Genomic DNA, 230,686 nt, shown 5'->3' with positions numbered 1-230,686 from the left:
CCTTTTATCATCCCGTCCTGGAAGAAGGTCTGCGGACTGCATTACGCGAGCTCTCGAAACAACTTCCCCGCTGTCGCGAATCCGATCTTGCAGGCTGTGAGGCGTTCGGTGCACAGGCGCTGGATTGATGCAACACAGACGTTACGCCGCAGATTTGGATACTTCATCAGCATATGGCCGGACTCCGGCATGAAGTTCGAGGATACCAAAAGCGCACAAATGCAGTCAGTGCCAGAACTTAATATTTACAAAGGAAGTCTTAGCTCGGGAATAGCGGAAGGGAAAGCCTGATGAATGAATTCGCATTTGCCAGAGTGCTGCATGTGCTGGGAGTTGTGCTGTGGATCGGGGGTGTCGCCATGGTGACAGTCGTCCTGTTTCCCATTATGGCGAAAATGAAATCCGCAACCGAGCGGACGGAATTTTTCAGCCACATCGAAAACCGCTTTGCTCCCCAGGCGCGCTGGACAACACTGATCGTGGGTCTGAGCGGCTTCTACATGGCGCATGTTCTCGACGCCTGGAACCGTTTTACTGAACCCCGCTTCTGGTGGATGCATGCCATGGTTGCGGTGTGGCTGATCTTCACCTTGATGCTGTTTATAGTGGAACCCCTGGTATTCCGAAGGCAGAAGGCAAAAATGTCTCAACGCGATCCCGCAAGGACTTTCGCGCTGGCGCAGCGGATGCATAGGATATTGCTGAGTTTAAGTCTCGTTACCATTGCCGGGGCAGTGGCCGGCAGCCACGGCTGGATGATGCAGGGAGGATAGACATGAGTTATGCAGCAATAAAAATGATTCATGTCGGCAGCGTTATAATAAGCTATCTTTTGTTTTCATTGCGCAGCATCTGGATGATCCAAGGATCTGCCGACTTGAAACGGCGCTGGGTAAAAATTACGCCGCATGTGGTGGATACCGTACTGCTTGCGAGTGCTGTTGCGCTGGCTATCCGTATTCAACAGGATCCGGTACATAACTCCTGGCTCAGCGCCAAGGTCGTCGGATTGCTGCTGTATATCGGCCTGGGCATGACAGCGCTAAGATTTGGAAAAACGCGCAAAGCAAAAATATTCGCATGTGTCGCAGCCCAATTCGTATTTATTTATATCGTACTGGTTGCCCTGACAAAAAATCCCGCAGTTTTTTCCCCCATCTCGTAAGAAACTGGATCGCGGACCTTGCATTTTCCGGAAAATCTTTCAAAATGCCCTGCCAATGCTCCCGGAGCGATTGCTGTGTCTTACATAAAACGTAGTATTATTTTTATAGAACGTCCATGCTTGTCTTAATCTTCCTCTGCAAGAACCTACTCACATGCTAGTGCGTTGGCGTTGGTGGGCTTACCCTTTGGCCGCGCTTTTTGCATTGGGTGTCATCGGGGCTCTGGTTTTCGGTTTCGCAGCATTGGTGACCATCCGTGCCTTACCCTCGCTCGAGTCTTTGACAGACTATCGGCCCAAGGTACCGTTACGCGTGTATAGCGCAGAGGGCATCCTGATCGGCGAGTTTGGAGAAGAACGACGCCAGGTTGTCAAAATCGATTCCGTTCCGCTCCGACTGAAACAGGCAATTCTAGCCGCCGAAGATGACCGGTTTTATCAGCATGGCGGGGTAGACTACACTGGCATATTGCGTGCTGCTTATTCCAATTTCACCTCCGGCGGTCTGCGCCAGGGTGCCAGCACTATCACGATGCAGGTGGCACGAAATTTTTTCCTGACAAAGGAAAAAACACTGAACCGTAAATTCAGCGAAGCCTTGCTTGCATTCAAGATCGAACACAGTTTAAGCAAGGACCAGATTCTCGAACTCTACTTCAATCAGATTTATCTCGGTCAGCGTTCGTACGGTTTTGCCGCTGCCGCCCAAGTTTACTTCGGTAAAAGCCTGAACAGGATCAATCTGGCGGAAGCCGCAATGCTCGCAGGACTCCCCAAAGCGCCTTCGCGCTTCAATCCGGTCGTCAATCCGCAACGCGCGAGGGCGCGGCAAGTATATGTGCTTCGGCGCATGCGTGACCTGGGCTATATCTCGAACGAGGAGTTCGAACAAGCCGAAAAACAACCGATGCAGATCATCAGGCGGGAATCACAGGAATACGCTCTGCGGGCGGATTACGTCGCGGAAATGGCGCGCCAGGCCATGTATCAGCGCTACCACGAGGATGCATACACGAGAGGTTACAAGGTCTACACCACTATCCGTTTTCTCGACCAGGAAGCCGCCTATAATGCGGTACGCCAAGGCGTGCTGGACTATGACGACCGGCATGGTTATCGCGGTCCGGAAGCGGTCATAAAGCTGTCGGCGGGGGACTTGAAGCGGGAAGAAATACTCGAGGAAGCCTTGCAGGAAGTGACTGACAGCGATGGCATTCTTGCCGCGGTCGCCCTGGAGGCAAACCCGAAGCGGGTCAAGGCATACCGCAAAGGCGGCGAGATCATCGAAATCAAGGGTGACGGGCTCAAATTCGCGCAGAAATATCTGACTGCCAAACCTGCCGCCAACCAGCAGGTCATTCGACCGGGCTCCCTGATCCGTGTCCATAAAAACGATAAGGGCGCCTGGGAGATTACGCAACTGCCGCAGGTGGAGGCCTCGCTGGTCGCCCTTAATCCCCACGACGGGGCGATCCGCGCCATGGTGGGAGGCTTTGATTTCAACCGCAGCCAGTTCAACCACGTTACCCAGGCATGGCGCCAACCTGGCTCCAGCTTCAAGCCATTCATTTATTCCGCTTCTCTGGAAAAAGGCTTCACACCGGCGACTGTCATCAATGATGCTCCGCTTTCGTTTACGGCCGAAGAGACCGGGAGCGATCAATGGGATCCCCGAAACTTCGGGGACAGCTATGATGGCCCGGTGCGAATGCGTGAAGCGCTGGCGAGATCAAAGAATCTGGTATCCATTCGCATTCTGCAGGCAATCGACGTGCAGTACGCGCAGGATTACGTGACACGCTTCGGTTTTGATCCCAAGCAGCACCCCGCCTACCTCGCGATGGCGCTTGGCGCCGGTTCAGTCACCCCGATGCAAATGGCGGTAGGTTACGCTGTATTTGCCAATGGTGGATTTCTGATATCCCCCTATCTCATACAACGCGTAGAGGATGTCAACGGCAATATCGTGGAGCAATCGAACCCCCCGCTGGCGGGTGAAAACGCCAAGCAGATTATCGATCCACGCAATGCCTTTCTCATGTCCAGCATGATGCGGGATGTGGTGCAGCGCGGCACCGCAACCAGAGCGAAACAGTTGGGCCGTAACGACCTGGCTGGTAAAACCGGCACTACCAGTAATTATGTTGACGCCTGGTTCTGCGGATATCAGCCCGATCTGGTGGCCATTGCCTGGATCGGTTTCGATAATCCGAAATCGTTGGGAGACAATGAAACCGGCGGTCGGGCGGCACTCCCCATCTGGATGAATTATATGGACAAGGCGTTGAAAGGTGTACCGGTCGCCTCCTATTCCCCTCCAAGGGGGATCACAACCGCCAGGATTAATCCGGAAACCGGCCTGAGAGGCAACGGCGCGACGCTGGAGGAATACTTCATGGAAGAGCAACTTCCTCCTGAAGAAGAGGATCCGATAGATATCACGATCAGATCGGTGGAGGACATCATAAACGACTTTCTGTCGAACTAGAAAGGGCGCGATTCTCGCTTCCTGCCTGTTCGCCCTGTTTCAGTCCTCCTCCAGTCCTTATTTCGGCTCAGCGCTGTCTCAGCCACTCAGCGACGTCGGTGGCGTAGTACGTCAGAATGCCATCGGCGCCTGCGCGCTTGCAGGCAAGCAGGGCTTCAAGCACACAGGCCCTTTCATCCAGCCAGCCGTTTTGCCCGGCCGCTTTCAGCATCGCATACTCGCCGCTCACCTGATAAACGAAGGTGGGCGCTCCGAAGCGCTCCTTGACCCGCCGGACAATGTCGAGATAAGGCAGTCCCGGCTTGATCATGACCATATCGGCACCCTCCTCCAGATCCAGCGCCACTTCCCATAATGCTTCATCCGAGTTGGCGGGATCCATCTGGTAAGTGTATTTGTTTCCGGTACCCAGATTGGCCGACGATCCCACCGCATCGCGAAACGGCCCATAAAAACTGGAAGCATATTTTGCGGAATAAGCAAGGATACGGGTATGGATGAGGCCCTGGTTCTCCAATGCAGCGCGAATTGCGCCTATACGGCCATCCATCATATCCGACGGTGCAACCACGTCAGCGCCTGCTTGTGCATGCACCAAGGCCTGCTGGGTCAAAACGTTTACCGTTTCCTCGTTCATCACATAACCGCTGTTATCGATCAATCCATCCTGCCCATGGCTCGTGTAAGGATCGAGAGCAATGTCGGTAATAATACCCAGTTCGGGAAAACGTGCTTTCAACGCACTTACTACCCGCGGTACCAGACCCGAGGGGTTGAGCGCTTCGGAAGCGGTTTCATTTTTCAGGCCCGCGTCGATGACCGGAAAAATAGCCAGCGCCGGAATTCCCAGTTCGAGGCATTTTTCGGCACGGGATAGCAGAACGTCCAGGCTTTGCCGTACAACGCCGGGCATGGACGGAACTTTTTCCTCACGTTTTTCGCCATCCAGCACGAATACCGGATAAATCAGGTCATCCGCATGTAACTGATTCTCGCGCATCAGGCGGCGGGAAAATTCATCGCGGCGCATGCGCCGCATTCTTTTTTGGGGGAATTGACTAATGGCTGGCATGATGATTCTGCAAAAAAAGAAAAATCTGATAAAAAATAAAAAATCCGGGAACTTGTGGCTGGATTTTATATCTTACTGACAGACGTTGTTTATTTGTCTCCCGCTTTTCCTCCCTGAGCGGGTACCTTAATCCCTATTAAGGTAGTTTGCCCCCGGTTTTATTCCCCTTTAACCGGGGGTTTTTTATTTCTGGCGTTCGGTGGGTCCGACGCATTTTCCTTGTTGCTCCCCGACGCACCCGCTTCCCTGATCATACCGCTATCCGAGTCGATTCCTGACCCGAACCATGCATCAAGCAAGGCAGCCGCCTCCTCAACACCTTCTCTGTTTGTGCTGGAAAACAATTGTACGCTGCATTGTGGATAAGATTCACGTAAAAAACCCAGCACGGTTTTGAGAACTTTCTGCCCCTGCTGTCGGGTGAGTTTGTCCGATTTGGTAAGCAGCACATGCACCGCTTTCTTCGTTGGCGCAAACCAGGCAAGCATTTGCCGATCCAGCGGGGTTAAAGGATGCCGTGCATCCATGATAAGAACCATGCCGTGAAGCGATTGCCTTGTCTGAAGGTAGGTGCCAAGCAGGCGCTCCCAATGCTGACGAACTTCCGCCGGCACTTTTGCGTAGCCGTAGCCAGGCAGATCCACCAGAAATCTGTCGTTCCCCAACCGGAAAAAATTCAGATGCTGGGTGCGTCCCGGTGTTTTACTGACGAAAGCGAGGCGGTTACGGTTTGCCAGGGTGTTGATCGCACTGGACTTGCCCGCGTTCGAGCGGCCGGCAAAAGCTATCTCGACCCCAACCGGCGGGGGCAGGTCGCGCAGCTCGTTGACGGTAGTGTAAAAGGTTGCGTTCTGAAAAACGGACATATCCAGTCTACGTCCGCAGGACGCAAAAGCAGATCAATTTCCGATGGAATCTTCCGGGGAAGCCACGACCCCTCCCGAAGCTGTTTCTGAAGTCTCCCGGGCAATGGCCAGCAAACCTTGCAAAACGAGATTATCCATCACTTTCACATTCACGTTAAGCTGGGGCTGCAACTGCTGCGCTGCACCGCCGCTAAGAATGCACTCGGGCATGCGACCGAGGGTACCGGCAAGCAACGCCGCCATACGTTCGATTGCCCCCGCCATCGCGTGCACCGCGCCGCTATAGAGCGCATCTGCGGTACTGTCAGGATAATCGCAAAATTTTCCGTCCCCCGACTCCAGTGATCCAAGGTCCTCCACCAGTATCTTCTGCATCAGATCGATCCCGGGGGTTATGATTCCTCCGAGAAATTCACCTGTGTCGGAAAGCGCATCCACCGTCATGGCGGTTCCCGCATCGACTACCAGGCACCCCTGTCGCTCTAGCACCCACGCTGCCACGAGCGCCGCCCAGCGGTCGCTGCCAAGCTGGGCAGGGTTGGAGTAATAGTTGCGGACACCGCATTGATAGGGAACGGCAGTAACCCATTGCGGCTCTGCTTTCCACCGCGCCAATAGCTCTGACAGACTGGCCTTGATCCCGGCATTGGCGACATTGGATATCACTACACGGGAAGGTTCACGTAAATTCCTCCATTCCCGCTCGAGCTGCACTGTGTCGCCCTGCGCTGCGACCCCTTGCATGAGCCAGTTGCGACCATCGTGCAGTCCCCATTTCACGCGCGTGTTGCCGGAATCCACCGCCAGCAGAAGGGGGTTCATTTATGCTGTCCTGCGCAGCGATATCTCGCCGCCGCTGAAACTGCGAAGACCCAGTGACGTTTGCAGCAACAATGACCCGTTATCCGATACCCCGTGCACCCGTCCCTCCTGGCCCGACCCATCAGGTAGCTTGAGGGTGACGGCTTTGCCTTCACATACATGACGATCCACCCATTCCTCCTTGAATGGCGTAAAACCCGATTGCTCAAATTCTCTCAATACTCGAGCAATATTCAGCAACAATTCAGCCAGCAATTTATTGCGATCCGGTATTTCTCCACTGATGGAAAAAATATCCGTTGCCCCCTGGTCTATCCGCGCCTGGACGCTGTCTGACAATTTCAGGTTCATGCCTACACCGATTACAGCGACGGTGGGACCGAGCATATCGCCATGCAGTTCTATCAATATACCTGCCAGTTTACAGAAATTGAACATGACATCGTTTGGCCATTTGAGTACAGCCCCTCGTATCCCCGAAGATTCGAGCGCGCGTACTATTGCAACGCCTATGGCGAGACTCAAACCCGAAAGAAAGCTTGCACTTTGCTGAAACCGCCATAGCACGGAAAACGCGAGACCGACTCCCAGGCCAGAGTGCCATTGCCGTCCTCGCCGTCCACGCCCCTTCGTTTGCAGCTCGGCCGCTATCACATGAATGAGCCTGTCACCCAGACTCAACCGGTTGTCCGCCTCATGCAGTAAAAGGCTGTTTGTGGAATCGATCGTATCGAGTATTTCCAGATTGAACTTGTCCGCCTGATGACCGAGGTGTTCAAGAATGGCACTTCGTTCCAGCCATTGCACCTGGTCGAGCAGGCGATAGCCGCGCCCCTTGATTTTATGAATGGTCAATCCAGTTTCATCCGCGTCGCGGAGGGCGTTTGATACACTGGCGCGGGAAACTCCCAGAGCTTCGGCGATAGCCGGACCTGAATGAAATTCGTTATCGCTCAGCAGCCGGAGAATGGAAAAGGTGAGTGGATTCATGTAATCAGTGTAGTGTAAATAAATGGGACTTTGCTACGTGCATTCTCGCTCACAGCAAAAGAAATGCAGGAAGAAAGTCAGGAGGGGTACCTGGTCGAATTTGGCTCGATACGTTATTCAACTATAATGAGCGGCCGGGCAAGTACAAACGAACAGGAGAGAGCAGAACCGGCGTTCCGTTTGCCCATGAATTCCCGGAAAAGACGAGCAGGAATTCCCTTTCGAGAGGTCCAGTTTGAACGAAAAAGCTACCCCTGGCGATGTAACACCGTCCGCGTCTAATTTCATACGCAATATCATCGAAGAAGACAATCGCACCGGCAAGTGGAACGGACGGGTTGAAACGCGCTTTCCGCCCGAACCCAACGGCTACCTGCACATCGGTCACGCCAAAAGCATTTGCCTCAATTTCGGTCTGGCGCGGGACTATAACGGAATATGTCATCTGCGCTTCGATGACACCAACCCCGAAAAAGAAGAGCAGGAGTATGTCGATTCAATAATGGATGCAGTAAGATGGCTCGGCTTTGAATGGGGCGAGCACCTGCACTATGCATCGGACTATTTTGACAAGCTCTACGAGTTTGGCGAACATCTCATCAAGCAGGGTAAAGCATACGTGGACAGCCTTACTGCCGAGGAAATCCGCGCGCTGCGAGGCACGCTTACCGAAGCGGGTGAAAACAGCCCCTACCGCGACCGCTCCATCGAGGAAAATCTTGACCTGTTTCGCCGCATGAAGGCGGGTGAGTTTCCTGATGGTGCTCATGTTCTGCGCGCCAAAATCGATATGACTTCCTCCAATATCAATCTGCGCGATCCCGTGATTTACCGGATTCGCCATGTCCGCCATCACCGGACGGGTGACAAATGGTGTATTTATCCGATGTATGACTACACCCACTGTATATCCGACGCGCTGGAAAGGATCACGCACTCGCTGTGCACGCTGGAATTCGAGGATCACCGTCCCCTCTATGACTGGGTACTGGATCAATTGGCAGATGTTGTTCCATGTCATCCGCAACAGATCGAATTTGCGCGTTTGAATCTTACCTATACGGTCATGAGCAAGCGCAAGCTGATCGAGCTGGTTAGCGGGAGTTTTGTGGATGGATGGGATGACCCGCGGATGAATACGCTTGCCGGAGTGAGACGACGCGGTTATACACCGGAATCCATCCGTCTGTTTGCGGAACGCATCGGCGTCAGCAAGGCCGATTCATGGATAGACATGGGCATCCTGGAAGAATGCCTGCGCGAAGACATGAATGAGCGTACCCAGCGGCGCCTGGCTATCCTCGACCCGCTCAAGGTCGTTATCGATAACTATCCGGAGAATGCCGAGGAAGAGTGCCTTGCCCCCAATCATCCGCAAAAACCGGAATGGGGAAGCCGTATCGTACACCTGACGAAAAAGATCTACATCGAACGCAGTGACTTCATGGAGAATCCTCCCAAGGGGTATTTCCGCCTGTCACCTGGAGGCGAAGTAAGGTTGCGGTACGCCTACATCGTAAAATGCGTGGATGTTGTGAAAGGGGTCAATGGCGAAATCTTGGAAATCCATTGCACCTATGATCCGGACAGCAAGAGCGGCACCCCCGGAGCCGATAAACGCAAGGTCAAGGGCAATATTCACTGGCTTTCAGCCGCCCATGCGCAACAAGCGGAAGTACGGCTTTATGATCGCTTGTTCAGTCAGGCTCACCCTGACACAGGCGGTCGGGACTATAAAGCATTTCTGAATCCGGATTCAAAGAAGGTCCTTGCAGCCTATGTCGAGCCCGTACTCATGACAGCACAACCGGAAGAACGTTTTCAATTTGAGCGTCATGGCTATTTTGTCGCGGATCTGAAGGAAACAGAACCGGGAAGACCGGTATTCAACCGCGCGGTCACCTTGCGCGACTCGTGGGGAAAACCGGGTTGATTCCTGACAAATATGCTGGCTCCGCTGCGAGCAGATAGTGCCAATTTGTACGGCTTTGCTCCCGCCACCGGTTGAATGGGCTGCTTGTATCGAGATACCATTAAAATGGTACTTCCCTTTCTTGTTTTTTTTCGCTAGGATACTGAAAAATGACAGGCTGGCGAAAATTACTGGCCTGCGAAGCAACAAAAAATATAATTCCTGATATTCTTGTCTCTGTCACTGCCACTTCTGGTATCAATTGGCAGGTAATATATCCCTGCCCTTGCAGAATTAACTGAATGTCAGTCGTACATATTTCATTTGAGCGATTTGGAAAAGCACATGAGTCATACCCACCATATTTCTGACGGAAATTTTGAGACCGAAGTATTGCAGTCGACAGTCCCTGTACTGGTTGACTATTGGGCAGAATGGTGTGGACCGTGCAAGATGATAGCGCCCATCCTGGACGAGGTAGCCAAAGAATATGGCGACCGTCTCAAGGTTGCCAAGCTCAATATCGACGAAAACCAGGGTACCCCGCCCAAATATGGTATTCGCGGTATCCCTACCCTCATGCTCTTCAAAAACGGAAATATTGAAGCCACCAAAGTAGGGGCGTTATCGAAATCCCAGCTCACTGCTTTTATTGACAGTCACATCTAAAACTGCTAAGTTATAATTAACGCATTCCGCAAGCCCTCCGGTAGTTTCCGGTTCGATTACGTTCGCCGCTTCGAATTCTCGTTCGGCTCCATCGGTTTTCCCAACGCTTCCTGACGCTTTCTTTACGTCCCTCTTCTTCACCCACGGATTCCGTTCATGCATCTATCCGACCTCAAAAACTTCCACGTCACCGAACTGGTGGAGATGGCAATTGCCAATGAAATTGACGGCGCCAATCGGCTACGGAAACAGGATCTGATTTTCGCTTTATTGAAGAATCAGGCACGGAAAGGCGAAAGCATTTTCGGCGAAGGCACCTTGGAAGTGCTGCAGGATGGTTTCGGCTTCTTGCGTTCTCCCGACACCTCATATCTCGCCGGTCCAGATGACATTTATGTCTCACCCAGCCAGATACGGCGCTTCAACCTTCATACAGGGGACTCGATAGAGGGTGAAATAAGGACGCCCAAGGACGGGGAGCGTTATTTCGCGCTGGTCAAGGTCGATAAGGTCAATGGAGAACCCCCTGAAAACTCCAAACACAAGATACTGTTTGAAAATCTCACCCCGCTCTTTCCCACCGAGCGGCTGCAGCTCGAACGCGAGATCAAAGCCGAAGAAAACGTTACCAGCCGCATCATCGATTTGATTGCCCCCATCGGCAAAGGACAACGGGGCCTTCTGGTAGCCAGTCCCAAATCGGGCAAGACCGTTATGCTTCAGCACATCGCCCACGCCATTGCCGCCAATTACCCGGATGTGATGCTGATGGTGCTGCTGATAGACGAGCGCCCCGAAGAAGTGACCGAAATGATCCGGTCAGTAAGAGGCGAAGTGATTTCCTCCACTTTCGATGAGCCGGCTGTACGTCACGTGCAGGTGGCGGATATGGTCATCGAAAAAGCCAAACGCTTGGTGGAACACAAGAAGGACGTGGTAATCCTGCTGGATTCGATCACCCGGCTCGCGCGCGCCTATAATACAGTGGTACCTGCTTCCGGCAAGGTGCTGACGGGCGGTGTGGATGCCAACGCGCTGCAACGGCCGAAGCGTTTTTTTGGGGCGGCGCGCAATATCGAGGAGGGGGGTTCTCTCACCATTATTGCCACCGCGCTGGTCGACACCGGCTCACGCATGGACGATGTGATTTATGAGGAATTCAAGGGCACCGGCAACATGGAAATCCATCTTGACCGGCGCATGGCGGAAAAACGCATTTATCCCGCCATCAACGTCAACCGTTCCGGCACCCGCCGGGAAGAACTCCTGATCAAGCCCGATGTATTGCAGAAAATCTGGGTACTGCGCAAGCTGCTCTATCCGATGGACGACATGGAGGCAATGGAATTTCTGTTAGACAAGATCAAGGCAACGAAGAACAACGCGGATTTCTTCGATTCAATGCGGCGCGTCTAATATTACTCAGCCTAAACATTGAATGCCTCTCCGCCCCCGGAATACCTTGTTGCATCCCGTTTGCGAGTGGAGGATAATACGCGGCTTTCCCCGAAATCAGGCAGATATCGTGCGGGGAGCATTTGCAAGCTGAGGATCATTTCATGAAACCAGACATTCATCCAGATTACCAGGAAATAACCGTGACCTGCAGTTGCGGCAGCACTTTTCAAACCCGTTCCACCATGGGCAAACCCCTGCATATCGAGGTTTGCTCGGTTTGTCATCCGTTCTATACAGGTAAACAAAAAATCGTCGATACTGCTGGGCGTGTCGAGAAGTTCCGTCAGAAATACGGCAAAAAAGTGGAAAAGCAACCGGCGGCTTGATAACCGGTTACTGAACTTTGACTTTGAAAAAGGCAGCCCCTTGGCTGCCTTTTTTATTTCCCGTGGATTAAATGAGCTTTATGAGGCTCATTTTTAAATTTGCTGCCGTGCTCGACTGTACCTGCTTGCGACAGGATAACTATACCCTACGGGTGACTTATCCTGATGGCAAGCTTACTTTTTGGCCGGCAGCTCCGGCTCGCCTGCCGCATTCGCCCGTTACTGACCTGAATTTTCCCGTGCGATTGAAAGCTTCCGACCATTTACTGCGGAGAAAAAAGTCCTTGTGCCCACTTGAGATTCCAACCATCAAGGCAATCTAAGGTTTACGCATGTCGATCTGGCGCGAAACTCACCACTCACTACCGACGCCGAAAGCTACCTGCGCCTGCTCAGTAATACCTGAAAGCGCGCCCGTAGCAGAACAATCATAAAGATCATCAAGTAAGCGAATTTTTGCCGCCCCTCGTAAGCAGGATGAACTGACGGACACGAGTAAGGATTCTCTACTCGCAAAATAAGCAGGTGGCCGCTGAAATCTGCATTCATGCGTCACAGAAGTCGCTTGACTGGCTTACGGAACTTTGAGTCTGGGATCGCTTTTTGCTGCGACGGGATTGAGATGGAGCACTTCCCTGTTCATGACGCGGATAGCGCTCACAATAGTTCTTTTTATTTTCCGTCTCTTGATTTATTCGTTTGTACGGATCGGACTCTACCAAGGGCAACTTGCAGCAAAAATGAAAAGGATGGTATTGGCAGCCTTTTTTCTAAATGCAAGCGCCTCCGCAGGAGCAGATAGTGACCTTGACAATACGCTGCGCTCGCCATTGACGCTCGCTGCCTATGTTGAAGGTTACTACAGTCACGATTTCAACGAACCGGTAAATAACACTAAACCTCCCTTTCTCAGCAGCTTCAGCAAAAGCAACCAACCCGCAGTAAATCTCGCCTTCATAAAGGCATCGTACGCAACGCCCGGTATCAGAGCAAACTTTGCGCTGGCGGCAGGCACCTACATGAACGCGAACTACCGCAGAACCTGGCATTTTGGGTCATTTATACGAAAGCACATCGCCTTGAGGCTGTCCACCGAAAATAAATTCTGGCTGGAAGCTGGCGTTTTCCCTTCGCATATCGGCTTTGAAAGCGTCACAGGGAAAAACAATTGGACCCTGACAAGAAGCATGGCGGCGGAGAACACACCCTATTTCGAGTCAGGCGCCAGGATCAACTTCACTTCAGCCGATGATAAATGGTTTTTAAGCGGATTGGCGCTGAACGGCTGGCAACATATAAAACCGGTGGACGGAAACACGCTTCCCGCCTTCGGCACACAGATTACCTATAGACCTTCTCCTGAAATAACGCTCAATAGCAGCACCTTTGCTGGCAGCGACAAGCCCGACAGCCGCCGGCAAATGCGTTACTTCCATAACTTCTATGGAATTTTCAAACTGAATGAGGTGCTTGCAGCGACTGTTGGATTCGATATCGGCGTCGAACAAAAAAGCAAGCACTCGGGTAGCCTGAATATGTGGTTCACCCTACAGTCATTCTGAGGTATGTGCAAACGCCCAGAACAGCCGTTGCGGTGAGAGCAGAATATTACAATGACAAACAAGGCGTATTCATTACATCCGCAACGCCCCATGGTTTCCGGGCATGCGGTTTTTCAGCCAATTTCGATTACAACATCACTGACAACCTGCTATGGAGGCTTGAGGCCAGAACGCTGCTCAGTAATAACGATATTTTTGCTGGTAAAAACGGTACTTCCAGAGATAGCACCACTTTTTTCACTACGTCGATCATCGCCTATTTTTAGGGCAATATGCCTTCAAGCCGCGCCTTCCCCTATTCCCTCCCCTGAACTGTTCGTCCCGCTTCGGCAGGTTTTGTTTATTGGCAGAGACCGCCTCAACGAAACTCGAACTTTTGATACTTTATGCTGTGTTAAGCGTATTTGTGCTAAAGCGAACAGAATTAAGTGAGCGACAAGTAATAAAATTAATGTAGAGTTGAAAGTTCAGCCACTATGTGCCGGATATTATTACTCTTTAACGGATTTCACTATGGCCGTTTACCAGGACAGCAGCTATCTTATCCACTGCGACCATTTTGATTTTAACGTTAAGCGTGCACCTGGTACCAGCGCATCGGTAAGTGGTATCTATCGGTGCATAGGCTGCGGCCAGGAAATTGTTGTAAAGAAAGGACAGTTACTGCCGAAATACGAAGAACATATCCACGGTTTTGAACTCGGACCGCCCCGCTGGCAGCTTATCGTCTTCATCCTCTAGCTCGCGCTTTTTCCCGGCCCTTTTCGAGGATCTTCATGAGGAACTGTGGAATAAACTGAATCTGCACATCCGCCTATGAACTCCTATGCTATCCAAGCTTACGTCTCAATTCCCTTTTTTTGCAGCTCCGCCTTTGCATTCTGGCTCTTCTCCAGATCCAGTTCCATGTACTTCAACACTCCGGGGATTTTCGTAAACTGTATATCGCGATACTCGACTACCTGAACGCGATTACCCCAAGGATCGAGGAAGTCGAGGAAGCCTCCTTGGAGCAATGTCGCTCCCGCCGCTTCAGCGAGTTCGCGTACATGTGAGCGGTCATCGACCACAAGGCCGAAATGCCTCTCATCGTCCGGGCTTTGCGATCGCCCTTCCATCAATGCAATGAACTGGTCTCCCATATCGATAAAGGCAGTGCCCTGACCTCGCCCTCGTAATTTAAAGGTGAAGATGCGGCCATAAAAAGCCAGCGCTTCTTCGATATCACCGACCTCCAGCGCGACATGATTGATGCCGACCATGTGCGGTTTTGTCTTCTCGCCCATCTGTTTCCTCCTGATGGATACACGTTCTGCTGCAGGAATCGTTACTTGTCTTGTCTATTTTAGGCCTATCATTTTCTTTTTGCTTTTTCATGCCACGTTGTATCGTTTTTGATATCCCCTTCCAGCCTAAGCATTTTGCGCGACATGGAATGCTCTTAGCACTGCAGGCAAAAACACAGCACGCACCTCTGATGCTCCGCGCAAGCTTGGCTCGATAGTCCCTGTAAACCAGGACGGGTCACCCGCGAGGAAATGGCGGTGCACATCGACGAGCTCTCCATAACGTGGAGCAAGCTGCCGAATAATGGCATTGATGCGATTGAAGTTGGGCCGGGCAATGCGCGCATCAGTGGCGAGAAAATTGCGGGAGTCATCGCCGAAAGTCGGATCGTAAATTGTGCTCAGTAGAACTGGCCGTACCGGAAGCGCTTGCAGAAAAGCATCCAATTGCTGTTGGAAGCACGCGCTGCCCTCCCCTCGGTCCGCAGCAAGACCAGTGAGAAGATCGTTGCCACCTACTGTAACCAGGGCGACAGCAGCACCAGTTGCCTTGATACCTCGTGCCTGCCAGGAGAGATTGTCAACCACGCTGCCATCACGCGCACGGTGATCCAACAGTGCAGTCATCGAGGATGACTGAGACATAAGATCGCGGCCCTTGAACTCTGGAAACAGGAAATCATTGTTGCAGAGGATCAACTGCCCCGGATGGACACCATATTCGTTGTAACGTCCGCAGTCGAGAATCGAATCCCCAAATGTGAAAACAGTGAATACTTTGTTCTTCGCTGAAATCGTTCTACTCAATGCCATCGCTGCGGCTCCGACCGTGAGGGTTTGCAGAAAACGTCGGCGCATCACTCGATTTTCGTGTGACAAGAGAAGAACTGGGCGTTGGTGCGACTACTTATACACCTTGCATAATTCGTGGATAATCGGTAATAATGCCATCTACTTCCAGTTGCCGGCATTCATCATGCTCCTTTCGCGTTATCGGACCGTAAACAAAATTGCGGAACCCTTTCAATGCCGCCTGTTTCAACAAAACACCATCCAGCACGTTGTAATCCCAAACCAGATGGTTGATCCTGGCGTTGCCATCACAATCGAAATCAGCCAACAGGGAATCCAGAGTTTGTGGCCGGTGCGCGACCAACAGGCCGCAATCGAGCTTTAATGATGACGCGCAGGTTGCAATCAGATCATGCCGGAAGGAGCTGACGATAATACGATGGCCGGCTTGATACTTTTCCAGAACACCGAATACCGTTGACAATTGATGTGGGGTTTTGAGTTCGACATTCCAGAGTATGTCGGGAAAATGCGCGAGCGCCTCATCCAGGGTAGGTATTTTGTGCCCCAACACACCTTCGATTTCGCGATGGACAAGATCAGACACTGCCTGTCCGGTTGCCATTACCCGATCATGAACCAGCACCGGCACACCATCCCGGCTCATGCGCACATCCGTCTCGATACCATTTACCCCTGCCATTATCGCTGCTTCAAAAGCCTCGAGCGTATTTTCCGGAGCTGTCGCGTGATAACCACGATGCGCCAGTATCAGCATATTCAATGTCTTCCCAGGCTCGCATCTATGAATTTACCCAAAGCCTTGGCCCAGTCTTCCCTCGTGTAAATGAAGCCCTCATTGTGACCGCCCTGCAGCTCGATGAATCGCTTCGGATTGCGTGCTGCCTCGTACAGGGCCTGCCCTTGCTTGAACGGCACAATTTCATCCTGAGGACTGTGCGCGACGAATACGGGACAACTGACATCCTTCAAATGCTCGAGAGTGTTGTATTTGAAACGGGAAAGCCGCCGGATGGGAAGATAGGGATACAGTTGCGCTCCCATGTCAGGCACCGAGGTAAACACGGAAGCCAGAACCAGGACGCCGGGAATTTCGCGGGCCGCCAGCCAGGAAGCGATTGCACCGCCTAAAGATTCCCCGAACAACACAACATCGGCAGGCGGGATTGCCTTTTTTTCGGTTATGTACCGCCATGCAGCAACAGCATCCCGGTACGTCCCCTGCTCTGTCGGTTTGCCGCTACTTTCGCCGTAGCCGCGATAATCGAAAATGAAGGTGTTATATCCAAGGCGGTGAAACATCGACAAATAGTCGATCCGTTGGGAAATGTTCCCGGCATTCCCGTGAAAAAACAGGATAGTCGCTTTCGCATGAGATGCCGGGACAAACCACCCATGCAGCCTTTCGCCATCCGCAGTCTCCAGTTCGACAGACTCATACGCGAGGCCTGAGTCAGCTGGAGTCCCGGTGATGCCACGTCCGATTTCAGGATAGTAAACAAGGCTGGGCTGGGCGAAGAATATCACCGCCGCGAAAACGACATAGATGAGTGCAGCCATGATGGCCAAGCTGAGCAGCATGCGCATGGATCATTTAATCCGCAGTTAATCACCGAAGCCGACAGCTATAATAGCGATTTTTCAGTCAACAGTAACAGGAACAAGAATGAATCTTGACAGAGTCAGCTCCGGCCGCGACGTGCCGAACGATTTCAATGTCATCATAGAAATACCCATGAACGCCGACCCCATCAAATACGAGGTGGATAAGGAAACAGGTGCAATGTTCGTTGATCGCTTCATGTCGACATGCATGCACTATCCCTGTAATTACGGTTATATCCCGCACACCCTCTCGGAAGATGGGGATCCGGTGGATGTTCTGGTGATTTCACCGGTTCCACTCATCTCGGGAGTGGTGGTACGGTGTCGGCCCCTGGGTATGCTTCAAATGACCGATGAGGCGGGCGGAGATGCGAAGGTTCTGGCGGTGCCAATCGACAAGCTGTGCGCCCTCTATCGTGCGGTGAAATCTCACGCCGACTTGTCTGAACTGACACGCTCACAGATTGCCCATTTTTTCGAACACTACAAGGACCTGGAACCCGGCAAATGGGTGAAGATAACCGGATGGGCAGGGGTAACGGAAGCCGCAGTGGAAATTACGAGCGGAGTGAACCGCTATAACGCGGCTGCGAAAAAGCCAATGTTTTAAAGGCCAATGTCAATGTTTCAAAGCTTGGCCGCGCACCGGCAAACAGCGGGCTGCATGAAAAAATGAGTTGGCTCGAACGTATCGTATTGAAGGGTGAGATTGTCACCCTGGAACCGCTTATACCTGATCACGTCGAGCCTTTGCGATGTGCGGTCAGGGATGGAGAGTTCTGGAAGCTCTGGTTTGCAAACGTGCCCTCGCCCGAGCAGATGGAAAACTATGTGATCACTGCCATCGAAAATGCTGAAAAAGGAAACATCGCATTTGCAGTAAGACTGAATGCGACAGATGGAATAGTGGGCACGACCCGTTTCTATAACGTGGATGAAGCGAACAGGCGTCCAATGCTCGGCTACACCTGGTATGCGAAATCAGTCTGTAAAACAGGGGTGAACACGGAAAGCAAGCTGTTATTGCTCCAGCATGTCTTTGAGAAAAAGAAAGCGATAGCGGTAGAGTTCAGAACACATTTTTTCAACCAGGTTTCGAGGAGCGCCATTGAACGCCTGGGTGCGAAACAAGATGGGATATTGCGCAACCACCAGATCATGCGCGATGGTTCCATTCGCGATACCGTCGTTTATTCAATCCTCCAGCATGAATGGCCGTCAGTGAAGAACAACCTGCTGAACAAACTCTCGTCCAGCCAGGGGAATGTCGCGCCCGAATAATATATTGCATTATTATTAGATATATCGCAGGCTCCGGTCTTCCAGTAGGAACTTCAAAAGCGGGCAAGCCCTCCAAGCTTAGGGCGGCCCAATCGCATATCAGTCGCCATCGCCATCGAGGAATACAAAATGGGGAGCGGCATGAATCGACGAAAACTGCTAGGATTGCTTGGGATAACCGGAATCGGCATGGCAGGACGATATTCATCCATCCATGCCGGAAGTGAGGAGGTCGCCCGTAAAATGATTTCGTGCGTGGTAACACCCCAGCAAACGGAAGGTCCTTATTTCGTCGATGAGCGCCTGCACCGTTCAGACATTCGATCCGATCCTTCCGATGGCTCGGTAAAGGACGGCCTTCCGCTTGCACTCGAAATGCGCGTTTTCACAGTGGGCAACGAGGGTACGGACAGGTGCCTGCCGCTTGCCAAGGCCATAGTCGACATCTGGCATTGCGATGCGCAGGGAATCTATTCTGATGTCGAGGACAGGAATTTCAATACAGTAGGAAAGAAGTTCCTGCGCGGCTATCAGGTAACGGACAGGAACGGCAGCGTGCGTTTTATCAGCATTTATCCAGGGTGGTACCCTGGCAGAACTGTTCATATTCATTTCAAGATACGTACCGATCCCGGTTATGCGCGCGGCCGCGAATTTACATCGCAACTCTACTTCGATGATGCGATTACCGATAAGGTGCACGCACAACCCCCCTATGCCGGGTATGCGAGAAAGGGTTCATACCAGCAGAGGACCCGGAATGAAGATGACAGCATCTATCTCAAGGGTGGAAGGCAGTTGATGCTCAAGCTTACCGAAGCAGAAATGGGCTATGCGACTGCATTCGATGTGGGGCTGGAAGCGGAGAAAAGAGATTGAAGAAGCCACGGATGGGTCAGGACCCTATACCCTTGTTGGAAAGGGAATCATACGCTCAGACCAGCTTGAACTCCGACTCCTGACGTCGCGCCCGCTGACCCAGCGATGTCTGGATCGCATCATCCACTGTTTCCAGAAAAACGAACTCCAATGTGGAACGCGTTGTTTCAGGCACCTCGCGCAGGTCTTTCTCGTTGCGCGCAGGCAGCAGCACCCTGTGCAGGCCCGCGCGCTGGGCGGCAAGCACCTTCTCCTTGATACCCCCCACCGGCAGCACCATCCCTCGCAGACTGATCTCTCCCGTCATCGCCACGTCGCGATGTACTGGGCGGCTGGTAAAAAGCGAAGCCAGCGCTATAAACATCGCCACGCCCGCACTGGGACCATCTTTAGGGATAGCGCCTGCCGGCACGTGCACGTGCACGTCGATGCCTTCAAACAAGGATGCGGGGATGTGAAGACTGTCTGCCCGGCCTTTCAACAACGTAAGCGCCGCCTGGGCACTTTCCTTCATCACACCGCCAAGCTGCCCGGTCAAAATAAGCTGTCCACGCCCGCTCACCCGCGTTGCCTCGATAAAAAGAATGTCACCGCCTACGGGTGTCCAGGCAAGGCCAGTCGCAACCCCCGGCAGACTGGTGAGCAGCCCGGTCTCGTGCTCGAATTTGGCAGATCCGAGAATAGCATCCAGGTCTGCGGCATCCACGCGCACCTTGACCTGGGCATCCGAGGCAACCCGCATGGCTGCATGCCGCATGACCCGCCCGATCTCCCGTTCGAGTTGCCGTACTCCCGCCTCACGGGTGTAATTGGCGATGATGCCATCGAGCGCTTCCACCGTTATCTCGCACTGATCCTCGTTCAGGCCATTGGCCTCACGTTGACGGCTTACGAGATAACGCTGTGCGATCTGAAGCTTCTCCTCCCGGGTGTAGCCGGGGAGGTCAATAATCTCCATCCGGTCGCGCACCGGAGGCGGCACGTTGTCAATAACATTCGCCGTGGCGATGAAAACAACACGACTTAAATCGAAGGGCACTCCCAAGTAGTTGTCCCGGAACGTGGAATTCTGCTCGGGATCCAACACCTCAAGCAGAGCTGCCGATGGGTCGCCATGGAGGCTGGCTGACATCTTATCCACCTCATCGAGCATCATCACGCAGTTTCGTGCGCCAGCCTTGCGCAGGCTCTGCACAATGTTGCCCGGCATGGCGCCAATGTAGGTGCGACGATGACCTCGCATTTCCGCCTCGTCATGCACGCCTCCCAACGACACGCGCACGAACGGGCGTTGCAATGCCCGCGCGATGCTCTGGCCGAGGGAGGTCTTGCCCACTCCCGGTGGTCCGACAAAGCACAAGATAGGTGCACGCCCCTGCGGCTTCAACTTCTGAACGGCCAGGAATTCAATAATACGCTGCTTGACGCGCTCGAGCCCAAAATGATCGTCCTCTAGAATCTGCCGTGCGGCATCGAGGTCGATGGGCGCCTCCTCCGGGAGCTTCCAGGGCAGTTCCGTCATCCATTCAAGGTAAGTGTGCAGCATTGAATATTCACTGGAAGCTGCAGGCATGCGCTTTAAGCGCTGCAATTCCTTTCTGGCCTGGGCCTCGATCTCTTCCGGCATGCCGGCCTCGGCGATCGCTTCATCCAGCTTCTCTATTTCCTCGTCGTCCCCCTCCGTCTCACCGAGTTCTTTCTGGATTGTCTTCAATTGCTCACGCAATAGAAACTTGCGCTCACGGTCTTCCAGGTGCTCTTTCGTACGCTCACCAATCTCCTGGGATAGTCTCAGCACCTCGATGCGGCGCGACAAAATCTGAAGTACCTTGCGTAGCCGCTCCTCCGTACTGACCGTTTCTAGCAGCATCTGCTTCTCCGCAACTTCGGTATCGAGCAGACTCGCGGCGATATCAGCCAGATGCGAGGGTGCGCGGGTAGCTTGTAACGCATGCGCCAGTTCGGCCGGTACGCCCGGCAGCAGAGAGAGTATCTCCACTGTACGCTCCCGCAACTGCATCGCAAGAGCCTCAGCTTCCGTCGATACCTCGTCGGGTTCCGTAATAAGCCGCACACGAGCGGCGAGAAATGGATAGTCCTCGATCATTTCTTCGATGGAAAAACGGCCCAACCCCTGGCAGACGGCATGCCGTAACCCGTCAGATGAGGCAAGATGCCGGACAACGTTCACCACGGTGCCTACATTAAACAGCGCATCCTGCCCCGGCTCATCCACGGCAGGATCTTTCTGCAGGATGATGCCCAGCGGTCGTTTAGGATCGAGCGCATGCTCCAGCGCGGCAATGGATCTGGCGCGACCTACAGTAATTGCAGTCAGAACATGCGGAAATAGCACTACATTGCGCATGGGTATGAGGGCAATTACGTCCTGAGGCAATTCCGGCTTGGCTACGATAAGCTCTCCCATGGCGGTCTCTCTGTAGAAACGTTCGAGGAATCGGCTGAGCAATCCGTGTAGTTCTCCGGCTCAGACGCGGTCAATAGCTTTGGCGATTTGGCTACAGTACCACAGCAAAGACATTTATTCTCTTTAGTCTAGCATCGGACGGCCGAGGGTCAACTTCTTATGCCCGTTGGTGAACTGCCGTCGGTATCTTCACCCGGCATGTTTCCTGCCAAGTGGGGGAAAAAGCGGGGGAAATTGTAAGTGGCTTTCAGGAGGCAAATATGCTGGACCAGATCACTCAAACATTGACGGGAAGAACACATGGCAAGATAGAATCACCGCAGGAGCATCGGGAGATGTTCCGATGTATTGCCTTTTCCCAACCGATAACCCATATTGCTGCTGGGACAATCAAATGAACAGATACTTAGTCCAGCTCGACTTCATCTCCTTTATAAAATTCAACTCGTTGTCGTTCTGTTGCGCCAATACGCTCTTTTCTCCTTTCAACGCACTTTTCACTTTCGAAAGCAGTGGGATCGGTAGAGCGCTGCTCGCTCTCTTTTTAGCTCCGTTCGCCGGCCTGCTTCTGGGTGCAGTCTTTGGTATTCTTGCATATCCGCTTTACCGGTTTCTGACCTCCCGTAGCGAGTTTCTGGCTGCTTTGTCAGGCAGATTTCAGGAAATATCGGACGAAACTCCGGAGGAATCTCTTCCTGACAAATAGCGTTTACAACATTCCTCGCCTGCGTTCTGCCTTTCGCAGCGCCAAGGGATGAACCTTACCCATACGATCTTTTCCGATAGGAGTCTTCATTGAAAATCAAAGCCACCGTTGAAGAAGTATTGTCCCGCATTCCCGGTCCGGTAACCGTGGAATGGCCAATGGGAGAACGTTTTGCCGTTGCGCTGGCGCATGGGACCATGTCCGTCGAGTATTACGCTCCCATCGGGCATGATCCGCAAACGCCGCACGAGCAGGATGAAGTCTATTTCGTCCATCGAGGAACGGGTGATCTGATGATTGAAGGGGAGCGTTATCCATTCAAAGAGGGTGACTGTCTTTTTGTACCCGCCAAAGTTGAGCACCGGTTCGAGAATTTCTCGAGCGATTTCGGAACCTGGGTGGTATTCTGGGGACCCAAAGGAGGAGAGAAAGGTGTTGACCTCCCCTGAAGAACTTTCCTGACCGAACGTCTCGCCAACGTTTGACCGACTACACCGATACAGTGGGAGTATCAAATCATGAAAAATCTTCCCATGAATCAACTCGGCCCGCATGAACTTACACCGGGCATCGTAGATTTTGGAATACTGCTGCCCTGGGTCTCGGCCGCCAACGGGAACCGCCTGTGGATAAAGCTCATTCATGAGCGCGACCAGTTCATTCAGGGAATTCAACCGCTGGCCTTCGAACTGGGGCATGGCGTAAATGGCGAGTACGGCGACATGTGGTCAGGCAAGGTTGATTTCAACACTATCCGGGATGTGCAGCCAAGTTCGCATTTCGGTTTACCGGCCGATACGTCTATCGCTTTGAGCTGCACAATCCGAATGTGGGCGTACTCGACTGGATCATCGATCCTTTTGCCCGCGAATACGCTACGGGGAAGTTATCGGCTTTTACGCTTGGCTTTGTTCCTTACGTCTGGAGTACCGAGGAGAACGCCTGGAAAACGCCTGCGGTGCAAGACCTGATTCTGTATGAACTGAATCTGGCGGAATTCGGCGGCAGCCTGCAAGGAGCGATCGATCGGCTGGCCTATCTGGCTGACCTGGGCGTAAATGCTATATCTGTCATGCCTGTCAGCAATGTCTCGCTCGATGTTGATTGGGGCTACCTGCCCATCGGCTATTTCGGAGTGGATGAACGTTTTGGCCGCAGGGACGATTTCCAGCGTTTCGTCGATGCAGCGCATCAGCATGGACTGGCGGTCATTGCTGACGTCGTATATGGACATGCCTCGGCTGATTTCCCTTACGCCGATCTCTACCACAGGCTCCAGTATGACGAAAATCCTTTCATGGGCCCGTTCGCCAAGGACTATTTCGGCATCAGCACCGATTTCAACCGCGCCTTGACCCGCGACTTTTTCTATAGCGTGAACACACACTGGCTGAATACCTATCATATTGACGGCTTCCGCTATGACTGCGTGCCAAACTACTGGGACGGCGCTATGGGGGTTGGCTATGCCAACCTGGTGTTCAATACCTATGAGTATGTAAAAACCACGATCAGTCTTACCCGGTTCCATGCGTCGGATAGCGTCAGACTCGTTCAAATCGCGGAGCAACTGGAGGCACCCGAAGAAATTCTGGAAAAAACCTACAGCAATGCCACCTGGCAGAACAACACCTTTGGCGCAGCCACAGCCTGTGTTCACGGCGCTGCCGGTGCAATAGAAAATTTCGGACATCGACTTGGAGCGCTCGGCTATATCGAATACGCCAGCCAGAACGGAGAAGCCTTGCCCAAAGCACCGCTCCAGTACATCGAGAATCATGACCATAGCCGTTTTTTATGTGAGTTTGGCCTGGATCAACGCGATTGGAATCCCCTATTCATGGAGGGGAGCCGCGCCAACTGGTACCGTCTCCAGCCCTATCTTATCGCGTTGCTTACTGCCAAGGGCCTTCCCATGTTATGGCAGGGCCAGGAATTCGGAGAGAACTATTTCATTCCGGAGGGTGGCTTGGGGCGCGTGTTGCTGTTGCGGCCGTTGCGCTGGGATTATTTCTATGACACGCCGGGGAAAAACCTGGTGACACTGACACGTAATCTGGTAAGCCTGCGAAAGAATTGCCCTGAATTGCGCCATGGCTCTCATTACTTTTATAGCGATTACGAGCGCTATCTGTCGCGCGGGATACTGCTTTTCCACCGGAAGACTGACGATGCAATGAGTCTCATTGCGTTGAATTTCACGGATGCAGAGCAGGCCGTTCCCTTACGGTTCTCTCGAACAGGCAGCTACAGGGAGCAACTGCATGGGCAGGATAATTTTGTCGCAACGGAAGGAGAAGAGCGCTGGCTAAGCGTCCCCTCCAACTACGGCCGCTTCTGGCGAAGCGCGTGAAGGTTTGATTCGAGGCGGATCCTGGGATGACGTACATTGTTGGCAGAGACAGGGTAGGCGGAAACAAAGCGTAACTAGCGATTGATGGATTACGGTTACCGCCTTCACCGCATCCTACCGTAAACATCCTGCGCTAAACAATTTTGATCATGCAGGCTCTGAATCATCATCAGAAGCCCGCGCGGTGCAATGCCATTCGCTTACCAGCGTCATTTCTGCAGATAGAAAACAAATATTGGCACTACCGGCTTCAAGGGTATAGAATTCCTTTTCCCCTTTTTCTTATGCCATGAACAAAATCATGCACAGCCATCATACCCATTTCGTCATGCTCATGCTGTTCGTCAGCATGATGACAAATGCCTTGAGCTGGGCATTTAATGGGGAAGTCTTTGCGCATGAGCTTGACCATGCGCATCACGTTCTGTCTCTGGATCCGGCGGCTCACCTCGAAGCCCATCAGCATGCCCTGCGTGACGACAAAGGTCATCTGGATGCCGCGACACATTTGTGCCTGCACGCAGCCGGGCAATATCAGCCTTTTTTCCTGACAGCACCCCTCATGGTGGCAGCTTCTACTGCTGAGGAAGTCATAACAGGATTCATCACCGTCACTATCCCCGAATCCATCCCCGATTCACCTCTTCACCCTCCCCGCAGAATCTCTTAAGCCAGGTCGCCGGGCAGCCCGAGCGTCTCATTGGTCCAAACTCGAAACCTGTTAGCCCTGAATTAACGCAAGCGCCTTCTGGTTTATCCGGCAAGGTTTTCGCAGGGTAAATAGTTTCTATATTGCACCCTGAACCCTCGGGCATACCTGTTCCGGGTACCCCTTTTACCTTGAGAACGGTCGACCCCCCATAAGGCTGTCTTGAGCATCCGTTGCATCCGTTTGGCCCCTGTTCAGTCCCTGCTCGACCCTTGGAGCGAGTCCTGAACAAATTCGACCTTTCTATCTTGGCCAGGATGTCCTGAGCCTGCCGAAGGGCTCAGGGCTCAGGGTGAACAGGAGGCTAAGGACTCGGGGCGAAACCACTATTTATGTAATCAACTACAGGTTATGCGTTTCCCTTGATTACTCGCGGAGAAATCTCCATGAATTTTCATGTGTTGTTCATCATCAGGCAGTATGCGCGTGTGGGAGTCATGCTTGTCCTTGCGATGACTTGCTTGCCGTCGGCAGGTGCTGACAGCTCTTTTAGGGGCATGCGTGCGGTTGAGGGCACGCGCTTTCCCAATGCTGCTGGTCCTGAAGTCAAGAGCAATCTCACCCTGCGGGATGCGGTGCGGCTCACACTTCAGCACAACCCCGAACTGGCCTCCTTCGATAAGGAGATGCGCGCCTTGGAGGGTGTTACGTTGCAGGCCGGATTGTTGCGCAACCCTCAGTTGTCGGTGGACGTCGACAATGCCGGAAACATGGGGAACGAAAACGGACAAAGAGCCATCAAGCAAAATGTCGAGCAGCAGGATTTGATCATTCGCATCAGCCAATTGATCGAGTTGGGAGGAAAACGTGCGGCGCGGGTAAATGCTGCGTCGCTCGGGCAAGCACTTGCGGGCAAGGACTTCGAAACCAAACGGCTCGAACTCGTCGCACGGGTAGCGAACGTATTTACAGAGGTGCTGGCGGGACAGGAGCAGTTGCGGCTGGCCGAGGAGAGCCAGCGGCTGGCTCAGCGGGTGGTGGATACTGTCAGGCGCCGGGTGCAGGCGGGAAAAGTGCCGCCGATAGAAGAGACTAAAGTGGGAGTAGCATTTTCCACGACGCGAATTGCTCTGGGACAGGCACAACGCGAACTGGCCGCCGCGCGCAAACGCCTTGCGCTGCTATGGGGTGACAGTTCGCCTCAGTTTGGGGAAGCGCTAGGAGTTCTGGAATCGATGGTCGTCCTGCCCGATTTAGCCGCATTGACCGAGCGAGTCTTATCGAACCCCATGGCGGATCGCGCCAGAAAAGGCATAGAACATCGCAAGGCGCTGCTCGAAGTGGAGCAATCCCGCCGCATTCCCGATATCACCCTTGCGGGCGGCATGATCAAACATTGGGAATCAGGGGGAACGACTGCAATCGTAGGTGTCTCCATGCCGCTGCAATTATTCGACCGGAATCAGGGAAACCTGCGGGAAGCCTATCAACGCCTGGATAAGGCACAGGATGAGCAAGCCGCGACAGACCTGCGCCTCAAGGCAGAGCTGGTACAAGCCTACGAATCGTTGGCAGCAGTCGAAAACGAGATATCGATATTGCGCGGGGAGATATTGCCTGCGGCCCGAAGTGCTTTCGATGTGACGAACAAGGGTTATGAGTTCGGCAAATTCGGCTTTCTTGAAGTGCTCGACGCCCAGCGCACCTTGTTTCAGAACCAGATTCTGTATGTGCGTGCGCTCGCCAACTACCATCGCCTTGTCAATGAAATCGAACGTTTGATTGCAGCGCCCCTCGATGGTGTTGCCAGACAGGACACCGATGAACCAGCCTCTTCCGATTTTACGGATGATAAGGAGTAGAAGTGAATAACAGGAAGAAACTGATTTCGATCCTTTCCGTAATCGCCGTAGGTATTGCACTCGGCGGGTTGATACTCAGCTCCGACAAGACTTCGCAATCCATCTCCGGGGATTCCGCAGCTCATCCCGCTCATGAAGCACCTGCGGTCGAGGGCAAGGCATCATCGAACTATCGGGAGGGGCCCAAAGGCGGAAAGCTTTTTACCGAAGGTGGAACAGACGGCTTTGGCCTGGAGGTGACTATTTTTGAGACCAACGTACCGCCGCGCTTCAGGCTCTATCTATATGAAAAGAGCAAGCCCCTTCCGCCCGCCGCTGCCAAAGTCACCATGACGTTGTCCCGCCTTGGGGCACCTGCGCAGATATTCAGGTTCACGCCAGAGGCTGATTATCTGGTAAGCGATCAGATAGTGAAAGAACCTCATTCGTTTAATGCCGCGATTGCTGTCGAATGGAAAGGCAGAACGATGCATTGGGAGTATAGCCAGGTCGAGGCCAGGGTGGAAATGCCGGACGAGATGCTGAAAGGCGCCGGTATCGAAATACGCACGGCTGGCCCGGCAATCATCAAACCCCTGCTCAAGCTGCCTGGGGAGATCATCTTCAATGAGCATACCATCGTGCAAGTGGTACCCCGCCTCCCGGGAATAGTCACCGCGGTGAAGCGTCACCACGGCCAGCAGGTGCAGAAAGGAGAGATTCTTGTGGTGATAGAGAGTCAGATGCTGGCTGAACTGCGTAGCCAGTACCGGGTAGCCAAGAAGCGGCTCGGTCTGGCACAAACGACCTATGAGCGCGAACGGCAGCTGTGGGAAGAAAAAATCTCCGCCAAGCAGGACTACCTCGTGGCCCAGGAACTGCTGAATGAGGCCGAGATTGCATTGGACCTGGCTGCAGTCAAGCTGCAGTCGCTTGGAGTGCAGCCGGAAGCGGCGCCTTCTTCCGGCAATCTGGCCAGCTATGAAGTCCGTGCCCCGATATCCGGGCTCATCATTGACAAGACTGTCGCCCTCGGCCAGACGCTGAAGGAAGATGAACATATTTTTGTTATTGCCGATGTTTCGACAGTGTGGGCTGGCATCACGGTTTATCCAAAAGACCTGGATGTAGTCAAGGTCGGGCAAAAAGCGACCGTCAGGGCAACGGCGTCGGATCTGGAGGGGGAAGGCGTTGTTATCTACATCACCACTCTGATCGGCGGCCAGACCCGTACGGCCACGGCGCGGCTCGCCCTGCAAAACAAGGAGGGAAAATGGCGTCCCGGGATGTTTGTAACTGCCGAAATGGTGGCCGCAGAAATTCCCGTACCGGTTGCCGTATCTGCCGACGCGCTCCAGACACTCCATGACTCGACTGTGGTATTCGGGCGTTATGGTGAATATTTCGAAGCGCGGCCGCTGGAGCTGGGACGTAGCGACAGCAAGACGATCGAGGTTCTCGATGGCTTGAAGGCAGGAGAACAATACGCGGCAGGCAACAGCTTTGCAATCAAAGCCGAGCTGGGTAAATCGGGGGCTACCCATGAACACTAGATCCGGGTCAGGCAGGTCAAGTAAGGGCTCCATCCCTCTTGATCAAATAGATCAGTTTCACCGGCATCATGATTGAGCGCATCCTCGAACTCTCCATTCAGCGGCGCGTGCTGGTTCTGATGGCCGTGCTGACGATGGGCGCCGTGGGAATCCATAGCTACCAGAAGCTCCCCATCGACGCCGTCCCCGATATAACCAACGTGCAGGTACAGATCAATACACGGGCAACGGGATATACACCGATCGAGGTTGAACAACGCGTCACTTTCCCGATCGAGATGATCATGGCGGGACTCCCCAACATCGCATACACCCGCTCGCTTTCCCGGTACGGTCTCTCACAGGTTACGGTTATTTTTGAGGATGGCACGGATATCTACCTCGCCCGCCAGTTGATCGACCAGAGGTTGCAGGAAGCAAAAGAGCGTTTGCCGCTCGATGTGGAAACGACCATGGGGCCGATCTCGACCGGCTTGGGCGAGATTTTCATGTGGTCTGTCAATGCTAAAGAGGGTGCGCGAAAGCCTGACGGGTCGCCATACAGCATCATCGACCTGCGGGAAATCCAGGATTGGATCATCCGGCCGCAGCTGCGCATGGTACCGGGTGTTACGGAAATAAACGCTGTCGGAGGTTTCATCAAGCAATTCCATGTCGCACCCTACCCCGAAAAGCTGATCTCCTTCGGATTGACACTGAATGACGTCATCGTCGCACTGCGCCTCAATAACCTCAATGTCGGCGCCGGATATATCGAGAAAAGCGGCGAACAGTACCTGGTGCGAGTGCCGGGACAGGTGGCAAACCTGGAAGAGATCGCCAATATCACCCTGGGCTCCCGCTTGGGGATACCCATACGCATCAAGGACGTGGCCGATGTGCTGATAGGACGGGAATTGCGCACGGGTGCCGCGACCCAGAATGGACAGGAGACTGTGCTCGGCACAGCCCACATGCTGATCGGGGAAAACAGTCGTGTCGTTTCCCAGGCCGTCGCAAAAAAACTTGCCGAAATCAACCGGAATCTGCCGAAAGGTGTCGAAGCGATCGCCGTCTATGATCGGACGACGCTTGTGGACAAGACGATCAGGACCGTTGCCACCAACCTGCTCGAAGGCGCGATACTGGTCATCGTCGTGCTGTTCCTTTTCCTTGGGAACCTGCGTGCGGCCGTCATCACTTCGCTCGTGATTCCCCTCTCGATGCTGTTCACCTTTACCGGAATGGTAGCCAATGAGGTCAGCGCCAATCTGATGAGCCTGGGGGCACTCGATTTCGGTCTCATCGTGGACGGCGCCATTGTCATCGTGGAAAACAGCATGCGCCGGCTGGCTCATGAGCAGACGCGGCTGAGACGGGAACTCTCATTGAACGAGCGTCTCGCGGTGGTATTCGAGGCGACCAGGGAAGCGCGGCGTGTGCTCATTTATGGCGAGCTCATCATCATGGTGGTTTATCTTCCCGTCTTCACGCTTTCGGGGGTGGAAGGGAAGATGTTCCACCCAATGGCCTCTACGGTACTAACCGCCCTGCTGGGAGCAATGATTCTTTCCATAACGTTTATCCCGGCGGCGATTGCACTCTTTCTGACTGGAAAGGTGACAGAAAAGGAAAGCGCGGTGGTTGCGTGGGCGAAGAAAGTCTATCTGCCGGTTCTCGACGCTGTAATGAGAAACCGGGGCCTCACTGTCACCACCGCCGTTGTGATTGTTGCATTGAGCGGCCTGCTGACCACAAAAATGGGTACGGAGTTCGTACCCAATCTCAATGAGGGAGATATCGCGCTGCACGCAATCCGCATTCCCGGTACCAGCCTGACCACGGCAATCGAGATGCAGCATGAAGTGGAGGAGACGATCAAGGCATTTCCCGAGGTGGAGCGTGTTTTCACCAAGATCGGGACTCCCGAGATCGCAACCGACCCCATGCCACCGAACGTGGCGGACATCTTCGTCATACTGAAACCCCAGTCGCAATGGCGGAAACAATATTCCACGAAGGCAGATCTTATTGTTGCACTGGAGCAGGCGGTAGGCCAGGTACCGGGCAACAATTATGAATTTACCCAGCCCATCCAGATGCGATTCAACGAGTTGCTGTCCGGTGTGCGAGCGGACGTCGCGGTAAAGGTATTCGGTGACGACATGGACACGCTGTTCAGGGTGGCAGACCAGATCGAGCATCTGCTCGAAACTGTTCCCGGCGCGGCGGATGTAAAAACCGAACAGCTTACCGGCTTGCCGGTGCTGACCGTTCAGCCTGACCGTGTAAAGCTTGCCCGTTACGGATTGAATGTCGCGGATATACAGGATGCAGTAGCGGTTGCCGTTGGTGGAAAAAACGCCGGAACGATTTTCGAGGGCGACCGCCGCTTCGAGTTGCAGGTGCGGCTCCCGGAACAGTTGCGGGCCGATCCTGATGCACTCAGGCGATTGCCCATCGGTATTCCCATGCAAGGACCGTCGACCGGAAATCCGCAGAGCCAGACATCAACTGGAGGTCCGCAAAGTCAGGCATCAACCGGGGGCCTGCAAAGCCAAGCATCCATCGGCATGACCACCTACGTTACCCTCGGCGAAGTCGCCACTATCGAAGTTCTCCAGGGACCCAACCAGGTGAGCCGGGAAAACGGCAAGCGCCGGGCTGTCGTTACAGCAAATGTACGAGGGAGGGATCTTGGTTCCTTTGTCGAAGAAGCGGAAGCATTGGTGGTGGAGCAAGTGCCGATTCCTTCCGGATACTGGCTCACGTGGGGTGGACAGTTCGAGCAACTGGTTTCCGCGGCGACGCGGTTACAAATAGCAATTCCCCTGGCGCTTGGGCTGATCCTGATGCTGCTTTACACCATGTTCGGCAATTTTCGGGACGGGCTGTTGATGTTCACCGGTGTTCCCTTTGCCCTCAGTGGCGGTTTGGTGGCATTGTGGTTGCGGGACATCCCCTTGTCCATTTCCGCCGCGGTCGGGTTCATTGCTCTGTCTGGTGTCGCGGTGCTGAACGGCCTCGTGATGCTGTCGTTCATACGGGATTTGCGTGCGCAAGGCTGCTCGCTGGAAGATGCCATCAAGGAAGGAGCACTCGCGAGATTGCGGCCCGTGTTGATGACAGCCCTGGTGGCTGCCCTCGGGTTTGTTCCCATGGCCCTGGCTACAAGTATCGGGGCAGAAGTGCAGCGGCCGCTGGCAACGGTGGTCATTGGAGGAATTCTGTCATCCACGGCGCTGACACTGCTGGTACTACCGGTGCTGTACCATCTCGTCCATGGAAGAGACACGCTCTATCCCGCCGGGAGAGGTTGAAATAAGGTCGGTTTCTCTATTTTCGGTCCGACCTTCGGCGACCCCATTCCTGAAAATGATCTACAACGCGTCTCGTGGTTTCAAACGGATTCAATCATGTGAGTGAGCATTGAGCGGGATATTTCACCAAACCGGCCTGAGAATTGTAGAAAGCCGCATGAACATGAGTATTTGATCAATCAAGGCTGAGTCCAGTCTGTACCATCGCCTTCACGGGCACTGGGGTGTTTTACAGCATCTTCGCGCTCCCGCTCTGCACCAATAGACGCGCCTATTGGCTGGGCGCGGGATACACAAATCTATTCCCAAAACACCTCGCCATTATCCCGTGATCTGGTGAAATATCCGGGTTAACGGTCAGGATCATCGGCTCTACCCCCGCCCCTTTCTTCTCTTTATCAATTTCCCTGACCCATTTTGGTAGGGGTCAAATTGTATCCGGTGCGGGTAACATCCAGTTACCTCACCTATCGAGCCTTGTTTGTTGTCGCTGTTTTTAGGGCGGCAGTCTTTCCCGCTTCCACTTCCGGATAACAATTTTCCGGATCTCTGTTCCCGCTAAACCTGCCCATATTCAAGGATTTGGTTGAGCTTGCTTGCGGCATGGGGTGTGCTAAACATAAAAAAGGCGAGAGTTGGTGAGTACTTTCCTGGCTCAAGCTGCTTCGGGCTGCATGGAAGGTTATAACTTTAGATTCAGGAGAAAGTGTTGCACCCTACCGAACTCGTCAAGCTCACCAGATTGATGCAGCGTACCCAAGGCAGTTCCGATATCAGGATCGGGCTCATCGACGGACCTGTCGCCACCAGTCATACAGATCTGACAAACGGACATCTCCAGGAGATATCCGGAAATAACGGGGCGAGCTGTACCAGGAACAATAGCAATGCCTGCCTGCACGGAACCTTCATAGCCGGTGTCCTCGCGGCCAGGCGCACTTCGCCTGCGCCTGCCATTTGTCCCGACTGTACGCTCCTTATCCGCCCGATTTTCAGCGAAAGCACCTCGGGACGCGAGCACATGCCCAGTGCCACTCCGCAGGAGTTGGCAGGGGCAATCTTTGATTGCATCAATGCGGGAGCGCGCGTTATCAACCTGAGTCTGGCCCTGGCACAGCCCTCGACGAGGGAAGAGAAGCTGCTGGATGAAGCATTCAATCGGGCGCTCAGCCGCGGTGTATTGATTGCTGCTGCAGCAGGCAATCAGGGCATGCTGGGCAGTTCCGTCATTACTCGCCATCCATGGGTTATTCCGGTCGTGGCTTGCGATTTGCGCGGCTATCCGATCAACGAGTCCAATCTCGGCAGCACGATTGGAACACGCGGCTTGAGCGCGCCAGGCGACAACATCACCGGTCTCGGCGCTGAGGGACAAATCCTCACTATGGGCGGTACAAGTGTGGCTGTGCCTTTTGTCACCGGCGCCATTGCGCTGTTGTGGTCGCAGTTTCCTGATGCCACGGCGGCCCAGATCAAGCTCGCCCTCATGTCCCAACCTCAAAACTTTCAGCAAGTAACCACGAGGCAAACCGGAGGCGGCCGCGTGCAGTTCCATCTCCCACGTCGGGGTTCGGTGGTTCCACCCCTGCTGGATGCCGAGTCGGCCTGGCAGATACTGTCCACAGTAAATACAAGGAGGCAAACAGCGTGACTGGAAATGATATCAACGTAAATCCGGGTCGCGGGAACGCAAGCGAAAGGAATGCAAATGGCGGAAGCGATAAAAACCCGGTTGAACGTGAAAGCGTTGCAGATACAAGCAAGCAAGCCGCTCACCGCGTGCGCCTGCCCGGTTTCATTACCGATGAGGAGATCGGGCTGGTGATGCGATCAAGCACGCCGCCACTTATTTTCGAATGAAACCCTGCGGAGGCTGCGAACGGCGGGGGGCTGCGCTCAACCGTTGGCTCGCTTTTACACCCCGCAGCCGGAAGTAAAAGCATGACAAGAGAAGTAGAAGGTGATTTTAGAGAGATTTTCAGCTTTTTAACGCTGTTGGCACTATCAAGTTAAGGGAGAAGCAATATGAGCGAACAAACTATGATGGCAGAGCCAGTCGAAAGCACAACAGGCCACCCGATCCAGGTAAGGCCTGATTCGGCCTCGAACGCAATGATCTCTCCCCAGATGGGAGGAGGCTGCGGTTGTAACGGAACTCGCATGAGTCAAAGTCCGGGCGGAACCGAAGGCATGAGTGCGAATGGCGGCATGAATGCCTTTGTTTATGCCATAGGACGAGTGGAGGCGCGCTTTCCCAATCTGAGTGTGGAAAAAGAATTTGCGCAGGCGACCGGGCGTGCGGAAACCGCTGGCAAAACCGATCAGCAGGCCTTCCATGAAGTCCTGTCCCAGCGGCAGAACCGGTATCTGGTACGGCAACTGTGCTGGGTGCTGACGGTACAGGGACTGGAAACCTACCTTCTGGTTCCACGCGATCCTGCCGACGTCGATATGTTGATCGATGCCATCCGGCCTGCACCTGCTCCCCAGGATATCGATGTAGTCATCGGAATGCGCGGTCCCATTGCTCCGCCGGAGATGTGTAACGGGCTGATGGTGCCGGTAGTGGTATTCGACCAGATCTATTCCTTTGGACGAGATGAATTGATCAGGGCAATTCCGAAACCGGAGAAAATGGCCAAGGAGCGATTTGGCTCCGCCGCCGAGGAGTTGTTTGACCGGATCATGCACATGACCGATAACGCAGGCGCCACGGATGAACATCGGGCGTTGAACTACCTTGCCATGCGCTATCCCGCCATTTATGCCAAGGCGGCGGAAGAGTTCGCGGAAGATCATTCCCTGACGGGCGTGGAGGTGCGTCCCTCGGCCCTGAGCAGCGGGCGCAACATCGTCGAGGTCATTTTCTCCTATACCAATCGCAATACCGATTTTACCGAGAAATACTTCGTGCGCGTGGATATGACCGAGGAGTTTCCTTTCCTCGTCACCAAGATCTCTCCGTATTACGAACGTTGATTTCTTAAAGAAGGAGGTGTGAAAATGAATATGCCAGGATTTACTGCTGAAGCCTCGCTTCATCGCACAAATACTATCGCTCGCCGGTTGCTCGGGCCAATGCATCGGGCAGAGGGATCAGTTATCCCTCAACGTATAAAGCTGCAGGAGTGGACATGCGACTGTGATGCTGCAACCGACATCTGCATCTGTACATCGGAACATGGCGCCATACGGGCAATTCATGCGGTATTGGGTGAGCTTTAGGGAAGTATCGCTGCACTCATTGAAAGGAGATACATCATGAACATACCAGGATTTAACGCGGAGTCATCGGTTTACAAAACAACCGGGAATTATTTCAAGAGTAAGCAGGGCTCCGTGAATAACACCGCGGTGATTCCGCAAATGATGCGAACGATAGATCTGGGACCCGGATGTACGCTGTTTTGCGATTGCAATCCTGCATCCGGGGCTTGTAGCTGTGACGCGACCTTGTGCCCCTTCCTTCCATGGGGACCTGTCCGTGAAAGGTTTTGAGGAAACTATCAGAACTGATGTGATGAGGGATCACCTCCGCAGCCGTGTGGAGGTGCTCGAAAAGGGCGCAGGAGGGTACAGGAGGCGATTCCCTGCCGGGGAAGGAATGCTGTACTCGCCTGTCGCCCCTATTAGAACCTATTGATCCAGGGAGGCAGGAAATGAGTATGCCAGGATTTACTGCGGGGGATGCGCTCCCTCGGACTACCGCAATACCGTTCGATTACAAGCCCGATTGGGAGTACAAGCCGACAGGCAATAACCCCACAGCAGGGGACAACTTCTGTCTCTCGATCTTTTTTTCGTTGCAGTCGATGCGTACGGGGCCAGCAATTCTGCTGTCCGCCGCCCGGCGTGGGGGCGCCCTGTTATATCCGGCGATGCAGGAGTCGATACGACACTTATCAGGGGGGATGAAAAAACTGAAAACCAGGTGAGGCTTGAGCGAGGCTTGCTGGTTTTTCAATTTTGAATTGGGCGGAGTTGATTGCAGAAGGCATAGCAGGAGCCCGCCTGCCTCCGGCTATGCTCCGCAGTCCCTTGTACGCCTTGCTTTGCTGCCTGCCGGACCATCCGATCCGCTTGAGCCGAGAGAATTTCTTCCCCACCGTGCCATAACGGATGAAATGTTTTCATCCTAAGTGCTTCAAAATATCAGGGAATTCAGGATTTAGGTTAAAATAATCCTTTAACCATCCAGGACGCCAATTTGATGAAAAAACTTCGCGTCCCTCATCGCACCAAGTCTGCACGCGTGGTTCAGGAGCTGGTTCGCCTGGCTGCGGGACTTGCCGCCTCTGGCAGCCGCGTAGAAGACGCCTTCTGGGAGAATCGCCTTGCGGCAAAAATACATGCCCAACTGCGTACGGGGGACGATCAGAATCTCGAATCTGCGCTCGATCAGCTTTATGATACTGATCCTGGAGGCTACAGTGAGTTCATGTATGCCATCGAAGCCGCGATAGAATGCAGCATATTCACGCGAGGGGATCACACTTACGACGTTTTAATGTTTGCTGTACCGATGCTCACCTGGTCACGTTTTTCGATTCCCTCGGGACCAATAGCAGAATCCGTGCTTTCCGAACTTCGGGGGCAATTGCAGGTGCAGGTGCTGGCGAACGATGCCCAGCTTGCGCTTGCGGATTGTCTTTTCAGCCCCGATCAATTGCCAAGAGGCTATCATCTTACACATGAACTGGCTCGCAAACTCTGGTCGACAGCGGTGACAGGACAACGCAATTTGCATATGAATCCACGGCAGCTTGCTGAAACGGGGCGATTTCTTTCTGATACCCGTTATCTCCTCGGTGGGATCGCGGTACCTCAGGGAAAACCCATGTTCCGCTGGCAGCAAGGCAGCGCGGGCGAACACAAGGGCAGCAACGTTTCCGCTCTCCAGTTCTCCAAAGAGCAGATACTGCATGCATGGCAGACTCACGGTACTGCGGTGCTGCTGCCGCTATTCCAGGGCTGTGCGTTTGAACTGCTGATGCCGGATGGCTTTTTTTCAGCATGGCGCGCGGCGGACCGCCTGGCCCGCCCCTATTCGGTGCGTGCCACGGTTGATTTTCTGGAAACCGCTCTGGGCATTTCCCCAGACAGATTGCGTGCAGTGATCGCGCCTTTCTATGATCAGTGGCTGGAGGAATACCGCATTGGTTTCACCCTCAAGGATCGGGACAACGTGCTCTATGGCATCGTCTGGGGACTGGTAGGGGATGAGGATGAAAATACAGATAGTGTCGCTCAGATCGAGGCAGCGCTGCGGGAATGCGGAGTGACACAAACCATCCTGCTGCAAGAGCATTTTCTTCTGGAGTACTGCGAAGAATGCGGAGGACCCCTGTTTCCCAACGCGGCCGGTGAAATCGTGCATGCAGAATTCCCGGAAGAAGGTGAAGTAGCTCCTATACACCTGCATTGATAGTGTTCATCATCTTATTCAGGAGCATCAATTTTTTCCGGAAGAGGAATCATGAACGGCAAGCTTGTTAAATCCGACCAGGAATGGAAAAACCAGCTGACCCCGCAGCAGTATCATGTATGTCGCGAAAAAGGGACGGAACGGGCGTTCACAGGGGAATACTGGAACTGCCACGATCAGGGGGTGTATCGTTGCGCTTGCTGCGGCGCCGCCTTGTTTGACTCGGATACCAAATTCGATTCCGGTACGGGATGGCCTTCTTTCTGGCAGCCTACACGATCGGAAAATGTCGTCAATCAGGAAGATAACAGCCATTTCATGCGTCGGGTAGAAGTGTTGTGCGCCCGTTGCGACGCGCACCTCGGTCACGTATTCGAGGACGGCCCTGCTCCAACGGGGCTGCGCTACTGCATCAATTCCGCTTCCCTCAAGCTCGATCGGGATTCTTCGAAGACTGAATAAACGGGCAGCAAGGGAAATTAAATGGGACGCAATGCGTTTTGCCAATTGCGCCTTGCCCTCCCAAATAGCTGTGCTCGCTCAAACTCCCTGGAAAATTCATCAGATTTTTCGGGGGTAGACGCAATGATTAGCCCATCAACTCTAGCAACCGGCAATATACTGCACAGATGAAATTTCTTTTTGATCTCTTTCCAGTAATCCTGTTTTTCATAACTTTCAAGATTTATGGCATCTATGCCGCCACTGCTGTAGCGATTGGCGCTACTTTTGTGCAGATCGGCTGGGTATGGTTCCGCCATGGCAAAGTCGACACCATGCTGTGGGTCAGTCTGGTTCTCATAGTCGTCTTCGGCAGCGCAACACTCATTCTGCAGGATGAAACATTCATCAAATGGAAGCCGTCGGTGCTCTACTGGCTGTTCGCAGCCGCGCTGTTGATAGCCCAGGCAGTTTTCAAGAAAAATTTTATCCGGACGATGATGAAAGAACAGCTCACCCTGCCGGAACCGGTTTGGGCCCGGGTGAATGCGAGCTGGGCAGCTTTTTTTGCGTTTATGGGCGCCGCTAACCTCTATGTCGCCTTCAATTTCTCTACTGAAACCTGGGTTAACTTCAAGCTGTTCGGCTTTATGGGCTTGATGCTGGTTTTTGTCGTATTACAAGGATTGATGCTGGGCAAATACATGGCAACCGACGAGGATAAAGAGGCATGATGCTATATGCTATAAGTGGCGAGGATGTGCCTGACAGCCTTGACAAAAGAATGGCGGTACGTCCTGCGCACCTGGAACGCATCAAAGCGTTGCAGGAAGACGGACGCCTTGTTTTAGCCGGTCCATATCCCGCGATTGACAGTCCCGATCCCGGACCGGCGGGATTTTCCGGAAGTCTGATCGTAGCCGAATTCGAGTCGCTCGAAGCAGCCCAGGCCTGGGCGGAAGCGGATCCCTACGCCACTTCGGGCGTCTATGCAAAAGTGACGGTGAAGCCGTTCAAAAAGGTTTTACCGGCATAACCTGACCAGAGGTCGGATGAACACTATAGAATTGATGAAGGAAAAGCTCGCTGCTCTGGAGCCTGTGGTAATCCGGATTGTGGATGAAAGCGCGCGTCATGCGGGACATGAAGGCGCCAAAGCAGGGGGTGGCCACTATTTACTTACCATTGTCTCACATCAATTCATCAGTAAGTCGGCGCTGGCGCGGCACCGGCTGGTTTACGATACCCTGCGCGAGATGATGCACAAGAATATTCACGCCTTAGGTGTAAAAGCGTATACTCCCGAGGAATTTGATTCGATCCACTGAGAAGGAAACTTCATGCATTTTATGAAATTTACTCGACTTGCGGCACTGGGTATCTCCGGGCTGATCGCCGCGACGGCCGTTCAGGCCCAAACCGGCTCAACCATGGCAAAAGTGAATGGTACGCCGATTCCCCAATCGCGCCTCGAATTCATAATGAAGGCGCGTGCAAGCCAGGGCCAGCCGGATACGCCGGAGGCGAGGAAAGCTTTGCGCGAGGATCTCATCACTGAAGAAGTAATCGCCCAGGAAGCGAAGAAGAAGGGGCTGGACAGGGATCCGGACTTTATCACCCAGCTCGACATGGCTCGCCAGACAGCGATGGTCAGGGCGTACCAGATCGATTACATAAAGAACCACCCGGTAAGCGACGAAGAGCTGCATAAGGAATATGAAACGGTAAAGACGCAGATGGGGGATAAGGAATACAAGGCGCACCATATTCTGGTGGCTACAGAAGAGGAGGCCAAAGACATTATCGCCAAGTTAAAAAAAGGCGCAAAGTTTGACAAACTTGCCGGGGAGAAATCCCTGGACACGGGCAGCAAGAGCAAGGGTGGCGAACTGGACTGGAGTCCGGCCGCAAGCTATGTTCAACCTTTTGCCGAGGCCTTGACCAAGCTGCACAAGGGCCAGCTCACCGACCAGCCGGTAAAAACCCCGTTCGGCTGGCATGTGATCCGCCTGGATGATGTGCGACCCCTGAAAATTCCCCCGTTCGAGGAAATAAAACAAAACTTGGCCCAGCGCGTGTTGCAACGTCAATTTGCGGCCTCGGTCAACGATCTCCGCTCGAAAGCGAAAGTCGAGTAAGCTTTCTTCGGCAAGCTTTATTTCCTTATTCCCTCTACTCGGAAGCGCAATTCCGAGGCAAAAAAGGCAGCCTTGGCTGCCTTTTTTTGTTCTGTTCTGCAATGAAAGAGAAGAAGCTTACGTTACCCTTTGCATTCTCGGCGCGATCGCGCACAACAGTTCATAGCCCAGTGTGCCAGCGGCCCGCGCAACCTCATCAACCGGCATGCCCCTTCCCCATAGCGTTACCGGACTGCCTACACCTGCATCTTCGATCTCGCTCAGGTCCACATGCAGCATGTCCATGGAGATGCGTCCCACGACCCGCGTTCGTCTTCCCTTTACAAGCACTGGGGTACCAGTAGGAGCATGGCGAGGATAGCCGTCAGCATAGCCGCCTGCAACAATGCCCACTCGCATAGATCGATCAGCCCGAAAAGCATGCCCGTAACCCACTCCGTCGCTTGGCCCGAGCGTTTGCACGGAGATAATCCTGCTCGATACAGTCATGGCAGGTTGCAAACCCAATTGCTCTGCGGTTGTGTGAGCAAGCGGCGAGGAACCATAAAGCATGATGCCGGGACGCACCCAGTCAGCATGTGCTTCGGGAAAACGAAGGATGGCGGCAGAATTCGCGAGCGAACGGGGCATATACCTCCCGCCCGCCGCCAGGTTGAAACATTGCAGTTGCGCTGCAATGCTGTCGTTTCTGTCCGGTTCATCGGCACATGCAAAATGAGTCATGAGGGTTATCTGCCGCACTCCGGGATTCGCCTTGAGGCGCTCTAGCGCAGCGGGAAATTCCTTGGGCGTAAATCCGAGCCGGTTCATGCCGCTATTGAGTTTCAGAAATACATCCAGTGTTGCCCGTCGTCGAACCGCCTCCAGCATGGCAAGCTGCTCAGGGTGATGCACCACGGTACTTAAACGGTATTGCTCGATCCAGCGCAGTTCATCTACGTCAAAAAAACCTTCAAGCAACAGGATCGTCTGGCGATAGCCCGCCTCTCTTAAACGCACGGCAGCATCCAGTTCGAGCAGGGCAAATCCCTCTGCCTCCGCTAAGGCCTCGGCAGCACGTAGCAATCCGTGACCGTATGCATCCGCCTTGATGACGGCCATGACCCGTGAATGGGGCGCATGGCGGCGAACGATAGCAAGGTTGTGCTCGAGCGCGGCGGGATCAATCAACGCCTGAATGGGACGCGACATGGTAATTCAGGATATCCGGAAGTTTTTTTGAAGATTTTCTTTGAAGGGATTTTGCGGGATCGAGAGTTCTTATGAATGCCCCGGATCAAGTCGTTTTGCAGGCCGCCTCAAAGGCTTGAAATTTTCCATCGGGAGAGGTGCCGACGACCGTTGTATAATGCCACGCCTCATCGTTAAAAAAGAAGGTCAAGTTCTAGGAGAAAACGCTTGAAACGCGGATTTTATACCATTATGGCGGCCCAGTTTTTTTCTTCGCTAGCCGACAATGCGCTATTGGTCGTTGCCATTGCCCTTTTGGTGGAACTGCACGCGCCCGCTTATCTCACCCCGATGCTCAAGTTTGTGTTTGTTCTCTTTTACGTGATCCTCGCGCCTTTCGTCGGAGCCTTCGCGGATTCCATGGCCAAGGGCCGCGTCATGTTCATCAGCAATGCGATCAAGATTTTGGGCTGCAGTCTGCTTTTCCTGGCAACGCACCAGTACTTCGCACTCGCTGCCTATGCGGTAGTCGGGCTTGGCGCAGCTGCCTATTCCCCTGCAAAATACGGGATACTGACTGAGCTGCTGCCACCCGAAAAACTCGTCATCGCCAATGGCTGGATCGAAGGCCTGACTGTGGCCTCCATCATACTGGGTACAGTGCTGGGAGGCTTGCTGATCTCACCAGCCATCTCCGCCACCCTGCTGTCGTTCGATTTCCCGCTGATCAATACCGGCGTGGACACTGTACCGGAGGCAAGCATACTGCTCATCGCCATATTTTATACTGCTGCTGCCATCTTCAATCTTTATATCCCCAACACGGGGGTCGATCATCGCATTCTCAGGAAAAATCCAATGTTTCTCGTGCATGAGTTCAGCCATTGCATGAGACTGCTGTGGGCAGACAAGCTGGGACAGATTTCACTGGCAGTGACGACCCTTTTCTGGGGCGCGGGGGCAACGCTGCAATTCATCGTGCTGAAATGGGCAGATGCCGCCCTCGGCTATCCCTTGAGCAAGGCCGCGCAACTCCAGGGCGTAGTCGCCGTCGGCATTGCCATAGGGGCAGTCATTGCAGCCCGAATAGTGTCACTCCGGCAATCAGTGAAGGTGATTCCTCTGGGCATTGCCATGGGCATTGTGGTAATGGCAATGATTTTTGCCCGCGAATTGTGGATTGCGATTCCGCTTCTCATGCTGATTGGCGGGCTTGCCGGATTTTTTGTCGTGCCAATGAATGCGCTGCTGCAACACCGCGGCCACATCCTGATGGGTGCCGGCCACTCTATTGCTGTACAGAATTTCAACGAGAATCTGAGTATTCTCACCATGCTGGGGCTGTACGCGTTACTGGTGAGCTTTGACGTGCACGTGTATACGGTGATTATTCTGTTCGGCCTGTTCGTAGCCGTGATCATGGCAGTGATACGCCAGTGGCACCTGCACAACCAGAGCATCGAGGATTCTCTTCATCTCATCGGGGCGCATAAGGGGCACTGAGGGGATTTAGGGGGATTTAGGGGGATTTAGGGGTATCGAGGATTATTGGGGAATTGCCGATCGTAATGTCACATGATAACCGGCCGATCCGGCAATTCATTTTTCCCACCTTCCCGACCGGCTGGGAAATGTTCCTGCAAATGACCGCCTACTGACCGGATTCCACTGACGACCCCGGATTCAAACTGCCCCTGCCTGAAATGGGTTTCCATTTCGCGGCAGATGGCTTCCCATTTTTCATGGCCGACTTTCGCGTCGATGCCGCGATCAGCAACGATTTCGACATTGTGATCGGCCAGAAGCAGGTAAATCAGGACGCCGTTGTTATGCTCGGTATCCCACACCCGCAGCTGCGAAAATACTTCGACAGCCCGCTCTCGTGCCGATATTGCTCTCACCAGTGGCAGCATATCCAGTGCTGCCTCCACTGCAAAGCGAATTTCTCCCCGATGACTGAATTCCGATTGTGCGATCGCATATTCGATCGCGGTAAGGGTCGTAGCGGGAAATGCCTTGCGTACCGTCAAGGGCCCCGTAAAAAGATGCCGCAGTACTCGCGTAAAATCCATCTACCATCTCCCTGAGGCGCCGCCGCCACCGAAGCCGCCCCCACCTCCGCCGAAACCCCCGCCGCCCCCGAAGCCGCCGGGACCGCCCCTGCCACCCCATCCTCCATAACCACCAAAGCCACCGGGCCAGCCGCGCCCTCCTCTGTAAATTCCACTGCCGGCGTGACCGAACAGGCTGATGAAAAACGCAAAGGCAGCAGCGATCAAGGCCAGGAATATCGAAGCGAATACCAGCCAGACAATAATGGCTGCCCCTGTGCTCAACAGGGTCGCACCGAGAAAGCGGCCGAAAATGGACTGAAATACCTTGGCGGCAATGAAGAGCAGGATAAAGACAAAAATAATATTATTCACCAGGATATCGGCGGCAGCGGAAGAATCGCCGCCACGTGCGGAACGAGCGGGAGGTGGCGGCAAGGGCTCTCCTTCGATTACCCCTATTATTCGGTCGACACCGGCATTTATGCCTGCCGCAAATCGTCCCTGTCTGAATTCCGGCACGATGATCTCGTCGGTTATGCGCTTCGCCACGGCATCCGGAAGCACACCCTCCAGACCATATCCCACTTCCACACGCACGGTTCTATCCTGCTTTGCAACCAACAGCAGAACGCCGTCATCAATACCCTTGCGTCCCAGCTTCCAGGCGTCCACTACCCGAATCGAGTATTGCTCGATGGTTTCAGGCTGGGTGGTGGAGACGATCAGTACCGCGATCTGACTGCCTTTCCTGGTTTCAAATGCGGCGAGCTTCTGCTCCAGCTGGGTAGCTTCGTTTGCAGAAAGTGTCCCGGTGAGATCGGTAACGTGCGCTTTGAGGGGCGGAATCGCGACATCCGCCATCGCCAGGGAGGCAGAAACAAGCAGAGCAATGAATACGAGGATTTTTCCCCAGGCATGAATCATATGTAAGCCCTTTGTCATTTCACATTTCCTGTTGGACTGTCTGGGATAATCCCAGAAGGATATGATCCTTGCGCTCCCTTATTTTTCCTCGTTCATTCCTCACAAACTTACCCTGATCCCCTTCACCCTTTCGACAGGCCGGTCCCAAGCTCCACTCGCCCAGCTTGTCGAAGAGGCGAACAAGCCCCAAGGACTCAGAACAAATGGAATGAAGAATTCAAGCTGATAAATGCCAACCAAAATACATGCAAATGAAAATTGAAGCCAATTTCAAATTCCCGGATCAGCAAACATCTCTACCGGTTAAGGCTTGCCGAAATCCACCTTGGGCGCAGTTGAAATCGCTTTCTCGTCATCGACCGTGAGGCTGGGCTTCACCTTGTAGCCAAATAGCATCGCGGTAAGATTGGTGGGAAAGGAACGTACTACGATGTTGTATTCCTGAACCGCCTTGATGTAACGGTTGCGGGCCACGGCAATACGATTCTCCGTGCCTTCCAGTTGCGCCTGCAATTCCCGGAAGTTGGCATTTGATTTCAGTTCCGGATACTTCTCCACCACGACCAGCAAACGTGACAGAGCGTTCGACAATTCCCCCTGAGCACTTTGAAACTTCGCAAATGCCTCCGGGTCATTGAAAAGCTCCGGTGTGGCCTGGATGCTGCCCACCCTGGAGCGCGCATTGGTTACACCCAACAGTACCTCTTTCTCCTGGGCAGCAAAACCTTTTACAACGTTTACCAGATTGGGGATGAGGTCAGCGCGGCGCTGATACTGGTTCAGCACTTCACCCCAGCTAGCCTTGATCTGCTCATCCGTAGACTGCAAGGTATTGTATCCACAGCCACCCAAACTCATTGCCAGAAGCAATATCAGAGAACGCAGCAGGTTGTTCATGAAAATCTTCCCAAGAAAAATTGCCGATATATGAATAAGTATAGGTGAACTGCTGAACAAGGATAAAAATAAGGACGAGCGGGCGGATTTCAAGAGAGGCTGGCCGAATGAGGTTCAGCGCCTGGAAACCTTATCATTCTCGGCCAAAATTCATTTTCGCGAACGCAAGTCCCATAATTTATAATTTCATTGCATAAAAAAATGAAGATCTGCTTTCGCAGGCATGACGATGTCCTGATGGCTGCGCTCCAGAATTCATCACTTTACCACTCGTGGATGAAGAGTCGAGGATGTAATCCATGATTTGCATCCACTCCAACTTCCTGTTCCAAAAACCTGCGATTTATTCAGAAGCCTTCAAGGCCTGCATGGTGCTTTGGGCGAAGCAGAGATCCTCCCATGCCTTCGCTTTGGCAACCAGCGTGCGTAACAGATAAGCCGGGTGATAGGTGACGATCACCGGAATACCTTCGTGCTGATGGAGTTTGCCCCGAAGGCTGCCTATGCTTGCGTCAGTATTGAGCAGATTCTTGGCGGCGGTTTTTCCAAGCGCGACAATCAGCCTCGGCTTGATTAGCTCGATTTGCCGCGCGAGGTACGGTTCGCAACATTGCGCTTCATCATCGGAAGGCTCGCGATTGCCAGGCGGGCGACATTTTACGATGTTGGCTATAAAAACATCGCGGCCGCGCTTCAAACCAATGGCCATCAGCATGTTATCCAGCAGCTTGCCTGCCTGCCCCACGAAGGGTTCACCAAGGGCGTCCTCCTGCGCGCCCGGTCCTTCACCCACGTAAAGCCAGTCCGCATTCGGGTCACCCACGCCAAACACAGTGCGCGTACGCGAGCTGCATAGCCGGCAGGCCACACAGCCTTCCACACTCTCTTTAAGCTGATCCCAGTCCATCCGCAGAATCATCGCCCGGCGCTTCTCTGCTACGTCCTCTGTCGCGTCAGAAGGCACGCAAACCTGTTCTACCTGTTCTTCGAATTCGGGAGGCGCACCAACCGGCGCTGCCATCACCTGATCCGATTCCGGCGTCCTGAATGGGCTTTCGTCTTCGGTACACTCCCTGACGCGCCATATCGGCGTCAATCCCAACTCTTTGAGTATCTCGCCACGTCTGACCCGTTTTCTATCGTTGTTGATCACAGCACCAGTTCCATTACCAACGAGTCTTCACGCCCGCCCATCGCGGGATAATAATCCTTGCGTTTCCCGATCTGCCTGAATCCAAGCCGTTCATACAGCCGGGCGGCAACATGATTGGATACGCGCACATCCAGAAACATGGTGAGCGCCAGCTGCTCCCTTGCAATTTCGATGAAGTGGCGCAGCAATTTTTCACCCCAGCCCTTCCCTTGCGATTCCGGCGCAATACTGAGCGTCAATAAATGGGCTTCTTCTGCCCCGATTGTCATTACGCCATATCCAAAGATATATCCGTCCTGCTCCAATACCAGGCAATGATAGCCTGCGTCGAGCGAATCGCTGAAATTGCCCCGAGTCCATGGGAAAAGAAAAACTTCCCTTTCAATCGTCACCACCGCGTCGAGGTCCGACGGGACCATTCGCCTTATTCGGGGCGATTCCTGCAGTTGGGCGCTCATCGCTCCTTTTCCTTCAGGGCCACCTTGTTTCGAATATAGAGCGGAGCGGCATCCGCCGGATCGACACCCTGCCCTCTCGCGAATCTAGGAACCGCCAGTTGCGCCATTGCGCGCGCCTCCGGGCGCACGCCGCTGATGATGTGATTGAGGTAGCCTTCATAACGTGCGCGCAACACTTCGGGGTACATATCGAACCCGCTGCCACACCCTGTCCAGTCCTGCTCCGGGACCAGAGGCGCATTTTGCGGCAGGCAGAGTGTAGGCTCGCTCACGACTTGCCATTCATCCAGCACTTTCCTGTACGCGGCATGATAGATCTCATGCATGCGCGCATCCAGCGCTGCAACGACCTGTGTTCCGCCGGCTTGCTGTGCCAATGCTTCCAATGTACTTATTCCGATCACTGGCAGCTCCGCCCCAAAAGCCAGTCCCTGCGCTATTCCGCATGCGATACGCAACCCGGTGAAGGATCCGGGACCCGAGCCGAAAGCGATGCCATCCAGTTGCGCCAGCGTCAGCCCGGCTTCATCCAGCATTCGACTCACCATCGGCAAAACCAGCTCGGAGTGGCGCTGTTCCGCAAGAACCTCCTCACCGAGGATGTCACGCTCCAGCACCAACGCAATGGAACAGTATTCGCTGGATGTATCGAAAGCAAGAATTTTCAAGGCAAAGTCGAATAAATATCGAGCATAATGTCAGTACAATGACAACTGCCGTATGGAAACTTCGGCAGAAAAATCATTGTCTATTGTTGAGCAACACTCCAGTTCGTTTAACTTTATCACTAATCGCACGGAGGAGTCATGAGCATCACGTGGATTCTGGTTGCAAATGCAAGCGCAGCATATCTTTACGCAAACTACGGACCGAGAAAAGGATTACAGAAGCTCAGGGAATTCCGGCATGACGCCAGCAGGGAAAAACGGGTGGACCTGGTTACCGATCGTCCGGGACATAACAGAAGTAACGGGAATGGGCGTGGCTCCTATATACCCGCCACCGATCCAAAACAGCATGAAGCATGGACTTTCGCCTCGCAGCTAGCCCGGGAACTGGAGAATGGGCGCAAAACCAACAGCTATCAACGCCTGATCCTGGTTGTATCGGCCCCATTCATCGGTCTCATTAACAGCAATCTGGGAAGCCAGGTGCGCAACCTCGTAAGCGATACTTTTGAAAAGGATTACACCAGGGCCAATGAAAGAAACCTGGTAAAGCAACTGGAGAGCTGCATTTATCTTTGATGATTTAAAGAGTTGATCATCCTTTGATCATCCTTTCAGGAACCAGCGACCGATCGGCGTATAAACCGGACCGTCGCTGGTCTGGTCCGATTTAACCAGTACCCACTCCCGCGCCCGCCACACCATTGGTTCCGCCCGCTCAGGCAGCGTTTTACAGGATGCATTCCTCATGAGCGTGATATGGGGCTTATAAGGCCGCTCCTCCAATGAAAACCCTGCCAATGAAAGGCTGCTCTGCAAAGCTTCGACCAGAGCGATGAGCGGCTGGGGAATTTCGTTGATTTCCGCATAAACGATATTCTTGCGTTTCCACACGCAGATTCTTTCGATAACGAGGTCGAAGGCTTTCACGCCATGACCTTCAATTTCATCCGCCGCCCGACACAGGGCATCTACCTGGCTTGCATTCACCTCCCCTACAAACACCAATGTAAGGTGAATATTCTCCGCTTTTGTTTTCCGACCCTCGCAAACGGATGCCAATCGCCCGGTCAGCCGTCCCAGCTGCGTGCGGGTTTCCTTGTCGGGCCATATCGCAAAAAACAGGCGTACTGCTTTTTGCCTGGTCTCTTCAGCCATCCGGGTTTCCGCTCATCCCCCAGTCATCTACCGCCCTTCGCCGATTGCTTTCCGCTCCGTTTCCATCCTCAGTCAGTCGTTTGATTCATGCGGGTAATCAGGCATACCGCTTCCGCCTCTATTCCCTCACCCCGCCCCACCGGGCCAAGACGTTCGGCCGTCTTGGCCTTGACGTTGACATCTCCGGACTGCATTCGCAGGTCCTGCGCAATATTTGCGATCATTGAGGGGATATGGGACGCCATCCTGGGTGCCTGCGCAATGATGGTGGCATCGACATTCACCACCCTATAGCCGCGCTCCGCAAGGAGGCTGCCCACATTCTGCAGTAGTACGCGGCTGTCGATATTCCTGTAACGCGGATCAGTGTCAGAAAAATGCCGGCCGATATCCCCCAGTGCCGCAGCTCCCAGTACCGCGTCGCATATTGCATGCAGCAGCACATCCGCATCGGAATGTCCCAGCAAACCTTTCTCGTAGGGAATAGTCACTCCGCCGATAACAAGCTTGCGGCCCTCGACTAACTGGTGTACATCAAAACCCTGCCCGATTCTGAACCCGCCCACTATCACCTCTTCTTGTTTAATTCCGGGAAAAACATGAGAAAACAGTAGCCGCTAGTAATCGGTGCTTTGCGCGACTCTCAGGCTTTGCGCGACTCTCAGGCTTTGCCCGACATCTTGTTCACCCGACACCTGGATCTACAACTGCTTTCAACTGGCTAATAAACCGCCTACCCTCATTACACTACTTATAGATTTTTCAGTATCAACTCCGCCAACGCGAGATCCTGAGGATAAGTAACTTTCAGGTTGCGGGCATCGCTCACAACCAGTTTTGGGCGCAGACCCAGTGCTTCGATCGCGCCTGCATCGTCCGTCATGGTTACACCTCCAGCCCTGCTCAGGGCGTCCACCAGCGTTCGGTACCGGAACATCTGCGGTGTTTGGGCCTGCCAAAGACCTTCCCTCGGTTCTGTACGTTCAACCCGGCAAGTGGGATCGCTTCGCTTCAAGGTGTCTGCGACCGGAACCGCGAGTAATCCACCCACTTCATCCTCTTCCAGTTCATCCATCAGTTTATCCAGAAGCTTCCCTCCTAAACAGGGCCGTGCAGCATCATGGACCAGCACCCAGTCATCATCCTCGATCGCCGCCCCTTCCTGTGCTGCTTTTAAACCATTCAGCACGGTCTCGGCCCGCGTAGCTCCCCCGCATTCGAGCATCGATAGCTTGTTTGAGAATTCTGACCAGTCATGCCGCGCCCACTCTCCATCTCCCGGGGACAGCACAACAAAGACCTGGGAAAGCCGCGGCGAGTTGCATAACGTTGCTAGCGCATGACAGATCATGGGTTTTCCTGCCAGGGTCAAGTATTGCTTGGGCATCTGATCGCCCATGCGCGAGCCTGAACCTGCCGCCGGAATAAGTGCGAAGAAATTTTGCATTGGTATTACGGGAAGTAGCTGAATTGATGGGCCAAACGAAGGCAGGCACGTGAATATTTGTTAGACCGTGAAAATTGGCAATGGAAATACGACGGAAACATGCGAGGAAACACCGGGCTGCCTGGGTACCCCTGGGTACCCTTAACCTGTAAGATTTTACAGCTACCGACGTATTTAATCTTGTCCTTTAATAGTTATACCACGGAGCCATGCAGAAAGATGAGTTCCACACAGCTTTTTTGAGTCTCTTAAGTAAGAATCGATTAATTTTCCCGCCTCCAGGTGCAGAGAACATGATTGGACAATCTCCTGCCTTCGTAAAGGTTACCCAGTTCATTGAGAAAATTGCAGGTTGCGACGCACCTGTTCTTATCGAAGGCGAAACAGGCACAGGAAAAGAACTGGCCGCACGGGCAATTCACGAAAGCGGCGCGAGGCGAGACAGGCCGTTTGTGCCGATAAATTGCCGCGCTATCCCGGATACCCTGATTGAAAACGAACTGTTCGGACACGAAAGGGACTCCTGTAGCGGGGCTCAGTCGAAATGCCCGAATCTGATTGCCCACGCGCGGTCCGGCACACTCTTCCTGGATGAAGTAGATGCGTTATCTCCCAAGGCGCAGGTTACTCTGCTGCGATTCTTCCAGGATCAGGAATACCTTCCGCTGGGAGGCGGCACAGCGCGCTCTGCAAAGGTGAGAATAATTATTGCCAGTAACAGAAATTTGGGGTATTTGGCCGAGAAAGGCGAATTCCGGCTTGATCTTCTGTTTCGCCTTAAAATCATGTATCTCACCCTGCCGCCACTCCGTGAGCGCCAAGGTGACGCGGCTCTGTTAGCAGATTACTTCCTGCGCGAATGCTCCGCGCGTTTTAACCGTGGCAACAAAACCTTACATCCGAATACAGTCGCATGGTTCGACAAATACAGTTGGCCCGGAAATATACGGGAACTGGAAAATCTGATCTATCGCGAGTATCTTCTCGCCGACGAACCTGTCATAAATATCGCATCGCTCGCGCCCACACTGGTCGAACGGCGATCCGGGTTTGACCGCCGCCTCCCCGAGTTGAACGGCTTGAGTTTTACTGAGGCTAAAAACCGCGCCATAGCAGCTTTTGAACAATATTACCTTGCCGAAGCCATGATCAGAGCGCACGGTAACGTGACAAGAGCTGCGAGCCTTGTCGGAAAAGATCGCCGCGCGTTCGGGAAGTTGCTGAAAAAGCATAGCATGAGCAAGAACAAGCTCTTTCTGGAACACTGATTCTCCCGTCTCCAGATTCCCTCTCCAAATTTTCGCGCCAGCACTCGATTCCCTGTCTGCCGTCAACGAGGCACTCATTCGGCAGAACCTACAGGACATTTGCGATATTGTCGCGGGTTGGGATCGAATCAGGGCAGGAACATACGGTGAGTCACAAACTGCCGGAGCGATATCTGATATGAGCGGTTGCCGGCTTATCCGACCGCCAAACGCTGTATTGATTGCCAGCGCGAGCAGAACACCGGAAGACTCGCCTAGAAGGACGTGCGCCCTGGCAGAAAAGCAGCGTGAACAATAACGCGCCTGAAAAACAAAGAAATGGATAGAGAATCCATTTCTCCTAAAGAGTGCAGGAAGTCAATTCAAACTCCACATCTTCTTCGTATAGCCTGGTTTTCTGTATAGAGCTGGAAACAACGAAGCGAATGGTCAGAGCAAATTTGTGCGCACTGATCTCAGGAACGCAGGGCAGGCTTTCGTCCAGCTCGAGGGATAGCAGGTGCACCGTCCTCCCCGCTCCCATCTGCTGGAACATGCCCTTATTCGCGGTGTAGTTATCGGTTTTTCCGCTGTCCCGCAGCAGACGCAAAAGGATACGGAAACTTTTCTCGATTGGCAGCAGCGGCGCGATCCATTCATTCAGGTCGCTTCGTCGCACTTCCGGGTCGAGATGCAACCAGTAGCGATATGAAGGCAAATCAAATTCGCATGCCCCTCCGGGTATGCCGACACGCTGCTTGATGCCCATCAGCCACTCGTTGTCGCGCATGTGTTCTCCGATTTTTCCAGCAACAGCCCGCAGATCCTGGGAGGAGATCTGAATGTCATCCAGCATCTCGTCCAGTTCGCCTTCCGGATTCTCCAGGCTTTTACGCAACAATTCCAGCGCCTGCTTCTGCCGATCCAATTCCTGCAGCAGTTCCGACTTCATGTCTGCGCGGCCTGTCACGTCGAGAATCTCGAACAGGGTGACAAGTGCAGCGTGGTGATCATAGGGCTCTTCCTGCGCAGAAAAGAACGCTATCTTGTCAAACAAGTCCTCAAGGCGCAGGAGCGTGCGAACGCGTTCATTGAGAGGATGTTCGTAACGGATCACGATAGAGGCCCAGAGCAGAGAACCGCAACTGCAGATGGGTGTTGTTCCAAATTCTTATTTTAGCAGCCAAATCCGTGGGCAACAAATGTGAAGCCCTGCAGGGAACCAGCTTGGCGCGTTGAAATCAACTTCCCTGGGCCAGCGTCATATATTTCTCGTGCAAAGCCCGTACCTGCCGCTCGAGGTTGAGAAGGTCGGCATCGTTGACAATCACATCATCCGCCTGCCCCAACCGTTCGTCACGCGAAACCTGTGCAGCCATGATGGCCCGCACTGCCTGTTCATCCATTCCACTGCGCGCAGTGGCGCGGCTGATCTGCACACCTTCGCTGCAATCCACCACCAGAACGCGCTGGACTATTCCCCGGTAGTGGCCGGTCTCAAGCAGCAGCGGAACCACGACTATCAGGTAAGGCGCCTGAGCAAGTTCTACTCTCTGCGACACTTCGTTCCGGATGAGCGGGTGAAGAATAGCCTCCAGTTTGCGACGCGCATCCGTGTCATTGAACACGAGGTTACGCATTTCCTTGCGGTTCAGGGCCCCCTCCGGCGTGATGTATTTCTCCCCGAACGCTCGCCGGATGGCAAGCAGGCTACCCCCTCCCGGCTGAGTAAGTTCATGCGCAATCTCGTCGGTATCGATCACACCGGCGCCGAGCGCGAAAAAAATATTGGCAGCGCTGGTTTTACCGCTGCCAATGCCCCCGGTCAGGCCGATTACCAGCATGGCGCTAAAATGACCCCAGGTAAGCTCTATTGATCTCGTTTCCCCAAAACAGGGCCACGATTCCCCCAGACACCAGATAAGGTCCGAATGGAATAGGGACATGACGCCCGTGCTTTGCTGTCAGCATCAGGCCAAGCCCTGCCATGCTTCCCACGAGGGATGAAAACAGAATCACCAGAGGCAGCATTTGCCATCCCAGCCAGGCGCCAATGGCAGCCAGCAACTTGAAGTCCCCATAACCCATTCCCTCTCTGCCGGTCAGGAGTTTATAGCCCCAATACACCGACCACAGGGCAAGATATCCCACCACGCCGCCAATCACAGCAGAATGGATATCTGCAAACCCCCCTCCCAAGTTAATCAGTAACCCTCCCCATAACAAGGGCATAGTGATGTCATTGGGCAGCAGTTGAGTATCCAGGTCGATGAAAGCAAGCGCAATCATGGCCCATACAAGCGCAAGCGCCGCAAAAGCAATAACCCCATAACCAAAATGCCAAGCGACTAGGCCGCTCAGAGCTGCGGTTAACCCTTCCACAACGGGATAGCGCATGGAAATGGCGGCGCGGCACTGCGAGCAGCGCCCTCTGAGCGCGATGTAACTGATGAGTGGAATATTTTCGAGCGCCGTAATCCTATGCCCACAATTGGGACAATTGGAAGGCGGCGTAATGAGATTGAAAGCCGGCCCCGCTGCAAAGGCTTCATGCGGTTCGTGTGCTGGCTCTGTCCCGTTTGTTCCTGAGGACAGTTCCGCGTGCAGTTCGGCGCACTGTTGCTGCCATTCCCGCTCCAGCATTCTCGGCAGGCGGTAGATAACCACATTCAAAAAACTGCCGACGATCAGGCCAATGAGAGCGCAGAACGAGACAAAGAACGCCGGAGAGTGTTGCAGCACGAAAATAAAAGACATCTAAAAGACATCCCCGGGAATTACGGTTGCACGTCGAAGTCGGGAACCTTCTCCTCGATCGGCACTAATGGGGGAAAGATTCGTACCACTTTTACCACGCGATCCTGCGTCTGGATGATTTCCATGGGATAACCGGCGATTTTCACGCTGGTGCCGGCTTCAGGAATGTCCTGGAAATGTTCGAGAATGAGTCCGTTCAACGTCTTGGGGCCACCCAGAGGCAGGTTCCAGCCAAGCTTGCGGTTGAGGTCGCGCAGCAGGCTGCTGCCTTCCACGATTACACTGCCGTCTTCCTGTTTCAGGAAGTTCCCAGCCTGCGAAGGTGCATGTGTGGTGAATTCTCCGATGATTTCTTCGACTATATCCTCCAGCGTCACCAGCCCCATCCACTCCCCATACTCGTCCACGATCAGGCCGACGCGCTCGCGGTTTTCCTGGAATAATTGCAGTTGCGAGAACAATGGTGTTCCAGAGGGAATGAAGTAAGGCTCGCGCATGATTTTCTCGAGTGTAGCGGCCGTGATTTCCTCGCTTCTCATCTGGTTGAGCACCTTGCGTACATGAATTATTCCGGTAACGTTATCCATCGTACCGCGGTATACCGGCAGACGTGTGTGATAACACGTGAGCAGTTGATCCCGGATGCTCTCATCGTCGTCTTCGAGGTCTATTGCCTCGATCTGGCCGCGTGGCACCATGACGTCGTCAACCGTGACGTTCTCGAGATCGAACAGATTGAGCAGCATGCTCTGGTGTTTTTGCCGGATGAAGTGGCCTGCTTCCAGCACGAGTGTTTTGAGTTCCTCAAGGCTGATTTTCTGGGTCAGATCCTCGCTCTGCGGTTTCAGGCGCAGGAGGATAAGCAGCGCCTTTACAAACAGATTGATGAACCATACCACAGGCGAGAAGATTTTCAGTAGTGGCGTCAACACATAGCTTGATGCCAGGGCGATACGCTCGGGATAGGCAGCGGCGACAACTTTCGGGGTAATTTCACTGAATACCAGAATGGCGAAGGTCACGCCTACCGTTCCAATAAAAAGAGCCGCATCGCTGTGGCCGAAGAAAATGGACACAATCACCGCGACCAGGGTGGCCGCCGCCGCATTCAGTAAATTATTGCCGAGCAGAATCACCCCCAGAAGGCGGTCTGTATTCAGCAACAACTGGCTGGTGAGACGGGCGCCACGATGGCCTTCTTTTGCAAGATACTTCAACCGGTAACGGTTGATCGCCATCATGCTGGTTTCGGAAAGAGAAAAAAATGCGGATAAAATCAACAGAACAGCCAGTGCTGCCAGCAGCACATACCACGGCATGTCTTCCAAGAAAAAGCCTTTCTGCAAGTAGACAAAAATTCAGGGCGGAAAGAAGGCAAAATAACTGGAGATTCCATCCCCGGATTTCCTTGCACTTTTTCCACCCCAACTGTTTTATGCACAGGTGCTGCTAGCGCTGCAGGATCACTTCCAGTACAAACTTGCTGCCAAGATAAGCCAGTAGGAGAATGATGAATCCACTCAGTGTCCAGCGAATGGCAATGCGGCCGCGCCAACCGTATAGCTGCCTGCCCACCAGCAGCGCTGCGAACACGCACCATGAAATGATACCGAACAGGGTTTTGTGCGTGAATTTGAGGGGTTGCCCGAAGACCTCTTCCGAAAAGACGATACCGCTGATGAGCGTGAGCGTGAGTAGTATGAACCCCACCCAGATGACGCGAAACAGCAGGTTTTCCATGGTCAGTAGTGGCGGCATGTTGGTAAGTACCGAGGGCAAGGTCGGGTGGTGATGCAACCGCCGCTCCACCACTGCCATGAGCAACGCATGCAGTGCGGCAATGGTTAGCAGGCTGTAAGCCAGCATGGCAATCGAGATATGCGCCTTGAAAGCAGGGAGCTCGGTATTGGCCAAGGGGCGCAGAGAAGGAAATGCCAGCGGCAGCAGTACCGCTACGGCCGCAACCGGGGCGACCAGTGTTTGCAACCCCTCCAGCCGATAAAAAAATCCGGATAGCCAGTAAATCATGGCGGTGAGCCATACGATGGAAGAAACCGCGCTGCCCACGCCGAAATTCAATCCTACCCCTGCAAACACCGCTTCATACAACGTATAGCCGTGCAATACCAGGGGCGCGACAATGACATACCGTTCCCATCCCGCAGTGGCAACCTCACGTCCCGCTGACCTTGCAGGAGCATTCCACCGGGTGCGCCAGAAGTGCCAGCCGATCAGTGCATAGAGCAGGAAGGCAGCGAGATAGGCTAAAATATCGGACATTGATATTGCAGATTAAATGAAACTCTCATTTAGTCTACACCAATTTTTCCGGAGAGGCATTTTGCATGTTTGACAATCTTACCAATCGGCTTTCGGGTGTCATCAAGACTTTGCGGGGTGAAGCACGGCTGACCGAAACCAATATACAGGAAGCGTTGCGGGAAGTGCGCATGGCGCTGCTGGAAGCTGACGTCGCCCTGCCGGTGGTCAAGGAATTTATTGCCCGAGTAAAGGAAAAAGCAGTCGGTCAGGAAGTAATCGGCAGCCTTACGCCAGGACAAGCATTGGTGGGCGTAGTCCACCAGGAACTGATCGCCCTCATGGGAGGCCAGAAAGCAGATGTCAACCTTGCCACTGTCCCCCCCGCAGTGATTCTCATGGCGGGATTGCAGGGCGCCGGAAAAACCACGAGCAGCGGAAAGCTGGCGAAGTGGCTGATGGAACAAAAAAAGAAAAAAGTATTGCTTGTCTCCTGCGATACCTATCGGCCAGCGGCCATTCAGCAACTGGAACTGCTGGCGCGACAAACGGGCGCCGAGTTCTTTCCGGTTCAAGCTGGACAGCAGCCGAAAGAAATTGCGGCCGCTGCCCTCAACTTCGCGCGCCGGCACTTCCATGATGTGATGATCGTGGATACGGCCGGACGCCTCGCCATCGACGAAGCAATGATGACAGAAATCAGCGAGCTGGAAACATTGCTGAAGCCCATCGAAACCTTGTTTGTGGTGGATGCCATGCAAGGACAGGATGCCGTCAACACCGCCAAGGCATTTTCCGAAGCGCTGCCCCTGACCGGCGTAGTACTGACAAAGCTGGATGGAGATGCGCGAGGCGGGGCAGCGCTTTCCGTGCTTCACGTAACGGGGAAACCAATCAAATTCGCCGGTGTCGCTGAAAAGCTGACCGGCTTGGAACCATTCCATCCTGACCGTATGGCCTCACGGATTCTGGGAATGGGCGATGTACTAGGACTGATCGAGGAAGCCCAGCGGGGGGTGGATCAGCAGGAGGCCGAAAAGCTCGCCAAGAAGATGAAATCGGGCAAGAGCTTCGACCTGAACGATTTCAAGATGCAGTTTGAGCAAATGAGAAACATGGGCGGCATGGGGGCGCTGATGGATAAGCTGCCGGCTCAGTTGAGCCAGGCTGCCCAGAATGTCAAAGTCGATGATAAGGTTATCGCCCGCACCGAAGGCATCATCAATTCCATGACTCCGCAGGAACGTCTCAAGCCGGAAATCCTCAAGGCCTCGCGCAAGCGTCGTATTGCTGCAGGCGCAGGTGTCACGGTACAGGAGGTGAATCGCCTGCTGGCGCAGTTCGAGCAGGCGCAAAAAATGATGAAAATGATGAATAAGGGGGGCATGACAAAAATGCTGCGAAGCATGAAGGGCATGCTGCCCGGCATGCGCTAAAGGAGCCGCTTAACAAGTGCGAGGGCTGCGAGAGATTTGTTCAGCGGTTCCTTAGATCATTCCGCCGCCGGCACTTTTTCGAGACCGTCGATTCGTTGGCCCGGCTTGATGTTTCTTGCGGCAAACCAGCCGAGATTCATCTCGAGCGCATATTTTGCCGCGCCGGCTGAGCTATGCGCTGTGCTCGTGCGAGGCATCATGTCGGCGATATTAAGAATAACCCCTTTTTCATCCAGGAAAGCAACACTCAAGGGAATATCCGTGTTCATCATCCACATGCTGTAGTGTTCAGGGTGAGAAAACACGAACAGCATTCCGGCGTTTTCAGCCAGGGATTGGCGAAACATCAATCCCTGGATCCGGGCAGGTTCCGTATGCGCCACTTCAACCGAAAAAGTGTGCCGGGATATGCTGAGCTGACGTACCGGCATTTCTGCCTTGCCTGGCGCCGATAAAAGAAAAACGAGAATAAAGGCGAAGATGCGCATCAGTGCTTCCCGGTACTGCCAAAACCATTCGCTCCTCGCTCGCTTTGCTCGAAGTCGTCCACCACGTTAAAACCAACCTGTACGACGGGTACCACTACGAGTTGCGCAATGCGCTCCATCGGGTTCAACAGGAAAGGTGCTTGCCCCCGATTCCAGCATGATACGAATATCTGCCCCTGGTAATCCGAGTCGATCAACCCAACCAGATTTCCCATCACGATACCGTACTTGTGGCCGAGGCCGGAGCGAGGGAGTACCAGTGCGGCGAGTCCGGGGTCAGACAGATGGATTGCGATTCCGGTGGGGATAAGGTGGGCTTCTCCAGGCTGAATCGTCATCACATGCTCGATGCAGGCGCGCAAGTCGAGGCCGGCGGAGCCGGAGGTCGCGTAGGTGGGCAACTGGTCTTTAAGGCGCGAATCGAGAATTTTTATATCTATTTTTTTCATGAATTAAAATTCCGCCATTTTTCATAAAGCAATGCTGCATGAGCGATGAGGTGGCGCGCCTGTTCGATTTTCGACGATTTTGGCAAGGAATGCTTGCCGGAATCATCGAAGAGCGTCAACGCAACTTCCTCCGCACCTATCGCCTCTTGGGCGAGATTGGCAGCAAGAAGTGGAAGTTTTTTCCGATGGCGCTTGGCTTCGGCATTCTCTTCCAGATTTTGAGTCTCCGCAGCAAAACCAATACAAAATGGCGGATCGGGCAGATTTGCCACGTATTCAAGAATATCAGGATTGGGAATAAGCTCCAGGATGATATTCCTGTCGTTCTTTTTCGTTTTGTGTTCGCTGGCACTTTTGGGACGATAGTCAGCCACGGCAGCGACGCTTATAAAAAAATCGACATGTGGAACTTCGCTTTTTACGGCTACCAGCATATCCTGCGCGCTTGTCACCTTGATGAGGCGGGCGCTCGGTGGCGCTTCCAGGCAAACCGGGCCGGATACGAGGATTACTTCCGCTCCTGCCTCGGCTGCGGCACGCGCCACCGCATACCCCATTTTGCCGGAACTTGAATTGGTTATCCCTCGAACTGCATCGATTGCTTCGAAGGTAGGTCCGGCAGTGATGAGTACGCGCCTGGTCTGCAGCAGTTTGGGTTGAAAAAAAGCGTGTACGGCTTCCGCGAGTTCATGCGCTTCGAGCATGCGTCCCATGCCGGTTTCGCCACACGCCTGCGCGCCGCTGGCAGGACCCAGCACTGTCACACCATCCCTGCGCAACGTGTCGAGATTGCGACGGGTGGCGGAATTTTCCCACATCTGCCGATTCATTGCGGGAGCAATCAGCAAGGGGCACGCACGCGCAAGGCATAATGTGGAGAGCAGGTCATCCGCAAGGCCATGGGCAACCTTGGCAATAAAGTCAGCACTGGCAGGCGCAATGACAACGGCATCGATGTTGCGTGAAAGGTCGATATGAGCCATGTTGTTGGCTACGCTGGCATCCCACAGCTCGGTAAATACGGGCTTACCGGTCAAGGCCTGTAGCGTTGCCGTACCGACAAAACGACAGGCTGACGCCGTCATGACTGCCTGCACCTCCACGCCACCGCTTATCAAAAGGCGCGCCAGTTCTGCCGCCTTGTATGCCGCAACTCCCCCCGTGAGTCCCAAAAGCACACGCCTTGCCTCAGACGTCCTGCCAGTCGTCTCCAACCGAATTACTCCCCAAAAAAGAGGAGTCTAACTCAATACTCCCAAAACGCGCACCGCTTTACGGAGCGATATATTCTTCAACTACAGTTTTTTCACAAACTGACGTTTAAGCAAAGGAATCTCTGAATAATTCCTCGCTACATTGCTACATTTACTATGCCGATTTCAGACTGGCCCGAAGCCGAGCGCCCGCGGGAAAAACTCCTGAAGAACGGGCCCGCATACCTTTCCGATGCGGAGCTGCTGGCGATATTCCTGCGTACGGGCATCGCCGGCAAGAGCGCTGTGGATCTGGCAAGAGAACTGCTCAAACGTTTCAAGGGTTTGACCGGGCTCTTTGCCACAGACCAAAGCGCATTCTGCGAGGTGCCAGGAATGGGTCCGGCGAAGTTCGCGCAGTTGCAGGCAGTGCTGGAAATGGCGCGCCGCGCGCTGGAAGAAGAATTGAAAAGCAGCGATGCGATGGATTCACCGGGACCTGTCCGGGCCTTTTTGCGCCTGAGCCTCGAAGGGAAGGAGCACGAGGTCTTCGTGAGCATCTTTCTTGATGCACGGAATCGGGTCATTGCAACTGAAGAACTGTTCCGCGGCACCCTTACACAGACCAGCGTTTACCCGCGTGAAGTAGTGAAACGGGCGCTTCATCATAATGCCGCGGCTGTGATTTTTGCACATAATCATCCTTCGGGGGCGGCTGAGCCAAGCCACGCAGATGAGGTTCTCACACAATCCCTGAAGCAGGCACTTCTGCTCATCGGTGTGAGAGTACTGGATCATTTTATTGTTGGAAGGGGCGCGACCCTATCGTTTGCCGAACAGGGATTGATTTGATTTGAGGAAATCCCGAAAATCGGGATATAATATTCGTTTTTCCGCTTTCGGACAGGATCAATCATGGCACGAGTATGTGAAGTTACCGGGAAGAAGCCCATGACCGGCCACCACGTTTCCCACGCGAACAATAAAACAAAGCGGCGTTTTTTGCCCAATCTGCAACGCCGCCGCTTCTGGGTTGAGAGTGAGCGTCGCTGGATTAGTCTGCGCGTGTCCAATGAAGCGCTCCGTACAATTGACAAGAATGGCATCGATGCAGTACTGGCTGAAATGCGCGCACGCCGCGACAGCATCTAAGAGTTTAAAGCGTAAAGCGCAGTCAGTCGGCAACTTGGCCGTATCGATAAGGTAACGAAAAGGTAATCTAAGTAAGGATAAGGACATTACCATGAGAGAAAAAATAAAGCTCGAATCCTCCGCGGGAACGGGCCATTTCTACACCACAACCAAGAACAAGCGCACCACTCCGGAAAAAATCGAAATTACCAAATTCGATCCGGTTGCGCGCAAGCACGTCAAGTACAAGGAAATCAAGCTCAAATAGATTTCTTCACCGGGATCAGGAAAGCCGTGGAATAAGTATTGTAAAAATATAAGCTCAGAAAATATGGACTCAAAAACAGGAAACCCGCCAAATGGCGGGTTTCCTGTTTTTGAGTCCTATGTAATTTTTCTTAAACTTAAGAAATTCTTAAGCGTAGCAGCGCAGCCTGCGGGAGAAATTTTGCAGTACCTCGATGCCGCTTTCCTCGGCACGGTGACACCAGTCTTCCAGCTGTTTGACCAATTCATCCTTGGATGAAGTGGAGCGTTGCCATACCGTCATCAATTCCTCACGCATTTTGTAAACTTTATCCAGCGTGCTTGTCTTGCTCAGCACCAGATTGAGCTTTGCCCGCTCGTCTTCCTGCAGGGTCTTGGAGTCCGCAAGCACCCAACGCTTGAGTGTGGAACGATCAACGCCAAGATTTGTCGCCGCTTCTTTCAGATGATCAACTTCCTTTGCCAGCGTCTGCTTGAGAGACTGGGCGTATTTTGCCAGTACTTCGTAGCGATGGGAAATGACAGCTTGCAGCGTATCTGCATCGCATTCTGTCTTTGCGGCATCGAGGCGCAGTTTCGGTGCCACCTTCTTCACCTGCGCCAGCCCCATCCACTGGAGAATGCAAATATACATCCAGCCGATGTCGAATTCATACCACTTGTTGGATAACCGCGCGGAAGTGGCATAAGCGTGGTGATTATTGTGCAACTCCTCTCCGCCAATGAGAATTCCCCAGGGAACGATATTGGTGCTGGCGTCTTCGGCCTGGAAATTACGGTAGCCCCAGTAATGCCCTATCCCGTTGATCACGCCCGCAGCCATGATGGGTGCCCATGCCATCTGGATGGCCCAGATGGTAAGGCCGATCGGCCCGAACAGGATGACATCGATGATCAGCATCAGGGCCACACCCCTACGGCTGTGCTTGTCATAGACATTCCGCTCCAGCCAGTCATCCGGCGTACCATGGCCGTATCTTTCCATGGTTTCCATGTTTTTGGCTTCTGCGCGATAGAGCTCCGATCCCTCCCTCAGCACTTTCGCGATCCCGACTATTTGGGGACTGTGGGGATCATCGACCGTTTCACACTTGGCGTGATGCTTCCGGTGTATGGCGGTCCACTCCTTGGTGACCATCCCGGTCGTGAGCCATAGCCAGAAGCGGAAAAAATGACTCGGCAAGGGATGAAGATCCAGTGAACGATGAGCTTGATGACGATGCAGAAAGATTGTGATACTGGCTATGGTTATGTGAGTAAGGCCGAGGGTAACGGCGATATAACCCCACCATGGCAAGTCTATAAGACCGAGAGTCATTGTTTGCGACCTTTAGATTTAGAGTAAGTACGGGGAGAAGCGGTAATTGCCAGAAAGAAGGGATACGGAAATTTATAGCTAAATGAACGGTTAGTCAAGAAATTATGTGCTTTCCGGAGGCTCGAAGGAGCCCGAAAAAACGGGGACGGGAAGCACCGGATTGCAGCGACGCGGAAGAGCGTGGACGGCAAGAAATGGGTTCTTCCCGGAGACAATACCGGCTTATTTATCGCCCAGTAATTGTTCCAGATCGACACGGACTGATTCCGCCGTGTTAGCCTTTAACGTTCGTCGCATCTGGCCCAGAGCGTCAGCATGTCGGCTTTTGTTTATCGCTGCACAGCAGTCGGAAGGAATGTGGATCTCAAAGCCGCGCAAATATGCATCGTTGGCGGTAAACAGCACGCAGGAATCCGTGGTAAGGCCGCAAAGGATGAGCTTTTTCGCATGCAAACTCTGGAGCAGAAGATCCAGGGGCGTCTGGAAAAAGCCCGAATGCCTTGGCTTGAGAACAAAATAATCGTCCTGCTGAGGAACAAGCTCACGGGCAAGCGACGCGCCGCAGATACCGTCTTTTACACAACATGACACGAGATGTTTGAAGTCGGACTGCCATTGTCCAAAGTTGTCGTTCACGTACAGACAGGGAATGCCGAGTTTCTTGGCCTCGGTTTTAAGGGACGAAATGTTTCGCGCCATCGGCGCGGCATATTCAATGAGCTGTTGTCCACTCTCGAATTCCAGATCATTGATGACATCGATTAAAAGAAGCGCAACGGAGCATTCATGAAGCACGCAGCTATCGTTCATCGCTCAGAACCACCGTCATATCGGTTTGGCCACCATCAGATAAAACACAATAACCAGTGCAATAAACGCGGGAATACCCAACCCGATCCAGAACCGGAAGTACTGCCAGTACAAGGGCGGCAACTCGTCCTTTCTGTTGCTCGCATCGGCAGCGAGCTGGTGCATCCGTATCTGGAGCCACACAACCGGAAGCCAGCAAGCTCCCGCGATCAGGTATAAAACTGTCGACCACATTACCCACCTGCTGGTCACGGGAATTTCTGCCAGGTAGACGAGATAAAAACCTGTAAGCGGCTGGATGACGATGGTCGTCGCCGTGAATATCCAGTCAGCGGTAACGACATTTCTGGTAACCGCAGCAGCAATGGCGGAGTCACGCGTCAAGCTCGCCGAAAACATATAAAAGGCTGTCCCTATGCCCGTACCGAACAGCAATGTCGATGAAAGGATGTGCAGCCACTTTACAACGATGTACTCGTTCACTGCTCCTCCAACTCGATCATCGTTTCTCCAACTCATACAGCAACAGGATGACTGCAAGGATGGGCAGATTTTTTATCAACGGACCGAAGGGATGCAGCCAGAACTCAGGGAGAAAAAGAGTGATGGCAACCATATAGACGCCAATCAGGGTGACCTGAGCTATCCAGAGTAACCGACGGTCACGGAGAAAAAGGGTTCCGAACCCAAAAGCAATATCCATTGCTGCGGCACCGTAAAGTGCTATTGGGGCAAGGCCGCCAGTAATTCCCACGCGGGCAAGCAAAACATAGCTCTCTTCTACCGGATAAATCCCCATCGAAACCGCACCTGCCACAAACCACACTGCTGCCAATGAAACACGCAGCACGATCTGCAACCAGCCAAGGAGCGCCGACAGGCGGAGGGCCTGCACCTCCCACTTTGAGGCAAATTCCCGTACAGGCCGGGGATTGCGACCGAGCAGCGCGCACGTTATGGCTGGGTCGGCGATATTCCCCCGCTGAAGCATCTGCCACGTTTCCAGGTCCAGCAAACCCTTCCCGAGCCGCTGGCCCAAGCGCGCGCTGAACTCGACAAATCCGACAGGGACCGGCAAAAACGTAGCAGGACCCAATCCCATCAGATGCCGCAACTCACCCAGATAGTCTCGAAAAGTGATTGGTTCCGGCCCCACCAGAGGGATACGTTGTCCAAGATATCGATCGGTTTCGAGAAGCTCCACCACCGCTTGCGTCAGGTCGTCAATATGAATCGGTTGTATCCGTTGATCTCCTGCTCCGGGCAGCGGGATAACCGGGAGGCTCGCAATGAGGTTGAACAATTGCGCGCTTGTCCCACCCGGCCCGTATACGAGCGATGGCTGTACGACCATGCTCCTGTTGCTCTTGTTCCCCTTGTTCGGAGGGGCAAGCAATGCATCATCTGCGGCTTTCTTGCTCAGGTGATACCGGCTGCGCGCATTTTCGTCCGCACCGAGCGCGGATATCTGCACGACCTTCACATTTGCTGCTTCGCAAGCCGCAAATAGCGCCCTTGGGGCACGGTCATGCAGTGCCTGGAATGTTTGCCTTCCGTGCTCCCGCAATATTCCAACCGCATTTATCACCACATCGATGCCGGCAAGGCGTTTTTTCCAGACCTCCATATCGAAATCGCGCGTAAAATCTGCCGCGATATAAGTGAGCCGAGTTCCCTTCAAATCCTGAGTTCCCTTCAAATCCTTTATATTACTTATATCCTCCGGTTGGCCGCGCCGGGTGGCACATACGATTCTGTGTCCCGCAGCAGACAATGCCATAACCAGATGGCTGCCGATAAAGCCCGAAGCGCCGGTAATCAAGATGGTTGACATATCGTGTACACTGGAATTAAAACCCGCACAGACAGATCAACCGAATTTTCGTGCGGGATACATATCTTTAAGATCGAAATAAAGTATAGTTTCAGCCATGATGCACCCTGAAAAAACATGGAGCGGCGCAATTCGCAACAGCCTCGTTTCCGGTGCCGTAGCGAGCGTTGTGTCGACCATTGCGCTTTCGATCCTGGGCAAGGTTGAACTGGATAAGTTTGCCGCCCCTGTCAACGGGCCCAGTCAATGGATATGGGGAAGACATGCGCCCTATCAGGACCACTTCAGCCTTCGATACACTCTTATCGGCTACGCGATACACCACGCCGCGTCTGTATTCTGGGCAATCTGGTATGAAAAGCTTCGTCAGCAATTGCCTCCTGCCGAAAGCACTGCAGCAGTACTTGCTCCGGCTATCGCAACAGCCGCCGCCGCTTATGCCGTCGATTTTCACTTTACGCCTAAACAACTCACCCCCCGGCTTACGCCCGGGTTTGAGCATCGACTCTCCCAGCCTTCCCTGCTAATCGTCTATGCAACCTTCGCACTCGGGTTGGCCGGTACTGCCCTCCTCGCACGGAAGCATCCTCCCCGAAGGTATACCGCAAACAGGGTCGCACCGCCAATAGATTCTGCCCGAAGAAAGTCAGGCATCGCATTCAGGAAACCCTGAATGCGATTCCGGGGCAGCAGCGTTTCACGCCCTACTGTTGCCACTCTACCTCAATGGCAGAGGCTCGGAATGTGCGTTATCGCACTGAGGTGGCTGAAGCAACCCCCTATAGTCACTACAGGTTTCCTCTCTGTCCTGTCGCGATCGGAGTACGGCATGGACCCGTCTCCCTGCCATATTTCTCAGCTCTACCCACAACAAAAGTTCCCTGATCAAAGTAAAGGCATGATTGATTGGTCTCGTCTTTTTGGTTTTTCCGTAAATCCCGCCGAAATAATCCTGCGAGGAACAGTCATCTACTGGTTCATCTTTTTGCTGTTCAGGCTGGTACTTCGCCGTGATGTAGGTGCTATCGCCATTGCGGATGTGATGCTGCTTGTGCTGATAGCCGATGCAGCCAGCAACGGCATGTCCGGAGATTACGATTCCATCACGGATGGTTGTCTTCTTATTGCCACCCTTGCGGGCTGGAATTATCTGCTGGACTTGTTGAGCTTCCATTTCCTGGCTATCAGGCGTCTGGTTCAGCCACCCCCACTGGCTCTGATAGAAAACGGCAAAATGCTCCGTAAAGCCATGCGCAAGGAACTGATTACTACCGAAGAATTAAAATCCAGATTGCGGGAACAGGGCATCGAGGATTTGAGCGAGGTAAAAATCGCGCATCTTGAAGAAGACGGGGAAATCAGCGTGTTGCGGCACGATGGCAGGGAGCTGGAGAAATCGTCGGGCAAGTCAAAGAGTAAAAAGACTATTTAGTAGGAAAGCCTGATGGATGAAGAGGAAGCGTTAGAGTTTGCCCAACACCTGGCTGATGTGTCCCGGTCCATCGCGCTACGATATTTCCGTACTTCACTGGATATCTGCTGGAAGGAAGACTCTAGTCCCGTGACGATTGCGGATTGCAAGATCGAAAGCACGCTGCATCGTGTAATACGTGATCGATATCCGGACCATGGCATTATCGGGGAAGAATATGGCTGCACTCCCGGGGAACGCTATAGCTGGATCCTGGACCCGATTGATGGGACGAAGAGCTTTACAATGGGAAACCCGCTGTTCGGGACACTCATTGGACTACTGGATGACGGCCAACCTATCGCCGGACTGGTCGATCTTCCCGCAATGGGAGAGCGATGGGGTGGAATGGGCAAAAGGACAACATTCACGGACGGGATCAGCAATGGCCAGGCGAATGTCAGTGGCTGTCGCTCCATTGACGCAGCCCGGCTTTATATCGCAGCCCCGCGAGAAGCCGATTCTGATTCTGATGAGAAATATGCAGGGATCGAGACATTGTACCGCGTCGCCGCCATCACTCGTCCTGTTTGCGACTGCTATGCATATGGCTTACTCGCTTCCGGCTATTGTGACCTGGTAGTCGAGGACAATCTGGAGCCTTGCGACTATTTGCCACTTGTGCCGATAATTAACGGCGCGGGCGGACAGATTACAGACTGGACAGGAAAACCCCTCACCTTGAATTCGAATGGACGAGTCATTGCCGCTTCCACTGAACGCCTGCTAAACGCGGCAATAGAGGTGCTTCACAGCTCGCTCTCGGCAGATTCAATCACCCGGTAGTTCTCTCGTGCTGTTAGTGCGATTCCGCACTGAAAATCATATCTTCCCCAAATAGAATCCTGTTTTCGATCGGTCGTTTATTTTCTAAAACCATTATGAGAGCAGCCATGAAGCCTTCAAAATTTGCGGCTCAATCCTTGCTTCTGGCGGGCACGGTTTTCCTTGCGCCAGTGGCAATTCATGCGCAGACTGCGCCGGGGCCGGGAGGTTCCATCGTAGGGCAACCCCCTAGCCAGGGCGGCTACCCCCAAGGAGGCGGCTACCCCCAAGGGGGCGACTACACCCAGGGGGGCCGCTACATTATCGGGCAGCCCCCTCCCCCACCTACTATGCCGCCGAAACCCTCGATGAGGCAAAACGATTCCACGCCGCCACCGCTCGCCCCCGGACAGGTCGGTCCGGTTCAGTCCGGTCCTCCACCGAGCGGCTTGATGAGCGGACGCGACCCGATGAAGGAAAGACTCAATCGCGCAAATCGGGAAGGGGCGGACCTGGATCGAAACGGAATAATAAGTCCGGAAGAAGCTAGCAGGATACCGCAAAGTTCCCCTTAGCCGAAATAGCGAGGTAAATCTGACTCGAGGATTAGCGTCCTCGAGCCAACGCTGTCTCGCACGTCCGGTACACCGCCACTCGCCCTTCAAAGGAGAAGCCAATGCACGCAGTCACTTATCATGGAAGCTACGACGTTCGCGTGGATACCGTACCCGACCCGATACTTCAGGAACCGGACGATATTGTTCTAAAAATTACCGCTACTGCGATCTGTGGCTCGGACTTGCACCTGTATCGGGGCAAAATGCCCGAACTCAAGAATGGCGACATACTCGGTCATGAGTTTATGGGAACAGTCGTCGATGCGGGCTCGGGGGTTACAGCGTTGCAAAAAGGCGACCGGGTGGTGGTCCCTTTCGTCATCGCCTGCGGACAATGCTTCTTCTGCGAGAGGCAATTGTATGCCGCTTGTGAAACGACCAACCCGGATCGTGGCGCAATCGTGAATAAAAAAAACGTGCGTTCAGGCGCAGCGTTTTTTGGCTATACGCATCTGTATGGGGGGGTGCCGGGCGGCCAGGCTGAATATGTACGAGTGCCGAAGGCAAACGTGGGCCCCATCAAGATCCCCGAAACGCTTCCGGATGAGAAAGTCCTGTTTCTGAGTGATATTTTGCCTACCGGTTACCAGGCTGTACTGAATGCAGAGATAGGCCCAGGTTCCAGCGTTGTGATTTTTGGCGCCGGCCCGGTGGGATTGATGTCGGCGGCTTGCGCGCGGCTTCTTGGAGCAGAAATGATTTTCATGGTCGACCATCATCCGTATCGACTCGAATTCGCCCGCCAAACGTATGACATACTTCCCATCAATTTTGATGAAGTCGATCCTGCCGAGGTCATTGTCGAAAAAACTTCTTACAGAGGTGTCGATGCGGCCATCGATGCAATAGGATTCGAAGCCAAAGGCAGCGCACTCGAGACTGTCATGACCAACCTGAAACTGGAAGGCAGTAGCGGCGTAGCCTTGCGCCAATGCATCGCAGCAGTAAGGCGCGGTGGCACGATCAGCGTGCCAGGAGTGTATGCGGGTTTTATCCATGCCTTCCTTTTCGGTGATGCTTTCGAGAAAGGCCTTACCTTCAGAATGGGGCAAACTCATGTCCAGCGCTTCCTTCCCGAACTGCTGGAACATATCGAATCCGGAAAGCTGCAACCGAATGTCATCATCAGTCACCGGATGTCCCTTGCTGAAGCAGCTACCGCATATAAAATCTTCGAAAAAAAGGAAGACGACTGCCGCAAGGTTGTCCTGACGCCCTAACACCCCCACACACGTCGAAGAATCCCCAAGCTCCCGTCTTGAGCTTTCGTCTTCCATTCGTCGAGCCCTTCCTGTCCGTTTGCCCTGAGTAGTCGCAAGTGGTAGATGATCTCACAATAGAACCGAAGATGTTGTACGAGTAGCGCACGAACTGTTCGTTATCGCACAGTAGCTTGCCCTAAAAACCCCGATCATAGCGACAATCACCTGTGCTGGCCGAGTAACAAGAATGCGAAAAGCATCATTATCGGTTCGCGCTGCCTCCCGACAGTTTGCTCCAGACCCATTGTTCGATGAACGCTATCAATAACAAAATATTCCTTTCTTTCTGGCAGGCAGGCTATGAAGGTTCGGACCACATCAATGGTGAGGGGGTACCTTTATCCATGAATCACGCCACGCAGCATGCTGATCTGGCATATCACGATTATTCGCTACTACGGGATTTCGGAATCGGAACGGTCCGTGAAAGCGTGGGTTGGCGGTCAGTGGAAAAAGAGGGACGCTTCGATTTTTCGTCTGTCGAATTACGTGCGCATGCGGCTCGAGACCTTGGCTTACAGGTCATATGGACGTTATGTCATTACGGTTGGCCAGATGAGATCGATCCCTGTTCGGCTGATTTCATTGATCGGTTTTCGCTGTTTTGTTCTCGGACGGTGGAATATCTTGAATCATTTTCGACCAACGACGTTGTTTCCATTTACACGCCGATCAACGAAATCTCCTTCACCAGCTGGGTATCTGCGCGAAATCGCTTCATGTGCGCCAATCCCCATGGTGACGACGGAGCGGAGTTAAAGCGGCAGTTGGTGCGAGCAACGCTGAAAGGTTGCGAGGAAATCTGGAAAATCAATTCTTCCGCTCGCATTCTTCATTGCGACCCGCTGATACACGTCGTTGCCCCTGATGACCGGCCTGATCTCGAGGATCACGCAAAGATGTACAGGCAATCCCAATTCGAAGCCTGGGACATGCTCTGCGGACGCATAGAGCCTGAGCTAGGGGGCGCGCCCCACTTTCTGGATCTGGTCGGGGTCAACTACTACCACAGCAACCAATGGGAATCTAGCGGCGACAAATGGGAGGCAAGCCTCCCTCTCTTCTGGCACCTCGATCACCCCCGCCGGGTTCCATTGTATGACCTTCTAAACGAGGTTTATCACCGCTATCACCGCCCCCTTCTAATCTCGGAAACCAGCCATGTCGGAAGCGGCAGGGGTGCGTGGATCAAGGAAGTGGCGCAGCACGCGGTAATAGCTCAACAGTCTGGGGTGGATCTGCATGGAATCTGTCTGTACCCCATCGTGGATCGGCCAGATTGGGATAACCCGGAACATTGGCATAAAAGCGGCCTATGGGAAGTAAATATCGAGGGGGAAAAAGAAGAAACACGATACCAGCGGGTTTTATCGCAGATATATGCCGCTGGCTTAAGAGATGCTCAACGACTGACTCATAATCTTTTTTCACATTGCCTTTCAATTCAAACCCCACCCAACACTCCAGGAGTCCCAATGACGACAATTATTGTTTTTTCCCATCTGCGCTGGGACTTTGTATATCAACGCCCCCAACATCTTCTCTCCCGGCTTGCTGAAAACTACAAAATTGTTTTCATTGAAGAGCCGATTCTGCACCAGCACGACAGCTTCCTCGAATACTCTCAACCCTTGCCGAACATTACCGTAGTCAAGCCTCACACTCCGGTCGCCGCATCGGGTTTTCATGACGAACAACTGCCGCATCTGATCAAATTGATGAGGCAATTCATTGTTCTGGAAGAAGAACACATTGCCTGGTTTTATACTCCAATGGCGTTGCCGTTGCTGCGGGAACTGCAACCCTCCCTGGTTATTTATGATTGCATGGACGAACTGGCTTCTTTCAAGAATCCGCCCAAGCAAATGCTTCAACGGGAAAATGCGTTGCTGAGAACTGCGGACCTCGTTTTTACCGGCGGACCAAGTCTCTACCGGGCAAAGAGGTCGCGCCACCCGAACGTACACTGCTTTCCCAGCAGTGTAGATATCGTACATTTTGAACAAGCAAGAGATCGCAGCAATCGCCATCCGGCTCACGAGAACATACCCGGCCCCCGGCTCGGCTATTATGGCGTGATAGACGAGCGGATTGACCTGGAACTCATCGATCGTCTGGCGGAGGCGCACCCGCAGTGGCAGATCGTCCTGGTTGGGCCCGTCGCGAAGATCAGCCGAAGCGCATTGCCGCGGCGGCATAACATCCACTACCTAGGTCAGCAGCCCTATAAGGCCCTTCCACATTTTCTGGCTGGCTGGAACGTATGTTTGCTGCCTTTTGCACTGAACGAATCCACACGCTTCATCAGCCCGACCAAGACGCTGGAGTACATGGCTGCCGAATTGCCCATAGTCAGCACACCCGTTGCCGATGTAGTGGAACTGTATGGGGAAGTCGTGTCGATTGCAGATACCCCGCAGGCTTTCATACGGGCCTGCGAGAACGCGTTGCTGACCACGCCCGAAGATAATACGCAAACGATTATGAGAATGCGAAAATTGGTATCGGCAACCTCGTGGAATACAACTGCTGAAAAAATGCATGAGCTCATGCAGACTGCCGCCTTGCAAACCGAAGGATCAACGAGGGGCGTACGCCGGTTCACGGAACCTGAGTCCCTCATCCATCAGAACATCGAGCCTGCCCCTGTCGAAAACAGAAAGTGTGTCATTATCGGAGCGGGGCCGACCGGATTGAGTGCCGCTTATCACCTTGACGAAGAAACGCTGCTGCTGGACAAGAATTCGATTGTCGGCGGGTGGTGCCGCTCGATTGAAGACAAAGGTTTCACCTTTGATCATGCCGGTCACATCATGTTTTCAAACGACCCCTATGTTCATCAGCTCTACAAGATTCTGCTTGGCGATAACGTTCATTGGCAAAACCGTGAAGCCTGGGTTTACAGCAAAGGTGTTCATACTCGCTATCCATTTCAGGGGGCCCTCTATGGGCTGCCGGCGGATGTCATCAAGGAATGCATTGTCGGAGCGATGGAAGCGCGTTATGGCGCGTTAAAGACTCCACAAGCAAAATCAATGGAAGGAACTTGCCAGGGTACAGATGGCGCCGCTGCCGCCGTGTCCGACTGCTGCGCGGATGGGACCGGGAGTATTGCGCCGGAGTCGGGCAAAGTACGGTCCACCGAAGGCGTGGTTGAAAGAAGCAAAGTGGAAAACTTCGAAAATTTCATCTACCGGGTGTGGGGGCCAGGCATCGCCAAACATTTTGCAATACCATACAACAGGAAGCTTTGGACAGTTCCACTGACGGAAATGGAGACTTCCTGGCTTGGGGGCCGCGTACCCCTGCCTGATCTGGAGGAAATCATAGAAGGCGCCCTGCGGCCTGTTGCCAAACCGATGGGTCCCAATGCGCGCTTTGGTTACCCTCTTCGGGGGGGATTTCAGGCAATGATGTCTGGCTTTGTTCCCCACATCAAAGGCACCATTGAGGTCAACGCAGATGTTGCCCGCATTTCACCGGACCAACACTTGGTTACACTGGCGGATGGAAGGCGCTACCGGTACCAGCACCTAGTCAGCACCATGCCGCTACCCGAGCTGATCCGCAGGATGGGCGACGAAGCACCTCCGTCAATCAAAAAAGCGGCAGCTGCGTTGCGCCACGTTTCGGTGCGCTGCGTCAACCTGGGTATTGGGAGGGAAAACATTTCAGACAAGCACTGGATCTATTATCCGGAAGACACCATCTTCCATCGGGTTTTTCTCCAGGGAAATGCAAGCCCTGCCTGCAATCCTCCGGGCGGATTTGGGCTCACCTGCGAGATATCCTACTCGCCGGCCAAACCTCTCCCACTCGACGGCCAGGAGTTAATCGACCGATGCGTGGAAGACTGCATCAAGGTGGGTTTGTTTACGCAGGACGATCAATTGATTACGGCCAATCTGGTCGATATGCCATATGCCTATGTGGTATATGACCATGCGAGAAAGCAGAGCGTTGAAACCATCCGGCAATGGCTTTCGGAGCGCGATATTATCCTGGCCGGACGCTACAGCGAGTGGGAATATTACAACTCCGATCATGCTTTCCTGGCAGGAAAAAAGGCAGCGGAAGCCATCAGTCAACTCATTGACGGCGAAGAACGTATTGCCGACAAAACCGCAGTGTGATCAAGCATGATAATAGACGCTCATATTCATTGTTCAGGAGACGAAAAAGTAGATGACGTTCTACAGGCATTGGATCAGGCGCAAGTGGACAAGGCTGTTGTGCTTGCGCCGTTTTTGAGCGGCACGTATTCGATGCACGACAGTGCGTCGTTAAGATCGGCCAACCAGTATCTTTCCCGGTTGATAGGCCATCACACCGATCGGCTGATCGGGTTTGCGGTAATCAACCCTTCGTTAGAGGGTGCGTGCCAGGATCTTGTCAGTGCGCATGAACTGGGACTCCATGGACTCAAAATGGTGCCAGCCGGATGGTACCCTTATGACGAATGTGCACGGGATGTTTATGAAACAGCAGACCGCCTCAAAATTCCAATTCTGTTCCACAGCGGTATTTTCATCGATGGAAAATCGGGGCGTTTCTGCCGCCCCAGCTTTTACGAAGCGATACGCGATTATCCTGACTTGCGCGTTACCCTTGCTCACCTCGGGTGGCCATGGTCCGATGAGGCAAATGCGGTAGGTCTCATAGACCTCATCAACGGAGTGCCGCCCGATGACAGCCAGTTTCGCTTCGACATTTCCTTTGGGGCGCCCCCTGTTTACCGCCTTGAAGTTCTCAGAAAAGCAATCGACGTCCTCACACCCGATTTATTGCAATTCGGTAGCGATGTGTTCTTGCCCTGTAGCGCAGATTTGATAAAAAGCCGAATTGATGATGTGTTGACGCTGCTGGAACGTCTCGAAGTGGACAAGTCCAGTCGCGACCGGATCATGGGAGGGACAGCCGCAGCCTGGTTGGGGATAAACTGACGTGAAAATCATTTCAACCGCCGAACGACCTATCAATCTTCTTGAGATCATAGGGGCCTCCATCGTCGGTGGAATGGAAACTTACGTCTTGAGGTTGCTCGAGCGGCTCCCGCAAGACTCTTTTCGTGTCACCTGCCTCTGTGTGGCGGAAGGCAAACTCACATCCCAATTACGCAACATCGGTTGCAGCGTTCACATCACCCCCATCACCGATGAGCCCGACTGGCAAGCTGTCCTGCTGGGCTCCAGCCTAATCCGGACTGATGCGATCGACGTCATTCATGCACACCTTCCAAATGCACATTCGCTTGCAGGTATTCTGAGCAGGTTGACCGACACGCCGGCTGTGTCCACTATTCACGGACGCTACCTGAGCATGCGCGATTTTGAAGTGCACAAGCTCATGAATACTCATATCAACGTGGTTGCAAAAACCGCCTACTTTCATGCTTTGACCCTGGGCGTACCGAGCACAAAACTACGTTTTATTCCGAATGGAATCGACACAAAGGTCTTCCAACCAGCCCCCAAGTCCAATTACCTTCATTCCTTGATCAAGATCTCGCCAGAAACGCCTCTCGTAGGCTTCATCGGACGCCTCTCGCCAGAAAAGGGACCGGAAGTGTTTGTTCAGGTGGCGCGGATAGCACAAAGGAAATTGAAGAATTGCCATTTCGTACTGGTAGGCGAAGGACCGATGCGGCGGGAACTCCAGAATGAAATCGACGAGTATGGCCTGACGGGTCACATCCATATAGTCGGGTTGCAGAGAGACATCACAAAAATCTATCCCTGCCTTGATCTCGTCGTGTCGACTTCGTATTCCGAAGCCATGCCCCTCGTGATCGTGGAAGCGATGGCATCAGGCCTCCCGGTGGTGGCTACCAATGTCGGGGGCGTGGTCGATATTGTCGAGGTAGGTGGGACCGGATTGCTGAAAGGCCCCGGAGATACGGAAGGACTGGCGAATGATGTCCTCACTCTGATGACGAACAATTCGACCCGTATTCAGATGGGAGCAGCAGCCCGAAAACGGGCCGAAGAAAAATTCGACCTGAGTGATATCGTCGCTCAAACCGCGCAATTATTGCGGTCTCTTACCCAAGGCGGTATCAAAGGAAGCGATGCAGATACGACAAAAAGCTATCGAAAAGCGCGTTCCTGATGGTTCTCCGGGAGAGAGCTTTCCATTGCTCCAACCTTGCCTGCCTCTGATGGGATAGTAGAGGTGGTTTTGGACGGAATCTCCTGGTTTTTTCGCGATCCCCGAGCATGGGAATATACCCAGGTAAACTCGGCACCCAGTAAAAAAATCTGGGCCGAGTAGTAAACCCATACCAACACGACAACCAGCGACCCTGCTGCACCGAATCCGGAACTGATCGCGCTTTTTCCAATGTAGAGCCCGATCAGAGTTTTGCCAATGGTAAAAAGTAACGCGGTAACAATTGCTCCCGCCCACACGTCCTTCCACTGGATTTTCACCTTCGGCATAAATTTATAAAGCATCGCGAAAACAGCGGTGGTAAAAACAAAGCTGAATATGAAATTCAAGCTCGTTACCAGAATTTCAAGCCCTGAGAAAAATCCGCCCCACCACTTTCCCAATGCGGATACAGCGGCATTGAAAACAAGGGATACCATCATTAGGAAGCCTATTCCCAGTATTATTCCAAACGACAGCAATCTGGTCCTGATGAGTTCCCATATCCCGCCGTTCTTGTCTTTGCCGGGTGCGCGCCAGATACGGTCGAATGCGTTCTGCAGCTCACCAAATACAGTGGTTGCACCAATCAGGAGCAAAACTGTTCCGACCACGGCGCCTGCTGCGCCCTTTTCCGGCTCGCTGACACTTGCCAGCAAGCCTTCCACTGCAGCTGCCCCTTGATCACCCATCAAGTCGCGTAATTGTCCAAAGATTTCGCCACGCACTGCTTCTTCGCCGAAAACAAGTCCCGCAGTTGAAATAACGATCAGCAAAAGCGGAGCGATCGAAAACAGGGTATAGTAGGCCAACGCCGCGCCCATGCTCGGCGCATAGTCATCCACCCACGACGAAAAAGAAGCTTTGACGAGATTCCATACCTCCCTGATATTCATGCTGTCCTCCTCTCTTCCCCCTTCCTTCCCTTTCTGTCCTCTGCGCTCCTGTTCAGGGGGGCGTTAAGACAGAAATGCGAGTCGGAAAGCGGGAATTCATCCATAGAGCCGAAATAACACCATGAATTACAATAGGTGAAACGATTCAATTGGTATGTACGCCATTGCACAGATCGGGAGAAACAGGCTTGGACTCGACTGCCCACTACTCTGCCAGCTTTTTGCCCGTGTAGATCTGGTAAACAGGATTGGGTGAATCAAACACTCGGTCGAAGTGTTCGATGATGTAGCGGTAAATAAGAGGATGGGTATTACGAAAGCGTAATTCCTCCCGTCCATCAAGGGGCAGATCGTATATCAGAACAAAGCCCGGGCTGGCCGCTGCAATGCGCTTGATTTCCTCTTGCTGAAAATCCTCATTTCGGGGAAAAAGAGCATATATCCCCCACATCGGAGACTTGGTATTCAGCAGTGGATAGGCGCCTGGCCAGAATGGAGTCACGACGAAGCTTCCGCCATCTGGCGCATATTCCTTGGCCAATTTCCTGAGCAAACGAACATCGCTTTCCACCTCCGGCGAAACCATGAGGTGGTTACCCGAAATTTCAATGGCCTTGCATTGGCTGGCATGACATTGCCAACCCGGATGAAAAGCATGCATCACCCACAAACTCATGGTGCATAAAGCCACTGCGAAAGGCCATTTGATTTTCGCAGGCTGCGCGGCCAGCAGTACGAGGCAGCCGATCAATAACGGAAAGATGCTCTGCGCAAGGTGCCCGACATCGGCACGGGAATATGCATAATGCGCATAGGGTAACCCGAGGAACACCGACGCGACCAGCACGGGTGACACAGCTTTGTTATAAAATTTTTGGAAAAGGATCCATGCAATTCCGACCAGGCTGAAGCTCAGTATTCCGATGAAGAGTACGCCGATCAGCACGCCGCGAATTGCTTCCTCGCTCGGTATCGAGTCCAAGGATACTTTCCACGGCCACGGAACAGGCAGAGGAAGATTGGTCGCCTTCACTTCAAACAGAAAGCGGATGCTTTCCCAGAATGCGCTAGCGAAACCAGGCACAAGCAGCATCATCGCAAGCAGCGGCGTGAAGCCAGCCACCACTCCTGCTGCCCAGAGCAATAATCCCTCCCCGAACCCGGGCTGATCCTTTCGACTGTCGGGTTTGATCGCTAACCAACCCATCACTCCGGCGCTGCCCACCGCTCCATACACGCCGTGATTGCGGCCAAAAATAGCCACCAGACCGATGCACAGACCGCACACGAAGTAGCGTAGCCTCGCCGGATGTTGAACCAGAAAACTCAAGACGCCAACGAGAAGAATGGACAGGGAAATATCGAACAGCTTATGGCGCGGATACATCCACACCATGAGAGTGATTGCCGAAAGCAACAGATAGAGAAAACCCGGGAACTTGAAGCGCAGGGGGCTTTTTTGTGCAATCAGCAGCAGACCCGTGAACAAACCTATGGCCTGGAACACCGCCACCGCGCCACGCAAAGCCATGATGCCACTGTCGCCCCACAAGCTCATCAGGGCTGCCGACCAATAATAACGGCCAGGATCGTAGGATACAAAATCGCGCAGAGGCACCTCCCCCAGCAATACCCGCTGAGCCCCGTACCATAGGTAACCTTCATCCCACAGATTGAATCCCTTGTGCCCCTGCCACAGAAAGGACGCAAGCACGGCGAAAGCAGTCAGCACGAATACGGGCAATATTTGATGTATCAGCGGGAGATTTTTTATCGGGAGAGTTTTCTGGAGTTTGCCTGGCATCGCTGTGTGGGTGAGGCGAAGCATGGCATCATACATCAGACAGCATAGAGGCAGGCGGAATGACGCCTGACTGGGCGGGAAGCAATTTTGTAAACGGTTCAGAAAGCGGATGAAGGCTGCTGACAGGTGCTTTGAATATCTGAAATAAATCGGGCTGCCTCAAATCAGGCACGAGAAGACAGCCCCTGAAAACAATTTCCACCTCATTCGCTCATCTGTCCCCGGCACCTGATTTTCCAGACAAGGCGTGAAAACGACGCTTCGCCCAGGCGGTTGATGGTCGGAACCGACTCTTCCGAAATCAGTGAATAGGGGGAATGACATACCTTTTGCGCTTCGGTATCCATCCACCCCGCAAGTCGCTCTTTTGATGGCTGACTGCCATCATATAAATTTGTGATGGTATAAACGCCTGGACTGTCACCGTTTCCGCCGGGTGTGGGTGCGATTATCGAGCCGCAGCCGCCAAGAAGAGGAACGATGAGCGCCAGAACGCCTTTCACCCGAAGTCGCCGTCAGGAAATCGAAAGAATCCCGGCCGCGTTTTCTCTCATGTTCTGACGGAAACGCTATACGCTCCCGTACCGGTCGGGCTGTAGTGCCTGACCTGAACATAATAGACACCGGCCCCCAGGTTTTGCACGATCCGCGAATTGGTTCCCGGACCGCTGTCGTCATCCTGGGCAATGACAGTGGTCTGACTGTCGGGGCCGAATAACGTGAGGAAGCAATCAGTGCTACCCGCGGTTTCCATGGTATGCGATCCAGCCGTTCCGACAGTAAAGGTGTACAGGTCCCTCTCGTTGGCGGAGAGTGTTCCCTGCACTGCCGGGCCATTTATCTGAATGGTCTGAATACCCGGCTGCGGCCCTCCTGACCCTCGCACTGAAATACGGTAGCTTCCAGTGGATGAGCCGCTATAGTGCCTTATGCGAACATAATATGTTCCCGGCGCCAGGTCTCGTGCAATGCGCGAATTCCGCCCGGCGCCGCTGTCGTCATCCTCGGCAATGAGTGCGTTGGCATCATTCGGACCATACAAGGCTGCCACCACATCGGTGGAACCCTCGGTTTCGATGACATAACTCCCCTGGGTTGAGGCAACGAAGCTGTATGCGTCCACTTCTCCCGCCTGGCCTATGGAAGCGGCAAACGGAGCCGCATCAACGGTCAGGGGTACGATCTGCGGAGGCTCTTCTTCCTCGTCATCGTAGGTGTAGCCAAGCGCATGGTGATCAAGAACATCCCGGGGCGTAGGCGGCGAAGCTTCGTTGTTCCATGGCGGCATCGGGTCATCCAGTCCATGGCCGTTCACCACGCCCGCTGTGCCGCTCGGTGGACGATAATTCTGCCCCGGATTTTCCCGCTGCCATACTGCCCACAACCGATCGATATTGCAATGATGCAGCCAGAACACCGGATCGTTGGGGGATGACATTGCCATCATCGAGCCGCCTACCCACATATGGCCGGGATTGTGGATAATCCCCTCGAGATGGTTTCGAAAACTCGTGTTCATGCTGCTGTTACGATTCCAGGGCGCTGAATCATAGGGCACGATATTGATGGCGTTATTCACTCCCTGCTGGGTGGGTAGCGCCCCCATGGCGCCGAAGGCACGGGTGAGAAAATTATCTGTGTCACCGGGGTCCAGAACAGTAAGCGTCCACTCTCCTGTAGAAAAGGCGAACGGACCCGTCATCACACGTCCGCCAGGGCCCGTTCCATTTCCACCCATGAAATTCGCATTCCAGATGGAGGCGTTCGTCGTGCGGTCAACTGTCCAGTCCCAATACGGAATGGAAACACTGGGATCGATCTGCTGAAGGGCACGCTCGAACCGGCGGAGATACTCCCTGTGCCAAGGCAGAAAGGCAGGGCCGCCGTGTGCCGGATCGTTCACACCGGCAAGAAAGGCGGTACGGTGCTGAGCCACAAATACATCATAGGAGCCATTTGCCTTGAGTGCTTTTACCGCCGCAACAAAGGCCGCCTTCTCCGCGGCTGTCAATGTGGATTGATTCTTTCGGGTTCCCATTTTTATCTCCCCGCCTCACGGTAATCGATAATTTTCCGCGCCAGGTCGATAGGTGAAGGTTGCGGATCGAAAGCGAAGCCGGATGCGATATATGAGCCGGATGAATTCTTTATAACGAAAACGTTCTTTCCATCAATCCTCACGTCTACTGCCTCCTCTCCACCTGCCCTTCCCGCTCCCGCAGCCTCCAATCCCGCAGCGCCTTCTGCTGGTACGTCTTCCCCTGTTCGAACAACAATCTCCCGACCTTTATAAGTTTCACGCTGCTCCGCCATTTTTCCCCCCGCACATGTATTGTTCCAAGCTAAAAGCTGGCCGCTCGATGAGCTGATGTTTTCAATATAGGTGTTTTCATCAAAAATGCCAGAAGAGCCAAGCGCGGACGCAACCAACACGTAAAGCATGAACGTCAACAAGCCGGATGTAGAATGTCGCATGCGTCAGATCCTCAGTTCTGTCGTCAGACTTCTACCGGAGCCGCCATTGAAGCCGGCCCTATTTAAGCCGGCCCCACCTGGCTTGGGTCTTAGGGCAAGGGAACCAGGCAGGCACGGCCCGAATAACAGTAGTAGGGCGGGCTCCGCCTGATAAATCCTCTTATCGCCATAAAAAGCTTGACATGTTATTAAATTCCGGCTTTGCGCGGACGCGAATCAAATGCGCTTCCTGTGTGACCTGGAAGCGTACCGGCAGAAACTGTTCCAGCAGCCAAATGGTTGTTGCGGCGTGGGAGGAGAGCTCCCTGGTGAGAAAGCAAGATACCCCACTCGCCAGCGCAAGGTAGATCAATACCTGATCTGCCGCATGAATATCCAGCGTTGCACCGGACAGGATTTCCTCGCGCAAGCACCGCCCCGCCTCAGCACCGAGGCGTTCAGCTGGCACACCTCTTTCTGCCACGGCAGATGCCCCCAGACGGCTATGCTCCTTATGCGCGGTGAGAAGCACTGCCCCGCCCTCACCCATTGCTTCATCCTTCCCGAATATCTCCAGACCAATGGCTGGTGTGGGAAAAGTCGAAAGTTCCGCCAGTGCCGCATTAGCCATGCGGTGGATGATGTGCCTGGGCAGGTTTGAAATGTGTATAAAACCGGTTATACCCTCCAGTCCTTCCGATGCGTTCAGGACCAGTGGGCGCAAAGGCAGGCAAGGTTCTACATCCACCACCACCTTTCCTCCCCCGCGGGGATAATACCCTCGCAGCAACACTTCGGTCTTCGCCTTGGCGCCCATGCTATAAACCAGCGGCAGCAATACGTAGCGGAAGTAATCCAGGGGCGGCGCAGCGCGAACATCGGTACCACCGGAAATGCTCATCCGCAGCTTTTCTCCGCATGCCATGGCAACCGGAAGCGCTGCCTGGAGCACCAGAGTAACACTGCCTGCCGTGCCTACCGGAAAATCATATTCGCCCCCGCGCAACGGGCCAGGGCGAAAAATGACTTCCTGCGATTTGACTTCCACCCCTTCCGTCTGCGCCCTGCAAAGCGCTGCCACCGCCTTTACAGCGGTCAGGTGTTGAGGCGCAAGACCAGGGTTGGAACGTTTTGCACGAATGTTGTACACACGAACCGATTGTCCCGTTATCGCCGCAAGCGCAACCGACGTGCGGAGCAACTGGCCGCCACCTTCTCCATAGGAACCATCGATCTCCCGCATTCTGACCTCTTTGGTTGATATAGCCGGGAACAATAGGTTTTTCGACCTACAATTCAATGTAGCATCAAGAATCGCATGACCGGAATGAACGCAATTCTTTCGGGAAGCTGACGCAGCTGGCTATCTGCCTGAAAAGGAAGCTTCATGACCCCCATACAAGACCTGCTCAGCCAAATTCGCTGGGATGAGTCATTCGGAAAAGGTAATTTCGTGATCGGATACTACGATCGCAAGACTGGGGAAATTATCCAGGTTCCGCTACAGCAGATGCAACTCATAGCCAATGATCATTTCTTTTTCCATTTTACCGATCAGGAAGGACGTACTCGCGAAGTCCCCCTTCACCGGATCAGGGAAGTGTACAGGAACGGCGAATTGATCTGGCATAGACGGACGATCAATGATGAAGAGGATAGCCGTTCTTGATCGAACCATCCCGTTTGCCTTGAACCCTTTCGTCTCCGTTTGCCCTGAGCTTGCGAAGGTGTGAACGGGCTCGGAACAAATCCTGTCAAGGGCACCCTTCCGCCAGGTCGCAATGGCGGCGTATGGAAAAAACTCGTAGTCACGATCGCTTCAAAGCACCGTGGCAATTAGTAGCGTGATGGTGCCGGCATGTAGGCCTTATCCGGATGGGAGTGTCTCGCCACGATTCCTAGAACATATTAAATCCAGTTCTACTGATAACTTGTCTTGTCCAGGCGGAGTAGCATTTTCCATTGCTAATAGCCGCGGTCATCTCCACTACCCCCATATATTCCCGGCGCATTGGTCGCATAGGGGTTGTTGGAGCTGTCGTTGCTGTAGCGACTGCCGTATTGCCCGTAGGGATTGTTAATGGAATCCGCACTGTATGGACTTCCGTATTGCCCGAAGGGGTTATTGACCGAGTTGGAATCGTAGGGATTCGCGCTGAGGTTACCTAGATATTTTCCGGTTTGCCCGTCTCTGAGGTGTGGTGGATCAGCCTGGGCTATGGGGGAAATGAATACGGCAAGTAGGGCAAGGATGATGAATTTCACGATATACCTCCCTCTAGGGACTGTAGATTCTGGTTAGTTGTTTTTTATTGCCACGGCTAAACCGCTTCCTGGTTCAGCCAGCAGATCGTGGACACATGTCTGGTGGGCTGCACCCTGCAGTCGCGCCATTGGGGTCGTAGCGGAGCGCAATCACTGTTGGGATCAGCAGGCGCCAGCGCCGCTGCTCAAATTGCAATATCTGTGCGTAACGAAGGGTGCCCACGCACTGCTTTCCACCCCAGATTGCCAAGATTCAGGTAGTAGCTCTGATCATGGTTCCTCTCCAGCAATGAGTGGCTGTAGCATTGTGATGTTTGAATAAGTCGTTAGGGCATCTTACTTCTATAATGGTATTATTTGCTCGATTTAGAGCAAATAATACTACTAAATGATCAGTTGTCGACTTTCTGTCATCCTCGGCGCCAAGCGCATCAAGGTCGCGGATGTGTGCCGTGGAACGGGTATCGCTCGCGCTACATTGGATCGCTACTACTACGACCGTGTGAACAGTTTCGATCGTGTCGTATTGGAAAAACTTTGCAAATTTCTGCAGGTGAAGCCGGGCGATTTGCTTGTGATGATCGATCAGCCGGACCTGTTTGAAACACAGGCTGCACCGGATCTTACCGATGCTTTGGCAAAAGGAAAGAAAGCATGATAGAGCGCGAAGTGAAGCTTCTGCTTAATGCTAATGCGATAAAGCGTGTACAGGTGCATTACGCGGTGATGTCGGCAGGATACATGGTCGTGATCGACGGCCAGCCCCTTGAGACCTCCAAACGCGAAACGCGCGGATTCAAGACACTCGACGCCGCAGCCAAATTGCTCTTCAAAATCGGCATAGCGGATTTTTCGGTCAAGCTCAAAACAGGCTGAAGTCCGTGATTCAAAAAATCGTTTCGGGTGGACAAACAGGCGTGGATCGCACGGCGTTGGACTGGGCCCTTGCTTATCATATCCCGCACGGGGGATGCTGCCCAGTCGGGCAGCGCGTCGAAGATGGGGTAATTCCAGACTGTTACGTCTTGCAGGAGACGCCTGAACAGAACTATCAGCAGCGCACGAAACGGAACGTAATAGTGCTGACCTTGGTTTCCGGTTACCTCTTTCATATTTCCATATCTGGAATCCGTCAGTCAATCAATGTAGGCGATGCCCAATAGATGTCCGTTCCTTCTCTCGCCACGTGGAGTTCAAAGGGTCATCCATTGAATGAGCGCTTGAGTTTATCGATGTCGATTTTCTTCATTTCAAGCATTGCGTCCATCGCTCTCCCGGATTTTTCAGAATCGGGATCACTGATCATCTCGAATAAAATCCGGGGAACAATTTGCCAGGAAACGCCATATTTGTCCTTGAGCCAGCCGCACTGCTGCGCCTTTTCATCTCTGGCTTCGGAAAGCTTCTTCCAGTAGTAGTCCACTTCTTCCTGGGTTTCGCAATTGACCTGAAACGAGATGGCCTCATTGAATTTGAACGTGGGACCGCCATTGAAAGCGACAAATCCCTGCCCATCGAGCTCAAATGCTACAGTCATTACCGTTCCCGCCGCTTGTCCATGAACCTCGTGCCCGGCTTCACCGTAGCGGCTCATTTTGACAATTCTGGAATTTTTGAAGATACACGCATAAAATTCTGCTGCCTCTTCGACTTGATTATCAAACCACAAACACGTGGCAATCCTTCGGATGCTTTGCATATGTCCGCATGTATTAGGCGATATCTTATGGTTGATTAGCGCAGTGATGTGTATGAAGATGACTTGCAAAGAGAACTTAAACAACAAGAGGATTTGTCAAATCGTTACACTTTTGTTTTGCGATAAGGAGACTTCATTCATGAAGCGCAATCATGGCGTGAAGCGCAAGCTTCTTCTTGCAGCAATAGCCATGCTGCTTACTATAATTGCCGTGGCCCCGGTGCACGCTGATAATGCCGTCAAATTGAGAATACTGGTTGTTTCCACAGGAGAGGTGACGGAAGACCTGGGATTGGCCTATATCAAGCCTGTCCTCGATGAAATGGGCGTTCCATATGTCGTGCTGAATACCAGGGTGCAGAATCTGACGCCCGCGTTCCTGGCTGCTTCTTCCCAGGGAACGGCCTGCAAGGCCGAGGCGACAGGGTGTGTTGGTAACTACAATGGAGTCATCCTCACCGACGCGGACCTGATTCCAGGCTTCACCCCAGCCGAATGGGACATACTGCACGATTACGAGAAGAATTTCCGGATCCGGGAAGCGGTATTGTCAGGGTGGCCGGCCACGTATGCGAATTCGAAGCCGCCTCACGAGATCTATCTGGATTATGGTCTCGTCTACTCCTCAAGCGGACGCAATTATGATGCGCGCTGGACAATACCGGGGAGGTACAGCAAGGAAGTCTTTGAATACGTAAACAGGAATAATCCGCTTCCAATTACATCCCTTGCCTTTGCGACCCATCCCCGAAACGATATGAAACGCCTGAGGGATGGTTCCATACCCTACGTCGAACCTCTTTTGCAAACCGGTCAGGGTGAAGCGCTGCTATCCATCGTGCGGTACATGACACCTGATCAACCCGCACCGGTGCGCGAAGTGCTGATTTCGACGATCACGAATGCGTCGTTCTTCACGCATTCCAAAGTCCTGGCTTATGAATTCGTCAATTGGGCAACCCAGGGAGTTTTCATCGGTGCACGCTTCATCCATCTGGCTGCGCATGTGGATGATTTGTTTCTTTCTAGCACTCAATGGAATCCTGCCCTCCATCAGGATAACGCTGCCGATACCTATCGCCTCACCGGCGCTGACATAATCAATGCGGTAAGCAAACAGGCGGCCCTCCGGACTGCGCATCCGACGGCGGGTAATTTCAAACTTGATTTCGCCTTCAACGGTGCGGGAGCGGTAGTGAATCGGGAAGCGATATCGCTCGCTGCAAATTGGAAGGATGACCTGGTAGCTGCAGTGACGGCTAACAAAACGCATTTCCGCTTTATCAACCACACCTTCACCCATGCGTCTATGGACAAACCGCCCGTTCCAGCCGATGCCCCTTGCGATTACACAACCTTTACGAGTATCGAGGCGATAAGGACTGAAATCACCCGGAATCAGAATGTGTGGGAGCTCCTGGATCTTCCTGAAAGAAACGAGAACAACCGCGTGCTCATAAGCGGCATGCATTCCGGTCTGGAAGACCCGAAATGCACGGTTATGCAGGGGTTGCATCCGGAAATGTTCGACGTACAGGCTGACGACATAGCATTTGACGCCGACGGCGCCAACCCGCTGTTTCTTCAGGCTGCTGCCACTGAGGGTGTCGAGTATGTTGCTGCCGATATGGCACAAAGGGCGCAAAACGTTGAGCAGTATATCGATCAGTACGAGGATGGCAGCCAAACGGATCGGCTGATGCTCCCACGGTGGTGGACCAACATCTATTATAACGTGACAAATCCTTCCCAACTGGAGGACGAGTACAACCACATGTACTATCAACGGTTCATCGACACGGGACAAAATCCATGCAGAAGTAGAGAGATGGTTTGCTCTCCCCGCAGTTATCGGGAAATTCTTGCGCTCGATGCGGATACCGCAGTGCGGCATATGTTGAGTTTTAACCGGTGGCCGCATTTTTTTCATCAGTCGAATCTCGCTCGGTATGATGAAAACGGCAGTACGCTTCAATTTGACTGGCTCGACGCAGTCTTCACTGAATATGAGCGGTTGTTCAGCCTGCCGGTCAAAAATCTTCCTTACTATGAAATCGGCGACCGCACTGCGGAAAGCCTCAATGCCAGGTCCGCAAAGATCGATGCAATATGGGACCGAACAACCAACCGGGTTACTTTATCGGCAAACAAAGCGGTGCCTCACCTTCGTGTCACCGGTCTTTCCGGCGGGGAGATTTACGGCGGGCAGCTCATTGGAAACATCAGGGTGAATACGAAGGCCACCACGTACGAGGTCGACAGAGGGTTGACTCGATGAACGTTGGCGAGATCCAGAGTTTTGTAAGCAGTCAGGAGGAACCAGGAGGAATTCCGGGAATAAACGGCATTCGCTTGAGCGCCATTCTCCTCTCCCTGTTGCTTGTGTTTTCCTTTCCAGGTACTGGTGGCGCTGCGGATTTGACAAATGCGGCTGCGGAAAAGACTGACGAGACAGCCAAAACGTCCAGGCAAATGGAAGATGAGACTCGGAAAAAGATACTGCAGGCGAACGATTTCAAACTGAGGGGGCACGAGTCGTTATTTCCGGAACAGGCGAAATCGCTGGCAAAGGGCTATAGGGAGACTGCAAAGATGATCGTGGAGCAAGGCTGCGACCCGAAGCCGGTTCTCGATGCTGCTGCTTATTTTGAGAAACAGTCTGGGCGTTCTGAGCGGTAGTGGGGACAGGAGAATATCGGCGTGTACAAAACCGCTCCTACTCATTCGGTGCCCCCATGGTATTCAAAAGACCACGGTCCTGCATCATGTCAGACTCGATTGAATCCGATCCCTCCAGATTGAGATCCTTCTGCCAGGGATAGAATCAATCAAGCCTGACCCCGGGTCTAGTCGCTTGTTGACTTACGCATGTGCATCAGGGCTTCGTCAACATGCTTGGTGGCAACATCGGCATGTCCTGCTTTGGCATGCTCGATTGCCTGCTTCAGTTCCTTGATGGAGTCCGTCATATGCTTATGTTGTTCGGCGTGCTGTTTCTCCGACGCCTGAGCATGGGTCAGACTCTCTTCCGCATGCTTGAGCAGCACTTTTGCGTGACCGTCCTCGCCATGTGCCTTTGCCATTGCGGCATGTTCGATCGCCTGGGCAGCGTGATGATCGGCAATCGCCGGAGCCGCCAGAAGAATGCCCAAAACACCGATGGCAAAAGTTGCTGGTATATATCTCATGACATAACCTCCACAAAGTCTATTGAAATAAATTCCACTGACAGCAGCAGAGCACGCAGCGCAGCTGGTAGTACTCCGGCCTACATTACCCCGAGGCTACCTCTAGGAGTATAGGTCACCTTTATCCTCTCCGATAGTTCTTTTCGCAACTCGCCTTATAGTGACCACCTATCTTGATGTAGCAACAAAACTGAGTCATATGTAACTCGCGTCTACACTCGCGCATGGATAATCGCGAGCCTGGCAAATCCGCCATCATACTGGCAGTGGACCCGCTCTAGGCGCTCTGCGCACCCCAGGCTTAAGGTCCCGGCCTGGCGATCACAATCCCTTTTGCAATTGCTCATAACAGCGGTCTCGCCCGCTCTGGTTTCGGGGGAGGAGAGTTACCGCATTTAGTTGATCAGGAGACATGCCCAGCGGCGCATCGCTCCAGTTCGCAGTGTAACAGGGCAACATGGCTTCCCGACGCATGGCCCAGGGGTTGGGGCGGATAAAGAAAACACGGGGACGGTATTGCGCGCCGGTAGCGTACATTCAGCTTTTTTACTTTGTGATGTCGTTGCGGTAGACGGTGCCGCCTTTCAAGACGAAGGAGACATGCTCGAGGATGGTGACGTCGTCGAGAGGATTGCCGCGAACGGCAATGATGTCTGCATAACAACCTTTTTCAACCGTACCGACTTTGTCGGGTTGGCCAAGGAGGTCCGCAGCGTTGATGGTCGCGGACTGAATGGCATCAATAGGCTTCATACCCCACTCGACCATCTTGCCAAATTGTTTTGCGTTGTCGCCGTGCGGGTAGATACCGGAGTCAGTCCCGAAGGCCATCCTGGCCCCAGCCTGTAATGCCTTGCGGAAATTCTCGCGCTGCAGACGACCAATCTGGCGTTCTTTATCGAGAGATTCGGGAAGGACATCATTCTTTTCACCACTTGCAAGGATGTAGTCATCATTGTAGATGTCGAAGACGAGATACGTCCGGCGCTCCTTGGCAAGGCGAATCCCTTCTTCGTCAATGAGGCTGGAGTGCTCGATGGAGTCGACCCCGGCGCGGATGGCATTCTTGATCGATTCCGTACCATGGGCATGTGCAGCGACTTTGCGCCCGAGTCTATGAGCTTCCGAGGTGATGGCCTGCATTTCTTCCAGGGTATATTGCGGGACATCCGGATGGCCGATCCTGCTCATGACTCCACCAGAGGCGCAAATTTTGATGACATCGGCACCGAATTTGATCACTTCGCGAACCTTCTGCCGCGCCGCCCATGGACCATCTGCCACACCTTCAGCTTTGAAGTTGAATTCGCTTGGGAGAAGGTTTTTGTCGCAATGTCCACCGGTTATCGTAAGCGGCGGACCGGAAACGATCATGCGTGGACCTAGAATATCACCCGCTTTGACCCCGTCACGCACCGCTACATCCGTGTAGTGGGATGCGCCGACATCGCGGATAGAGGTGAACCCGGCGAGCAGCAGGAGCCGCGCATTCTTTACCCCTATTACCGTTTCGCGAGGAACCGAGATGCCGAGCGACTTGTAACCGGAGTTCTGCGGATCGAAGGTGATATGGGTGTGGACATCGATCAAACCGGGCAGGCAAGTAGCATCAAGAAGATCGATGGGCACGATGCCGAACGGTGTGGCGTCCGCAGGGCCGATGAAGGTGATGACGCCATCCTTGTCCCAGAGGATGAGTTGATTGTCGAGCAGGTGTCCAGTGCGAACGTCGAGAAACTTGCCGCAGCGAACCGCACCGGCAGTAGCTTGGGCTTTTGGAAGCATCACAACCAATATAGCCAAGACAAAAAATAAAAGTATCGGGTTGCTCGCTTTCATGCTCGTGGAACTGATTATCAATCTGCTTGTTTCCAAGGCGAAAATTTGCCAAAGCTCAGCCTGAAAATGCGTTGTTAATAGAGCAGCGCCATAAAAACTTTACTATAGTAGGTCAAAGAATTTTTTTCACCTTTGTACCGAGCGCGAATTGCCTTAATAAAAAATAACCGAAGGGGTGAGTTAAGAGAATAGTTGGCTCAAATTGTTGGTAACCGGACTAAAGGAGATTATCGACATGGGTAACATGAGAAACGTTGGGGGGGTAACCTCAGGTCTTACCGCGGCGCTTACTGCTCCGGCCCTTGCGCACCAGGGAACCGTAGCCGATTACTCAAGCGGAGTTCGGCAATCCAGCAAACAGGATCCGACGACTCAATATCCCCAACCTCCTTTTCCGCCTCAGCGGCAGGAGCCTCCTGGTCTTACAAGCAAGATGACCCCACGTCCGGATCACGGAGAAACGAGCTACCGGGGCTCTGGCCGGCTTGTCGGTAGGAAGGCGCTCATTACAGGAGGGGACTCCGGTATCGGACGTGCTGCGGCTATTGCCTTTGCCCGGGAAGGTGCAGACGTTGCAATCAACTATTTGCCCGTCGAGGAACCGGATGCCCAAGAAGTCATCGAGTTCATCCAAGCCGAAGGCCGGAAGGCAGTTGCAATTCCCGGTGATATCCGCGACGAAAATTTTTGCCGCAAGCTGGTCGCGGACGCTGTGCACGAGTTGGACGGCCTTGATATTCTGGTCAACAATGCGGCAGCACAAGTCGGACAGCATTCGATCATGGACCTCACAACCGAGCAGTTCGATTCTACTTTCAAGACTAACGTCTATGCGATGTTCTGGATCACAAAAGCCGCTATGCCGCACCTTAAACCGGGGGCAACCATTATCAACACGTCTTCCGTCCAGGCTTATAATCCATCCCCCTCGCTACTCGACTATGCGCAGACCAAAGCTTGCATTGTTTCGTTCACCAAATCACTTGCCAAGCAGGTCGCCAAACAGGGAATAAGGGTGAACGCTGTTGCACCGGGGCCATTCTGGACCCCACTGCAACCAAGCAGTGTGCAAGCACCGGAGGAACTGGGCACTTTTGGCGAAGAAACTCCGCTGGGACGTCCCGGTCAGCCTGCGGAACTCGGCCCTCTTTACGTTTTGCTTGCTTCACAGGAGTCGAGCTATGCGACTGGACAGGTGTATGGCATGTCGGGAGGAAAAGGGTATCCGTAACGTGAAATAGCGACATCACTGGCCTATTGCGCGCGAGGAAAGATGAGAAATTGGAACGTAATCGTAACCGTGGCAACAGGCCCAGGCCGTCAGTCCCGACTGCTAGGGCATTTGCGCCGCTTGGGCTATTTTGATCGCACCGAATTTAAAAACGTCTGCATCGGACATGTCGAGAATACAGCTCAATTCCTCGAGACGCTGGAAGCGGCTCGCAGAAACGGCAAGCCGTGGTTTTCCGATCTGGGGCGCGTCATCCCGGTTGAGCAAACCTTTTCCTTCACTCCCGAAACCCTGGCCGAACAGCTTAAACAAGAAGTAACACCGTTCGTGGAGCGCATGTCGGAAGGTACGTTTCATGTGCGACTGGAGCGGCGTGGCCTGCTCGGCCAAGTCATGAGCCAAGAGGTGGAACGTAAGGTAGGCGAGCACCTCAAGATCGCGGCAGAAGCTGCGGGTAAACAATTGCAGGTATCGTTCGCCAATGCAGACTATATTGTGGCAGCGGAAACAGTAGGCACCGAATGCGGCAGCGCCCTGTTCGACCGCGCATTCAGGGAACGCTTTCCCTTCGTGCTGCCGCACTAAAGCGCCTGTGTGCGAAGAAAGCGATCAGGACCATTCAAGAGGACGCTACCACATTAGCCTAGAAATGCCCCAGCCGCCCGAGATGCAACTCGTGCCCGTCCTGATCAAGGTACAGGTCGCCAAACAGAACAAGACGGATACGGGCTTTCGGCACTGGAGTATAGAGCGTGAGACTTTTGCGGCTGAAATCGATGCCACTGATGATGGCCAGCCCCAGGCACCTTCCCGCCTCATCCGCGACACCGCAGAGTAGTTGGTCTGCAAAATTTCGGGGCAGTACCGCAACCCCTTCCCAAGCGGGGGAAGCTACTTCAGCCGCCACTGCAATCAGGCCCTCAGGTAGGAGTTCGGCATAGACAAAACGCGGGTCTTCAACAGGCTTGCCGTTGAAGAGACTGCTTCGCTGCACAGTAATCTCTTCCAGCCAGAACCCCACCTCGCGTGCGTCCTGAAAGTAGGCGCGAAACGCTTCCTCTCGCGCACGACGGCGCTTCCGCCGCGATTTGTGTGCTGCAAGGTGGGAGGGCTGCAGACGCAAAATGTTGCAATGACGCGCCGCACAGCGGATGGGGGCAAGTTCGTCGTCGCGCTCCAGGCATACCAGGACATCTGGATGCAGGGACTCGATCTGGAAACTGACCAGCACTCGCCCCCTGCCCCCGAGCAAGCCTGGCGTGTCAACTACCACGCATTCTCCCTGGGCCGCTTCAACCAGTTGCCGGGTGCCGAGCACCAAGGGGAGGAAATGTGCCACGGGGTTAATGTGACCGACGAAGTACATGTGCCGGCAGGCAGCATTGGCGAAATCCATATCGGTTTCGAGTTCGGCAAGTGTGACGGTAGCCGGCGGACCTATGTCCTTCTGGCCGATGTCCGCGTCTACGAAAGAGACTGTGTTCCCCTCTCGCAAAAGCCTATTGATCAGAAACCTGCAGTAGCTGCTCTTGCCAAGGTCAGTCGCGCCCAAGACCATAATCCGACGCCAGTTCCTGCTTAGAATACGCTTGGCTGAACGCTCCCAGGCCGCTGGGACGTCCAGGCCGATCTCAACCATTTTCTTGCATTCCGACTTGGGGAAATACGGAGGGCACGTGGCAGATTTCAAAAAGACCGCCGGTTACATGAGAAAGAAATACGCGGGACCCCCAAAGAAGGGACACGAAGAGAAGGTTTCGTTATGCGCCCGGAAGATAAAAATTGAATCCTGTGATTTCCTTCTCGAGAACCTGTATGCGCTGGACGCCAAAGGTCGGCAGTCTATTAAATTGACACAACGGCTGTTTCAGGCCCGGAAAAAATACCTACCTGTGCTATGCCATCTTCCGCGATCGTGCCGCGAAACATGGCGCCAGTATTGAAACGCATCGCATAATTGCCGTCCGCATCCAGGACGATCAGGCCGCCATCCCCACCAATCGCAGCGATTTCCGCCAGCGTATTATCGGCTGCCTCGGTAATCGGGGTATGCAGAAATCGCACCTGTGCTGCGGTGTTGAAAGCGGCAGCGGTACGAATGAACATTTCGCCTGTGCCTGTCGTGGATACCGCAACTGAGCGATTGTCCGCGTAGGTTCCCGCGCTAATAATGGAGGAATCCCCCACTCGCCCGGAGTGCTTGTTCGTGAGCCCACCGGTCGACGTGCCGGCCGCCAGATTGCCCCGGCGGTCCAGCGCGACAGCGCCGACGGTTCCATGCTTTTCATCCTCACCCGGCAACGTATCCAGACCCGCATCATGGTCGAGCAGAATACTTTCTTTAACGATAGCTTTCTGCAGTTGATTCCACCGGTGCTGGGTATAGAAATAGGACGAATCCACGATTTCCAGACCCTGCTTTGCAGCGAAGATTTCCGCACCTTGACCGATGAGCATCACGTGGGGGCTTTTCGTCATTACCGCATGTGCGGCGCGAATCGGATTGCGAATCGTCATCACTCCCGCAACGGCCCCTGCCGCGCGAGTGGAGCCTTCCATAATCGAAGCTTCCAATTCGTTGCGACCATCATGGGTGAACACAGAGCCCTTGCCAGCATTGAACAAGGGGCAATCCTCCATCACCGCAATGGCCGCAATCACGGCATCGATGCTGCTGCCCTCTGCTTCAAGCACCGCGTGGCCAGCGACCAGCGATTGTGCGAGCACCTCCGTGTAAGCCTGCTCGCGTTCCCGCCGCTGTTTGCCGAGTTTCACCGCTCCAGCACCCCCGTGAATCACGAGTCGGATCTGGGAATCATTCCCAGTATTTCCGCGCATGTGTATCGTCATCTAAACAGATCCAAGAGTAAGAAAGACAGAAGGCGAACATCGTAATTCGTTGGGGAATCATTGAGAATCCGAGTGGTACTTTTTCCGTTAACGGTGATACGAGGCTCACACGGCAGTGAATCTTCAATTCTCTAAAAATACCGGTGACACATCACTGGATTGAACCAGAAACTGCTGCTATGTTGAATAATCATGATTGGATGAATTAACGTCAACCCCCATTTCATGCATGCCAGTGCTGAAGTCAATCATGAAGACGGTACACCCGGGCGATATTCTGCTCGATTTTATAGCATCGAAGGAGCTAAGACATGGCATTGACACAACTTGCAAAATCCGAGTGGCAGGATTACTTCGACGACGTTTCCAAGGTGCTGGGCGCGAAGCTGGTGGAAATAGAGGTCACGGGGCTTGAACTCGGGGACCAGGTTGAGGTGGACTGGCTGCCACTGATTGGACTGAGCTACGATCCCAAGGGAGACGTTCTGGCGGTGATAGTTGAGGGTATTGAACACAATATCCGACATCCGAAGCAGATTTACGTCGAACAGGATGTCGAAGGTCTCTACAGCATCGAGGTGGTGGATACTGCGGAAGAACACCACATCTTGCTCCTGAAGGACCCACTCAAGTTGCCGACAGCTTGAGAAGCAAGGGTTTTTGAAAATATCGCCGCTGAGAGCCAATCCAGGAGTGCAGTGCCCCATCTCACTCCATCTCGACCCGAAAGATCAATCGAGACACCTATTAATCCAGTGCTCGTTGATATAACTGAAGGTCTTGCTCCGAGAAACAGCAAAATATCACTTCTCTGAGCGAAGTCTCAGTTTCAACAAACTGCCGCACAGTGTTGGCCGCTATTTCAGCGGCTGCTTCATGCGGATAACCATATGCACCTGTGCTGATACATGGAAACGCAATCGAACTCAAACCATTGGCAACGGCAATTTCCAGACTCCGCCGATAACAGGAAGCAAGTTTTTCCGGTTCATTGCTTTTTCCCCCATGCCAAACCGGACCAACGGTATGAATGATATGCTTTGCCTTTAAACGGTAGCCTTTTGTGATCTTTGCGTCACCGGTTTTACAACCGCCCAGCAACCTGCATTCCTCCAGTAGCTCTGGACCAGCAGCCCGATGGATAGCGCCATCAACACCACCGCCGCCCAGCAATGATGAATTGGCGGCATTCACGATTGCATCGGTTTCCAGTTTTGTAATATCACCACGAATGGCATGAAGTCTTGCTGTCATTGATTGTGGCCCGACTTTAATGGGGTTGAATCGCAGAATTGAAATTTAACAGGCATCCTTTTGTTTAATATCCCAACACCCCATACCCATACCCGTTCCATATCCGTATTGCTGTCAGGCATTGCGGATTCCGCAGGGATTATGGCATCAATCAAGGGTAGAACTCGAAATGCTTTTTGTCAAAATGCCTGCTGATACCGAGTCCGTTCTCTCCCCTACAAGGGATAGCTCGATCAGGGGTGACCTATTGATTGTCATACTTTTGTATGCAAACACTCCGGTTAAATCACTGGGAGAGACAAACCATGGAAACAGCAGAATTACTTAAGCAACGCTTGAAACTCGTCTACCAGTGGTACCAGGGCATGGTCAATCGGGATACAGGAATGCTTGAGTACCTCTACATCCCCGAGACTGACACATTCGTGCGCGAAAAATCTCCCATCCGGGATATTGCCTCTATATGGGACGTGGAAATGCTCAGCGATTTTCTGAACAAGCATGAGCTTCGGTCACTGATCCGGAAGTCGCTGCGGCATTACGGGAATTACCTCGTGGAGCGCGACAGTTACCTGATCCTCGACCCGGAGCGGTTGGAGGAGCCTTCATCGATCGCCCACAGTGCCTTTATGATTCTCGCCCTGCTGCATGCCCCATCGCCCCGCCGGATGGAGGAGATCACTGCTCTCGCCGAGGGGATACTCCATCAGCAGAGGCCGGATGGCTCGTACAAGGTGTATTTCCATGATCTACCCGACCACGGAGAAGAACTGTACGCTGGCGAGGCAATGCTCGCTCTTCTGGAAACCTATCGTCAGTTGCAGGACGCCGGCTGCCTCCAAAGCGTGGAACTCGCCTTCTCCTATTATGATGCGCAGTACTTCCGATGCGATCAGGTTGCGGGAAACATCCTTGTCTTCTTCGCCAACTGGCAATCACAGGCGTGCCGCCTCTTGTTCGAGTGCACGCAGAGTACGGAGATCAAGAAGGATGTCGCCCACTACCTCTGCCGGATGCACGACCAGATCATGGAGCGGGACTTCTATGAGAACGTCGAGCACCACCCGGCTCAGCAGGTTTCAGTGGAAGTGGCCTGCGCCCTCGAGGGCCTCAACGAGGCTTATGCGATAGTGTGCAACTTAGACGATAAGCGGACCGAATGCTATCGACACCGTATCTGCAAGGGGCTTACCTACTTGCTCGAACTGCAATGCACCGACGACGAAACGGAAAAGGAACGCGGCGGTTTCGGCCTGACCCTGCAAGAGCGGGCACAGAGAATTGACATTACTGGCCATGCAGCCAGTGCCTTCATGAAGAGTGTAGAGAACGGAATCGAATGCCAACTGCCATCCGCCAATCATTAATGCCCTCCGTCTGGAAACCCTGGCCGATGCCGAGCCACAGAACCGAAGATTGATTCTATCGCCACTTTATGCGGACCGGAATTCCACCTTTGGGTCGCAGGGTTATTGCCATCTCAATCTCGACTTCCTCTGGATCAAGCAACTGTAAATCACAGTGCTGAATTATCATGCATAGCAAAAGCTGGCTCTCCATCAATGCAAAATGACTGCCGATACAGATGCGCTCACCTGTCCCGAAAGGTATGAACGAATATCTCCGGTTTTGGGATACCAAAAATCGTTCGGGGTCAAACTGCTCCGGTTGGGGCCAAAAGTCGGCATGATGATGAAGATTGAAAATACTGAATATCGCAAGCCTGCCGGCTTTAAAAAAATAGCCGTCAACCTCGGTATCTTTACTAACTTTCCGCAGCAAAAAGCTGGCAGGTGGACGGAGGCGCATCGATTCACTGAGGACGGCCCTGGTATAAACAAGCTGCTGCAAGTCTTCGGCGTTCGGTATTTTTCCTTGCAACAATCGATCAAATTCCTCACGCAGCTGCGCGAGCGCGGCTGGATGGCGGACGAGTAAATATAAAGTCCAGCTTAGTAAATTCGCGGTTGTTTCATGGCCCGCGCTAAAAATGGTAATAACTTCATCACGAATCTGCCTGTCGGTCATCTTCTCACCGCTGTTGTCATCACGCGCTTTTAACAGCATATCCAGCAGGTCATTCTGCTCTGACGGCATGGCACGGCGTTGATCGATGATCCCGTAAATGACATCATCGATTACTCCCAACGCCTGTTTGAATTTTCGATTCGCTGGAGTGGGCACATATAACGGGAGAGTCAAGGGATTCGCAATGGTTTTAGCGGCATACCGAAGTAAAGTTTCCAGAGATGGGCCGATCTGTTCTATCTTGTCGAGAACGCTGGTGCTGAACATCGTTTGGGTAATGATTTCCAATGTAAGCCGCATCATTTCACTAGACAGATTGATCTGCGCCCCTTCACCTAGCTGCCGCCATCGATCCAGCATATTGTTACCAGCAGTCACCATTTGCGGCAGCAGCGTAATTACATTACTTCTCTGAAAAACGGGCTGCATCAAGCGCCGTTGTCTTTGCCATAAATCGCCCTGACTTGTTACTAATCCCTGACCTAAAATCAATGCCAGACCTGTTGGTTTTTCAGGGTTGTAGATCTTTACAAAAACATCGCTTTGCCTGATCAGGGCTTGTTCAATCAGCTTTGGGTGACTGAATAAATAAAATTGGCGGGTAGCCAATCTGAAGCTGACCAAATCCCCATAATCCTGCTGCCAGTCATAAAAGGCTTGAAGGGGGTCTGCAATCATCTGCCTTAAATTACCCAGCAGAAAATCGCCCTTGACCTGTGGAACTGTTTTGTTATGCGCCATCGTCTATCCAGGTGGAAGATTAATGAGGGACTCGCTAGCGTCAATTCAACTTATGCATCACCTCAATGCAATAAACCAAACAAAACAAACCCCTCCATTCAAGCAATAACAACCGATAGGCCACATCCTAAATTGCTTTGTCACTGATTATCATCCTGCTACTCGCACGGATGTTCTTTTCAATCTCTCTTGAATGGCAGGTTGCTCCTGAATGATAGCAGGTCAACGCGAGCTCTTTCTCTGCGTTAAACAATGCGGCAGCTTGCAAGCTGTATGGACGCTGCCGCTCGTGAAAGAATCGAAAGGACCAAGAGGCTGATACGACTTAACATAATACGAAAGGAAATTTCATGGCCGCAAAATTCGAAATCTACAAGGATAAGGCAAGTGAGTTTCGATTCAGATTGAAAGCCACCAATGGGCAAACCATTCTTGCCAGTGAAGGCTACAAAGCCAGAGCGGGATGTATGAATGGAGTGGAGTCTGTCCGAAAAAATGCGCCTGATGACGCCCGGTATGAACGGAAAACTACGGAAAGCGGCAAATACAGGTTCAATCTCAAATCAGGCAACAATCAGGTGATTGGTACCAGTGAATCCTACGAGACTGAAAAAGCACGGGATGGCGGAATAGAATCAGTCAAGAAAAACGCGCCAACCGCCATCGTTGCCGATATTACAGAGCCGACCGGGAAAATCGCCCCCGGCACTCCACCAGCCGAAGCAGCAGTCTGAACTCCGGTTTTCAGCTTGAAGGGCTTCTGTTGAAGCCCTTCCCCTCAATCAGCAGGTAATCAGCGGGTCAGATCCGATATTCCAATGGTGACTGTCGATCGACTGTTGCAAAATGCAGAGGAAATTGAACAGATTTCTATCCAGGTATCGTTTTCCCTGTTTTCAGGGATTGCAAATCAGAGGAACCCGGATTTGGCGGAGACTTGAACTCCACCCTCGGGGACAGCATAAAGCGATAGATGCATGCGGACAGGCATACCCGACTCGCATCACCAGGAATATGCCCCTGTGAGGTACGTGTAAATCTTCTCGAATATCTACTCAGGTAGACTGATCCGGGGCTTCCTCCCATATCTGCATGATTCCGTAAAGCACGGTCATCAACGGGGCTCCAAAAAGAGCCGGCTTCAAAAATTCAATCAATTCAATCATTTTTTTCCTCAAAGAAGGTATTCAGTTATTCCGTCCTGGAAACGACAAAACTCGCTTTGTAGCGAAGCAACCTAGCCATATAACGTAACGGATTGATTCCGTTGCCTCCTCAGCTTTGTGATCTTTTTGTTATGTTTTTGTGAAGAATATGTTAACAAATGACGGTTGTCAAGCTGGGGGAAACATTGAAGATAAGCTTCTGGCAGGCACAAATCCTGTCAAAATTTGCTTGAAGCGATTGCCTGAGGGTGATTCTATTCCCGAGCCAGAAGCAGAGCAGCGCGCCCGATGGTAGGGTTATTACTTTCCGTCAACACGTCATTCATAAATGACGATCAATTTTTACCCAATCCAGTGGCAGCCGCTTCAAATAGTGACGAGGAATCCCTGAGCCGCCGATCGCTTCCTTGAATTCCTTTCAGACCCCTCAGCCTGGAAGATCGCTCCGTATGCGGCATAGCCGGTTTTCCACTTCCTTATCGACGTAGGTAAAGCCCCATTCCCGGCCCAACGTACAAAAAGCCTCCGTTAATACCTTCCAGAATCCTCCCGGTTTGAAGCTTGGTAATCGAAAGATTGGGGCATTCCTGTGCAAAGAGCAGTGAGAGAGAGTCTGCGTTGAAGCCATGACCATCATGTGATTTTTCTCACAGATTATTCCACTTGACACAATTACTCTCTACTTGCGTGGTAACTACACGCTTGTCTTTAACTTCTACTAAGGAGAATGTCATGGCAGCAATATATGGAACCCAATTTCATGATAACGGCACGTCGCAGTGGGCATGGAACGGATGGTTTTCCGAATATAAATTCTTTCCGTCATTGATAGGCACAAGCAGCAGCGACTACATCTATGGTTATGGGGGAAATGACACCATCTATGCATACTCTGGTAACGATACGCTAAATGGTGGGACAGGTACGGATTCGATGTACGGTGGGACTGGCAACGACGTGTACTACGTGGATACGACGACAGACAAAGTAATCGAGTACTACAACCAGGGCATTGACCATGTCTACAGCTCGGCCAGCACCAGTTACAAATGGTTGCCCGCCAATGTCGAGAACCTGACCCTTACTGGTACTGCCTATTTTGGGGACGGCAACGACCTCAGTAATTTTATCTCCGGCAATGGTTACGCCAATTCTCTCTACGGATATGGCGGCAACGACCAGCTGTACGGCCTGGGTGGTAACGATAGCCTCGACGGTGGAGCCGGTAACGATACGCTCATCGGTGGAGCCGGAAAGGATTTTCTCACGGGCGGCGCTGGAGCGGACACGTTCGTCTTCAATTCGGTAACTGAGAGCCCAGCCTGGGGAGCAATCGATACCATCTCCGACTTCAAATGGTGGGAAGGGGATGCGATTGATCTTTCCGCAATCGATGCAGACGTGAACTGGTGGGCGACTGGCAATCAAAGTTTCAGTTCCAGCCAGTTATCGTATAACCCCTCCTCAGGCATATTGACTGCCGATGTGTACGGAGGCGCGGACCTTCAGATCGCCCTGATCGGTGCCTCAGGATTCGATCCAAGCCTGGATGTTATCGCTTAACCGCTGATAACTCATCTTCTACTGGGTCACGCAGCGTGACCTGGTAGATTTTGGGGGGGAAGCGATTCCTCTTCCCCAGACCGTAATCATTCAGGTCCCGCAAAGGGTTCGTCCCCACTCATACAGTTGCGCTTGGACCTGGCTCTAAGGTGACTTACAAATTGAAATTTCCCAAGACAGAAATTGCGCAAATCCTTCTAAGCTTCAAGGGGGCATTCAGAACGGTAGGAATCTTCAGCGCCATTATCAACTTGTTGATGCTGGTTCCATCCCTGTACATGCTGCAAGTGTATGACAGAGTTCTGGCAAGCCGGAACGAAACGACTTTGCTGATGCTGACTTTGATGGCGCTCGGAGCCTTTCTGTTCATGGGCGCCCTGGAGCTTGTACGAAGCTTTGTTCTGATCCGGATCGGGGCACAGCTTGATATGAAGATGAACAAACGCATTTATACAGCTGCGTTTGAACAAAATCTGAAGCGCGCAGGGGGTAGCGCGGGGCAGGCGCTGCAGGATTTCACCACCATCCGTCAGTTTTTAACAAGTCAAGGCCTGTTTGCTTTTTTTGATGTTCCATGGTTCCCAATATATCTGGCTGTCATTTTCCTGTTTAGTCCGCTGCTAGGCTTGTTTGCCTTGACTGGAGCTGCGGTGCTCATTGCTTTGGCCTTTGCCAACCAAGCCTTATCCAAAAAACCACTCGAGGAAGCAAATGCGGTAGCGATTACATCAAGCAATCTCGCAACCAACAATTTGCGGAATGCGGAAGTCATTGCCGCAATGGGTATGCTGCCCGACCTGATGGCACGCTGGTTAAGACTCAATGACAGGGTTCTGCAACTGCAAGCGGAAGCCAGCCAAAAGGCGGGAAAGATCAGTTCAATTACAAAGTTCGTCCGGGTTTCGATGCAGTCGCTCATATTGGGTCTGGGAGCCCTGCTTGTCCTGGAAGGGAAAGTTACGCCCGGAATGATGATCGTTGCCATGATTCTGCTGGGCAGGGCATTGAGCCCGGTGGAGCAGTTGATAAGTGTGTGGAGAAGCTGGAGTAGCACGCGGAGTGCTTACCAGCGTCTGAACGAACTTTTGGTGGCGAATCCCGTGCGTGAAACAGGAATGCCGCTGCCAAAACCGCTTGGGGAAGTGTCGGTGGAAGCGGTGACCAGCGCCCCCCCGGGTTCTACAGTCAGCGTTCTTAAAAACTTGAGTTTTAAGATTGTGCCCGGTGATGTATTGGGAGTCATCGGCCCCAGTGGTTCGGGAAAATCGACACTAGCGCGTTTGCTGGTGGGGGTCTGGCCAGTGGCAATGGGTAAAGTACGTCTAGATGGAGCAGATGTCTATTACTGGAACAAGGATGAGCTCGGCCCGCACATCGGTTACCTTCCGCAGGGTATCGAGCTGTTTGCGGGAACGGTTGCGGAGAATATCGCCCGGTTTGGAGAGGTCAATTCAGAAAACGTGGTAATGACAGCCAAGCGCGCGGGAATTCATGAAATGGTCTTGCGCCTCCCCCAAGGTTACGACACCCCTCTTGGAGACGGCGGAGCAGGATTATCGGGTGGTCAAAAGCAGCGTCTCGGCCTGGCGCGGGCAATGTACGGTGAGCCCTCCCTGATTATGCTGGATGAACCCAACTCAAATCTTGACGAGATGGGTGAGCAGGCATTGATTGAGGCAATCGAGGATCTGCGCAAGCAGGGTAAAACCATTGTAATAATCAGCCACAAGAACAGGGTACTGGCTGCCACAACCAAGCTGCTGCTGTTAGTGGATGGAAAAGCGCAATTGTTTGGCCCGACTGCTCAAGTCCTGGACAGGTTGAGGAACTCCCGTCCACAGCCAGTGCAGCAGGCGTAGCAGGCGTAGCAGGCGTAGCAGGCGCAGTCAAGATAAAAATTGGTCGGAAGTAAAGAGGAAATGTCTATCAGAGAATTCAAAGTCTGCTGACGAGTATGAGATCGTAGGAGTGATGAAATGCAAATGAAGTTGCAGAGCAGCGGCAGTACCTATGGGGGCCCCCACGAATCGACCCTTTCAGGAGTAGACGGCGATGCTCTCCAGTATATCCGCCTCGGCTGGGGAATCGTCATCGCGGGTATTGGAGGTTTTTTATTGTGGGGTTCACTGGCTCCGCTCGATAAAGGGGTGCCACTTAGCGGCACTGTTACGGTGGCGAACAACAGGAAAGCAATACAGCATCAAGCGGGCGGAACGATTGAAGACATCCTCGTGAGAGAAGGAGATGTGGTTGAAGCGGGGACTGTACTGGTTCGCATGAATAGCGTGCAAGTCAAAGCTAACGCCGAGACGATGCGGGTCCAATATTTTGCTGCGCGTGCAGCAGAAGCTCGTTTGATTGCTGAGCGTGATGGGAAAAAGGCCATTGTTTTTCCCATAGAGCTGGAAAAGATGAAAAGCGACCCGATTGTTGCCAACTATATCGCCCTGCAGCAGCATCTATTCAGTTCCCGACTATTGGGAATACAGAGTGAGTTGTCCGCAATGGATGAGAGTATTTCCGGTCTGAAGTTGCAAACCAGTGGTCTGGAGGAATCACGGGATAGTAAAAAACAGCAACTGGAATTTTTACAAGAGCAGTTGGGTGGGATGCGTGATCTGGCCTCGGAAGGTTACGTAGCTCGCAATCGATTGCTGGAACTGGAGCGAATGTATGTGCAGATCAGGGGGGCAATTTCTGAAGACATTGGCAACATCGGCCGAGGACAGCGGCAAATTGCCGAATTGAAGCTGCGCCGTATCCAACGTCAGCAGGAATACCAGAAGGAAGTGCGCTCTCAGTTGTCGGATGTGCAAAAAGAAGCAGAGGCGCTTGCTCACAAGCTAAGCGGTCTGGATCATGACCTCGCAAACGTGCTGGTCAAAGCGCCGGTTGACGGCACAGTAGTCGGCTTGAACGTCTTCACCCGAGGCGGTGTAATCGCCCCTGGTTTTAAGATGATGGACATTGTTCCCCGAGATGATCCATTGATGGTTGAAGGTCGCCTGCCAGTGCATCTGATCGATAAAGTCCATTCCGATCTTCCTGTGGAACTTATATTTACCGCATTCAACCGCAATCTGACGCCTCATATACCAGGAATAGTGACTCAGGTGTCTGCGGATCGCTTTGTTGATGAAAACACGGGAGAGCCCTACTACAAACTGCAAGCCCGGGTGGCACCTGAAGGGATAAAAATGATCGTCGACTTGCAGATCAAGCCGGGAATGCCAGTTGATCTGTTCGTGAAGACGGGTGAGCGTACGATGATGAACTACATCCTAAAACCGATACTGGATCATTTAAAAATGGCCATGACGGAGGATTAGGATGCCTATTCGCGCGCACCGTCTGATTATTCCAGCCCTGGGCCTGCTAGCGCTGTTTCCACCAAAGCAGGCATTGGCAGTAGGATTGGTTCAGGTCTACGAAACAGCTTTGGCGAACGACTCCGCTTACCAAGCGGCGATTCACGAAAACAGGGCGGGCCAGGAATTTGCGGCGATTGGACGATCCGCCTTGCTCCCCTCCCTCTCCGCAAGTTTTGCGATAAACCAGAACCAACAGGATTTTACCCGTCAAGCCATCAGCCTCCAACGAAGCTATGAAAGTCAAACGGCTACGATTCAGCTAAGACAGCCTCTTATCAACCTGGGAGCGTTCGCAGGCTATAAACAAGGGGTTTCAAAAACGAACCAGAGCAACGCCGAATTCTCCAACCAGGGTCAAGAGCTTATCCTGCGTCTTGTAGGCGCCTATATTAATGTGAAGTACGCCGAAGATCAGTTGGCGCTAATGACTGCACAACGGACAGCATTGGAGGAGCAGCGCCGGGCAAACGAACGCATGCTGGAAAAAGGTGAGGGTACAAAAACTGATGCCCTGGAAACACAGGCAAGACATGATCTCGCGGAAGCCCAGGTACTCGAAGCACAGGACAGTCTCGCGAACGCACGGGATGTGCTGGCTTCCATCATGGGCGAGGAAGTCACGGAACTTGATCCATTATCGGATGATTTTCGGGTCAAACCCCTGCAACCAGGACGATTTGACGACTGGAAGGAAATTGCCCTGGAAAATAATCCCGAGATTGCCACTCGGCGTCACGCGGTAGACGTGGCGCGGGAGGAGATTAACAAGCAGCAGGCGGGCCACTTCCCGCGGGTGGAAGCTGTCGCAGCGATCGCGCGCAACAAATCCGATAACCCGATCCTGGTTGGCATCGATGCGCTTACACAAAGCATAGGCGTGCAAGTAAGCTTGCCTTTGTATTCCGGCGGCAATGTAAGCGCCATGACGAGCCAGGCAAAATCCAACTACGAAAAAGCGAAAGCTGATCTGGAGACGAAAACGAATCAAATAACCGTGGAATTGCGTAAACAGTTCAATCTTGCTTTGACAAGCACTTCTCGTATTGCCGCTCTAGTAAAATCTGTCAATTCAGCAAGCTTTCTGATGGAAGCCACTATGAAAAGCATCAAGGGCGGGGTACGAACAAATCTCGATTTCCTTAATGCCCAACAGCGGTTATTTGAAGCAAAGCGGGATCTCGCTGAGGCGCGTTATGGCTATCTACTTGCCTATCTTCGGTTACGGAAGGCGGCAGGAATAGTCGGGATCGGCGATTTGCATGATATCGCGACCTATTTCACCTCCAGCGATACCTCCCCGGTATCAATAGATGTGGCGTTAACCACGGGAAACAAAATGGAAACGGCTAATAGCTCGATTACATACACTTCCAGGTAAAGGAAGGTGGAAGGCGGGAGGCGATCTAGCGGAAAGAACCGCATATCGCTTCAATCATTACCATTTACCATTTGTCCCAGGCGGGTCATATCAAGAATGTGCAGATCACGTCTTGTCCGGGCTATCACCTTTTGTCTGGCTAATGCATTCAATTCGCGAGTTACGGTCTCCCGATGGGTGTTGAGACGGATGGCTATCTCCGCGTGAGTGGGTACCGGGGAGATTAGGCCCCGATTTGGTGCTGCTGAATGCGTTTTCGCAAGGCGCAGAAGCTCGGCACGAATACGGTTCGGAACTTTCAATGTGCTAAGGCCATAAACCCGGTCTATAAGATGCCTTACCTGACTTGTCAATCGCTTCAGAACAGCTAAATATATTTCCTTGTTGGAATAAATGAGGTCCAGGAAAGATTGTGTCGGCAGGGAGGCCACCACTGAATCTTTTTTAGCAATCACAGTTGCCGAGCGAGTATGGCCGTCGATTGCCGCCAGCTCTCCAAATATGTCTCCGCTCGATAAGTCGCACAAAATAACTTCATGACCTTTGCAGGAATTATAGGTAACCCGCACCATGCCTTCCACAATAAAAAAAATACTATTTGTATCATCCTGATGCCTGATAATGGCTTCCCCCGCCGCATATCTGTGCGTGCGGCAGCAGTCAGTCACTGCTTCCAACTCCGCAACTGACAGATTTTGAAGTTCTTTAATACCTGCAAGTGACGCGCCACCTCGTTCAACTGATGTATTTACCGCGGCCATTCCCAACTCTTGCTTTTTTGAACCGTTGAGTGCGCCGCCGCTGCGGGCGGCACGGCAACTGCCTGATATTGTCAGTTCCTTAATCGACGCGGTTCTTGATAGATTTTCAAACATTGTATGAGCGCAACAGTGAGTTCCAGATTCAGTTCTTCGATAGAGATCGGAGGATGCTTCCCTCTTGTGGCTGAGCCATAGAGTTCTCCTTTAGAATTGAGGGTTGTCTCATCCGACTTGGGTCGTCAGTTTCGACAAAAAGTACCATGGGAACGAATGCCCGGGAAAGCGCAGGAATACGTAAGCCAGCTACGCAGAATTACGTATTCGCTTGACGAGCATCCAACTGGGCCACCAATGAGAGGGAAACTGGTTTTCCGGCAAAGCAGATAACGAAAAATAAGGAAAAACGTAAATGTATGTAGCCCATCTACGCAGCGCTATGGATGTGCATGTGCCGGGCTCCCGCATAATGGAACCATGAAACTTCGGCGAAAACTCATCCTGCTCGCCCTGGCGCCGCTTGTACTGGTGCTCTGCACGATTGCCGTCATGGTCAATCACCAGTCAGTCGAACTGGCGAAAGAGCAGCGCGACGTGATCGAACCGGCTTATCTTGCCAGCAAGCAGGACGAGCTCAGGAGCTACCTGACGCTGGCACAGCATGCCATTGCCCCGCTTCATGAATCAGGCCGCACGGACGAGGCCGCATTATCGGAAGCAAAAGGCATCCTGCATCGGCTCGATTATGGAAATGACGGTTATTTTTTCGTGTACGACCTACATGGGACACTTCTGGTGCATTCCCGCAAGCCGGAACTGATCGGAGTAAATCGCTGGAATTATCGCGACATCAATGGGTACCCCACCGTCGAGATGCTGATCAGAAAGGCGCGCGAGGGCGGGGGATTTGTCCAGTATGCGACGGAAAAACCTTCCACCGGCAAACCCGCCACCAAGCTTACCTATTCCGTTCTTCTCCCCAACTGGGGATGGGTGCTGGGCACGGGTATTTACCTGGACGATGTCCACGGCGTACTGGCGAAGGTGGACGAACAGGTGGCAGCCAACAACTACGACACCCTGCTGTGGATCGGCTTGGCGGCATCGCTGGGCATGACAGCCATCATCCTCTGCGGCCTGATGCTGAACATCAGGGGGCGGTACGAGGCACAGGAAAAGGAGCGCGCCTGGCTGTCGCGGGAGTTGCATGACGGCATCTGCCAGCGGCTCGCGGCTGCCAGGATGCAGGCAAGTACCGGCCTCATCCATCTGACAGGTGTGCCGGCGCCTTATATGCAGGCGCAAGCCGCGTTCCGGAATCTGGAGAAGGATTTGAAGAATGTCCTGTGGGAGACGCGGGAAATCTCCCAGGGGCTGCATCCGATGATCCTGAAGGACTTTGGACTGTTGGCAGCGCTGCGGCAGCTTGTGCATGACATGGAAAACGACACCATCGTCATCCGCTTCCGCAGCCGCGGGTCGGTCGAAAGACTTCCCGACGGCACCAGCCTTGTCTTCTATCGTCTCGCCCAGGAATGCCTGAGGAACCTCAGGCAGCATTCCCAAGCCAGCAGGGCGACGCTGTGCCTGGCCGGGAACAGGCATGCCGTGCGGCTCACCGTATGGGACAACGGTATCGGATTCGATGCCGGCAGCCCGAAATGCGGCCGGATGCGCGGCCTTGGTCTGGGCAGCATGAATGCTCGCGTGGAAGAAGCGGGCGGGCGATTGACCATTACCTCGAAGCCGGGCAGCACGAAAGTGACCGCCACACTTCCCCATTCCTTTTTACAACGACTGATAACTGGAAATCATGCCTAACCTCCCCATTAAGATACTGATCGTGGACGATCACCCCACATTCCGTCACGGCATACGAGATCTGCTCGAAACCCAGCCCTCCTTCAGGGTGGTGGCGGAAGCCGGCAACGCAAAGGAGGCGTGGCGTCATCTGGAGAAAACGGATATCGACCTCGTGCTGCTGGATATCAGCATGTCGGACACGGACGGGATTGAACTGGCCTCCGAGCTTCGGGGCCGTTATCCAGACCTCGCCATACTCATGCTCACAATGCATAAGGAGGACGCGTACATCCGCAGGGCAATGGCAGCCGGGGCAAAGGGTTACGTGATAAAAGACGCTGAATGGGAGGATATCTTTAAAGCGATCCACAAGGTTGCGAAGGGGGGAAAGTTCTTTCCAGACAAAGCTTGGCCCGAAGCGCTGCTCACCCTAAGTGAAAAGCGGGTATTGTGGCTCACCGGCCACCGCGAATACGATACTGCGAGGATTGCATCCCACATGGGGATAGTCGATGCCACGGTGAACACTCATCGGCACAATATCTGGCAGAAACTGAAGTCGATCCTTCCGGAAGTAGAAACCAGCAATCCTAATTTGCTTGTCATCCTTGGCGTGGAATACCGGCAGCGCTGTCCGGAGTACCCGATGGAATGAGCTTCGCCATGAAAGACAGGCTGGACGTTTCATCCCCGCAGCACTCCTCATCCTTGCTCCCGATGACCTGATCCTTTGCCTATTGGCGGAACGGACGTGAAGCTGCGCAAAAAAATCATCCTGCTGACCCTCGCCTTGCTTGTACTGGTGCTCTGCACGGTCGCCTTCATGGTCAATCACCAGTCAGTCGAACTGGCGAAAGAGCAACGTGAGGTCATCGAACCGGCGTATCTCGCCAGCAAGAAAGCCGAACTCAGGAGCTATCTCAAGCTGGCGCAGCATGCCATTGCTCCTCTTTATGACTCAGACCGCACGGACGAGATGGGGAAAGCGGAAGCAAAAGCCATTCTCTCCCGCATGGATTACGGGGACGATGGCTATTTTTTTGTATACGATCAGCAGGGAATCTTGCTTGTGCATCCCCGCACACCCGAGCGGGTCGGAACGAACCGGCTCGACTATCGCGACCTGAATGGATTTCCTCATGTCCAGCACCTCATCGCTCGCGGGCGCGAGGGCGGCGGTTTTGTCAGATATGTCATCGAAAAGCCATCTACCGGAAAGCCCGCACTCAAGCTCACCTACGTTACACCGTTGCCAAAATGGGGATGGATTCTCTGCACCGGCATCTATCTCGAAGATGTGGAATACGTGCTGAAGAGGATAGACACGCAGGTGACCGACAACAACCGCGACACCATGCGCTGGATCGGGAGCATTGCCTTTCTGGGAATGGCGACTATCATTTTTTCCGGCCTGATGCTCAATATCAGGGAGCACCGGGCGGGACAGGAAGAAGAGCGCGCCTGGCTGTCGCGCGAACTGCATGACGGCATCTGCCAGCGGCTGGTTTCCCTTAAATTGCAGGTCGAAGCAATGGCAATTAGGCTACTCGGAACATCCGCTCACTTCGCCCTCGCGGAAGCTCCGTTCAAGCGGATCAGCACGGAATTGGCTGAAATCCTGAACGAGGTTCGAGAGACCGGGCGCGGACTGCATCCAGTGAATCTGAAGGAACTTGGACTGCCGACAGTGCTGCGGAGGCTTGCGCATGACATGGAAAATGACGCGACCTCAATCCGCCTCCGCAGCCGCGGCCCGGTCGAAAGGCTTCCTGGTGACGCCAACCTCGTCTTCTATCGTCTCGCCCAGGAATGCCTGTCCAACGTCAAACGGCATTCGCGCGCCAGCGAGGCCGTGCTGCGCCTTGCAGGGACCAGGCGCGCTGTGCGTCTCACCGTATGGGACAACGGCATCGGATTCGATCCGAATTGCATGACTGGCCATCGCTCACGCGGAGCAGGTCTGCGCAACATGAAAGCGCGCGTAGAAGAAGCAGGCGGACGGCTGACCATCACCTCGAAGCCGGGCAGCACGAAGGTGACCGCCACCATTCCCCGGCCCTTTTTGCAACGCTTCCTGCTCATGCGGGACAAGCGATCTCCCAATTAGGATACTGGTCGCGAATAGTTACTCGATGATCGTCCAGCTTAGTTCGGGCTTTGAGAAGCATCTTCGCCGGACCCAACTTCACAGCTAGCTCTGGATAAAGCCCGCTCTCTCCCTGATCCTTACCATTTACAGCATCTCTGGCATCCGATGTTGCTTCTGCACAAAACTGTGTAAGGAAGCTACACAGTCTTGTGCTTGCCAGCGGCACGACCCGGCGAATGCTTGATTCGGCCCTGCAAAATCAGACTGAGACTGGCCTGGGCCGATCATCACATTCGCGCCAGGGAGGTGGATGATGGATATTCAGGAAAATTCATCGTGCGCGGGGGTATCCGAGTGCGGTCCAGTCTTGGAACGCGCCTCCCTATGAATTGGCTATAGAAGCGGTGGGCATTATATGAATCGCTATGACGCAAAAATGGGCAGGGACTCAACAAAAAGTTGATGTGAATGCTCGAAGTCGCGATTAAGCTGATGTCAGGTGGAGCGAATGCGGGAGAGGTAGAGGACAACAGGAAACAGAGGTAGAGGACAACAGGAAACAATACTGAAGAAGGAATAACACTGCTATTTCTTTCGATGTTAAACCGCCTCAACAAGATCATGGGCATGAAAACAAATTGACCAATCAGGATAAAAGATGGAACTACGATTGAAAATTTTGCTGTTTGCTGTTTTGCCCTTAGCGATAGCGCTTGGGATGATCGCCATCACAGTACGGCACCACGCACTATCGCTCGCGCAGCAGCAGCAATCCATTATTAAGCCAGCATATCTTGCCACGAAGGATGTGGAACTGAAGAGCTACGTAGCAATTGCCAAGCGCGCGATTGCTCATCTTTATGATTCAGGCAGAACAGACGAAGCAATCAAGCGTGAAGCCAAGGCAATCCTGGAGAGGCTCGAATACGGGAAGGATGGCTATTTCTTTGTATATGACCTTCAATCAACGATGCTAGTAGTGCATCCGCGAATGCCAGAATCGGTGGGCAAGAACATGGGATCCGATCCCATAGTTGGACCGCTTATCAAGGATTTGATCCGTCTTTCGCAAAATAGCGATGGAGGGTATAGGGACTATTTTTGGCAGAAATATTCGGGCACGGCTGGAAGTTCTGATCCCAAGCCTAAACGGGCCTATGTGATTGACCTGCCCAAGTGGGGGTGGATGCTTGGTACAGGCGTTTATCTGGATGATGTAGACGATGCGCTAACAGCCATCGAGTTGAAGGTAGCTCGCAACATTGACCATACAATGCTCTGGATTGCAGCCATTGCAGTGTTCAGTGCCATTGCCATATTTCTGGGCCTCATGCGCAATATCAGAGAGCGAACGGCCCTGGATGACATGCTCCACCAGGCGAATCTCGAGCTTAGGGCACTAGCACAGCGTGTGATAAATGCACGGGATGAAGAGCGGAAGAGGATAGAGAAAGATTTACATGATGGGGTAAAACCTTCCCTCGTCGCCGTCAAACTCAAAATACAGACAGGTCTCATCCAGTTACCAAAATCCCCAGAAGAAACAACCGTTGCAGAAAATACTTTTCAGTCAGCCTCGGTGCTCTTGAAAGAAAGCTTGCTCGAACTGACAAACATCATTCGCGGTATTCGACCTAGTGGATCTCTCAGTTTGGCTCAAATGCTAAAGAAGCTCACCCTTGACATGACTCACCCTGCTCTGGCAATCGAATTTAATGCACAGGGCGAGACCCATGGCTTAACAAGTGATGCGGAGCAAGTCCTGTTCCTGGTGGCTAAAGAAGCATTAACCAACGTGGTTTCCTACGCCGCCGCAAAGCATGTCTCGGTAAAACTTGAAGGTACGGCAGGCTTTGTAAGGCTTGAGATCTGTGATGACGGTGTAGGTTTTGACGTTGCCCTTGTTTCAAAAAATCCTGGCCAGAGCACCGGGTTACGCAATATGAAAGAACGTGTTGAATCAGTGGGTGGGAAATTTGAAATCATTTCCTCGCCCAGTGCCACCTGCGTGATTGTCACTATTCCCCTTTCTAACCATCCCTTCAATAATCACTAATCACTAATAAATCATGACTAATACACAATCCATCAAGATTGTCATTGTTGAAGATCATCCGCCAATAGTTCACGCCTTGCGTGATTATCTAAATACAGTACCCCAATTCAAGGTGGTAGGCACAGCCAAGAACATTGAAGAAGCAAGGGTCGTTATGGGAAGCAACGAGGTCGACCTTGTGATCATGGATATTCGTTTACCGGATGAAAAAGGAGTGAAAACTAATGATGGCGGCATAGCCCTGACTGCTGAATTTAGTGACCTCTATCCCGATTTAGCTATCCTTGTGTATACGGCAGATGAGAATATAGAGGTCGTGAGACTATCAAAGGAGGCTGGGGCACGCGGGTATGTATTGAAAACATCAGACATTCCAGTTATCAAGGAAGCAATTGATATTGTCATGGCGGGGGGAATTTATATGGATCAAGATTTGCCGGAAGTACCAAAACGGCCTAGTGGAGTAGCTCTGACTCCTAAGGAAGAGCAAGTCCTGCGTTTGTTCGGAAAATGGATGACGAGAGAACAGATCGCCCAAGAGCTTGGAATAAAGCTAGCAACAGTTAATTGCCACTGCAATAACATTGGTTGGAAGCTGGAGCTGAACGGTAATACTGAATTTCTCAGGGAAGCTATAAGGCGATATGGGAACCCGGATGTCGATGGAGTGCGAAAAATGGACAAAGGGCTATCAACGTGAAAACCTGCGCCTGGAACAGTGAACCTCTTCAAACGAAAGGGGCCGCTCCAAGAACCGAAGAAACTCCTCCAGGAATGGAGGGATCGGCTGCAAGTTGAGTCATCTGTTTAGCCACTTACTTTCTCAAGTGGTTTTCAGGCAGCATAAAGCTTACATTGTTTTGCCTACAGCGCCTCGGACTGCTCAAGGAAGAAAGCTATTCCAGTAAATTCAGCCTTCAATAAAGGTTTTTGCTGAGTTTATTGTCACATTCGTTCCCAGTTGCGTCCCCCCTTGCCAGAGGAACAGACATGAGCCAGCCCCTCAAGGTCCTGACCACCGCGCGATTGCATCTCATATCAATTACCCCTGCCCGTTCCATCTTTTCGGATTTTCCTTGACGATACCGTATCGTCTTTGGATGGGCTGGGTCATCCTTGGGGGAAGCATTATCTATTTGCCCCCAGGCGATTTCTAAAGATCGTGCGAAGAGATTAGCGCTCTCCTCTTTCAGTCTTTCACTCCCGCCCATCATCCAGAAACCAGCAGGGTCCGGTTCATCTCTTGGATCGGAAACAATCCTGATGAGATTTTTATAAAGGGGCTCTGAAGGTGAACCGGGAGCATAGATGGAAATGTGGTTATTCAGAACGATGGCACTCTGGTCTTGAGTAAGGATGAAGGATGGCGTTACTTCAACTACCCATTCAGCTACGGATGGGGCATTGAACTCAACCCATTTCTTGCTGCCGCCCACCGCTGTCTTATTCAATCCTCGCTGCACCAATTCCCTATATGTGAAATTGCCCAGTGCAGTTCGGTATGGGAGGAGTACCTTGTCAGCTTCAGTCTGAAGCTCCTCATCTTTTCCATATTCCTTGATGTACTTCCCGGTGACAAACGCCAGAGAGTAAAGAACATCGATGGAATGGATCCCGTTTGTCTCAACGTTCTTGTTGTCTTGAATGAGCTCGCCCTTGTAGACCACCTTGTCGACTTCCGGTAGACGGACAGACCAATTCTGTTCTGGGCCCAACCTTACAGGGGCTGTTCTCTCCCCGGATTGTGCATCACTATCAGCCTCTGCTGGAGACATTACGATAACGAGTGTGAGGACACTTGCGGCAGCTAATGCCGTTTGTATCATTTGTCGTGCCAGTGCAGGTCTCATGAATGAAAAGTCTCCTCGAATAAGCATGCCATCAATTATTGAATGGCTTGAGAAAGGCGTCTTTGCCCATTTCCAATACCTGGAAGTAGGCGTTGCTTAAACCCGGAAAATTCGGAGACTCGTCCCATGGACCCTCTGAACCCTTCGCCAGCTCCACCGGCATGTACCATTCGTAAGCGTTGTTGTTAAGACTGACCATCGATCCCACTCCTTTCAATATTGCTTGAGGCTCGCTCGTGGGAAAATAGGTGGAATAAGGCCGCAGCATCCCCAGGTCTGTGATCTGGATCAGAACAACTTTGTCGATGCTGTATTTTTGCTTCAGTGGCGAAAAATCTTTCTCGGCGATGTCAGTGCCTTTGCCGTTGTAATCCGGCAGCTTGCTGATATCCAGGTCTTCGGAGATCACGATTACATTGGAACCCTTTTTGCGAAGCAGTTCAGCCAGACTGTTCTTGAGTTTCGGTAGATCCTCATGCGGCAATGTGCGTGTGTGATCGATAAGCGAGGAATTTGCCAAGGTCGCGGCAGCGATACAGAGTAGACAGCTGGCTCCCGGTAACTGCATGTCCACCTTTGGCAGGGGCGTCATGGCGACACCAATCCGATGGGTTTTTGAGGCTAATGTGCTTTCAGAAAGAGAAAGAGGCCGCTGAGGCGTAGCACAACCAGTGAGAATCAAAGCAGCGGCAATGAGAACGGAAGTAAAAAAGTATTTATTTGGCATGATTTTCAATGTGGAACAATTAAAAGCTGAATTCAAATTTTTTCGGAAAATGCCTCAGGAACATCACTTTTTATATGAGAAAAAACTTCAAAGCTGAATGATGGATGGCTATTAAAGATTTCAGCTATTACTTTATTGTCGTTACCTGGTTGATCCGATTATTCCGGTCATACGAAACCTCAAATGCCATTTCATCGCCACTAAAGACAGCTTCGGCCGGGGTGCCAACGACCTCCCATAAGCCCAGGGTCATCACATCGGCAGCTCCATGGAAAAGCGCCCTGCCAGCTTTTACCCCAGTGCTGTACCCTTGGACGAACTTGAAAACTTCATATTTCCTGCCGTTTCTTATCTCGCTTGTTACAGGGGGGCCAAACTCTCCCAGAAGCATGGTCCGAGGAGTACCCATACGGAATAAATCAACATTCTTCTTGTCTGGCTGCTTGGCAGCCATGAAGACTGAACACCCGGAGCTAAAAACCAATGCCAGCACGCAAACAAAGGTTGTCCATTTTCTTGAGATCATTGCTTTTCCCCTTATTTTTTAAGTTGATCTTGTATTCTTTGAACCATGGCTCGAATTGAGGTATTACACGCCTGAACGAATGCCTGGAAAAGTGCAGGAATACGTACGCCAGCTATGCAGAATTGCGTAGACGTTTACGGGTGCGAGTTGGTGCTGCCGATGAGAGGGAAATCGCTTTTTCCGGGAAACAGATAACGCAGATAACGAAAAAAGAAAGAAAAGCGTAAATGTATGCAGCCCATCTACGTAACGCTATGGATGCCAATGCGTCTGCCTGATGCATAATGGAACCATCGACTCCGGCAAAAACTCATCCTGCTGACCCTGGCGCCGCTTCACGGATCAGGTCGACGGTCGCTCACGCAGAGCAGATCTGCGCAATATGAAAGCCCGCGTGGAAGAGGCAGGCGAGCGGCCTATCACTACCTCCACGCGGGGCAGCACGAAGGTGACCGCCACCCTTCCCCGACCCTTTTTACAACGACTGATATCCACATCATGCTCAACCTCCCCATCAAGATACTGATTGTTGACGATCACTCCACATTCCGTTATGGCATCAGGGCCGTGCTCGAAACCCAGACCTGCTTCAAGGTAGTGGCGGAAGCCGGGAGCGCAAAGGAAGCGCTGGACTATCTGGAGAAAACGGATATCGACCTCGTGCTGCTGGACACCCACATGCCGGACATGGATGGCATCGAACTGGCCTCCCGGTTTTGGGCCCGTTATCCGAATAGAAAACTTTTCATACTCATGCTCGCGATGCATGATGAGGGCCAGTATGTCCGCCGCGCAATGGAGGCCGGGGCGGATGGATATCTGATGAAGACCGCTGACCTGGCCGAGATCTTTAAAACGATCCACAGGGTTGGGAACGGCGAAAAGGTCTTTCCAGGCAAGACCTGGCTCGAAGCGCTGCTAGCGCTGCTTACCCCAAGCGAAAAGCGAGTGTTGTGGCTCAGCGGCCACCGTGAATATGATACCGCCAGGATTGCATCCAGAATGGGGATGAGCGAGGTCCCCGTGCTCACCCATGGGCATAATATCTGGCAGAAACTGAAAGCGATCCTCCCGGAAGAAGAAACGAACAATCCCAATCTGCTCGTCATTCTGGGGGGTGGAATACCGACAGAGATGCCCGGAGTACCCGAGGGAATGAACCTCGCCCCCACAAAGTAACCGCCATCATTCCCCGGCCCTTTTTGCAACGCTTCCCTCTGCAGGACAAGCGGTCTTCCGATTAGGATACTGCCCGCGAATGGTGCCCGATGGCTCTCACAGCCCGGTTCGGATCTCGAGAAACATCTTGACCAGGCCTACAACGGCTCTTCATCGGGTAAAGCCCGATTTCTCCCTGACCCTTGCCCTTACCGCACCCCCGGCATCCCCATCTTCCCTCTGCACACCCCTGCATAAGGAAACTACGCAGCCCTGTGCTTGCCACCGGCTATCACCCGGCGAATACTTGATTCCGTTCCCAAAAAATCAGGCTGGATGAGATTTGCCTGGCTCAAGCATGGCATTTCACGGCATTGGAGGTGAATCATGGATACTCAGGGAAATTCATGTTCGAACAGAGACATTCTGGCAGCGCCGCCACTGGACAGCCCCCAACAGGAACTAAACCTGTTCTGGCTGATCGTCGGCGGCGGCTTTCTCCTGTCCCTAATACGGGACTCGTGGCTTCTGCTGGTTGCCTTGGGTTTCTTTGTTTACTGGTGCATCCAGAGGAGCAAGGACGCAGAGCGAACAAAATACCTCCGTGCGTATGAATTTCCGGCTCCCGTCCCGGAGCGAGTCAGGAAACGCTATCCCCACCTGTCGGAGGAGCAACTGTCCCTGGTCATGCTGGGGTTGCGGCAATATTTCATATTGTGCAATGCCGCGAGAGGCGGCAGGGTATCGATGCCTTCGCACGCGGTGGATGCAGCCTGGCACGAGTTCATTCTGTTCACACGCGAATATGCGGAATTCTGCAACAAGGGCCTGAACCGCTTCCTGCATCATGTGCCGGCCAGCGGAGCACCGGCAGCGACGGCGTCAACCAGTGGAGCCGATGCAGGAATGAAGACAGCTTGGCGGCTCGCCTGCAAATGGGAAAGGATCGACCCCAGGAAACCGGAGCGGCTACCGTTCTTGTTTGAAATAGACGCAAGATTGCTCATTCCGGACGGATTCCGACATTCTCTCGATAATGACTACGCGGTGGATGGCAATCAGGCAAGCGAAGGCGGAGAAGGCGCCTCTGGCGAGGGCAGCGGTTGTGGCTGTGGCGGGTGCGACGGCGGCTGAGAAACGACCTGTATTTTTTATCTAAACTTCGAAAGCGGAAATCGCGCCTGGCATGCTACCGAAGTGAACACTCCTGATGGGCTTGAGCCATGTTGTCGCAGATAGTGTTCCTCAGGGAATCTGGGCGAAGCACCGGCATTCCAGGCAACAAAAAGCCCAACGAGAACAGTTGGGCTTTGGGGAAATGGTGGAAGCGGGGGAAATCTATAACCTCCACCATTCAACGTTTTTCCCTCTGATTTATAGAGCTTTTAAATCCAATCAGCTTGGGTTTTGGAGTTCACTTGGAGTTCCAGGTTGGGGGCAACATAAGATGATGAGGAGCAAGCCCAAGCAAACTCATTCAGTCTGTTCGATTCCTGCTTTGGAACTTCGGTGCGAATTCCTGCAATATTCATGCTTTATAACTGCCAGCCAAACTTTAAGACATTTATGAATTCCTTAGCTTATGAATAAACTTCTGAACAGCCTTGTTTTGCTGGTCCTTTGTCCCCTGATCATTTCTAATGGATTCGAGGCACCAGAAGACTTTGTATTCAAATAACCCAGCCTTTTCGGAGTGCAAAGGAACAAACTTCTCTCCCAGGATTTCTCTTCCGTTATTAATGGTGACTTGGGGCCTCTTCCTCTCCCAACTAGCCAACTGGCACCCGAATTCTTGAGTCTCAACGTATCTGACATCGCCTATCTCATAAACTCGTGTTACGGTTTCCTGCGGTTTGGTTTCTTGCGGTTGCGCTGGAACAACTTCATGTTTCTGTTCTTTATCAGCCATATATCTCTTTCCTCTCCCTTAGATAAAAATAAACTTTGTTCAAACGGCTTGTTACGTCCTGCGGTATCGCGCTTCTCCATGCAAGAGTATAAGAGAGTAACTTTTTAGGAGGGCAAAAATTTTCTGGTGTTGAGCATCAAGGAAGTGATTTTCTTGTAAGGCTACTAGCACTAAATAAATTCGATCCGTAACCCGCAATCGAAATGCAGATCGAATCAGAAACAATGGACTTATGGCGAAGAGCAAAAGTAGCAGTTCAGCTTTTGTCATCAATAATATGGGCTAAGCAGTAGGGGATGCTGATCTCCACCCTGCCTCGTGAAATGGCACTACAATGACTGCTCTCGATACGCTGAGCAGAGCTACTTCCACTCAGGCTTTAGATATCAACCATGCTGGTCTAGTGGTAGGCACTACCTGGAACAATACTGATCATCACGCTACACATTGTGGAATGGCACAGCTGCGACCGACCTCAACAGTTTTCTGGATGCCGCTTCCGTAAGCGCCGGGTACATCTATCGTTCCCCTTCATCTCAAAGGGATACCATACATTCCGCAATACCAATTGATGGCTCCCACGAAAATCAAGAGGCCATAACATCGTTAATAAGCAGCCAAAATAGGGAGCAATATGCTTAATCATCGGATTATAGCGAAGCGAGCAAGAGCTTCTCACAGCCTATTTGTTTCACTAACAATTGCATTGCTCTCTTTAACGGGATGCGCCACTCCTATTCCACGGCATTCGCTTCAAACTCAAGCGCAGACTCTAGATCAAGCGCGAGCTCAAGCGATAGCTCAAGATCAAGCATACGCTCAAGGAATAGTTAAAGCGCAAGCTCAGGGGCAAGCCCAAGTGCAATCTCTAGCGCAAAAATACTATCAGCGGGGCTTTAAATATGAAACAGGAACGTGTGCTCCCAAAAATATCGAGGAGGCTCGAAGGTGGTATCAGATATCTGCCCAGCTTGGGAACCCTTCGGCAAAAATTGGCCTAGCCCGGCTTGATCAAGTGCAAGTCCAGGGTGAAGTAACGCAGAATAAGCCAGCTGCCAGCCCTAAATTGCAAAATGTTAGTCCTGCCTATGTTGATAAAACCCAGCACGATAAAAAAACTGAGACGGTACAGGGAGCCGAGAATTATTTACTTGGGGTTAGATATGAATCAGGGATCGGTGTACCAAAAAGTATCGAGGAAGCGAAAAAATATTTTCGGCTTTCTGCAGGCCAGGGCAATGCATTAGCAAAAGTTCGTTTGCAAGAACTTGGTGAGGAAGTAATTAAGGATAACGATCCTGCGAGCCCGTTAGCCAAATTTAAGTCTCTTGAGAAAAACATTGGGCAAACCATTCAAGTACTAGCGGATAATACTGGTAGAGAGTTGGAACGTATTCAGCAAGAAGCTTTTTATGAGGTACAGCGAAAGGAGGCAGAAAGAAGGGAGGAGGACAGAAGGTATGAACAGGAGTGCGGGGATCCATAACAACAAGGCAGTTTATGGATGAAATATTTAAATTCATGTAGTGGTCAAGTAATTTCAGACAGTGAGATAGGGGGTGTTGCTGTCATTATCCGTTCATAGGCGGTGGGGAACAGGTAGCCCAATTCGAGTACGGCCGAATACCGTTGTAGAAGCTGATGATGTATCGGCAATATCGCGTTGAGCTCGGCATGATCGGCATAATCCTGCTGCCAAACACATTCCATTTTCAAGTTCAGAAAGAAGCGCTCTATTACTCTATTATCCCAGCAATTGCCCTTACGGCTCATACTGCAACGGATGTCTTGTCGAATCCACTTAAAAGCCTGCTTGAAGGTCGCTGCTAACAGGTGGGCAGAGTATTGCGCATACCCTGCTCTCGCCTTGCTGCCATTTTAAGAATAAGTCAGTACCGCACACCCTACTTTGCTTGTCCTGTTTCACCCGATTGCGCCTTTAACCATTTCCATGTAATTTCATTTCTATGAAAAAAAGCTTTTATTTCTCCTGAGCGCTTCTTACTTAGAAAGGACAATGCTGCCATGTATCCAGCCCTCCAGTCTTTGAAGGCCCGGTTTGCAGAAATCGATGACCTACGGCGGGCCGTTTCCGTGCTCCATTGGGATATGTCCACCTACATGCCTCAGGACGGAACAGCCTCCCGGGGCCGCATGATAGCCACGGTCGAAAAGGCCGCTCACGAAAAACTCATCGACCCCCATCTGGCCGGGCTTCTGGAAGAAACAGAGGCATTACCCGATGCAACGCTGTCTGCAGACGATCGCGCGTTCCTACGTCTGGCCCGCCGGCAGTTTGTCCGCGCGTCGAAAATCCCTTCCGGTTTCAAGGCCGAATTTTTTCAGCACATGGCCGAGACCTACGAAGTTTGGGTCCACGCACGAAAATTGAATGACTTCAACGTCGTCGCGCCCTTTCTGGAAAAGACGGTCGCATACTCACGAGCCCTCTCGGATTTCTTCAATATGGGAGAAACCGCGTGGATGCATCCGATGGACCCGCACATCGAAGACGCTGACCCGGGCATGACCACGACAGCTCTCAAGACGCTTTTTGCTGACCTTCGACATGATCTCGTACCCTTGGTCCAGGAGTTGTCGTCTCGAAGCAAGCCACGAACCGATTTTTTGTCACGGGCCTGCCCCAAGTCCCAGCAGGTGGGGTTTTTGAACTGGCTTGCCAGGAATATCGGTTATGACTTCAATCGGGGGCGGCAGGATCTCACTCACCACCCGTTCATGACAAAGCTTGGCGCCGGGGATGTACGCATCACCACTCGAATCAATGAGACGAATCTCTGTGATGGCATTTTCAGCACCATTCATGAGTGCGGGCATGCCTTTTACGAACTGGGGCTTTCGCCAGGCCTGGATGGAACTATCCTGGGTCACGGCACTTCCGCCGGAATTCACGAGAGCCAAAGCCGGCTGTGGGAAAACCAGGTTGGCCGGTCCCGGGAATTCTGGACATATTTTTATCCCCACCTGCAGGCCAACTTTTCAGAGGCTCTTGGGGATGTTTCGGTGGAAGAATTCTATTGCGGCATTAATTGCGTGGAACCGTCGTTGATTCGAACCGAGGCTGATGAAGTGACCTACAACCTCCACGTCATGATCCGCTTCGACATCGAATCGCAGCTTCTGGACGGCTCACTCCAAGTGAAGGATCTGCCCACGGCCTGGAATGACCGGTATGAGGCTGACCTTGGCGTACGTCCGTCGTCCGATGTTCAGGGCTGCCTTCAGGATGTCCATTGGTATTACGGGGGCGTTGGTGGAATGTTCCAAGGCTATACGATTGGAAATCTCTTTAGCGCACAGTGCTTCGAGGCTGCTCTTGAAGTCCATCCGGAAATTCCGCAGGGCATGATGCAGGGAAATTTCAGCACCCTTCATTCATGGCTGAAGGAAAACATTTATCAGTACGGCTCAAGTCTTTTCCCGCAAGAACTGATCCGCCGTGTGACCGGTCACGACTTATCGTCGAAACCCTTCGTTGCGTACCTGAAGCGGAAATACCTGTTGACACTTCCGCCCAACAAGAGCGACTAGCGTACTGGGCCGCTATGACTTGAACATGCGGTGGGCATGGCTGATGAAGCAATCGCCCTGCCTGCGCAGCTTGAATGTACGTACCTGTTCCAACTCAGGAGAACCAATATGGTCAGCAAGAACACGATTTGCCTTTGGTATGACGGCACCGCGCTGGATGCCGCGAGGTTCTACGCCGAGACGTTCCCGGACAGCGCGGTGGAGGCAGTCCATCGCGCGCCTGGCGACTTTCCTGCAGGCAAGCAGGGCGATGTCTTAACGGTCGAGTTCACGGTAATGGGCATCCCTTGTCTCGGCTTGAACGGGGGCTCAGCGTTCAAGCACAACGAAGCATTCTCGTTCCAGGTTGCGACCGACGACCAGGCCGAAACAGACCGTTTGTGGAACGCGATTGTCGGAAACGGCGGCCAGGAAAGCGTATGCGGCTGGTGCAAGGACAAGTGGGGAGTGTCATGGCAGATCACGCCACGTGCCCTGACGGCTGCGATCAGCGATCCTGATCGAGCAGCGGCCAAGCGCGCGTTCGAAGCCATGATGGGAATGGGAAAGATCGACATAGCTGTGATCGAAGCGGCTCGCCGTGGTGACGCTCCCGATGCCTAACCCATGTCGCCGCGCCTGCCGAATTCCTAAAAATTCACGCTTTATAACTGCCAACCAAACTTTAAGACATTCATGAATTCCTTAACTTAAGAATAAATTTCTAAATAGTTGTGTTTTGCTGATCCTTCGTCCCTGATCATCTTTAACGGATTGGAGGCTCCAGAAGACTTTGTATTCAAATAACCCCGACCTTTCGGAGTGCAAAGGAACAAACTTCTCCCCCAGGATTTGCCTTCCGTTATCAATAGTGACTTGGGGCCTCTTCTTCTCCCGACTAACCAGCTGGCAACCGAATTCTTGAGTCTCCACGTATCTGACGCCATCTATCTCATAAACTCGCGTCATGGTTTCTCGCGGTTTGGTTTCTCGCGGTTGTACTGGAACAAGTGCATGTTTTTGCTTGTTATCCGCCATATTTCCCCCCTCTCCCCTAGATAAAATACACTTTGTCAAATGGCTATTACGTCCTGTGATATCGCCTGTCCATGCAGATACCTAATGGGCGCGATGGCATAAGGATAAAGCTTCGCCACACTAAATTAAATGATGATTTATTCGGCAAAACTTTAACGCTTTTAGAAGCCCTGATGTGCTCCCGTTAAAACGCGCCATTTGGAATCTAGTAAAGTTCGTTTTTCGAGGAGAGTGGACGTGAAGAACGGTTTTACGGATGAGCAAATTATTGGATTTCTGAAGCAGGCAGATGAAGGCATTCCAGTCGGGAATTGTGCCGTCAACATGGCTTTTCTGATGCCTCTTCTACACCTAGAGCCCCAAGTTTGGCGGGCCGGTATCTGACGTAAACGCTTCTATTTAGGCTTTATCTGGTTGGGCTCAAGAAATTATTTTGAACATTATTGATCAAACGTACAGATATAGCGCGCTTCGAAGCTGAGTTATAGATAAGCGCCATCTGGACAGTCGATTAAAGTAGTTTTTTATTAAATTTCCGCATGCTCTATCTGATATTGATCTGTTTCATCGCTCTCCTGATCGTCGGGCCTTCCTATTGGGTCAAACATACAATGGAAAAATATAGCGAACCCGCGAATCGCTATTCATTTACCGGAGCGGAATTGGCTCGCAACCTGCTGAACAGCGCGAAGCTGCCACATGTAGGCGTGGAGGTAACCGAATCGGGCGACCATTATGACCCGTTGAAAAAAACAGTCCGTCTCACACCGGATAAATTCAACGGCCGTTCACTGACAGCTATAACAGTTGCAGCGCACGAAGTTGGCCATGCCATCCAGGATCACGATAACTATCCACCCCTTGCCATGCGTACTAGGCTGATGCAATGGACTGCGGGTGTGGAGAAACTGGGTGCCGGTATCCTGATGTTGGCTCCAGTAATGATGACGGTATTCCGCTCCCCTGCAGCTGGGTTGCTTTTGCTTGTCAGTGGCATTTTGACCCTGGGAAGCACTGTGCTCGTGCACGCGGTAACCTTACCAATGGAGTTGAATGCCAGTTTCAACCGGGCCCTGCCCCTTTTGGAGCGAGAACGCTACCTGATCAATGGTGATATGCCGCACGCCCGGCGCTTGCTTGGCGCTGCGGCATGGACTTATGTCGCAGCTTCCCTGATGACTCTCCTCAACATGGCCCGTTGGTTGGCGATCCTGCGCCGATGAGGGAACCCCAACGCAAAATGGCAATGGGGATGAACTCGGCGGCATTCTCTTTACATAAACTGATTATCATCACAGGGAATGTGGGCATGGAGTTCGTCAAAATGCCTTGGGCCGAACTTGCCGCAGGGGTGGACTGTCTGGCATGAGCGACCGGGACTGCACTGCCCTGCTCAATGGGCGCTGCCTCAGCTCAGCCATCGCTGGGAGGGCTACCGCAGGGTACGACGGCAGATCTGCAGGCGTCTCGCTGCACGCATTGATGCACTGGGTCTCGCCGATATGCCGGCTTATCGCAGACGGGTGGAAGAGGATCCGGCAGAGTGGACAGCGCTACGCGCCACTCTCAGGGTAACCGTCTCCCGTTTTTCCCGGGCCGGGGCACGTTCCATGCCCTAATACAATCCATCCTCCCCGCCTTGGCCGAACTGGCCCTTAAAAAGGGTGAAAAGACTTTACGCGTATGGAGCGCGGGCTGCGCAAGCGGCGAGGAACCTTACAGTATGAGCCTCCTATGGAGCTTCGCCCTGCGGACCGATGGCCAGCGCTAAATCTGTCCATTCTAGCCACCGACATTGATGCAGACGTGCTGCGCCGCGCGAAAAGGGAGGTGGTTGTCAAGAAAAACACAATCGAACACCGCTTATCCATGCCCATGTACCGAAGCAAAGTATAGGTAAAGCTAACACAGTGACATGAACCGCCCCGGGTTTTGAGGAGGCTCCAACATCTGAGAAAATGGAGCCATGAAGAAACAAAACAACTTTTCCCCCGAGGTGCGTGAGTGCGCTATGCGCATGGTGCTGGAGCACCGCGGCGAGTATCCATCGTTGTGGGCCACCATTGAATCGATTGCGCCCAAGATTGGCTGTGTGCCGCAAGCCTTGAACGAATGGGTGCCCAGTGAAGTTGATACGGGAATGCGTTACGGTGTTACCACGCTATACCGCTATATTCCCCCCGCAAGCAGTGCGAGTCTCGAGACAGACAGGCGGATATACTAATATCGGGATGATAAACAGATTTGGCAAACCCCAGTCCAGCTCTTGGCGTACTTGGATTCTGCTGCCGTGCCAGCTATGAATTTCGCGTGCTATGGGGACAGCCGAAGAGTTGAAAAAGGAGCGAATGAATCCTGTAGCGTTTAGTTTCACAGGAGGCCAGGAGTTTTCAACAGCTGCCCCGATTATTCCTCGTTTACATCCAGTTTGCGATGTTCCCCCAATGCATCGGTATCACCTGTCACCAGCGCTTTCACAAGTCCGTATGCCCGCGCAGTAGCATTGTCAGGCGCATCCCAATATTCGACTGCTATGATGCTGACTTTGAGCAAAGCGAGATCCGGATCATCCAAGCCCTTTGGGAACCAGGGCTTGAGCCACGGAGACCATAAAGTCTGCATCTTCTCCTTGTCGTGCACCAGCTCCGCTGGCCCGGATATGGAAAGATAGTCGTACTTATCGGTACGAGCGTAAGAGAGATTGACTTGCTGGTCCGGTTGCGCTTCCTCGATTTTTGGGGATGACAGGGAAGTAAAAAACCAGAGGTTGCCTTCGCTGTCCAGTTGCATCGTAGCCATGGGACGGCTACGCAAGGTCCCGTCTTTTTCCTTGGTCGTCAACATCGCAAATTTGGCATCGCCAACCATTTCCGCCACTTTAGCCAGAGCGGCATTATGTTGTTCATCGATTTCCACGGCTTACTCCTTTACATGAACCGGGATTGATATTCAGCGTTTCCGATGCTCCAGGTTGATGGAGCTGGTACATTTTAATCCTTTCCTTTAGGCTAGACGCCTCAACGCGCCTTAGCCAGCCTTGATCTTTGCCGTTTGGGTAGTCAGGTAAAATGCGAAAAAATCGTCTTTTGTTCCATGGCATTTCGATCTGTTTGGAGTGCTTGGTTGGAGTTCCAAGCCAGATCGAATGTGTAGAAACGATTAAGCCGCTTAGAATCAGCGGCTTAAGGCGGCGTCAATTGAATAATCTTCATAACGCCTATGAATACACGATTATTCCAGTTCGAGAAAGCATTGTTACCGTCAGAGTTACCGTCACGCTCTCGGCATTACCGAAGCAATTCGTAATAAATGCGGGTTATTCTTCGCGCCCCTTACCCACCGCCCGTTATTTATAGAAAGTCAACAATCTTTAACTCCGCTTCAAGCTCTTCAAGGCCGAAAAATATTTGTCTTGCTTGCTGTGTTATAACACTTGGAGATGCTGTACTGATGTACAGCATTTTCTCGCTGTTGTTCTCAACATAATGGGTATGTGCGTGGGTATGACGGTGAGGTTTCAATGACTTGACGGCTGATTCAAACGGAAGAAAGTACATTCCCGAACTTCTAAGTTTAACCAGAATTTGCTCGAAATGCCGCATCCCAATAATGAGTGAAAGCAACGGATAAAAATTTCTGTTTATGTCAAAGCCACTATTTCTTTTGATTTCCTCTTCGACATATTTTTTAAAAGAATCAAGTGTTAGTTTGCTAGCACACGCTCGCATAACGTGATCTTGTGCCTCCTCAATCCATCCACACAGCTCCAGCAGAGCGTATTTCGCGTATCGAGGGTCTCTTTTTTCTTCGTACTTACGGTCAAGCTCCGCGAGCGAAACTAACAGGTCGGAATTGCTGAACATCAGTCTCTAGGAGAAGCTTTCGATTGCTTGCTTAATGCGTTGCTTTACGCTATCCGTACGTGAAATATCGGCGCTTAATGCAGTAGTGGAAAGTAAAGGAATGTTCAAAAACTTTTGATAGCGCTGTTGAAGCTCCTCGCTAGTGAAGTTACTGACCGAGCTGATATTGCTAGCAATTGCAACCAGCAGCGCCTCCGCCTGGGAAAAACCGAACTTCTTCCCATCAATGAGAACAATTAGCTTATTAACAATCACATCTAAAGTTTTTTTAAATTTTAAACGCATTTCTAAAAGTAACGTGTCGCTAGTCCACCGTCTAGTAGCCATAAAATCGTTCAAGAATCGCGGAAGATTCCCTTTATATGATTCCCGATCTTCATAAAATGCAAAGAAGCGCAACACAAGCTCAACAGAACGGAATCTTTCTTTCTTACCGTGCACAATCGACAAAAACGTTTGCCACTCTGCTGACCGGTCGAGTTCGATTAGCAATATATTGAATGGACCCGAGTAGATACAATTTCGTATTTCCTGATTGTTTAACCTCATCCCTCCAGCATTTAACCTGTGAAATATTTTAAACAGGTAATCCAAATGACGTAATTCGCTAAAATCGCATCTCAATACGGTAATCGGCAGGGTAAGATTTTCGACACGCTCGTAATAAACATGTAACTCCGAGGTGTCATCACGAAAAAGCCGTACGTCAGCACCGGCAAGCCTGGGGTCAATGTCTTTAAGCTTTGAAAACTTCCAATTTTTAGTTTTATCAAAAAAGCGAATGATAGATGACATGCGCTGGAGTCCATCAATTACCATCCACTTGCTTTTCTTGTAGTCAAAGCCGAAACACATGCTGGGAATTGGCAATTGCTTTATCAACGAGTCAATAAAGCGAGTTTGATCTGGTCCGTCCCAAACAACACCTCGCTGAAAGTACGGGTCAACATCTAACTGCTTTTTTTCATATAAGCGATAGAGGTCGGCGCAAGATCGTAGCTCATTGAAAACAACAATATCAGGCGGGGGCTGCTCACGATATTCATATTCTTCAGAATAACTAAGTTCGGATTGTTCTATTCCCTGAGCCATAGTTGATGATAATTCCGTTTATTTGATGCTTAAACCAAATGATGTAACACAAGCGGCTGCAAATACGCTGTCTGATAATTTCTGAGACTAAAAATCACCTTATCTTGGCAGAAAGTTGGTCATACACACCGCGCCCCATTTCGTCTTTTTTCTCAGCCATTAGGAACAGGCCTTTGCCGTTGCTTTTCTTCTCCCATAGTTCACCCATCTGCCGTTTTTCCTTGCTGTCGTCATTGCTTGCATAGGCTGCACCTTTATATTCAACAACGAGCAAGCGATTATCTTCTAGTAGCGCTACAAAATCAGGGTAAAAACGATCAGATGAAGTTGGTAGCCAGAAGGCAGCCCTAGGCTGGCCGGATAGGTTCCGTACCCAATATTTGACATGTTTAATCGAATCTAGCGCAAAAGCACATTCAAACTCTTCGCCTTTGCCCTCAAGCTCACCAGGAAGCGCGTAGTAATGTTTCTGGAAACGGTAGCTGCCGGAGTAAAGCCAGTTTGCAGGATAGCTGACAGGATCAAACGAGAAAGTGTAAGTGAAAGAGGTCTCCACGGCAGCAGTCGGGCCAAACAGTGTTTCTTGATAACCCTTGGCGTATGCTTCTTCCCGATGCCGTTTGATTTTTTCGATTAGAACCTTTGCAAGAATAAATTTCGCACGGAGTAATGTGGTCAAGTCAAAACCTTGTTTATCACATAGTGAAGTCACTACACGCCGCAAGAACTCCAGCATTGTTATCTGGCTTATATCTGGCTGCCTGACCTGTTTATCCAGCCAACGCACCAAATCATTTAGGGTGAGTCCTAAGAAACCTTCCCCGAATGTCATTTTTGCTTGCGGGTCAAGCATATTCCAAACAACTTTGTCGCCATCCACATCGAAAATAAAGCGTTTAGCAGAATCGTCGTAACGGAACTCAGGCAGCGTAGGGGGAAAATCCAGAAGGTTCCAACCGTTTTCATCCAAAAATAATTCCCGCTCGGCAATCTCCAGTTCACCTTGCACCCAAACACAGAGGCGCGGCACTTTGAAAGCTCGCTTTTGCTCAGATGGGGAGGGCTTGAATTTTTGGTAATGCCGATGAGTGTCAATGGTTTTCTGTGCTTCTGCGCGCTCCTCTTTGGGTAAGGCGTTTACCAGCTTTGCCGCAAGATCTTGGCTTAATTCACCCTTAACATGAATTTCAATATTGCCAGAGGAAGCTTCTATTACTTCCACGTGAGATTGCTCGGCTTCGGAGAGGTTACTCAGGTCGGGCTTTTCAGACGTCAGGAGCGTAAGCAGTGGCATAACAAGCGGAAGGCTGGGAGTCGAACCTTCCAGCAAATCCTGCTGTGGCTGGATTACCGTTTCTACTTCCTCTCGCTCGAACCCCATGGAAACCAACGCATCTTTCAAATCATTGGCTGCTTGAGCAAAGGATGGGCTGGAAACGTGTGCATAAGCCCGATTCAATTCTTCAACCGCACGGCGGCGAGCGTAAGGCATTCGTAATACCCGTCCAAGTAATTGCTCTACATCCTTGGAAGAACGGATATTCGCCACCGAGCAAAAAACGTAGGCAAAAGAACAGTCCCATCCTTCCTTCAACGCTTGGACGGTAATGATGATTTCAATGATGCAAGCCGGGTCAAACAGATCAATTCCGTCTAGTCCCCTTTGTGCTCCAGTGGCAATGGCAATTCTGTTTTCGTCGATACCTTCATTTTCGACGAGGTGCACCTTTAAAACCTCAACGTTGACTTCCTTGTCCTTGTTCTCTGCTTGAAGCAGCAATATCGGTCGAATCGCTCCATCGAACTTTGCCGCCGCTGCTGCCAGCCTCGCGCGTGTTTCAAGAGCCGCATGCACGGCCTCTTGCCAGTTGTTATGTTCAGTTAACACTATGGGCAGCTTGATCATGTCTTCCGCTTTCAATTCGGAAGCGGACACACGATGCAACACATTGCTTCCCGTCTTCTTGTCTGTGTCAGGGGTCGCGGTCAACTCGATAATGCACGCGGGCGCAACTCGACTTAATACCTCAAATGTCAGCTTGGTTCGCGCATTATGAGCCTCATCCATAATCACCAGGGGCCGATGCAGATTCAGCAGATTGGCAAAAGAAAACTTGATTTGCTCGCCGCCATTCAGCCTTTCAAGCCCAGGATAGTCTTTGCTCACCTTCGCAAAATGAGATTCCAGCGCTTCCTTGTGCGCGTAAACGTCCCGTCCATCTGTGCTGTCTACGCGCAGGGTTTGCAACGTGGCCACCACTACACAAACCCGTTCTTGCAAATCCTTAGGGCGTATAAGCTCAAGTTCGGTAATGTCGAAAACTGACACCTTTCCCTCGAAAGCCTCATCGATTACTTGCCGATACAGGTGAGTGGAATTTCTCAAAGTTTCCAGCGTTTGTATGCGAATGGTGTTTGAGGGCACCAGCCATAACACGATGGGATTATCTTCCTCAAGGTAAGCGCGGGCAGCAATGCTGATGCTATAAGCTGCTAGCAGGGTTTTTCCCCCGCCTGTTGGCAAGCGCAAACAAATGTAAGGCACTTCTTGAAGGCCGGGGATTTTACGGTATCGAGGAATGCGGCCATCAAGTGACATAGCATGTTTGGCGAACGCCGTTTCCACGCCTGTAACGCGAGCGCTATCAAGAAATGTTTTAAGCACGTTAAGGGTTCTGGATTGATATGTTTTGAGCTGGAACACGTTTACCTTGCCTTGATGTCGTAGGGAGTTTGCTTGAAGGTAATCCGCTCCAGTTGCAAGCGTTCGGAACCAAAGCGGGAAGATTCGCCATAAATCACCTTAGGGCCGTCAAATGGTGGCAATGCAGCAAGCACTTTGGATGTCAGCACGTTTCCCCCATCGGGACGCCTATCGCCCAATATTCCGTTAAACAGCAGGTAATAAGCGGTTCCATTATGAATACCTAAGAATGGCGAACCCGGCGGTGTGGTCAAGGGCGTTCGGGTTTCGCTAAACCACACATGAGCCGCCAAATGAGCGAAGCTAATATCGGGATTGATACGACCATCAGCATCAAACACGGGAGCACCAAGGCGATAGAAGCGGAAGCCCCCTCCCCCTTTCCAATCAACAGCTTCTGAAATGCCACCTTGTTCACCTTCAATAACTTTTTTTAGGCGAGGCGCGCAATGGGTTTCAGCGTGCTTGCCAATCTCAATACCGATATAGCGGCGGCCCATTTTCTGTGCAACGGCGGCGGTTGTGCCAGAACCAAGGAATGAATCAAGAATAAGGTCGCCAGGTTTCGTCGAGATCATCATGATTTTTTTTTGCAGTCGCTCAGGCTTTGGAGTACCAAACTTATCTTCGGAAAACAAATTAAGACTCTCAAGCATTGCTTGCTGGGTATGACCCGCATCGTTATAAAACCAAATACTTCTCGGTACGACATTTCGACTACCTTCGAGAAATTTCTTAAATCTGGGCATCAATGCCTTACCATCTTTACCCCAATAGATCAGCTTGTTGACCACATGCTCTTCATGCTTATCACGTGAGAATGCCCAGACACGTGTCTTTCTCGGCCATATTTCTTCCCCGGTATTCGGATTTGTTATCGGGTAATAGAGATTAGGACGCTCATCAATTGTTTTTGCGCAGGTATAAGCCGCTGAGTTCCAAGAACCTCTAGGATCATTGTCTGGATTCTTATAATAAGACTTTTGCGCTTCATCTCGCTCCAATCGATTAGGTTTCCATTTGGTCTTTCGTTTTGCATACAGCAATAGATGTTCATGATCTCCGCTTAACCAGAGAGCATCATTCGCCGGAGACACTTTCTTTTGCCAAACCACGTTTGCTACAAAATTATTCCTCCCAAAAACCTCATCCATCACTATCTTAAGGTAGTGTCCCTCGTTATCATCGATAGAAACCCATATGCTGCCATTTTCATGCAATAAGTCCCGTAGCAACTCCAGGCGCGGATACATCATTGAAAGCCATTTGGCATGTTCAAGGTTGTCATCATAGTGCTCGAAGGCGCTCTGCGTGTTATAAGGCGGGTCAATATAGATGCACTTCACACAGCCCGAGTAGGACGGCAGCAGCGACTTCAGCGCGTCTAAGTTGTCGCCCTGAATGAGCATGTTTTCAGAATCAGAATCACCAAACGATAATTCTGGGACGTGCTCCAGCAACCGATAAGGGGCTTTGCTCGATAGCTTTAAATCAGCGTCTCGGGTTAGCCAATGAAGAAGTGGCATTAGATATTCTCATTTTCCCGTTGCCTTGTTTCATTAAACATGACGGGCGATTATAGTTTGCGTATTTAAGGTGCGTATTGTGCCGGTCATCCGGCGAGCGTATTTTAATAAAACCAGCGGTAACACCGGTAACAATTGGGATAAGCTGCTGGAAACGTCCAATTCATGAAGCTTTCCGTGTTATCGTGAAACGTCACCCGTTCGAGTATATGGGGTAACGGCGGTAACAGGTTTCAGCTTGAGTCAGAATAATTTGAGAAGGGCGCTTGTTTAACTCGCTTGCCGTACCAGGAACAAAGGGAAGATATAAACCGTAACAGTATCAGTAATGGTTACAGTTACGGTAACGGTATCCGTAACAGAGAATCGAACATATCAATAAATCCTGTAACGGTAACAGGAATAAATTCAGCAAAGATTTCTGTAACGGGAATTCCTGTAACGAGATTTCCGGAAACGGAATACATGTTACCGACTGGTTTGGCGCGGTAACATCAGGGTTACGTCGAAAATTTCGCTCCTATTGGCTGTTACCGCGTTACCGCTGTAACAGCGGCAATTGCGTTTACTCTTCCTCATCCCGATATCGAATAACGTAGACCCTCGATGAACCCAATCCTTGAAGTCGGACAACTTGCGACGGTTTGCCGTCATTGCCGGGAAGCAATACTCCCGCTTCCATCAAGACCTTCTTAACGGTTTTTTCGTCAAAACCTTGGCATACTTCCATACGGAATGCTTCCGGCAATACCAGAAATTCCCGTCCATCTTTTATTCCACTCCGGTAGAAACCCGCCCTTTTTGGAATGCGCTGGTCAATTGTTGCGCTGATATCTTCAAACCTGCTTGCACCATGGGTTTCAAAGAAAGCACGTACCTGTGCCAATATTGCTCGTTCTTCGCGGTTGCCACTCCCGCCAAAGGCTTCCAGCCAAGCGGCAAAGCAGGTGCGAGCAGCATGAGTCGCTTCACCTTCCCGCCAGCCTGTTAATTGGCAATGAGTGGCAAGTTCACCGGCAACGGCAACCAATGCAAAGCGACGCGCTACCCGCTCAACTTGCCCTGCCGCCCTTGCCGGTATTACTCCCGTTACAAATTGCTTGATTTGCTCAGGGATAAAGTCTTTGAGGGAAATCCTGTTCGCGACGAGATAGCGCAACCATTCCTTACCAACACCGCCATGATATTTGCTAGATGCTTCCTTTACCGCTATCGCCAGGGAAGCGGCATTGGGATATCCATTCAATGTCTCAAATATGCCCATGCCTGAGCCTGCATCAGCTTCTATATCCGCCAGTCTGATTTCTTGCCCCGCAGTCGATTGCTTGCCTGCTTGTGCCATGATCGCGGAAAGGGACGTTTCACCCGCGCTTAAGAACAGCAGCCGCCAGCGTTGGCTTGAGCGGACAAAGCCATTGCGTGACGCTCTGACTTTGCCTTGCCCATTCGTTAAAAGATAAGCAGCTTCTCCCGCATCCTTTGGTTCGATCTGCCCAATTTCATCCAGAATCAGCAAGCCGTCATTGTGCAGTGTTGCCAATCCTTCCAAGCCATTGACTGTGCCACGCCAAAGCCGCACATAAGCTGAAGGATTGCCCCATACTGAAGCGGCAAGCTTTAATGCAGTGGATTTACCGGACGATGAAGCGCCACGCAAATGAAAGCCGCCAGAATCTTCCCCGGCTATTTCAGCTAAAGCGCCTGCAAAAGCAATGGATAATGCGAACACAAGGCGTGTATTGCCCGACGCCAGCGCTGCTACTGATTCCTGCCATTCCTCTACCGTGCCTGATTCGGCATAAGCCGGTTCAATCGCATGTGAGTTTTGAAACACAACAGGCTCTTCAGCTTCCCCAATTGCACCACTGGGTGTAACAAAGGTATTGCCGTGCCAGCCCAGCCGATCCACACACCGCGCTCGGGCTTCTACTGGCCATACCTTGATGTAGGCACTCAACAAGCCACGTGCCAATTGATTTGGCGAGATGTGCAAGCCAAGGCGGGCAAGCTCACGCCTTACATCCGAGCCATCGCTTTCCAGTAGTTCCAGCGGCATCGCCCATTGATGGATATGTCCATCATCATCTTGCCATTCCAATAATCGCCCCCATTCGCCGCTTTTCTCATCCCTTGTTTTTGCTATTACATATAAAGGTGCACAAATCCATTGAGGTTGTTGCTCATTTCCGTCTTTATCTCTACCGTGGAAATAGACGCCTGTTTCTGCAAGTTCGAAGCGCCCGCTCCCGTATGAGCATGAAGTTATAGAGGCAGATGTTGAGTTTTGGGTTGCCGTGAGGGAAGCGATTGGTGTACGTATATTTTGCATCGCCATCCCCTTACAGCGCCTTGCCCGCTGTTTTACGGGCAGCTTCCAGCTTGACTACCAGTTCCCGTATTTCATCGTCGCTCTTGCCAGCAATGCGGGCAGCATTAATGGCAGCCACTTCGCCAGCGGGCCCACCTACAGAACGCGGGCCAAGTCTTACAGGCTTAGGCCAAAGCCCTTGCTGAATGCGAAGATAAATGGTTGAACGGGATGCGCCGGACTCGGCTTTAACAGCAGGAAGTCTTAGGATTGCTTGAACCATGTTTGTACCTCTTTAGGTGTGGTTGAACATGGTTGGCAATTAAATAGCACAAGCGAATACGATAATACGCGCGGTGGGTCGCGGGTATTCGCTGCGAATTACGTGGAAACTGGCGCCAGTAGTGGCTTTTGGAGGGCGCGGTGAATTATTTGCGCGGGCCGGTCGGAAGACCGTCAGCGCGAAGGATAGTAGCCATGATTTCGGCGGCACGTTCAGACACGCCTTCCCCTTTTAGCCAGTCGATGACTTGTTGATTGGTAGGTGCGGTGGTCGGGTCTGCCGGGTCGTAGTTACTCCAGAAACGCTGAGCGGCACCAGCAAGCTTTCGCAACAAATGCGTTTCGTGCCTACCCCAGGGCCAATCGAGATTACTGAGAGTGATGGGTTCAGACTGCCAGGGGAATTGCGCGGGAATGGGATATTGTATGCTTTTAACCCATGTGGCGAAGTTTGTAAGCTTTACTTCGCTTTCTTCCAGTCCTTCCTCACTGCGTGAAAGCAGTTTCAAGACACTATTAGCGCCAATACTGGCCTTGGCCATGTCAAGTAAATCCTCAAATTGCCGGGGTGGCTCCTTGAGCAGCCGTGCGAGTTGAGGCTTATCGAATAGTTGGAAGTTGGCTGGATCAAGATCGCACGCCAACGCGATAGCTTGCCAAAGCCTTGCCTGTTTAATCGATTTCCAGTTATCCCAATTTGGCTTGCGAAGTCCCCAAGGCCAAGCATTGCCTTCAGTCATTATTGCCTTAGGCCACGCCATGCAGGGGAATGATTTCGGCCCCGGCTTTGAGCTTGTCCAGGTAATCAGCCCATTGCTGCATCATCTTGCGGCGTTCGGGTAAATGCGCTGTACGGTTATAGGCACGGCCATTGGGGTCTCTTACCGAATGGGCTAACTGGTGTTCGATGAAGTCAGGGCGAACGCCTAGCACTTCATCAAGAATGGTTCGTGCCATAGCTCTGAAGCCATGCCCACTCATTTCTTCCTTGTCTATGCCCATCCGCCGAAGCGCAGCCAGTATCGCGTTATCACTCATGGGGCGGCCATTGGTACGTGCACCAGGGAAAACAAAGGGACTTCTGCCCGTCAAAGCTTGCAGTTCCTTGAGTATTTCCACTGCTTGTGTTGAGAGGGGAACGATGTGCGGAGTATTGGTCTTAGTGACGATATAACGCCATTCTGCCACATCCAGGTCTATATCTTTCCACTCAGCTTTACGTAGCTCGCCAGGACGCACGAATACCAGCGGAGCAAGACGCAAGGCACAACGTACAACGTGAGAACCTGTATAGCCATCGATTGCCCGCAGCAACGCTCCTACCTGCTTAGGTTCAGTAATAGCGGCAAAATGTTCTCCCTTAACCGGAGGAAGGGCGCCTCTCAAATCAGCGGAAATATCTCGGGTAGCACGTCCGGTTGCTATGGCATAGCGAAACACTTGTCCACAGTTACCCAATGCCCTATGCGCGGTTTCCACTGCGCCCCTGTCTTCGATGCGCCGCACTGTTGTCAGCAGTTCAGGTGCGGCTATCTCGGTAATGGGCTTGCTGCCTATCCAAGGGAATATGTCACGCTCAAAGCGGCGAATGATGCGCTCGCCATGGCTTTCATTCCAGCTCGGAGAATACTTGCTATACCACTCCCTGGTGACGACTTCGAAGCTGTTTGCAGCCTTTTCCAGCTTGGCGGCTTTTACCGCTTTACGGTTTTCGCCAGGATCGACATCGGAAGCAAGCAGCTTGCGGGCTTCATCACGGCGATTGCGAGCTTCCTTTAGGCTCACGTCGGGGTAGACGCCCATGGAGAGGGTTTTGCGTTTGCCGCCATACCGATAATCAAATCGCCACCAGCGGGAGCCATTGGGCTTGAGCAGCAGGTAAAGCCCGCGCTCATCTGTTAGCTTGAGAGGTTTGTCAGCAGGTTTGGTATTGCGAATAGCGGTGTCGGTAAGTGCCATGACGGTAACTCCAGTTGGCGGTAACTCTATTACCGTCAAGTTTACCGTCAGTTACCGTCGGATTACAATAGATGAGTTTGGATTTGTTTGGACAACAAAAAACCCGCAAGCCTTTATTCATGCGGGTTTTATGGATTTCTTTGGATTATTTTGGACTTTCAATTGGTGGAGGCGGCGGGAATTGAACCCGCGTCCGCAAGTCCTCTACAGGCAGTTCTACATACTTAGCCATGTTTTTTGATTTAACCTGGCATCCGTCAACCGGCAGACTGATGGCAGGCGAGTTACCTATTGTTTAACGCCCTGTAAAGTAACCCTACTGAGCGCGATCCTCGTTAATGGCTCCGCTGCCTGTTGCCAGACCCGGCGTTGAGGCCCACCGGTGCGGAGTCTAGCCGGATTTAAGCGGCTAAAGCGTAGTTTTCGTCGTTTGCGACTATTGGTTTCCAGATGTATTTACGAGGTAACTGGTCCTCGGTATGCCCTGCTCTGCTTTGCAACCCACGTCGAAGCCAGGTCGCCCCCGGCATTCTGTATTACGGCTAGTTAGATGACTGCGAACCGAAAGAGTTCAATGGAGAGTGCTACGCATTAATCCCTCAGCACGCCTACCCAAAGATTCCCTTGATTGCAGCAATACTGGCTGGGATTATACCCATTATTGTCCGGGGAGAGAACTCAAACCCATTCCCTGATTTTGACGTTACCAATAGCCATGTCTTCGAGGAAGAAATTTGGCCCAGGTCTTGGCACCGTTCCCCTTCGGCAAGCTCAGGGCGAGCAGCGGTCGAGAGATTGAAGCCACCCTCTCCCTGCCCCTCCCTGGCAGGGAGAGGGAGTCTTTTTGGACGAACGTCGGGCGAAAGGCCAGCACTGCCCTCTCCCCGTTCCTCTCCCTGCAGGGAGAGGGGGTTTTCCAGACGAACGAGTACGAAAGGATCGTACGAACGGTTTTTACAAATAGCCGAGCAGTTCTTCCGGGCGGTCTATGAGGTATCTTGCGCCCCAGGTTTCGGGGGCGCCTACATTGCCGAGATAGCCGTATCTGGCGATGATGGGTTCCATGCCGGCGGCAAGGCTGGCCTGGACGTCGCGCAGGTCGTCGCCCAGGTAAATGCATTCTTCTGGCGGAACGGCTATTGCTCCGCTCGCCGTGAGCAGGGGCTCGGGATGGGGTTTGGAATGCGTGGTATCGCCCCCGCTGATAAGGCAGGAAGCACGGTTGCCCAAACCCAGCGCCTCCATGAGCGGTACGGAAAAACGGGCCGGTTTGTTGGTGACGATGCCCCAGATCAGGCCCCGGTCATCGAGCTGATCGAGGAGATCCGCGACACCTGCGAACAAGAATGTCTCACGGCAGAGGTGTTCCGCATAGAAGTCGAGGAATTCGGCGCGCATGGCGTCATATCCGGCATCTCCCGGCTTGATGTTGAATCCCAGGCCCAACAGGCCGCGCGCACCCGCCGAAGCCTCGGTACGGATGAGCTCCAATGGTAGGGGCAGCAGCCCGCGGGCAATGCGCTGCCGATTCAGGGCGTACCCGAGATCGGGTGCGGTATCGGCAAGCGTTCCGTCGAGATCGAAGAGAACGGCGTTAATCATGAAAGAAGCATGGATACGAACTGGAGGAATAAAGAGAGACGCCAATCCAGATTGATGATGTCACCGGTGATCGGGCAGCAGGAAGGAAATGATAGCTGAAATGATCGCTTGAGTCTGGCCTTGGAAAGTAAGGTTTCAGGCGCGCAATGCCATAATGTAATTCACATCGGTATCCTGTCCGAGGGAGTACACTTTGGTGATGGGATTGTAGCTCATGCCGATTACTTCCTGCACATCCAGCCCTGCTTCGCGCGCCATGCGCCCAAGCTCCGAAGGTTTGATGAATTTGGCATAGTCGTGTGTCCCGCGCGGCAGCAGGTTCAACACGTATTCCGCGCCGATCACGGCAAACAGGTACGATTTGGGGTTGCGATTGATGGTCGAGAAGAACACCCAGCCACCGGGCTTGGCGAGCTCCGCGCAGGCTCTTACGGTGCTGACAGGATCCGGCACATGCTCCAGCATTTCCATGCAGGTAACCACATCATAATGATGGGGCTGCTCCGCGGCGAGCGCTTCCACTGAGATCTTACGGTAATTGACTTTATTCCCGCTTTCCAGCAGGTGCAGCTTTGCCACCTTCAGCGCCTTGTCGCCCAGATCGATACCGGTAACCTGCGCGCCACTCTCCGCCATGCTTTCAGACAGGATACCTCCGCCACAGCCGACATCCAGGACCGCTTTACCCGCCAGGCGGGCATGACGGTCTATGTAACCCAGCCGCAGCGGGTTGATCTCATGCAGCGGCTTGAACTCGCTGTTGGGATCCCACCAGCGATGGGCAAGCTGGCTGAATTTTTCCAGTTCCAGCAGATCAACGTTGACACTGCTATTTTCGATTTCTTTATCCATCATTTTTCGTGAACTGCTATCACGCCCGTTGTCATTTGTTCCCGCCAGAATTCAGCCCTGTGCACCAATTCTTCCCGGTCCAGCGTAGTCAATTCCCCGTCACGCAGCAGCATTTTACCATTTACCCACACATGACTCACATGTTCACGTCCGGCAGCATAGACAAGATGGGAAACAGGGTCATAGCAGGGCGCCAGATCAAGACTGGAGAAATCCACTGCGGCAATATCCGCAGCTTTGCCTGGAACAAGGGAGCCGATACGATCTCCCAATCCTAAAGCCCTGGCTCCGTTGAGTGTGGCCATTTGCAGCACCTGCCACGCAGGCAGTACTTCTGCCCTGCCGCTTTGTCCTTTTGCCAGGAGTGCCGCAAGCCGCATTTCCTCGAACATCTTGAGGCGACTGTTACTTGCGGCGCTATCCGTTCCTAATCCCACGTTGACGCCTGCTTCTATAAGAGCGGCAACGGGCGCGAGTCCGCTGGCATGTTTCAGGTTGGAAGAAGGGCAATGGGCTGCGGAACAGCCTTGCTGCGCAAGCAGTTCGATTTCCCCCTCGGTAAGATGCACCATGTGTACCGCAATCAGATTGGGACCGAGCAGCCCGAGCTTGTGAATGCGCTCAAGCGGGCGCATCCCGTAGCTTTTCAGGCTGTTGTTGATTTCATCCTCGGTTTCGTGCAGATGAATGTGAATGGGGACATCCAGCTGCTCTGCATAAGTGAGAACCCGGGACAAATTCTTGTCACCTACCGTGTAAGGCGCATGCGGGGCAAAACAGAATGACAGGAGGGGATGCGGATTGTAATCGTCCCGGAGCGCCAAGCCCTTCGTCAGATAGTCGTCAGGATCGCTGGCGTAGGCGGTGGGAAAGTCGATTGCGATCATACCAATGCTGGCGCGCATGCCCGAGGCCAAGGCAGCACGCGCAGTTGCTTCCGGAAACAGGTACATGTCATTGAAACAGGTGACTCCGCCCTGCAGCATCTCGGCGCATGCCAAGCGGGTGCCATCGAAAACAAAACCCTGGTCCACGTGCTTCGCTTCCGCCGGCCAGATATGATGGGTTAGCCACTCCATCAAAGGCAGATCATCTGCCATTCCTCGCATCAGCGACATAGCCGCATGCGTGTGGAGATTTATCAGGCCGGGAATGAGCGCGTGCCTGTTCATCACGACGCGTTCGCGCGGCTCAAATTGCACGCGTGCCTCGTCACGGGGCAGGATTGCGCGAATCATGCCCTGGTCAATTGCAATGGCATGATCATGAAGCACTGCACCCGCGGGCTCAACCGGGATTACCCAGCGCGCTTCCAGCAGCGTATCGATTTTTACCGCATCCATCATCATCGCCAAAGCTTAGCAAAAAAAAACCCTGCCGCGATGGCAGGGTTTGATTTTTTTGTGTTTTTTGTATGTGAATCGAATTATTGTACTGTTTCCTTCGTACCGGCGACTTCAACTTCGACGCGGCGGTCGGGTTGCAGACACGCGATCAGGGCCTTCGTCTTCTTGTTACCCTTGCAGGTATCGCCCGTTACGGGGTCGGCTTCGCCCTTGCCGTCGACAAAGATGCGATCAGCCGGAATGCCTTTTTCGTTGACGAGATAAGCCTTGACGGCTTCAGCACGACGCAGGGAGAGTTTCTTGTTATACGCGTCGCTGCCGAGACGGTCGGCGTAACCGATGGCAACCACGGTATCGTATTTGACGCCACCGAGCTTGGCCACGAGATCATCCAGGGTCTGTTTGCCTTCGGGCCTCAGGTTGGCCTTGTCGAAATCGAACAGTTGATCGGCGGAGAGGGAGATTTTCTCAGGTTCGGTATAAGCAGGAGCAGGAGCAGGGGCAGGAATGGGTTCTGGAGCGGGCGCTTCGACTTTTTTCTCGGGTTTTGGCAGCAGGTCAGGATCGCACTCGTAGGTTGCCATTGCAGGTGTCCAATAACCGGTGCGCCAACAGTCTCCGGAAGAATCTCTGACTACTTCGCCAACGCTATCGACCGCGTAGGCCTCAGGTACCTCCTGAGCCATAGCGACGCCTGAAAACAGCACTGGCAAAACAGCTGCTCCAAGCAAGAGTTTTTTCGTTACTGTATTTTTCATGCTATGCCCCTTTTTAGAAAAACTAAGATTCAAGATCAGATCATCCCTATAAGTCATGCAAATGAAAGACTAAGCCACCTCATTGTAACATGGCTCATCATCGCATAATCGCGCTTTGATTATGTATTCATATATTTGTCCTTGTCAAATAGGGGTGTTGCAATCGGCATGAAAACTGGCCTTTCCGGGTGACTCCCATACGGGTGGCATGCTAAAATGGGGGGCTTTATGTGCCGATATCAGGAAAGAAATATATCCTCGATATGTTCCCGTTCCCGCTAGTTCTTGTCCCCCTTCAAAAGTAATGGATCAATTCGCGAAAGAAACCCTGCAGATCAGCCTCGAAGAGGAAATGCGCCGCTCCTATCTCGACTACGCCATGAGCGTCATCGTAGGACGCGCATTACCTGACGTGCGCGACGGCCTGAAACCGGTGCACCGCCGGGTTCTATTCGCTATGCATGAACTCTCCAACGACTGGAACCGCCCCTACAAAAAATCGGCGCGCATCGTCGGTGATGTCATCGGTAAATACCACCCGCATGGTGATACCGCCGTATATGACACTATAGTACGGATGGCGCAGAATTTCTCACTGCGCTACATGCTCGTGGATGGACAGGGCAACTTCGGCTCCGTGGATGGCGACAACCCGGCGGCAATGCGTTATACCGAAATCCGCATGTCGCGCATCGCGCATGAAATGCTGGCCGATCTGGATAAGGAAACGGTTGATTTCGGACCTAACTACGACGGAACCGAGAAAGAACCGCTGATCCTGCCGACCAAAATCCCGAACCTGCTTATCAATGGTTCGTCCGGCATTGCAGTGGGCATGGCAACCAATATTCCGCCGCATAACCTGAATGAAGTGACGGATGCCTGCCTCGCCCTGCTGAAAGATCCCGAAATCGCTATCGAGGATCTGATCGAACTGATACCGGGCCCGGATTTTCCCACCGCCGCCCTGATCTATGGCGTGACTGGCGTAAAAGAAGGCTACCGCACGGGCCGCGGGCGCGTGGTCATGCGCGCGCGCACTCACTTCGAGGATATGGAAAAAGGGGGGGGCCGCCAGAGCATCGTTATCGACGAACTGCCCTATCAGGTAAACAAGGCCAATCTGCTTGTCCGTATCGGCGAGTTGGTGCGGGACAAGAAAATCGAAGGCATTTCCGATTTGCGCGACGAATCGGATAAATCGGGGATGCGTGTGGTTATCGAACTGCGCCGCAACGAAGTACCCGAGGTGGTGCTGAACAATCTCTATAAAGAAACGCAAATGCAGGACACCTTCGGCATGAACATGGTGGCCCTGCTTGACGGGCAGCCGCGCCTGCTGAATTTGAAGCAGATGCTGGAGGCGTTCTTGCGCCACCGGCGCGAGGTTGTTACGCGGCGCAGCGTGTTCGAGTTGAAAAAGGCGCGTGAACGCGGCCACGTGCTGGAGGGGCTCGCTGTCGCATTATCCAATGTGGATGAAGTGATTGCCCTGATCAAGGCGGCACAGACGCCTGCAGCAGCCAAGGAAGCATTGATGTCGCGGGTATGGCGCTCGCAACTGGTGGAGCAAATGCTGGCGCGCGCTGCAGTGGATGCGAAACAATTCCGTCCCGGGGGCCTGGCGCCCGCATACGGGTTATTTGATGACGGTTATCATCTTTCCGATGCGCAGGCGCAAGCTATACTGGAATTGCGCCTGCAACGCCTGACAGGGCTCGAGCAGGACAAGATTGTCAGCGAGTATAAGGATGTAATGGAAAGAATAGCCGACCTTCTCGACATTCTTGCCCGCCCGGAGCGCATCACGGCCATCATCACCGAGGAGCTTGTTGCGATGAAGCAACAGTTTGGTGATAAACGCCGCAGCGAGATTGTCATCAATACGCAGGATCTGAGCATGGAGGACCTGATCGCATCCGAGGATGTGGTCGTGACGCTATCGCACAATGGGTACATCAAATCCCAGCCGCTCGACGACTACCGCGCGCAGAAACGGGGCGGCCGCGGGAAGCAGGCAACGGGCACCAAAGATGATGATTTCATCGATAACCTGTTTATCGCCAATACGCACGACTATATCCTGTGCTTTTCCAGCCGGGGGAGAGTCTACTGGATCAAGGTGTACTCCGTGCCGCAGGGAGGGCGCACTTCCCGCGGCAGGCCTATCGTCAACCTGATGCAGCTGGAATATGGCGAGAAGATCAATGCGGTTCTTCCAGTAAAGACATTCGATGACAACCGGTATGTATTCATGGCAACTTCCCTGGGCACGGTGAAAAAAACACCCCTGTCGGAGTTTTCGCGACCGCGCGCGAGTGGCATCATAGCGGTAGGACTCGACGAGGATGATTTTCTGATCGGTGTAGCGCTGACCGAGGGCAAGCATGATGTGATGCTCTTCTCCGATGGAGGGAAAGCCGTGCGTTTCGACGAGAATGACGTACGCCCGATGGGACGGGGCGCGCGTGGTGTGCGCGGGATGACGCTGGGCAAGGGGCAAAAGGTGATTTCGCTGCTGGTGGCCGAGAGCGAGGAGCAGGCGGTGCTGACCGCAACCGAGAATGGCTATGGCAAACGTACTCCCATCAGCGAATACACTCGTCACGGCCGCGGTTCGCAGGGCATGATTGCGATCAAGACGACTCAGCGCAACGGCAAGGTGGTGGGGGCGCGGCTTGTGCGCGAGGATGACGAAATCATGCTCATCACGACCGGTGGCGTGTTGATCCGCACACGCGTGAAAGAGGTTCGCGAGATGAGCCGGGCAACACAGGGCGTGATACTGATCAACCTGGATGAGGGTGAGAAACTTGCCGGGCTGGAAAGAGTCGTGGAAACTGACGAAGCGCCAGGATTAGGGGAAGGCTTAGCCACGGATTTGCCGTGAAACAGCCAGAGTAAGGAACTCATGAGGAATTCATAAGGAACCCCGATGGAACCCATCTATAACTTCAGCGCAGGTCCAGCGGTATTACCGAAGGAAGTTTTGCAGCAGGCGCGCGATGAAATGCTCGACTGGCACGGCAGCGGTATGTCGGTGATGGAGATGAGCCACCGCGGCAAGGAATTCATGTCCATCGCGGCCAGGCTCGAGGCGGATTTGCGTGAATTGGCCGGCATCCCTGCCAACTACAAGGTGCTTTTTTTGTCCGGCGGTGCCTCCAGCCAGTTCGCAATGGTGCCGATGAACCTGGTGCGCGGAAAGAAAAGTGCCAATTACATCAATACTGGCCAGTGGTCCACGAAAGCGATCAAGGAAGCGAAAAAATATTGCGCCGTTCACGTTGCAGCTTCCTCGGAAGATGCAAATTTTACGTACGCTCCCACCCAGGATAAATGGAACATCGATCTGGAGGGAGCTTATCTGCATTACACGCCCAATGAGACGATTGGTGGAGTGGAGTTCAACTGGATTCCGGACTTGTCGGGTACCGATATGCCCCTGGTGGCGGACATTTCTTCCGCCTTTATGTCACGCCCCCTGGATGTAAGCCGGTTTGGGCTGATTTATGCAGGTACTCAGAAAAATGTAGGTCCCGCAGGTCTGTGTATTGTCATCGTGCGTGAGGACTTGATAGGAACAACCGTATCGGGCACACCGACCATGTTCGATTACAAGATTCACGCCGACAACGACTCCATGTACAACACACCGCCGACTTATGCGATGTATATTACGGGGCTGGTGGTGGAATGGCTGAAACAGAAGGGCGGGCTTCAGGCAATGGAGAAAATCAACATTACCAAGGCGCGTCTGCTGTACGACTTCCTGGACACTACTGATTTTTATCATTGCCCCGTGGCGAAACCCGACCGGTCGCGCATGAATGTGCCGTTTACTTTAAAAGATCCGGCGCTCGATGAAGAGTTTCTGAAACAGGCGCGAACCCACGGCCTCATCCAGTTGAAAGGCCATCGTTCTGTCGGCGGAATGCGCGCTTCGATATACAACGCAATGCCGCTTGAAGGCGTAAAGGTCCTGGTGGAATTCATGAAGGAATTTGCGAGCAATCATGCCTGAACGTGCACATAAAATTTTCCGGATACTGACGCTCAACCAGATCTCGCCGCTGGGCCTCAAGCTTTTCAATTCCGGCCATTACAAGGTGGGCAGCGATACAACCGAGCCCGATGCGATTCTGGTGCGCTCCCACAATATGCTGGATATGGATATTCCTTCCAGTGTGAAAGCAATAGGCCGGGCTGGGGCAGGCACGAACAACGTACCGGTCAGCGCCATGAACCTGCGGGGGGTGCCCGTTTTCAATGCGCCGGGAGCCAATGCCAACGCAGTCAAGGAATTGGTGCTGGCAGGCCTGCTGATCGCTTCCCGTAACCTGATTCCGGCGATTCATTTCACCGAGAAACTGGAAGGCGATAACGAGACCCTGAACAGGCTGGCTGAGGGTGGCAAAAAACAGTTTGCGGGCATCGAGTTGCCAAGACGTACGCTGGGCATTATTGGCCTGGGCGCAATAGGACGCCTGGTGGCTGATGCAGCGCTTCGGCTTGGCATGAAGGTGATGGGATATGACCCCAATATCACCGTGGATGCAGCCTGGAACCTGTCCTCAGAGGTCAAACGCGCGGAAAGCATTGAAGATTTGTTGCGCAACAGCGAGTTTGTAACATTGCACGTACCCCTGCTGGATTCGACCCGGCACCTCGTCAACCGGCAGGTTGTGCAAAGCATGAGAAACAGTACAATTCTGCTCAACTTTTCGCGCGACGGCATCGTGGATGAAAATGCCGTGCTCGAAGGAATCGAGATGGGGAAGATAAAATATTACGTAAGCGATTTCCCCAGCGAAAAGCTTCAACATCATGCAAGGGTGATCACCCTGCCGCACCTGGGCGCATCCACCCAGGAAGCGGAAGAGAATTGCGCGGTGATGGTGACGAAGCAGGTAATCGATTATCTGGAGAACGGCGGTATTACCAATGCAGTCAACTTCCCCAATATAACAATGGAGCGGGAATCCCCTTATCGACTGGCCGTCGCGAATGCCAACGTACCGAATATGGTGGGACAAATTTCCACTGCCATGGCGAAAGCCGGTCTCAATATCCACACCATGGGTAACAAGTCCCGCGGCGAAATGGCCTACACCCTCGTGGATGTCGATAGTCCGGTACCCCAAGAAACGATCGACGAGATTGCGGCGATAAAGGGTGTGCTGAATGTGCGCTACCTGCCCATACCGGCCAAATAGCTGCCATTTTATGCTAGCTTTGGCTTGGCTTTGACAGGTACGGTTCAAAGCAGAAATTATCCCGCGATGACCGCTCAACTCAAACAGCTTCGTGACAAGATAGATGCAATCGACAGCGAACTCCTGAAACTGGTGAGCGCGCGCGCAGATCTCGCACGCGAAATCGGAGAAATCAAGAATGGCACTGCGTATCGGCCCGAACGTGAAGCTCAGGTGCTGGCGCGGATGCGCGAACTGAACCCGGGACCCCTGGAGAATGAACAGGTTGCACGGTTATTTACGGAGATCATGTCTCTCTGCCGATCCATGGAAGAACCTCTGACAGTCGCATACCTTGGGCCGAGAGGCACATTTTCCGAAGAGGCTGCGCTCAAGCGCTTCGGTAGTGTGGTGACTGCACTGCCGTGCAATTCGATAGATGACGTATTTAGCAAGGTGGAAGCCGGCAAGGCAAACTATGGGGTTGTACCGGTAGAGAATTCGACCGAAGGCGCAGTGGGCAGATCGCTCGATCTGTTGCTGCAAACCCGGTTGAAGGTATGCGGCGAAGTGGCGCTGGCCATACATCAGCTTCTGCTGGCGCATCATACCGACCTTGCACGCATTCGCAGGATTTACTCTCATCCTCAATCGTTTTCTCAATGTCACGAGTGGCTCAATGCCCATCTGCCCCATTTACCCGCGTCGGCAAGAATCAACGCCGCAAGCAATGCGGATGCCGCGAGACTGGCAGCGGAAGATGAAAGCGCCGCCGCAGTGGCGGGAAAAAAGGCAGGAGAAGTATATGGTCTCACTGTCTGTGCCGAGAACATCGAGGATGATCCCAGCAATACGACGCGCTTCCTGGTAATAGGCGAGCAGGAAGTTGCACCTTCCGGCAGGGATAAGACGTCGCTGGTAACATCGGTCAGGAATCGGCCGGGCGCCATACATGAGTTACTGGCCCCGTTCGCCCATTATGGAGTCAGCATGACCCGGCTTGAATCGCGCCCGTCCCGTGCGGGTTTATGGGAATACGTGTTTTTCGTGGATGTCGAAGGCCACCAGCAGGAGCCGAGAGTTTCTCAGGCGCTGCGCGAGCTGGTGGAAAAAGCGGCATTTCTCAAAGTGCTCGGTTCATATCCCGCAGCCTGACCCTCCTCCTCTGTTTTCTCACAAACCTCCATGCACTGCCACGAAATGCCGTAAAGTGAATCCGTGCGATGATCCTGTTACCCTGCCTGCGAAAAATTCAGCGTCATATCATTGCGGCTCCGCACCCCAGAATCCCCGATGGCGCGGCCATGATGAAGATTTTGCCTACGGCCGGGAAACGGGCTATTGCAAGCACGAATCCATGCTTTTTGTGCGATTGCCTGTCTTGTTGACGGTTATTATTTTCTGCTTTTTCTTCCCTCTGCAATTCACGATACCATCTTATGAATATTTGCGATCTCGCTCCTGCGTATATCCGTGCCATCAGTCCCTATCAACCCGGCAAGCCTATTTCTGAACTGGCCCGGGAGATGGGGATGGATGAACAGTCCATCATTAAGCTTGCGTCCAATGAAAACCCTCTGGGAACCAGTCCAATGGCTCTGAGCGCAATGAGCAAGGCACTCGACGAGGTTTCGTTGTATCCGGACGGAAGTGGGTTTGAGCTGAAAGCAGCTCTGTCCGAGCGCCATGAGGTGACCAGCGATCAGATTGTGCTGGGCAATGGTTCCAACGACGTTCTGGAGTTGGCCGCCCGCGTATTCCTGAAGCCGGGGGCCTCAACCGTTTATTCGCAGCATGCCTTTGCGGTTTATCCACTGGTCACGAAAGCGGTGGGTGGAATCGGCATTTCCGTTCCCGCCAGGAACTATGGCCATGACCTTGACGCCATGCTGGATGCTGTCGCGCCTGAAACACGGGTTGTGTTTATTGCCAATCCCAACAATCCCACCGGCACGCTGCTGCCTGCCGATGATGTGCTGCGCTTTCTCGAGCGTGTGTCCCCGGACGTGCTGGTTGTACTCGATGAAGCATACAACGAGTATCTGCCACCCGCCCTCAAGGGAGATAGCATTGCCTGGCTGAAGCAGTTCCCCAATCTCCTCATTACCCGCACTTTCTCCAAAGCTTACGGTATGGCAGGCGTGCGCGTCGGTTTCGGCCTTGCGCATCCTGACGTCGCCGGTCTGATGAACCGCGTGCGCCAGCCATTCAACGTCAACAATATCGGTCTCGCCGGCGCGGTGGCGGCGCTGCAGGATGAGGAGTTCGTAAAGCGTTCTTATGCGCTCAATCAGGCGGGCATGCTACAGATTGTCACCGGACTGCGTCAGATGGGAATCGAGTACATTCCATCCTACGGAAACTTCCTGAGCTTCCGGGTGCCAGGCAATGTCAAGGCAATAAACGAGAGTTTGCTGAAGCAGGGTGTGATTGTCCGCCCCATCAGCATCTATGAAATGCCGGAACATCTCCGGGTAACTGTCGGGCTCGAATCTGAAAATGAGAAATTCCTGAAATCGCTGGCGATAGCCCTGGAGACGACGGGAGGGGTAACAGCAGACACAATACCGGAGATGACGGTGAGCATCCCCAAAGTTGCATCGGGAGGATCAGCGTGATCATAGTCATGAATAACGGCGCCACCGAAGAGCAGATCGAAACGGTGGTTGCAAAAATTAGAAGCTTCGACCTCGACGCGAACGTTTCGCGCGGCACCGAGCGCACCGTAATCGGTGCAGTTGGCGATGAGCGCAAGCTCAGTCCCGAAATGTTCGATACCCTGAGCGGCGTCGAATATTCCATGCATATCGTCAAGCAGTACAAGATCGTGTCGCGCGAATGGCACAAGGATAATTCGATAATCAATGTGGGAGGTGTGGCGATTGGCGGCGATCAGGTGCAGGTGATCGGAGGCCCCTGTTCGGTGGAAACGCAAGAGCAAATGGATTCGGCAGCGCAACATGTTTCGGATGCCGGCTGCCGGCTGATGCGGGGCGGCGCCTTCAAGCCCCGTACCAGTCCCTATACCTTCCAAGGCAATGGCGAAGAAGGATTGAAAATGTTCCGCAAGGCTGCGGATAAGCACAACCTCCGAATCGTCACGGAATTGATGGATGCGCGCATGCTGGACACTTTCCTTGAGTATGACGTGGATGTGATCCAGATCGGTACACGCAGCATGCAGAACTTCGAACTTTTGAAAGAAGTGGGGCGCATCAACAAGCCGGTGATACTCAAGCGCGGCATGTCAGCAACCGTTTCCGAGTGGCTTATGGCGGCAGAATACATCGCCGCCGGAGGCAACCATAACATCATTTTCTGCGAACGCGGCATACGCACCTTTGAAACTGCTTATCGCAACGTAATGGATGTAACCTGCATCCCCGTGCTGAAAAAAGAAACTCACTTGCCGGTGATCGTCGATCCCTCCCATGCGGGAGGGAAGGCATGGATGGTGCCCGCCCTTGCGCGCGCGGCAGTTGCAGCGGGAGCGGATGGCCTGCTGGTGGAGACGCATCCTAACCCATGCGAAGCCTGGTGCGACGCAGATCAGGCATTGAATCCCGAGGAATTCCGCGATCTGATGGGATCGCTGCAAGGAATAGCGGCAGTAATCGGACGGAGTTTGTGATGAATAGCCGCTGCACCTGATAGCCATGCGAGCCTTGATATCAACCGCTCATATAAACCCCCCATATAAACCGATGCCGACAATGACTACTACTGTGATCCACAAACTGGTGGTTTTCGGGGTAGGCTTGATCGGCGGTTCATTCGCGCTTGCGTTGCGCGAGGCTGGGAGGGTGCAGCATATTACCGGCGTTGGTCGCAGCAGGGAAAACATGCAGCGAGCCCTTGCGCTGGGTGAGATAGATGAGATTGCCGACGACGTTGAGTCCGCCTTGAAGGATGCGGAACTGGTGTTCCTTGCCGTACCTGTCGGACAAACCAGCGAAATCATGGCGCAGATATCCGCATACCTTGCGCCCTCCACCATCGTGACAGATGCGGGCAGTACTAAGCAGGATGTGGTAGCGGCGGCACGCTCCCATCTCGCTCCTCATCTGAAAAATTTTGTTCCCGGACACCCCGTTGCCGGTGCGGAAAGGAGTGGAGCAGGCGCAGCCAATGCAGATCTATTTCGCGGTAAAAATGTTGTACTGACCCCACTTGAGGAAACCAGTCGAGAGGCAACGCAAAAAGTAACGGAATTATGGGATGCTTGCGGCGCGCGGGTTTCTCAAATGAGTGCGAACCGGCACGACGAGATACTGGCCGCTGTCAGCCATCTCCCCCACGTTCTTGCTTTCGCGCTGATGAATCACGTCGCCTCTGGCGGGGATGACGCAAACGATATAACACAAGACAATGATCTGCTGAGCTTTGCCGGCAGCGGCTTCCGCGATTCCACACGTATCGCTGGCAGCTCTCCCGAGATGTGGCGCGACATATGCCTTGGCAATCGGGAGGCGCTGCTCAACCAGATCGATGCGTACCAGAAGGAATTGACAGCCGTGCGCAAAATACTGGCGCAGGGCGATGGCGATGCACTCGAAAGGCTTTTCGCTAAGGCGCGCAGTGCAAGGGAACGCTGGCTGAAAAGCTTGCCCGGATAAATCAATGGTCACCCACTGATCATGATTTGTGGGCGATGGGCTTGTCGGTGAACAGGTAATCTCTCATTTCCATCGAAAAGACCGGGTCCTTACGGCGAATCCATTCGAGCACCATTGCCGCATGTTCCTTTTCCTCATCGCGGTTATGCGCAAGGATTGCCTTGAGTTCCTCGTCCTTGCAGGAATCCACGCGCTGGTTATACCAGTCTATAGCCTCCAATTCTTCCATCAGCGAAACAATCGCCTTGTGCATATCCCGTGTTTCGTCGGAGAGCTCCTCAATGGGTTCGTGGTAACCCTCATTTGCCATGCTACCTCCTCTTTCAAGAGAATGTCAGGATCAACTTCTTATTGTTTACCAAGCAAAAGACCTGTGCGAGACGATTGAGCACGATTCTGAAAGGATGCAGGGCGCTCTTCTTCTCGCAACGAATCCATAAAATAGACATGACCAACGAACCCAACCTTATTGAGTGAGTTCTACAAGCCCACGGGCTTCTCTAATACAGGGACAGAGCATTGAGCCCCAACTAATGCTTTCCGCGCTATTTCCGCTTCACCTGCTTCTCAATATCGTCAAAAACGCGATTGACGATATTCTCCAGGTCGTGGGGGCCATCACGCCCATACGTAATACATTTTTCATAACCGGTCACCGCAAAACAGATGCGCGTGCTCCCTGTATCCATCATGCGCAATGCAGAAGTCGCAATCATCCCATCTTCCTTGAGAAAGACAGAATAACGCGTGGTGTATTGCGAGGGAAGTTCAAAGAAACGAATCTTGTAAAGCTCGTTCAGGAGGTCAATCAGTTCGGCGGTTGGGTAAGCAACTTGCAGAAGTTCATTACCCCGTTCGAAAGTAGCGCTTCCCTTGCCTGACAGGCTGATCCGCTGTACAGGAAAGGCCGCATTGCCTGCCTGTCGGATCAGATGGAGATTGACCTCCTGGATCGGATAAGCGAGTGGAGGACCATCAGGCCCCAAAGTGCGCTCGGCTGCCATGGGCGTTGACCCGGCAAAAAACAATATGAAAACAGGGAGCAGCCTGGCAAGAGAAGTTCGATATCGCGGTAACAGTGCCCAAGAGGTCAGACTGCGCCGCCGCCATAAGGATAAGGCGGCGGCAAGAAAGATTATCTCCCCAGCATTACTGGTCATGGCGCTTTTTGCGCCGTGTTCCCCACCCCAGCAAGCCCAAGCCGGCCAGCATCATGGCGTAGCCCTCCGGCTCTGGAACAGCCGTTACCGTATATCCAATATCCTGGAGCATGCCGATCTCGACTGCGCTGTAGTCCCGGGCATAAGGTCCCGTCTCAGAGGCGGCCAGCATCATCATTCCCGCATAAGCGCTATTATTATCATCCAGATGGGAAACACTGCTCCCCTCCACCCATGGAAACGGTGTGTACAGACCCACCGGATTGCCTCCATTTGCTGCCATGGCGTGAGGTCCATCGAAGAACAGGCCTCCCGAGGGACTGGTGCCTCCCACGCTGCCTGCATTCCAGACAGTCTGATTGAGCGCGAAAGTCGTGGGATCAATGATCGGATTACCGCTCTTGTCTGCTAGATAGCTGTCGAAGGTGCTCCAGCTTCCCGCATCCTTTGTACCCCCGAGCGGATCACCAAATTGTCCTACGGATGAAGAAAAACCAAGCGTATGCGTAAATTCGTGGAACATCGTGGAGTAGAAGTCGTAGCGCTCACTCGAAACGGGCGTGTTGAAGCCAAGCTCCCATTTGCTCCCAAAGTTAATGTCGAGAGAGCCATCGGGTCTGCTTCCGTTGGGATCAATCCCTGTCTGGAGTTTCTCGCGCACGACCTCGTTGAGATTGAATCCCGCTACGTTGGGAATGACATATTCACTGCCGGCCCCTGCCAGGGTATCGCTCTGGGGATCATTCGTGGCCGTCGCTTCCAGCACAATGGTTCCTGAGTTGGCGAAGTGGCTGCCAAACATTCTGGAGAATTCCGTGGCAGCAGTATTGAGCGCAGCTTGTCGACTGGCGCCGTTTACGGGATCGAGAAATCCCGTACCTGGCGCATCCTTGTATACGAACTGGAAATTGATGCTCGCATTTGCAATGAGACTGAACGACAGGCAACTTGCAAACAATCCTCCGTTAACTACCGCCCGCGTTGCCTGTGCAATCGCTTTCTGTTTTTGATTCTTCATATGACGATTCTCCCGCTCAGATTGTGATTCAGTAAACCCACGTCCTACCTCAGCAAAAAAACGAATAACGCAACGGGCATCAACGCGGAGTCGGCGCTTATAAGCCGCGCAAGCATCTGCGCAATCAGCAGTCGATCGAAAGGATCGTGGGGGTGAAAGGCAGGTTATAGCCCGGGTTGCATGCTTTGAAGTAACAAGTAATTCGATAAAACCCGATTCCAAAGCTGCTTGTGCAATCCTTTCCGCTGAGTACTGAGAGCTTATTTTACCAAGCGAATTCTTGATTGCAACTTCCCAAATGCTTACCGTGCTGAAAAGATCCGCCCTGCTAACCAATCATCGGATAATTCCACGTCCTCGCACAGAAATAAAATCAAGAAAGCGTTGGACAGACGGTGTATCGCCAGCAAGCTGCATGAGCTGCGCTTCCGCTTCTTTCAATGCGAGGCCGGAGCGGTATACCAGCTTGTAAGCACTTTTCAGTGCGCGAATGGTGGATTCGGAAAATCCCCGGCGCTTGAGTTCTCTCCAGTTCAGACCGTAAGGCATGGCGGGATTTCCTGCCGCCAGGAGATAAGGCGGCAGGTCCTGAGTCAGCACAGTGCCTAAACCGGTAAAGCTGTAGGCGCCCACGCGAACGAACTGATGGACGGAGGTGAATCCTCCGAGTCCCGCGTAATCGCCCACCTGGACATGGCCGGCCAGGGAAGCGTTATTGGTAAAGGTCGTGAAGTTACCCACGTGGCAATCATGCGCCAGATGGACGTAAGCCATCACGAAATTGTCATTCCCGAGGCGAGTAACACCCGCGCCTTGAGCGGTACCCCGGTTGAAAGTGCAAAACTCGCGAATCGTATTTCGCTCGCCTATTTCCAATCGGGTTGGTTCACCCTTGTATTTCTTGTCCTGCGGCTCATCCCCTAGCGAGCAGAACTGGAAAATCCGGTTATTGCCTCCGATGCGCGTATGCCCCTTTATGACAACGTGCGGCCCGATCCAGGTATCGTCGCCAATCGCAACATGCTCTTCCACGATGGAATAAGCCCCGATGGTGACATCCGCGCCAAGTTGTGCACCGGGATGGACAACGGCTGTCGGGTGGATACTCGCTTCCCTCATGAGTCAGCTCTGCATTGACAAACTTGAACCTGGGCAATTCCTGATACTCCGGATACTTCAGGCACCAGTAGCAGGAACCCCGGTTCTCGACTAAGATAATTCTCGGCATACATTACATACATGCCATACTTCCCCATTCCATCCAAAGCGTCTGATCGTGCCAGAACGAAACCTCAACGGGACTTTGTAATGACAGTCCCGAGAGAACTCACAGCCGAAACAAGAGGCGACTCCTCCATGGCCTCCTCTCCGCCAACGGCAACCGATGATATCAATAGCGCAGATATTGCGCTTCGCGTATCGGGCCTGTCAAAGACCTATCGCATTTATGGCCGTTCGCAGGACCGGCTGCTGCAAGGCTTGTGGGGTAACCGGAAGCAACTGTATCGGGAATTCCGGGCGCTGGACAGCATTTCCTTTGAGATTCGTCGTGGAGAAACCTTTGGGATCATCGGTCCGAACGGATCCGGGAAAAGCACGCTGCTGCAACTGATCGCGGGAACGCTGACACCCACCCAGGGTGAAATATATATCAAAGGCAAGGTCTCGGCTTTGCTTGAGCTGGGAGCCGGCTTCAACGGAGAATTTACCGGCCGCGAGAATATCCATATGGCGGCATCGATTGCGGGATTGAATCCTGGTGAGATCAGACAGCGCTACGAGCGCATCGCCGCTTATGCCGACATTGGCGATTTCCTCGACCAACCGGTAAAGACGTACTCAAGCGGCATGTACGTACGCCTTGCATTCGCCGTCGCCATCTCGGTTGAGCCGGAGGTACTGATCATAGATGAAGCACTGGCGGTGGGAGACATGGAGTTCCAGGCGAAGTGCATGGTGATATTGAAGAAGATGCAGGAACGCAGTACCACCATTCTGTTTGTCAGTCATGATGTGGGAGCGGTGAGCGCCTTATGTGAGCGCACCCTTTACCTCAAGCAGGGCCGGGCACTGGAAATCGGTCCTACTCCTGACGTCGTTGCACGCTATATTCGTGAGGTGCAGGAAGCAAACAACCGGAAAATAAACGTAACCGTTTCTGGAAACAACGATTCGAGAACCGCGAGCACACCCAACGCTTCTGAGACCGGGATCATTCCCCCCCACCGTACTGCTTCCCCCACCAGCCCGGAGGCAGCGTCTGGAGCCGCGTCTGGATCCTTTACGGCGGCAAGCCCGTTCCAGAGCGTGGAGAAGGAACATCTTGCGCGCTTTGCTGAAAATGCAAACCACAGTCGCTCGGGAACCGGCGATGTGCGTGTAATTTATGCGGAAATGACAGATGATAAAGGACTGCCGATACGCTCGGCAGAATTCGGACAATCAGTCCTCATACGGATCATCGTTGAAGCCGCCCGCATCTGTACTTTTTCAGTCAACTACAAAATTTGCGATAAAAACCGGACGCCGGTAATAGGAGCGGACTTCCTCATGCAAAGACAGACGCTGCTGACCCTGGAGCCATCGCAGCAGGCCGAGGTGCTTTACCGGACATCGCTCCCGCTGACCGATGGCAGATACAGCTTGAGAATTTCACTCACACACCCCGTCAACGCCCATCAACAGGCACTGTTCTTCGATATCGTGGAGATCGCCCATGTATTCGAGGTGCTGCCCAATCCGACTGCAAAGTTCTGGACACAGGTTTATCTGCCGAATACGCTCGACGTAAGGGTTCTGGAATGAGCGACGCCCGGCGAAACAATCTTTCCGGGAGAGGCAATTTGCTCGTCATCGCCCATCCGGGGCATGAACTGCGCCTCTACGGCTGGATCGCGCAGACGAAACCGCTGGTTTGCATTCTTACCGATGGTTCGGGAAGCGATGATAAGCCCCGGCTGGCGGCCACCTTGAACATCCTGAAGGGGCTGGGGGCCGAAATCGGCCCCGTGTGCGGTGAACTCACCGACCGGCAAATCTACTGGAAGATGCTGTATGGCGAATACGATATGTTCGATGACCTCTGCGAGCGGTTGGCTGCACTTATCGCTGCCCGGGATATTCGCACGGTGGTAAGCGACGGCATTGAGGGCTACAACCCGACACATGATTTATGCGAGGTACTTGTCCGGACTGCGGTGGTTATTACCAACAACGTCACTCACATCGCCAGAGTTGCGGATGGAAAAGAATACCTTGTCCGGCATTACACTATCCCCCTCATGGGGGATCCGCGACCCACTGCGCAGCCAACTGCATGTCGCGCAGAAACCGCGAATCCTGCCATCCAGCAGGAGAGCGAGCAGTGCATTATCGAATTGAACGAACGTGAGTTGGCGCACAAGCTGGAAACCATGCGCGAGTATGCCAGTCGAGCGGGGGGAATCCTCCACCAGGAGGTGGAGGATGCGTTCCACTCGTATGGTGAAGACGCTTTTGGCCGTGAATACCTGTATGCGGCTGTCGTACCGGGGAAAGAGCCGGAACGAAATTTCCGGCAACAGAAACCTTTTTATGAAATCCGCGGGGAACAGCGTGTGGCGGACGGGCGCTACCGAGACGTCATCCGGTTTCATGAGCATGTTCTGCCAATCATGAATCGGCTGAATACAAAGATATCGGCTGGGACGGATAGAGCAGGGAAAGACAGAAAAGCGCCATGAGGGTACTCATAACCAATAACACGCTTGACACCCGCGCCGGATCGGAACTGTATGTCCGCGACCTGGCCCTGGCACTGTTGCGATACGGCCATAATCCTGTAGCCTATAGCACCCGACTTGGGGTAGTTGCCGAAGAGTTGCGTTCGTCGACCATTCCCGTCATCGACGATCTCAATCTGCTGACGGTTCCACCCGACATTATTCATGGCCAGCATCATCTCGAGGCGATGACGGCCATGTTGCATTTTCCCGATACGCCTGCTGTCTACTTCTGCCATGGCTGGCTGCCATGGGAAGAAATGGCACCACGCTTCCCCACGATCCAGCGCTATGTTGCTTTGGACGATCTCTGCCAGGAACGCCTGCAATGCCTCCATGGCATCCCCCCCGGGCGCATTTGTGTAATACGCAATTTTGTCGATCTGCAGCGATTCGGCCTGCGCACGGATTTACCTGCCATACCGCGCAAAGCCCTGGTTTTCAGTAATTACATCGGTGAGGACGGTTGCCTGGGAATCCTGCGCCAAGCCTGTGCCGGCCGCGGCATCGAACTCGATGCCACCGGCCTTTCTGTCGGGCACAGTGAAGCCCGGCCTGAACAGATTCTTGGCCGCTATGATATTGTCTTTGCGAAAGCACGTTGCGCGCTTGAAGCCCTTGCCAGCGGAACAGCTGTAATAGCCTGCGACACTGCCGGCCTCGGGGGCATGGTCACGCCGGACAACTATGAAACCTTTCGCGCGCTTAATTTCGGTATACGAAGTCTGCGTAATCCCATTACTCTGGATACCATCACACGGGAACTCGACCGATACGATGCGGCCGGGGCGCGTGAGGTTACCCAGCGCATGCGATCAGAAGCGGGTATCGATCCGGCGATCGAGCGGATTCTCCAGGTTTACCAGGAGGCAATCGAAGCGCACGTCTGCGAATCCAAGGATAGGAAGCCGAAGGAGGAAAGCCACGCCGACTCCCTCCTTCAGTCGGCAAGCAGATATCTCCGCGAGATCGCCGATTTCACCAAAAGGCGCCATCAGGTGGAGCAGGAGAAACATCTTGCTGTGGCCGAAGCCGCAGCGGAGCGCACACGGGCTGAGCAGGCCGAGTTCGAACTGGCGAAAATCCACAATTCGCGTCTCTGGCCACTCGTCATGTCGCTCTATCGGCTCAAGTATAGATTATGGAATGGCCCCATTGCCATCCTTCGGGCACGTCGAGAAAATCGACACCGGGAGAATCGAAATGACCAGGACGAGAGCAAGACTGGGGAAAACAGCCATCCGGGCGATCGTGTGAGCGTATTCGAGCAAATCTATGCCCGCAACGCCTGGCAGAGTCCTGAATCCCGTTCGGGGCCCGGCTCCATGCTGGAACGAACCGGAATACTGCGGCGCGAACTTCCCCCTCTGCTGACACGCCTCGGCGTTCGCACACTGGTGGATGCACCCTGCGGGGATTGCAACTGGCGGCAGCATACTGCAATCGATCTCGATGCATACATCGGTGTCGATATCGTTCCTGCGCTGATAGAGGAAAACCGGCGGCGCTTTCCCCATCCCAACTGGAGATTCGAGGTTGCCGATCTGGTAGAAGATGACCTGCCGCGCGGTGACGCAGTGCTCTGCCGCGATGTCCTGATCCACCTGTCACTGGCGGATATTCTACGGGCGCTTTCCAATATCCGCCGCTCCAGGGCAAAATACCTGTTGGCAACCAGCCATGAAACGACCAGCATCAACACAGACATCGCCACGGGCGGATGGCGTTCCGTGAACCTGACGCTGGCGCCTTTCAACCTTCCCCCTCCATTGGACCGTATCGTCGAAAATCCGCAAACCGGAAAGATACTGGGCATATGGATGCTGGCAGAGGTGCGCCTCTCCTGTTGAATCTCATGAATGCACCCATGCCGCTATCCCTTAACCTCGAACCAGCGTTGCCTGTTGATACCGCTGTCGTCGGCGTCGGATATTTCGGCAGCTTGCATGCGTTGTGCTACTCCCGCCTGCCGGGGAGTCGGCTCCAGGCATTGGTCGACCCCGATCCGATTACGCAATTCCTGGCTGAGCATCTGAACGTTCCCTGGTTTACATGTGTTGCAGAACTTCCGCCCACAGTCCGGGCGGTATCGGTTGCCACACCGGTTGCCACGCATTTCGGGCTGACCAGATCCCTGCTCCAGCAAGGGCTGGACGTGCTGCTGGAAAAGCCGATTGCGGAAACCCCGGCACAGGCGACGGAACTGCGAATGGTAGCGGAGGCAAACCAATGCATCCTGCAAATCGGATATATCGAACGCTTCAATCCGGCCTTTACCGCTGGCAGAACACTCCTCCCGTTAGCCCGTACCATCCGATCGGTGCGGACCACACGACATTCCCCGCGACTAAGCGCACTGGACGTGGTCATCGACCTGATGATCCATGATCTTGACCTGGTTCTGCATAGCCTGGATTCCTCCGTGGTGGAACTGCGTGCCTCCGGTAGAAGCTGCGGTTTAACAGCCATAGATGAAGCAGAAGTTGAACTGACTTTCTCCAATGGGTGCCGGGCATACCTGAGCGCGCACTGGGGGCGAGGTGCGGAGCAGGAAGAGCGTCGCATGGTTGCGGAACTGGAAAATGATGAAACCTGGGTCATCGATTTCAGGCGCCGGATAACCTATCGCAAGGCACCCAACAGCTCCACGGGTCCTTTGCCTGCGGACGGCCACACGCTTCCGTTTCTCACCCAACGGATACAGGAAGATACTTTGAACCTGCAACTCGCTGCCTTCCTCGATGCCTGCCGCAACCGTTCATTACCCCAGGTTACACCGGCGGAAGGCAATGCTGCTCTGGAGCTGGCGCACCACATCCGCCAGCAGATACTCAAGTCCTGCCCGTGATCGTCACGCAACTCGATCTAGCTCAGGAGTATCAGCTACTGCGTGCGGAAATCGACGCTGCTGTGCAGCAGGTGTTTTTGAAAGGCGCATTTATCGACGGCGCAGAAAACACGGCACTGGAACGTAGGCTTGCGGAATACATCGGCGCTGCTGAAGTCATCTGTGTCAATTCCGGTACCGACGCGCTGTTACTCTCCCTCAGGGCATTGGGAATAGGTGCGGGAGATGACGTAATCGTGCCCGCCTTCACATTTTTCGCAACGGCAGAGGCGGTAAGCCTCGCGGGAGCACGCCCCTGTTTTGCCGATTGCGCGCCCGGTCAATATAATATCGATGCGAACAGCGTGGGGCAGGCGTTGACGCCGCGGACAAGAGCTGTCATCGCTGTCCATCTTTTCGGGCAGCCAGTCGATCTAAAGCCGTTACAGGAATTCTGCGCGAACCATAACTTGTGGCTGATCGAAGATGCAGCGCAAGCAATCGGCGCGCGCTATCACGACCGTGGTATCGGATCCTTCGGTATCACCGGCGCCTTCAGCTTCTACCCCACAAAAAACCTGGGCGCTTATGGCGACGGTGGAGCGATTGCCTGTAGCGATCCCGATCTCGCGTCGCGATTGCGACGCCTTCGAAATCATGGGCGGCAGGATCGCTACCAGCATGCCGAGATCGGCTTCAACAGCCGTCTCGACGAACTCCAGGCAGCAATATTGAGAGTCAAGCTTGCCTATCTGGATAACTGGAACACGCAGCGCCGCCAGCTCGCCGCGCTCTACCAGCAAGCACTGCAAAATACGGAATGCAACTGGCCGGCAGTCCTTGAAGACACTGTTCCCGTCCACAACCAGTTCGTAATTACCCATCCGCAGCGCGACGCGCTGCAGCTGTTTCTGGCAGAGCATAATATTTCAACTGCCGTTTTCTATCCTGTCCCCTGCCATCGCCAGCCAGCCTTCTCGGAATCGCACGCCGGTGTCTCACTGCCGCTGGCCGAACGTCTTGCCGATCAAGTGCTGGCGCTGCCTATCTACCCCGCTCTGCCTCCCGAAGCGGTAAGTCATATCGGGGAACTGATACAGGATTTCGAACACGTCGAACACAGGAAAGGGAAATCACCCTGATCTCCATTATTGATAGGAATAAACCTTATGGCTACACTTCAGGAAAATGTCAGCATGGCGGTATTTTGTGACTTTGAAAATGTCGCTCTTGGCGTGCGTGATGCGAAATACGAGAAGTTCGATATCAAGCCGGTGCTGGAGCGATTGTTGCTGAAGGGCAGCATTGTCATAAAAAAGGCTTATTGCGACTGGGATCGTTATAAAACCTTTAAAACTGCGTTGCACGAGGCAAATTTCGAGCTGATCGAAATTCCGCACATTCGTCAGTCCGGTAAAAACTCAGCCGACATCCGCCTAGTCGTGGATGCGCTCGATCTTTGTTATACGAAATCGCATGTGAACACGTTCGTCATTATCAGTGGCGATTCCGATTTCTCGCCACTCGTCTCCAAGTTGCGCGAGAACGCGAAACAAGTGATCGGTGTTGGAGTCAAGAAATCAACTTCAGACCTGCTGATAGCCAACTGCGATGAATTCATTTTTTATGACGATCTGGTACGGGAAATCCAGCGTACTGCCGCGAAACACGATACAGCGGAAGCACCCCCTGTGGTGAAACGTGGGCCTGCGGAGGAAAAACGCCCAGGAGAGGAACTCGAGGCACGCAAGGGCCAGGCAATCAACATGGCAGTAGAGACTTTCGACGCCCTGGTATCCGAGCGGGGCGACAGCGGAAAAATCTGGGCATCGACGCTCAAACAAGCGATCAAGCGCCGTAAACCTGGTTTTAACGAGTCTTATTATGGCTTTCGTGCTTTCGGTAATTTGCTTGAAGAGGCGCAAGCCAGAGGCCTGCTTGAATTGGGGCGTGACGAGAAATCGGGCACGTACGTTTATCGCAGCAGCAGTGCGGCGGCCGATAATGGCACAGCAATGGAAGCATCGCCGCCTGTTCCTGCTTCGCCTGAGATTGCGGCCCCATCACTGCCCCTCGAAGGCATCACCTCCCTGGATGAAACGCATGAGCAGAGAAAAAGCCGTCGAAAGACCGGGGAAAAGAAAGCAGATTTACTGCCAGCAACTCCTGTGCCCGGGACAGAAACCGCACACACTGCCGGTAATCCGGCAGATCAAACAGTGTCAGAAAAACCAGGAATCAAGGGAAGGAAAAAGCCAGCCGCACGTCGGTCACGCAAACCGGAAGCCGGGACAGAGAAGATCGACAAGAAGCCCGGTTAGTCTTTTCGCCTTCCCGTACGGAAGCTACGAATCCATCGTCATGATGCATTGAGCGCCCGCTCAAAGGGATCGTGCCGGACAGTATTCCAAGTCGATTAAAAAATTCAAGCGTCAATCCAGATACTCGAACACTTCGACAACTTTGCGGACGTCATCCGTGGATCTCGCAATCTTCACCGCGCTTTGTGCTTCCTCCCGATCCACCATTCCCATCAGATAAACCACCCCATCCTCGGTCACGACTTTGACGTGGTTGGCCTGGAATAGTCCCTCATTCACGAACTTCGCCTTGACCTTGGATGTAATCCAGGCATCATAACTGCGCGCGGTAAGCGGCTTGATCTCTCCTACGGCAATTTCATTGGTGACCTCACGCACGCCTTCCACGGCCTGCACGATGTCTCCAATCTCATTTTTAACCTTCGCGGATGCTGCCTGGCCGGTCAGCAGTACCCTACCATTGAAGCTCGTGACCTCCACGTGAACCTTGCGGCCAAATTTGTCCTTGATTCTCCCGTTGCTCTTGAATTCGATGCTCTCATCCTGCATCATGGTGCCGCTTGTACGCCTGTCCTCAGCTACCGCATATCCACTGCCCGCAGCCGCCCCCGTTACCGCCACCGCCGCGCAACCGGAGAGAAATGAAAGCGGAAGCAGGAAAAAAACAACTGCCAATAACTTCAAATTCAGGTTCTGCATATATTCCCTCGGAAAAAGTATCACAACCTCTACTTTATCTCCTTTTATCCCCTCCTGGGGTGCATCCTTCCACCCTTTTCTGCATCAAAAGCGATTGTCAACCGGGGCGAGCTATCGATAAATTGCTCCATCGTGAAAAGAGGTTCGGACGTAGAAGGGTTTAAGCAAGGATAGAAGGGCCTCATCCTTCCTGATTTGAGATGATCTGATTTGAGATGATCAGTAGGTCCCAAACAATTACCTGCACTACGAACGGATTCCTCAACTCTTGGTGGTTAATTCCTGATCTATTTCGCTGAGTAACCGCTGCAGCTTTTCTATCTCGACTGGCTTGGTAAGGTGATAATCGAATCCAGCAGTTCGCGCTCGTCGGCGGTCCTCTTCGGATCCCCATCCGGTCAAAGCTACCAGGATCAAGCCATTTATGTTCGAATCAGAACGGAGTTGTTGTGCAACTTCATACCCGCTCAGAACAGGAAGGCCAATGTCGAGGAATATTACGTCAGGTTGAAAGGTCTGAGCGGCCTTGAGGGCGTCCGGGCCAGTGTGAACCGTCTCTACCGTATGTCCAGACATCATGAGGAGCATAGTGAGTGTTTCAGCCCCATCCACATTGTCGTCCACCACAAGGATGCGACGGGGAACAGATAGGGTACAGAAGTCACCTGCCCCAGCAACTTGCCTCTTGATTATTTGCGTTGGGGGGAGGGGAAGACGGACAACGAACGTGCTGCCTTGCCCAAGGCCTTGGCTTTCCGCTGTGATGGATCCGTTGTGCATTTCTACAAGTCGCTTGACGAGGGCTAACCCGATGCCTAATCCTCCCTGTGAGCGATCCAGGGTTTTCCCGACCTGACTAAATAATTCAAATACCTCTGGCAGAGCCTCTGACGTAAGGCCGACTCCGTTATCCCGCACCCTGATGATTACTTCGCTGCCATCTCTCTCGGCAGACAACTCGATTTGTCCTCCTTTGGAAGTGTACTTCGCCGCGTTATTCAGGAGGTTACTCACTACCTGGGTCATACGCGTTGGATCGGCGTCAAGCAGGAGCAACTCTTTAGGATTCGAAATGAACAGCCTGTGCTGGTTTTCCTTAATAAGGGGCCGACTCAGTTCAAGAGCTGCATCCAGTACCGTGCGAATATCTACCCACTCCTTCTTGAGTTGGATCTTTCCGCTGGTAATGCGGGAAACGTCAAGCAGATCGTCGATTAGGTGGACCATATGTTCCACCTGTCGCTCCATGATCTCCCGAGTCCGCACCGTGGCCTCCATTGAAGGTGCCAGCTTGAGCACGGCAAGTCCGTTACGAACGGGGGCAAGAGGATTTCTCAGTTCATGAGCCAGCGTGGCGAGGAATTCATCCTTGCGTCGATCCTGCTTCCGCACTTGCTCATAAAGATAGGCGTTTTCGATCCCAGTAGAGGCAATCGCAGCAAGCTGCACCAGAATCGCCTCGTCCTCTTCGGTGAATTCGCCTTGAGCCTTGTCCGTGAGCTGGACCAAGCCGAGGTTTTTCCCCCCGTGGCCGATCAGCGGTACGGCAAGCCAGCCTCTCATGGGTGGATGATCTTTGGCATGCTTTCCAAACCCTTTCCACGCTGGATGGGCTTCCAGCTCTTGTTGAGTCATCCGCATCGGACGATTGGTACGGCATACTTCCATGTAAATGCCCGACCCGTCCGGCTTCTCTGAATAGGCATGGTAGTGGGCATACTTGTCCGACAGGGATACCGCTCTAATCGCCTGTGCCCAGTTTTCTGAAATAGTCACGGAAGTGACCGCTTGGTGAGCTCCAAGCATGGAGCGGGCTTCTTCAGTCAAAATCCGGGCAATGCTGTCCACCGACCACTCCAAGTTCATCGACTTGCTTGCATTGGCTACCCGTGCCAGAAGTGCAGCACGGCACTTCTCCGTTCCCAGGAGAACGGCCATCTCTTCTTCGGATTGCTTCCGCTCCGTGACATCCCGGTATGCGACGACTGCTCCGGCGGGTCGCCCATCGACCATTATCGGGGAAACAGAGTAGGTGACTGGTAATCGACTCCCATCCTTCCTCCAGAAGACATCGTCGTCCACACGCGCTGGCACACCCTCGCGCACAGCTAAGGCGACAGGGGACTCACTGACAGCGCGATGACCGCCGCCCGGATGTGTGTGGTGAATGATATCGTGCAGGTGCCGACCAACGAGTTCTCGGGCCTGGTAGCCAAGCATCGCTGCCCCAGCTGGATTCAGGTAGGTGCAGCGGAAATCTGGCCCCATTACGTAAAGACCATCACCGACGGATTCAAAGATAGCCCGCAAGTACTCTCGGCTTTCCTGAAGATCCTTCTCGACCTGCTTGCGGTCCGTGATATCGAGCAGGTTTCCGACATATCCGAGAAATTGGCCTTCGGGGGAGAAGCGAGGGCGGCCGGCGTCGATGATCCACCGATATACACCCTCGGCCCGCCGCAGGCGATACTCGAGGAAGAATTCTTCTCTCCGCTCGTTTGCGAAAAGGAAATTTTTGCTTGCTTCCTCCCGATCTTCCGGATGCACGGCATTGAGCCACCCGAAGCCCAGCCCTTCGTCCTCGTCTTGGCCAGTGAACTCGTACCACCCTTGAGAGAGGAAAGAGCAGAAACCGTCCGGCTCGGTCACCCAGAGCATGGCCGGAGCGGCGTTGGCAAAACCACGAAACCGCTCTTCGCTTTCCTGGAGGGCTTGCTCGGCCCGCTGCTGCTGGGCAACGACAGTCACTTGGTTGGAAGCGAGTTCCAGCAGCAGCCGATCATCCTCAGTTGGAAAGCCTGCTCGCTGCGAACCAGTGACTAACACATCACGCTCTTCCAAGCCGAACCGAGTGAGAGCCATTCGCAGAGTGTCCGTACCAAACGGATCAGGCACTATAGCCACGGGGATTGAAGCAGCATCGGTCAAGAGCGAAGTGAGCCAGTCCCGCACTTCGTAAATGCAGCGGTCTGCATCAGGACGATGCTTGCTGCATATAGCCTCCGTAAAGCCAGAGCTGTTGGGCTGGGCAAGGCGGATGTAGACCAAGTCAAGATCAAGAGTACTCGAGAGAACTTTAGCGAGTCTCTTGGCAATATCCTCCGGTTCTAAACCAGCCCACGCCTCCGACAGGGTCGAGAGAGCTACTAAATCCCGCATTGTTCGCCGCAAGCGGCGTAATGCATCATTATCGTTCTCAGCTACATCCATCGAGTTGTGGCTCCTGGTACACCTGCCGGCATATAGAGGGATTACTCATCAGTGGTTCGCGCCTGAGTTTCTTTAAGCATCTCCTCAGGAGGGACATAGAAAGGACCCTTCTGGATGCTTCTGATCAGCCCTGCTGCCTGCAGATTTGGGATTGGTCGCGTTTATGAGTAGCAGAAAGACTTCCTTTCGCTACACTTTTACATCCTGCCCTTTCAATTTTTTCAATATTTCCTCTTTCAACGGGATCGCTTTCAATGTATCTCGAGTTGTCGCGCAGTAGCCAAATACTTAGGTTGGGGAATGCCCCTCCCGGCACGCAATCCGCTACTCGGGCAGTCCACAGCTTTCCACAAGGCAAAAGGGAAAGCGGTTAATAGACCCGCCAGTACGCTGGCTTGCGCCGTAGCCTCACTAAATGGATTCGTCCAATAAATTGCCTTCCCTCGGCCTCTCCCGCTACCACATGGGACAGTTCTCCGTGTTGCCTGGAAGTTTTACTGCCCCATCGGTGCATAAGAACCCGTCGCCCAATAGATCAAGAACAAGCTCAACTTCATACCAACGCTGCGCCGTTTCTCAGCGGGCATGGACAAGACCTGTGGCCAAAAATCCGGCTCTGTTGCAAAAAATAAGAAACAGCTATATTTTAATTTTTAACTAAATATTTTTTAATAACTTTTAAATTCACTTTTTATCAAAAATCATTTTTTGCAACAGAGTCCGAAAACATGCCCCAGTTCATCAACACCAAAGAAAGCATCGTCACCGAAGCCGTCGATGGTCTGGTCGCGGCGTCTGGCGGTAAGCTGGCCCGGCTCGACGGCTATCCACATATACGGGTGGTCGTACGCAATGACTGGGACAAGTCCAAGGTCGCTTTGATCTCGGGAGGCGGATCGGGCCACGAACCGGCACATGCGGGTTTCGTCGGGGAAGGGATGCTGACGGCTGCGGTGTGCGGCGACATCTTCGCCTCGCCGACAGTCGACGCGGTACTGGCAGGCATCCTTGCCGTGACGGGATCGTCCGGCTGCCTGCTCATCGTCAAAAATTATACCGGTGACCGATTGAATTTCGGGCTGGCGGCCGAACGCGCTCGCCAGTTTGGCTTGAATGTCGAGATAGTCATCGTCGATGATGATGTGGCGTTGCCCGACTTGCCCCAAGCCCGCGGTGTCGCCGGCACGCTTTTCGTGCACAAGATAGCCGGGGCGTTGGCCGAGAATGGTACCGACTTGGCGCACGTCGCCGCGGCCGCGCGCAAGGTCGTGTCAAAGACAAAAAGCATCGGCATGTCGCTAAACACCTGCACCATCCCAGGTTCGCCAAAGGAGGATCGCATCCCGCCCGGCATGGCCGAGCTTGGGCTTGGCATCCACGGTGAAGCCGGGGTTGAACAGGTCGAGTTCAAGGACGCGAGCGAAGCTGTCGCTGCCATGGTCGAGCGCTTGGCAGCTGCAATGGAAGAAAAGCCGCATGTCGCTATGATCAACAATCTCGGCGGCACGTCGGTCATCGAGATGTCGATCATCCTCAACGAAATCCGGCGGTCAGCGATTGGCGAGCGGATAACCCACGTCATCGGGCCGGCGGCCATGATGACATCGCTCGACATGCATGGCTTCTCGATTTCGGCCTATCCTGCCGACGATGCCGAGATCGCCCTGCTCAAGCAGCACACGCCGCTGGCGGCATGGCCACGGGTCTCCCGGCTAGGCCAGATCGCGATTCAGGCGCTTCCGGACGGCCTGACGGCTGTCGTTCCGATGCCCTCGATGCACAAGCCGACCAGGGAGTTCCTGACCAGTTGCTGCGAGGTTCTGATCGCCGCCGAGAACGACCTCAACGCGCTCGACGCCAAGTCAGGCGATGGCGACACCGGCAGCACGCTAGCCGGCGCGGCACGCGCCCTGATCAGCGCGGTGGACCGATTGCCGCTTGCCGACCATACCCAGCTCTATCGAGCCATTAGCTTGGAGCTTTCCCAAACCATGGGAGGCTCGTGCGGTGTGCTCCTCGCGATCTTCTTCGCCGCAGCGGGCGATGCCGCCTCAAGCGGCTTGCCAATGCGCGAAGCGTTGCAGGCCGGGTTGCGGAGAATGCAGGAGATCGGCGGGGCACGTCCGGGTGACCGCACCATGGTCGATGCCCTTGCGCCAGCCCTTGATGCCCTGGAAGAGAGCCTGCCCGAGGCGGCGAAAGCCGCGCGTTCGGGTGCCGATCGCACTGCCCACATGAGCAAGGCGAATGCGGGCCGCGCTTCCTATATCAATGCCAAGCATTTGGTCGGTCACGCTGATCCAGGTGCTGAGGCGGTCGCGCGACTGTTTGAACACTTGGCCTAATTTTATTTATTTAGATTGTAAGCATCTATTTATAACAAATAATAATCTCATTATTTATCGACAGCCATCGATGCTGTGCATCGATTATTGCCGGTGTTTCTAACGGTATCGGATTTGGCTCAATTCATATGCGAGCCGGCAGGCTCTGCCAGTTGCAGTTATTCTGAGCCGAAAACGGCGTTAAATGCGAGCACAATCGTTTTCCATTGCAAGCCGTTAGCATAAGGACCCAGTCACCTAACAAATCACAAACAGGCTCAACCTCATACCAACGCTGTGCCGCTTCCCAACGTGCACGCGCCGCCATTCGTTAGGGGGAGCGTTGTGTGTGCCACAACAAACTACTCTCATCGGAGATGACATATATCTGTGTAATTGCGCAGCGAAAATTACACAATTCACAAGAATCAAAAAGAACTGAACCGTTTCACTTAACAGTTAAAATATTAACAATTCAATGTCTTAGCAACAATATAGATGTAATCAGATTATATGAATTGAATACTGTTAATCCATAAATCCATCAACACAAGCCTGCCTTCTTTCTTCTCATTCTTTCCGTTCGGCCCAGCAGATAACACCTACCTTGTAAATCACTCCTCTTTGATTAACCCCGTCCTCTCCGGTGAGAATAAACCCGCATTCATGGACGTTGTGTTCTCACCGGTAAATTAGCTAGGTGTGGAGCAGTTAGCTTCGAAAAAACCGGGAAACTACGGAAACCACATGAGAACGTGAGAAATGGCCTGAGTTAAATCAAACGCGTTGATTAACCGGCTAAAACTTGTGGTTTTAATGGGGGGTATAAATTCCACCTTACCTTAAAACCGCGTATTTACGCGATGGATGGCGGAAGAGGTGGGATTCGAACCCACGAATGGTTGCCCATTGCCGGTTTTCAAGACCGGTGCCTTCAACCGCTCGGCCACTCTTCCATTGACTCTCGGACTGCTGCCTTAAACCGCTCGGCCACGCCTCCGAAACTGCTTGCGAATCATACTCGTTTGGGGCCTGTTTTTCCAGCAATGCGCCCGCAATAACGACAGGATTGCAACTTTCCATAAAGATGAGTAGTCTTATGCGTGTAAAGTTTCGTCAACCAAGGAGACGTCATGCAACCTGAACTTCGATATTCCAGCCCGACTGTGCAAACCGGACTTGCAGTCGAGCGCAACAAGGTACTGCGCAATACCTATTGGATGCTTGGCCTGACCATGATTCCAACGGTGATCGGCGCGATGATCGGAATGAGCACCAACTTCGCGTTCCTCGCGCAAGCGCCTATCATGGGACCGCTGGTGATGCTGGCCATCATGATGGGATTGCTGTTTGGCGTGAGCGCCACCCGTAACAGCGTGGTGGGAATCGGATTGCTGTTCCTGTTTACTTTTGTGGCCGGATGGTGGCTAGGCCCGATGCTCCAATATGCGCTTCATTTCAAGAATGGCGCGCAAATCATCACAACCGCCGCCGCGGGAACAGGAGCGATCTTCTTCACGCTGGCCACCATCGCCACGGTGACGAAGAAGGATTTCGGCTTCATGCAGAATTTCCTGTTCGTGGGGCTGATACTCCTGATGATCGCGTCGATCGCCAACCTGTTCTTTGCCGTACCGGCAGCTTCCCTCGCCATTTCGGCAGTTGCAGTACTGCTGTTCTCCGGCTTCATTCTGTTTGATGTAAGCCGCATCGTGAACGGTGGAGAAACCAACTACGTGATGGCGACCATGGGTATCTACCTCAGCCTGTACAACCTCTTCACCAGCCTGCTGCACCTGCTGCTGGCTTTGTCCGGTGAGAAAGACTGACGCGCGAAGAGCGCCATAGGATAAATCTACAGGGTAAACCCGGCGAGCAAGCCAGGGGAATCCGGGAACACCTCCGGGGCGGCTGGAAACAGTCGCCCTTTTTCATACCTTTTTTATGTTTGCTCGCTGGCTTTCTCGAACAGCGCGATAGACTCGACATGTGCGGTATGCGGAAACATGTTGATGACACCTGTCGCCTTTAACGCATACCCATTCCTGTGCACCAGCACGCCTGCATCGCGAGCGAGTGTGGCGGGATTGCAGGAGACGTAAACGATGCGCCACGGCTTGAGCTGTTTCTCTTCGAGGGCGGTCACCACGGCAATAGCGCCCTCCCGCGGCGGATCGATCAGCATCTTGTCGAAATCCCCCTGCTCATGCATCCAGTTTTCATCGATTTCAAACAGGTTGGCTTCCATGAATCGCGTACTCCCCGCCAGCCCATTGCGTTCTGAATTTTGACGGGCGCGGGAGACGAGCGCCGCGCTGCCTTCATAGCCCACTACCTGCGCGCCCCGGCGAGCAATGGGAAGGGTGAAATTACCCAAGCCGCAAAACAGGTCCGCGATGCGTTCTCCCGTCCGGGGATCGAGCAGGTTGAGCGCTCGCCGCACCAGTATGCGATTGACCATCGGATTCACCTGGGTGAACTCAGTCGGATGAAACGGAATGGTTACATCGAATTCCGGCAGCGTATAACTCAGTTCCGGCGCGTCTTCGGGATAGAAAGGATAAGCTGTTTGAGGACCACCGGTTTGCAGAAAAAGCTGAACATGATGCTGATCGGCAAAAGCCTTGAGCAAGGTTTCATCCTGCGCGGTCAGGGGTTCGAGAATGCGCAGGACCAGTACATCCACGTCCTCGCCCAGTGAAACTTCAATCTGCGGCAGACGCTCGCGGATGGACAAGTTTTCCACCAGCTTTCGTAATGGCATGATGAGCGCGGAAATACGCGGCGGCATGATCCTGCAGGCCTGCATGTCGGCAATGAAGCTGCTGCGCTTTTCATGAAAACCGACCAGTACGCCGCCTTTTTTTGCCACATAGCGGACGGATAACCGTGCCCGGTAGCGGTAACCCCAGGGTGATCCATAAACCGCCGGCAATATCAGTTCGGGTGCGACCTTGCCGATGTGCTTGAGATTATCTTCGAGCACGCGCTGTTTTGCCGCCACCTGGGTGCGAACGTCCATATGCTGCATGCTGCAACCGCCGCAGATGCCGAAATGGCGGCATTCCGGCGTTACCCGCGAAAACGCAGGCTTGAGAATCTGATCGACCTGGGCAAGCTCGAAGCTCGGTTTTCTGCGATAGGCGTTATAGGTGACAACCTCTCCCGGCAGGGCGCCTTCAATGAAAATGACCTTGCCTTCAGCATGCGCAACACCCCGGCCTTCCTGATCCAGGGATTCGATAAGAACGGGAGCAGTCATATTCAAGCTGGCAGGTTCGAAATCGGGAACGGGTTCAGAAGGATTGGATATTCTACCCTCGGATGCTTTCCGGAATCTGCCGCACCTCCATGCAGGAGAATGAGCAGCCGCAGCAGCTGTCGATCAATCCAGAAATGAAGAAGCTTCGCTCAAACAGAACCACTGTTCGAGAAATTCCTGCCAATGCAGCTCGGAAGACTTGCTCAGGGTGAAGCGAACCAGCTCGCATTCACGTTGATACTGTTCGTTGTTGAAGGTTCCGCGCATAAGCTGAAAGCGCAGGAACACAAGGTAGGTATTCACCACATCCGTTTCGCAATAGTTACGAATGGCGACAACCTCGCCTTTCTGGAAAGCACTCCAGACCTGGGAGCCATCCATCCCCGACTTCCCTGGAAAACCCATCAGCTTCGCCAGCTCGTCCAGCGGAACATTCGCCCGTGGCTGATACAGCGCCAGGATATCCATCAAATCGAGATGGCGCGTATGGTAGCGGCTGAGATAGTTGTTCCATTTGAAATCGCGGTCGTCATCGCCCATGTCCCAGTAGCGCCGAGCCTTCAGGCCGTGGATGAGGCTGCGGTAGTGGAGCACGGGCAAGTCGAAACCGCCTCCGTTCCATGAGACCAGCTGCGGACTATATTTCTCTATGCCGTCAAAGAAGCGCTGTATGAGTTCGGCTTCGGAATCCGCGGCGCTCCCCAAAGACCATATGCGGAATTCATCCTTGTCGCGCAGCGCGCAGGAAATTGCCGCTACTCTTTGCAGGTGCAGGGGAAGAAAATCGCTTCCGACCGCTAGGCGGCGCGACTGAAACGCCATCTCGGCGATATCGACGGCTGGAAGCTCGTGGGGAAGATTGTAGAGCCTGCGCAATCCCTCTGTATCGGGAACAGTCTCGATGTCGAAAACCAGTACGGGAGTCACGCTAGACGTTCAAATAAATCCTGCGCATCTGTTTTTGAGTGTATCCGGCAATCAGACTTTATTTCTTGACCCATCCGCCGTCCACACCCTGATACCACCAACCGCTCCGCGCCAGTTCGATCCAGCGTTGGCCGAACGTGGAATGAATATCCGTTTCCCATTCCGGGTGACTATTGGCGCGGGCAATCTCGCGATAAAGCGCGTTTCTGTCCTGATTTTCCGCTGCGATCAATCCGTTCACCGACTGCCGTGCCGCCAGCGGCACCGCGTTGGCGTCCCGCATGACAATGAGGCCGTCACGCGTGAGACCTATTGCTCCACTTGAATAATACGACTCCAGCTGGCTATGGCGTTGCTGCATGCTCCGCTTGATGCTTGCTATCGCAGGAGTATCGATTTCGATATTGACCTGTGTATGCCCGGCAAGCGGCGCCAATGACAGCAACATCAGCAGCACTGCCCGGAAAATCGAACTGACCATGATATCTGCCTTTACTGTTATGGCTGCTACTCTACCGCAGGTTGAGAAGAAGAAGGAGGAGGTGAAACGGGCTCCGTCTTCTCACCCCCTTCTGGTTTCTTGAGTTGCCATACTTCTTCTATTATCTTGTCTGCTGCTTTTTCGGCTGCAGCGGCAGGGAAATAAATATTGATGGTGACGCAGGCGGTTGACACCGCGCTGACCAGGGTCAGCGAAGCTGCCTGGAACAAAAGATTCTTCATTGTTTATCCTGTTGAAGGACAGGCTTGGCATTGCCGTCCGTAATCCGTTGAAGACGACTTACCAATTCCCGCCAGTCCACCCTGCGATTATAACCTATCACGGTGATCGCCGGGATTCCGCCCCCCTTGACGATCAGATATCCGTGCGGCAAGGGTTCCGATTCTATCCCCCCCATATTGCAGACGCCATTGCGCAATGTACAGCTCCACGCGATTTGCGAATAGCCGAATTCATCGAAGACATGCAGGAAACTGCGCTGGATTGCGGCGGCAGCGCCCAATCCACCCAGTGATGAAATGCTTTGCACCGCCCGCTGGCTGATGCGACGGCTGTAATCGCCCGGGCTGCTCATGAGGCGAGCATCGAATTTCACTGGCTTCCAGTCGAAAAGCTCGAGATCACGCACCGCCACATCTATGCGGCCTTCCATATTGCCAAATGAGAATGCGCCGGTGAGCAGGTCAAGATCGAGATTGCGCATGTCGACATCCGCCATAAGGGAGGGTGCGGAGCCGAATGGCTCCAGCGCTTTCAGATTCCACACCAGCACCGTGCCATCAAACACATTGAAAAGCAGTGCACCCTGCACTTCAATAGCGGAGCCGTCGAATGTTACCTTGGGGATTTTTCCAGAAAGGGTGCCGCGCATCGGCTGAATCCCGAGCGCGCGGGTGAGTTGCTCCATGGATATGGACGAGAGGTCGCTGCTGAACTGCCAATGCCAGCCTGGAAGCGACCCCTGCGCTTGCCTGATGGCGCTGAAGTCCTCCAGGGTCAGTTTGCCGTCAAGCAAGGGGACTTCCATTCGGGGTATGCGAAAATCCGGTTCATTTAATCCGGTTATCTCCAGGGGGATATGAACCGGACCCACGGGTAATCGGCTTACGTGACCGCCCCCTACCGTAATGGCCGCATGCGTCGGTGCATCTGCGCGCAGGGGGATGTGCGTATTGATATCGCGCAGCGCAAAACGCCCGCCCTCGTCCTCCAGCGATACGTCACGCAGATCGACATCGAGCATTTCGCTCACACCATTCCGGAATCGCCACTTTACTCCCGCCTGTCCAGCGGTCTTCAATGTGGAAAAAGAAGTATTGACCAGAAAAGGTTTTACGATCTGGCTGTACAACCCCCCCATTTCGAGATCAGGCGCGTCGAGGTCGAAATTGTGCAGCGTGCCGGCGCCCCAGCCCATGCTGCCGGACAGATCGATCTCCCCGATCTTCGCCAGGGAAAGTTTTCCCGTATGGAGACGAAGGATGCCGTCATCGAGTTCGCCACGCCCGCTGAAACGATGACCCTGGGCAGCGAAATAGAGCGGTTGCCAGAACACTTCTCCTTGCTGCCACTGGGTATCCGCCTGCCACTCCCATAACCGGGTGTTCTGCGAGGGAATCTGTGCAGGCTTGCGTTTGGCCCTTGCGTCGACGGTAACACTGATATTCTCGCCCGCATGCAAACCGCTGACATCACTAAAGGCCACGCCCTCCACCGCCAAATGGGCATCGATGTCAGCAGGTCCGTCGAGGTCAGCCCGCAGTTTCGCTGCACCATTGATTTTCCCTTTCGTGGATGAAGGCAGGATGGCATTCTCACTGACCGGCAGCAATTGTACGATCTGCGCGACCTCTCCGTTAGCTGCGGCAAGCGTACCTTCCCAACCTGCTCTTCCCGTGCGAAGCGACAGCTTCCACCCGTCGCCCATCTTGCCTGCGCTGTTTCTGATTCTCACATCCAGGATTTTTACGTCGGGAGTTCTGTCTGGAACAGACAAACGAAATGACACAGGCAGTGGCGCGGACTCCGCCAACCTCAGCGCACCGCTATCACAGTTGATCTCCTCCCTGCTGGTGCGAAATCGATCACAAGAAAAATGCAGGTTATGCCAGATCTTTCCCTGTATCGCCACCTCGGACAGCTTCATCCCCAGCGAAGACGCCGGAGGAGCACCAGCGAGGGTGATCTGCATCCCCTTGATATTGGAAAAGGGGCCGCGAATATCCTCTGCAGAAAAGGTAAGAGACGCAGCCTGCGCGGATACCACTGCGGGGAAGAACGCTGCCAGTATCCTGATGAGGAATTTTGTCATTTGCAGACCAGGCACAAGTTGTGCTGGTTGGGATTGCAGGATGGATGGAGGGAAGCGTAACCCATCGAATTACACGATGGGTTGCGGCTTCAGCCTGCACCCTTCTATCATAGGGGTATGACGAGGGAAGCCGATATGTCCCCGTGCCATTGGCCATGCTGGGATGCGTGCCTAACCCCAACCTATTGCTGCTCCCCTGCTACGGCTCTCCGACCCGTCTACCCCCTGAAACCAATAATCACGCAGGGAAAACACCGGTGGAAAGGTAACGGTCCCCTCGGTCGCAAACGATCGAGACGATCGTTGCATTTTCTGTTTCCGCAGAAACCTTGAGCGCCGCGGCGAGCGCGCCACCTGACGAAATCCCTGCAAAGATTCCCTCTTCTGACGCAAGCCGCCGCGTCATTTCTTCGGCTTCCTTCTGGGAAACCAGCATGATGCGGTCTACCTGACTCGAATCATAGATTTTTGGCAAATAGGCTTCAGGCCATTTGCGGATACCGGGAATCTGGGCACCCTCTTCCGGCTGCACACCGATGATCCGGACCCCGGATTTCTTCTCCTTAAAATAGCGGGAGCAACCCATGATCGTTCCGGTCGTGCCCATGCTGCTCACCAGATGAGTAACTTTTCCTTCGGTATCGCGCCAGATTTCGGGAGCAGTACCTTCATAATGGGCGCGTGGGTTATCGGGACTGGAAAACTGGTCGAGGATAATTCCCCGCCCCTCGTCGCGCATGCGCTCGGCCACGTCGCGCGCTTCTTCCATGCTACCCTCTCTGGAAGTGAGTATGATTTCCGCTCCGTACGCCTTCATCGATTGCCGGCGCTCCACACTGAGATGCTCGGGCATCACCAGCACCATGCGGTAACCCATGATTGCAGCCGCCATGGCGAGCGCGATGCCGGTGTTACCGCTGGTGGCCTCTATCAACGTATCGCCGGGCTTGATTTCCCCGCGCTCCTGCGCGCGCGTAATCATCGACAAAGCGGGACGGTCTTTTACCGAACCCGCCGGATTGTTCCCTTCCAGCTTCAGGAGAATGGCATTGGTAGTGTTTCCGGGCAGGCGTTTGAGCTTGACCAGAGGCGTATTGCCGACAAAATCTTCTATGGTTTTGAACATGACCTGTCCGACTTGTGAAACGTCACAACGAATTCCCGCAGTAGCCGGAGTGGCGCGTAGTGATCGTAGGAGATGGGGTAAAAGCGTAACTTCGATAGTAGATGGATGCGGTCAAGCCTTCACCCATTCCGCAATCTGCGGCACCAACCGGTATGCGAGGATTATTCTCTGGCAGCAGGCTTGTGCTCCTTCCTGGCTGCCGCGCCACCGCCGACAGTGATATCCTTGCGCAGCTTCTGAACCGTGGCGGGACCAATGCCGCTTACGTTCTGCAAATCGTCCACCGACTTGAAAGACCCCTTCTTCTTGCGATAGTCGAGGATCGCCTTGGCTTTGGCCGGACCGATTCCCTGAAGACTTTCCAGTTCGGCCTGACTAGCGGTATTGATATTGACAGCCGCGAATGTCGCTCCGCTAAATACGAACAGCGTAATAAGGAGAAGAAACAGTTTGGTCATATTTCTAGCAGATTCGGTCATGCAGCATCTTGCAGCCATGTCGGAAAGTCGCATCAGAACGGAATATCATCATCCATATCATCAAACCCGGTGCTGCTTCTCGCAGGCGCCCTGCCGCTGGATGAACTCGGCGCGAATCCGCCTTCTTCCCTCTCCGGAGCTTCATAGCTGGTTCCACCGGGCTTGCCGCCGAGCATTTTCATATCGGTGGCGATGACATCGGTGGTGTAGCGTTCGACACCGGACTTGTCGGTCCACTTGCGCGTCTCCAGCCGTCCTTCGACATAGACGGAGCGTCCTTTCTTGAGGTATTCGCCTGCGATCTCAGCCAGCTTGCGGTAGAAGGTGACGCGATGCCACTCGGTTTTTTCCTGCTTTTCGCCGTTCTTGTCTTTCCAGGTCTCGGTTGTTGCCACGGTGATGTTCGTTACCGCGTCACCGTTCGGCATATAGCGCGTCTCAGGGTCCTTGCCGAGGTTGCCGATGAGTATGACTTTGTTGACTGATGCCATTTATGCTTCCCCTCCAAGTAATTGAGCAACGCCTTGCTCATCAAAACCGCGCATATCTACTTTCAGGTAAGCCACCCCTTCGCTCGCAAGTACGAGCGCCTCGTGTACTCCCGGCAGCGCCGCTAGTTGCCGTGAAAGTCCGTGGGCGGTGCCGGTATCCATTACCTGCACGTGGTACATCCTGGTACGAACAGCCGCGGGCGCCTTCATGGTAACGGCAAATATCAGCCACAACATGAGAAGCACGGCACAGAATGCAAACAATGCGGCACTCCCGTAATGTTGATAGAGATAGCCACCGGCGCTGGCACCAATAAACGTACCCAGGAACTGGACACTGCTATAGACACCGATGGCGGTGCCTTTTGCCCCTACGGGAGCGATCTTGGAAATGAGCGAAGGCAGGGTCGCTTCCAGCAGGTTGAAGGCGGTAAAGAATACCAGCAGGGCTCCTGCGGTGCCCCATATCGAATCGAATGTAAAAGCCAGCAGGATCTGGCTTACCAGCAGTACAGCAACGGATATGACAAACACTTGCTTAAGCTTTGCCTTCTTTTCGCTGTAGATGATCACTGGAATGATCAGCAGCATGGAAATGACCAGCGCGGGAAAATAGATTTGCCAGTGATCATCCGCTGCGAGCCCTGCCTGCCGCAGCGATAGCGGCACCACCAGCCACAGCGCCATCAGCACGGCGTGCAGTGCGAAGACACCAAAATCGAGCCGCAACAGTTCCGGATTTCTTAAAACATTGGAAAATCGCCCAGCGGATGCTTCCGTATCCGAATGAAACCGGCTGTCTGTCGGGTTGGGAACCACTCGCGAAACCACGATCATCGCCAGCAGCACCAGCACGCCTGTCATAAAAAAAATTCCGGGCACGCCAATCATGCGGTTGAGAGATGGCGCAATGACCAGCGACAGCGCGAAGGTAGTCCCTATCGTCGTGCCGATCGCTGCCATTGCCTTGGTGCGATGCTCTTCGCGTGTGAGATCCGCGGCAAGCGCCATCACGGCTGCCGAAATCGCCCCTGCTCCCTGGATGACGCGGCCGGCGATTACCCAGTAAATATCCGTTGCCGCGGCTGCGACAAAACTGCCCAGGGCGAACAAGAGCAGTCCACCGTAAATCACCGGTTTGCGACCGAAGCGATCAGACAGCCAGCCGAACGGGACCTGCAATATCGCCTGCGTCAATCCGTATGCCCCCAATGCAATCCCGACCAGCGTGTAGTTGTCGCCTCCCGGCAGATGTTCGGCATAAAACGCGAATACCGGGAGAATGATGAACATTCCCAGCATGCGTAGGCCGTAAATACTCGCCAGGCCCGCGATCGCGCGTACCTCTGTGGGTGACAGTTTCTCGGGAGACGATGAGGGGGACATGAATCAGATTGGGAAAACGCGGAAACTTGAGTATATTAACAGGTTTGGCCGGTTCTCAGGTAGCCTTGCCTCGGTGGAGGAGCAGGCGCCGGACCGTCAGCGAAAGGAGTCAATGGAACTCATCAAGATCCGCGGTGCACGCACGCACAATCTCAAAAACATCAACCTCGATCTGCCGCGCAACAAGCTTGTCGTCATTACGGGTCTGTCCGGATCGGGCAAGTCTTCGCTGGCGTTCGACACGCTCTATGCGGAAGGCCAGCGGCGTTATGTGGAATCGCTTTCGGCATACGCCCGCCAGTTCCTGCAATTGATGGAAAAACCAGATGTCGATCTGATTGAAGGATTATCGCCCGCCATCGCCATAGAGCAGAAAGCGACTTCCCATAACCCGCGTTCGACTGTCGGCACTGTCACTGAAATACACGATTACCTGCGCCTGCTTTTTGCGCGGGTAGGAGATCCGCAGTGTCCCGATCATGGCATCACGCTGACTGTGCAGAGCGTTTCCCAGATGGTCGATCATGTGCTGTGCCTGCCGCCGGATACCCGGCTGATGATTCTTGCGCCACTGGTAGTGGGGCGCAAGGGCGAGCAGGTGGACTTGATCGATGAACTGCGCGCGCAAGGTTTCATCCGGCTGCGGGTCGACGGAAACGTATACGAAATCGATGCCCTGCCCAAGCTGCAAAAAAACCAGAAGCATACGATCGAGGTGGTAATCGACAGGCTCAAGGTTTCGCCGGATTCGAAGCAACGGCTGGCGGAATCATTCGAAACAGCGCTACGCCATGCCGAGGGGCGCGCGCTGGCGGTAGAGATGGATTCCGGCGCGGAACATCTTTTTTCAGCCAGGTTCAGTTGCCCGATATGCAGCTATTCGCTGCCCGAACTCGAACCCCGTCTGTTTTCGTTCAACAACCCGATGGGCGCCTGCCCCAAATGCGATGGACTGGGCAGAATCACCTTCTTCGATCCCAAACGGATCGTCGCGTTTCCGCATCTGTCATTGGCGGCCGGCGCCATCAAGGGATGGGACAGGCGCAACCAGTTTTATCATCAGTTGCTAGCAAGCCTGGCCAGCCATTACGATTTTGATCTGGAAGTGCCTTTCGAGCAACTGAACAGCCATATTCAGGACCTCATCCTGAATGGATCCGGCAATGAAAAAATCATGTTTTCGTATCTGAACGAAAACGGATCGAGAAATTATCGCAAGCATACGTTCGAGGGAATCATTCCCAACCTGGAACGGCGCTACAAGGAAACCGATTCAGTTACCGTACGCGAGGAACTGGCGAAATATCTGAATTCCCAACTCTGCCCTGACTGCGCGGGAACGCGCTTGCGGCGGGAAGCACGCCATGTGCATGTAAGCGGCATGGCAATATATGAAATCAATGCCTTGCCGCTGAAAGAAGCAAAGGTTTTTTTCGACCAGGTGACGCTGACCGGTCATAAACTTGCCATTGCAGAGAAGATCATCAAGGAAATCTCGAGCCGTATATCATTTCTCAACAATGTCGGACTGGACTACCTGTCGCTGGATCGGTCCGCCGATACCTTGTCCGGAGGGGAATCCCAGCGCATTCGGCTTGCCAGCCAGATTGGATCAGGTCTCACCGGCGTGATGTATGTGCTCGATGAGCCTTCCATCGGCCTGCACCAGCGGGACAACAGCCGCCTGCTGAAAACCCTCAAGAACCTGCGCGATCTCGGCAACAGCGTGATCGTGGTGGAACACGACCAGGATGCAATACTGACTGCGGATCACGTGATAGACATGGGCCCCGGGGCTGGTGAGCATGGGGGCGCCATTATCGCTCAGGGTACGCCGGAAGCTATCCAGCGCGACGCCGGCTCACTTACCGGAAAATATCTCTCGGGCGAATTGACCATAAGCACCCCCGAAAAACGCACCGAACCGAAAAATGACCGCTGGCTGCGGATTGAAGGCGCATCGGGAAACAATCTGAAAAACGTCACCCTGAACCTGCCGGTGGGATTGTTCGTTTGCGTTACCGGTGTATCCGGCTCGGGTAAATCCACGCTCATCAACGAAACGCTCTACCAGGCTGCTGCCCGGCATCTTTATGGCAGCGCAATAGAACCCGCCCCCTATCAGAATCTGGAAGGACTGGCGTTTTTTGACAAAGTAATCAGCGTGGACCAAAGCCCCATTGGACGCACGCCACGCTCGAATCCAGCTACTTATACCGGGTTGTTCACTCCGATCCGGGAGTTATTTGCGGGTGTGCCACAGGCGCGGGAACGCGGCTATGGACCGGGGCGGTTCTCGTTCAATGTGAAGGGGGGCCGTTGCGAAGCCTGCCAGGGTGACGGCATGATCAAGGTGGAAATGCACTTTCTCCCCGATATCTACGTATCATGCGATGTCTGCCACGGCAAGCGCTATAACCGCGAAACGCTGGAGATTCAATACAAGGGAAAAAACATTCATGAAATCCTGCAGATGACGGTAGAGCAGGCGCACGAATTTTTCAGTCCCGTACCCGTGGTGGCACGCAAGCTCCAGACCTTGCTGGATGTCGGCCTGGGTTATATCAGTCTGGGTCAATCGGCAACGACGCTTTCAGGCGGCGAAGCGCAACGGGTGAAACTGTCGCTGGAGCTCTCCAAACGGGATACCGGGCGTACGCTCTACATTCTGGATGAACCCACCACCGGACTTCACTTCCAGGATATCGACCTCCTGCTCAAAGTATTGCATCGATTGCGCGACCATGGCAATACAGTGGTGGTGATCGAACACAACCTGGATGTGATCAAGACTGCAGACTGGATTATCGATCTCGGCCCCGAAGGCGGCGAAGGTGGCGGTGAAATCATCGCACAGGGCTCGCCGGAGGAAATAGCAGCAAATGAAAGAAGCTTTACCGGGCATCACCTCAAGGGCATGCTGGAGAATTTTCACGCGACCATCTGAATGCACTGTTGAGAGGTAAAGGCGCGTCATGAACCCTCGGGCACTCCTGCTCAACAGCTTCGATGCCGCACTCGCCGCAGCCGATCCGCTGCGTGTCGTATCCCCGCATCTTGCTTCCGTGTCATCTCGCGCGTTTGCAGTCAAACAGCATGAAGGCTGCATTCGGGACCGTATCAGGGACCATGTCGGGGGACGGACCCTGGTGGTAGGCGCAGGCAAGGCTGCGGCGGCAATGGCGCAGGCTGTGGAAACCCATTGGCCCCAAGAGATGCCTTTGAGCGGAATCATACTCACCCGCTATGGTCACGGCCTGCCCCTCGAGCGAATCCAGTTGATAGAAGCAGGCCATCCGCTACCCGACGAAAGGGGGGAGCAAGGGGCCCGCACCATTCTGGCGGAAATAGAAAAACTGGGAGCTGGCGATTTCCTACTGTGCCTGCTGAGTGGAGGCGGCTCCAGTCTTCTGTCGGTACCGGTAGCCGGCATATCGCTCGATGATCTCCGCGATGTCACTACCCAACTGCTACGCAGCGGTGCAGCCATCCAGGAAATCAATACTGTACGAAAGCATCTCTCTGCGACAGCGGGCGGGCGACTGGCGGCTTCGAGCCGTGCTCCGGTGCTGGCACTGATCATTTCCGATGTGACAGGAGACGATCCGACCTATATTGCTTCCGGCCCCTGCGCATCTGATCCCACGACGTTCTCCGATGCGCTCACCATACTCGAACACTATAAAATCGATGCCTCGGCAGCCGTGACGGAAACGTTGCGTGCAGGAGTGGAAGGTAGGCTCAGGGAGACACCCAAACCCGGAGATGCCGTTTTCGATCGGGTGGAAAACCGGGTGATTGCAACGGCGCATGCTTCACTCGTGGCAGCAGCGGAATATTTTTATGCCCAAGGAATTCCAGCTGTAGTGCTGGGGGACTCCGTTACCGGGGAAGCGCGCGAGGTGGCAAAGGTCTTCGCCGCACTGGCGAAGGAAGTGCGGCAACATGGGCAGCCGTGGAAGCTGCCGATAGCCCTGATCTCAGGAGGCGAGACGACGGTCACATTACGGAAAAATGAACAAGGATATAAGAAGGGCGGACGGGGCGGTCGCAATACTGAGTTCCTGCTGTCACTCGCCATTGAGCTGAACGGTGCAGCAAACGTCTACGCGCTCGCATGCGATACCGACGGCATAGACGGCACTGAAAACAATGCAGGCGCACTCATCACGCCGGACTCCCTCAGGCGTGCCACCGAGTGGGGCATGAACCCTTCATCCTTGCTAACCTGTAATAATGCCTATGCCTTCTTTGAAGCGCTGGGCGATCTAGTCACGACCGGTCCGACCCGAACCAACGTCAACGACTACCGCGTCATTCTGATTTTGTGAATCTTCGACAGAGGTTCGAATCCCTCGATGCCGCCGGAAACCCCTCTCGGCTTGACGATACCTGTTGCGGAATCTCTCGCTGCTTGCAAATGTCACAAAACCGCAATACTGTTTACATATCATCGAAATATAAGAAAAAATCAAAAACGGAGAAGATTCTGACGATAGAAGGAATGATCTAATGGCAGCAACGATACTGGTGGTGGAAGATGAACCCGCGATCCAGGAACTGATCTCGTATAGTCTCCGGCAGGCCAAGCATACGGTTTCCTCGACGAAAAACGCAGAGGAAGCCATGAAAATCATCAATGATACGCTGCCTGACCTGGTGCTCCTGGATTGGATGCTACCCGGGATGAGTGGCGCGGATTTTGCCCGCATGCTGCGGCGAGCCGCCCGCACCAAAGATATTCCCATTATTATGCTCACCGCTCGCGCGGACGAGAGCGACAAGGTGACCGGCCTGGAAAGTGGTGCCGACGATTACATTACCAAGCCTTTTTCACCCCGGGAACTGCTGGCGAGAATCAAGGCGGTGCTACGGCGGCGCGCTCCCGAAGCCGCCGACGATGTTGTGGAGATCGGTGGACTGCGACTGGATTCGGCAACCCATCGCGTCACTGCGAATGAGATTGAAGTCGCGCTCGGGCCCACCGAATTCCGCTTGCTGCACTATCTCATGACTCATTCCGAACGGGTGCATAGCCGTTCCCAATTGCTCGATCAGGTATGGGGCGATCATGTATTTGTCGAGGATCGTACCGTGGATGTGCATATCCGCCGTCTGCGCAAGGCCCTCGAAAACGTCGACAAGGATGGATTGGTGCAGACAGTACGAGGCGCCGGCTATCGCCTCTCGGCAGGGCAAGCGGTGAACGCGGGATGAAAGCTGGAATGATCTGTTGTAATCGTTCCAACTGACGTTCGTGTCCGGTTTCTGGGGGCATTTTGCCACTCTCGTACTGATTGCCGTTGTAAGCGGAGTACTGATGACTGTGTCTGGCGCAGCCGGGGCACTGACATTTTATGTCATCGTTCTGTTCCTGCTGGTCCTGCGCCACTCGCATAATCTGAAGCGACTGGACCGATGGCTCCATAGCGAAGAAGCTGGGCTACCCGACAGCTCCGGCAGATGGGGAGATGTATTCGCGCGCCTGGCCCGGCTCATGCGCGATCAAAAACAAAACCACCAAAACCTCAGCTCCGCTTTGGAGCGTCTGCGGCGCGCCACCTCAGCCATGCCCGAGGGGGTAGTCATCCTCGATGAAATGGACCGCATCGAATGGTGCAATCCAGTGGCCGAAAAACATCTGGGCATCAATGCCAATCTCGATACCGGACAGCATATTACGCATCTGATGCGTCAAACCCAGTTCGCCGAATATCTCGCTTCGCGGAATTACAAGGAACCCCTGGTGATCAAACAGCCGCGGCAGCACGAGTTGACGCTCTCACTGCAGTTCGTTCCTTATGGCGACAAGCAGAAACTGCTCCTCAGCCGTGATATAACCAAGCTTGAAAGAATCCAGACCATGCGCCGCGATTTTGTGGCCAACGTCTCGCATGAACTGCGCACGCCTTTGACCGTCATCGGTGGGTTTCTCGAAACACTGTCGGACGATAATCAATCCGATCCTGATATGCGCAGATGGGCATTGGAATTGATGAGCGAGCAGACGCGACGCATGCAGAGCCTGGTGGAAGATCTTTTGACTCTGTCGCGCCTCGAGGATACGGAAAACCAGGTGCGCGAGGAGCACGTCAATATACCGGAAATGTTGCGAACGCTGTATGAGGAAGCAAAATCGCTGAGTGCAGGACACCATCGCATCACGCTCAAGCTCGATACAACCACAAAACTCCTGGGCAACCTGTTTGACCTGCGCAGCGCCTTCATCAATCTGATCAGCAATGCTATACGCTATACTCCGGATGGGGGGAATATAACGCTGCGCTGGGCAATTCAGGACGGGCGAGGTGTATTTTCGGTGCAGGACACCGGGATAGGAATCGAACCCGAACATATCTCGCGCCTGACGGAGCGTTTTTATCGCGTGGATCGTGGCCGATCGCGTGAAACAGGGGGCACCGGCCTGGGTCTTGCCATTGTCAAGCACGTGCTCAGCGGCCACCAGGCGAAGCTGGAAATTACCAGCGAACCGGGCAAAGGTAGTCGCTTCAGCGCAGTGTTTCCGGCTACCCGGCTTCTGATACAGTAAAGTGAGTGAATAGTAGCCTGCTGCGCGCGGTATAATCGGCTGCATACCATTTCCCCGGAAAGCGGATATCGGACACAACGAGCAGTAGAATAAACAGATCCACTGCGGACAAGATATCACTAGTCATCGCATGAAGAGACGTACCGTTCCTATGTCCAAAACCCGGCCTGAACATCCCGACCTTACCGAAACCACTGTCAGCAGTCAGAAGGTTTTTGAAGGCGACCTGCTGCATGTCTACCAGGACCATGCACGCCTCCCCGACGGCAAGGTTAAAATACGCGAATACATCGCGCACCCTGGGGCGGTGGTCATTATTCCATTGCTCGACAATGGCGAACTGGTACTGGAACGTCAGTTCCGCTACCCGCTGCATCGGGATTTTTACGAATTGCCCGCTGGAAAAATCGACTCCGGGGAGGACCCACTCGTGTGCGCACAACGGGAACTACTGGAAGAAACCGGTTATACAGCGAAAAGCTGGCGTTATCTCACCACCCTGCATCCCTGCATCGGTTACTCAAACGAGAAGCTGATCTACTATCTCGCGCAGGAACTCACCTTCGAGGGCGCGAGCCTCGATGACGGAGAACACCTGGAAGTATTTACCCTGCCTCCGGCAGAAGCACTGGAATGGGTAAAAGAAGGAAAAATTACCGACAACAAATCGGTTTCAGGTTTGTTCTGGGCGGAGAAGATATTGAGAGGAGAGTGGTAAGCTGCAATGCGCAGCTCTGTCACTGCGTTAAACGTAATGAACGATAAAGTTGCCGTGCCTCTTCTTCCTTGAGTGTGTCGTTGATTTCGCGCATGACACTCTTCATGTCAACCGGGTTCTCAATGTGCTCGAAGTAGCCAGTCAGAACACTTTCCGGGTGCAGCTTGCTGCTTTGGTAGAGGGACCATATTTCCCTGCCATAATTGGTGGCCCGCAACTCAGGCGCAAAGCGACCGAAGTAAGTAGCCAGATTTTCGACATCTCGCAAAAGCATTTCCAAAGCCTGAGTGTTGGCCGCAGCATCGATGGCTTGAGGCAAATCGATGATGACAGGCCCCATGCTGTCGACCAGCACGTTGTATTCAGACAGATCGCCATGAATAATTCCGGCGCAAAGCATGCGCACCACCTGCGTGATCAACGTGAGGTGATATTCGCGTGACATCTCAGGGGTGAGTACGAGATCATTGAGCCTTGGAGCCGCATTGCCCTCGCTGTCGGTCAACAGTTCCATCAGCAGTACGCCCTCATGGAAATTATAGGGCTTGGGCACGCGCACACCCGCAGCGGCGAGACGGTACAAGGCATCCACTTCGGCATTTTGCCAAGCTTCTTCCTGCGCTTTGCGTCCATAGCTAGTACCTTTTTCCATGGCTCGCGCACGACGGCTGTTTTTTACTTTGCGACCTTCGGTATAATTCACACTCTGGCGGAAACTGCGCTTATTGGCTTCTTTGTAAACTTTGGCGCAACGTATCTCTTCTCCGCAGCGCACCACGTAGACTGTGGCTTCCTTGCCGCTCATCAACTGTCCCATGACCTCGTCGATAAGGCCATCCTGGATTAGCGGTTCAATTCTTTTTGGGGTTTTCATTAATGCCGTATCTACGCTCCTGGCATCGTAGCCAATATGAAGTGACGCATCTTCCGAATTAACCCTAAGTTGCCACTAATTGTAACTACTGGAACAGAACTCACTCCGCAAAAAACTCCCGGACCTTGTCCATCCAGGATTTTGCACGCGGGCTGTGACGAGAGCCGTCTTCCTGGTTGATCGTTTCCAACTCCTGCAACAGCTCTTTCTGTCGAGGGGTAAGCTTGACCGGCGTCTCCACCACGACATGACACAACAGGTCGCCCGGGTTATTGCTGCGCACACCCTTGATACCTTTGCCGCGCAGTCGGAAGATTTTTCCGCTTTGTGTTTCCGCCGGTATCCGGATTTTGGCATGCCCTTCCAGCGTGGGAATCTCGATCTCGCCCCCCAGTGCTGCGGTCGTGAAACTGATGGGCATTTCACAGTGCAGGTCGTTGTGGTCGCGCTGAAAGACTGAATGAGGCGTCAGGTGAATGACAACATACAAATCCCCTGGAGGACCGCTGTTGACCCCCGCTTCGCCTTCCCCTGATAAACGGATGCGATCGCCTTCATCCACACCCGCCGGAATTTTTACGGATAACGTCTTATGGTGTTTGACGCGACCGGAACCGCCACAGGTATTGCATGGGCTGGAAATGAATTTGCCGCTGCCATGACACTTGGGGCACGTCTGCTGGATCGAGAAGAACCCCTGTTGCATCCTCACCTGTCCGTGGCCATTGCAGGTAGGACAGGTGGTGGGTGAGGTGCCAGGTTTTGCCCCGCTGCCATGGCAGGTGCCGCAGGCATCCATGGTAGGAATGCGAATCTTCGTTTCGGTTCCGCGCGCCGCCTGTTCCAGTGAAATTTCCAGGTTATAGCGTAGGTCTGCCCCCCGGTAGACGTTGGCTTGGGCGCTACGGCCCCCGAAAAGATCACCGAATATATCGCCGAATGCGTCAGCAAACCCCTGGGCTCCGCCGCCCCCCATGCTGGCATCCACTCCGGCATGGCCATGCTGGTCGTACGCTGCCCGCTTCCGGGGGTCGGAAAGTATCTCGTAGGCCTCTTTTGCTTCCTTGAAGTGTTCCTCTGCTTTCGGGCTATCCGGATTACGATCCGGATGATATTTCATCGCCAGCCTGCGATATGCTTTTTTTATTTCATCCTCGCTGCTGTCGCGATTAATGCCCAGCACTTCGTAGTAGTCGCGTTTGCTCATATAGTCTTCTTGAAAATTTGGCAGCACGGAGAGTAGCGGACCAGCTTAAGCCAGCTTCCTCTCCGGGACGCCAAAACGCAGGATGCGGAAAGAAATGATGAACCTTTCCCGCACCGCTGCGCTTAGAATGTCTTGATGCTTTTTTGGCTGTGCTTTTTACTGCTTGCAGACTTACTTCTTGTTTTTTACTTCCTCGAACTCTGCATCGACAACTTCTCCTTCGACAGGTTTTTCGGTCCCGCCGCTCTGGCCGGAAGGTTCCTCACCGGGTCCGGCCTGTGGGCCCTGCCCCTGTGAATACATCTTTTCCGCCAATTTATGCGAAGCCTCGGCCAATGCCTGGGTTTTGGCTTCGATGGTTTCCTTGTCGCCGGACTTCAAAGCATCTTCCGCCTCTTTCAGTGCTGCCTCTATCTTGGATTTTTCCTCATCGGCCAGTTTATCCCCATGCTCCTTCATGGTTTTCTGCACAGAGTGGATCATCGCATCACACTGGTTGCGGGCTGTGACCAATTCCATCGCCTTATGGTCTTCCTCGGCATGGGCTTCGGCATCCTTGACCATGCGCTGCACTTCCTCTTCCGACAGGCCGGAACTCGCCTGAATCTTGATCTTGCTTTCCTTGCCTGTGGCCTTGTCCTTGGCTGACACATGCAGTATGCCGTTCGAGTCGATATCGAATGTCACCTCGATTTGCGGCATGCCGCGCGGAGCCGGCGGGATATCGGCCAGGTTGAATTGGCCCAGGCTCTTGTTGCCGGATGCCATCTCGCGCTCGCCTTGCAGCACGTGAATGGTTACGGCAGTCTGATTGTCATCCGCGGTGGAAAAAACCTGTTGCGCCTTTGTCGGGATAGTCGTGTTCTTCTGGATCAGCTTGGTCATCACGCCGCCCAGCGTTTCGATACCCAGCGACAACGGCGTCACATCCAGCAGCAGCACATCCTTCACCGCGCCCTGCAGCACGCCGCCCTGGATCGCTGCGCCCACGGCTACCGCCTCGTCAGGGTTCACATCCTTGCGAGGCTCTTTGGCGAAAATTTCCTTGACCTTTTCCTGTACCTTGGGCATGCGGGTCTGCCCCCCCACCAGGATAACGTCGTCGATATCGGAAACTTTTATACCCGCATCCTTGATGGCGATACGGCAGGGCTCCACTGTGCGCGTGATCAAATCTTCCACCAGGCTTTCCAGCTTGGCGCGCGTGATTCTTACCGCGAGATGCTTCGGGCCGCTGGCGTCCGCCGTGATGTATGGCAGATTGACCTCGGTTTGCTGGCTGGAAGAGAGTTCGATCTTGGCTTTTTCCGCGGAATCCTTTAACCGCTGCAAAGCAAGCATATCCTTCTTAAGATCGATACCGTTTTCCTTTTTGAACTCATCCACCAGATACTCGATGATGCGAGCGTCGAAATCCTCGCCGCCCAGGAAGGTGTCGCCATTGGTCGCCAGCACTTCAAACTGATGCTCGCCTTCGACTTCTGCAATTTCGATAATGGAAATATCGAATGTTCCGCCCCCCAGATCGTACACGGCAATCTTGCGATCTCCTTCCTTTTTATCCATTCCGAAAGCAAGCGCGGCTGCGGTCGGCTCGTTGATGATACGCTTGACTTCGAGTCCCGCGATGCGGCCTGCGTCTTTTGTGGCCTGCCGCTGGGAATCGTTGAAATAAGCCGGAACGGTAATGACGGCTTCGGTCACGGGTTCACCCAGATAATCCTCCGCCGTCTTTTTCATCTTCATGAGCACTTGTGCCGACACCTCGGGCGGCGCGACTTTCTTGCCGCGCACCTCAATCCATGCATCGTTGTTGTCGGCTTTGATGATGGTGTAAGGCACCATTTTGATGTCCTTTTGCACCATCTCCTCGTTAAAGCGCCGACCGATCAGGCGTTTCACCGCGAACAAGGTATTTTTCGGATTGGTAACCGCCTGACGTTTGGCAGACGCGCCCACTAGAATCTCGCCATCTTCCGTGTAGGCCACAATGGAAGGCGTGGTGCGCGCCCCCTCGGAGTTTTCTATCACCTTGGGTTTGCCGCTTTCCATGACGGCGACACATGAGTTAGTGGTTCCAAGGTCGATTCCGATAATTTTTCCCATAATTGATCCTTGTATTAATTAATTCTTGATGTCCGTTGAATAATTCGCTTGTTACCGCTGAAATGGGGATAAAGATCGTGATTTCAAGACTCTTTTCCCTTCGAAACCGAAACCAGCGCCGGCCGGATAACACGGTCATTCAGCACATACCCTTTCTGCATAACCTGCACTACGGTGTTGTGCGGAAGCTCGGACTCCACCATGCACATGGCCTGGTGCAAATGCGGATCGAATTTTTCACCCTGGGGACTGAGCTGCTTGATATTGAACTTGGCGAAAGTCGCAGTGAGCTGCTTGAGCGTCAATTCCATGCCGCTTTTAAAATTCTCGACTGTTGCATTCTCCACCGCCAATGCAGCTTCCAGGCTGTCCATGACCGAGAGCAATTCAGTGGAAAAATTTTCAATAGCGTATTTGTGCGCGTTGGTGACGTCCATCTGGGCGCGCTTTCTTATGTTCTCGCCCTCAGCCTTGGCGCGAAGCCATGCATCATAATGTTCCGCTGCATCGAGTTCGGCTTTTTTCAGTAACTGCTCCAGGCTGGGCATGGCTTCGCCCTCCTGCTCGGGCATCTTGGCCTTGTTTTCCCCGGTTTCCTGTACACCGCTTTCGCTTGTTACGGTCAGTTCGGGCTGGTCTGGTTGAGGTCGGTTTTCTTCTGTCATGGCTTTCTCCTGATTTTCTATCCCTAAACATATCGGGATGGTTTCTCGAATTTCAAGCCCAAAATTTTCAGGGCTCTATGATGTGTGCAGGGGACAGCTTGATAGAAAAGGAAAGGACGCAAGAATCAGTATTCCGTGCTGATTTTTCTCGCTAATGCAGCAGCATTCCCCAGGTATGTTTCGGGTCTCATTTCAAGCAATCGTTTTTTTTCTGCATCCGGAAGGGCGAGACTGTCAATAAACTGATGGAGCGCGGCCTGGGTGATGCCGCCTTTGCCGCGGGTCAGTTCTTTCAACCGCTCGTATGAATCCGGCATGCCGTGGCGACGCATCACCGTCTGAATGGGCTCGGCCAGCACTTCCCAGGCAGTTCTCAAATCCTCCTCGAGACGGCCTGGGTTGATTTCCAGTTTGTCCAGGCCCCTGCTGCAGGAATCATATGCCAGTAAAGTGTGCCCTAGTGCCACACCCATGTTACGCAGCGCAGTGGAGTCTGTAAGATCTCGCTGCCAGCGTGATATTGGCAGTTTCTCGCTCAAGTGCCGCAGGAGCGTGTTGGCAATCCCGAGATTGCCTTCGGAATTTTCAAAATCTATCGGATTGACCTTGTGCGGCATGGTTGAGGAACCGACTTCATCTTTCCGGGTTTTTTGCTTGAAGTAGGCTAGCGAAATGTATCCCCACATATCACGGTTGAAATCCAGCAGGATCGTGTTGATCCTGGCATAGGCGTCGAACAGCTCAGCTACGGTGTCGTGCGGTTCTATCTGGGTGGTATAAGGATTGAATTCCAGGCCGAGCTTTTCCACAAAATCCTGCGCGAATTTCTCCCATTCAAAGTCGGGATAGGCTGCCAGATGGGCGTTGTAATTACCCACGGCGCCATTGATTTTTCCGAGAATAGCCACCTGCGCTAGCTGCCGGCGTCCCCGTTGCAGACGATAAGCGAAGTTGGCGAACTCCTTGCCCACCGTCGTCGGCGTGGCAGCCTGCCCGTGAGTGCGCGCAAGCATGGGCACTTCGGCCAGCTCGCGCGCAAGCCGGACCAGCCTGCCAATGATGTTATCCAGCGCCGGCAACATGATGTCATCGCGGCTGTGCATCAGCATCAATCCATGGGAAAGATTGTTGATGTCCTCTGAAGTGCAGGCAAAATGAATGAATTGCTCGATTCTGCCAATCTCGGCATTTCCCGTTAACTGCTTGCGAAGCCAGTATTCCACGGCTTTCACGTCATGATTGGTGCGCGCCTCGATGAGTTTGACCGCTTCGCCATCCCTTTCGGAAAAATCCGTTATCAGAGCATCGAGCTGCGCAAGCGTATCTGCGGATAGCGGCAGTGCTTCAACAATCGCGGAGGCCCGGCTCAGTGCCTTGAGCCATTCGATCTCAAGCTGGACGCGGTAACGGATCAGCGCGAATTCGCTGAAATAGGCCCTCAGCGCATCGACTTTGCCGTGATAGCGGCCATCAAGAGGAGAGAGTGCGGTGAGAAAGGATGAATTCATAGCTTGGTTTCCGGCGAAATTTTAACACAGGTGGGCTTCGGTCCCGTTATGCCATGCAGTGCGGAAAGCCGATATAATGCGCGCTGACCACTCTCTTCAAGATTTGCCATGAAGCTTATTGGATCGCTTACCAGCCCCTACGTACGCAAGGCACGTATTGTCCTCGCCGAAAAGCACGTTGGTTATACCTTCGAACTGGATGTCCCGTGGAACGATGATAGCCAGGTACCCGACTACAATCCGCTCGGCAAGGTGCCAGTGCTGATCATGGATGACGGGACGAGTGTGTTCGATTCACGCGTGATCGTCGAGTATCTCGACAGTGTCAATCCCGTATCGCGCCTGATCCCGGACGGCAATCGGCGGCGCATCGCGGTAAAACGCTGGGAAGCGCTGGCGGACGGTATCTGTGACGCCGCCGCCGCAATTTTCCTGGAGCGCAAGCGCAGCAAGACGCAGCAAAGCGGACAGTGGATTTCCCGCCAGCAGAAAAAGGTTGAGGGAGGCCTCGAAGCGGCGGCAAGGGAGCTTGGTGACAGAAAATGGTGCGATGGAAATGCCTATTCACTGGCTGACATCGCGTTGGGTTGCGCGCTGGGCTATCTTGCCTTCCGGTTTCCGGAGATCAAGTGGCGGGAGAATTTTCCCAATCTTGCGGATCTTTCCGACCGTCTGGAAAAACGGTCTGCGTTCATGGAAACTGCCCCACAGGATTGACAGCGATATTGCCATGATGGCCCATACCCATGGAAAATGATATAGGGTCTGCTAACACTTGTTTTGCGCCACAGATTCCATAGCTATATAGGTATAGGTATAGGTATAGGTATAGGTATAGGTATAGGTATAGGTATAGGTAGTAGCCTGACGGGTGGAAACGGGAAGTCGCAATCCATCAGAATTCGATGGATTAGGCTGCTTCATTCATCCTACCCCTACCACCTCTGCTCCACCTATCCTGCCTCTGTGCAAACGAAAGGTGACAGGGAGATAACGCGCAGATTCCAGAAAGTCAGCATGTGTGTCCGTCCATTGGCCGTTTTAGCTGCTTTCCCTCTCAATCATCCTGCGTAGCGGCAATTACACCTCCCCCCAGGCACACCTTGCTTTCGTACACCACCACTGACTGCCCTGGCGCCACGGCCCACTGCGGTTGGGCGAACTCGATTTCGCATTTATTACGATCAAGGTAAGTGATCGAACAGGGAGCGTCCGATTGGCGATAACGGATTTTGGCCGCGTACACCCAGTTGCAGCGAGGCATCTTGCCGCTCACCCATGTCAGGTCGGTTGCGGTAAGCGCGGGCCTGAGCAGGTCGGGATGATCGTGGCCCTGTACTACCGTCAGGATGTTCCGCTTCACGTCCTTTTCCGAAACAAACCACGGCTCGCCGTCACCCCCCCTTGTTCCGCCTATGCCCAATCCCTGCCGTTGCCCAATGGTGTAATACATAAGACCGGCATGCCTGCCCATGACATCCCCGGAAGGCGTCCGGATTTCGCCTGGATCGTTCGGCAAATAGCGGTTGAGAAATTCCCGAAAAGGCCGTTCGCCGATAAAACAGATGCCGGTGCTGTCCTTCTTGGAGAAATTGGGCAGCCCGTGGTCTTTCGCGATGCTTCGCACATCGCGCTTATATAGATGCCCGATGGGAAACAGTGTCCTGGACAACTGCGCTTGGTTGAGCCGGTAGAGAAAATAACTCTGGTCCTTCGTTCCATCCTCACCCTTGAGCAACTGGAATACGCCATCCGTATTGCGCACCTGGGCATAATGGCCTGTCGCAATATAATCCGCACCCAGCCCCGCCGCATGATCCAGAAACGCCTTGAACTTTATCTCCGCGTTGCATAGCACGTCCGGATTGGGTGTCCGGCCTGCCTTGTATTCGGCAAGAAAATGGCTGAATACCCGCTCCTTATATTCGGCGGAGAAATTTACCGCTTCAAGGGGAATTCCAATAACATCCGCCACTGATGCTGCATCTATCAAATCCTGGCGGGATGAGCAGTATTCATCCGTGTCGTCATCTTCCCAGTTCTTCATGAAGAGGCCGATTACTTCATACCCCTGCTGTTTCAGCAACAAGGCAGCGACAGAGGAATCCACGCCGCCGGACATTCCGACAACTACCCGTGCTTTGCTCATTTCAAGCCAGATGAGTAAGGATGTCGAGCGGACACCCCTTCCCCGCCAGATGGTCTTCGATGCATTTCATGACGAGTGGGCTACGGTGGCAATAGGTCATGCTGCGGATTTCATTGATATCAAACCAGTCAGCGCGTACGATGCCTGCATCCAGGTCACGGCCGGGATCGTGGTCGCTCACTGAACCGGAAAAAGCAAAGCGTATGAATGTCGTATCTTCCGCCGGGGAATGCCAGTGGTAAATGCCGAGTACGGATTGGGGGACAAACATGTAGCCCGTCTCTTCCAGAGTTTCCCGTATCGCGCCATGGATGATTGACTCCCCCGGCTCCAGATGACCCGCCGGTTGATTAAACAACAAGCCGCTACTGGTTTGCTCTTCCACCAGAAGATATTGCCCGTCTTTCTCCACCACTGCTGCCACTGTCACATTGGGTTTCCAGATCATGATTTCGTTATTTCAAGCGTTTTAATTATCAAATAGCGGAACGGATACAACCGGATACGGGCGCGAAATGTCATCCTCCTATTATAAGGTAAGCCGTCCCGCTGCTGCCGTCTGTAACGCTTTCAGGATATATCGGGAAAACCGGCGGGCAAAAGCAAGCGCTTCTATCCGAAACGCGGTTAAAATATAGGAATTTTGCCGATCCGGTTCCGGCTTGTTCCGGATTATGGAACCAAGCCCAGCTCAACAAATGGAGATAGCATGTATCAGCACATCAGCATACCAGCGGAAGGCTCAAAAATCAGCGTAAATGCGGATTATTCCCTGAATGTGCCGGACAATCCGGTCATACCCTATATAGAAGGCGACGGAATCGGGGTGGACATTACGCCGGTAATGAGGAAGGTGGTGGATTCCGCTGTAGTAAAGGCTTATGAAGGCGAACGCCGGGTTTCCTGGATGGAAATCTATGCCGGAGAGAAATCGACGCGTATTTACGGCGAAAATGTCTGGCTACCCGAGGAAACCCTGCAAGCGGCGAAAGAGTATGTAGTTTCGATCAAGGGCCCGTTGACCACACCGGTGGGAGGCGGAATCCGCTCCATCAATGTCGCTTTGCGCCAGGAACTGGATTTGTATGTATGCCTTCGCCCTGTTCGCTATTTTCAGGGAGTACCTAGTCCCTTGAAAAACCCGGAAAAAACCGACATGGTCATTTTTCGCGAGAATTCGGAGGACATTTATGCCGGTATTGAATGGGAAGCCGGGTCGGAGGATGCGAAAAAAGTTATCGATTTTCTAATGAACGACATGGGTGTCACCAAGATACGCTTTCCCCAAACCGCAGGGATCGGCGTGAAGCCGGTATCCCGCGAAGGTACCGAGAGGCTGGTACGCAAGGCAATTCAATATGCGATAGATAACGGACGGCGCTCGGTAACACTGGTGCACAAAGGCAACATCATGAAATTTACCGAGGGTGCGTTCAAGAACTGGGGCTATCAGCTTGCAGCAAAAGAGTTTGGGGCAAGCCTGCTCGACGGCGGACCGTGGATGAAGCTGCCCGAGGATAAAGGCGGTATAGTGATCAAGGATGTGATCGCCGACGCTTTTCTTCAGCAGATTCTGCTGCGGCCGGAGGAATACGATGTCATCGCCACGTTGAATCTGAACGGCGATTATGTTTCCGATGCTTTGGCCGCGCAGGTGGGCGGCATCGGGATCGCTCCCGGCGCAAACATGAGTGACTCGATAGCCATTTTCGAGGCGACTCATGGAACCGCCCCCAAGTATGCCGGCAAGGATCAGGTTAATCCAGGCTCCATCATTCTGTCCGCGGAGATGATGCTGAGGCATATGGGCTGGGCGGAAGCCGCTGATCTCATCACGCGGTCAATGGAAAAAACCATTCAGGATAAAACCGTAACTTATGACTTCGCTCGCCTGATGGCTGGTGCGCAAAAAGTCTCCTGTTCGGCATTCGGGCAGGCACTGGTTGAAAACATGGCAGCCTGAGGGACGGAAGGGGACGAAAGTGCAAGAAAGCGTGATGCTGCTTGAGCTTATCCTCGAAAAGAAAAAGCCCCTTGCTGATTTACAGCAAGGGGCTTTGTATAATTCTGTGATGGATCACATGCTGCTCAGCGCGCTCGCACGCCCCGGCATGAAATCTTTAAGCAGACTGAATATTTGATGCTTGCTTGCCCTTCGGACCTTGGGTAACCTCAAACGTTACTTTTTGACCTTCTTTGAGGGTTTTGAACCCGGACATATTGATTGCGGAAAAGTGTGCGAATAAATCCTCGCTTCCATCATCGGGTGTAATGAAGCCAAAACCCTTTGAATCGTTGAACCATTTTACTGTACCAGTTGCCATTATTGCTTCCTATAAATAAAACCGGGCCGGAAACCCGAACACTGTTTGAGTTTCAAGACCGCAAAACGGCTGTAACCGGTGCTGCAGAGAACTTGAAGCCAAACGCCAAGAACTGTTTTACGCAAATCCATTGTTCAAGTCAAGTAGTCCGCCCCGTTATTTGGTAGAAATGCAGCAGAAAATTTTCTAAAAGGTACTTGAATATTTCAGCGCAATCATCAAATATAAAGATTGGAAGTGGTTATATTTCCGTTTTAATTGAAGGCAAGAATACAGAATCATGGCTGCAGGAAATCATGGTGAGGTTGTACTTGAGGCTAAAAAGAGTAAACTCAAGCCGCCGCCAATGTTCAAGGTTATTTTGCTGAATGATGACTTCACGCCGATGGATTTCGTGGTGACTGTATTACAGACTTTTTTTTCCATGAACCGAGAACAGGCGACACAAATCATGCTCAAAGTCCATATGGACGGAGCTGGAGTATGTGGAGTTTATCCCAATGATGTGGCTTCCACAAAAGTCGAGCAGGTGGTTGCATTTGCAAGGCAGCATCAGCATCCGCTACAGTGCGTGATGGAGGAGAACTGAAATGATTGCTCAAGAATTAGAGGTAAGTCTACATATGGCATTCGTGGAATCGCGTCAGAAGCGCCACGAGTTCATTACGGTCGAGCATCTGTTACTCGCCCTGCTCGATAATCCGACTGCCGCAGAGGTATTGCGCGCCTGCTCGGTTGATATGGACGATCTACGCCGGCTGCTGACTGAGCATGTCACCGAAAACACGCCGACCGTGGGAGGGAGTGGAGAGGTAGATACGCAGCCTACTCTTGGTTTTCAGCGCGTTATCCAGCGCGCGATTCTGCATGTACAGTCCTCGGGGAAAAAAGAGGTTACGGGCGCAAACGTACTGGTAGCGATATTTGGCGAAAAGGATTCCCACGCAGTTTATTTTCTTCATCAAAAGGGGGTAACCCGACTCGATGTCGTGAACTATATTTCTCACGGCATCAGCAAAGTTCCGCAGGGAACCAACGCCAAAACCGAAAGCGAAGGTGATACCGAGCAGGAAATGAATGCGGGGGGCGCGCTGGAAAGTTATGCGGTCAACCTCAACGCCCAGGCGCTGGCAGGCAAGATCGATCCGTTGATCGGACGGGAGCGCGAACTGGAGCGCCTGATACAGACGCTGTGCCGCCGGCGCAAGAATAATCCGTTATTGGTGGGGGAAGCAGGGGTAGGCAAAACGGCTATCGCTGAAGGTCTGGCGCGGCGAATTATCGAGAACGACGTTCCCGAGATCCTTGCCCATCATCAGGTCTATGCCCTCGATATGGGCGCATTGCTGGCAGGTACCAAATACCGGGGTGATTTTGAGCAACGCCTGAAGGCAGTGCTCAAACAGTTGCTCGAGAGCTCGAATGCCATACTGTTCATCGACGAAATTCACACCCTCATCGGAGCCGGTGCGGCTTCCGGAGGCACGCTGGACGCCTCCAATCTATTGAAACCAATACTGAATACCGGACAGCTGAAATGCATTGGTGCCACGACCTACAGCGAATATCGCGGAATCTTCGAAAAGGATCATGCGCTTTCGCGGCGCTTCCAGAAAATTGATGTGCTCGAACCGAGCGTGGATGAAACGGTTTCCATACTGCGTGGCTTGAAAGCGCGTTATGAGGCCCATCATGGTGTCAAATATACCGCCACCGCGCTTACGACCGCCGCGGAGTTGTCGGCACGCTTTATCAACGACCGGCACTTGCCTGACAAAGCGATCGATGTGATCGACGAAGCCGGCGCAGCACAGCGTGTTTTACCCAAATCGAAGCAGCGCAAGGTAATCAGCAGGCATGAGATAGAGGCCATCATTGCCAAGATTGCACGCATTCCGGCGCAGAATGTTTCCAGTGATGACCGCAATACCTTGAAGACGCTTGACCGTGACCTGAAAGCAGTTGTGTTCGGGCAGGACAAGGCCATCAACGCGCTGGCAGCCTCGATCAAGATGGCGAGAAGCGGTCTCGGCAATCCACAAAAGCCGGTTGGCTCTTTCCTTTTTTCCGGGCCGACCGGAGTTGGCAAAACCGAGGTTGCGCGGCAGCTGGCCTATGCCCTTGGCATTCACTTGCACCGTTTCGACATGTCGGAATATATGGAACGGCACGCCGTTTCGCGTCTGATCGGCGCGCCGCCGGGGTATGTCGGGTTTGATCAGGGTGGCTTGCTCACCGAGGCTATCATCAAGCAACCCTATTCCGTGCTGCTGCTGGACGAAATTGAAAAGGCGCATCCCGATATTTTCAATATCCTGCTGCAGGTGATGGATCACGGCACATTGACGGACAATAACGGCCGCAAGGCGGATTTCCGTAATGTCGTCATCATCATGACGACCAATGCCGGAGCGGAAGCCTTGAGCAAGGCTACCATGGGCTTCACCAAGGCCGCCCAGGCAGGTGACGAGATGGCTGATATCAAGCGGATGTTTACACCTGAGTTCCGCAATCGGCTGGATGCGATCATTTCCTTTGCGCCGCTAGACAGAGAAGTGATCCTGCGCGTAGTGGATAAATTCCTGATGCAGCTTGAAGCACAGTTGCAGGAGAAGAAAGTGGATGCGATATTCACCGATGCACTGAGAGAGTATCTTGCCATTAATGGTGCGGATCCCCTCATGGGCGCACGGCCGATGGCGCGTCTCATTCAAGACACCATACGCAGTGCCCTGGCGGATGAATTACTGTTCGGACGTCTGGCCAATGGCGGCAGAGTAACTGTGGATATCGATTCCGATAACAAGGTAAAGCTTCAGTTTGAGGAAGAGGCAGCGGCAGCGATATAAACTCGGTTCTCAGGTTGGAAAACAAAGAAGGCGCGAATTTCCGCGCCTTCTTTGTTTGTCTTTTTTACTCTTTTTACTTTGCCTCGGCTGTTATCCCGATTATTCCTCACGCTGATTTCACCGGATCATCAGGCATCCGGGCCTCCACCCTAACCTTTATGGACTCCCTACGAACTCCTTATACCTCATGAGTACCGGAAGCCGGCTATTTGCCGGGCTGGTATTTAAAAGACAGATTTACCCTCGCACGATAAGCAACCACCTTGCCGTCTTCAACCACCAGATCCAGCTTCACTATTTCAGCAACGCGTAAGTCTCTCAATGTCTTTGATGCTGTTTCCACGGCGTTCTTGGCGGCGTCTTCCCAGGAAGTCGTGCTGGTTCCGATTATCTCCGTTATTTTGTAAACGCTATCTCCTGCCATGACATTTCTCCTCGGACGGGTGAGCAACAAAAACTTGGCGCTGACAAGCCCAGCACCTCTAATGATGTGATTTCAGTTTAGGATAACTTTTGCGGATTGCAACCTGCCGAGAGTTTAAACTGCACACCCTCCCCGGCTCTCCTGGGAAGAATGCGGATTTCGGGAATGATGGAGGGGAAATGGCGACGCCTCTAATTCAGCCCCCAATTCTTCGACAAGGCTGCGTTCGTTCGACCTTGGGCAAGCCTGTCCTGAACTGTGGTCACACTTTCGATCCTTCTTCAAATTCAGAATCAGGGCGAACGGAGAAGAAAGACTCAATGTTGCGTAAAACCGGGGTAAGAAATCCTTGAAACGCCCGGGTCAAGAGGTGTTCCGCGAACTTCGGGGAATCCAGAACGCCCCTATCAGCCAGCTACCACCCGCTTGGTGATGTATCCGAGCGCTTCATCCACCTGATCGATGAGAATAAGGCACAATTCTCCCTCTTTCAGATTGTCAAACGCGGCATCAATGGCTCCGAACTCCCCGTAGATTTCCTTGACGTTCCGGGTGCGTTTCGCCTTTTCCAGCCCCTGCCGCAGCAGGCTCAGTACTTCCCCATTCGCACGTCCCCGCTGGCATTGATCCTGATAAAGCACCACTTCATCAAAAGCATCGCCCAATATTTCCGTCTGCCGCCGAATATCCTCATCGCGTCGATCGCCAGCACCGCTGATAACCACGGACCGACGTTTCGCCGGAATTTTGTCGATCGCATTTACAAGTGCGCGAATCGCATCGACATTATGGCCGTAGTCAGCAATAAGTGTAGCGCCCCGATGAGTGAAGAAATTGAAACGGCCAGGGGCAGTTTGCATGTCGCTGACAAAATTCGCGAGACCGCCGCGAATGATCTGCCAGTCAAGACCCAGCGCCCAACCTGCAGCTACGGCTGCCATGGCGTTTTCAATCTGGAATGCGATCGCGCCATTCTGTGTCACGGGAATGCCTGCGAACGGAAGGCGATATTCGAAATTGCCTTCCGCAGCGACGATTGCATCGCCGTCGACATAAACGACACGTTTACGTTGGGCGCGATGCTTCGCGATCACGGGATTATCCGGATCACGCGCAAAAAAAGTGACCTTGCCAGGGCAATGAGCAGCCATGCCTGCGACAAATGGATCGGCGGCGTTCAGCACTGCTACACCCGTACCGGGCTTCACATTCTGCACGATGATGCGTTTGACGGCGGTCAGGTCTTCCACGGTATTGATGTAGGAAAGACCGAGGTGATCACCGACCCCGATGTTGGTAACCACTGCGACATCGCAACGATCGAAAGCCAGTCCTTCACGCAGCAGACCCCCTCTGGCAGTTTCAAGCACTGCCGCGTCCACATCCGGATGAAGAAGCACTTTTCTTGCACTCTTGGGACCGCTGCAATCGCCGGTGTCGATACGCTGCCCCTCAATATAGACTCCGTCCGTGCTTGTCATGCCGACGCGCAGACCCTGGCAATCAAGAATATTGGCAATCAGTCTGACGGTAGTCGTTTTGCCGTTGGTGCCTGTTACCGCCACTACCGCGATGCGAGCGTCATCACCCTTCTTGAACATGTTCGCAATGATCGCCTCTCCCACCGCACGCCCTTTGCCGAAGGAAGGCTGCAAATGCATGCGCAAACCCGGCGCTGCATTGATTTCGATAATAGCGCCTTGTCCCTCCAAAGGTCTGGATACGCTTTGGCAGACAACATCTACTCCACAGATATCAAGGCCAATCATCTGCGCAGCTTCGACCATTCGCGCCGCAAATTCCGAATGAACTTCGTCGGTAACATCTGTCGCCGTTCCCCCGGTCGAAAGATTCGCATTATTCCTGAGAACTACTCGCGTGCCCGCGGGCGGTACGGACTCGGACGTCAAGCCCTGGGTTGCAAGGTGGGCAAGAGCGATTTCATCCAAATGGATTTTTGTAAGCGCGTTGGCATGGCCCTCACCGCGCCGCGGGTCACGGTTGATCTGCTCCACCAATTCTTCAACCGTATGAATCCCGTCCCCTGCAACCTGGGGTGGCTCACGTCGTGCTGCGGCGACCAGCTTGTTGCCGACTACCAGCATGCGATAGTCGTGACCGGGAATGTAGCGCTCAACCATTACTTTTCCAGTGACTTCAACTGCAACGGCGTACGCTGCTTCCACCTGTTCGCGGCTCACGAGGTTCACGCGGACTCCCCTTCCCTGATTGCCGTCCTGCGGCTTGACGACGACAGGGCTGCCGATTTCACAGGTCGCCACCCATGCATCCTCCGCACTTGTGACCGGCCTTCCGGGTGTGACAGGTACGCCGGCTGCATCCAGCAAGAAGCGGGTAAGCTCCTTGTCCTGCGCAACCGACTCGGCCACGAGGCTGGTGAGACAGGTTTCTGCAGCCTGAATACGCCGCTGTCTGCTACCCCAGCCGAATTGCACCATGCTGCCATCAGTCAGGCGGTGGAAGGGAATGCCGCGGGCAACCGCTGCCCGTACTACTGAACCGGTGCTCGGCCCCAGGCGTATGTCCTCGAAGAGCTCACGCAGACGCTGCAGGGCATCGGCCAGATTGAAAGGAGTATCTTCTATAGCCGCGCTGCACAGGGCTTGTGCAAGATCAAAGGCGAGCCTGCCAACCGCCTCTTCGCTGTATTCCACGACGACCCTGTAGACGCCGGCTTCAAGCGTCGGGGCGATCTTGCTGAAAGCCACCGGACAACCCGCCTGTATTTCCAGTCCGAGTGCAGCGCGCTCGAGCGCATGTGCAAGCATTTCCGCTTCAGGGCAAGATGCGGCTCGAAGCAAATCGATTTGCGGGAATCGTGCGTACAGACGATCCAGAAAACCCGGTATGCCACCCGGCAGGGATTCAGGAGTGTCGCAGGAAACGACTGCCTCTATGGCTGTCTGACGGCTCCACAAATTGGGCCCGCGCAAAGCGCGGAAACATGATACTTGCATCGACAGTTCTCCTAGCGTTTCTTATTCACGCGCCTTAGTGATATGTTTTTACACCTTGCTAAACGCATGGAAGCTTTCAATTCCCGCCCGTATGACGGTCGGGTCGATGCCGAGCGACCATGCCGCGGCTACTGCCGCAAGTATATTTTCCACTTCTAAAGCCGCCTGCCCGTTACATGTAACCGGAACATCGTTCAATTTACTCAATGGCAGTTCACTGGATCCGTTAACAAGGAAAATTTCTCCGTCTCGAACTGTTACCGCCCGTTTGCCTTGAACGCCGTTTATACCTGCGGTACCGTGTAAACAATGCTCTTTTATTACCGGAAGATCGGAATCCAGGCTGAAGTAAATGATTTCCCCATTACACAGCGCAGCCATTTCCACCAGCATCGGCTCCCTGGCGTTGAGCACTGCCGCCCCTGCGGGCACGACTACATCCACTTGGGTACGCAACACGTCGAAGACCTGTTTAGGGGTTTCGATATATTTTCCATAATGACGGGTCAACTCTACATTGGTAACGATGCCGACATGACAGCCATCGTAGGCCAATCCCTCGCGCAGCATGCTGTCACTGCCGTTTTCAAAAACTGCCGCCTCGATTGACCGGTTCATGAGGATGTTGCGCGCTGTCTTCCAGTTGGCCTGGTCGCCTTTTTTCACTTGTCTGCGGTCAAGATAGAAGCCGTCGCTGCATGCCAGACCCGTCTGCTTTCCGGATAGCGCGAGCAGTTGGGCAATGAGATGAGCCAGGTTGGTTGTACCATAACTGCCGGTAATACCTACAATCGGAATGCGGCCGTCCTCGTGGCTCGGAAAAAGGTGCTCGACGATCGCTTCACCGACCGGCCGCGGGGTACCGATAGCGGGCTTGATGTGCATCAGCAAACCGGGTCCGGCATTGACTTCGACAATGGCGCCACCCTGTTCTGCAAGCGGTCGCGCAATATCTGTGGCGACAAGATCGATGCCCGCAATATCCAGCCCGACAACACGCGCCGCCAGCGAGGCTGCTGCCGCCGTACTAGGGTGCACCTCATCGGTAACATCGAAAGCATGGTTACCGTTACGCTGAATGATGACTTCCTGTCCCGCAAGCGGTATTGAATCCGTGGTGAAACCTTGCCGCTGGAGTTCCATTATCGTTACCCCATCCACACTCACCGGATTCAGCGGATGCTCTTCACTTTCTCCCCGCCGGGGATCAGAGTTGATCTGCTGCTGGATCAGTTCGTTTATGGTGGAAATCCCATCGCCAGTAACCAAAACGGAATCCCCCCGGCTTGCGGCGACGAGACGGCCCCCGACCACCAGCAGGCGGTGTTCCGTACCGGGAATATAACCCTCGACCAGGACACCGCTGCCCTCTTCCAGAGCTACCCTATAGGCGGACTCGATTTCTTCACGCTTGCTCAGCTCGATAAAAACGCCGCGTCCATGATTTCCATCACACGGTTTGATCACCACCGGCAGACCGATTTCCTGTGCCGCTTCCCATGCATCCTCAGCGCTGTGAACGATGCGTCCTTCAGGGATGGCGACACCGCATGATTGCAGCAACGCCTTGGTCAGATCCTTGTCGCGCGAGATGCTTTCTGCAATCGCGGGGGTGCGGTCCGTTTCGGCTGTCCAGATGCGCTGGCTTCGGATGCCATAACCCAACTGTACCAGATTGCCCCTGGCAAGAAGGCGAATCGCCGGAATGTTGCGGCTGGCGGCAGCTTCAACAATGCAGGCAGTGGATGGCCCGAGCCACAGCGAATCGACCATGCTGCGCAAACGCGCGACAGTGCCTCTCACATCGTAAGGTTCATCCCCCGGTGAATAATCCATTGCCGCAAGCAGCAATTCCCTTGCCGCTGCGAGAGCATTGCGCGCGACATCCTCATGCCAGGCGCTCACGGCCACCTTGTAGACACCGCGCAGGGATGTTTCGCGGGCCCGGCCGAAGCCGCCGGGCATTCCTGCCAGATTTTGCAGTTCAAGCGTAACGTGCTCGAGAATATGACCGGTCCAGGTACCTTCCTTTAAACGGCGCAGAAATCCGCCCCGCTCTCCATAGCTGCAGCGGTGCTCGATGAGCGAAGGAAGCCAGGAAGACAGGCATTCATAGAAACCGGGAATTGTGTCGGAGGGAAAGTCTTCGAGTTCCCCGATATCGACAATGGCTTCAAGTACGGGACGAACACTCCAGATATTGGGTCCGTTGAGGTGGCGTATTTCAATAAACTTGATATCTCGATTTACCGCTATGTAGTCAGGTTTGGTATCTGCGTAAGCCAGCATAAAGTGAGATTCTCACAAGAAATAAGTTAAGGTTGAACTAACGCGGCTGACTACAATAGGTTTACAACCAGATAAATTAATATGAAAAGCAAATGATTTTTCTCACGAGAGTCTCACTTTCAATACACAGTCCCCATCCGTAAGAAATCAAGCATGGATTATGCCAGCTAAAATAGTCTTTGCAAAACAGTTGTTTGGAGCAGGAAAGGAGATAATTCTGTCGCCATTTGCCGACAATCGGTTTCCCGGTGAAATTATGCCGTTGATATCACGCGATGTTATATGTCTCCTGCCAGCGACAGGCTTTGCAGAGGAGTGCTGGAAGCAGGGAACTGCGAAACGATGCTCCCACTGCCAGCGCAGAAGCAGTACCCTTGTCGTTGTACTTTGAATCAGAGGAAGCGGTCGAGAAGCTTTCGGCTGTGATGATCGAGCGCCGTACGGTCGCGTATCAGGAAGTTGATGTTCTGGCTGTCGGTGATCAGCAAAGCGATTGGAGTCAGGCGGCGAATGTATTCTTCGCCCTTGAGAACGAACGACGTACTGCCGCGGTCGGTTTCAACCCGCCAAGTGCTGGGGGTAGCAAAACTTGAAACTGCCTCGATGCGTTTGATTTCCGGCATGAACTCCCGGTTGGCAAGATCCGTTTCAACATGCTTGCGCGTTTCATCGGGAAGGTCGCTCAACGCATCGATCCACGCCAGCTCATGGCCATCCGCATCGACCAGCGAGATACCGCGGCTGGGAGCGGTAATGGGAAAAGCCCGCACCGGAACCACGCCCTCTCGCACTTCCCCGTTCGCCCCGGTAAATACCAGTCGTCCAAAGGCATTACGGTGCAGGGAGTAGTATAAGGGCGTTTTTTCCGTCATTCCCGGCCCCCTTCGGCCCTTGGCTCCGGGCTCAGCCTACGTAGATCGTCCTCTGTGTCCACATTACGCACTTGCGCCTGGTAAAGCCGGTGATAATGCCCTTCACGCGCCATGAGTTCATCATGATTGCCTATTTCGATAACGCTCCCGCGGTCAAGCACGATAAGCCGGCTGGCATCGCGCAAGGTGGAGAGCCGATGGGCAATCGCGATGGTAGTCCGGCCTCGCACCAGGTTTTCGAGCGCTTTCTGGATCTCTTTCTCCGTGGTCGTATCCACGGAGGATGTTGCCTCATCCAGGATCAGAATACGCGGATCGATTAGCAGCGCCCTTGCAATCGATATGCGCTGCCGCTCTCCGCCCGAGAGCGCCTGGCCCCGTTCGCCGACCAGAGAATCATAGCCGTGCGGCAGGCGGAGAATAAACTCATGCGCATGCGCGGCTCGCGCGGCCGCGACAATTTCCTCCTGCGTCGCGTTCGGTTTGCCGTAGGCAATATTCTCGGCAATGGTGCCGAAAAACAAAAAGGGTTCCTGAAGAACAAGCCCGATATGCTTGCGGTATTCTGCGACCGGAAGCGCGCGTATATCCACGCCATCCAGCAGGATTGCGCCTTCCGTCACGTCGTAGAAACGGCAGATCAGATTGACGAGCGTGCTCTTGCCTGAGCCGCTATGCCCTACCAGACCCACCATTTCACCTGGCTCGATGGTTATATTGATGCCGTGCGTGACTGTGCGGGTACCGTAGCGGAACTCGACATTTCGTAGCTCGATGCGCCCGTCTACAACGGGCAGGTGCACGGGGTGGGCAGGTTCTGGAACGCTGGAAACGTGATCGAGAATTTCGAAGATCCGCTTGGTGCCGGCAGCGGCCTTTTGCGTAAACGAGACGATGCGGCTCATCGAATCCAATCGTACATAGAAACGGCTGATGTAGGTGAGAAAAGCCGTCAGCACCCCTACCGTGATCTCATCTTTTGATACCTGCCAGATACCGAAAACCCACACCACCAGCAAACCGACCTCGGTCAGCAGCACGACCGTTGGCGTGAACATCGACCAGACTTTATTGACCCGGTCATTGACTTCCCGATTGCGTTCATTGGCGCCACGAAAGCGGGTTGCTTCACGCTTCTCCTGCGCAAACGCCTTTACCACCCTCACCCCGGGAATGGTATCGGCAAGCACGCTGGTCAACTCAGCCCAAACGCGATCGACCTTTTCGAACCCGGTCCGCAACTTATCGCGAACGAGATGGATCAACCACGCAATAATCGGTAATGGCGTCAGGGTCACCAGCGCAAGCCACGGTTCGATCGAAACCAGGATAATGGTCGTCATGCCGATCATCAGCACGTCGGTCGCGAAATCGAGCAGATGAAGCGACAGGAAAATGTTGAGGCGATCTGTTTCCGATCCGATGCGCGCCATGAGATCCCCGGTGCGCTTGCCGCCAAAATAGGCGTGCGAGAGTTTGAGCAGATGCTCAAAAGTGGCTGTGCGCAAATCAGCGCCAATACGCTCGGAAACCAGTGCGAGCACGTAAGTGCGCGCCCATCCCAATCCCCAGGCCACAATCGCGGCCCCGAGCAGTCCGGTCAGATAAAACTCAACCAGTTCAACGTCAATCGGCTTACCGTTCTGGTAGGGAATCAGTACGTTGTCCATCAGGGGCATGGTCAGGTACGGAGGTATCATCGCCGCTCCCGTGCTGCCAAGCGTCAGGAGAAAACCGGCAAAAAGCCTCCACTTGTAGGGTCTGGCGAAACGCCACAAACGTAACAGGGTCCAGGTAGACGGAGGTGCGTGCACTTGCTTGCGGCACGCTTCGCACTCCTCCTGCCCCGGAGCCAGTGGGACATCCAGTACCCTGTGACACTTGGGACAGAGAATCTGTACAGGTAAAGGGCGAAACTCCCCTGTCAAGTGATAATGAAGTTGTTCCCGGAAATTATCGATGAGCCGCGTGGCCGCAGCCTCCCTCCCCAACGTGTAGCGCCAGCGTGCGAGCAGCGCGTTCTCATCGAAGAGTTCAAGGCTGCCGACGCCTGCGTGATCACTGCGCACAAGCGTCAGTCCGGGCCGGTAACTCCACTCCTGTAAGGTTGGCCCCGCCTCCGTCCCCCCCTCCGCCTTGACGAGCAGACGTTTATTGGTGACGACTACTAGTCCAGGATCAAAATGCAGTCGGCCATTGAGGTCAGTTTCGAGCCATGCCGCCACCTTTTCTTCCTTGGAAAGTCGGGATTCAACAGCCGCAATCCAGGCAGCCGGCAGAGCAGGCGTCACTGCGGCTGACAGCATGTCATTGGGAGAAATCGGCGAAAGCCCGGATTCCGGCATTACTCTATATAGGGGAAATCAATATCAGATATTCAAAAATAGCGAATAGAGCAGTTCTGTCTCTTCGTCCGCCCCAGTTCGCGGCAGGCATCTTCGCCCCGCTTTGAGGCGTCATCGTTCAAGAGCAATTCGCAGAGCGAGATTCACATGCACACGAGCACGATGACCTATCTCCACCCGAAACCGAGTATGGTCGGCTAGAGTATCAGATAATGCTCATTATGCCCTTATCGGGGATACTGTGTCTCCGCATTTGCTTCCCCCGAATATTCACACCCGCCGCGCTCCGAGCACGGCGCCCACGGTAACCGCGCCCAATCCCGCCAAAGTGAGCAGAGGCAGAGGTTCCCCCAGAACAGGCACAGCCGCCAATGCGGATATGACGGGCACGAACGCCATCAGCAGGGCGACCGTCTGTGACCCGAGGCGACGCACCGCGAACGTATAGAGCAGCATCGCGATAAAGACGACCAGCACGCCCTGATACGCTGCCTGGAGGATGATTTCGTGGACAGGTGCCTGTGCGAGATTGCTGGGCAGAAATAACAGCCAAACGGGCAGGTAAACTGCGGCGCTGCCCAGCGTGGTCGTTACAGTGGCAGCAAGGGGCGGCATCGGATAGCGTGCAAGCAGCAGCGTGAATATCGCCCATAATGAGGAGCCGCAAAGAAATAGCACATCACCGAGAATCTGCGTGGGAGATACATGTGTTCCGAGTGAGAGCGAGTCAGCGGCGGTCAGCAGGATACCGGCAAAAACAATAAGCAGCGCCACTTGGCGCGTCCCTGTAAATCTTTCGCCGAACCACAGCCACGCAATGATCGCAGTCAGAAAAGGCAGTGTGCCGGGCAACAGCACGGAAGCATGAGCTGCCGGCGCCCAGCGAAAGGCAGCGTATACCACCGTGGCGTAACCGATGCCGCCGAACAGCGAGAACAGGGATATCACCTTGAGCGGGGGCAACAGGATGCGCGGCAAAAAAAAGACGGCGATCGAAGCGCCTACTCCGAATCGCAGCAGGGCAATGTCCCAGCTTGTCAACGTCCCCATTCCTCCGTATCGGCTGACAAGAATGAAACCGGTCCAGATGCATATGGAAAAGAAGACCGCTATCCAGCCGCTCCAGGATTTGAGTGCTTCGCTCATACTCCGTCCAACTGCGGTTTCTAGGTTGAAACAGCGCTCGTTATTGTCTGGTTGTTCTTTGTTGCGGCTGTTTCATGAGTACGAGCGGAGCTTTCCTTCCTGGGAAAACAGGACTGACGGAAGCTCCATACGCTCAGGTGCTCCCCTGCTTCGCTTTGTGCACAACTTTTCTGATGCTTTCAAGTGCTGCTTCAATGATGCTGCGGGGCGTGCCGATGTTCATGCGCATGAAACCGCTGCCTTCTTCGCCAAACAAAGTGCCCGGACTCATGCCGATACCCGCTTCATGCACAAAAAAATGCCTGAGCTGGATATCCGTCATCCCCAATGCGTTCATCAGTTCGTGGCAATCAAACCAGAGCAGATACGTGCCTTCGGGCTCGATGAGGTGGATTTCCGGGAGATGGGTCGCCAGATACTCTGAGACAAAATCACGGGTTTTCTGTAGATAAACCAGCAATTCATCCAGCCAGACTTCACCTTCCCGATAGGCTGCCTCGAAAGCAGCAATGCTGAAAGGATTGGATGCGCTGACATGCAGGATATCGAACGTCCGTGCAAGCTCTTCCCGATGCCTGGGATCCGGCACGACGAGTGCGGAAAGATTCAATCCGGGAATGTTGAATGTCTTGCTGGGGGCGACAGCTGTTATGACATTCGCCTTGCTTCCGACCCATGCTTTCGCCAGCCGGGAGAGTATATGATGCCTGGCTTCGGGATAAACTAGATCAGCGTGGATTTCGTCGGAAAATACCACGAGATTGTGTTTATCCGCTATCCGCAGGATGCGTTCGAGCTCTCCCCTGCTCCATACCCTGCCGACGGGATTATGTGGCGAGCATAACAGCAGGAGACGCGCGCCTTGCGCGCATTGCTCGAGATGATCGTAATCGATCTCATAATGGCCATTCCGCAACCGCAGCGGATTCTGTACGAGTTGCCTGCCGGTACTGGTGACAGCAGAAAAAAAGGGGAAATATACCGGCGGCTGCACGATAACCGATTCTCCGGGCTGCGCAAAGGTCATGATGGCGGCATGCAACGACGGAACTACGCCGGGACACATCATGATCCAGTCCCGCTCGATCTCCCAGCCATGACGACGCCTCAGCCAATCCATCAGCGACTCATACAAACTGTCGGGAAAGACAGTGTACCCATACACCGGATGGGCAGCGCGTCGAGAAAGCGCCTCGGTGACCGCGGCTGGAGCGGCAAAATCCATATCCGCAACCCATAGGGGAACCACTTCCGCTGCGCCGAACATGCTTTGGCGCCTGTCGTATTTCAGACTGGCTGTCCCGGTCCGGTCGATTTCCTTATCAAAATCCTGGTTCCCGATGGAAGCGCTTCTGTTCAAGCAATTTTCTCCCAGATTGTTACTTCCGAGAGCGTGTGCTGGAATTTACGGCGTGTTTCGCGAATGACAAATGGAACTTCCGTAGGCCCCTGAATCAGCTTAAAATGGGCCCCCAGAATTTCTTTCAGGCCATCGAGCGTTCCGAAACTTTCACCATCCCGCTTGAATCCGCCGATCCAGGCTTCCCGCTTGGTATGTTCCTCCAGCCAGGTATAGGGAGAAGCAATCAGCAAAATACCGCCGGAATTGAGGCGGGTGTGTATGGATGTAAGCAGTTTGGCCGGATCATAAAGACGGTCTATGAGATTCGCCGCGAGGATCAGGTCGTAACCCGTATATATAGGTTTGAGATTACAAGCGTCACCTTGATAAAACGCCACCTTATGCCGGACCGTATCCAGGTCCAGTCCAGCCAGCGTCCGCTCCCGGTAAAAGACCAGATCGCCTTCATCGGCCAGGGTATAGCGTAACACCCCTTGCGATGCCAGCTGAACTCCTTGTCCGATGAAGCGGGCGGAGAAATCCACTCCTGTCACCTCATCGAAATGCCGCGCCAGTTCAAAAGCAGCCCGCCCCGAGGCACAGCCCAGGTCGAGCGCCTTGTGCGCAGGCTTATCTCCCATGGCGGCAATAGCGAGTTCGGCCAGCGCTTTCGGAAAATTTGGCACGCCGAAATAGGTGTCTCCATAATGGAATTCCGCATATTCGGAGAGCAGCTTGTCGGTTTCATAGTGCGAGCCATGCTGTATCGCCGGGGCAGTGCCGACCACGTAGCGAAAACCCGCGTGCTGAAAGAAATGGCGGCGAAACGCGTAACGTGAGTTCTTCAACGATTCATTGCCGCAGGAAATCCAGGAGCCTCCCTTGATGAGATTGTGCCTGCCGTCGAAAGTCGGTGTTGTGAAATCATCATAGTGGGGATGAACATCAAAGCCATCGAAAGGATAAATAGGCGTTTCAGTCCACTGCCACACATTCCCCACTACATCATAAAAATCGCCCTGGACAAATTCGTTGACAGGGTGGCTGGACGCACCATGGTCGAGATGAATATTGGCCCCGGCTGGTGTAGCAGCCGGAACCTCGGATAATCCCGCTACCTCATAGAGCCGGTACCATTCATCTTCGGTCGGGAGGCGGTAGGGCTGGCCACTTACAGCCGCTTTCCAGTTACAGAAGGCCTTGGCTTCGTGATAATTCACCTCCACAGGCCAATCCCAAGGCATGGGAATTTCCTTGGTCATTAGGCGCAACTCCCACTCCCCGCCTCGCCGGATCCAGAAGGTGGGATGCTTCGCGTCGGCATGCTTCAGCCATGCGCGTCCTTCCTCTTCCCAGTAACTTTCACTTTCGGTTCCATACCCATTGGCTTCGACAAACTCCAGGAATTCCTGGTTACTCACCAGGTACTTGCCGGCCTCGAACGCTGCGACGTTTGCGATGTGCGTACCGTATTCGTTATCCCATCCATAGAAAGGATCATCTTTTTTCTTGCCAAGCTGCACGGTACCTTCCGGTACTTTCACCAACTGATTGTCGGGCGCCGCTCCAGATTTACGGTAGGGCTCCCACGCAGGATGGGGAGCAACGTGTTCCAGCGCATGCTGCCGGATAAGGACGGACGAAGTTTCGAGATGAATGCGTTCGTGTTCGATACCCATCATGATCGTCCACCAGGGGCTGTCCCATTCAATGGGCAGGGTCAGAGGCGTTTCACGGATGAGTCGATCGACAGTTTCCCGCATCCTTCTGCGATAGGCTCGCACCTCTTCGACAGAAGGCCAATCGTAATGCGTCGTATCCAGATCGTCCCAACTCATTTCATCGACACCCACTGCGAACATCGATTCCATTTTTGGGTTGATACGTTCAGTGATCAGACCCGCGAGCAGCAGTTTATTGGTAAAGAAGGTTGCGGTATGGCCGAGATAGAATATGAGCGGGTGACGCAAAGAAATGGGCTTTTTGAAGTAGGCCGCATCTCCCCGCAACGTTTCGAAGAGCTGCTCATAACGGTCCAGCGTGGAATGAAAGTATTCGCGTATTTCCTCACGCTTTGCCGCAGCATTACCTCCGACAAGAACAGGAGTTCGGGAAAAGAGTTGTTTGGGCATTACACGCAACTTGGGGTTTTCGGAAGCAGATTGAACAGCTGTGGTTGTTTTCTTTGCATTCAAATTCATGTTCACCCTCGGTTATGGATAGCCTCTCAATATAAAATAAACGAAGTGTACACCCGGATACCTTGCCTCACTATTGCCAAGAACATGGATCAGAGAACTCTGCACTGAAAAACATGACAGCACAGTGAAAAGGAGTTTCACCCGAATTGCTGACGCTCTCCCGCCTGATGCTTCATACCGCGGTGCTGTGTAAAAAGACCTGAGGTTACTTCAACCCTTCGCAACTTCGGGCACTTGATTATTCTGGTTTATTCTGGTGCCTTCGATTGTCCTGGCAAGCCCGAGTTCCACATTTGTTTCAGGGAGGGATTATTGGACCAGCAGAGCATCGGGACGTAATTTTAGCTGAACACGTCCGGACTTCCCAAACGACAAGTGAAGGAAGGGAAAAATAGTAGCAGCCATGAACTGCAGCTGCCCGGCCTGCAGGAATAGTGTGCGTCCTACACATTTCCATCCCAGATGGCTGTGCGCCCGGCGCGAGGCAATATTCGTCCGGGTGACACGGCTGAACGTATATTTTATCCCTCGCTCGTTGAGATATCGATTGGCTCCGCTCCACATGCCGATAAATCCTCGACCCATGCGATATTCGGGAAAAAGGTAGAAATCGAAATCGAAGACCGCTTCGCCTGCGGGTGACACCAGGAAGATGCAGCGAACTTCGTCTTCTATATAGGTATGGGGACAAAACCACATATACCCGATAAATTTCCCCTTTTGAAAAGCACCAAGACAAACCGCATTCTGCTCGAAACGGGCCTCCTTTATGTCCAGTCGCGTCGGCATAAGCTCCACTTCCGGATCACCTCGCTTGATCTCGCGAATTTCAAGGTTCCTGCTTAACCGCTCTGGAATAAGCGGCTCTTTGTGAATCGGCTGGACCATAATGTCGTAGAAATACAGTCGCAGACTGGGAGAAATGCTGGCAAGAAAACGATCTGACAGATACAGCAGACCAGCAAAAAATCCGAATTCCTTGAAAAGTGCAGCAAGTTTTTGAAACATTTCGTAATTGTCAGCGAGATAATTTGGCGGATTTTTATATCGGCGAATCATTGTCGGCCTAGTCTTTTACGAGCTCAAGTGGATGGCGACAGGATAAATTTATCTTAAATAATGCCGGGAGAACACAGGAAAATGAAGAAAGAATACTGGCTGGAACGCTGGAGGCAGGAAGAAATCGGTTTTCACCAGAACGAGATCAATCCATATTTAAGCCGATATTGGTCGGAATTACAGGTTGTGTCTGGAAAGTCTGGAAAACAGGTATTCGTTCCCCTCTGCGGTAAAAGTTGTGACATGATATGGCTTCGCGAGCAGAATCTTTCCGTGCTGGGCGTGGAATTAAGCCCTCTGGCAGTAGAGGCATTCTTCAAGGAAAACGAATATTCCCCTCGCCACACGACCGGCGAGAAATTCGATCAGTGGGATGCTGGCGGCATCCGCCTTCTGTGCGGAGATTTTTTCGACCTAAAAAAAGACCATCTGGCACAGGTGGACGCGGTGTACGACCGCGCCTCTCTCGTCGCCTTGCCCCCGGAAACTCGCGGTGCATACACAGACCATTTGCTGTGTATCTTGCCGCCCGCGATCCGGATACTGCTCATTACTTTTGATTATCCCCAATCTGAAATGTCCGGTCCGCCTTTTGCGGTTTCCACAGCCGAGGTAGAGGCGCTTTACGGAAAACGCACGGACATTCGTCTGCTCGCAAAATTCAACGTGCTGGCGGAGAATCCCCGCTTTCAACAACGAGGCATAAGCCGGCTTCAGGAAAGCATCTTCCTCCTCACGACACGGACGGCATAACACCCGAAGGCCCCCCCGACAGCTTGCCCAGTCGTGAGAAAGATTCAAAGGCGCCCTATTAATAACGTCGTATTTTTAATCCAGATTAAACTATGCTTGTAGTGGCTCTATTAAGAAATTCCAATTCTAGGCGAAGATGGCAAATAAACAATCCATGGGCCGTGTTTTCATGAAAGGAAAAAAAGATGAGACCATACTTGTTATTCGTCTGTATCTTCTTGAGCGCGTGCGTCGGACTGCCGGCAGCAGTGCGAGACGTACCGGTGGCAAAAGTCGGTTATGGCGAAGTGAGCCAGAACCCGGACAGCTATAAGGATACGTCCGTCCGTTGGGGAGGCGTGGTGATTGATGTTGAAAATGAAGAAAACTTCACCCTGGTGCAGGTGCTGTCCTATCCCCTCAATTATTCCGGACGGCCGCAACTGAACAAGCAGAGCGAGGGACGTTTCGTGATCAAGAGTTCCGAATTTCTGGATCCCGCCGTTTATGCAAAGGATAGAGAAATCACAGTTGCGGGAACAATCGAAGGTGATATCGAGCGTACAATAGGAAAAAAACACGTACGTCTGCCTCTGCTTTCTTCCAAAGGTATTTATTTATGGCCGGTGTACCAATATCAGCCTTACACTTATGGTGGGCCCGGCTACGGCTTCAGTCCATACTTCGGATATGGGTATTATTATGGCGGGCCCTATTGGGGAGGATTCTACCGCCCCTACTACTGGTGGTATTAGAAACCGTTTGATAAGTCCTCCTTGAGCATTCTCGGTAAAGCCGGGATAATCATCACCGGAATGCGGCATGCGCCGCCTGCATGGCGCGGTTTGCATGCCATTGGGACCGTTGTGATCTGTTCCGCCTTTTTTGAGAAAGCGATTTGAGTATCGGTCAAAACGTCGTTTTTCTTTATCTTCTCCCGGCAAATCTCCAAGGACGCAGATGCCATGGTCCGGAATACGGCATCGTGCGCCTCCTGTCCTGAGCGGACACTTCAATAAAATTTCATGCGCAAACTTCTGATTGTCTCGGCTGGATTGCTATTGAGTTTTTCCCTGATCCTGGTCGTCGTAATCTCGTTCGCTATTGAAGATCGCCCACGCGTCAACCGTCAGGTCGTCCTGACACCGGATCATATAGAACGCGCAAAGCGCATTGTAGATAAGCATCGTTACTGGGTACGTCCGGGAATGTTCGCTGCTGCAAGAATAATGCCGGCGGATGCGGATCTGGCCATAAATTATCTGGCGCGCAGGCTCCTGAAAGGCAGCGCTCACCTCATCCTTGCCCATCGAAGCGCAGTGATCCGCCTCAGCATCCCCCTTTCCGAAACTCCACTCAGGCACTACTCGGACAGGTATCTCAACGTTCAAGCATCCTTAGTCGAGACCGATCGCCTGCCACACCTCAGATCGATCCAGATCGGCAAACTTTCGTTGCCCGACGCGCTTGCGGACATGCTCATGCCCCGGATACTGGAGTGGTTAAGAGAGAGCCCCGAATATAAGGCCAGTTTGGACTCACTCCGGATGGTAAAGGTTTCCCCGGATGAATTGACCATTGTTTATCGTTGGCGCGGCGGCCTCTCCCACGGAATGAAGGCCTCGATCATCGGCGAAGAGGAGCGCGAACGTTTGCTTCGTTATCAACGTCTGCTGGTGGAAAGCAGCAGAACTGGCGAAAAAGAATTACCGCTGTCGGATGTTCTTTTACCGCTCATGCGCGCAGCAGCTGAGCAATCGACGGAGGCTGACCCGCGTGCTGAGAACCGCGCCCTTATTCTGGTGGCCACGGCACATGTGCTGGGCATCTCCCTGAAACGGATTCTTCCAGGAAAAACAACCTGGCCCCGAGCCCAGCCCCAGGTTGTAACACTGGATGGCCGTGATGATTTTGCCAAGCACTTCATGGTTTCCGCCGCCATCGCTGCCTATGCCGACACCGCACTCGCGGATGCAATCGGGTTATACAAGGAATTCGAGGACTCCCGCCATGGCAGCGGCTTCTCCTTTAACGATCTTGCTGCAGATCACGCAGGCACAAAATTTGGAGAAAAAGCGGTAGCAAGCGAGACATCAGCCCAACAACTTCAATATCGCGTCCTCTCCGGCATTGGGGACACGGATTTGATGCCCTTCTGGTCCGATCTGCCGGAATTCATGCCCGAGGCCGAGTTCAAAAGACGTTTCGGAGGAACCGGAAAGCCAGCCTATGAAGAAATGATGCGGACTATCGAGCAACGGGTAGCGGATCTGGGCGTGTTGCAATAAGAGTTTTCTCGACTCACCGAGCGGTCCATCGGGAGCATCGATACTCTTCAGCAATACTCTTAACGGGCGGCCCCACTTTTCACTTCCAACAAAGGCAGCGATCGAACTTGGCTCAGGCTGCGAGCGCCTTCTGACAGGTTTCCCCGGTTATGGAAGATGGTATATGAAAAACTGACATGCTCCGGCCGGCAATATGCAGTTTTTTGCCGCCCGGAGTGCTCAGGAAAAAATGCTTATAGTCTATTGAGGAACGATGAAATCGTCGGCCAGGTCCACGCATCGATCTCGCGGTCTCCAACGGGTTCAGGCAGTTTGGAGGGGAGTTTGTCAGAATCTCCGTGAATAAGCAGTACAGGCATTCTCGCATCGTAGGCGCAGCGCAGTTCCCATTGCTGGCCGTCGGCTCTGACATAGTTTTTGGTAATCAGGCCAATCACGCCATCACATCCCCTCACCGTCTCCCGGCACTCGTCTTTCCAGGAAGGCTCCCAGGACTGCTTGACGGGCATCTCCACAAAGGAAAATGTTGTTTGCTCCTTGTTCAATTGCTCCAGAAGCTGATCGTGAGCGTTCCTGTCCCTGAGTGCAAAACTGATAAAGATCTTGTTTGTTTTTTCAGCCATCAATTACCCCCTCATTTATTATTAGCGCAGAATCCCAAGTCCCAACCATCCTCTCCGCCAGCAGTCGCAGGCCTCTCCCTTGATCGTTCAAATATCTCACGCTCCTAAGTCGCGCCTTGCGGTTACCTGTATCTCGATGCGCATACGCGGATCCGACAGGCCCGCAGCCAGCATCATTGCCGCTGGCCTTACATCCCCGAGATATTTCCGGAATATGGGCCAGCACTTGGGGAAGTCGGCAGCATCAGGCAATATATAGGTGACTCGCACAATATCTCTCATGCTTGCCCCGGCCTCATCCAGAGCGGCACCGATATTTCTGAAACATTGCTCAGCCTGCTCAAGAAGATCATCCGAAATCGTCATTTTGCTGTAGTCAAAACCTGTCGTGCCTGAGACGAAGACCCAGTCACCCTCAACCACAGCCCTGGAGTAACCGATCTCCTGTTCGAAGGTGGATCCTGAACTGATCAATCTGCGTGTCATTTGAGCTTCCTGTTTTTTTGGCCAGCAGGCGGACGAACCCCCACCGCTTTTCCGGATGTAGCCGATCGTGTTCCTCAGTGAGAGAAACACTGATTCTTGTCGGATACGACCGTGCATGCATATTTCATTTGCTGCACGTGTCCGGCACGATTGAATATGTATTCAGCTCGCAGCGCTTTAAATTGAGCATCCGTAAACGAAATCGAGTCAGCTACGTAACGTTCTTCATTCCAGAATCTGACCCTGCAGAAATCGGGTTCCGATCGGCATATCTTGCTGAGCGCAGCGCCATAAACCGCCTTATCCATATCCCGCTTGCCATCGATCAGGACCATATGGATATAGTTTTTTGAGTTGCCAAGCTGAATTGAGCGGACGAGGCGCCAACCGTCTCCATGAGGCAATTCCTGGGATGAAGCGGATTGAGATTGAGATTGAGATTGAGATTGTGATTGTGACTGTGATTCCGGTTGCTGCAACGAGAAGGCAGAGACGGGCCATGACAGAATAATAGAGAATGCAATCGCTATTACTCTCTTGTCCTTTATTCTCTTGTTCATGATACTCCTTTACGGAACTTCTCCGCACTGGTCAAAATCGGCAATAAAAAAAGAACGCGCCTCTCTGCCTCAGGGAGGAATCGTGGCTCGCTCTGTTCTCAACCTGCCCTGTTCCCCTGGCTCTGGAACAAATAGCTTTGGTTCAAGAACTCTCAAGGACTAAATCCAATTTATTTTATCAACAAAGAAAGGGGGCAACAAGAAAATACCAGTTGCGGAAACGCCGTATTCCGAAGCCGCAGCGGGTAGAAATAACCCAGGAGCCTCGGTGCTGCAAGTTTAAATAGGCCTGATCGCCTGTCAGAAATCTTTACATTCTTCCCATATTTCTTCCATCAAACGTCTGTTCGACCTTTGAAATCCGCGAATTACCTCTTGGTATGAAGATTGCTTGCATATAGTGTGAATGGATATCCATTGTAACTCAAATCGAATATTCCAAATGAACTTGCCGGCCTCTTTTTCTGTGGAACACGTGGAGCGGTACCACCGTATCATCCAGGAATGGCTGGAAGTAAGCTGTCACTATGATCTATTGCTGTGGCTGCAAGGCGAGATGCAACACTATCTGCCTCACGAGATCATGCTCGCTGCATGGGGAGATTTCGAGGCAGATGTTGTGTGTCATGACGTTGTCTCTGCCTTGCTCGAAGTGAGGAGCGAAAACTCCGATGCAAGGGCGCTGCTACCCTTACTCCAGGGTCTGTTCCGCCGCTGGCTCCAACTCGACAGGACACCTTACGCTCTTGGTAGCGGCGAATATGGTTTCCTGATGGAAGAACGCGTCCTGCAATGTCCTCTGGGAGGGGCGCTGCAAGGTATGCATTCCATGTTGGTACATGGCATCAGCGACAAACGCGGGCAGCATGATTGTCTGTACGTGATGTTCAGTTCGAGCAGGAATATCTCCCCTTCCTCGATGGATGTCGTCGGAATACTGCTTCCATACATCGACGCGGCATTCGGCCGCATCGATCCACCGCCCCGGAACAATCGACGCATTCCGATTCCGTTAAATCTGGAGGAGGATGGATTCAGCCCTCGCGAAATCGCGATAATGGAGTGGATCCGGATGGGTAAAACGGTTTCTGAAACGGCTGCGATACTGGAAGTCAGCACTTTTACGGTAAAAAACTGCCTGCTGGATCTATTCCAGAAACTGCATGCTGCCGGCCGTTCTCAAGTGATGCCGACAGCAGAGAAAACATCGCCAAACAACAAATAAGCTTTTCCCATTGACGGTACGGTGCGCATTGGAACCGGTCTTATTCCTTAAAAACGACAGCATGACCGCCTTTTATTGGGGAAGCGCCTGTGCCATGGGCCGAAACTGCAAGTGATAGAACATGTTGAGGTAACGCGCGGTTTCTTCGTGCTCCAGTTTACTGACGAACTTCCAGAAACCGTAAATACGCGATAGCGTCATCATTCTTTCGGCATAGAGGCGCCAGGTATAGCGCGCTTCCACCCTTTGCAAGGCTCTCTGCGAAATCTTGTCCCAAAAACCTGGATCGGCCGCCGCTCGTTCAAAAAAATCGGCCATGGCGGAAGCTCCCGCCAATCCATTATTGGGATCGAAATGATAGCCCGAAACCCCATGTTGAATGATTTCACGCGGGCCACCATAGCAGGTGGCGAATACAGGCAGGCCGGAGGCCATGGCCTCGATAATGGTCAGCCCGAATGCCTCGAATCGCGCCGGCTGAACAAAAATGCCACGACCGTCCGCCACGTGCCGGTACAGCTCACCGGCAAGATTCTTTTCCAGCCGGGTGCCAAGCCAGCGCATGCGTCCCTCCAGTTTGTACTCGTTCATGAGGGCATGCATGTGCTCGATCTCGGCACGCTCCTCGCCATCACTGGAGGCTGCTGGATCGATATGCCCCCCGATTACCAGAAGGTTGGCGGCAGCCGATAAGGACTCACACTGCCCGAACCATGCGGCAAGGCCGGTAAGATTCTTCACCGTGTCCAGGCGCGCCATTGTAAAAATCAAAGGTTTCGCAGGATCTGCGAAGTAGCCCCGGCAGGGCACGCCCGGATCATCCCCATATAAAAGACGCTCGATGTCCGGAATCAGGGCGTCCAGGCGCCGCTCGCGATCGAGATAAGAAAAATAGACTTCTGCATCCGCACCCGGCGAAACGATATTGAACTTGGGATCGAAAAGATCAATGCCGTTCACCACGCGGTATAGGCCGGGCATCGTATAGTTCTGGTACGTTTCATATTGGCCTACCGTCTGCTCGGTACCGGCAATTTCCTGAAAGGTGCTGGTGATGATGAAATCAGCACTGTTCATCGCGATGAGATCGGCGGTATATTGGCAGTTGAAGTGATACTGAGCTTCGTTCTCCCGCCAATACAACGCCGAGTGCAGGTACTTGCTCTGCTCCAGTGCATGCGCAATATTGCACTGAGTTACACCAATCCGTTTGGAAATCAGCGAGGCGACAAGATTTCCATCGGAATAGTTGCCTATGATCAGGTCGGGACTACCGCTGAGTTGAGCCAGAGCTTCGCGTTCAATGTCATGCGCAAAATTTTCCAGGTATGGCCATATCTCGAACCGGGAAATCCAATGGCGAACGATTTCACCGCTCGCTTTTCGAAATGGCACTCGCACGATCCATGAATTCTGGGTACCGTGGATTTTTTCCAGAGGTTGGTGGCAGAGTGTATCACCCGCGTCGGGAATGAGGCGCGTACCAATCAGGATTTTTGGCGACGCATCTATTCCCTGCAATATCAGGCGCTCGCTCATTTCCCGTTCCAGAGCCCGCACCTGATCGAGGATGTATACCACTTGCCCGCCTGTATCCGGCAATCCCAACACGTTATCCTGACCAAAATAGCCATGGGGAGACAGAATGAGCAGTTTCGAGATCATCGGAATGCGGGCGAGGAAGCTCTCCAGGATCTGGGGAGAGGGGGCTTCCAGAATATCCACCAGCAAACTCATCGTCTCGCTCACACGGCCCACGCAATTTCCCCAGCCGGGTGCAAAACCGATACCCCCGAGGGGCTCGGCAACATCCTTCCACTCGGTATCGTCGGGATACTTCTCAAGCATGCTCAGAGCCCTGCGCAGTCCGGAACGCAGGGCGGGCACATCGGTGAAATTGCCGCCTAACATCAACTGCTTCCCGTCCATGGAATGTACTGTCAGGAAATGCAGCAGCTTGTCCGACCCCAACCCCAGTTGCCCAAACAGCCCCCCGGCAAGTTGCTTGTTGAGGAAAATCACCCCCTGCCCTATAGACCGGATTTCCTTGAGCTTTGGAGAAGCGCGATTAAAAGGTGCAAAATCAATTTCCAGCACGGGCTCATTCGCCCCCTCCGGATTTACCAGCAGTTCCTTGAAAGCGAGATATTCCGACACGGTGACAGACTCGGGGATTAGCCGATCCAGATGCAGGCGTGCGTACCACCAGCACCCCGCGTCCTCGCGGCCCGCCATATAAACTATTGGCGGGCGGCACACCGCTTCCTGCAAAGTGTCTACGACCTCTCGTATCTGTGAATCAGCAAGCAGAGACGCATGATCCGCGCTCAACGCATCAAAAACCGCTCCCAGATCGGAATGAAGCAAAAGTGGCCTTTCCAGTTCGAACCACCTGCGCAGAAGCGTATACATATCACCACGATGATCAGCAGCCCAGGCTTCAAATTTGTGCAGCATTTGCAGTCTCCATGATGGAAGTACCAAATTCATAATGCGCCATACCCTCTGCAATGCCGTCGGCATATGCGGACCGGGCAAAATAGATTTGCTCATTCCCTTTCAGGCTTGCGAGTTCGGGACTATGGTTGGCGACTATAACGCCAAGGGTGTCACCGATCAGCATTTCATGATCATTGCCGGAATCCCCCGCGACCAGAAATGCGCGTAGCGGCAGTCCCCACTTGTAGGCAAGATAACGTATTGCCCGCCCTTTGGACGCCCTCAGTGGCAACACGTCGAGATAAGTCCCTCGCGAGTAGATCAGGTGTGCTGACAGATTCTGCTCGCGCAACAATGTGCGGATTTTGGCTACTGGCGGCATTTTTTCCGGATCCACGTTGTAGCTGAGCTTGAATTCGCGCTGGTTTTCGGCCGCCTGCAACGTGAGTCCCGGCACTCTCCGCAATACGTTTTCAATGGCATCCCGGCGCCATAGATACTTGATCAGGTTTTGCCACCCGATATCCGGACGAAGCTCGGGACCATAGTAGATTTCGCTGCCCACTGCGGTAATCAGCACATCGGGCAAGGGTACGCCCCATTCCTTCAATATTTTCACGGCGCTTTCCAGCGTGCGGCCAGTGGCGACGCCAAAGCCCAGGTTGGGTGGCGTCGCTCGCAGGATAGCGAGAAGGCGACGCAGGGCAGCACGGTCGCCAAGCAGCGTATTGTCTATATCCGTGATGAGCATATGCGATATCAAGGGCAGCGGGCGCGGCTGCCTTTGATATATCGCTAGGTTTCGGCGGATGCGCTTACGCTCGTGATGCAACAGACGCGACAGAACATGCAGATATTTCCTGACATGCGCCTCCCACGTGTAGTGGTTTTTCACACCTGAAATGCCGTTTCGCGCCCAGCGCCGCCAACGCATAGGATCAGCAAGCGCATACTCGATCGCCCCGGCAATCGCGCCGGTGTCCGATGGATTTACCAGTATCCCATTTTTGCAGTTCGCCACGATATCGCGCGGCCCTCCATCTTCTGTCGCGACAATGGGAAGTCCGCTGGCGGCAGCTTCGATCAGTGTAAGGCCGAAGGGTTCGGTAAGCGCCGGATTGATGAACACGCCGCGCCGCTGGGCTGCGAGCCGGTAGAAACCGGCGATGTCGGAAGGCTTGTGGTGTTTGGGTAGGGCCACCTTGCCCCATAAATCGTAGCGGTCGATATCCAGCAGCAGATCGGTCATCACTTCGTTCTGGGCAGCATCCAGTTGACGGATGTCATCCCGGTTGCCCGCCACGATGGCGAGATTGGCGTGTTCATGTAGTTTGGGCGAACTGCCGAAGGCGGCGACCAGCGCCCCCAGATTTTTTCGAATTTCGGGACGGCAAATAGTCAATACCAGGGGCTTGCGCGGGTGGGTGAGAAAGCGATCAATGAGACCCGCAGTCTCCGCTTCCACTGGTTTTTGACGATTGGGAGGAGAAAAACGCGATATATCAGTCCCCGGCGGAATGACAACCGCGCGTTCCGGGTGATAGTTGGCGTATAACCCGTATTGCTCGACGCTTTCCTGAGGCGTGCTGGTTATGACCAGGCTAGCATGTTGCAATACCGCTTCCTCTGTAGCTATTCGCCGGTAAAAGCTGAATTGGCGCTCCAGTGCCTGTGGCTTCCGGCCTTGTGCCAGCAGGCGTTGTTGCTTGCTGCGTCCCAATGAGTGTCCGGTATGAATCTGAGGGATGCCCAATAGTTGGGAAAGCTGCATGCCGACATAACCGGCGTCGGCATAATGACTGTGGATAACATCCGGCAAGCGCTTCTGCCCGCGGAGAAAAAGCAGCGCGCGATCCACCAACTGATCCAGGTAGGGCCAAAGGCTTTCCTTGCGCAGATAGCGACGGGGACCGCACTGAAGGCGGATAATGCGCGCATTGTTGCCCAGCGCTTCCTCAAGACGGGCATAATCCGGGGAAACCGAAGGATCTTCTATCCTTCGCGTGAGCAGATCCACTTTGCCCACCTGCGGCTGACGCGCGATTGCTCGCGCCAACTCCACTACATACAGCACTTGGCCGCCGGTATCCGCATCGCACCCCAACTCCATGTCGTTTCCCCGAATCAGGCCGTGCAGGCTCAGCATCAGTACATATAACTCTTTCATCCGTCTCCTAACCGTCCACTGACCACTGTCTGATGAACGGTTCGTAAAAATCGCCGTGTTCGGGAATGGCTCCCCGTATTCCGCAAACCGCACTGGCAAATTGCTGTGCCCGCATCAAGGTGACGGGCATATCCCATCCCCGCAACAGGCCGAACATGAAGACTGCGGAGAACGCGTCACCCGCTCCCACCGTGTCGACAACATCCACTGCCTTGTCCGGCACGATCGATATTTTTTCTCCCCCACGCTCCAGCCACCAGGCACCGGCTCCGCCGCAAGTAATGAGCATCCCGCGCAACTGATATCGCTCAATCAGCGCTCTGGCCTGAGCCTCGGCACCAGACTCATCCATATTCATCAGTTGAGCGATACGATCCAGCTCATCGTTGTTCGCCTTAACGATATCAGCATGCCGCAGTGACCAGTGCAGTCGTTCGCCATAAATCCAGGGATCGCGCAGATTGACATCAAAAAAACGTTGGCCGCTGGTTGCGCGCAGCATATGACGCAGAGCGCGATGCGAGTCGGCGCGCTGAGCCAACGTTCCGAAATAAACCATTTTCGGATTCACCGCAAGCGCTGCCATCCGTGCCAGACGTGGATGAATATGATCGTAAGCCTGGTTAGGGACAATATTGAATCGATGCCCTTCCGCCCCCAGATGAACCGCTACCACGCCTGTAGGATAAACCGAGTCAAGCTGTATGCCATGCGTACTCAATCCGGCACTCTCCATCGTCTGCAACAGCCGTGCCCCCTCCGCATCCTGGCCTATTCGACTTACGAGAATAGGCGCACAGCCAAAAGCGCGCAAATGGCAGGCTACATTAAGAGGTGCGCCACCGAGCACGTCCCGGTCGGGGAACCGGTCTATCAGTATTTCGCCAAAAAGAAGCACTGAGTGACGAACCTCGATCATCATGATGGCTCGAAAAAAATCGGTCGCGAATCTACTCCGAGTTCGCCGACGCACATGAGCGGATCTTCCTTATACTTCCGTGTGAAGCCATGGGAAAAGGGGAACATTGCCTGCTATACAAGCACCTCCAGCAACGCCTGCCCGAAGCTTTTTTAAAGTGGGTGCCTATCGCACCAATTCAGAAGCTTAGTACCTTCCTCTCCTCGCTACGAATAAAGGAAGAAGGAAGCATCAGGAGAAAATTCAGGGAAAAATGAAGAGCACTCCGCTCTTATTTATAATGATTACCACTTCTTTTGCCTCTTTTCCATCCTCCTGTGAAAACGGAATAAGCAACAATATTATCAGCTACGGAAAGGTTTCTGTTCGATAGCAGACATACGTCGCGAGCGCGAAACAAATGCTAACAGGTCCTAAAACTTATATCCGCGGTGCAATGCTACGGCGTTTGCAGCAAGATTGAAATATTCCACGCGCTCGAACCCGGCTTTCTGCATCAATTGCTTCAACTCCTCCTGCCCGGGATGCACGCGGATGGATTCGGCAAGATATCGGTAGCTGTCCTGGTCATTTGCAACGAGACTTCCCATTGCGGGAAGTACTTTGAACGAGTAGAGGTCGTAGAGCCATTGCAGAGGTTTCCATATCCTGGAGAATTCGAGCACGATAACGCAGCCCCCGGGACGTAATACGCGCAGCATTTCTTTCAGCGCAACATCCTTGTGCGTCATGTTCCTCAGACCAAAAGCAACGCTTACACAGTCGAAGTAATTGGTAGGGAATGGCAGTTTTTCCGCGTCGCATTGCGCAACCGGCACCGCAGTACCTTCATCCAGCAGGCGGTCGCGACCAATGGTCAGCATGGAATTGTTGATGTCGGTCAGCCAGACCTCTCCCCTGCTCCCCACCTGCTCAAGGAAGAGGGAGCTCAGATCCGCCGTTCCCCCGGCAATATCCAGTACACGATCACCTGTCCGGACTCCGCTCGTTTCGATAGCAAATCGCTTCCACAGCCGATGCATGCCCCCTGACATCAGGTCATTCATCAGGTTGTAACGTTCTGCGACAGAATCAAATACACCTGCCACCTCGCGTGCTTTCTCCGTTTCCGACACGGTCTTAAAGCCGAAATGGGTAGTTCTCGTCATCGATATTCAAACTTAAATAAAGGGTAGAGGGAGAAGAAGCCTGGTTCCGGATAGCCTCAGCTTTTTGCTGCTGATTCCCGGTTCCAGTCCGATAAATACCTGAGCCGTTCCCGACTGGCTCCCGCTTCTTCCATTCGGCGCAGATAGCGCTGCCACATTTCATCCTGGTGCAGACCATACTCGTAGAGCAGATCCCAGGAATAAAGCCCGGTATTATGGCGATCGGAAAAAGTCAGTTGAATCGCATAGTTGCCTACCGGATCGATACGATTGATATTCACCTCTTTCTTGCCGGTCTGCAGTACTTCCTGGCCGGGACCATGACCTCGCACTTCTGCCGATGGCGAATACACCCGCAGGAACTCGCTGGTGTACTGGAACGTCTTTCCATCACTGAAAGTGATTTCCAGCAGTCGTGATTTTCGGTGTAGCTTGATTTCAACGGGAACAGGCGTGTTTTTACTCAAGCCAGCCATTGCCTTTCTCCAGTTTGATCCCGGTGGGGAATGGCGAATGATAAACCAGTAGGAGCCAAACTAAAACCTTGACGGCAAATTGGATGTGGTTTCCAGCAGAAAAACCAGGGGCAGAAGGGAGGCATTCGGAAATAGACCAACAAGATTCCATCGACTTCCGGTCGGTACGAGAACCGGCCTGTGCTCACCTTTGCCGTTCACGCGCTGAGGATCAATGCAAATTATCTGCCGATAAGATCCTATGCAGCGTATGCGATTCTCACTCTTCCTCGTCGTTATGCGAGGTTACCTTTCCCATTCACCTCGCAGCAATCTTAAAGCGCTGGGACGCAGCCCGATCACGGAAAGGCAGGCTGTTTCGGTTCGGTTCCTTCAATCTCTACAGTCGGCAAATGATTTTTTATGCGCGCCTCGATCTCCTCGACACGACCTTTTGGCACATCAGCCAGTACGAGCAACTGACCTGCTTCGATCGCCTGTTCAAACTGCTTGATTCTCGAGCTTGCCGTACTCACACCAATCAGGCTTCCCGCCCAGGCGCCGACACCTGCTCCTGCAAGCGCGCTTCCCAGCACGATACCGCCCGCAATTACTGTGGAAGCCGGCGGCAGAACGACCGCAACCAGTCCGGCCAGAGCGCCGGCGGTACCGCCTACCGCCAGTCCCCTTTCCACCGCGGGAATGAAGTCGGTCTTCTGCAACAGGCTGGCCTCGGGCAGATCCTCGAGCTCGGTACCGCGCTTGGCGATCACATGAATGTGTTTTTCCTCTATTCGGGATAGAAGCAGCTCATCGACAATGCGTTTGGTCGTCGAAATGTCGGGAACCAGAAAGTATATTCTTCGCATCATGATCTCCTGATAGTAGTTAACAAGGCAAATCACCAGCGTGCAGAATATTCAAAATATTCAAAACCGGCTGATTTCAGCATAGGACAGGTCAACCGAAAAAGCAAACCGACGCTCCGAGTAGGGGAATCAGAAAATGATGGATACTGATTTACTCGTACCACATTTGTAAGTCGCTCGCATCCTCCTGCATACTAACGCGAGATCATGCAAAAATAGGGGACATACATTACATGGATACGATAAAAACCCGCGCGGCAGTGGCTTGGGGGCCAAGCCAGCCTTTGAAGATCGAAGAAGTGGACTTGATGCCGCCAAGGAAAGGTGAGGTGCTGGTGCGCATAGTCGCTACGGGAGTCTGTCATACAGACGCATATACTTTGTCCGGAAAAGACCCCGAAGGCAAATTTCCAGCTATTCTGGGGCATGAAGGCGGCGGCATCGTCGAGGCGATCGGCGAGGGGGTAACCAGCGTGGCGGTAGGCGATCATGTTATTCCGTTGTATACCCCCGAATGCCGCGAGTGCAAGTTCTGCAGATCGGGGAAAACCAACCTGTGCCAAGCGATAAGAGCAACTCAGGGACAGGGACTGATGCCGGACGGGACTACCCGTTTTTCGAAGGATGGAAAACCCATTTATCATTACATGGGCACCTCGACTTTTTCCGAATATACGGTAATCCCTGAGATTGCATTGGCCAGGATCAGTAAGGAAGCGCCGCTGGAAAAGGTCTGCCTGCTCGGCTGCGGCGTTACGACCGGCTTAGGTGCAGTGACTCATACTGCAAAGGTAAAGGCAGGCGATACGGTAGCGGTATTCGGTCTGGGTGGCATAGGCCTTGCCGTGATAATCGGCTCTGCGATGGCCAAGGCTGGACGCATCATCGCTATCGACATCAATTCCGACAAGTTTGAGATTGCGCGCCAACTGGGCGCTACTGACGTGGTGAATCCCAAAGATCACGACAAGCCGATCCAGGAGGTGATCATCGAGATGACCGGTGGAGGCGTGGATTTTTCCTTCGAATGCATCGGCAACGTAAAGGTCATGCGATCGGCGCTGGAATGCTGTCATAAGGGTTGGGGGGAGTCGGTGATTATCGGCGTTGCCGGGGCGGGAGAAGAAATCTGCACGCGCCCCTTTCAGCTCGTTACCGGCCGCGTCTGGCGCGGCTCCGCTTTTGGGGGAGTGAAGGGCCGCAGCGAACTGCCCGGCTATGTACAGCGCTATCTTGATGGAGAATTCGAGCTCGATACCTTCATTACCCACACGATGGGATTGGAGAATATCAATAAGGCATTCGACCTCATGCATGAGGGCAAGTCCATCCGCACGGTGATACATTTCGACAAATGATCTGCGCGGTTACCGCTAACCGCAAAGGGTTGTATCCATGAATCAGAATCCAGAGGAGTTGCAACTTCTCTCATCGCATCGTTCGTTCGATGGATGGCAAAAACGCTACAGACACTTTTCGCCATCGCTGAACTGCGAAATGAATTTTTCCATCTATCTTCCACCGGCGACAGACCAGGGTGAAAAGGTACCTGCTGTCTATTGGCTGTCGGGCTTGACCTGCACGGACGAGAACTTCACGATTAAGGCGGGGGCGCAGCGAGTGGCAGCAGAATCTGGCATCGCGCTGATCATGCCCGACACCAGTCCCCGAGGAGAAAAGGTGGCGAGAGCAATCGATCATGCCTACGATTTGGGCCTGGGTGCGGGTTTCTACGTGAATGCCACGCAGGAGCCATGGAGCCGGCATTACCGGATGTATGACTATATCGTCGATGAGTTGCCGGCCCTGATGGAGAAACACTTTCCACTCGATGACCGGCGATCGATCAGCGGTCATTCGATGGGAGGGCATGGCGCTTTGATGATCGCCTTGCGTAATCCGCAGCGATATCGGTCAGTATCCGCGTTTGCACCTATTGTGAATCCCACCACCAGTCCGTGGGGCATAAAGGCTTTCAGTCACTATCTGGGAAATGACGTCAAGAACTGGTGGAACTATGACGCCTCTTTGCTTATAGAATCTGCACGTCCAAGGGAGTATCTGCCCATGCTGATCGATCAGGGCTCTGCCGATGAGTTTCTGGCCGAGCAACTGAAAATCGAACGTTTTATCGCAGCATGTAATACGGCGAATTACCCTGTGCGAATCAACATGCGTGAAGGCTACGATCACAGCTATTTCTTTATCAGCACATTTATTGGAGAGCACCTGCGTTTTCACGCAGGCGCCCTCAATAATCCTTGAATAGATTCCCTGAACCTGTAAACCGAATATTCCCGTCCCCAACCCCTGCGATAATGGTGCGACAATTTGCCACATTCCCAGAGGGGTAAAAATCCATTATTCTGCCTGTGACTTCTCCTTGAAGTTGCCAGTAGTACCGTGTTTGTTTTACGCATTATTTTCCTTCTACATTTGGGCTCGTCGCACATCACCCCACGTGTCACGAGCCCTTTTCTTTTTCTGATCGAGTTTTTCCTTTTGCTGATGGAAGCACCTTCTTTGAATCTGGAGAAGGAAGCAGCCATGACGTTTATTCATGAAAAAATAGGTTATCAAGGATAAAAGGGAAGCGAATTAGCAGTATTACATTAGAGCGCATAAGCGCATTTCTCTGCAGCACTGCGGATTCTTGTATTCCCTGCAACAGAACGCATACCAC

General features: G+C 53.2%; 212 protein-coding genes, 1 tRNA gene, 1 other RNA gene and 5 pseudogenes (1 of these 219 running past the window's edge). 110 read left to right on the top strand and 109 right to left on the bottom strand.

The genetic code is table 11. The features are described from left to right. The 4 genes from BMY01_RS05430 to BMY01_RS05410 all read left to right on the top strand — a co-directional run. On the top strand, window positions 1-128 hold the 3' portion of the coding sequence (locus BMY01_RS05430) for a dihydrolipoyl dehydrogenase (protein ID WP_074745156.1). Its footprint begins 1,285 nt before the window's first position; 128 of the gene's 1,413 nt are visible here — the last part of the coding sequence; its start codon lies off the left edge, out of view; the stop codon is at window positions 126-128. Window positions 129-290: 162 nt separating this feature from the next. Further along, the gene (locus BMY01_RS05420) at window positions 291-773 is read left to right on the top strand and encodes a hypothetical protein (RefSeq protein WP_074745023.1); all 483 of its coding nucleotides are present in this window, start codon (window positions 291-293) and stop codon (window positions 771-773) included. 2 nt (window positions 774-775) lie between these two features. Continuing rightward, a complete protein-coding gene (locus BMY01_RS05415; RefSeq protein WP_074745021.1) occupies window positions 776-1,165 on the top strand; it encodes a SirB2 family protein in 390 nt (129 codons plus the stop codon). A gap of 154 nt (window positions 1,166-1,319) precedes the next feature. Next, window positions 1,320-3,653, top strand: a complete 2,334-nt coding sequence (locus tag BMY01_RS05410) for a penicillin-binding protein 1A (protein WP_074745019.1) — start codon at window positions 1,320-1,322, stop codon at window positions 3,651-3,653. A gap of 67 nt (window positions 3,654-3,720) precedes the next feature. Here BMY01_RS05410 and hemB read toward each other — a convergent pair whose 3' ends face one another. From hemB to BMY01_RS05390, 4 genes are all read right to left on the bottom strand, one after another. Next, window positions 3,721-4,725 carry a porphobilinogen synthase gene (hemB, locus tag BMY01_RS05405; protein ID WP_074745017.1) on the bottom strand — a complete coding sequence of 335 codons (1,005 nt, stop codon included), beginning with the start codon at window positions 4,723-4,725 and terminating at the stop codon, window positions 3,721-3,723. A 158-nt stretch (window positions 4,726-4,883) separates the two neighbouring features. After that, window positions 4,884-5,591 (bottom strand): ribosome biogenesis GTP-binding protein YihA/YsxC, encoded by a 708-nt coding sequence (gene yihA / locus BMY01_RS05400; RefSeq protein ID WP_074745015.1) that lies wholly within the window; start codon window positions 5,589-5,591, stop codon window positions 4,884-4,886. A 33-nt stretch (window positions 5,592-5,624) separates the two neighbouring features. Continuing rightward, window positions 5,625-6,413 carry a type III pantothenate kinase gene (locus tag BMY01_RS05395; protein WP_074745013.1) on the bottom strand — a complete coding sequence of 263 codons (789 nt, stop codon included), beginning with the start codon at window positions 6,411-6,413 and terminating at the stop codon, window positions 5,625-5,627. Next, a complete protein-coding gene (locus BMY01_RS05390) occupies window positions 6,414-7,403 on the bottom strand; it encodes a biotin--[acetyl-CoA-carboxylase] ligase (protein ID WP_074745011.1) in 990 nt (329 codons plus the stop codon). A 235-nt stretch (window positions 7,404-7,638) separates the two neighbouring features. Here BMY01_RS05390 and BMY01_RS05385 point away from each other — a divergent pair, with 235 nt between their 5' ends. The 6 genes and pseudogenes from BMY01_RS05385 to BMY01_RS05355 all read left to right on the top strand — a co-directional run bounded on the left by BMY01_RS05385 (window position 7,639) and on the right by BMY01_RS05355 (window position 14,071). Beyond that, window positions 7,639-9,336: a glutamine--tRNA ligase/YqeY domain fusion protein gene (locus tag BMY01_RS05385; protein ID WP_074745009.1), complete on the top strand. Its 1,698-nt coding sequence runs from the start codon at window positions 7,639-7,641 to the stop codon at window positions 9,334-9,336. A 324-nt stretch (window positions 9,337-9,660) separates the two neighbouring features. Beyond that, a complete protein-coding gene (gene trxA / locus BMY01_RS05380) occupies window positions 9,661-9,984 on the top strand; it encodes a thioredoxin TrxA (protein ID WP_074745007.1) in 324 nt (107 codons plus the stop codon). Between the two features lie 156 nt (window positions 9,985-10,140). Further along, on the top strand, window positions 10,141-11,400 hold the full coding sequence (gene rho, locus BMY01_RS05375; protein WP_011381390.1) for a transcription termination factor Rho: 1,260 nt from the start codon (window positions 10,141-10,143) through the stop codon (window positions 11,398-11,400). A 143-nt stretch (window positions 11,401-11,543) separates the two neighbouring features. Further along, on the top strand, window positions 11,544-11,768 hold the full coding sequence (gene rpmE, locus BMY01_RS05370; RefSeq protein ID WP_074745005.1) for a 50S ribosomal protein L31: 225 nt from the start codon (window positions 11,544-11,546) through the stop codon (window positions 11,766-11,768). A gap of 641 nt (window positions 11,769-12,409) precedes the next feature. Further along, window positions 12,410-13,596 (top strand): annotated as a pseudogene (locus BMY01_RS05360) (porin). A gap of 247 nt (window positions 13,597-13,843) precedes the next feature. Beyond that, entirely contained in the window at window positions 13,844-14,071 is a 228-nt protein-coding gene (locus BMY01_RS05355; RefSeq protein ID WP_074745001.1) for a hypothetical protein, read from the top strand. A 98-nt stretch (window positions 14,072-14,169) separates the two neighbouring features. Here BMY01_RS05355 and BMY01_RS05350 read toward each other — a convergent pair whose 3' ends face one another. The 4 genes from BMY01_RS05350 to BMY01_RS05335 form a co-directional block, all read right to left on the bottom strand. Then, complete coding sequence (locus tag BMY01_RS05350) at window positions 14,170-14,616, bottom strand: VOC family protein (RefSeq protein ID WP_074744999.1); 447 nt, start codon at window positions 14,614-14,616, stop codon at window positions 14,170-14,172. Window positions 14,617-14,742: 126 nt separating this feature from the next. Further along, the gene (locus BMY01_RS05345) at window positions 14,743-15,474 is read right to left on the bottom strand and encodes an SGNH/GDSL hydrolase family protein (RefSeq protein WP_074744997.1); all 732 of its coding nucleotides are present in this window, start codon (window positions 15,472-15,474) and stop codon (window positions 14,743-14,745) included. Between the two features lie 49 nt (window positions 15,475-15,523). Beyond that, window positions 15,524-16,186, bottom strand: coding sequence for a glycerophosphodiester phosphodiesterase (locus BMY01_RS05340; RefSeq protein ID WP_074744995.1), 663 nt, complete (start codon window positions 16,184-16,186; stop codon window positions 15,524-15,526). Between the two features lie 2 nt (window positions 16,187-16,188). Then, window positions 16,189-17,010: an alpha/beta hydrolase gene (locus BMY01_RS05335; RefSeq protein ID WP_254772617.1), complete on the bottom strand. Its 822-nt coding sequence runs from the start codon at window positions 17,008-17,010 to the stop codon at window positions 16,189-16,191. A gap of 85 nt (window positions 17,011-17,095) precedes the next feature. Here BMY01_RS05335 and ppa point away from each other — a divergent pair, with 85 nt between their 5' ends. From ppa to BMY01_RS05320, 3 genes are all read left to right on the top strand, one after another. Further along, window positions 17,096-17,644, top strand: coding sequence for an inorganic diphosphatase (gene ppa / locus BMY01_RS05330; RefSeq protein WP_074744991.1), 549 nt, complete (start codon window positions 17,096-17,098; stop codon window positions 17,642-17,644). Window positions 17,645-17,706: 62 nt separating this feature from the next. Further along, window positions 17,707-18,315, top strand: coding sequence for a GNAT family N-acetyltransferase (locus BMY01_RS05325; RefSeq protein ID WP_074744989.1), 609 nt, complete (start codon window positions 17,707-17,709; stop codon window positions 18,313-18,315). 141 nt (window positions 18,316-18,456) lie between these two features. Continuing rightward, window positions 18,457-19,194 (top strand): intradiol ring-cleavage dioxygenase, encoded by a 738-nt coding sequence (locus BMY01_RS05320; protein ID WP_081353753.1) that lies wholly within the window; start codon window positions 18,457-18,459, stop codon window positions 19,192-19,194. Between the two features lie 55 nt (window positions 19,195-19,249). Here BMY01_RS05320 and lon read toward each other — a convergent pair whose 3' ends face one another. After that, window positions 19,250-21,664 (bottom strand): endopeptidase La, encoded by a 2,415-nt coding sequence (lon, locus tag BMY01_RS05315; RefSeq protein ID WP_254772616.1) that lies wholly within the window; start codon window positions 21,662-21,664, stop codon window positions 19,250-19,252. A gap of 352 nt (window positions 21,665-22,016) precedes the next feature. Here lon and BMY01_RS05310 point away from each other — a divergent pair, with 352 nt between their 5' ends. From BMY01_RS05310 to BMY01_RS05225, 19 genes are all read left to right on the top strand, one after another. Continuing rightward, a complete protein-coding gene (locus BMY01_RS05310) occupies window positions 22,017-22,328 on the top strand; it encodes a hypothetical protein (protein ID WP_139176738.1) in 312 nt (103 codons plus the stop codon). Between the two features lie 89 nt (window positions 22,329-22,417). Continuing rightward, the gene (locus tag BMY01_RS05305) at window positions 22,418-22,777 is read left to right on the top strand and encodes a cupin domain-containing protein (protein ID WP_074744983.1); all 360 of its coding nucleotides are present in this window, start codon (window positions 22,418-22,420) and stop codon (window positions 22,775-22,777) included. A 69-nt stretch (window positions 22,778-22,846) separates the two neighbouring features. Further along, entirely contained in the window at window positions 22,847-23,299 is a 453-nt protein-coding gene (locus BMY01_RS18265) for a hypothetical protein (protein ID WP_254772615.1), read from the top strand. Continuing rightward, on the top strand, window positions 23,287-24,681 hold the full coding sequence (locus tag BMY01_RS05300) for an alpha-amylase family glycosyl hydrolase (RefSeq protein WP_254772614.1): 1,395 nt from the start codon (window positions 23,287-23,289) through the stop codon (window positions 24,679-24,681). Before BMY01_RS18265 ends, BMY01_RS05300 begins: the two co-directional genes overlap by 13 nt. A 289-nt stretch (window positions 24,682-24,970) precedes the next feature. Beyond that, on the top strand, window positions 24,971-25,351 hold the full coding sequence (locus BMY01_RS05295) for a hypothetical protein (protein ID WP_081353744.1): 381 nt from the start codon (window positions 24,971-24,973) through the stop codon (window positions 25,349-25,351). A gap of 425 nt (window positions 25,352-25,776) precedes the next feature. Next, window positions 25,777-27,192 (top strand): TolC family protein, encoded by a 1,416-nt coding sequence (locus BMY01_RS05290; protein WP_074744981.1) that lies wholly within the window; start codon window positions 25,777-25,779, stop codon window positions 27,190-27,192. 2 nt (window positions 27,193-27,194) lie between these two features. Next, a complete protein-coding gene (locus BMY01_RS05285; protein WP_074744979.1) occupies window positions 27,195-28,724 on the top strand; it encodes an efflux RND transporter periplasmic adaptor subunit in 1,530 nt (509 codons plus the stop codon). A 68-nt stretch (window positions 28,725-28,792) separates the two neighbouring features. Next, complete coding sequence (locus BMY01_RS05280; protein WP_074744977.1) at window positions 28,793-32,023, top strand: efflux RND transporter permease subunit; 3,231 nt, start codon at window positions 28,793-28,795, stop codon at window positions 32,021-32,023. A gap of 706 nt (window positions 32,024-32,729) precedes the next feature. Beyond that, window positions 32,730-33,674: a S8 family peptidase gene (locus tag BMY01_RS05275; RefSeq protein ID WP_254772613.1), complete on the top strand. Its 945-nt coding sequence runs from the start codon at window positions 32,730-32,732 to the stop codon at window positions 33,672-33,674. Next, complete coding sequence (locus BMY01_RS17725; RefSeq protein ID WP_175463200.1) at window positions 33,671-33,883, top strand: hypothetical protein; 213 nt, start codon at window positions 33,671-33,673, stop codon at window positions 33,881-33,883. Before BMY01_RS05275 ends, BMY01_RS17725 begins: the two co-directional genes overlap by 4 nt. A 165-nt stretch (window positions 33,884-34,048) precedes the next feature. Continuing rightward, window positions 34,049-35,002, top strand: a complete 954-nt coding sequence (locus BMY01_RS05270; protein WP_074744975.1) for a cyanobactin maturation protease PatG family protein — start codon at window positions 34,049-34,051, stop codon at window positions 35,000-35,002. 24 nt (window positions 35,003-35,026) lie between these two features. Further along, window positions 35,027-35,248, top strand: a complete 222-nt coding sequence (locus BMY01_RS05265; protein WP_074744973.1) for a hypothetical protein — start codon at window positions 35,027-35,029, stop codon at window positions 35,246-35,248. A 440-nt stretch (window positions 35,249-35,688) separates the two neighbouring features. Then, on the top strand, window positions 35,689-35,958 hold the full coding sequence (locus BMY01_RS05260) for a hypothetical protein (RefSeq protein WP_074744971.1): 270 nt from the start codon (window positions 35,689-35,691) through the stop codon (window positions 35,956-35,958). Between the two features lie 275 nt (window positions 35,959-36,233). Further along, window positions 36,234-37,448 carry a DUF2863 family protein gene (locus BMY01_RS05250; RefSeq protein ID WP_074744967.1) on the top strand — a complete coding sequence of 405 codons (1,215 nt, stop codon included), beginning with the start codon at window positions 36,234-36,236 and terminating at the stop codon, window positions 37,446-37,448. Between the two features lie 51 nt (window positions 37,449-37,499). Then, complete coding sequence (msrB, locus tag BMY01_RS05245; protein WP_074744965.1) at window positions 37,500-37,910, top strand: peptide-methionine (R)-S-oxide reductase MsrB; 411 nt, start codon at window positions 37,500-37,502, stop codon at window positions 37,908-37,910. 167 nt (window positions 37,911-38,077) lie between these two features. Beyond that, window positions 38,078-38,623 carry a septation protein A gene (locus BMY01_RS05240; protein ID WP_074744963.1) on the top strand — a complete coding sequence of 182 codons (546 nt, stop codon included), beginning with the start codon at window positions 38,078-38,080 and terminating at the stop codon, window positions 38,621-38,623. Then, window positions 38,623-38,925, top strand: a complete 303-nt coding sequence (locus BMY01_RS05235) for a YciI family protein (RefSeq protein ID WP_041353202.1) — start codon at window positions 38,623-38,625, stop codon at window positions 38,923-38,925. The genes BMY01_RS05240 and BMY01_RS05235 overlap by 1 nt, the downstream gene beginning before the upstream one ends. 16 nt (window positions 38,926-38,941) lie before the next feature. Further along, a complete protein-coding gene (locus BMY01_RS05230) occupies window positions 38,942-39,217 on the top strand; it encodes a BolA family protein (RefSeq protein WP_074744961.1) in 276 nt (91 codons plus the stop codon). 12 nt (window positions 39,218-39,229) lie between these two features. Next, a complete protein-coding gene (locus tag BMY01_RS05225) occupies window positions 39,230-40,027 on the top strand; it encodes a peptidylprolyl isomerase (RefSeq protein ID WP_074744959.1) in 798 nt (265 codons plus the stop codon). A gap of 117 nt (window positions 40,028-40,144) precedes the next feature. On the opposite strand, the gene alr is transcribed toward BMY01_RS05225, so the two are convergent. Next, window positions 40,145-41,218, bottom strand: a complete 1,074-nt coding sequence (gene alr, locus BMY01_RS05220) for an alanine racemase (protein ID WP_074744957.1) — start codon at window positions 41,216-41,218, stop codon at window positions 40,145-40,147. A gap of 207 nt (window positions 41,219-41,425) precedes the next feature. On the opposite strand from alr, the gene lplT reads away from it, so the two are divergent. Then, the gene (gene lplT, locus BMY01_RS05215; protein ID WP_074744955.1) at window positions 41,426-42,700 is read left to right on the top strand and encodes a lysophospholipid transporter LplT; all 1,275 of its coding nucleotides are present in this window, start codon (window positions 41,426-41,428) and stop codon (window positions 42,698-42,700) included. A gap of 68 nt (window positions 42,701-42,768) precedes the next feature. Here the strand turns inward: lplT and BMY01_RS05210 are convergent, their stop codons facing one another. The 6 genes from BMY01_RS05210 to tsaB form a co-directional block, all read right to left on the bottom strand. Continuing rightward, window positions 42,769-43,269 carry a TPM domain-containing protein gene (locus tag BMY01_RS05210; RefSeq protein ID WP_074744953.1) on the bottom strand — a complete coding sequence of 167 codons (501 nt, stop codon included), beginning with the start codon at window positions 43,267-43,269 and terminating at the stop codon, window positions 42,769-42,771. After that, window positions 43,270-44,193, bottom strand: a complete 924-nt coding sequence (locus tag BMY01_RS05205) for a TPM domain-containing protein (RefSeq protein WP_254772612.1) — start codon at window positions 44,191-44,193, stop codon at window positions 43,270-43,272. A 285-nt stretch (window positions 44,194-44,478) separates the two neighbouring features. Beyond that, the gene (locus tag BMY01_RS05200) at window positions 44,479-45,072 is read right to left on the bottom strand and encodes a LemA family protein (RefSeq protein ID WP_074744951.1); all 594 of its coding nucleotides are present in this window, start codon (window positions 45,070-45,072) and stop codon (window positions 44,479-44,481) included. 343 nt (window positions 45,073-45,415) lie between these two features. Beyond that, complete coding sequence (locus BMY01_RS05195) at window positions 45,416-46,225, bottom strand: uracil-DNA glycosylase (protein WP_074744949.1); 810 nt, start codon at window positions 46,223-46,225, stop codon at window positions 45,416-45,418. Further along, window positions 46,222-46,683, bottom strand: coding sequence for a ribosomal protein S18-alanine N-acetyltransferase (gene rimI, locus BMY01_RS05190; RefSeq protein WP_074744947.1), 462 nt, complete (start codon window positions 46,681-46,683; stop codon window positions 46,222-46,224). The genes BMY01_RS05195 and rimI overlap by 4 nt, the downstream gene beginning before the upstream one ends. Beyond that, window positions 46,680-47,351, bottom strand: a complete 672-nt coding sequence (gene tsaB, locus BMY01_RS05185; protein ID WP_074744945.1) for a tRNA (adenosine(37)-N6)-threonylcarbamoyltransferase complex dimerization subunit type 1 TsaB — start codon at window positions 47,349-47,351, stop codon at window positions 46,680-46,682. Before tsaB ends, rimI begins: the two co-directional genes overlap by 4 nt. 138 nt (window positions 47,352-47,489) lie before the next feature. Between tsaB and BMY01_RS05180 the strand changes: the two genes are divergently transcribed. Then, window positions 47,490-47,930: a host attachment protein gene (locus BMY01_RS05180; protein ID WP_074703856.1), complete on the top strand. Its 441-nt coding sequence runs from the start codon at window positions 47,490-47,492 to the stop codon at window positions 47,928-47,930. Between the two features lie 27 nt (window positions 47,931-47,957). Here BMY01_RS05180 and thpR read toward each other — a convergent pair whose 3' ends face one another. The 3 genes from thpR to ispD form a co-directional block, all read right to left on the bottom strand. Then, window positions 47,958-48,509, bottom strand: coding sequence for an RNA 2',3'-cyclic phosphodiesterase (gene thpR / locus BMY01_RS05175; protein ID WP_074744943.1), 552 nt, complete (start codon window positions 48,507-48,509; stop codon window positions 47,958-47,960). 68 nt (window positions 48,510-48,577) lie between these two features. Next, window positions 48,578-49,075: a 2-C-methyl-D-erythritol 2,4-cyclodiphosphate synthase gene (gene ispF / locus BMY01_RS05170; RefSeq protein ID WP_074744941.1), complete on the bottom strand. Its 498-nt coding sequence runs from the start codon at window positions 49,073-49,075 to the stop codon at window positions 48,578-48,580. A 185-nt stretch (window positions 49,076-49,260) separates the two neighbouring features. Further along, window positions 49,261-49,956, bottom strand: coding sequence for a 2-C-methyl-D-erythritol 4-phosphate cytidylyltransferase (gene ispD, locus BMY01_RS05165; RefSeq protein ID WP_074744939.1), 696 nt, complete (start codon window positions 49,954-49,956; stop codon window positions 49,261-49,263). Window positions 49,957-50,249: 293 nt separating this feature from the next. Between ispD and BMY01_RS05160 the strand changes: the two genes are divergently transcribed. Next, on the top strand, window positions 50,250-51,224 hold the full coding sequence (locus tag BMY01_RS05160; RefSeq protein ID WP_074744937.1) for a sigma 54-interacting transcriptional regulator: 975 nt from the start codon (window positions 50,250-50,252) through the stop codon (window positions 51,222-51,224). 177 nt (window positions 51,225-51,401) lie between these two features. Then, window positions 51,402-51,482, top strand: a pseudogene (locus BMY01_RS18735) (TraR/DksA C4-type zinc finger protein); the annotation flags it as partial. 82 nt (window positions 51,483-51,564) lie between these two features. On the opposite strand, the gene zapD reads toward BMY01_RS18735, so the two are convergent. The 5 genes from zapD to BMY01_RS05130 all read right to left on the bottom strand — a co-directional run bounded on the left by zapD (window position 51,565) and on the right by BMY01_RS05130 (window position 56,240). Next, entirely contained in the window at window positions 51,565-52,320 is a 756-nt protein-coding gene (gene zapD / locus BMY01_RS05150) for a cell division protein ZapD (protein WP_074744935.1), read from the bottom strand. 124 nt (window positions 52,321-52,444) lie between these two features. After that, window positions 52,445-53,047 (bottom strand): dephospho-CoA kinase, encoded by a 603-nt coding sequence (gene coaE / locus BMY01_RS05145; RefSeq protein ID WP_074744933.1) that lies wholly within the window; start codon window positions 53,045-53,047, stop codon window positions 52,445-52,447. 4 nt (window positions 53,048-53,051) lie between these two features. Further along, on the bottom strand, window positions 53,052-53,960 hold the full coding sequence (locus BMY01_RS05140; RefSeq protein WP_074744931.1) for a prepilin peptidase: 909 nt from the start codon (window positions 53,958-53,960) through the stop codon (window positions 53,052-53,054). 20 nt (window positions 53,961-53,980) lie between these two features. Beyond that, entirely contained in the window at window positions 53,981-55,279 is a 1,299-nt protein-coding gene (locus tag BMY01_RS05135; protein ID WP_081353740.1) for an HlyC/CorC family transporter, read from the bottom strand. 130 nt (window positions 55,280-55,409) lie between these two features. Next, window positions 55,410-56,240, bottom strand: a complete 831-nt coding sequence (locus tag BMY01_RS05130; protein WP_074744929.1) for a cytochrome C assembly family protein — start codon at window positions 56,238-56,240, stop codon at window positions 55,410-55,412. Window positions 56,241-56,305: 65 nt separating this feature from the next. Here BMY01_RS05130 and ffh point away from each other — a divergent pair, with 65 nt between their 5' ends. Then, entirely contained in the window at window positions 56,306-57,655 is a 1,350-nt protein-coding gene (gene ffh / locus BMY01_RS05125; RefSeq protein ID WP_074744928.1) for a signal recognition particle protein, read from the top strand. 56 nt (window positions 57,656-57,711) lie between these two features. Here ffh and BMY01_RS05120 read toward each other — a convergent pair whose 3' ends face one another. From BMY01_RS05120 to coaBC, 3 genes are read right to left on the bottom strand one after another with little or no spacing between them, the layout of a single operon-like run. Then, entirely contained in the window at window positions 57,712-58,143 is a 432-nt protein-coding gene (locus BMY01_RS05120; protein ID WP_074744926.1) for a DUF192 domain-containing protein, read from the bottom strand. Beyond that, entirely contained in the window at window positions 58,143-58,592 is a 450-nt protein-coding gene (gene dut, locus BMY01_RS05115; RefSeq protein ID WP_074744924.1) for a dUTP diphosphatase, read from the bottom strand. The genes BMY01_RS05120 and dut overlap by 1 nt, the downstream gene beginning before the upstream one ends. Next, window positions 58,589-59,770, bottom strand: coding sequence for a bifunctional phosphopantothenoylcysteine decarboxylase/phosphopantothenate--cysteine ligase CoaBC (coaBC, locus tag BMY01_RS05110; RefSeq protein ID WP_254772611.1), 1,182 nt, complete (start codon window positions 59,768-59,770; stop codon window positions 58,589-58,591). The genes dut and coaBC overlap by 4 nt, the downstream gene beginning before the upstream one ends. Before the next feature lie 192 nt (window positions 59,771-59,962). On the opposite strand from coaBC, the gene radC reads away from it, so the two are divergent. From radC to rpmG, 3 genes are all read left to right on the top strand, one after another. After that, complete coding sequence (radC, locus tag BMY01_RS05105; protein WP_074744920.1) at window positions 59,963-60,637, top strand: RadC family protein; 675 nt, start codon at window positions 59,963-59,965, stop codon at window positions 60,635-60,637. 63 nt (window positions 60,638-60,700) lie between these two features. Next, window positions 60,701-60,937, top strand: a complete 237-nt coding sequence (gene rpmB, locus BMY01_RS05100) for a 50S ribosomal protein L28 (protein WP_074744918.1) — start codon at window positions 60,701-60,703, stop codon at window positions 60,935-60,937. Between the two features lie 91 nt (window positions 60,938-61,028). Next, complete coding sequence (gene rpmG / locus BMY01_RS05095) at window positions 61,029-61,184, top strand: 50S ribosomal protein L33 (RefSeq protein WP_074744916.1); 156 nt, start codon at window positions 61,029-61,031, stop codon at window positions 61,182-61,184. A gap of 147 nt (window positions 61,185-61,331) precedes the next feature. Here rpmG and BMY01_RS05090 read toward each other — a convergent pair whose 3' ends face one another. From BMY01_RS05090 to BMY01_RS05075, 4 genes are all read right to left on the bottom strand, one after another. Then, the gene (locus tag BMY01_RS05090; protein WP_074744914.1) at window positions 61,332-62,501 is read right to left on the bottom strand and encodes a DesA family fatty acid desaturase; all 1,170 of its coding nucleotides are present in this window, start codon (window positions 62,499-62,501) and stop codon (window positions 61,332-61,334) included. Window positions 62,502-62,723: 222 nt separating this feature from the next. Further along, window positions 62,724-63,311, bottom strand: a complete 588-nt coding sequence (locus BMY01_RS05085) for a cysteine hydrolase family protein (RefSeq protein WP_074744912.1) — start codon at window positions 63,309-63,311, stop codon at window positions 62,724-62,726. 15 nt (window positions 63,312-63,326) lie between these two features. Then, window positions 63,327-63,794 carry a DUF2269 family protein gene (locus tag BMY01_RS05080; protein ID WP_081353738.1) on the bottom strand — a complete coding sequence of 156 codons (468 nt, stop codon included), beginning with the start codon at window positions 63,792-63,794 and terminating at the stop codon, window positions 63,327-63,329. 16 nt (window positions 63,795-63,810) lie between these two features. Continuing rightward, a complete protein-coding gene (locus tag BMY01_RS05075) occupies window positions 63,811-65,145 on the bottom strand; it encodes an NAD(P)H-binding protein (RefSeq protein WP_074744909.1) in 1,335 nt (444 codons plus the stop codon). Between the two features lie 97 nt (window positions 65,146-65,242). On the opposite strand from BMY01_RS05075, the gene BMY01_RS05070 reads away from it, so the two are divergent. The 8 genes from BMY01_RS05070 to BMY01_RS05035 all read left to right on the top strand — a co-directional run bounded on the left by BMY01_RS05070 (window position 65,243) and on the right by BMY01_RS05035 (window position 75,368). Beyond that, on the top strand, window positions 65,243-65,818 hold the full coding sequence (locus BMY01_RS05070) for a hypothetical protein (RefSeq protein ID WP_074744907.1): 576 nt from the start codon (window positions 65,243-65,245) through the stop codon (window positions 65,816-65,818). 225 nt (window positions 65,819-66,043) lie between these two features. After that, entirely contained in the window at window positions 66,044-66,577 is a 534-nt protein-coding gene (locus tag BMY01_RS05065; RefSeq protein ID WP_074744905.1) for a DUF421 domain-containing protein, read from the top strand. Window positions 66,578-66,589: 12 nt separating this feature from the next. Further along, complete coding sequence (locus tag BMY01_RS05060; protein ID WP_074744903.1) at window positions 66,590-67,402, top strand: inositol monophosphatase family protein; 813 nt, start codon at window positions 66,590-66,592, stop codon at window positions 67,400-67,402. A 107-nt stretch (window positions 67,403-67,509) separates the two neighbouring features. Beyond that, entirely contained in the window at window positions 67,510-67,956 is a 447-nt protein-coding gene (locus tag BMY01_RS05055) for a hypothetical protein (RefSeq protein WP_074744901.1), read from the top strand. 101 nt (window positions 67,957-68,057) lie between these two features. Further along, entirely contained in the window at window positions 68,058-69,218 is a 1,161-nt protein-coding gene (locus BMY01_RS05050) for a zinc-dependent alcohol dehydrogenase (RefSeq protein WP_074744899.1), read from the top strand. A gap of 293 nt (window positions 69,219-69,511) precedes the next feature. Further along, on the top strand, window positions 69,512-73,393 hold the full coding sequence (locus tag BMY01_RS05045) for an NAD(P)-binding protein (RefSeq protein WP_074744897.1): 3,882 nt from the start codon (window positions 69,512-69,514) through the stop codon (window positions 73,391-73,393). A 6-nt stretch (window positions 73,394-73,399) separates the two neighbouring features. Then, a complete protein-coding gene (locus BMY01_RS05040) occupies window positions 73,400-74,203 on the top strand; it encodes an amidohydrolase family protein (RefSeq protein WP_074744895.1) in 804 nt (267 codons plus the stop codon). A gap of 1 nt (window position 74,204) precedes the next feature. Then, window positions 74,205-75,368 (top strand): glycosyltransferase family 4 protein, encoded by a 1,164-nt coding sequence (locus tag BMY01_RS05035; RefSeq protein ID WP_074744893.1) that lies wholly within the window; start codon window positions 74,205-74,207, stop codon window positions 75,366-75,368. Here BMY01_RS05035 and BMY01_RS05030 read toward each other — a convergent pair. The 6 genes from BMY01_RS05030 to rtcA form a co-directional block, all read right to left on the bottom strand. After that, a complete protein-coding gene (locus tag BMY01_RS05030; RefSeq protein WP_074744891.1) occupies window positions 75,347-76,303 on the bottom strand; it encodes a YihY/virulence factor BrkB family protein in 957 nt (318 codons plus the stop codon). The two genes, BMY01_RS05035 and BMY01_RS05030, sit on opposite strands and share 22 nt — an antisense overlap. Before the next feature lie 205 nt (window positions 76,304-76,508). After that, window positions 76,509-78,131 carry a hypothetical protein gene (locus tag BMY01_RS05025; RefSeq protein WP_254772610.1) on the bottom strand — a complete coding sequence of 541 codons (1,623 nt, stop codon included), beginning with the start codon at window positions 78,129-78,131 and terminating at the stop codon, window positions 76,509-76,511. A 179-nt stretch (window positions 78,132-78,310) separates the two neighbouring features. Then, on the bottom strand, window positions 78,311-78,610 hold the full coding sequence (locus tag BMY01_RS05020) for a hypothetical protein (RefSeq protein ID WP_074744889.1): 300 nt from the start codon (window positions 78,608-78,610) through the stop codon (window positions 78,311-78,313). Window positions 78,611-78,657: 47 nt separating this feature from the next. After that, window positions 78,658-80,145: a DVUA0089 family protein gene (locus tag BMY01_RS05015; RefSeq protein WP_074744887.1), complete on the bottom strand. Its 1,488-nt coding sequence runs from the start codon at window positions 80,143-80,145 to the stop codon at window positions 78,658-78,660. Window positions 80,146-80,147: 2 nt separating this feature from the next. Further along, the gene (locus tag BMY01_RS05010) at window positions 80,148-80,582 is read right to left on the bottom strand and encodes a tyrosinase family oxidase copper chaperone (RefSeq protein WP_074744885.1); all 435 of its coding nucleotides are present in this window, start codon (window positions 80,580-80,582) and stop codon (window positions 80,148-80,150) included. Between the two features lie 160 nt (window positions 80,583-80,742). Next, a complete protein-coding gene (rtcA, locus tag BMY01_RS05005) occupies window positions 80,743-81,804 on the bottom strand; it encodes an RNA 3'-terminal phosphate cyclase (RefSeq protein ID WP_074744883.1) in 1,062 nt (353 codons plus the stop codon). A gap of 144 nt (window positions 81,805-81,948) precedes the next feature. On the opposite strand from rtcA, the gene BMY01_RS05000 reads away from it, so the two are divergent. Continuing rightward, window positions 81,949-82,230: a DUF504 domain-containing protein gene (locus BMY01_RS05000; RefSeq protein ID WP_074744881.1), complete on the top strand. Its 282-nt coding sequence runs from the start codon at window positions 81,949-81,951 to the stop codon at window positions 82,228-82,230. Between the two features lie 296 nt (window positions 82,231-82,526). Here the strand turns inward: BMY01_RS05000 and BMY01_RS04995 are convergent, their stop codons facing one another. Continuing rightward, the gene (locus BMY01_RS04995; protein ID WP_074744879.1) at window positions 82,527-82,826 is read right to left on the bottom strand and encodes a hypothetical protein; all 300 of its coding nucleotides are present in this window, start codon (window positions 82,824-82,826) and stop codon (window positions 82,527-82,529) included. Window positions 82,827-83,214: 388 nt separating this feature from the next. On the opposite strand from BMY01_RS04995, the gene BMY01_RS04990 reads away from it, so the two are divergent. Genes BMY01_RS04990 through BMY01_RS04980 form a run of 3 tightly spaced genes read left to right on the top strand, consistent with a single transcriptional unit; the run spans window position 83,215 to window position 83,989 of the window. Continuing rightward, window positions 83,215-83,484 carry a helix-turn-helix domain-containing protein gene (locus BMY01_RS04990; RefSeq protein ID WP_074744877.1) on the top strand — a complete coding sequence of 90 codons (270 nt, stop codon included), beginning with the start codon at window positions 83,215-83,217 and terminating at the stop codon, window positions 83,482-83,484. Continuing rightward, the gene (locus BMY01_RS04985; RefSeq protein WP_011381463.1) at window positions 83,481-83,702 is read left to right on the top strand and encodes a hypothetical protein; all 222 of its coding nucleotides are present in this window, start codon (window positions 83,481-83,483) and stop codon (window positions 83,700-83,702) included. The genes BMY01_RS04990 and BMY01_RS04985 overlap by 4 nt, the downstream gene beginning before the upstream one ends. Window positions 83,703-83,707: 5 nt before the next feature. Continuing rightward, the gene (locus BMY01_RS04980; protein WP_254772609.1) at window positions 83,708-83,989 is read left to right on the top strand and encodes a putative molybdenum carrier protein; all 282 of its coding nucleotides are present in this window, start codon (window positions 83,708-83,710) and stop codon (window positions 83,987-83,989) included. A gap of 38 nt (window positions 83,990-84,027) precedes the next feature. Here BMY01_RS04980 and BMY01_RS04975 read toward each other — a convergent pair whose 3' ends face one another. Then, complete coding sequence (locus BMY01_RS04975) at window positions 84,028-84,525, bottom strand: VOC family protein (RefSeq protein WP_074744875.1); 498 nt, start codon at window positions 84,523-84,525, stop codon at window positions 84,028-84,030. 139 nt (window positions 84,526-84,664) lie between these two features. Between BMY01_RS04975 and BMY01_RS04970 the strand changes: the two genes are divergently transcribed. Both BMY01_RS04970 and BMY01_RS04965 read left to right on the top strand, forming a co-directional pair. After that, window positions 84,665-86,803, top strand: a complete 2,139-nt coding sequence (locus tag BMY01_RS04970; protein WP_074744873.1) for an Agd3-related carbohydrate deacetylase — start codon at window positions 84,665-84,667, stop codon at window positions 86,801-86,803. Then, window positions 86,800-87,204: a hypothetical protein gene (locus tag BMY01_RS04965; protein WP_074744871.1), complete on the top strand. Its 405-nt coding sequence runs from the start codon at window positions 86,800-86,802 to the stop codon at window positions 87,202-87,204. Before BMY01_RS04970 ends, BMY01_RS04965 begins: the two co-directional genes overlap by 4 nt. A gap of 167 nt (window positions 87,205-87,371) precedes the next feature. On the opposite strand, the gene smbP is transcribed toward BMY01_RS04965, so the two are convergent. Beyond that, a complete protein-coding gene (smbP, locus tag BMY01_RS04960) occupies window positions 87,372-87,713 on the bottom strand; it encodes a small metal-binding protein SmbP (protein WP_074744869.1) in 342 nt (113 codons plus the stop codon). 546 nt (window positions 87,714-88,259) lie between these two features. Then, the gene (locus BMY01_RS04955; protein ID WP_254772622.1) at window positions 88,260-89,498 is read right to left on the bottom strand and encodes a Xaa-Pro dipeptidase; all 1,239 of its coding nucleotides are present in this window, start codon (window positions 89,496-89,498) and stop codon (window positions 88,260-88,262) included. 289 nt (window positions 89,499-89,787) lie between these two features. Between BMY01_RS04955 and BMY01_RS04950 the strand changes: the two genes are divergently transcribed. Next, on the top strand, window positions 89,788-90,783 hold the full coding sequence (locus BMY01_RS04950; RefSeq protein ID WP_074744865.1) for an SDR family oxidoreductase: 996 nt from the start codon (window positions 89,788-89,790) through the stop codon (window positions 90,781-90,783). 42 nt (window positions 90,784-90,825) lie between these two features. Then, window positions 90,826-91,368 carry a THUMP domain-containing protein gene (locus BMY01_RS04945; RefSeq protein WP_074744863.1) on the top strand — a complete coding sequence of 181 codons (543 nt, stop codon included), beginning with the start codon at window positions 90,826-90,828 and terminating at the stop codon, window positions 91,366-91,368. Between the two features lie 58 nt (window positions 91,369-91,426). Here the strand turns inward: BMY01_RS04945 and BMY01_RS04940 are convergent, their stop codons facing one another. Together BMY01_RS04940 and BMY01_RS04935 are read right to left on the bottom strand one after the other, a co-directional pair. Continuing rightward, complete coding sequence (locus tag BMY01_RS04940; protein ID WP_074744861.1) at window positions 91,427-92,422, bottom strand: Clp1/GlmU family protein; 996 nt, start codon at window positions 92,420-92,422, stop codon at window positions 91,427-91,429. A 206-nt stretch (window positions 92,423-92,628) separates the two neighbouring features. Next, a complete protein-coding gene (locus BMY01_RS04935; protein WP_074744859.1) occupies window positions 92,629-93,633 on the bottom strand; it encodes an isoaspartyl peptidase/L-asparaginase family protein in 1,005 nt (334 codons plus the stop codon). Window positions 93,634-93,944: 311 nt separating this feature from the next. Here BMY01_RS04935 and BMY01_RS04930 point away from each other — a divergent pair, with 311 nt between their 5' ends. After that, window positions 93,945-94,280 (top strand): DUF5335 family protein, encoded by a 336-nt coding sequence (locus BMY01_RS04930; RefSeq protein WP_074744857.1) that lies wholly within the window; start codon window positions 93,945-93,947, stop codon window positions 94,278-94,280. 100 nt (window positions 94,281-94,380) lie between these two features. Here the strand turns inward: BMY01_RS04930 and BMY01_RS04925 are convergent, their stop codons facing one another. Next, the gene (locus BMY01_RS04925; RefSeq protein ID WP_074744855.1) at window positions 94,381-94,887 is read right to left on the bottom strand and encodes an O-acetyl-ADP-ribose deacetylase; all 507 of its coding nucleotides are present in this window, start codon (window positions 94,885-94,887) and stop codon (window positions 94,381-94,383) included. A 305-nt stretch (window positions 94,888-95,192) separates the two neighbouring features. Between BMY01_RS04925 and BMY01_RS04920 the strand changes: the two genes are divergently transcribed. Then, a complete protein-coding gene (locus BMY01_RS04920) occupies window positions 95,193-96,254 on the top strand; it encodes a hypothetical protein (protein WP_074744853.1) in 1,062 nt (353 codons plus the stop codon). Window positions 96,255-96,309: 55 nt separating this feature from the next. Here the strand turns inward: BMY01_RS04920 and BMY01_RS04915 are convergent, their stop codons facing one another. Continuing rightward, entirely contained in the window at window positions 96,310-97,656 is a 1,347-nt protein-coding gene (locus BMY01_RS04915; protein ID WP_074744851.1) for a cytochrome P450, read from the bottom strand. A 350-nt stretch (window positions 97,657-98,006) separates the two neighbouring features. Here BMY01_RS04915 and BMY01_RS04910 point away from each other — a divergent pair, with 350 nt between their 5' ends. From BMY01_RS04910 to BMY01_RS04890, 5 genes are all read left to right on the top strand, one after another. Further along, window positions 98,007-98,390, top strand: a complete 384-nt coding sequence (locus tag BMY01_RS04910) for a YegP family protein (protein ID WP_074744849.1) — start codon at window positions 98,007-98,009, stop codon at window positions 98,388-98,390. Window positions 98,391-99,554: 1,164 nt separating this feature from the next. Continuing rightward, window positions 99,555-100,385, top strand: a complete 831-nt coding sequence (locus BMY01_RS04905) for a calcium-binding protein (RefSeq protein WP_074744847.1) — start codon at window positions 99,555-99,557, stop codon at window positions 100,383-100,385. Between the two features lie 161 nt (window positions 100,386-100,546). Beyond that, complete coding sequence (locus BMY01_RS04900; protein WP_254772608.1) at window positions 100,547-102,244, top strand: type I secretion system permease/ATPase; 1,698 nt, start codon at window positions 100,547-100,549, stop codon at window positions 102,242-102,244. A gap of 117 nt (window positions 102,245-102,361) precedes the next feature. Continuing rightward, window positions 102,362-103,714, top strand: a complete 1,353-nt coding sequence (locus BMY01_RS04895) for an HlyD family type I secretion periplasmic adaptor subunit (RefSeq protein WP_081353733.1) — start codon at window positions 102,362-102,364, stop codon at window positions 103,712-103,714. Between the two features lies 1 nt (window position 103,715). Continuing rightward, window positions 103,716-105,134 carry a TolC family outer membrane protein gene (locus tag BMY01_RS04890; RefSeq protein WP_074744841.1) on the top strand — a complete coding sequence of 473 codons (1,419 nt, stop codon included), beginning with the start codon at window positions 103,716-103,718 and terminating at the stop codon, window positions 105,132-105,134. Between the two features lie 50 nt (window positions 105,135-105,184). Here the strand turns inward: BMY01_RS04890 and BMY01_RS04885 are convergent, their stop codons facing one another. Beyond that, window positions 105,185-106,009, bottom strand: a complete 825-nt coding sequence (locus BMY01_RS04885; protein WP_254772607.1) for a Crp/Fnr family transcriptional regulator — start codon at window positions 106,007-106,009, stop codon at window positions 105,185-105,187. Between the two features lie 360 nt (window positions 106,010-106,369). Between BMY01_RS04885 and BMY01_RS04880 the strand changes: the two genes are divergently transcribed. The 5 genes from BMY01_RS04880 (at window position 106,370) to BMY01_RS04860 (ending at window position 112,540) form a co-directional block, all read left to right on the top strand. Further along, the gene (locus BMY01_RS04880; RefSeq protein WP_074744839.1) at window positions 106,370-107,713 is read left to right on the top strand and encodes a cache domain-containing protein; all 1,344 of its coding nucleotides are present in this window, start codon (window positions 106,370-106,372) and stop codon (window positions 107,711-107,713) included. Further along, window positions 107,706-108,350: a response regulator transcription factor gene (locus tag BMY01_RS04875; RefSeq protein ID WP_074744837.1), complete on the top strand. Its 645-nt coding sequence runs from the start codon at window positions 107,706-107,708 to the stop codon at window positions 108,348-108,350. The genes BMY01_RS04880 and BMY01_RS04875 overlap by 8 nt, the downstream gene beginning before the upstream one ends. Before the next feature lie 96 nt (window positions 108,351-108,446). Beyond that, entirely contained in the window at window positions 108,447-109,802 is a 1,356-nt protein-coding gene (locus BMY01_RS04870) for a cache domain-containing protein (protein ID WP_074744835.1), read from the top strand. Window positions 109,803-110,442: 640 nt separating this feature from the next. Next, window positions 110,443-111,840, top strand: coding sequence for a cache domain-containing protein (locus BMY01_RS04865; RefSeq protein ID WP_074744833.1), 1,398 nt, complete (start codon window positions 110,443-110,445; stop codon window positions 111,838-111,840). A 13-nt stretch (window positions 111,841-111,853) separates the two neighbouring features. Continuing rightward, a complete protein-coding gene (locus tag BMY01_RS04860; protein WP_074744831.1) occupies window positions 111,854-112,540 on the top strand; it encodes a response regulator in 687 nt (228 codons plus the stop codon). Between the two features lie 217 nt (window positions 112,541-112,757). On the opposite strand, the gene BMY01_RS04855 is transcribed toward BMY01_RS04860, so the two are convergent. The 3 genes from BMY01_RS04855 to BMY01_RS04845 all read right to left on the bottom strand — a co-directional run bounded on the left by BMY01_RS04855 (window position 112,758) and on the right by BMY01_RS04845 (window position 114,943). Then, complete coding sequence (locus tag BMY01_RS04855) at window positions 112,758-113,690, bottom strand: hypothetical protein (protein ID WP_139176735.1); 933 nt, start codon at window positions 113,688-113,690, stop codon at window positions 112,758-112,760. Window positions 113,691-113,721: 31 nt separating this feature from the next. Further along, window positions 113,722-114,417 (bottom strand): hypothetical protein, encoded by a 696-nt coding sequence (locus tag BMY01_RS04850; protein ID WP_254772606.1) that lies wholly within the window; start codon window positions 114,415-114,417, stop codon window positions 113,722-113,724. Between the two features lie 127 nt (window positions 114,418-114,544). Next, complete coding sequence (locus BMY01_RS04845) at window positions 114,545-114,943, bottom strand: hypothetical protein (RefSeq protein WP_074744825.1); 399 nt, start codon at window positions 114,941-114,943, stop codon at window positions 114,545-114,547. 498 nt (window positions 114,944-115,441) lie between these two features. On the opposite strand from BMY01_RS04845, the gene BMY01_RS04840 reads away from it, so the two are divergent. Then, a complete protein-coding gene (locus BMY01_RS04840; protein WP_074744823.1) occupies window positions 115,442-116,122 on the top strand; it encodes a response regulator transcription factor in 681 nt (226 codons plus the stop codon). A 366-nt stretch (window positions 116,123-116,488) separates the two neighbouring features. Beyond that, window positions 116,489-117,235: a glycine-rich domain-containing protein gene (locus BMY01_RS04835; RefSeq protein WP_139176732.1), complete on the top strand. Its 747-nt coding sequence runs from the start codon at window positions 116,489-116,491 to the stop codon at window positions 117,233-117,235. A 430-nt stretch (window positions 117,236-117,665) separates the two neighbouring features. Here BMY01_RS04835 and BMY01_RS04830 read toward each other — a convergent pair whose 3' ends face one another. Then, window positions 117,666-118,010: a hypothetical protein gene (locus tag BMY01_RS04830; protein WP_074744821.1), complete on the bottom strand. Its 345-nt coding sequence runs from the start codon at window positions 118,008-118,010 to the stop codon at window positions 117,666-117,668. Window positions 118,011-118,644: 634 nt separating this feature from the next. On the opposite strand from BMY01_RS04830, the gene BMY01_RS04820 reads away from it, so the two are divergent. Beyond that, a complete protein-coding gene (locus tag BMY01_RS04820; RefSeq protein WP_074744817.1) occupies window positions 118,645-119,496 on the top strand; it encodes a tetratricopeptide repeat protein in 852 nt (283 codons plus the stop codon). Between the two features lie 44 nt (window positions 119,497-119,540). Here BMY01_RS04820 and BMY01_RS17315 read toward each other — a convergent pair. Both BMY01_RS17315 and BMY01_RS18575 read right to left on the bottom strand, forming a co-directional pair. Next, window positions 119,541-119,804: pseudogene (locus tag BMY01_RS17315) on the bottom strand (integrase core domain-containing protein); the annotation flags it as partial. Window positions 119,805-119,914: 110 nt separating this feature from the next. Beyond that, window positions 119,915-120,037 carry a hypothetical protein gene (locus tag BMY01_RS18575; protein ID WP_302848417.1) on the bottom strand — a complete coding sequence of 41 codons (123 nt, stop codon included), beginning with the start codon at window positions 120,035-120,037 and terminating at the stop codon, window positions 119,915-119,917. Here BMY01_RS18575 and BMY01_RS04810 point away from each other — a divergent pair. The 8 genes and pseudogenes from BMY01_RS04810 to BMY01_RS04785 form a co-directional block, all read left to right on the top strand. Beyond that, entirely contained in the window at window positions 120,036-121,562 is a 1,527-nt protein-coding gene (locus tag BMY01_RS04810; RefSeq protein WP_074744813.1) for a carboxypeptidase M32, read from the top strand. The two genes, BMY01_RS18575 and BMY01_RS04810, sit on opposite strands and share 2 nt — an antisense overlap. Window positions 121,563-121,670: 108 nt before the next feature. Continuing rightward, complete coding sequence (locus BMY01_RS04805) at window positions 121,671-122,165, top strand: VOC family protein (RefSeq protein WP_074745137.1); 495 nt, start codon at window positions 121,671-121,673, stop codon at window positions 122,163-122,165. A gap of 651 nt (window positions 122,166-122,816) precedes the next feature. Further along, window positions 122,817-122,923 (top strand): annotated as a pseudogene (locus tag BMY01_RS17310) (transposase); the annotation flags it as partial. Window positions 122,924-123,118: 195 nt separating this feature from the next. Then, window positions 123,119-123,802, top strand: coding sequence for a zinc metallopeptidase (locus BMY01_RS04795; protein ID WP_074744809.1), 684 nt, complete (start codon window positions 123,119-123,121; stop codon window positions 123,800-123,802). Further along, the gene (locus BMY01_RS18730) at window positions 123,799-123,948 is read left to right on the top strand and encodes a hypothetical protein (protein WP_175463205.1); all 150 of its coding nucleotides are present in this window, start codon (window positions 123,799-123,801) and stop codon (window positions 123,946-123,948) included. The genes BMY01_RS04795 and BMY01_RS18730 overlap by 4 nt, the downstream gene beginning before the upstream one ends. Next, window positions 123,920-124,198 (top strand): hypothetical protein, encoded by a 279-nt coding sequence (locus tag BMY01_RS17715; protein WP_175463199.1) that lies wholly within the window; start codon window positions 123,920-123,922, stop codon window positions 124,196-124,198. Before BMY01_RS18730 ends, BMY01_RS17715 begins: the two co-directional genes overlap by 29 nt. Continuing rightward, the gene (locus tag BMY01_RS18725; protein ID WP_074744807.1) at window positions 124,123-124,350 is read left to right on the top strand and encodes a CheR family methyltransferase; all 228 of its coding nucleotides are present in this window, start codon (window positions 124,123-124,125) and stop codon (window positions 124,348-124,350) included. Before BMY01_RS17715 ends, BMY01_RS18725 begins: the two co-directional genes overlap by 76 nt. 195 nt (window positions 124,351-124,545) lie before the next feature. After that, window positions 124,546-124,740, top strand: a pseudogene (locus BMY01_RS04785) (IS3 family transposase); the annotation flags it as partial. Between the two features lie 245 nt (window positions 124,741-124,985). Here the strand turns inward: BMY01_RS04785 and BMY01_RS04780 are convergent. The 14 genes from BMY01_RS04780 to BMY01_RS04715 form a co-directional block, all read right to left on the bottom strand. Continuing rightward, window positions 124,986-125,495: a pyridoxamine 5'-phosphate oxidase family protein gene (locus BMY01_RS04780; protein ID WP_074744805.1), complete on the bottom strand. Its 510-nt coding sequence runs from the start codon at window positions 125,493-125,495 to the stop codon at window positions 124,986-124,988. Between the two features lie 434 nt (window positions 125,496-125,929). Then, entirely contained in the window at window positions 125,930-126,442 is a 513-nt protein-coding gene (locus BMY01_RS04775; RefSeq protein ID WP_074744803.1) for a hypothetical protein, read from the bottom strand. A gap of 6 nt (window positions 126,443-126,448) precedes the next feature. After that, window positions 126,449-127,534, bottom strand: a complete 1,086-nt coding sequence (locus tag BMY01_RS04770; RefSeq protein WP_074744801.1) for a DUF262 domain-containing protein — start codon at window positions 127,532-127,534, stop codon at window positions 126,449-126,451. A gap of 94 nt (window positions 127,535-127,628) precedes the next feature. After that, entirely contained in the window at window positions 127,629-130,238 is a 2,610-nt protein-coding gene (locus BMY01_RS04765) for a DEAD/DEAH box helicase (protein ID WP_074744799.1), read from the bottom strand. Between the two features lie 2 nt (window positions 130,239-130,240). After that, complete coding sequence (locus BMY01_RS04760; protein ID WP_074744797.1) at window positions 130,241-131,764, bottom strand: site-specific DNA-methyltransferase; 1,524 nt, start codon at window positions 131,762-131,764, stop codon at window positions 130,241-130,243. A gap of 565 nt (window positions 131,765-132,329) precedes the next feature. Further along, entirely contained in the window at window positions 132,330-134,093 is a 1,764-nt protein-coding gene (locus BMY01_RS04755) for a DUF927 domain-containing protein (RefSeq protein WP_081353751.1), read from the bottom strand. A 10-nt stretch (window positions 134,094-134,103) separates the two neighbouring features. After that, window positions 134,104-134,355: a helix-turn-helix transcriptional regulator gene (locus tag BMY01_RS04750; protein WP_074744795.1), complete on the bottom strand. Its 252-nt coding sequence runs from the start codon at window positions 134,353-134,355 to the stop codon at window positions 134,104-134,106. A gap of 145 nt (window positions 134,356-134,500) precedes the next feature. Beyond that, entirely contained in the window at window positions 134,501-135,094 is a 594-nt protein-coding gene (locus BMY01_RS16995) for a hypothetical protein (RefSeq protein WP_139176729.1), read from the bottom strand. Window positions 135,095-135,101: 7 nt separating this feature from the next. Further along, a complete protein-coding gene (locus BMY01_RS04740; RefSeq protein WP_074744793.1) occupies window positions 135,102-136,313 on the bottom strand; it encodes a tyrosine-type recombinase/integrase in 1,212 nt (403 codons plus the stop codon). 163 nt (window positions 136,314-136,476) lie between these two features. Next, window positions 136,477-136,838: a transfer-messenger RNA gene (gene ssrA / locus BMY01_RS04735) on the bottom strand. Between the two features lie 429 nt (window positions 136,839-137,267). After that, window positions 137,268-137,915, bottom strand: coding sequence for an HAD-IA family hydrolase (locus BMY01_RS04730; RefSeq protein WP_074704480.1), 648 nt, complete (start codon window positions 137,913-137,915; stop codon window positions 137,268-137,270). Window positions 137,916-138,050: 135 nt separating this feature from the next. After that, window positions 138,051-138,770, bottom strand: coding sequence for a bifunctional 2-polyprenyl-6-hydroxyphenol methylase/3-demethylubiquinol 3-O-methyltransferase UbiG (gene ubiG, locus BMY01_RS04725; RefSeq protein WP_175463204.1), 720 nt, complete (start codon window positions 138,768-138,770; stop codon window positions 138,051-138,053). After that, window positions 138,767-140,113: a TRZ/ATZ family hydrolase gene (locus tag BMY01_RS04720; RefSeq protein WP_074745131.1), complete on the bottom strand. Its 1,347-nt coding sequence runs from the start codon at window positions 140,111-140,113 to the stop codon at window positions 138,767-138,769. Before BMY01_RS04720 ends, ubiG begins: the two co-directional genes overlap by 4 nt. An 80-nt stretch (window positions 140,114-140,193) precedes the next feature. Next, complete coding sequence (locus BMY01_RS04715) at window positions 140,194-140,871, bottom strand: OmpA family protein (RefSeq protein WP_074745127.1); 678 nt, start codon at window positions 140,869-140,871, stop codon at window positions 140,194-140,196. A 304-nt stretch (window positions 140,872-141,175) separates the two neighbouring features. Here BMY01_RS04715 and gyrA point away from each other — a divergent pair, with 304 nt between their 5' ends. From gyrA to BMY01_RS04680, 7 genes are all read left to right on the top strand, one after another. Next, entirely contained in the window at window positions 141,176-143,761 is a 2,586-nt protein-coding gene (gene gyrA / locus BMY01_RS04710; RefSeq protein ID WP_074744791.1) for a DNA gyrase subunit A, read from the top strand. 45 nt (window positions 143,762-143,806) lie between these two features. After that, on the top strand, window positions 143,807-144,895 hold the full coding sequence (serC, locus tag BMY01_RS04705) for a 3-phosphoserine/phosphohydroxythreonine transaminase (RefSeq protein ID WP_074744789.1): 1,089 nt from the start codon (window positions 143,807-143,809) through the stop codon (window positions 144,893-144,895). After that, on the top strand, window positions 144,888-146,087 hold the full coding sequence (locus BMY01_RS04700; RefSeq protein ID WP_074744787.1) for a phosphoglycerate dehydrogenase: 1,200 nt from the start codon (window positions 144,888-144,890) through the stop codon (window positions 146,085-146,087). The genes serC and BMY01_RS04700 overlap by 8 nt, the downstream gene beginning before the upstream one ends. 66 nt (window positions 146,088-146,153) lie before the next feature. Next, complete coding sequence (pheA, locus tag BMY01_RS04695; RefSeq protein WP_074744786.1) at window positions 146,154-147,221, top strand: prephenate dehydratase; 1,068 nt, start codon at window positions 146,154-146,156, stop codon at window positions 147,219-147,221. Between the two features lie 284 nt (window positions 147,222-147,505). After that, a complete protein-coding gene (gene hisC / locus BMY01_RS04690) occupies window positions 147,506-148,684 on the top strand; it encodes a histidinol-phosphate transaminase (protein ID WP_074744784.1) in 1,179 nt (392 codons plus the stop codon). Next, complete coding sequence (gene aroF / locus BMY01_RS04685) at window positions 148,681-149,697, top strand: 3-deoxy-7-phosphoheptulonate synthase (RefSeq protein ID WP_074744782.1); 1,017 nt, start codon at window positions 148,681-148,683, stop codon at window positions 149,695-149,697. Before hisC ends, aroF begins: the two co-directional genes overlap by 4 nt. Window positions 149,698-149,779: 82 nt before the next feature. Beyond that, entirely contained in the window at window positions 149,780-150,682 is a 903-nt protein-coding gene (locus tag BMY01_RS04680) for a prephenate dehydrogenase (protein ID WP_074745125.1), read from the top strand. Window positions 150,683-150,701: 19 nt separating this feature from the next. Here BMY01_RS04680 and BMY01_RS04675 read toward each other — a convergent pair whose 3' ends face one another. From BMY01_RS04675 to lpxA, 4 genes are all read right to left on the bottom strand, one after another. Then, on the bottom strand, window positions 150,702-150,992 hold the full coding sequence (locus BMY01_RS04675) for an encapsulin-associated ferritin-like protein (RefSeq protein WP_074744780.1): 291 nt from the start codon (window positions 150,990-150,992) through the stop codon (window positions 150,702-150,704). 235 nt (window positions 150,993-151,227) lie between these two features. Beyond that, entirely contained in the window at window positions 151,228-151,842 is a 615-nt protein-coding gene (locus BMY01_RS04670; RefSeq protein WP_254772604.1) for a hypothetical protein, read from the bottom strand. Next, a complete protein-coding gene (locus BMY01_RS04665) occupies window positions 151,832-152,860 on the bottom strand; it encodes a PEP-CTERM sorting domain-containing protein (RefSeq protein WP_074744778.1) in 1,029 nt (342 codons plus the stop codon). The genes BMY01_RS04670 and BMY01_RS04665 overlap by 11 nt, the downstream gene beginning before the upstream one ends. A gap of 336 nt (window positions 152,861-153,196) precedes the next feature. Beyond that, complete coding sequence (lpxA, locus tag BMY01_RS04660) at window positions 153,197-153,979, bottom strand: acyl-ACP--UDP-N-acetylglucosamine O-acyltransferase (protein ID WP_074744776.1); 783 nt, start codon at window positions 153,977-153,979, stop codon at window positions 153,197-153,199. Window positions 153,980-154,168: 189 nt separating this feature from the next. Here lpxA and BMY01_RS04655 point away from each other — a divergent pair, with 189 nt between their 5' ends. Genes BMY01_RS04655 through BMY01_RS04630 form a run of 6 tightly spaced genes read left to right on the top strand, consistent with a single transcriptional unit; the run spans window position 154,169 to window position 161,769 of the window. Then, entirely contained in the window at window positions 154,169-155,665 is a 1,497-nt protein-coding gene (locus tag BMY01_RS04655) for an ABC transporter ATP-binding protein (protein ID WP_139176726.1), read from the top strand. Then, window positions 155,662-156,582 (top strand): hypothetical protein, encoded by a 921-nt coding sequence (locus tag BMY01_RS04650; RefSeq protein WP_074744772.1) that lies wholly within the window; start codon window positions 155,662-155,664, stop codon window positions 156,580-156,582. Before BMY01_RS04655 ends, BMY01_RS04650 begins: the two co-directional genes overlap by 4 nt. Then, on the top strand, window positions 156,579-158,471 hold the full coding sequence (locus BMY01_RS04645) for a glycosyltransferase (RefSeq protein ID WP_074744770.1): 1,893 nt from the start codon (window positions 156,579-156,581) through the stop codon (window positions 158,469-158,471). Before BMY01_RS04650 ends, BMY01_RS04645 begins: the two co-directional genes overlap by 4 nt. Then, the gene (locus BMY01_RS04640; RefSeq protein ID WP_074744768.1) at window positions 158,438-159,469 is read left to right on the top strand and encodes a Gfo/Idh/MocA family protein; all 1,032 of its coding nucleotides are present in this window, start codon (window positions 158,438-158,440) and stop codon (window positions 159,467-159,469) included. The genes BMY01_RS04645 and BMY01_RS04640 overlap by 34 nt, the downstream gene beginning before the upstream one ends. Next, entirely contained in the window at window positions 159,466-160,590 is a 1,125-nt protein-coding gene (locus BMY01_RS04635) for a DegT/DnrJ/EryC1/StrS family aminotransferase (RefSeq protein ID WP_175463203.1), read from the top strand. Before BMY01_RS04640 ends, BMY01_RS04635 begins: the two co-directional genes overlap by 4 nt. Before the next feature lie 27 nt (window positions 160,591-160,617). Continuing rightward, window positions 160,618-161,769 (top strand): NYN domain-containing protein, encoded by a 1,152-nt coding sequence (locus BMY01_RS04630; RefSeq protein WP_074744766.1) that lies wholly within the window; start codon window positions 160,618-160,620, stop codon window positions 161,767-161,769. Window positions 161,770-161,880: 111 nt separating this feature from the next. Here the strand turns inward: BMY01_RS04630 and BMY01_RS04625 are convergent, their stop codons facing one another. Beyond that, complete coding sequence (locus BMY01_RS04625; RefSeq protein WP_074744764.1) at window positions 161,881-162,468, bottom strand: BON domain-containing protein; 588 nt, start codon at window positions 162,466-162,468, stop codon at window positions 161,881-161,883. A gap of 261 nt (window positions 162,469-162,729) precedes the next feature. Further along, the gene (locus BMY01_RS04620; RefSeq protein ID WP_074744762.1) at window positions 162,730-165,678 is read right to left on the bottom strand and encodes a PAS domain S-box protein; all 2,949 of its coding nucleotides are present in this window, start codon (window positions 165,676-165,678) and stop codon (window positions 162,730-162,732) included. 728 nt (window positions 165,679-166,406) lie between these two features. Here BMY01_RS04620 and BMY01_RS04610 point away from each other — a divergent pair. After that, window positions 166,407-168,023: a dihydroxyacetone kinase subunit DhaK gene (locus BMY01_RS04610; RefSeq protein WP_074744760.1), complete on the top strand. Its 1,617-nt coding sequence runs from the start codon at window positions 166,407-166,409 to the stop codon at window positions 168,021-168,023. Between the two features lie 847 nt (window positions 168,024-168,870). Here the strand turns inward: BMY01_RS04610 and BMY01_RS04605 are convergent. Then, window positions 168,871-168,958, bottom strand: a tRNA-Ser gene (locus BMY01_RS04605). A gap of 177 nt (window positions 168,959-169,135) precedes the next feature. Between BMY01_RS04605 and BMY01_RS04600 the strand changes: the two genes are divergently transcribed. Then, window positions 169,136-169,831: a Bax inhibitor-1/YccA family protein gene (locus tag BMY01_RS04600; protein WP_074744758.1), complete on the top strand. Its 696-nt coding sequence runs from the start codon at window positions 169,136-169,138 to the stop codon at window positions 169,829-169,831. 113 nt (window positions 169,832-169,944) lie between these two features. Here the strand turns inward: BMY01_RS04600 and rlmD are convergent, their stop codons facing one another. The 9 genes from rlmD to BMY01_RS04555 form a co-directional block, all read right to left on the bottom strand. Continuing rightward, window positions 169,945-171,264 (bottom strand): 23S rRNA (uracil(1939)-C(5))-methyltransferase RlmD, encoded by a 1,320-nt coding sequence (rlmD, locus tag BMY01_RS04595; protein ID WP_074744756.1) that lies wholly within the window; start codon window positions 171,262-171,264, stop codon window positions 169,945-169,947. Between the two features lie 123 nt (window positions 171,265-171,387). Continuing rightward, window positions 171,388-172,191: a 3'-5' exonuclease gene (locus tag BMY01_RS04590; protein WP_074744754.1), complete on the bottom strand. Its 804-nt coding sequence runs from the start codon at window positions 172,189-172,191 to the stop codon at window positions 171,388-171,390. 58 nt (window positions 172,192-172,249) lie between these two features. Continuing rightward, complete coding sequence (locus tag BMY01_RS04585; protein ID WP_074744752.1) at window positions 172,250-172,672, bottom strand: YdbL family probable chaperone protein; 423 nt, start codon at window positions 172,670-172,672, stop codon at window positions 172,250-172,252. 26 nt (window positions 172,673-172,698) lie between these two features. Continuing rightward, on the bottom strand, window positions 172,699-172,914 hold the full coding sequence (locus tag BMY01_RS04580) for a hypothetical protein (RefSeq protein WP_074744750.1): 216 nt from the start codon (window positions 172,912-172,914) through the stop codon (window positions 172,699-172,701). After that, window positions 172,911-175,004 carry an intermembrane phospholipid transport YdbH family protein gene (locus BMY01_RS04575; protein WP_074744748.1) on the bottom strand — a complete coding sequence of 698 codons (2,094 nt, stop codon included), beginning with the start codon at window positions 175,002-175,004 and terminating at the stop codon, window positions 172,911-172,913. The genes BMY01_RS04580 and BMY01_RS04575 overlap by 4 nt, the downstream gene beginning before the upstream one ends. 238 nt (window positions 175,005-175,242) lie before the next feature. Beyond that, window positions 175,243-176,130 (bottom strand): cysteine synthase CysM, encoded by an 888-nt coding sequence (gene cysM, locus BMY01_RS04570; protein WP_074744746.1) that lies wholly within the window; start codon window positions 176,128-176,130, stop codon window positions 175,243-175,245. Between the two features lie 161 nt (window positions 176,131-176,291). Beyond that, on the bottom strand, window positions 176,292-176,609 hold the full coding sequence (locus BMY01_RS04565; protein ID WP_368086229.1) for a ComEA family DNA-binding protein: 318 nt from the start codon (window positions 176,607-176,609) through the stop codon (window positions 176,292-176,294). Window positions 176,610-176,641: 32 nt separating this feature from the next. Then, entirely contained in the window at window positions 176,642-177,100 is a 459-nt protein-coding gene (gene ssb / locus BMY01_RS04560) for a single-stranded DNA-binding protein (RefSeq protein ID WP_074744744.1), read from the bottom strand. Continuing rightward, on the bottom strand, window positions 177,101-178,486 hold the full coding sequence (locus BMY01_RS04555) for an MFS transporter (protein ID WP_074744742.1): 1,386 nt from the start codon (window positions 178,484-178,486) through the stop codon (window positions 177,101-177,103). It lies immediately after the preceding gene. Between the two features lie 112 nt (window positions 178,487-178,598). Between BMY01_RS04555 and uvrA the strand changes: the two genes are divergently transcribed. From uvrA to BMY01_RS04530, 5 genes are all read left to right on the top strand, one after another. Next, window positions 178,599-181,433, top strand: coding sequence for an excinuclease ABC subunit UvrA (gene uvrA / locus BMY01_RS04550; protein WP_074745117.1), 2,835 nt, complete (start codon window positions 178,599-178,601; stop codon window positions 181,431-181,433). A 28-nt stretch (window positions 181,434-181,461) separates the two neighbouring features. After that, window positions 181,462-182,817, top strand: coding sequence for a glycerate kinase type-2 family protein (locus tag BMY01_RS04545; RefSeq protein ID WP_074744740.1), 1,356 nt, complete (start codon window positions 181,462-181,464; stop codon window positions 182,815-182,817). Between the two features lie 181 nt (window positions 182,818-182,998). Then, window positions 182,999-183,703, top strand: a complete 705-nt coding sequence (gene phoB / locus BMY01_RS04540; RefSeq protein WP_074744738.1) for a phosphate regulon transcriptional regulator PhoB — start codon at window positions 182,999-183,001, stop codon at window positions 183,701-183,703. Window positions 183,704-183,743: 40 nt separating this feature from the next. After that, window positions 183,744-185,036, top strand: coding sequence for a phosphate regulon sensor histidine kinase PhoR (gene phoR / locus BMY01_RS04535; protein ID WP_074744736.1), 1,293 nt, complete (start codon window positions 183,744-183,746; stop codon window positions 185,034-185,036). Between the two features lie 151 nt (window positions 185,037-185,187). Further along, window positions 185,188-185,754: an NUDIX domain-containing protein gene (locus BMY01_RS04530; RefSeq protein WP_254772603.1), complete on the top strand. Its 567-nt coding sequence runs from the start codon at window positions 185,188-185,190 to the stop codon at window positions 185,752-185,754. Between the two features lie 19 nt (window positions 185,755-185,773). Here BMY01_RS04530 and BMY01_RS04525 read toward each other — a convergent pair whose 3' ends face one another. The 5 genes from BMY01_RS04525 to purB form a co-directional block, all read right to left on the bottom strand. After that, window positions 185,774-186,628 carry a PA4780 family RIO1-like protein kinase gene (locus BMY01_RS04525; protein ID WP_074744732.1) on the bottom strand — a complete coding sequence of 285 codons (855 nt, stop codon included), beginning with the start codon at window positions 186,626-186,628 and terminating at the stop codon, window positions 185,774-185,776. A 100-nt stretch (window positions 186,629-186,728) separates the two neighbouring features. Then, complete coding sequence (dnaJ, locus tag BMY01_RS04520) at window positions 186,729-187,835, bottom strand: molecular chaperone DnaJ (RefSeq protein ID WP_074745115.1); 1,107 nt, start codon at window positions 187,833-187,835, stop codon at window positions 186,729-186,731. A gap of 171 nt (window positions 187,836-188,006) precedes the next feature. Continuing rightward, on the bottom strand, window positions 188,007-189,941 hold the full coding sequence (gene dnaK / locus BMY01_RS04515) for a molecular chaperone DnaK (protein ID WP_074744730.1): 1,935 nt from the start codon (window positions 189,939-189,941) through the stop codon (window positions 188,007-188,009). 83 nt (window positions 189,942-190,024) lie between these two features. Then, window positions 190,025-190,606, bottom strand: a complete 582-nt coding sequence (gene grpE, locus BMY01_RS04510) for a nucleotide exchange factor GrpE (RefSeq protein ID WP_074744728.1) — start codon at window positions 190,604-190,606, stop codon at window positions 190,025-190,027. Window positions 190,607-190,731: 125 nt separating this feature from the next. Beyond that, window positions 190,732-192,114 carry an adenylosuccinate lyase gene (gene purB, locus BMY01_RS04505; protein WP_074744726.1) on the bottom strand — a complete coding sequence of 461 codons (1,383 nt, stop codon included), beginning with the start codon at window positions 192,112-192,114 and terminating at the stop codon, window positions 190,732-190,734. 108 nt (window positions 192,115-192,222) lie between these two features. Here purB and BMY01_RS04500 point away from each other — a divergent pair, with 108 nt between their 5' ends. Continuing rightward, on the top strand, window positions 192,223-192,831 hold the full coding sequence (locus BMY01_RS04500) for a glutathione S-transferase (protein ID WP_074744724.1): 609 nt from the start codon (window positions 192,223-192,225) through the stop codon (window positions 192,829-192,831). Between the two features lie 51 nt (window positions 192,832-192,882). Here the strand turns inward: BMY01_RS04500 and BMY01_RS17710 are convergent, their stop codons facing one another. From BMY01_RS17710 to BMY01_RS04490, 3 genes are all read right to left on the bottom strand, one after another. Next, entirely contained in the window at window positions 192,883-193,038 is a 156-nt protein-coding gene (locus BMY01_RS17710) for a hypothetical protein (RefSeq protein ID WP_175463202.1), read from the bottom strand. 133 nt (window positions 193,039-193,171) lie between these two features. Further along, a complete protein-coding gene (mnmA, locus tag BMY01_RS04495; protein ID WP_074744722.1) occupies window positions 193,172-194,263 on the bottom strand; it encodes a tRNA 2-thiouridine(34) synthase MnmA in 1,092 nt (363 codons plus the stop codon). Between the two features lies 1 nt (window position 194,264). Continuing rightward, a complete protein-coding gene (locus BMY01_RS04490; RefSeq protein ID WP_074744720.1) occupies window positions 194,265-194,711 on the bottom strand; it encodes an NUDIX hydrolase in 447 nt (148 codons plus the stop codon). Between the two features lie 261 nt (window positions 194,712-194,972). On the opposite strand from BMY01_RS04490, the gene icd reads away from it, so the two are divergent. Both icd and BMY01_RS17300 read left to right on the top strand, forming a co-directional pair. Continuing rightward, window positions 194,973-196,226, top strand: a complete 1,254-nt coding sequence (gene icd / locus BMY01_RS04485; RefSeq protein WP_074744718.1) for an NADP-dependent isocitrate dehydrogenase — start codon at window positions 194,973-194,975, stop codon at window positions 196,224-196,226. After that, on the top strand, window positions 196,207-196,404 hold the full coding sequence (locus tag BMY01_RS17300) for a hypothetical protein (protein WP_139176720.1): 198 nt from the start codon (window positions 196,207-196,209) through the stop codon (window positions 196,402-196,404). Before icd ends, BMY01_RS17300 begins: the two co-directional genes overlap by 20 nt. Here the strand turns inward: BMY01_RS17300 and BMY01_RS04480 are convergent. Next, on the bottom strand, window positions 196,384-196,587 hold the full coding sequence (locus tag BMY01_RS04480) for a cold-shock protein (protein ID WP_011381544.1): 204 nt from the start codon (window positions 196,585-196,587) through the stop codon (window positions 196,384-196,386). The two genes, BMY01_RS17300 and BMY01_RS04480, sit on opposite strands and share 21 nt — an antisense overlap. A 280-nt stretch (window positions 196,588-196,867) precedes the next feature. Between BMY01_RS04480 and clpS the strand changes: the two genes are divergently transcribed. Both clpS and clpA read left to right on the top strand, forming a co-directional pair. Beyond that, window positions 196,868-197,176 carry an ATP-dependent Clp protease adapter ClpS gene (gene clpS, locus BMY01_RS04475; RefSeq protein WP_074744716.1) on the top strand — a complete coding sequence of 103 codons (309 nt, stop codon included), beginning with the start codon at window positions 196,868-196,870 and terminating at the stop codon, window positions 197,174-197,176. Window position 197,177: 1 nt separating this feature from the next. Next, window positions 197,178-199,436, top strand: a complete 2,259-nt coding sequence (clpA, locus tag BMY01_RS04470) for an ATP-dependent Clp protease ATP-binding subunit ClpA (RefSeq protein ID WP_074744714.1) — start codon at window positions 197,178-197,180, stop codon at window positions 199,434-199,436. A 205-nt stretch (window positions 199,437-199,641) separates the two neighbouring features. Here clpA and BMY01_RS04465 read toward each other — a convergent pair whose 3' ends face one another. The 9 genes from BMY01_RS04465 to BMY01_RS04425 all read right to left on the bottom strand — a co-directional run bounded on the left by BMY01_RS04465 (window position 199,642) and on the right by BMY01_RS04425 (window position 214,041). Further along, a complete protein-coding gene (locus BMY01_RS04465) occupies window positions 199,642-199,860 on the bottom strand; it encodes a dodecin family protein (protein WP_074703726.1) in 219 nt (72 codons plus the stop codon). A gap of 407 nt (window positions 199,861-200,267) precedes the next feature. After that, a complete protein-coding gene (cphA, locus tag BMY01_RS04460; protein ID WP_074744712.1) occupies window positions 200,268-202,838 on the bottom strand; it encodes a cyanophycin synthetase in 2,571 nt (856 codons plus the stop codon). 48 nt (window positions 202,839-202,886) lie between these two features. Beyond that, a complete protein-coding gene (locus BMY01_RS04455) occupies window positions 202,887-205,127 on the bottom strand; it encodes a cyanophycin synthetase (RefSeq protein ID WP_074744710.1) in 2,241 nt (746 codons plus the stop codon). A gap of 392 nt (window positions 205,128-205,519) precedes the next feature. Further along, entirely contained in the window at window positions 205,520-205,999 is a 480-nt protein-coding gene (locus BMY01_RS04450) for a cyanophycin metabolism-associated DUF1854 family protein (RefSeq protein WP_074744708.1), read from the bottom strand. Next, window positions 205,996-208,344 (bottom strand): cyanophycin metabolism-associated ABC transporter, encoded by a 2,349-nt coding sequence (locus BMY01_RS04445; RefSeq protein WP_139176717.1) that lies wholly within the window; start codon window positions 208,342-208,344, stop codon window positions 205,996-205,998. Before BMY01_RS04445 ends, BMY01_RS04450 begins: the two co-directional genes overlap by 4 nt. Window positions 208,345-208,614: 270 nt before the next feature. Continuing rightward, window positions 208,615-209,490 (bottom strand): DMT family transporter, encoded by an 876-nt coding sequence (locus BMY01_RS04440; RefSeq protein ID WP_074744706.1) that lies wholly within the window; start codon window positions 209,488-209,490, stop codon window positions 208,615-208,617. A gap of 133 nt (window positions 209,491-209,623) precedes the next feature. Then, window positions 209,624-210,850: a MalY/PatB family protein gene (locus BMY01_RS04435; protein ID WP_074744704.1), complete on the bottom strand. Its 1,227-nt coding sequence runs from the start codon at window positions 210,848-210,850 to the stop codon at window positions 209,624-209,626. Next, a complete protein-coding gene (gene ovoA, locus BMY01_RS04430) occupies window positions 210,847-212,964 on the bottom strand; it encodes a 5-histidylcysteine sulfoxide synthase (protein WP_074745111.1) in 2,118 nt (705 codons plus the stop codon). The genes BMY01_RS04435 and ovoA overlap by 4 nt, the downstream gene beginning before the upstream one ends. 378 nt (window positions 212,965-213,342) lie before the next feature. Beyond that, a complete protein-coding gene (locus tag BMY01_RS04425; RefSeq protein WP_074745109.1) occupies window positions 213,343-214,041 on the bottom strand; it encodes a GNAT family N-acetyltransferase in 699 nt (232 codons plus the stop codon). A 132-nt stretch (window positions 214,042-214,173) separates the two neighbouring features. Between BMY01_RS04425 and BMY01_RS04420 the strand changes: the two genes are divergently transcribed. The 3 genes from BMY01_RS04420 (at window position 214,174) to BMY01_RS04405 (ending at window position 217,112) form a co-directional block, all read left to right on the top strand. Beyond that, complete coding sequence (locus BMY01_RS04420) at window positions 214,174-214,845, top strand: thiopurine S-methyltransferase (RefSeq protein WP_074744702.1); 672 nt, start codon at window positions 214,174-214,176, stop codon at window positions 214,843-214,845. 185 nt (window positions 214,846-215,030) lie between these two features. Next, the gene (locus BMY01_RS04415) at window positions 215,031-215,579 is read left to right on the top strand and encodes a Slp family lipoprotein (RefSeq protein WP_074744700.1); all 549 of its coding nucleotides are present in this window, start codon (window positions 215,031-215,033) and stop codon (window positions 215,577-215,579) included. A gap of 270 nt (window positions 215,580-215,849) precedes the next feature. Next, the gene (locus BMY01_RS04405; RefSeq protein ID WP_074744696.1) at window positions 215,850-217,112 is read left to right on the top strand and encodes a hypothetical protein; all 1,263 of its coding nucleotides are present in this window, start codon (window positions 215,850-215,852) and stop codon (window positions 217,110-217,112) included. A 233-nt stretch (window positions 217,113-217,345) separates the two neighbouring features. On the opposite strand, the gene BMY01_RS04400 is transcribed toward BMY01_RS04405, so the two are convergent. From BMY01_RS04400 to BMY01_RS04390, 3 genes are all read right to left on the bottom strand, one after another. Next, complete coding sequence (locus BMY01_RS04400; RefSeq protein ID WP_074744694.1) at window positions 217,346-217,735, bottom strand: TIR domain-containing protein; 390 nt, start codon at window positions 217,733-217,735, stop codon at window positions 217,346-217,348. 96 nt (window positions 217,736-217,831) lie between these two features. After that, entirely contained in the window at window positions 217,832-218,221 is a 390-nt protein-coding gene (locus tag BMY01_RS04395) for a RidA family protein (RefSeq protein WP_074744692.1), read from the bottom strand. A gap of 74 nt (window positions 218,222-218,295) precedes the next feature. Continuing rightward, entirely contained in the window at window positions 218,296-218,781 is a 486-nt protein-coding gene (locus tag BMY01_RS04390; protein ID WP_074744690.1) for a hypothetical protein, read from the bottom strand. A 442-nt stretch (window positions 218,782-219,223) separates the two neighbouring features. Here BMY01_RS04390 and epsA point away from each other — a divergent pair, with 442 nt between their 5' ends. Continuing rightward, a complete protein-coding gene (gene epsA, locus BMY01_RS04385) occupies window positions 219,224-220,006 on the top strand; it encodes an XrtB/PEP-CTERM-associated transcriptional regulator EpsA (protein WP_139176713.1) in 783 nt (260 codons plus the stop codon). Window positions 220,007-220,078: 72 nt separating this feature from the next. Here the strand turns inward: epsA and BMY01_RS04380 are convergent, their stop codons facing one another. The 6 genes from BMY01_RS04380 to BMY01_RS04355 all read right to left on the bottom strand — a co-directional run bounded on the left by BMY01_RS04380 (window position 220,079) and on the right by BMY01_RS04355 (window position 228,003). Next, window positions 220,079-222,463: a sucrose synthase gene (locus BMY01_RS04380; RefSeq protein WP_074744686.1), complete on the bottom strand. Its 2,385-nt coding sequence runs from the start codon at window positions 222,461-222,463 to the stop codon at window positions 220,079-220,081. Further along, window positions 222,447-224,612 carry an HAD-IIB family hydrolase gene (locus BMY01_RS04375; RefSeq protein WP_074744684.1) on the bottom strand — a complete coding sequence of 722 codons (2,166 nt, stop codon included), beginning with the start codon at window positions 224,610-224,612 and terminating at the stop codon, window positions 222,447-222,449. The genes BMY01_RS04380 and BMY01_RS04375 overlap by 17 nt, the downstream gene beginning before the upstream one ends. A gap of 7 nt (window positions 224,613-224,619) precedes the next feature. Then, window positions 224,620-225,534, bottom strand: a complete 915-nt coding sequence (locus BMY01_RS04370; protein ID WP_254772602.1) for a carbohydrate kinase family protein — start codon at window positions 225,532-225,534, stop codon at window positions 224,620-224,622. 410 nt (window positions 225,535-225,944) lie between these two features. Then, a complete protein-coding gene (ubiE, locus tag BMY01_RS04365) occupies window positions 225,945-226,679 on the bottom strand; it encodes a bifunctional demethylmenaquinone methyltransferase/2-methoxy-6-polyprenyl-1,4-benzoquinol methylase UbiE (protein WP_074744682.1) in 735 nt (244 codons plus the stop codon). A gap of 56 nt (window positions 226,680-226,735) precedes the next feature. Beyond that, window positions 226,736-227,155 carry a gamma-butyrobetaine hydroxylase family protein gene (locus BMY01_RS04360; RefSeq protein WP_074744680.1) on the bottom strand — a complete coding sequence of 140 codons (420 nt, stop codon included), beginning with the start codon at window positions 227,153-227,155 and terminating at the stop codon, window positions 226,736-226,738. Window positions 227,156-227,493: 338 nt separating this feature from the next. Continuing rightward, the gene (locus BMY01_RS04355) at window positions 227,494-228,003 is read right to left on the bottom strand and encodes a DUF1269 domain-containing protein (protein WP_074744678.1); all 510 of its coding nucleotides are present in this window, start codon (window positions 228,001-228,003) and stop codon (window positions 227,494-227,496) included. Window positions 228,004-228,236: 233 nt separating this feature from the next. On the opposite strand from BMY01_RS04355, the gene BMY01_RS04350 reads away from it, so the two are divergent. Both BMY01_RS04350 and fghA read left to right on the top strand, forming a co-directional pair. Next, entirely contained in the window at window positions 228,237-229,361 is a 1,125-nt protein-coding gene (locus tag BMY01_RS04350) for an S-(hydroxymethyl)glutathione dehydrogenase/class III alcohol dehydrogenase (protein ID WP_074744676.1), read from the top strand. A 37-nt stretch (window positions 229,362-229,398) separates the two neighbouring features. Then, complete coding sequence (gene fghA, locus BMY01_RS04345) at window positions 229,399-230,268, top strand: S-formylglutathione hydrolase (protein WP_074744674.1); 870 nt, start codon at window positions 229,399-229,401, stop codon at window positions 230,266-230,268. Window positions 230,269-230,686: the final 418 nt, after the last annotated feature.

Origin of the sequence: Nitrosospira multiformis (genome assembly GCF_900110185.1) — a bacterium.
Classification (GTDB): Bacteria; Pseudomonadota; Gammaproteobacteria; order Burkholderiales; family Nitrosomonadaceae; genus Nitrosospira; species Nitrosospira multiformis_A.
The sequence above is the reverse complement of the archived record's forward strand: the minus strand, read 5'-3'. Positions and strand labels throughout refer to the sequence as shown.

Bases quoted from the DNA above. Each gene is read 5' to 3' on its own strand.
- BMY01_RS05065 (WP_074744905.1), top strand. From the start codon at position 66,044: ATGATTGATTGGTCTCGTCTTTTTGGTTTTTCCGTAAATCCCGCCGAA.
- BMY01_RS04630 (WP_074744766.1), top strand. From the start codon at position 160,618: ATGGCTACACTTCAGGAAAATGTCAGCATGGCGGTATTTTGTGACTTT.
- BMY01_RS05290 (WP_074744981.1), top strand. From the start codon at position 25,777: ATGAATTTTCATGTGTTGTTCATCATCAGGCAGTATGCGCGTGTGGGA.
- BMY01_RS04935 (WP_074744859.1), bottom strand. From the start codon at position 93,633: ATGACGATACACATGCGCGGAAATACTGGGAATGATTCCCAGATCCGA.
- BMY01_RS04440 (WP_074744706.1), bottom strand. From the start codon at position 209,490: ATGAGCGAAGCACTCAAATCCTGGAGCGGCTGGATAGCGGTCTTCTTT.
- BMY01_RS05015 (WP_074744887.1), bottom strand. From the start codon at position 80,145: ATGGGAACCCGAAAGAATCAATCCACATTGACAGCCGCGGAGAAGGCG.
- BMY01_RS05210 (WP_074744953.1), bottom strand. From the start codon at position 43,269: ATGGATTTTACGCGAGTACTGCGGCATCTTTTTACGGGGCCCTTGACG.
- BMY01_RS04845 (WP_074744825.1), bottom strand. From the start codon at position 114,943: ATGATCTCAAGAAAATGGACAACCTTTGTTTGCGTGCTGGCATTGGTT.
- trxA (WP_074745007.1), top strand. From the start codon at position 9,661: ATGAGTCATACCCACCATATTTCTGACGGAAATTTTGAGACCGAAGTA.
- BMY01_RS04445 (WP_139176717.1), bottom strand. From the start codon at position 208,344: ATGCCGGAATCCGGGCTTTCGCCGATTTCTCCCAATGACATGCTGTCA.
- BMY01_RS05070 (WP_074744907.1), top strand. From the start codon at position 65,243: ATGATGCACCCTGAAAAAACATGGAGCGGCGCAATTCGCAACAGCCTC.
- BMY01_RS04770 (WP_074744801.1), bottom strand. From the start codon at position 127,534: ATGGCTCAGGGAATAGAACAATCCGAACTTAGTTATTCTGAAGAATAT.
- BMY01_RS05010 (WP_074744885.1), bottom strand. From the start codon at position 80,582: ATGCGACATTCTACATCCGGCTTGTTGACGTTCATGCTTTACGTGTTG.
- BMY01_RS04405 (WP_074744696.1), top strand. From the start codon at position 215,850: ATGCGCAAACTTCTGATTGTCTCGGCTGGATTGCTATTGAGTTTTTCC.
- BMY01_RS04625 (WP_074744764.1), bottom strand. From the start codon at position 162,468: ATGCAGAACCTGAATTTGAAGTTATTGGCAGTTGTTTTTTTCCTGCTT.
- rtcA (WP_074744883.1), bottom strand. From the start codon at position 81,804: ATGCGGGAGATCGATGGTTCCTATGGAGAAGGTGGCGGCCAGTTGCTC.
- BMY01_RS05060 (WP_074744903.1), top strand. From the start codon at position 66,590: ATGGATGAAGAGGAAGCGTTAGAGTTTGCCCAACACCTGGCTGATGTG.
- BMY01_RS05410 (WP_074745019.1), top strand. From the start codon at position 1,320: ATGCTAGTGCGTTGGCGTTGGTGGGCTTACCCTTTGGCCGCGCTTTTT.
- clpA (WP_074744714.1), top strand. From the start codon at position 197,178: ATGATTGCTCAAGAATTAGAGGTAAGTCTACATATGGCATTCGTGGAA.
- BMY01_RS05000 (WP_074744881.1), top strand. From the start codon at position 81,949: ATGACCCCCATACAAGACCTGCTCAGCCAAATTCGCTGGGATGAGTCA.
- BMY01_RS04910 (WP_074744849.1), top strand. From the start codon at position 98,007: ATGGCCGCAAAATTCGAAATCTACAAGGATAAGGCAAGTGAGTTTCGA.
- BMY01_RS05395 (WP_074745013.1), bottom strand. From the start codon at position 6,413: ATGAACCCCCTTCTGCTGGCGGTGGATTCCGGCAACACGCGCGTGAAA.
- BMY01_RS05130 (WP_074744929.1), bottom strand. From the start codon at position 56,240: ATGTCCGATATTTTAGCCTATCTCGCTGCCTTCCTGCTCTATGCACTG.
- yihA (WP_074745015.1), bottom strand. From the start codon at position 5,591: ATGTCCGTTTTTCAGAACGCAACCTTTTACACTACCGTCAACGAGCTG.
- ubiE (WP_074744682.1), bottom strand. From the start codon at position 226,679: ATGACGAGAACTACCCATTTCGGCTTTAAGACCGTGTCGGAAACGGAG.
- BMY01_RS04480 (WP_011381544.1), bottom strand. From the start codon at position 196,587: ATGGCAACTGGTACAGTAAAATGGTTCAACGATTCAAAGGGTTTTGGC.
- rpmE (WP_074745005.1), top strand. From the start codon at position 11,544: ATGAAACCAGACATTCATCCAGATTACCAGGAAATAACCGTGACCTGC.
- BMY01_RS04580 (WP_074744750.1), bottom strand. From the start codon at position 172,914: ATGAAGAATCTTTTGTTCCAGGCAGCTTCGCTGACCCTGGTCAGCGCG.
- BMY01_RS05345 (WP_074744997.1), bottom strand. From the start codon at position 15,474: ATGCGCCGACGTTTTCTGCAAACCCTCACGGTCGGAGCCGCAGCGATG.
- BMY01_RS05090 (WP_074744914.1), bottom strand. From the start codon at position 62,501: ATGACTCTCGGTCTTATAGACTTGCCATGGTGGGGTTATATCGCCGTT.
- BMY01_RS04795 (WP_074744809.1), top strand. From the start codon at position 123,119: ATGCTCTATCTGATATTGATCTGTTTCATCGCTCTCCTGATCGTCGGG.
- mnmA (WP_074744722.1), bottom strand. From the start codon at position 194,263: ATGAGCAAAGCACGGGTAGTTGTCGGAATGTCCGGCGGCGTGGATTCC.
- BMY01_RS04395 (WP_074744692.1), bottom strand. From the start codon at position 218,221: ATGACACGCAGATTGATCAGTTCAGGATCCACCTTCGAACAGGAGATC.
- BMY01_RS04610 (WP_074744760.1), top strand. From the start codon at position 166,407: ATGCCCCAGTTCATCAACACCAAAGAAAGCATCGTCACCGAAGCCGTC.
- BMY01_RS04670 (WP_254772604.1), bottom strand. From the start codon at position 151,842: ATGACCAGTAATGCTGGGGAGATAATCTTTCTTGCCGCCGCCTTATCC.
- BMY01_RS16995 (WP_139176729.1), bottom strand. From the start codon at position 135,094: ATGACTGAAGGCAATGCTTGGCCTTGGGGACTTCGCAAGCCAAATTGG.
- BMY01_RS04545 (WP_074744740.1), top strand. From the start codon at position 181,462: ATGAACCCTCGGGCACTCCTGCTCAACAGCTTCGATGCCGCACTCGCC.
- BMY01_RS18265 (WP_254772615.1), top strand. From the start codon at position 22,847: ATGAAAAATCTTCCCATGAATCAACTCGGCCCGCATGAACTTACACCG.
- BMY01_RS04760 (WP_074744797.1), bottom strand. From the start codon at position 131,764: ATGCCACTTCTTCATTGGCTAACCCGAGACGCTGATTTAAAGCTATCG.
- BMY01_RS05225 (WP_074744959.1), top strand. From the start codon at position 39,230: ATGCATTTTATGAAATTTACTCGACTTGCGGCACTGGGTATCTCCGGG.
- BMY01_RS05420 (WP_074745023.1), top strand. From the start codon at position 291: ATGAATGAATTCGCATTTGCCAGAGTGCTGCATGTGCTGGGAGTTGTG.
- BMY01_RS05050 (WP_074744899.1), top strand. From the start codon at position 68,058: ATGCACGCAGTCACTTATCATGGAAGCTACGACGTTCGCGTGGATACC.
- dnaJ (WP_074745115.1), bottom strand. From the start codon at position 187,835: ATGAGCAAACGCGACTACTACGAAGTGCTGGGCATTAATCGCGACAGC.
- rpmB (WP_074744918.1), top strand. From the start codon at position 60,701: ATGGCACGAGTATGTGAAGTTACCGGGAAGAAGCCCATGACCGGCCAC.
- BMY01_RS04905 (WP_074744847.1), top strand. From the start codon at position 99,555: ATGGCAGCAATATATGGAACCCAATTTCATGATAACGGCACGTCGCAG.
- BMY01_RS05205 (WP_254772612.1), bottom strand. From the start codon at position 44,193: ATGACAAAGGGCTTACATATGATTCATGCCTGGGGAAAAATCCTCGTA.
- BMY01_RS05200 (WP_074744951.1), bottom strand. From the start codon at position 45,072: ATGAACAACCTGCTGCGTTCTCTGATATTGCTTCTGGCAATGAGTTTG.
- BMY01_RS04720 (WP_074745131.1), bottom strand. From the start codon at position 140,113: ATGATGGATGCGGTAAAAATCGATACGCTGCTGGAAGCGCGCTGGGTA.
- BMY01_RS04680 (WP_074745125.1), top strand. From the start codon at position 149,780: ATGACTACTACTGTGATCCACAAACTGGTGGTTTTCGGGGTAGGCTTG.
- BMY01_RS04370 (WP_254772602.1), bottom strand. From the start codon at position 225,534: ATGATGATCGAGGTTCGTCACTCAGTGCTTCTTTTTGGCGAAATACTG.
- uvrA (WP_074745117.1), top strand. From the start codon at position 178,599: ATGGAACTCATCAAGATCCGCGGTGCACGCACGCACAATCTCAAAAAC.
- BMY01_RS04585 (WP_074744752.1), bottom strand. From the start codon at position 172,672: ATGGTCAGTTCGATTTTCCGGGCAGTGCTGCTGATGTTGCTGTCATTG.
- epsA (WP_139176713.1), top strand. From the start codon at position 219,224: ATGAACTTGCCGGCCTCTTTTTCTGTGGAACACGTGGAGCGGTACCAC.
- BMY01_RS04620 (WP_074744762.1), bottom strand. From the start codon at position 165,678: ATGGATGTAGCTGAGAACGATAATGATGCATTACGCCGCTTGCGGCGA.
- BMY01_RS05180 (WP_074703856.1), top strand. From the start codon at position 47,490: ATGAGCATCACGTGGATTCTGGTTGCAAATGCAAGCGCAGCATATCTT.
- BMY01_RS05250 (WP_074744967.1), top strand. From the start codon at position 36,234: ATGAAAAAACTTCGCGTCCCTCATCGCACCAAGTCTGCACGCGTGGTT.
- BMY01_RS04865 (WP_074744833.1), top strand. From the start codon at position 110,443: ATGGAACTACGATTGAAAATTTTGCTGTTTGCTGTTTTGCCCTTAGCG.
- BMY01_RS04450 (WP_074744708.1), bottom strand. From the start codon at position 205,999: ATGACGGAAAAAACGCCCTTATACTACTCCCTGCACCGTAATGCCTTT.
- BMY01_RS04420 (WP_074744702.1), top strand. From the start codon at position 214,174: ATGAAGAAAGAATACTGGCTGGAACGCTGGAGGCAGGAAGAAATCGGT.
- BMY01_RS18575 (WP_302848417.1), bottom strand. From the start codon at position 120,037: ATGGCAGCATTGTCCTTTCTAAGTAAGAAGCGCTCAGGAGAAATAAAA.
- BMY01_RS17710 (WP_175463202.1), bottom strand. From the start codon at position 193,038: ATGAAGCAGCCTAATCCATCGAATTCTGATGGATTGCGACTTCCCGTT.
- BMY01_RS04400 (WP_074744694.1), bottom strand. From the start codon at position 217,735: ATGGCTGAAAAAACAAACAAGATCTTTATCAGTTTTGCACTCAGGGAC.
- BMY01_RS05140 (WP_074744931.1), bottom strand. From the start codon at position 53,960: ATGTCTTTTATTTTCGTGCTGCAACACTCTCCGGCGTTCTTTGTCTCG.
- radC (WP_074744920.1), top strand. From the start codon at position 59,963: ATGCCGATTTCAGACTGGCCCGAAGCCGAGCGCCCGCGGGAAAAACTC.
- BMY01_RS04645 (WP_074744770.1), top strand. From the start codon at position 156,579: ATGAGGGTACTCATAACCAATAACACGCTTGACACCCGCGCCGGATCG.
- BMY01_RS04810 (WP_074744813.1), top strand. From the start codon at position 120,036: ATGTATCCAGCCCTCCAGTCTTTGAAGGCCCGGTTTGCAGAAATCGAT.
- BMY01_RS05265 (WP_074744973.1), top strand. From the start codon at position 35,027: ATGAATATGCCAGGATTTACTGCTGAAGCCTCGCTTCATCGCACAAAT.
- ssb (WP_074744744.1), bottom strand. From the start codon at position 177,100: ATGGCATCAGTCAACAAAGTCATACTCATCGGCAACCTCGGCAAGGAC.
- dnaK (WP_074744730.1), bottom strand. From the start codon at position 189,941: ATGGGAAAAATTATCGGAATCGACCTTGGAACCACTAACTCATGTGTC.
- BMY01_RS04945 (WP_074744863.1), top strand. From the start codon at position 90,826: ATGAGAAATTGGAACGTAATCGTAACCGTGGCAACAGGCCCAGGCCGT.
- BMY01_RS05295 (WP_081353744.1), top strand. From the start codon at position 24,971: ATGAACAAAATCATGCACAGCCATCATACCCATTTCGTCATGCTCATG.
- smbP (WP_074744869.1), bottom strand. From the start codon at position 87,713: ATGAGATATATACCAGCAACTTTTGCCATCGGTGTTTTGGGCATTCTT.
- BMY01_RS04830 (WP_074744821.1), bottom strand. From the start codon at position 118,010: ATGGCTGATAAAGAACAGAAACATGAAGTTGTTCCAGCGCAACCGCAA.
- BMY01_RS05235 (WP_041353202.1), top strand. From the start codon at position 38,623: ATGCTATATGCTATAAGTGGCGAGGATGTGCCTGACAGCCTTGACAAA.
- BMY01_RS04380 (WP_074744686.1), bottom strand. From the start codon at position 222,463: ATGCTGCACAAATTTGAAGCCTGGGCTGCTGATCATCGTGGTGATATG.
- hemB (WP_074745017.1), bottom strand. From the start codon at position 4,725: ATGCCAGCCATTAGTCAATTCCCCCAAAAAAGAATGCGGCGCATGCGC.
- BMY01_RS04575 (WP_074744748.1), bottom strand. From the start codon at position 175,004: ATGACAAAATTCCTCATCAGGATACTGGCAGCGTTCTTCCCCGCAGTG.
- cphA (WP_074744712.1), bottom strand. From the start codon at position 202,838: ATGCAAGTATCATGTTTCCGCGCTTTGCGCGGGCCCAATTTGTGGAGC.
- pheA (WP_074744786.1), top strand. From the start codon at position 146,154: ATGACCGCTCAACTCAAACAGCTTCGTGACAAGATAGATGCAATCGAC.
- rho (WP_011381390.1), top strand. From the start codon at position 10,141: ATGCATCTATCCGACCTCAAAAACTTCCACGTCACCGAACTGGTGGAG.
- BMY01_RS04930 (WP_074744857.1), top strand. From the start codon at position 93,945: ATGGCATTGACACAACTTGCAAAATCCGAGTGGCAGGATTACTTCGAC.
- BMY01_RS04885 (WP_254772607.1), bottom strand. From the start codon at position 106,009: ATGTTTGAAAATCTATCAAGAACCGCGTCGATTAAGGAACTGACAATA.
- BMY01_RS04985 (WP_011381463.1), top strand. From the start codon at position 83,481: ATGATAGAGCGCGAAGTGAAGCTTCTGCTTAATGCTAATGCGATAAAG.
- ubiG (WP_175463204.1), bottom strand. From the start codon at position 138,770: ATGATGGATAAAGAAATCGAAAATAGCAGTGTCAACGTTGATCTGCTG.
- BMY01_RS04820 (WP_074744817.1), top strand. From the start codon at position 118,645: ATGCTTAATCATCGGATTATAGCGAAGCGAGCAAGAGCTTCTCACAGC.
- BMY01_RS04850 (WP_254772606.1), bottom strand. From the start codon at position 114,417: ATGCCAAATAAATACTTTTTTACTTCCGTTCTCATTGCCGCTGCTTTG.
- BMY01_RS04855 (WP_139176735.1), bottom strand. From the start codon at position 113,690: ATGAGACCTGCACTGGCACGACAAATGATACAAACGGCATTAGCTGCC.
- BMY01_RS04925 (WP_074744855.1), bottom strand. From the start codon at position 94,887: ATGACAGCAAGACTTCATGCCATTCGTGGTGATATTACAAAACTGGAA.
- BMY01_RS05350 (WP_074744999.1), bottom strand. From the start codon at position 14,616: ATGGGCGAGAAGACAAAACCGCACATGGTCGGCATCAATCATGTCGCG.
- purB (WP_074744726.1), bottom strand. From the start codon at position 192,114: ATGAATTCATCCTTTCTCACCGCACTCTCTCCTCTTGATGGCCGCTAT.
- BMY01_RS05160 (WP_074744937.1), top strand. From the start codon at position 50,250: ATGATTGGACAATCTCCTGCCTTCGTAAAGGTTACCCAGTTCATTGAG.
- BMY01_RS05320 (WP_081353753.1), top strand. From the start codon at position 18,457: ATGAATCGACGAAAACTGCTAGGATTGCTTGGGATAACCGGAATCGGC.
- cysM (WP_074744746.1), bottom strand. From the start codon at position 176,130: ATGTTCAAAACCATAGAAGATTTTGTCGGCAATACGCCTCTGGTCAAG.
- BMY01_RS04880 (WP_074744839.1), top strand. From the start codon at position 106,370: ATGAAACTTCGGCGAAAACTCATCCTGCTCGCCCTGGCGCCGCTTGTA.
- dut (WP_074744924.1), bottom strand. From the start codon at position 58,592: ATGAAAAAAATAGATATAAAAATTCTCGATTCGCGCCTTAAAGACCAG.
- BMY01_RS04355 (WP_074744678.1), bottom strand. From the start codon at position 228,003: ATGCGAAGAATATACTTTCTGGTTCCCGACATTTCGACGACCAAACGC.
- BMY01_RS04530 (WP_254772603.1), top strand. From the start codon at position 185,188: ATGTCCAAAACCCGGCCTGAACATCCCGACCTTACCGAAACCACTGTC.
- BMY01_RS05240 (WP_074744963.1), top strand. From the start codon at position 38,078: ATGAAATTTCTTTTTGATCTCTTTCCAGTAATCCTGTTTTTCATAACT.
- BMY01_RS04775 (WP_074744803.1), bottom strand. From the start codon at position 126,442: ATGTTCAGCAATTCCGACCTGTTAGTTTCGCTCGCGGAGCTTGACCGT.
- BMY01_RS04805 (WP_074745137.1), top strand. From the start codon at position 121,671: ATGGTCAGCAAGAACACGATTTGCCTTTGGTATGACGGCACCGCGCTG.
- gyrA (WP_074744791.1), top strand. From the start codon at position 141,176: ATGGATCAATTCGCGAAAGAAACCCTGCAGATCAGCCTCGAAGAGGAA.
- BMY01_RS04500 (WP_074744724.1), top strand. From the start codon at position 192,223: ATGAAGCTTATTGGATCGCTTACCAGCCCCTACGTACGCAAGGCACGT.
- BMY01_RS04360 (WP_074744680.1), bottom strand. From the start codon at position 227,155: ATGGCTGGCTTGAGTAAAAACACGCCTGTTCCCGTTGAAATCAAGCTA.
- BMY01_RS04600 (WP_074744758.1), top strand. From the start codon at position 169,136: ATGCAACCTGAACTTCGATATTCCAGCCCGACTGTGCAAACCGGACTT.
- rimI (WP_074744947.1), bottom strand. From the start codon at position 46,683: ATGAGCGCCCAACTGCAGGAATCGCCCCGAATAAGGCGAATGGTCCCG.
- ispD (WP_074744939.1), bottom strand. From the start codon at position 49,956: ATGCAAAATTTCTTCGCACTTATTCCGGCGGCAGGTTCAGGCTCGCGC.
- BMY01_RS05325 (WP_074744989.1), top strand. From the start codon at position 17,707: ATGAGTTGGCTCGAACGTATCGTATTGAAGGGTGAGATTGTCACCCTG.
- BMY01_RS05025 (WP_254772610.1), bottom strand. From the start codon at position 78,131: ATGCTTCGCCTCACCCACACAGCGATGCCAGGCAAACTCCAGAAAACT.
- BMY01_RS04875 (WP_074744837.1), top strand. From the start codon at position 107,706: ATGCCTAACCTCCCCATTAAGATACTGATCGTGGACGATCACCCCACA.
- BMY01_RS04375 (WP_074744684.1), bottom strand. From the start codon at position 224,612: ATGAAAGAGTTATATGTACTGATGCTGAGCCTGCACGGCCTGATTCGG.
- BMY01_RS04750 (WP_074744795.1), bottom strand. From the start codon at position 134,355: ATGGTTCAAGCAATCCTAAGACTTCCTGCTGTTAAAGCCGAGTCCGGC.
- BMY01_RS04415 (WP_074744700.1), top strand. From the start codon at position 215,031: ATGAGACCATACTTGTTATTCGTCTGTATCTTCTTGAGCGCGTGCGTC.
- fghA (WP_074744674.1), top strand. From the start codon at position 229,399: ATGAATCAGAATCCAGAGGAGTTGCAACTTCTCTCATCGCATCGTTCG.
- BMY01_RS05045 (WP_074744897.1), top strand. From the start codon at position 69,512: ATGAACGCTATCAATAACAAAATATTCCTTTCTTTCTGGCAGGCAGGC.
- BMY01_RS04390 (WP_074744690.1), bottom strand. From the start codon at position 218,781: ATGAACAAGAGAATAAAGGACAAGAGAGTAATAGCGATTGCATTCTCT.
- BMY01_RS05310 (WP_139176738.1), top strand. From the start codon at position 22,017: ATGAACAGATACTTAGTCCAGCTCGACTTCATCTCCTTTATAAAATTC.
- BMY01_RS05135 (WP_081353740.1), bottom strand. From the start codon at position 55,279: ATGCCGTGGTATGTGCTGCTGGCAGCACTGGCTGTTCTGTTGATTTTA.
- BMY01_RS05335 (WP_254772617.1), bottom strand. From the start codon at position 17,010: ATGCTGCTCAGCTTGGCCATCATGGCTGCACTCATCTATGTCGTTTTC.
- BMY01_RS18730 (WP_175463205.1), top strand. From the start codon at position 123,799: ATGAGGGAACCCCAACGCAAAATGGCAATGGGGATGAACTCGGCGGCA.
- BMY01_RS05260 (WP_074744971.1), top strand. From the start codon at position 35,689: ATGCCAGGATTTACTGCGGGGGATGCGCTCCCTCGGACTACCGCAATA.
- BMY01_RS04955 (WP_254772622.1), bottom strand. From the start codon at position 89,498: ATGCTTCCAAAAGCCCAAGCTACTGCCGGTGCGGTTCGCTGCGGCAAG.
- lpxA (WP_074744776.1), bottom strand. From the start codon at position 153,979: ATGAGGGAAGCGAGTATCCACCCGACAGCCGTTGTCCATCCCGGTGCA.
- msrB (WP_074744965.1), top strand. From the start codon at position 37,500: ATGAACGGCAAGCTTGTTAAATCCGACCAGGAATGGAAAAACCAGCTG.
- BMY01_RS04970 (WP_074744873.1), top strand. From the start codon at position 84,665: ATGAAGCGCAATCATGGCGTGAAGCGCAAGCTTCTTCTTGCAGCAATA.
- rpmG (WP_074744916.1), top strand. From the start codon at position 61,029: ATGAGAGAAAAAATAAAGCTCGAATCCTCCGCGGGAACGGGCCATTTC.
- clpS (WP_074744716.1), top strand. From the start codon at position 196,868: ATGGCTGCAGGAAATCATGGTGAGGTTGTACTTGAGGCTAAAAAGAGT.
- BMY01_RS04655 (WP_139176726.1), top strand. From the start codon at position 154,169: ATGACAGTCCCGAGAGAACTCACAGCCGAAACAAGAGGCGACTCCTCC.
- BMY01_RS05340 (WP_074744995.1), bottom strand. From the start codon at position 16,186: ATGCTGATACTGGCGCATCGTGGTTATCACGCGACAGCTCCGGAAAAT.
- BMY01_RS05270 (WP_074744975.1), top strand. From the start codon at position 34,049: ATGAGCGAACAAACTATGATGGCAGAGCCAGTCGAAAGCACAACAGGC.
- BMY01_RS05355 (WP_074745001.1), top strand. From the start codon at position 13,844: ATGGCCGTTTACCAGGACAGCAGCTATCTTATCCACTGCGACCATTTT.
- BMY01_RS04425 (WP_074745109.1), bottom strand. From the start codon at position 214,041: ATGTTTCAAAAACTTGCTGCACTTTTCAAGGAATTCGGATTTTTTGCT.
- coaE (WP_074744933.1), bottom strand. From the start codon at position 53,047: ATGCTGGTAATCGGCCTGACCGGGGGCATTGGCAGCGGTAAAACCAGC.
- BMY01_RS04860 (WP_074744831.1), top strand. From the start codon at position 111,854: ATGACTAATACACAATCCATCAAGATTGTCATTGTTGAAGATCATCCG.
- BMY01_RS04965 (WP_074744871.1), top strand. From the start codon at position 86,800: ATGAACGTTGGCGAGATCCAGAGTTTTGTAAGCAGTCAGGAGGAACCA.
- BMY01_RS04755 (WP_081353751.1), bottom strand. From the start codon at position 134,093: ATGCAAAATATACGTACACCAATCGCTTCCCTCACGGCAACCCAAAAC.
- alr (WP_074744957.1), bottom strand. From the start codon at position 41,218: ATGTCGCGTCCCATTCAGGCGTTGATTGATCCCGCCGCGCTCGAGCAC.
- BMY01_RS05085 (WP_074744912.1), bottom strand. From the start codon at position 63,311: ATGAACGATAGCTGCGTGCTTCATGAATGCTCCGTTGCGCTTCTTTTA.
- hisC (WP_074744784.1), top strand. From the start codon at position 147,506: ATGAATATTTGCGATCTCGCTCCTGCGTATATCCGTGCCATCAGTCCC.
- BMY01_RS04840 (WP_074744823.1), top strand. From the start codon at position 115,442: ATGCTCAACCTCCCCATCAAGATACTGATTGTTGACGATCACTCCACA.
- BMY01_RS04890 (WP_074744841.1), top strand. From the start codon at position 103,716: ATGCCTATTCGCGCGCACCGTCTGATTATTCCAGCCCTGGGCCTGCTA.
- icd (WP_074744718.1), top strand. From the start codon at position 194,973: ATGTATCAGCACATCAGCATACCAGCGGAAGGCTCAAAAATCAGCGTA.
- BMY01_RS04730 (WP_074704480.1), bottom strand. From the start codon at position 137,915: ATGATTAACGCCGTTCTCTTCGATCTCGACGGAACGCTTGCCGATACC.
- BMY01_RS04555 (WP_074744742.1), bottom strand. From the start codon at position 178,486: ATGTCCCCCTCATCGTCTCCCGAGAAACTGTCACCCACAGAGGTACGC.
- BMY01_RS04640 (WP_074744768.1), top strand. From the start codon at position 158,438: ATGGATGCTGGCAGAGGTGCGCCTCTCCTGTTGAATCTCATGAATGCA.
- BMY01_RS04350 (WP_074744676.1), top strand. From the start codon at position 228,237: ATGGATACGATAAAAACCCGCGCGGCAGTGGCTTGGGGGCCAAGCCAG.
- grpE (WP_074744728.1), bottom strand. From the start codon at position 190,606: ATGACAGAAGAAAACCGACCTCAACCAGACCAGCCCGAACTGACCGTA.
- phoB (WP_074744738.1), top strand. From the start codon at position 182,999: ATGGCAGCAACGATACTGGTGGTGGAAGATGAACCCGCGATCCAGGAA.
- BMY01_RS04990 (WP_074744877.1), top strand. From the start codon at position 83,215: ATGATCAGTTGTCGACTTTCTGTCATCCTCGGCGCCAAGCGCATCAAG.
- ffh (WP_074744928.1), top strand. From the start codon at position 56,306: ATGTTTGACAATCTTACCAATCGGCTTTCGGGTGTCATCAAGACTTTG.
- BMY01_RS05390 (WP_074745011.1), bottom strand. From the start codon at position 7,403: ATGAATCCACTCACCTTTTCCATTCTCCGGCTGCTGAGCGATAACGAA.
- BMY01_RS05230 (WP_074744961.1), top strand. From the start codon at position 38,942: ATGAACACTATAGAATTGATGAAGGAAAAGCTCGCTGCTCTGGAGCCT.
- BMY01_RS05415 (WP_074745021.1), top strand. From the start codon at position 776: ATGAGTTATGCAGCAATAAAAATGATTCATGTCGGCAGCGTTATAATA.
- BMY01_RS04920 (WP_074744853.1), top strand. From the start codon at position 95,193: ATGGAAACAGCAGAATTACTTAAGCAACGCTTGAAACTCGTCTACCAG.
- BMY01_RS04835 (WP_139176732.1), top strand. From the start codon at position 116,489: ATGGATACTCAGGGAAATTCATGTTCGAACAGAGACATTCTGGCAGCG.
- BMY01_RS05280 (WP_074744977.1), top strand. From the start codon at position 28,793: ATGATTGAGCGCATCCTCGAACTCTCCATTCAGCGGCGCGTGCTGGTT.
- BMY01_RS05055 (WP_074744901.1), top strand. From the start codon at position 67,510: ATGAAGCCTTCAAAATTTGCGGCTCAATCCTTGCTTCTGGCGGGCACG.
- BMY01_RS04650 (WP_074744772.1), top strand. From the start codon at position 155,662: ATGAGCGACGCCCGGCGAAACAATCTTTCCGGGAGAGGCAATTTGCTC.
- BMY01_RS04740 (WP_074744793.1), bottom strand. From the start codon at position 136,313: ATGGCACTTACCGACACCGCTATTCGCAATACCAAACCTGCTGACAAA.
- BMY01_RS04975 (WP_074744875.1), bottom strand. From the start codon at position 84,525: ATGCAAAGCATCCGAAGGATTGCCACGTGTTTGTGGTTTGATAATCAA.
- BMY01_RS04700 (WP_074744787.1), top strand. From the start codon at position 144,888: ATGCCTGAACGTGCACATAAAATTTTCCGGATACTGACGCTCAACCAG.
- BMY01_RS05120 (WP_074744926.1), bottom strand. From the start codon at position 58,143: ATGCGCATCTTCGCCTTTATTCTCGTTTTTCTTTTATCGGCGCCAGGC.
- BMY01_RS04950 (WP_074744865.1), top strand. From the start codon at position 89,788: ATGGGTAACATGAGAAACGTTGGGGGGGTAACCTCAGGTCTTACCGCG.
- BMY01_RS05075 (WP_074744909.1), bottom strand. From the start codon at position 65,145: ATGTCAACCATCTTGATTACCGGCGCTTCGGGCTTTATCGGCAGCCAT.
- rlmD (WP_074744756.1), bottom strand. From the start codon at position 171,264: ATGACTGCTCCCGTTCTTATCGAATCCCTGGATCAGGAAGGCCGGGGT.
- BMY01_RS04455 (WP_074744710.1), bottom strand. From the start codon at position 205,127: ATGCTGGCTTACGCAGATACCAAACCTGACTACATAGCGGTAAATCGA.
- BMY01_RS04895 (WP_081353733.1), top strand. From the start codon at position 102,362: ATGCAAATGAAGTTGCAGAGCAGCGGCAGTACCTATGGGGGCCCCCAC.
- BMY01_RS05030 (WP_074744891.1), bottom strand. From the start codon at position 76,303: ATGAATATCAGGGAGGTATGGAATCTCGTCAAAGCTTCTTTTTCGTCG.
- BMY01_RS04665 (WP_074744778.1), bottom strand. From the start codon at position 152,860: ATGAAGAATCAAAAACAGAAAGCGATTGCACAGGCAACGCGGGCGGTA.
- BMY01_RS04525 (WP_074744732.1), bottom strand. From the start codon at position 186,628: ATGAAAACCCCAAAAAGAATTGAACCGCTAATCCAGGATGGCCTTATC.
- BMY01_RS04465 (WP_074703726.1), bottom strand. From the start codon at position 199,860: ATGGCAGGAGATAGCGTTTACAAAATAACGGAGATAATCGGAACCAGC.
- BMY01_RS05040 (WP_074744895.1), top strand. From the start codon at position 73,400: ATGATAATAGACGCTCATATTCATTGTTCAGGAGACGAAAAAGTAGAT.
- BMY01_RS04565 (WP_368086229.1), bottom strand. From the start codon at position 176,609: ATGACCGAATCTGCTAGAAATATGACCAAACTGTTTCTTCTCCTTATT.
- BMY01_RS04940 (WP_074744861.1), bottom strand. From the start codon at position 92,422: ATGGTTGAGATCGGCCTGGACGTCCCAGCGGCCTGGGAGCGTTCAGCC.
- BMY01_RS04915 (WP_074744851.1), bottom strand. From the start codon at position 97,656: ATGGCGCATAACAAAACAGTTCCACAGGTCAAGGGCGATTTTCTGCTG.
- ppa (WP_074744991.1), top strand. From the start codon at position 17,096: ATGAATCTTGACAGAGTCAGCTCCGGCCGCGACGTGCCGAACGATTTC.
- thpR (WP_074744943.1), bottom strand. From the start codon at position 48,509: ATGGCTGAAGAGACCAGGCAAAAAGCAGTACGCCTGTTTTTTGCGATA.
- serC (WP_074744789.1), top strand. From the start codon at position 143,807: ATGGAACCCATCTATAACTTCAGCGCAGGTCCAGCGGTATTACCGAAG.
- BMY01_RS04715 (WP_074745127.1), bottom strand. From the start codon at position 140,871: ATGAAAAATACAGTAACGAAAAAACTCTTGCTTGGAGCAGCTGTTTTG.
- ovoA (WP_074745111.1), bottom strand. From the start codon at position 212,964: ATGCCCAAACAACTCTTTTCCCGAACTCCTGTTCTTGTCGGAGGTAAT.
- BMY01_RS04675 (WP_074744780.1), bottom strand. From the start codon at position 150,992: ATGGCAAATGAGGGTTACCACGAACCCATTGAGGAGCTCTCCGACGAA.
- BMY01_RS04490 (WP_074744720.1), bottom strand. From the start codon at position 194,711: ATGATCTGGAAACCCAATGTGACAGTGGCAGCAGTGGTGGAGAAAGAC.